Here is a 202,891-nt window from a genome sequence, read left to right as displayed (position 1 = left end):
TCCAGACATACTTACATTAAAGCCATTTGTATTAAGGGTGCCTGTGCTGGCCATGGTGACCGCATTTGCCAGGGTTAAAGCAGCTGTAGTTTGTAAAGTGCCACCATTAAAGATGAGATTGCCGGTTCCCAGATTATTAGCTGCACCAATACTTAAGGTGCCTCCAGCGGCTTCAGTGGCTCCCGTATGAGCAGCGGCATTGTTGCCGGATAAGGTGAGGGTTCCTGAGCCGGCTTTAGTTAAATTGCCCGCGCCGCTGAGTGCTCCTGAAATGGTCATATTAAAGCCATTGGTATTAAGCGTGCCGGAGCTGGCCATGGTAACGGCATTTGCCAGGGTTAAAGCAGCTGTGGCTTGTAAGCTTCCCCCATTAAAAATGAAATTACCTGTTCCTAAGTTATTTGCAGCTCCGATATTTAATGTACCTGCATTAACTTGGGTAGCGCCGGTATGAGCAGCGGCATTATTTCCAGATAAAGTAAGGGTGCCTAAGCCAGCTTTAATTAGGTTGCCCGACCCCGTAAATGCCCCGGACATAGCCACATTGAAGCCATTGGTGTCAACGGTACCAGCGCTAGTCAGGGTGATTCCTCTTGTCAAGGTTAAGTTAGCTGTGGTTTGTAAGGTGCCGCCATTAAAGATGAAATTGCCTGTGCCTAAATTATTGGCCGACCCAATGCTTAAAGCTCCAGCGTCGATCTGGGTGTCGCCGGTATGAGCAGCAGCATTATTACTGGATAAGGTCAGAATACCAAGGCCAGTTTTAGTAAGGTTCCCAGCACCGGTAAAAGCGCCAGACGCCGTCATATCAAAGCCATTGGTATTAATTGTGCCTCCTCCCGCCATCGTGACCGCATTCGCCAGGGTTAAAGCAGCCGAGATTTGTAAAGTGCCACCATTAAAGATAAGGTTGCCGGTGCCCAGATTATTGGCAGTGCTGAGACTTAGAGATCCGGCATCAATCTGGGTAGTTCCCGTATGAGCAGCGGCATTGTTGCCAGATAAGGTGAGGGTTCCTAAGCCAGCTTTAGTTAAATTGCCCGCGCCGCTGAGTGCCCCTGAAATGGTTACATTAAAGCCATTGGTATTAAGCGTGCCGGAACTGGTCATGGTGACCGTATTCGCTAGGGTTAAAGCAGCCGAAGTTTGTAAGCTGCCGCCATTGAAAATGAGATTGCCTGTTCCTAAGCTGTTCGCAGCTCCAATATTTAATGTACCTCCATTAACTTGGGTAGCCCCGGTATGGGCAGCAGCATTATTACCCGATAAGGTAAGGGTGCCTAAGCCAGCTTTAATTAGATTGCCCGTCCCTGTAAAGGCCCCCGACGCAGTCACATCAAAGCCATTGGTGTCAATGGTGCCAATCCCAGTCATAGTAACTGCCTTCGCCAGGGTTAAAGCAGCTGTGGTTTGTAAGGTGCCGCCATTAAAGATAAGATTGCCGGTGCCCAGATTATTGGCTGCTCCAATGCTTAGCGTTCCAGCGTTGATCTGGGTGGTGCCTGTATGGGCAGCGGCATTGTTGGCCGATAAGGTGAGGGTTCCTAAGCCGGCCTTAGTTAGGTTTCCAGCGCCGGTAAATGCCCCCGAAGCGATCACGTCAAAGCCATTAGTATTAATTGTGCCAGAGCTGGTCATCGTGACCGCATTCGCCAGAGTTAAAGCAGCTGTGGTTTGTAAAGCACCACCATTAAATATTAGATTGCCTGTGCCCAGGTTATTCGCCGCACCAAGACTTAGAGCACCAGCGTCGATCTGGGTGGCTCCCGTATGAGCTGCGGCATTATTACCGGATAAGGTTAGAATGCCCAGGCCGGCTTTAGTTAAATTGCCCGTGCCGCTGAGTGCGCCTGAAATGGTTACATTAAAGCCATTGGTATTAATTGTGCCAGAGCTGGTCATCGTGACCGCATTTGCCAGAGTTATAGCAGTTGCGGTTTGTAAGGTGCCGCCATTAAAGATGAAATTACCTGTTCCTAAGCTATTTGTAGCTCCTATATTTAATGTACCTGCATTAACTTGGGTAGCCCCGGTATGAGCAGCAGCATTATTTCCAGATAAGGTGAGGGTGCCTAAGCCCGCCTTAATTAGATTGCCTGCGCCAGTAAGTGCCCCCGACACAGTGACATCAAAGCCGTTAGTATTAATTGTGCCCGTGCTAGTCATGGTGACCGCATTCGTCATGGTTAAAGCAGCTGTCGTCTGTAAGGTGCCGCCATTAAAGATGAGATTGCCGGAACCTAGATTATTGGCTGCTCCAATGCTTAGAGCTCCGGCGTCGATCTGGGCAGCGCCTGTATGAGTGCCCGCATTGTTAGCCGATAGAGTGAGGGTGCCTAAGCCAGCTTTAATTAGATTGCCTGCGCCAGTAAATGTACCCGACGCAGTCACATCAAAGCCATTAGTATTAATTGTGCCCGTGCTAGTCATGGTGACTGCCTTCGCCAAGGTTAAGGCAGCTGTCGTCTGTAAGGTGCCGCCATTAAAGATGAGATTGCCGGAACCTAGATTATTGGCCGCCCCAATGCTTAGAGCTCCGGCGCCGATCTGAGTGGTCCCTGTATGAGTGGCTGTATTATTGGCCGATAAGGTGAGGATTCCTAAGCCGGCTTTAGTAAGGTTCCCAGCGCCAGTAAAAGCGCCTGAAGCCGTCACATCAAAGCCATTAGTATTAATGGTGCCAGCTCCCGTCATGGTGATCGCTCTTGCCATTGTTAAAGCGGCTGAGGTTTGTAGAGTGCCACCATTAAAGATTAGTGCTGCAGTGGTGACTCCCAGATTATTATTATTTGCGATCGATAAAATTCCCTGATTTATAGTGGTGCTTCCCGCATACATATTGGTTCCTTGAAGGATAAGTGTACCGCTACCATTCTTAATTAATGCAGTACCGCTGCCGCTACCGGCACCATAATTATTGCCCGATGGTAAAGAGTTCAAACTATCGTCTGCAATCGAATTTGCTATGGTCACAGTGTTGCCTGACGCAGGAGAAAATGTAACAGTACTACCTGCCATGAAGAATGCAGCGTCGCCTGTACGTGCTCCAGCTGCGCCGGCAGTTCCGCCAGTATTCGTGCCGCCCGTGCCAGCGGTGGTGGTGCTGCCACTTTCTGAAGAGGAGCCTTGTATTGTTAAACTGCCACCCTGACGAACAAATATTGCTCCCCCCAAAGCCGCACCGCCACCGCCGCCGGCACCATAGCTACTGCCCCCGTTACCACCACCTTGGCCGCCCGAAGCTTTACCGCCACCGCCACCGCCAAAGCCGCCACCACCGCCGCCTCTATTAGGGTTGGCACCGCCGCCGCCACCGCCAAATAGGCTGCCTGCGCCTGCCCCCCAGGTGCACCCAGCACCACCACCACCGCCAAAAGCTCCGCCCGTGCCTCCATCACCGCCACCATATGCTACCGGGTCTGACCCTATATCTCCGCCACCGCCGCCACCGCCACCGTAGCCACCGCCACCGCCGCCGCCATAATACCCATCAAAATTGAACGCATATCCTCCGCCAGCTCCCCCATAGCCATTGGCACCACTGGCGTCGGCGCCACCACCACCACCCCCGTAGCCGCCACCACCACCACCGCCGCCGTTATTGCCGCCACCACCACCGCCACCCGAACTACCTCCGGCACGGCCACCGTTACCTCCTGTGCCACCACCGCCTACGCCTCCTGCGCCGCTTGCTGATGACCCTGCGGCAGCTGCTGCGGTAGTGCCGAAGTTACCGGATCCATTTGTACCAACAGTGCTACTTGCCCCACCACCATTGCCACCTGCGCCGCCGTCGCCGCCACCACCGCCGCCACCTGCCACATTGCCAGCCCCACCATTACCACCATTGCCGGTTAAGCCACCACCGCCACCACCACCCCCTTTAGGTACGGTATTACCTACACTACCATTACCACCATTGCCTCCTAAACCGCCACCACCGCCGCCGCCATTAGCGCCACCATTGCCTCCCATCCCAGCCCCTCCGGTACCACCAACAGCAGCATTATTAGTGAATGTTACCCCATCCAAGACGACAGAGCCTGTATTGTTAACAAATAGGGCTCCTCCAGCTCCCAGTCCGCCCCCACCACCAACACCTCCGCTGCCACCATTACCCCCTTTAGCTCTGCCGTTCTGTAGGACAAGATTTTTCAAAGTGACAGTGTTTGCTGCCAGGCCTCCTACAAAGAAAATACGATATAAGTTGGCTCCATTAATAGTTGCTGTACCGGTATTGGCTCCGCTTCCATCAATGGTAATATTGCCAATAAGAGGAGGAAGAAAAGAACCTAAAGTGATTGCTGTGCTTACAGCACTTGTGAAATTAATTGTGCTCGATCCAGCTGCAGCATTGGCGCTTATGATTGCTTGCCTAAGGGAGCCCGCTCCAGAATCATTACTGTTACTTACAGTGAAAGTAGAGGAGGCATTGATTGCTGATACACTTAAGATTGTTATAGTACTAAGTCGACATATAAATCGAATAAAAGGAAGAATAGCGAAAGGTTTTAATTTCTTAAGTCTGAAATCTCTATGAAACATAAAGGAGAGGATATTCAAAGTTTAATTTAAATAATTGATTATATTAGTTTAATTTTTTATTCTTTTTTCCTAAAATCAAGTTAAATTTTTATATTATTAACAACATGGCTATGCTGAAACGGAGAGCAAACAGTAAAGAAGTATCAGCCGGAGCTAGAGTAAGGTTAGCTATTTTCTGAGGCCAGTTCAGGCTATTCTATAGAGGCGCTATAAGAGTTAACCTTTTATTATTTAGGTGGAGGGAAGGTGGTTCAATAGCCTTAAGAAAAGTCTTCTCCGCTCGAGACGATACTTTTCTTTAAGGTATAGGGATAGGCGAGATTATTCAACCAATCCAAAAACTTGGCGAGCAAAGGCTAAATAATCAGATTCTTCCTTTAATCCTTCATCGCGGCGCGAGCCTCCACCATGACCAGCTGACATGTTCATGCGCATAAGCGCTGGAAGCTGTCCAGTATTAAGCTCTCGCAGCTTGGCCATAAATTTAGCAGGTTCCCAATAGGTTACTCTTGGATCAGTAAGGCCTCCCGCAATATACATGGCAGGGTAAGCTTGGCACTGCATGTTATCATAGGGAGAATAGCTCAGCATATAGTCAAAGTATTCCTTGCTCTCAATCGGATTGCCCCATTCTTTAAACTCGCCGGGGGTGAGGGGAAGAGAGTCATCCAACATAGTATTCACGACATCGACAAAGGGGACAATGGCGAGGATGACTTTAAAAAGATCAGGGCGATGATTGGCAACATAGCCCATCAGCATTCCCCCCGCACTGCCGCCCATGGCGGCGATACTGCCCGGAGCTGTGTATCCTAGTTTGATTAACGTTTCTGCACAGTCAATATAGTCATGGAAGGTATTTTTCTTCTTAAGGTATTTACCGTCTAAATACCAATTATAGCCTAAATCGTCGCCCCCTCGAATGTGAGCAATGGCGTAGACAAAGCCATTATCCATCCAATGTAAAGCGCGGGAATTGAAATAAGGTGTAATGGCAATCCCATAAGAGCCATAGCCATATAGCAGTAGTGGGTTATCCTTTCCTGGTGTAAACTTATCTTTACGATAGACTAAAGAAATAGGCACTTTTACGCCATCACGCGCCTCCGCCCAGAGGCGATCGACATGGTAAAGCTCTGGATCAAACCCACTGCCAATCTCTTGGGTTTTTAATAACTTCTGGCTTAAGTCTTTAAAGTTAACTTCAAAGACAGAGGCCGGGCGCGCCAGAGAGGAGTAAGAATAACGGAACGTAGTATCCTCGTAAAATGTTGCTGCAATATCGGCATCATAGGCTGCATCTGGGAACTCAATGAATTTCAGTTCTTGTGACGTCGGCTCCATCACGGCAATTCTTTCCAAGCCATTTTTACGGAAGGAGAGCACGAAATGGCTCTCGTAAGGGACAAAGCCTGTAATATAGGCCGCAGGGTCATGGGGAATAATTTCCTCAAATGTAGGCTGCTCTTGGCTAACCAGTACCCGGACTAAGCGTTTATTTTCGCCTTTATCATTGGTCAGGATATAAAAGTATCCCTTATGGTGATCAATATCTAAATGGCGCTTTTCAACAGCGTCTAATAACTGGATGAGTTTGCGCTCCGGGTCTTTTAAGTCGATATAAGCGACAGAATCATCTTCTTTCGAGCTGGATTGGATAAAAAGGTAACGCTTGTCAAAGGATTTATGCAGACCTAGACTACGGATATCCTCGGATTCTTCCCTAATTAACTGATCTGAGGCTGCATCGGTGCCGAGGCGATGAAAGAGTATCTTTTTAACGCGCCATTCAGGGGTGTATTGACTGTAATAAAAGCCGCTGTTATCGTCCAACCAAGCCGTGGACGCGACACTGTCAATAGTATCTGTTAGCTGTTCACCAGTAAAGAGGTTGCGAATCTTAAGGGCGTAAAATTCATTGCCGGTGGTATCTTCTAAGTAAATTAAAAACTGACCATCCAGGGTAACATTTAAGCCTGTGGCTTTATAAAAATTGTAATCGGTAGCTTCCTTGTTGGCATCGAAGTAAACTTCTTCTGTGCCGTCTAGTCCCTTTTTGCGTAAGCGAACTGGATAATTCTGGTCTTTTGTTTGTCGGTTATAGTAATAATAGTCGCCATATTTAGAGGGCACACTTTCATCCACATCAGGAATATAACCTTTCCGCTGTTGGAAGAGGCGTTCACGTTCCGCTTGCAAAGGTGTCATAAACGCATCATGATAAGCATTTTCCGCCTTAAGGTAGGCCATGATTTCAGGGTCTTTAACACCATCTTGAGGATCGTGCCATTCAGGATCCCTTAGCCAAGCATAATCATCGGCCAAGGTAGCACCATGGATGGTACGAGAAGTTGGCCTTTTCTCAGCCTGAGGAATCGGCATAGAGCTCATAGTAGTGAAAGGAGTGGATGCAGATAATTTATTTTCTTTAGTCATGTCTAAACTTAAGCCTTGCTGAAAAGTTGCTGTTATTAATAAGCTACACAATATAACGTTTTTTTGCATCCTGATCCTCCCTAAATTTTTCTCATTTCTCTCTTCCATCATCAGTGGGCGACAATAAATATGGCAATAGGGCGATTAACTCCTTAAAAATGCGTTAATTTTTTAAGGGGAGGGGGAAGGGGGGCTGTGATGTCAGTATTATCTTTTTTGAATTTTTATAAAAAAACTTGTTGCAAACGGATTGCAGGTTTGGCTATAAATACATTTATCAAGTTTGCTTAAACGCGCCCATAGCTCAATTGGATAGAGCGTCAGACTACGGATCTGAAGGTTAGGAGTTCGACTCTTCTTGGGCGCGCCATTTTATTCTGGTCGATTTAATGGCCATAAATATTTCTCCCTTACTCTCCATTAAAAAAATTTATGATGATGCTGGATTTCCTTTGCGTTTTGTTGGCGGGTGCGTCCGTGATACTTTATTAGGTTTGACGCCTAATGATATCGATCTGGCCTCGCCACTGCCGCCCGAACAAGGATTAGCCCTTTTAGCAGCGCAAGGCTATACCGTGATCCCGACGGGTATGGAGCACGGTACATTTACCTTAGTTATAGATAAGGTCCCTTATGAAATCACCACCTTACGTCGTGACGTGGCCACTGATGGCCGACGCGCGACGATTGCTTATACCGATAAGTGGGAAGAGGATGCAGCACGACGGGATTTTACTATTAATGCCCTGTATATGGATTTCGATGGCACTATTTATGATTATGCCAACGGGCAACAAGATCTTAAAAAAGGAACGGTGCGCTTTATTGGTCAGGCGGCCGATCGAATCCAAGAAGATTACTTAAGAATTCTGCGATTTTTCCGGTTCCATCAGCGATTTTCAAAGCAGCCGGTTTCCTGTGAGTTGAAAGCTATCTTCCAGAAGTTTTCGCCTCAGATTAAAACCTTATCTGCCGAACGGATAACAAAGGAATTTCTGCTGTTGCTAGAAAGTTCAAACCCACTTCTTGAACTGAGTATTATGGATGAGTGTCAAATTCTGCCACAGTTTTTAGAATCTTATGAGCTAGATAATCTTAAATTGCTGCTGGACATGGAGATGAGTGTCAGTGCTGCTCCGAGTGCTTTGCGGCGGTTTCACGCCTTGAAATGCTCTAGCCACCAGCTGCGTCTTTCTAATAAGCAAAGTAAATACTTGGCTGCCCTAAATTTGCTTGAGGCAGAGATGTCCTCGCACTCCCTCTTTTATCTGGCTTATAAATATGGCTTACCAGAAATCTTGGACATATTTTTAGTGCGGCAAGAGAGTAAGCGCTGGCTTGAGTTTAAATCGTTAGTCATTCCCCCTTTTCCCTTAAATGGCCAAGACTTGATAACTATCGGTATAAAACCAGGGGCGCGTTTAGGAAAAGCTTTAAATGACGCTGAATACCAGTGGGCAGCGAGTGAGTATAAATTGACTAAAGAAAACCTGCTACAGTACCTTACTGCTACCTTAAGGGACGGCTGAGTCTTTCCTTGCCCTCGACGGCTAAAACGCTGTATAACTATAGCTAAACTATTAAAAATCAAAGGATCAGAATATGGGATTTAATTGTGGAATCGTGGGCCTGCCCAATGTTGGAAAGTCAACTCTATTTAATGCTTTAACAGCAACAGCGGCAGCTGAAGCGGCAAATTATCCCTTTTGCACAATTGAACCCAATACAGGGCGAGTCGGCGTCCCAGATCCGCGTCTTTATGAATTAGCCAAGATTGCGCAATCGCAAAAAATTATCCCTACTCAATTAGAATTTGTTGATATTGCTGGCTTAGTCCGCGGCGCTTCTAAAGGGGAAGGACTTGGGAACCAATTTTTGGGGCATATTCGCAGTGTCGATGCTATTATTCATGTCCTACGCTGCTTTGAAGATGATGATATTACCCATGTGGATGGCAGTGTTGATCCGCTGCGCGATCTGACAACTATCGAAACTGAATTAATGCTTGCCGATATGGAAAGCCTTGAACGCCGTACGGCTGGCTTAGAAAAGAAGGCCAAGGGTGGCGATGCTGAATCTAAAGCTTTGTTAGCAATGGGGCAAAAGGTGCTCAAGCATTTAGAGGCCGGCCACATGGCAAACACAGTCGAAGTGACCAAAGATGAGAAGCCTATCTTTGATCAATTGCAGCTATTAACGTCAAAACCTATCCTTTACGTTTGTAACGTCAGTGAAGAGGAAGCGGTGAGTGGTAATAGCCATACCGCAAAGGTTGCAGAATATGCTCAACAGAATGGCCGGGGCGCTGTCATTATTAGTGCAGCTATTGAATCTGAAGTGGCCTCCCTTGAGTCTGAGGCCGAACAATTAGAGTTTTTACAGAGCTTAGGATTACAAGAAACAGGACTGAAACAGGTCATTCGTGAAGGCTACAAGTTGCTTAATCTTTTGACATTTTTTACCATTGGTCCTAAAGAAGCACGGGCCTGGACGACTCATCAGGGGGCTAAAGCCCCGCAAGCAGCCGGCGAAATCCATACTGACTTTGAGCGTGGCTTTATCTGTGCCGAGACCATCTCTTATGATGATTATTTGGCTTGTAACGGTGAAGCCGGGGCTAAGGCAGCTGGAAAAATGCGCCTTGAAGGACGCGATTATATTGTGAAAGATGGCGATATTTTCCATTTCCGCTTCAACGTATAACGATGAATAATTAAGACACCTACTCACTTAGATAAATACGATAACAGTATTCAAGGTGATCGTATAAGAGAGAAAGAGAGCTTTGCTGATAAGCTTGGGGTTATTCATACGTGCAAGGTAAGGAGGTTAATCATGGCCTGGAATTGGCGAATTTATGGTCAATTGGGGATAGCTACTTTTTCCCTTACTTCCTGCACGAACGATCTTCATGCTACCAAGCTTGAAAAGGAAGATAATCTTAAAACCTTAGAGTCTTCCTTTCAATGCGGCACTCAGCTCGTAAAATTTTTGATCCATAAGAATAAAGAAGTAGAGCTCCATGTTAACGGCACAGTTTATGCCCTCCAAAGAGTGCTAGCAGCCTCAGGCGAGCGTTATGTGGCTAAGACTGATTTGAGTACCGAGTTCTGGGCCAAAGGAAAACGAGCAACATTTATGTTAGCGGGCGAGAAAATGCCTGAATGCCACCTAGTTACAAGCAATAAATAGTTAGCTTTAAAGCAATGATCCTAAACATGATTTGGAAGGGGGAAGCTGCTGAGTGTTCCTTTTTACATCATTAAGGCTAGTTTTTTATCAGCTTTATCAAAAAGTTTTCTGTCTGAAAGGTAAGGGATCGTTTCTATTATATAAAGAGAGAATGCTTGATCTCAGTTTGGCTGCTTTCCCCTGGAAGGGGGCCCAATCATTAAGATATTTATCAAAGATTTCTATCCTAGCTAAGAGCGACCTATGGGGAATAAACCTAAATAATGCTGGAACATCTTAAATGTCCCAGCTTTTTTAATATCTTTGCTTCTTTAAACTCAACCAGTTAAGGTAGATCATACCTTTGTCCAGCTTAATAAAGTTAATTTGACGATGTCCCAAACACTAAGTCAAGGGGGGTATGAAGGACTTTATTTTCTGAAGGAAAATCAGGAAGGCCAAGTCTCCGATAATCAAAGTTATCCGTTTTTAACTCTTTTAACGGCCACTTATTTTTATTGCTATCTTGCCAATACGGCTCCTCTACTTGCCAATAGGGCTCCCCTGCTAGAAGTCTTATTCTGCTAACAGATGGCACATATAACTGACTGCCGTCACTTAAATAGATGTAAGTTGTGCCTCCATCTCTGCTGCGTAGTACGCGGGGAAAGCTATCAGGTTCCTCGGCAGGAAGATCAAGCTGTACCATCGCGCCTAACGAGCCTTTAAAAAGGCGAAAACTATTATAATAGTCTTCTTCGTTGTCTAACGAATCTACAAAGATATATTCGTCCCTATCTGTAAATTTTAGGAGATATTCTTTCTGACGAACCTTGGGGAGAGAGATAAATTGGGCTCCATACATAAGCACCTCTACCTCTGCCGGATTACTTATCAAGGTATAATCTCGTGCGTAATCTGCTACTTTAATTGTATTGCCCTGGCGGAGGAGCATGGCTTTTTCCGGGGCCCGTGGATCTTCAAAATGTATCTTCTGCTTAATCCCTTTACCTTTTGTCCAAGAACTATTCTCCCCAAGAGATTTTAGCGGATAAAACTTTAAACCGTCGCCCCAGAAAATTTTTCTATCACGGGTCTGAAGAATGTAGTGATCCTGACCATCTGTAAATAATTCTATATCCGATAGATTTTTTTCGACTGATTGCTTGTAAAGCGCATTTGATACATCTGGACAAAGCGGGTAAGAATCTTGGGCGCAAATAGGACTCGATATAAAGCTCACATTAAGTAAAGCAATGCCAGTAAATATTCTAAGAGCTTTAAGAGGATTTATATTCATCACATTTATTCCTTCTATTGTTTCTTGTTAAATTTGAGAAATCGCTATTCTAATAAAATTTTTATCTACAAACTTATACATGGATCTAATATTTAATTAAACATGAATGTTATTTCTGATTTCTCATTAATATTTCTTTATTGTCTATAAACTGGTCGTGTCATAGAGGGAGGGGCTCTTAACTGCTGCTACTAATAATGTCGAGGGGAAAAGAGAGACCGGGATCAAAGCTCACAGAGCAAACCAGGCCCCCGTGCTGTTATTTATGCTACTGTGTCTGGTGGTATATAAGGGGCCCCTGCAGGCCCCTTGAAGTTAACTTTTGCGGCTGGAGTACAAATATCCCTCAATCCGTTTAATCATGCGAGTTGCTTCCTTTTTTCTTGTCTCAAGGGTGTGTAAAGGAAGAACTTCTCGATAATGCTTAAGCGCTTTTCTATCGTCACGTTCTGAGTAGAAATAGTCTGCCAGTCTTAGGTGAGCCTGAGCTTTAATATTATCGCTATTCCGATTCCCTTTCAGACAGTTCAAAGCTTTATAGTACCAATGGGCTGGTGTCGGGCATTCATGGTTGGTCAGGCTAGAAGTTCCAAGGCCTATATAAGCTTGGGCTTCCAGCTGCGGATACCGACGATTTGTGATCAGATTTAAGGTGTCAAGATACCAGTAAGCACTTTTAGAGTGACTCTTATCACAATACTTCACATTTCCTAAACCGATGTAAGTTTGGGCTTTAAAATAAACCTGATGTCTATTCTGAACAAGGTTTAGAATATCTAAAGCTTTTAGATACCAATAAGTACCTTGCGGATACCCGGGTCTACTTTTATAGCCTGCTATCCCAAGGCCTAAATAAGCTTGAGCTGCCAGTGGTGACCGATCACCTTTGTCCAAGGTATCGAGAGCCTTAAGAAACCAGTCTTCGTACCTTGTATGAGAGTCATCGGTATAACGACTATTGCCGAGCTCGACATAAGCTTTGGCTTCTAAGTCTCTGTCCTTCAAAATCTTCGCAATATTAAGGGCTTTGAAAAACCACACGGAAGAAAGTGGATATTCCGCGGTTGTGTACTGATTGCGTCCCACTTCAATAAAAGCTTGAGCTTCTATCTCTAGGATACCAGGTTCTTTCTCTAGGATATTAACCTGTTGGGATAACTCAATGATCCGAAGATAATAGGAAGCGGCTTCGGGAAAGCGATGAGTTTTAGCTTCCAGCATGAGAGTTCTTAACTCATCATGTAGATTATTCTCCTCAGCCAAATGTATGGTGCTGATAAGGTAGTTTGCATGCTCTGGTAAGATTATACTCGTCCATGAGGATGTGCTTGCGGGCTTATCTGTAATAGATGTTTCAGCAGTAGAAGCGGGGACCGAGACAATTATCTCGGACTTATCTTGAGTTTCACTCTCTGATCTTGTGCTCTTTTCCTCTTTGACTTCCTGGAGAAAGGGAGATCGATGCGGAGAGTTATCAGGAGAGGAGTTAAGATAAATCTCTTCCCAAATATCCTGATGGCTCTGAGTAAAGTCAGAAGCGTGAGGCGGGCGATGAGGTGAGGACCTACGAGTTTCCTTCCGTTGCCTTTTTTAGAGGCATCGGATAGCTCTTCTTCCCTCTCGCGCTTAACAGAAGGGACAGATATTGCTTCTTGCTCAAGATCGATTTGTTGTTCCCTGTCCTGCTCTGAGAGCTTTTCCAGGTGTGAGTTTTCTAACAAATCAAGCGCTGCAGCATTATGGCTACTGGTAGTAGACGAAGCTAGTCTTGCTTGTAGAGAGTCTTGGCCTTCCATCACTCTCGCAGGAGAGGACGCTGGATCTATAATCCTTCTCCTTTTTGGGGAAGAGGAAACAGAGGTCTGAATAATTGAGGTGGAAGCCGTGCTTTGATCGCCAGCACTCTCTTGAAGAGTTAAGGAAAGGTATAAAGGTTCTCCACTTGTGGCTGGCAAATTGTTATCAAAGCTGAGCCGCTGTATCAAATCTTGTTTGCGTTTCCGTAGGTCCGATACATGACTATAGGAAGGATGTGCCAGTTGACGGATCTCTTTATAATCTTCTTTATCAATATTAAGATTTTGTTTCTTGCGAGTAGGCTGGTTTCTTAATTTGGTAGTTGACTGCAGCAGCGTTTGAAGATAGCCAGGAAGGGCAGTAGCTCTTACTGTCTCAGGGCGGAAACCATCGTCTATAATCATTTCTGCTAGATCAAGGCGCCAAGCCGTGCTATAGCCATCCTCAATAGCCATAAATGCCTGATAAGCTTCGCTGTAAAGACCGAGAGCTCTTAAGATCTTTCCTTTATACATGTATGAATAATTGAGCAAAAGGCGATGGGTGCGATCAGCCGTGTTCTGATGAGTCTGAATATATTGGTTAAGCCTTGTAAGCAGGTTAGTTAGAAAGGCAGTCCGATCTGTTGTTTCAGGGGTAAAATGATGGTTGAAAGCTAAGCGTATCTTTGCTTGCAATAACGCTACTTTATCCGGGGTATGCTCAGCGAATATTTCTTCCTCTTGTTCAAGATAAGCATAGGCTTGCTCGAGGGAGTCTTGATAATCCTTTGTTCCTGGTAAACGTGTGCGGCCTCTCTTTTTATCGATAAAGTGTACTACCTGGTCTTTATTAAAGGCGAACTGTCGGGAGGGAGTAACCGTTTGAGGGGCTGGCCTTGACGTCAAAGTTGAAGTCGATGGGGCCAAAGAGTGATCCACGGACTGAGATCGTCTCATGGTGCCCCGTCTGATTTCCCGAGCCAGAGAGGAATGAAAGGGTCTATCTTCTGACTGACTACGGCTTATAAAGTTAAGGGCAGACGGAGAGAAATGATGAGGAAGAATGGGGCAGAGAGCAGGGGGCGAGGTCTCGGCTGGTGTAGCTTCCATTTCCTCTTCACCGGGATAAACTCTCATTTTAAAAGAGTCAGCGAGCAGACGCAAACTTTGGTTACCTGTTGCGGGAAACGCTGATTGCGGCTCAGGGCGAACAGGTGAACTGATCGGGCTAACATCATTAAGATCAAGGCCACTTATGTCATCGTCCGCTATTTGAAATCCATGGCTCAATCTCTCAGCCACCAGGGGGTGCCCCTGTGCTGCTGGAGTAGAAGATTCGTCAAAGTCTTCAGAATCGTCTTCAAAGTCAGATCTTCTGATAGGCCGAATAATAAGATCTGGTGGCAGGTCGATTGACAGTTCAGAATTAAACGGTGAAGAAGCAATTTCAGGGAATAGGGCCTCCTCGATATCATTAGTCGGCGTAGAAGCAGGAGCTGTTGAAGCAATTGCAGGCAGTTGGTTACCTCTGTTATCGTTTAGGACAGCGACTATATCTCGCTTATAAAGTTCTTCACGCCAAGAAGCTTCCCTTATTTTTTGAGATGTTGTGTTAAAACAAGGTGGTTGAGATGGCCATTTTCAAGGCAGAGATAAAGGGTGGGAAGTTTTAAAATGGATTTATCCTTTCCCTTGAGAGAGAAAGTATGGAAAAGCTCAAGCTGACCGTGTGCACTTTTGGTGTAAATGATTAAATGGTGCTCCTTAAGGTAAGCGAGAGCATCTAGAAGCGTATAAACAGAAGCGACACGATTCTTTTCGAAGTTATTCCGCACACACTTAAGAGGTTGTAAAGAGTCTTTGTAGTAATTCAAGTACTGAAGTTGAATCGTTGGGGCTTTAAAATCTTCATCTTTTGGAATGGCCTCTTTAAAGATGGTGTCAAGGGTCTCTCGCGATTCATTGATGATCGAGGCTGTAATTAAATTTCTAAGGGTTGATGAGTGAGGCGTTACGGAGATCTTTTCGATCAGCTGATTAATGGCTGTTACTCTGTCTGTCTTAAAAGCACAAAATCCTTCTTCATTGGGGCGGCGTGATAGATAAAACTCTAGGAACTTTCTACCTTCATTGTCGATCCATTCAATGGTTCGGTCAGGGAAGCAGGAAGTGGCGTGGGTTATTTCGGCACATATGGCCGGCGAAGTAGCGGATAAAGCGCTGCATAGTAAAGAAGATATAATTATTCTTTTCATGAAGAAACTCTGTAAAACTATTATTTCTTATTGTAATACTTTTTATATGGTGATTCTGGCGTCAAACTTCGAGATTGACTTTGAAAGCTTAAAAGATGGTTCGTTATCCTGACTGATAGAGCCTTATAAGGTCGTCCCTAATTATTGATAGCCTATCATTTATTGCACCGCACTACCTAAAATAATGCTTATCTTAACGCAGATTGTATTTAAAGAAGAATCTCACTTAGCCTGGTTCTTATTTATAGCTATAAGGCTCTTTTAAAACTGGAGCCATAAAAAAAATAATACTGACTTATAAAAAAGATTTATTTTGAAAACTAAATAGAAGCCAATACTTAATTTTTTACAATTTTATCTTGTCAAGTCTTTAAAAAATAAAAAATCTTCCCATATACAAACTATAATCGTTTTATTCTTAAGCTTAATTTAGTGATAAAATTAAGCGCTTATGTATTTAAAAGGGAAGATTTATGAGGCTAAAGAACTGGTTTGGGACCGCTTTTGGATGCGCATTTCTCCTGAGCTGTGGGGAAGCTGCTGAAATTAATAAGCAAGAGTGCCAGAGTCATCTTTCTGCACTGCCGTTGCAGGAGGCGGATTACATCCGAACTATTAATGAGTTTTACCGCAGCTCTGTCTTGGCCAATTCCCCTATTGCCAGTCGAGAGAGAAGTGTTGCTGCGGCGACAGATCCAGGGGTCTATCTGCAATTGAAGGCTGTTATTAATCATGAGGATAATCAGCGCGAGACAACCTTAAGAATTATTGATCCAAGGCTTGCCTTACAAAACGCTATCGTAAAGCCGCACCTTGGTCAAGGGCATAAAACTCTTAAGGTAGGTAAAATTACCCTTCTTGAAAATCCTTTAGAACTCGATCATAAAGGAAAATTCTTTTTAGAGCTCCTTTACATTCGGGACGCCTATCAAGGGCAAGGGATGGGAACGAAAGCCCTTACCGCAGTCAAAGAGCTGGCTTCTCAGCTCGCTAAAAAGTCCTCATTTTATCAAACCATAACTTTGGTATCGCAAGACGTGACCCATAAAGGTAGGAACCTAGCAGCTGTTCCACGCCGCGTCAAGTTTTATATGGATAACCAATTTAGCTTACATGATCGTACCATTGAGCTCATTAAATTTCTCGACATAAAGTATTTTATTGATCATTTTGATGTTCACCAATTTAGCGATTACATTAGAACTTATCTCATTCCGAAAGCAGTAGCTAAAGGAGCTTCCACTAAGAAAATATGTGATCTTGTTGCTATAAATATTCTGCCGCTCTTACAGGCTTCTGATAAATTTGAGTCAGTTCCGTTTGAAACCTTGCTATATTATGTGCAAACTGAGGGGAATATCTGTGCCCACCATATTTTAGAACGGTCTTACTTTTGGGGCGGAGAAGTCAGTGACGAAGAACAGGCCACTTTCAAAAATTATGTCTATTTTATGAGCTATAATGTGGATTTGCCAGCTCACTCATCAAGGAGATCAATTGGGCCTGAATCTTCGCTTTCTGCCACGGAATTCCTTCAGGAAACGAGGCACTGGAACCGTTACTCCTTATTGCCTGATCAACATCGCCTTAATGTTGAAATTGTCAAATTGATGCTGGATGCACAAAATTACTCTAAGATAGATGGCAATAAAATCACTCGCTCTTTAAAACAGCTCATCATTAATGGTCAATCTGAGCATAAGGCGCTAAAACTCTGATGAACGATCTTTTGCACTTTTATCAGCTTAATGTTTAGAATTTATCCGATTGCTGCTAATTTGTTATTTCTGCTTTAAGGGTGTCAATAATAGTGGGATCTAACAGCGTACTCAGATCCCCGAGATTTTCCGTCTCGCCAGCTGCAAGCTTGCGCAAGATACGCCGCATGACTTTGCCCGAGCGGGTTTTGGGTAAATGGGTGGTTATATGCACTTTATCCAAGGTAGCAATAGCACCAATCCGCTGGCGAACCCATTGGTTGATCTCTGCTGCCGTGGGTTGAGTGGGGCAGTGCGGATCAAAGATAACATAAGCATAAATACCTTGCCCTTTAATCTCATGCGGGAAACCGACTACGGCCGATTCCACGATAGCTGGATGTTCATTGAGAACGGATTCCACCTCGGCTGTGCCTATCCGATGACCCGAGACATTAATGACATCATCCACTCGGCCGGTAATCCAATAATAACCTTCCTCATCGCGATGACAGCCATCCCCAGTAAAATAGCAGTCTTTATAAGTTGAAAAGTAAGTCTCAATGAAGCGCTGATGATCTTTAAAAAGAGAGCGAGCTTGCCCAGGCCAGGAAGTTTTTAGGACCAGATTGCCCGACCCTTCCCCCTTGATTTCTTGGCCGTTAACATCAACAATAGCGGGTTCAATGCCATAAAAGGGCAGAGTAGCACAGCCAGGCTTTAAAGGCGTTATGCCGGCCAACGGGCTTATAAGAATCCCGCCGGTCTCAGTTTGCCACCAAGTGTCAACAATGGGGCAGCGCCCCTTGCCGACATGGTCATAGAACCATGCCCAGGAAGTAGGATCAATGGGTTCACCGACACTGCCCAGCACCTTTAAAGAATTACGAGGAGTGGTTTGGAGATACTCATCCCCGGCGCGGATAAGAGAGCGAATAGCCGTGGGGGCCGTATAAAAATGTGTGACATTATAGGTATCAATAATCTGCCAAAACCGATCTGCTGCAGGGTAATTGGGGATACCTTCATACATCAAGGTGGTACAGCCATTGCTTAAGGCTCCATAAACCACGTAAGAATGGCCGGTAATCCAGCCCACATCGGCGGTGCACCAGAAGATGGTGTTGGAGTCAGGAGCAAAAATATGGTCAAAGGTCATGGCCGCATATAAAAGGTAGCCGCCGCTGGTATGAACGACCCCTTTCGGTTTTCCCGTCGATCCAGAGGTATAAAGAATAAATAGCGGAGCTTCGGCGGGCATCGGTTCAGCGGCACACATTTCATCGGCTTGCTGTATCAACTCATGATACCAAACTTCGCGAGCTGTTAAGTGTGTTCCTTCGCTTCCTCTTTTAACGATAACCACTGTTTGCACACAGGCGGTGGTGCTTGATGTTAAAGCTTGATCCACATTGTCTTTCAGCGGAATAATCTTGCCGCCGCGATAGCCAACTGTGCTGGTTATAACCAATTTTGCCTGACAGTCTTCAATTCGACTGGCTAAAGATTCTGGCGAAAAGCCCCCAAAGACAATGGAATGGATCGCGCCAATGCGCGCACAAGCAAGCATCGCTACCGCTGCTTCAATAATCATCGGAAGATAGATAACAACGCGATCACCTTTACCAATGCCTAAGGTCTTAAGAGCATTGGCAAAGCGGCACACTTCTTGATGGAGCTCGGAATAAGAAATCTTCTTAGACTCCTCTGGGGTGTCCCCTTGCCAGATGATTGCTGTTTGGTCGCCGCGTTGAGCGAGATGGCGATCTAAGCAGTTCTCGCTGACATTCAGTTCGCCATCGTCAAACCATTTAATATAATGCTGATCAGATGAAAAACAATAGTTCTGAGCGCGCGTATAAGGCTTCGACCAATATAGGCGCTGTCCTTCTTCAAACCAAAACTCTTCAGGGTGTTGCACCGAGAAGTTATAAAATTTATGATAATCGGCTAATGATTGGGCTCTAGGAATAGGCATTGTTTTCTCCACCACCAGTGATATGCCTATTGCGCCATAATCCGCATTAACAATCAAGAAACTTATGGATAAAAGAGAGGAGCGAGAATCAGTTGTCGCTTGGTCTATCCTTGGCAGCAGCAGTTAGAGAAGATTAAAAGGGGCTCTGTGAAGAGGACCCCTAAAAATAGCTTTAAATTGTAAAACTTTATAAGTCTAAGGCATTAAGTTTCGTGCCGTAATAGCAGAACGGTACTTTTCATGCTGTAGCCTAAAAATTAAAGCTAATCCATGATGCCTCCTCTGTTGGGCAAGCTGGTAGGGCGTAGAGTTAGCTTTGATAGTGAACTCTTGTCCGGGTTCATAGCTCACGATTAAATCTTTGGTCGATTTAATTGTTAAGGCTTCTGGATAAAGTCGACAAAAATTATTAATTGTCTTAGGTAGCTCTGGTTCAAAATGGATATTTTGTGAATAGTAGCCACATAAACAATGCAAAACTGTGTGTCCAAACTTATTACGTTCTAGTCCAATCAGAGAAGAAAAGTTTTGTAGAACGAGGTTAATGATTGCCAACTGTCCATCGTAGGCAGCTGCTAATAAAGGTGTATAGCCGTAATCATCTTTTTTAAGGAGAAGTTCTGGAAAACGGGTGCTTAAATAATTAAAGATTTCCACAATGCCGTTACTGGCGGCAGTATGCAGCGCTGTATTGCCTTCATAATCGACTTCTGTGACTAATGGTGAAAATTTCTTACATAAAAATTTCACTGTGGCTAGCTGTTTATGGAGGGTCGCTTGGTGTAAAATTGTTTCATTGTCTTGAGTGCGTTGATAGGTAAGCTCAGGCTTTAGAGTAAGAATATATTTTAATGTTGAAAGATTGCCGTTGGCTGCCGCAACATGCGCAAAAGATAGGCCCTCATCGTCGCCATCTAGAATATAGCCAAAGTCTAAGATTTTTGGATAGCTGCTTAAAAGGGTTGTAGCTCTACTATCATCGGCTAACCGAAGACAATCGATAAAATGCTGCACAATGGCTAATTCAGAGTTATCAATTTCTATTGGTTTAGCAACAGGACTTGCTAAGCAAATGTGAGGCTGAGCTTGAAAGGGATAAGCAGAGGCCGCCCCTTCATCAGGCGTTTCTGTAGCCTTATCTAAGTCGTCAGTTATAATTGCGCGCGCGGAGTATGGATGAGGAGAGGGAATACTTTTCTCATAAGCTTCTCCCACGTTGGGAGTTGCTAGGATTAATACTAAGGTGGCGCAGGGGATAACCCGTAAAAGGAAATTATATGAGTACATCTTCTTTAATTTGATTTATTGTTGCTTTTATAAAAATTGGTTTCCTATTTCATTTTCAGTAAAAGGGTAGAAATAGTTCTCAGTTATGTAAGAACTATTTGATCTTTTTACAAGAGGAGATAGAGCTGTAAAGCGCAGATTTCTTAAACTCTTATATTATTATCTCTGGGGAGGTGGACTTTTATTCTCAAAGATTTGAATGAGTATCTTTAAATCCTTAAAGGTTGTTGTTCGTTTTCGCAAAGCTGAGTATCATATATGAAAAAGAGCTATCTTAAGACTAAGAAGAGGAGTTACTGTGAAGAATGATTTGGCTACACGCTTCCAATATGTTATTGGTCCGATTATAGCTGTAAGCCTTTTGCTTTATTTCGTTTACCATTTAATCCAAGGCGAGAGAGGTTTATTGGCATGGGGTCATTTAAAGCAACAGATTGTTGTCGCAGAACAAAAATTAAATGTAGTCAAAGTGGAACAGCATGCCTTAGAACAGCGCGTCCATTTACTGCGTCCCGATAGTTTAGATACGGATATGCTTGAAGAGCAAGCTAAGGAAAAGCTTAACTTTGCCTATAAGGATGAGATTATTATTAAAGATGATGAGCTCGGGTAGTTAGTGGTTAATAGTCTTTTAGCGCCTGCTCGAGCGCGCGTCGTTTTGTCCTTACCCCAGCTTAATCGTCAGCTTCTTGTCCATATACAGGATTGATGACTACTGTTTCAATATCCTCTTCAGTGAGTTCTTGACTTTTTTTCAGGTATTCCTTTCTCAAGGTGTGATAGTTATGTATCGGATCTTTAATGTCTGGTAAGCGCGGGCTGCCGATCTGAGGAATAAACCGACCGAGAGGACTTGCAGGCGGAGGCAGCTCCATTAATATGGAAGAGTTATTCTCATCAAAAGTATCGTCTATAGGAGAAGTTGACAGAGAAGAAGATTCCTGGAAAGGCTTATTTTTTCTGGCGTATACTGTAATCTGCCCTTCTTCCAAGGATAATGTCTGCTGTTGCTCTTGAGACTTCTTAGGGAGGGTACGGTAGCCAATGCCTGGATCCTCCATTTCCGCTACCTGGGCCTTATCTTTACTATGGGGCCCATGTAGAGCCTTCCAGCGCCGGCTTCTGTTCTTTTTTACTCTAGGTGGGGCTTGTGTATTTGGTTGCTCTTGCTCAAGTCTTAACAAGACAATTTTCTCTTCTAAGGACTCGATCGAGTTTCTTGATAAATCGATAGCGTTGATCGTTGACAGCGGGGACGATAAAGGGGTAGGGGCATTGGTTTCTTCATCAGAGGCATATATAGCACTCAGATTTAGCATCCCCATACCTAGGTTAATAAATAAATGAAGATGTTTCATAGTAGTCTCCTTATTCTTTGTAAACTGTTTCTGCGCGCGAGGAGATGTCTAGGCTTGCTTAACTTAGATGACGTCGGGTAATGATGGGGGCGAAAGCTGACCATTTTATAGAATAACCGCGGTTCCTAATAAACATGCCAAGCTTTTTTTAATTAGCACTTTCTTCCCAGCTATTAAAGACCCTTTATAGGACAGGCTTGCTATCAAGCCGCATGAAGTTCAAAATTGACAGGTAAATACTCTTTCCTTTTAACCTATTCCTTTTTGAGGCAGTCCTGAGAATCTCTAAGCGATACTTATTTTTCTTATCGCGGAAGGAGTTAATCATGTATAAGTCTGCCTTAAATAAGATATTAGCAGCTATTTCAATCATTCAAACAAGCTGGAGTGGGCAAACCGCTCTGGAATTGCTGACTGCTGACGATATTCATCATAGTTCAACTTTAGTGCATAAAGTCTTCTGTCACAACTATGCATCAGGTGCAAAGATCATCGAGGATCCTATTACCCATGAGAACATTGGTCAAGTTAGCTTTGATGGTCAACAAATTGACATAGCTTTTCGCGCTACCCTGTCTAATCCAACCGAGTTTTTAAGCAATTTAAACTTTAGCTTTGATCCCTTAGACTCGTTTGGCTTTAAAGAGGAACAATCACTGGGCCATAAAGGCTTCAGTGAGGCCGCGCAACGGGTTCAAGAATTAGTCCTCAATCAAATAGCGATGTATCAAGCTCAAGCCCATGTCCAGCAAGCGGATGCACGCGTGATCTTTCATGGGCAAAGCCGTGGAGCGGCATTAAGTTCTCTGATCGCCTTTAATATGAAAATGCAGCAGCCAGACACAAGAGTGTATGTTCTTAACTACGCGCCACTACCCTTTTTAAATGAGTGGGCTAAGGAGGAATATAACCGCCGTCTTCAGCTTGCTAATCATCTCAACTTTATTTGTGAAGAAGATGGTGTGGTCGACCTTGTTGAAAAAAGATTCGGGCATCAGTTTTATAGAGGCGGGACGGATATCCGCTTTTCCGCAGCCCAGCAAGAGGATTTTAAGGAACGTATTGGAAAGTATACGCATTTTCAAGGGGGAGTTTTAGGTGCTATGGGCTTAGCGCTATTCGGGATAACCGCTGAAAAATGGGAAGGGCATATGCCTGAAACCTATTTTCATAGTGCTGAGGCATTGCAACAGTATAAGGCGCACCTGGCCTCATAAAGGACCAATTTTTTTAAGCTCGCTTCTAGACTACCTATCTTTCTTATGGGTCACTTTCATGCTTCTCATAGAATTCTTGGGAAGCTTTTTTATTGTCTAGGTTCGTTGTCAATATTTTGCACTGAATTTAATAATTAACGAAAAAGAAGGATTTTCAAGCAGCACAGATCACCGTAGAAAAATCATTAGGATAAGGATATAATTCTATTAAAGTTCTTATGACGAGTAATCGTAACCATGCTAGCATTTATTGAAGCCTATCAAGCGGGATTATTTCAAAGATGGCATTGGTTAAGAAATACCATTGCTGGGATAATTGTTGGAATTGTCGCATTACCTCTAGCGATGGCTTTTGCTATTGCTTCGGGAGCTAAGCCTGAACAGGGCCTTTATACAGCTATTGTGGCAGGATTTTGTGTGTCAATATTTGGGGGGAGCCGACTACAAATAGCCGGTCCGACCGGTGCTTTTATTGTTGTCCTTTCAGGAATTACCTCAAAGTATGGGATAGAGGGCTTGCAGATTGCCACTCTCATGGCAGGAGTTATTTTGGTGCTCTTTGGCTTAAGTCGGATGGGGTCGATTGTCAAATTTATTCCTGATCCGGTAATCGTCGGTTTTACTGCTGGGATCGCTGTTATTATCTGGGTCAGCCAATGGCAAACATTTTTTGGTTTACCCAGGATAGAAGGGGAACACTTTCATAGCAAACTGTTTTATCTTTTACAGGCTCTTCCTCACGTGCACGTTCCGACCATGAGTCTGGCGTTATTATCTCTACTGCTGATCATTTATACGCCGCGCTTGCCAGTAATTAAGCGAATTCCTGGGCCGTTAGTAGCCCTGGTTGTAGCTACCTTATGTCAAGGATTGTACAATTGGCAAGACATACAAACAATTGGTAGTGCTTTCGGAGGGATTCCCCACGCTCTTCCATCTTTTCAAGTGCCACCCCTCACTTGGGCAAAGATTATTGAATTAATAGGGCCAGCCTTTACCATTGCTTTGTTAGGGGCCATTGAATCACTGCTTTCAGCCGTGGTGGCGGATAATATGGCAGGAACCCATCATGATTCTAACCAAGAATTAATTGGTCAGGGGCTAGCGAATATAGCGGCTCCTTTATTTGGCGGTTTTGCAGCTACGGGCGCCATTGCTCGCACCGCCACCAATATCCGTAATGGGGCTACCAGTCCTTTAGCCGGTATAATCCATTCAATAACTGTTTTGCTTATATTACTGGTATTTGCCCCCTTGGCGGTCCATATTCCCTTAGCCGTGTTGGCTGCAATTTTATTTGTTGTGGCATGGCATATGAGCGAAGCTAAACGCTTTATCCGGATCGTACGGCAAGCCCCGCAGGCTGATGTAATGGTCTTGCTGACGACTTTCTTTCTTACGGTATTTGCAGATCTGATTATTGCCGTTAATATCGGGATTATTGTTGCTACCTTACATTTCTTGCGGCGTATGGCCAATAGCGTTGAAGTCAGGCTGGCAACAGAGCAAGATCTCAGTCAGGAACTCGCCTGTTTAGGAATCGATAACTTGCCTGACGGTGTCCAGGTGATCAGTATTAAAGGGCCCTTCTTTTTTGGAGCAGTAGAAAGTTTTGAGCAGACACTGCGGTGCGCGCAGGTGCAGCCGCGTATTCTTATTATCTGGCTTAGCTGGGTGCCATTTATTGATATGACAGGCCTTCAAACATTAGAAGTAGCCATCCGAAAATTCCACAAAAAGGGGGTTCGAGTAATCCTGTGTGGCGCTAATGAACGGGTAGTTACCAAGATGCAAAAGGTAGGAATTATTGATACCATTGCTAAAGAGAACAATGTCCCCGGCCTTAAAGAGGCTCTTGCCGCCTGCGATTAATCAATCTGACATTTAATTTTGTTCAGAACCATAACTTAATCTAAAAATCTCTTCTATTTTAACCTGATTTTAACTGATATGCGCCATGTTTATAGAAAACATTGGGTTGTGGAGAGTTTCAGATGCGGTTTATCAATATTTATACTATCCTCATTGGTCTTAGTATGGCCTCTTCAAATTTAGCTGCAGCACAAATGGGCTCTTCGGCAAGAATAAATCCTCGCCCTGCGTCAACTCAGCTTGATGCTCAGGGGTCTGTTAATGACTTTAAACAAGCAAAAACTTATATACCACTACGGCGTCCCGTCGGAATGGATGCCTATCTGTCGCAAAAGGGGGCTGAGGGTGTCGAGCTGGAGGCCAACACCAGGGCGCCAAGAGGAAGCCTGTCGGCGACTAATGATTCAGCCTTTGCCAATCCTAGACCATTGCCTTTAAGAGTTTTTCATCCCTTAGTTGCCGTGAAAGACGATGGGGAATTTGAGGTCAATCCACGCATGCACGCTGTGCTCCCTGACATCAAGAAAATGACCAAAGCTGTCTATTTAATGCGTAAAAATGATCCTGTGTGGGCTGAGATGCGTGCCGAGTTTGAAGGAAGAGGTTGGAAGATTTTCCCCTTTATTGGGCGGTCCGGCAAACGCTTTGATGTTGGCGATATGCCAGGTATGGTGGCTTACAATAACCAACAAAATGTCATGATTATCAGCTTCAGGGGATCAGATAATACCGGTAAAACAGGTCAGCGTCCCACGGATAAAAAAGTCCGCTTCTTTGGCTTTAAGTCCGCAGATTGGCAAGTTAATATGGATGCCAGAATAATTGATACACCGTTGGGGAAAATGCATCGTGGTTACTATCAAAAGGTTGTGTATTCAATGCCACATATTGTTAAGATTATTCACGGTATCTTTAGCCAATTAAGTCCCCAACAGAAAGCATCTATGCAAATATTTTTTACCGGTCATAGCCAAGGGGCGGCTTTAGCGACTATTGCTTCTGAGATGATCGCTGAAGATCTAAAAGCTCCGGGTTTATTAGGCACAACCTTTGATAACCTTAAAACTAATACCATTCAGCTTTTTATCTTCTCAGCTCCGCGCGTTTTAGGCGATGAGCAGGCACTGCATAACTTTAATAATATTATTGGTAAGCAGAATGCAATCCGCCAAAATGTTGTCGGCCGATTGGCGAACGATCCTGTTCCTGTAGGGTCTCCTGGAAAAACCATGACCTCGGTATTGAAAGCAATTCCTGTTGCTGGGCAAGGATTAGCTAAGAAGTATGCAGGAGGTAGTGGTGTGGGCGCCGGCGTAAGGTCAGTGGGATATTTGGCTGGCGATAAAGCAAGTGATGTGTATGCTCGTATGGCGCGGCTAGAAGCTAAAGCTTATGTCAGTACTAATCTGAGAGATCTGCAAGACGTTCGCTCTCCTCAAGATTTGAAGGATACGGCAAAAGTTGTTGGCTATCGTGGTGCCGCTGCTTTGGTCGCTCCCTTACATTATGGTGGCATCCACCATCAAAGCGCTATTGAAAAAGGAAGTGCCTTAACCAGCCTTGATCTTTTAGAATCCGCACCACCGCTTGAGCAATTATTACGCCAAGGCTACGAGCATCAATTGCAGGCAAACAGTGGTTGGCGGGGGAAGGCACGCCGTGGAATAGAGGCGGTAGCCAATAAGAAAGTGGCCTTTGAAAATAAAGTGACCGGCTTCTTCCGGCGTTCCAAAGATGCTCCCCAACCCCAGTCTGCTAATATAGAGGATTCTTTAAGACAAAACGAGCTAGAATAATGCAATTCTAGAAAATCTAAAAGGGCGATATCGGAAAAAGATAGTCGCCCTTTTTTATAAGATTTTTTCTGCTTTGCCATTCTCATTACGTACGTGTGCTTCTACCGCTCATCTTTATTCCTATTAATAAAGATTACTGCCTTTGATGCGTAAAACTGATGACTTGCCTATTATTTTCTCCTATTGAGTTATTCAAAATTCTCCCACCATAGACTTTTCCGCATTATGAAAACTAATCTTATGGTAAAAGGGATGTATGCTAATGAATACTCTAAAACGTATATGGGGTACTATGTTACTATGGGGGGGAATAAATTCGATGACTTTAAATTGTGATGGAATTGAGGAGCTGTCTGCTGCTACCATTGCCGAGATGAAGACAACCAACGTATGGAATGAAAGTTGTCCTGTGGGCCTAGAGCGTTTGCGCACGGTCACTTTCAAATATGTTGACTTTGAAGGACAAACTCATTTCAATGGTCGTATCGTTGTCCTGGATGTGGTGGCAGAAGATACGGCCCATATCTTTCGGACGTTGTATGATAGGCAGTTTCCCATTGCTCAAGCGCAGCCGATTGAGACGTATCAAGGAAACGATGAACTTTCAATGGCCGCTAATAATACCGTTTGCTTCAATTGTCGCCAAATTACGGGCGGCGGTGCTCCTTCTATCCATTCTTATGGCTTAGCCATAGACATTAATCCCTTGCAGAACCCTTTTATGGCTCCGAAAAAGAGCCAAGAGACAACGCAGGCCCAGGTAGTGGTTATGCCTGCAGCAGGTATAAACTATCTGAATCGCACACATGTTCGTCCGGGTATGGTGGAGAATGAAGGAATAAGGGAGATCTTTTATCAATATGGTTTTAAAGTTTGGGGCGGGGGCTGGAATGACCCTATAGACTGGCATCACTTTCAACCTTCCAGAGCGATGGCGCAACTTTTAGCAGCCATGACTCCCGAAGATGGAAGGATCCTTTTTAAGCTTTACTGTCGAGAAAGCACACTTCTAGACGCTGTTGACGCCAAACAAAACCAGCTGGTGTCCTGGTATCAACACAGCCCCCAGAAATTTATGGTGGTCCTACAAGAGACTCCAACCATTCTCACGCTCAGCCCCGCCGAGGCTTATAAAAGATTTGAACAAGCAATCCTGTAACCTTTACGAAAGGCTTTAGCTGAGCCTAAGAATAGAGGTAAGAGCTTTTCCCCTAAGACTTTAGTAGGACTAGGCGGGCGGCGGGAGAATTAGAAAGGAGCATAATGGTCTGTGATTTCCACATCAAAAGCCCCGTGACCGGTAACCCATCTGAAACACAGTCGCAACCTATCATTAATTCTTAAGCTTAGCTGGCCTTTACGGTCGCCCTTGAGTATTTCCAAGTTGGCACGCACGGGCACCATCTGTCGTAAATGATACATGCTTGTGGCGCGATTGAGGGCTTGAAGCAGATGCAAGGTACCCTCAGGAAGCTCTCCTGCATCTTGGGTTAGCCAGATCTGGCTAACCATATCACCTTTAAAGGAACGAATTTGAGGAGGGTAAACTTCTGTTTTTATGCTAGAATTAATTGCTTCATGCTCTGCTTGCTGAGCAGAAGTAATAGCTTTTTCTTGGCTTTTGGGCAGAACTTCTAATTTTCTGGCAGCCTTTCGATAAGAAGCCACTGTCGAGCTTTTACTTTTTTCACGAGAGGTAGTGTCAGCAAAAATGACATCTGACTTTGAGGCTAGCTTGACCCAGAATCTCTGTTGCATCAAAAGGGAACGACGCGCCTTGAAAAGCTTGACCTCAATGGCAATATTTTGTTTTAGCCCTTTTAGATTATGGAAATATGAGCGCGCTTGGGTAACTGAGCTAGCCGTTGGCTGCTGACTGAGGTCAATAGATAATAAAGTCAGATAAAATTCATGGGCAGTTTTAAAATATTTATCAATTCTCTCGAAAGCGTCGCTCTCACCGGCGGTATTCTGGCACGAATGCTTATGCCAGTAATCCTGATAGCCCCTATCAATTTCTGCATATTCTTGCTTGGCTTGTTCAATAAGCCCTTGAATATATTTCGTTAAGTATTTTTGCCGAAAGCTCTGAATTCTTTCTTCACTTATCTTTTTTTTAACACGCTCAATATCATATTTTAATTCCTCTCTATAACTCACTTTTAGGTCAAAGATCGCATCTATAAATTTACTTCTTCCTCTTTTATTACGTAGAAGAACCTCGATTATTAGTAAACAATCTTCGGGGTAATATCCCTCAGCAAAACAGAAAGGGGTTATTGCATAAGCTTTTTCAAACTGCTCAAAGGAGGCTTGCCATTTGTCTTGTTTAGCATAGAGTAAAGATAGCCATACGTGATTGTAAACAGTATTGGACTCGATATTTCCGATAAAAAAACTGGTCAGGCTTTCTAAAATAGGTTGAGCCTTCTTATAATCGCCTAAGTGATAATAAGCTTCAGCGAGGCTGCTTAAGCCATTATAATATTTTATCTGATACAAGAATTTCCTAAAGGGTAGAGATAAATCCTTTCGGTCTACATATACTTTCTCAATCATCAGGAGGTCGGTGCTCCGGGTAGCAGATCTAAGATCGTTAATCCCATAATCTTCTTTAACACGTGAAACTGGAGGTAACATGATCTGCTCTTGCTGAAGAGCGATCTCCATAAGATCCAAGAAAAGAGAGGTGTACTTTATTCTTTGATGGTATCTTGTGGTCTTAATATATAGATCTGATAATAAACTGATGCCGGCTTCATTAGTTTTATAACTTATCCCGGTTGCTTTCATCGTCATTTTATAGAAAGAAATTAATTGTAAGCGTTCTTCCTCTTTTAAACTTTGCGAAGTATCTAACTTCGTCAAAATCAAATGGAACCGTTCATTAAATAAGCTGGGATTAATGGGAGCGAGGGGGATCGCCTGTTCACAGGCCTGTAAGAAACAGCTAGTGGCGTTACTATAAGCTTGACCTTTGAGATAATGCTTTCCGCCGTTCATGTAAAAGCTGAACAGTATACTGTGATAGAGTGTAGGATCTTTATAGGCCTTTTTTATAAGCTGACTATAACAATTGCTATCTTCAAACAGCGCTTGCCTTGTTAAGGAATGATAAGAGCCTTTTAACCGAGGGAAAAGACTAAATACCTCTTTGGTAATGGAGGCAGTAAACCTGTTAATGTTGTCAGCATTTATGGATGCCGGGACTTTATCAGCTAAGCTTGTTACAATTAGAGCAGCATCTTGGTTTTCGGTTATCTGCTTTTGTAGCTCTTGGATGAGTGCTGTATTTCTGGTGGCAAATTCATGGTAGACGGCACTCTCAGCTGGCTCAGTTTCTTTCAAATTCTTCGCAAGAATTTCTCGAACCGTTGAGGAGGAAAGGGCGGTTGAAGCGTAAGCCGGTTGGCTATTCAATAGCTTGCACGCAATTATAGCACATAATAATAGTTGAATTAGATACACGTTAATATTCCTTCGCTTTATTTTTATAAATAGGAATTCCTTAGCGTGTTGTCGAGAGTAATAAATCCTAAACCTTATTCTCTGTTATAAAGAACTCTATAGAGCTATGTATTTTTACAGGCCTGCTGATACTCAGGGATGCCGAATTCCGTTCAATTTTCCAGAGAGAAAAGGGGCAAAATAAAAACTTATAAAAGTGAAAAGGTTAAAGAGACTTAATTATTTCGACAGATTTTATGTATGTTAAAATAGCTCAAATTTTAAGGCTGTTAGCTGTAACTCCGCTAGGAATTCCTAAAAAAACTTGCTTATATAAAAAGACTTCTTATTTAAAAATAAAATCTATCTCTGGGCCACAATAATGATGCTAAAAAAAGTAACTCTAACTATAGTATTAAGCTTACACTCAAGTCTGGGGTCAGCAAGAGATAGTTGTGAAACTCCCATACCTGCTCCTGTTGCTTTAACTTCTGAACAGTTTCTTTCTCCTTTGGCACCATTCTATGATAGCCCCACCCCTCTTGAAGTTCCTCATGCTGCTGAGTATTCTTCCTTATCGGTGTCGTCTATAATCCCCCCGCAAAGTCAGCCACTCGTTTATGCTGCCGTCGAGGAAGGACAGCTTAGAGCTCCTTCTATACCCATCTCGTTAACAAGAATAACCCCAGGAGTTAGTCATAGAGTTACTCTCCATACCTCCCTTAGGCCTGATCCAAGAATTGATCTTCTATTCGTTAATGGTCGAGTGTTAACTCTTACAGAAGAGCTTGGAGAAGCGGATATCCTGGAAGGCTTTCGAAGAGCAACCAGAAGCTTTATGAGTCTATATAATTTGCCGAATGTAGAATCAACAATAATGTTAACCTTACAGGAATCTATGATGCGGTTTGTGATTACTACAGAAGAACTTTTTATGAGCATCTCAAATAAAGAGTTTGGCTCGATATCTAGGGGAATTCTGAAATGGAGAGAGATATTGCAGCGTATGGACCATCAACAGATAAATAATCTTATTAAATCTCACGGTATGACTAATATGCTTTTAAATATGGTCAATAAGCTTAAAAGGCTGATTAGGGAAAATGGGGGTTATGACCACTTTCTCGAGAATATTGTTACCATTAAAGAGAAGTTTTATTTTGGTGAAAGTGAAGCAGAGACACGTAAGCAATGGAGACCTGAAGCTCCTCAAGTCTTTACAGAAGAGACACTGCCGTCTCCGTCAGTAGAGGAGGAAGTGCCATCTACTCAGTCTAAGCAAAGAAAGAAACGTCCTTCTCTAAAACCTCCCTCCTTAGAGACAGCTCCTAGGACCACTAATGCTAATGCAGCTCTAGAATACGAAATGAGGGCAGCTAAACGCTCGCGTCAGGAAGCTGAATCAGGTAAGCAAGCAATAGAGATAAAATCTTTAGAAGAATTGAGGCTTCAAGCAGAGGCCGGACACCTTGACATTTTTGCAACCGTAGCGCAAGAGCCCGTTGTTGCTTCCGGTTTACCAATTATGGCAAACGCGGCTACCGCTGCTAACGTTCCTAAGGCGCCATTTCCTATTACTTCTCACCTTATTCGGGCGGAGTCAACTCTTAGCCAATCTTCTGTGCAGAAGCAGTTATTTCTTAATTCTGAAGAATTAGGAATGCTCCCATTATCAACCCCACCTCTGCCTTATGACACAGAATTGCTGGAAGAAATTTGGGGTGAGCAATTTTTAGCAGCGGCAGGGTCACAACTAGAAGTTGAGACCTGGGATGGCTCTGAACTATTGGGCCTCCCACCAATTATCGACCAACATTTACCCTTGACGGAGAGCGGGAAGAACTCTTCCCCTATCTCTGGATCACCATTAATTTTCTCATCTGTTTCTCTTCCTCCTCTTGACTTTGAACCAGGAGAGGTATGCTCCGAAATACTTCCATTGCTAGGCTAAGTTAAACATTTGAGAAGGGGGCCTAGCCTCTTGCATTAAAAAACTCTATGGTAAAGCCTAAAATGAGAATTGAATTGTTAAGCTTATTCATAATAGCTCTGTTATGAACTGAATATAGGGTTTAGCTTTACCTTTGGCAGATAAAGCTATAAAAAATTTCGGCTGACTTATTACTTATTGAAACTCCAGAAAGATAACTAGAATCTTCAAGTATGATTTACCTTCATCATTAGCAAGTTATCCTGCATTTAGCCTTTTCTCAATATGCTAGTCACAATAAATAATTCAGCTTGGCCTTTTATTTAAAAGGGTTGCTATAGCCCCTAGCACTAATTGTACATCTCGCTCATAGGCCAAGCGTTGCCGCTCAGCTTCCTGGCGTTGTTGCTCTTCCCGGGCCAGACGTTGACCAGCTTCCTGGCGCTGCTGTTCTTCCTGGGCTAGGCGTTGCCGTTCAGCTTCCTGACGCTGCTGTTCTTCCTGGGCCAGGCGTTGCCGCTCAGCTTCATGTTGCTCCACCTCTGGCTGTAATTTTACATCAGGACTTTTACTGTCTTGAGGTTCCTCTTGAAGGGGTGAGTCTGACAACACGATGGAGTGACTTGCTTCTAAGTCAGTTTCTTTCGGAATAACAATTATCTCGAAGTCTGCTTCATCAATTTCTGACTCTGAACTATTATGTGCAACTTTCTCGGTGAGTTCAAGGGGAGGGAGATCAATATGCTCCCATCTAGAATCCTTTTTATTCTTTCCCCCGTCCCTGTGCTCAGAATCTTTACTTTCAGCTTGATTCCTATCGGTTATTAAGGGGGTCAAAGTAAATCTTACTTCCACTGCTGGGAATCCAGCCTCTAAGGCTTCGCCTACTAATCGAGCTTTTTCTGCTCTACCTTCTACGGTCTCTTGGGACCTAGCAACGATATCATTATCAATTTTAGATCTATATCTCTGCTCATTTATGCCCGGAAAAGGGTACAATAAGTGAAACTTATTATCTTCCCATCGAGTGGCTAATCTGATTGGTTCTTTCTTAGCAAAGCCGCAGTCACGAATACCAAGGACATAATTATGGAGGGCGGAACTTAAAAATAAATGCTCTGAAAACTTTAATTCCTTGAAATGGGCATGAACATGGATGATAGACTTTTCTTCCATGGTAGACTTGTCATAGAAATGGCTTAATTGGTCAGTAAATTCTTCATTAGTTTTTCCAACTTCCTCTAATAGCCATTCTTGTTTAGTTTCAGAGACGGTGAAAGCAATCGGTCCACGAAAGTAATCATTATCTGAGTTTTTATATAAAACCTCGATCAATTTATTTTCATCGGTTATGGGGCAAGCATGCTCGGGGGCATCCATGGCAAAGGTAATAGCTGTCAAGGATGTAAAAAACAAGGAGATTTCCTTACATTTTGGTGTTGTCTTAGGCATAAGCACCCTCTTTTATTTATCTGGAAAATATAGTTGCTAATAATCTCCCTTGAGTTTAATAGTTTCATACTAAAAAAAGGGACCTGGAAACTTCTGAATTTAAATTAAGGAGTTTTTACATATAAGAATCTCTTTTCTTAAATCAGTCCAGTAACATACTGACTTATTTACAAAGAAGGTAAGAAGAGAACAATTGATAAAAATTGATGAAATTTCTCGGAAACTGCTAATTTTAGGGCGGAGTTTAAAAAATTTCTTAGATCCGCTATAGATTAAACAATCCTAGCTGCTAGCTTTGTGTTTTTAGAAAAAACTAGGAGTAGGGGAGCTTCTCAAAATGGCTCACATGATAAAGAAATCAAATAAGTCATTAGCTTAAATCTGACAAGCCTAAGAGATATCAGGCGAATCAATAATCTAGATGCAAATGATGCCAATATTTACTATTATGCTGTCGATGCAGTTCGATTAAGAAACTCTCAAGCTATCAAGATTAATGTTTATTGAAACTGCTAATAATTTTGATGACTAAGCATACAAATTAATAATTAACGATAAGAATTTTGGATAAAGCCATCTTTAATATGATTAAAAAATCAATCCTATATTTATTAGTCGGTTGTCAGATTCTGTGTGTTTACGCGGCTGATGATTTTGCATTATCTGTGCGGAAAAACTCTCATTTAAGGAGAAAAATTGAAGTAAGGAATCAGGGCCAGGTTCGGAGTAATAATGCAGCACCGCAAGATTCAAGTATAATATTGCCTTCCTACATTTCTTCATATACTGGCCCACTTGTGAGAAGCTCCTCAAGAATTCCTTTGTCTTCTCAAGCGTGTTCGACTTACCATTGCCCCACAGGTATGGATGCTGCAGGAAACTGCTATCGTCAATCTCTGTCCCGAGCGCCAGAAGAAAGTTATCCTCATCTTCCTGTACAGCCAAGCACGGAAATATTGCTTTCCCATCCGTGGCGTCAGGGCAGGGTCTCGCATTGGGCTCCATCAGCTCCCCACAGTATCCAAGATCATTTATATCGTCCTGGGTTCTTTTCTGGCAGTTTTTATGGTGATTCCGCATCTTGCTTATCCTGCTGCTCTCCTGGGGATAATCCGGAAGCAATACAAGAATTTACAACTGTCGGTAGCAGGGCTTATCTCAGTAGCTCCTTATCCTTACTCTCTCAGGGAGGACAATCAAATACATTAAAGCTAGCAGCAAGTAACAGCACAGGTGGGCAGGCAACTTTGAGGAGTTCGACTGCTAAGCATCCGGGTTTGGTACCTTTATGTATGCCGCCATTTCCTAGCAGCTCTAGGGAAAACTCTCAAGCAATTTATGCTGGCTGGGGGGGCGAGGAGGAAGAGGGGAGTGAGTATCGAGCGCTTGCACAGGAATTGTTTGCCCCATTAGAGAATAGCAGCGCCTTCCAGGCAGCTTTGTTGCCGGCTGCCTCGCAATATCCAGATAATCCCCCGGCTAAAAAGCAATGCTTTAGGGATAATGGCAGTGTTTGGGAAGATTCTCGTGGGGAAAAAGAACAGCAACTTCAAACTGAGAATCCTTATCAATCGTCGCTCTTGTGGGTGCCAGATGAATTAAAAATTACCCCTGAGATGAGGGCCGCCAGCTCCCTTCATACTAGCCCACCTTTATCTCACTCTGTGGGGGCAGATGCACCGCAATTTCCACCTCGCCTACCGCACAGGCTTCAAGGAAATACTTTAATCTCTTCTCAGGTGTTCATGGAAACTGCCTTAGTTCCTGCGGAAGAGTATAGTCAAGCAGCTGAGCGAGGTGAACCAGTTAAACAGAGGAGCAATTCTTCGGTAAGGTCAGCTTATGAAGCCATGCCAAGCGCAAGCACGCTCACAAAGAGCAATACAGTTGCCAATTTATTGGCAAGCTTAAACAATCAGTTCCAAGAAGATGAAGAAATGCTACATCCGTTAAAAGAATTAGAAGCGTATATTAGAGTTAATGATGACTCTACGACAATAAGGATGCTTATAGACGCTTATGAGATCGCTGAGAGTCTGGGTCGTATCCGCCTTTATGTCAAGTATATCTTAGAACCTCTGCCGTCCTGGGCGGATCCTTTAGGAAATGTGGACAGGAAGCGGTTAAGCAGTGAATTTTTAGGTTATATTGATCTCCTTAAACGCCGTCATGATTTATTGCCGCGCCGGCAGAAAATTGGAAAAATATTGAGAGATATCGAAAAACTCAAGTCTGATTGCCAAAATTTAGATTATGACTTAGGTGGTGCTTTGGATCCTTTAATGCATCAGGTCAATGCGGAGAAACAGGAGCTAGACCACATTAACGGAATTATTATTCAGTTTAAAAGGCAGAAGAAGTTTCCTGATTAATTGTTAAATTTTTTAGGGAATACCATCTCAGCTTAATGGTTTTTAAGAGCACATTCTTCTGCGGAAAGCCAATTCAACTCCCCTATCCTATAAGGCCAAGAATTGGTTACAAAGAAAGGGTGTTCAGTCTCGCTTAAAAATATAATTATATAATCCCTCATAGTGTCCGCCTTTGTGGTGACGCACGGGAAAACGTTGCTGCAAGCAAAGGCCAGAATTTTCAAGAGTCTGGCGAATAACGGGATAGTCTGGGCGAAGGTCCGAGAGCTCAATAAATAATCGTTCTGCGTTAGATAAGAGAGTGGCGGCACCTTGTAGCACCTTCATCTCTGAGCCATCGACGTCAATTTTAATAAAGCGAGGCGATGGTACCTTAAAGATCTGCACGAAATCGTCGAGGGTAAAGGTAATCACCTTTTGGATATGTTCTATCGAAGCTTCAGGGATGCCATCGCGGTTTGCTTTCTCATCCAGGACCTTATTATGCATGCCAAAGCCAAAGGTATTAATATATAGCTCCCCTATATGGGTGTGATCGGTTAGGGCAATGTTAAAGCTGCCAAAGTCAGCCTTATTCAAGAATCTATTGATCTCCAAGGCACAATAATTTAGGGCGTCTGGTTCGAAGGCGGTAACTTCTAAGCCTGCTAAATGAGCATAGAGGGCGAAGAAACCATTAGAAGCACCAATGTCGAAAAAAGTGCTGCCAGACGGTAGGCTGTCTATCCAGTCAAGGAGTTCAGGCTCAATGTTCTCTCCCCAGGTGGCAAAAAAATCTAGCATGGAATTAGGGGTATATAAGTTTAGAACTTTACTGCGAATATTTATCTGGCGCGATTCTTCAAGAAAATAGTTGCGGCGATATTCTGCTGTGTTCAGTATTTCCTTCTTTAAAAGCATCATTTCTTTCCTTAATAATACATGTAACTATTTGCCATCACCTAGCTGTAAAGATGCTCTCAAATTAAGGCTGAGGATACACGTATACGGTATATTCATATAAGCCATAATCGTGCCGAATCTGCCAATGGCGGCTGCAGTTCTTGGTTAAAAAATCAGCGAGCCTGTCAAGGGGGAGATGAAAAAGGTCATCCCTTTGCCAGTCCACATGACTGCTCATCACATTAAAGGCAATGCCATGTCTACAGGCTTGAAAAAGTGTCTTGATTATTCGGTGAGCAAAGGTTTCCATGTGCTCAAAGCTCAAGTTAAGCTTCTCCGTCAGGACGCCATTCATTACGCCATATTCAAATTGGTTATCATTAAGGGGTGTCTTAAGAATATCTTGACAAGTGAAAGGATGGGATGGGTAAGCTTTACGGGCCCACTCAATCATAGGCTCTGATAAGTCGATGCCGCTGTAACCTCTTGCAGCCTGCTTGCTGTTTGTTAATAAATAGTCTAAAAAGGCTCCATAGCCGCAGCCCACATCGACAATGCTCCTCGGGTTAACGCCCTTACTTTCCCATAATTCCGCCATAATCTTATGACGCAGCAAGGTATCTGCTGCATTGGGCCAATCGACACCCTGTGCTGTCGAACCGTGGCGTTGGAAACACTTTTCATAATGTTGAACCAGAACCGCAGGCGAACCATTTTCCTGGATAAGGGTCATTAACTAAGTCCTTTTATTACTGCTAATAAATAGTATGGCCGGCTTCAAAAGGTAATACAAGAGGGGCTCCTTTCTTCCTGCAGCAAGTTGGCTTCTTGGCTAATAATTCTCACGGTAATTACAGTTATTTAACATTTTACATAATTTTAATCTATCGTCTGTTAGGCTAGAATTATAAGAAATGCCCACAGTTAAGTGAATGCTATGGTTATCATTTTTGGAACTGGTCAATTGGCCGAAGTTGCTTTTCAATATTTGACACGTGACACAGCCCATAAAATTGTGGCATTTACGGTAGATCAAGAATATATGACGTCAACCACTTTTATGGGATTACCGGTGGTTCCCTTTGAATCAATTGAATCAATTTATCCCCCCGGCCAGGTTAAGATGTTTATTCCGATAAGCTATTATAAGCTTAACCAATTACGCGAAAAAAATATCTTCAAGCAAAAGCCAAAGGGTACTCATTTATTAGCTATATTCATTCTTCTTGTTTGCAATATCAAGAAGCAGTGGGAGAAAATTGTTTTATTCTTGATAAAAACACTTTGCAGCCCGGGGTGACCATTGGCAATAATGTTATCCTTTGGAGTGGCAACCATATTGGTCATCACAGTCATATTGATGATCATACATTTATAGCTTCCCATGTGGTTATTTCCGGCAGTGTTCAGGTGGGTAAAAACTGCTTCTTTGGCGTTAATACCACCATTGGTGATAACCTTAAAATTGGTGACTTTACAGTTGTGGGAGCAGGAGCCATGGTGCTTAAAGGAGTAGGGGGCCATTCCTTGATTGTCCGTAAAAGTGAGGCCCTGTCAGAGCGCAGTAGCCATCGGCTTAGAGGTCTATAAATGGGGTGGGTTAAAAAAGGCCTGATTTTCAAAGCTCAAGGGCAATACCCCTTTATGCAGACACATACGCAGGTTCCCCTGGTCGAAGTGGTTAATGCTGATAGATGGCGTATTTACTTTTCCACCCGGGATAATTTAGGGAGAAGTCGACCGACTTATATTGAGGTCAATGCCCATAATCCTTTAGAAGTCCTCTATTGCCATCCTGAGCCGTTACTAGAGCTGGGGGAAATCGGCACCTTTGACGATTGTGGTGTTATGGCAACCGCGATCATCAATCAAGGGTCACGTAAGTTAATGTATTATACCGGTTGGAATGTGAGAAATACTGTCCCCTATCACAATTCTATTGGCCTTGCCATCAGTGAGGATGGAGGTAAAACTTTTCAAAGATTTTCCCAAGGACCGCTTTTGGCTTCCACTTATAAGGAACCATACTTTGTTGGTCTTGCCACCGTCCTGAAAGAAGATAAGTGGCGGATGTGGTATTCTTGCTGTACCGGCTGGCATAATCACAGGCAGAAACCAGAAGCAATTTATCGGATCCATTATGCTGAATCTGATAATGGTATTGATTGGCACCGCTCTGGCCAAGTGGCGTTAGATTACTTTAACAAAGAAGGTAATGGGCTTTCTGTTAGCAGTGTGTTCAAAGAAGATGACCTTTATCATATGGTCTTCTGCTATCGTAAACCCTTTGATTATCATACCAATCCTTTAAATAGTTATAAGATCGGTTATGCAATCTCTGAAGATGGCCTTCGTTGGCAACGGCAAGAAGATATTCTTAGCCTGTCGGAGCAAGGTTGGGATAGCTTTATGCTTGCTTATCCTTTTATGCTGCCTCAGAAAGACGCCTTTTACTTATTTTATAATGGCAATGATTTTGGCAAAAGCGGTTTAGGATTAGCTGTTAAACATAGGTGACTTTAAATGGATCGAGACTTCTATAACAAGCAAGGCTACTATGTTGCGAAGCAGTTGCTTCCTTTAGCTTCTATTGAAAGCATCTTGTTCGACATTGAGAGGCTTCTTAAAAACTATTTCCAGCACCGCCTTAAAGCCTTACCGGAACAGCAATGCCTTTATAGTTTTTTGAAGACCTTGTTTGAAAATGATCCTGTGGCTTACGGCGAATTTGTTAAAATGACAGGGGTAATTTCGCGCCTACCAAGTGTTCAGCTTTTACAATTTCATCCAACTCTCACTCTAAGCCTCCAAGCTCTCAATATTCAGAACTTTCTCATTCCCACCGGTCCTATCGTTAATATTTTTGCGGCTGATATGAGCACAAAGAATAATTTCTTGGGCCTAGAAGCACATCAGGATTGGCCGTCCATGCAAGGGAGTTTGGACGCAGTTATTGCTTGGATTCCCTTAAGCAATATCCATTTAGATACTAATCCTTTAGAAATTGTGCCCCAAAGCCACCAAGCTGGTTTGTTAGCACAGGCAGTCACCTCCCATCATTATCATACCGTTGATCATTATGACGACTCGGAGTTTTATCCTTTAGAAGTTGAGATGGGTGATGTCGTCTTTATGTCGGCTTTTACGGTGCATCGCACCGGCAAGCAAGGACGGCCTGATTCTTTGCGCGCGGCTTTGAGCTTTCGCTATGATAACGCCGAGGATCCCTTTTTTGTCTCACGATTATATCCTACCGCTTACCGACGAAGTGTTGATAGAGAGCTAAAAGCTGAACATATACCTACTCCTGAACAAGTGAGATCTGTGTTCATCTAGCTTTAAGGGGGAGGCAAGAACTTTTTATAGATTTATATTAGGGTGAATTGAGTTAAAAGCATGTGCTTAATCGCTGCAGGGGAGTTAAACATTAAAGCGTCCAACATGGATAACTTTTCCACGAAAGGATGATTAAACTGTTGATAAGGGCGAAGCTCTGGTCTAAGAAAGGAAAGCTTGATCCCATGGTGCAGGAAAGCATCAGGCTGATAAAGACTTTGCCCTCCGATCGAGTTTATATAATGAGTTCCTTGTAAGTTGCCTGTCAGATCAATAAGCTTATCAGCCCGCTTCTTCGATTTGTCGTGGTCAATTTCATGGGAAAGTTTGATCTCTTTCTCAAGGGACAGATAATTGAGAACTTGCTCAAGACTATTCTTAATAAAGAGAGGAATATTCCTATTCTCGTAGAGCAAGACTTGCTGATATAGATTAAAGATTTCTTTGAAGTAAGGGGCTCTTTTATAAGCCGTCTCAATGGTCATTAGGTTCTTTTCTAAGAATCTTTGGTCTAACAAAAAATAAGACTCGTTAATCAGCTTATTCTGGCTTGCTTTTTCAACAGGAAGGCTGATTAGGAAGGGCTGCTGATTTAATAATATGGTGTTGCGATTAATCCATCCCCGTTTAATAAAGGTAACATCATCTAATAAAACAAAAATATCAGCCTGACAGATAAGTTGAAAATAGCCTAAATAAGGTAGGAAGTAGGGCTGGTGAATTGCTATGGTTTTAGTCTGTTGTTCCATATTTGCGGGCTGTTTCTTCTAAGAGGTAAGTTTCATTTAATTTCTGCTGCAGCATAGCAAAGGCATCCTGATAGGCTTGGAGAATGGACTCATTTTGATCAAAAACAAGATATTTATTGTCACGTATTTTCTGTGCTATCTGATCTCTGATGGCCGTATCGCCTGCTATGGTAATAGATTTGTGAATATAATCCTGAAGATCACAGGCCAGACATTCCTCAATTCCCATTAGACGATACAAGGCCGTGCCCACTGAACCACGCAATTCTTGAGAGACCAGGGTGACAGTGGGGACAAGCATAGAAATGGATTGCATTAAGGTATTACCGCCACTAAAGGGGAATGTATCGAGAAGGACATCCACCTGCTTTAAGAGGAAGAAGAATTGGTGCTGAGGCACACTCGGGATAAATTGGCAACGCTCACTCAAGTCTCCCAGAGATTGCTTAAGTCTTTGTTTTAACCGTTCTGCTATCGGAGTATTGGCATAGGAGAATAGGATAACAGCCCTTGGGTCTGCTTCAAGAATCCCCTTAAAAATAGTATCCATCTTCGGGTGAACCTTGAACAACATTTGTGCACAAAAATATAAATTCTTATCTTCTGGCAAATTAAAGGCAGCACGATTATGGGGAACATCTTTATGAATAAAGTCTTCATAAATGGCGGGGAAGGTTGGTAAAGGAATCACCTTTTCTGTGTAGCGCTCTTGGCAATCTTTATCCTCGAGAAGGGTGCTGGAGAAAAAGTAATCGATTGTATCAAGACCGGTGGTGCAGGGATGGCCGCCAGAGACGCACTGAATAGGGGCTAAGCGTGCATGAGCAAGCAGGTACGTTTGCGGCGTCATACAGATATCCGTATACCACAGAATATCTACCTCATGTTTGGCGATAATATGACGAGCTTCTTCAATAGAGCTAGGAATATCAACACATTTTATATTTCCTAGTGTTTCTTTATAATTAACCTCATGCATGCTGCTCCCCCCAGAGGCAAGGCGAAAGTAAATTATTTCCTGGTCATCGTTATTGAGGGCTTTAACAAGCGGGGCCAGCGAGAAACTAACCGCATGAAATTTATCAAGATAACAGGAGAGAACACCGATCTTGGGTTTCCGATGAGGGGCCATGGTTGTATTGATACAATGGGGGCTAGTCCATGTCAGTTGGGGGAATACTTTCCTATAAATAGTTCCGATATCCTGCAGTAACTCTTTTGCTGGCGTGTCGTAATAGGCTAAGTAAAATAAACAATTGGGGACAGTCGAAGGAAAGCCTTGAGTGCTTTGCTGTTTCTTCATCCAATTTTGCACGTTATGGTGAAGGTGACAAAGAGCTGATTTCTCACTTTCTAAGTTATCGAGAAACTCTTCAAGTTCTAAATCCAGTAAAAGTTGCCAGTTTAAGCGGTCACGCTCAATATTATCCGTATCTTCAGAACTTAGATATTTTATATAGTTTGCTAAAGCCAGATCGGTTTCTCTTTTATTGAGATCCTTTTTTGCAAGAGTGTAATGAAGATAGTGAAGCTTGGCAACTTGTGGATGAAGCTTGAGAAAGTGTATAATTAGCTCTTTAGCCTGGACGACATGGTTGTCCTGTAGCATTAATTCGGCAAGATTAACAGCTGCAGGAAAAAACTCAGGACACCATTTTAGGGCCTCTTTAAAGCACTCATAGGCTTTAGCTTTTTGCTTCATTTTAAGGTAAGAGTAACCAAGTAAATTCCAGGCAGCAAAGTGATTCGGGACAGCTTTGATGACTTTTTCGAAGTAAGTGATAGCGGGGTGATACTTCTTGTCACTTTGAAGGCTCACTGCTTGCTTATACCACTTGTTAAGTGTCTGGGCGTTGACTTGCAATTTACTTTTCCCTCTTAGACAGAACTTAAATACTTATATTTATTTTAGAGAATTATCTTAAGGAGATAAAGTTCGTGGCAATGGTTACTTTTGTATTAACGCCGTAAAACTGTAAGAGAGGCCACAAACAAAATTTATATATTTTAGTTCTGCCACTTGTTATCTTGTCGCTCCCTTGGTTCTCTTTCTCACAATTAAAGGAGAATCTGAAAGATACAAGGTATTGCTTAAGACTTGAACGCTTAATATAGCAAGGCTAAAGAAAGAGGATTAAGGTTCTTGCTTTAGAATTTTAACTGTGCGGATGGTGCCATAGATTTCTGCCATCTCGAGGTGTACCCGCTGGCCAATAATATTTTCACAGGACAGCCAGAAACTCTGGTCCGAAGACGATAAGGAGATTTCTTCTAATCCATCGAAAAAATAATTAGGTGTTACTGCCAGAATCTTACATAGCTGATATAAGCGATGCGCGGGTATATTATCAGCCTTACGTTCATATTTTGAGAATTGCTGGGGCGTAATTCCTAATAAGCGGGCCAGCTCCCTTTGTTTAAGATTTAATTCTTCGCGCCTTCTTTTCAATTTCCGGCTAATATGAGTTTGAATATGAAGCGATGGCTTATTTGTCATTGAACTAGTTTCTCATTACTCTTACTTGAGTTTAACCTTTAGCGGGGCATTGATGGCTTCCCCCAGATATACATATCTAAAAGTTAGTGCCGACTATAGGGTTAAGACCCGCGGAAAAAATATGACATTTTCTTCGAGATGTACTTTTGGGCGAGGATAAAGTGGCCGCGGCTTGGATAAAAGTGACTCTTCCCTGCGATTGGGATGCTGTAAATAGTTTCTCAAAACTCGGTCCGTTCTTTGGCATGACCACAGATGCTGCCCCAGCATTACCTTAATACTATTAACATGGTCAATTAAATCGTCTAGATAGAAACTATTAGTATATAAAGTAAAGATGTGACGTTTGCCAAAGGCCGTTAGATAGCTTGACTGGGAATCAAACAGATCCTCAATTGGCATCAAATCAGCCGCATCCTCAGGGGTAACCATGAAAATGACCTCTTCTTTATGCTGCAGCTGGGCACAATAAATGCTTAGGAGTACACTATGCAGGACTATTTCAATAAGGGCAGCTTCATACAGGGACGCAGAGTTCCTGCTTAAGCGGGGGTCTTCCTCAAGCTTGAATTCGCAAATACGCAAGCATCCGGCGGCGGTTTGTAATATTAACTTTAGAGAAAACCCCGTTTGCTTCTGATGAAGTGTTAATTGTATTCCGGTGGAGCTGGCTGAGCATGTCACGCTATAACAGAAAACTAATTCTTGATGTGCCCAGGAATTTACATAAAATTTCAAATTCTGCATCAAAGCTTCCTTATTAACGAGTAACATCTCAAACCTCTCTATTAAATATTCCCTGCCTGTCTCAATATACAAATTTGTTATATTTACCCAATCGAAAGAAAGATAATATGTTATGAATTTTTTTCATAGGTGGAGAGTTAAGATGCAGTAAATACACACTTTTAAGAAAAAATGTTGCATAAAGAGTAAAAAACTTGTGAAAAATAACCTAATATAAAATGGTATAGATAATTTTTATTATTGATATTTATTATGTAGAAGGAGGCTTAGCCTATTATAATAATAAAATTATAGAGTAGAATTACCTGTTGCATGTTTGTTGCTTTGTAAGAATTTAGACAGCAAGAGTTTAGGTAATTGAGACCAAACTATGGAAAGGCAAGAACCTTAGCGTCTAGCTAAAAATAGCGTATCTAATGAAATAAAAAGGTCCAGAGGAAAACCTCTGGACTGCTGATCGTCGAAGACTTTGAAAGTAAAGAGCTATAGCTTTGCTCTCAATTTTCCTAAAATCTCCACTTCTTTTTTAGCTTCTGAATCCCCTTCTTTCCTTCTTTTTCAAATTTCTTGCCAGCTTTCTTTACTTCACGTTCAACTTTACCTTCCTCAATTGCTTCTTGAGTGTCATCTGCAGCTCGGTTTAGTACTTTTTCAGTTTTCTCAAGGCCTTTTTCTACTTCACGTTCAACCTTACCCTGCTCAATTGCTTCTTGAATGTCATCTGCAGCTCGGTTTAGTACTTTTTCGGTTTTCTCAAGGCCTTTTTTTACTTCACGTTCAACTTTACCTTCCTCAATTGCTTCATTCACATCATTGGCAACTCGCTTGGCTTCTTTTTCAGTTTTTTTACCAGCTTGCTTTACTCGTTGCTCAACACTCTTGCCCTCAATAACATTTTGTACTTGACGAACAACATGATCTTTCATGCTGCGAACTACCAGTTCAAGTTTTTTGTCAAGAGAGACTTTCTTAGCTTCGCGTTGGTCAGCGGGAACTTCCTGTTCAACCTTTTGCTTCAATCGGCTGGTCAAATCCTCTTCGATCTTTTTCTGAATCACTGGGGAATTATACATACTCATTAGTATTTGAGTGCGCATGCCTATTAATCCGCTTTGAGATGGCTTTGCTTGTATTTCTTTATCGTAATTTTCCACTATCTCATCCGCACATTCATCTCCTAAATGCGCAATAAGTGCCTCTAGAGCTTCATCTAACTGTGCGTATAATTGCTGATGCTGGGCAATCGCATCATCGGCTATAATTGCTGGAGGTACATCTGTTTGGGTGGTTGCGGGTAAAGGTGCACCCTGAGGATTTTGTTCGCCACCTTCGCCTCCATAAGGGGTATAAGCCTGGGCCACTGTTAAAACTGAACCTAAAAGTAATAGAGATAGTCTCATGGTATAATTCCTTTATATTATTAAAATTCTCATCATTGAATTATCATAGTTAATATAACTTGTGTACAAAAAACAGCAACGATAATAAGTGAACCATTTTCATCTTGGGGAATTTAGGGGGGCTATTTGCTGGAAATTTATTGCCTTTAGCGTAAGTTTTTCTCTCTTGCTTCTTATCAGAGCACTACGCTACAGCTTTATTGGATAAAGGCGGGAGAAGGAATTATCTGAGATACTGGAGTAGAAACTATACCAGGGGGAAATTGATGAACTATGTTATTCTTAAAGAACTAATCTTATCAGAGAATCATAAATCTATCTCCAAGACCATCCATAAGTTATATGGTGAAGTAATAGGGAGGCCTCATAAGCTCTAAATTGTAAGATATCCTGAAGATGAGGGCGTTTATCTCATATATTTAAATGATAAGGGAGAGGAACTTACGGATACTTTCCACTCAAATATTAAAGAAGCTATGGATCAGGCAAAATGGGAATTTGAGGCGCAAGAAAAAGATTGGCAAAGCCTCTAAAATTTCTTTAAGAGTAATGTTTAAGCAAACCAACGAAGTAGGAGTACTTTAATAGTCAAGGGGACAAAGCCGCTAAAGCGGCTTTGCTTTACTCATTTATATCTATCCGTGGCGCTGAGAGTAGCCGATCAGCGCTTAGAAGATTTGTAAGAAAAGTTTAAATTAAAGAAGCACCTCATCCCTTTTAGTCATATTTATCTGGTTGTGTGGTCGGAAAGTGAATGCCAAACAGCCCACGGGTAATGACATAATAGTTTAAAAGGGCCCAAATCAGAAATTTGACAAATCCCGGTAAGCTAAGAGGAACGAAATTTAAAACGGTGAAAGCCCAGTGAAATCTCTCTTTAAGATCCCAGCCGGGCTCAGCGATTCCGTTTCCATACTGTAACGTCTGGAGGATCGGGGCCAATTTATGCCACAGAATGTGACAGATCATAGGGATAAGAAAAAACACCAGCCAAAGAAGCAAGATATATTTTACATTAGTGATTTTAGAGATGCCCGGCATAAACTTAAATGTTTTATAAGAGGCGGTATTTAAGGTATCCCGCGTCATGCTCGCCAGGACAATTAATATGGAAGCCTGGATAAAAACCCATGTGCCTCCAGAATCGATAACTGGATGATTGCTCAACTGCTGGAAAACGGCATCTACAAAATTATGGCCGGTCAACAATTCAACTATTTTGGCTATCAAGAACGTTGGCAAACTTATCCAGTTTAAGACAATAATGTACCCGAAGGCAATAATGGCTGCTCGCCATGCCATAGACAGGGTAACCTTAATTGAATCGAGCGCAGTTATTTTGGGGCCAGTCAAATCAGTCCTCCATTAGCTAGCTTGTCTATTAAACCTTAGAAAGGGGAAAGCTACCCTTAGGAATAACATCAAATAAGTTAAGAAAGTTTCAAAAAAACGCGTAATTTCTTAGGATCCCCCCATTAAACCAATTAGGGAGACTATCTATCAACCAGTCTCCCTACCTTATAGCAAAAAGAGTGGCAGAAAAGATAGGACGATTATTTGTCAAAAAAGATGTAATGATAGTAATTTTCTCCCTCGGGTTGCGGCTGCCGATGCTAGCGGGGAGGGTGCAACCATTGGCGGCGGAGCCGTCGGGGGATGTGTCGCGGAACGCGAACAGCAGTCGCTGACAGTGCAGGCATCTTAACAGCTGCTCGCTTAAATGCCTTGGTTATCAAAGACCGGGAGGGGGAGGCTCAGTCAACTAATATCGCTCAAGGTGTTCTTATAGGAAATCTCGATCTTACTTTGCCATTCTCCTATAAGATAGAAGTAAGGTTAAGGATATTCTATCCTTAGCTCAAATTTTTTGGCTTTATATATAGAGTAGAATTATCTTCTCTTCCATGCTTTATGAATGTTTACGGTCTCTTTCTGAACTGCTTTAAATTAAACAATAAAATAGCTTTTTAGCTTCTTAAGCTTAACTCAAAAATATAATCTTTTTTCCTCTCTTTTTATCAACCCTAAGTAGATATTTTCAAACATAGGTATTGAAGAGATGGTAATCGATAATTATATCCTGATAGGATAAGGATATCTCAACCATATCTTTTAAATTTAAAAGTAAATATTGAGAAAAATAATAAACAAGCAACGAAAATGAAGAGTCAATAAGATGAAAATAGCTTTAGAAGCCTCTGTGGGCAAAGAAGAATTATTACATTTTTTATGTGAATGGGACCACAACTATTCTTCTTCTCTAAAAAAAATAGATTTGTTTAATCCCCTTCTTACTTCTCAGTGGACACAAGCGCAGAAGACATATTTTGCTAGATTATTTTATCATGTCAGGGGTCACTTTCATGACTTCCTTTGGTTTCTTGGAAATCATGCCTCCAGCAAATTGATCAAAGATATCATTTTAACTAATATAGCAGAAGAATTTAACAGTTCTGCTAAATCTCATGAGCAGATGTATATTGATTTTGCGTCTAGTCATGGAGCGGATCTAACTGAGGAAATTATAGAAAACAAGACTCACCTTCCGTTTATCCAAGAGTATAATAAAGGCCATCTTAGATGGTTAGCACACCATAGTGAGGAAGAAAGATTTGCTGCGTTTTCAGCGTATGAAAGGCTAGATAATGTGGATTATAAATATTTGGCAGAGCTAGCCAGTTCATTAAATACACCTCGAAAGGGATTGTTGTTTTTTAAAGTTCATCTAAATGCGCAACATTTTAGTACAACAGAGAGAAATCTCTCTACTATCTGGAAAGAAAATTCTTCCTATGTTAAGGATTCTTTTACTTTTATAGGCGAACATCAGTTAAAGATGTGGCAGACTTTATCAGACACCATATTCCAATATATAGAAAAATAATATTTTGCTGCTGTTTCTTGATAAAGGCTTTGAGGAGATCCTATGAAAGTTGAACCTTCCCAAGGTAGCATAAAACTATTTGGAACAGTAATGGCAACTAATTACCCCTTATACTGGATAATATGGAATAAGGGGATAGCTATAGATGGTAATTATACTGACTTTATTTTAAGGTTTTGTGCAACTCTATTATGCTTAGGCCTTGTATGTGAAGATTTATGGAGGCTAAAGTATAAACGCATTTTTACCTTATACTGGTATTTCACAGTTACTTTTTGCTTGCCATTCTTCTTTACTTTTATGACGCTTAAATACCATGCGTCAGTTGTATGGCTGATGAACTTCATGTCATCTTTCTTCTTTCTATTTTTGCTGTTGAATCTCTTAACTGCTCTCACAATATTTATTATTGGCGCTAGTATAGGTTATATAGCATTCTACTTTTATTTAGCTCCTTTTTATCTCGAGGTAGGCTCTATTAGTTTGTATGAATTTATTTTCACGATTTTTGGAGCAATAATAATCGGAGGCTTATTTTCTTATGATAAAGAGCACATTCAAAAAGAAAAACAGCAGTCACTCAGAATGCAAGCAGCTGCGATAGCGCACGAGATGCGTACCCCTTTAGCGGCTGTGGCTAATATGGCGACAGGGTTAAAAAAGTATTTGCCTACTCTTATAGAGACCCAGCAAATTATGCAAGAAAAGGAAGAGAGTCTACCTTACGTCAGTGATAAGATTTTAGAGCCTCTTAAATTGGTCCCTACTGAATTAGAAAGAGTGTCGAGAGGTGCTTTTACGGTCATTGATACACTTCTCTTGAACCTCCAAGATGCCCCCTCAAAAATTGTTCTTGAGCGATGTAAGATTTTAGATTGTGTAGAAACTGCTCTCAAAGCCTATTCTTTAACTGATGCAGAAGAAGAATTAATCTCGTTTGAAAGTGTTGAGAATTTTGAAATTGAGACAAATACTCACTTACTCAAGCATGTCTTTTTTAATCTGCTCAAGAACTCACTTCATTATGTTAAAGCTGCTGGAAAAGGTAAGATCTGCATTTGGAGTGAAAAAGGTGAAGAGTTCAATACCCTCCACTTTAAAGATACCGGTAAAGGTATTTCGCCAGATATCCTCCCGCATATTTTCGACCAATTTTATAGTCATACCGATCATGGTACGGGGGTCGGGCTTGCTTTTTGTAAAATGGTCATGCAGAAATCCGGCGGAGACATTACCTGTGACTCAGTTGAAGGGGAATTTACTCACTTTACTTTGAGCTTTCCTGTGGTTAAAGAGTAAGCCTTTGACGGGATTTAAGAGGGATAAGCATCTACTTTCTCTAACAGTCTGGCAGATTAATTGGAAAGGTGCTCGTATCCTTACTTCCTATCTTTTCCGCTGATATCTATTAAAAGAGAAAACTTCTGAAGCGCTGATATAATCCACGTCTGGCACATAGGCGACAAAATATCTATTTTTCCCTTGCACCACCTGAATTGGATAAGCATATTTGTCCCAATTATTAACATCTGGATGTTTATTATTGCCATGAAAGGGAAAACACAGGGTTTTCAGATTTTCATCTAAGGCGCTTCTTAAAGAGGAAAGCTCCTTGTCTTGAGAAACTTCTTGCTCAAGTGTCATAATATATCCTGATTGTACATCATCGAAAAATTCGTTACTTAACACATACAGGGCACTGACTTTACCTTTGGCAGTCAAGAACACAAATCCACCTGTGTCTTGGTTAAAGTAATATTCAGTGATATGATTTTTCTCTACCAACTCCTTAAAGTATTGTATGAAGCTCTGATCGTAAAGGGGGGACTCTCTGTGATCTTCATATACAATATCTTTCTTAATTAAGGCTTCGAGGGAAATGTCGGTAATCGCCTTAAAATATTTCAGCTGGCTTTGCGCAATAAATTTGTTAAGAATAGAGGCTTGCTTTTCATTTTCGTCCTGTTTACGAATATAGCCATCAATAAGACCTGTATTGAATGCTTCGATTGCAATTTTTTCATCTGCAACGCCCGTATATAATATTTTGCGAATATAGGGATTCTGAAGTTTTTCACAGAATTCTAACCCTTTCATACTGGGCATTTCGTAGTCAACAATAACCGTTGAGACTTCCTCATAGCGCTGAAAAGAGAAAATTGCTTTATAAATTTCATCAGTTTTATGCTCTCGCATCGGAAAGGCGGACGGCAAAAAATCAATAGCCTGGCAATTGTTGGCAAATTCTAATGCTTGATAAGGATTATCAAAGAAATCGTAGGTAGCTAAATTATGATCGATAATTAGTGCTAAGCTTTTTAAAATACTTGAGTTATCGTCTACAAAAATAACTTTTGTTGGAAAATAACAGCATAGTAATGAATTCATTTGATTGTCCCTTGGCCTCTAGCTATTCGCAGTTAGTTTGCCATAAAATCGTTAACAATAGATATACTTTAGATCTTTAATCCTAGATGGGCTCAAAAATCAAGTACAGGGGTAAAACAGATTATTTTCTGCCCTTGATAGGCAAATAAATTATTAATAAGTAAGTGGGTTATCTAGGGGGTAGGGCCGCCGTTAGACGAGATTAAAGATAAAAAGACAGAGAAACTTAGTAAAAATCCTATCATTCTTATGACATGACTTATCGTCGACAATCACTATAATTTTGCTCCTTTGCCAATTTAGCTCAGCCCCATAGGGCTTACCTTCCCCCACCGTGCGGACAAACGCTCGATCATAAAACCAGCATGCAACTTTCTTTGTTCTCATAAAAAATCTCTAACAGCGTCTTTCGCCCTCCTATAAATGAGCCCTGATCGCTCCAATGACGAAAGCGACGAGGGCAGCCGAGAGTGGGGCGGCATGAAGATCCCATCCCCTCCCCAAGCCTCTTCAAGACAATAGATTCACCAACTATTGTGCACTGCCAGAAGAAGAGAATTTACGAAGCAGGCTAATGACCTCTGTGACTCTCATTTCGGGAACCATTAGCTGTTCTAGCTAACTTATCACCCTTTCTTGATCTAGAAGAGGTATCTCATTGGCTTCATCAATTATGAGTATGCGATCAACCCAATCCATCTGAGGTTGTATCAAACGCAAGCTTAGTCTAATTGTAGGTTCACGGCGTGGGGAAGGAATTTTGAAAACTTTCTTCAAAAGTTCTTTGCGACCAACCCAATCCATCTCGGATTGTATTAGGCGCAAGCTTAGGTGAATAACACTTTCGTGCTGCTCGAAGGGAATCTTTTTTACAGCCTTCAACATCTGTTCGCGCTCATAATTTCCCATATCTGGAGCAAATAAATGCTGAGCATTTTCCACTGTCACTTCTCGCTGATCAGGAGCTATTTCTGAAATGATCTCTGCCAACGTTACAAAGTAATAAAGCCCTCCTGCTTCAGTACAAACGCTCTCAGTCAAGGCTAAGATAAGAGGAAGCTCATTCGCGGGTACTTTTACAGCAAAATCGATGAGAGAGGAAATATCTGCTCCGTCCATAGAAGGGGTAAGTACCGGCTTTAATAGAGGAATAATCTCTTCAAGGGCGGGAGAATAATTCTGGTTAATGCAGTTTAGCAGGTTAACTATATCATAGCCGTTCATCTCGGATTGTATTAAAGATAAGCTTAACTTAATGGTACGTAGACGACAATTGGAGGGAATTTCGGAAACTTTCCTCAATATTTCTTTGCGATCAAGCCAATTCATCTGGGGCTGTATTAAATACAAGCTTAATTGAATGATGTTCGCTTGGTGTGCGAAAGGAATTTTTTTGACAGCAGTCAATATCTCTGCACGTCCATAATTGTCTATATGCGGAGTAAATAAATGCTGAGCATTTGCAACTGTCCCCTCGCGCTGCTCAGGCGCTATCCCTAAAATGGATTCACTTAACTTTTTGATGTATGAAGTTCCTTCTGTTTCAATACAAACGCTCTTGATTAAAGAAAAAATAAGAGGAAGCTCATTCGAAGGCACTTTCAAGGCAAAATCAATGAGAGAAGAGATGTCCGCTTTGCTCATAGAAGGGGTAAGTAAAGGCTTTAGCAGAGGAACAATCTCATCCAAGGAAGAAGAATAATTCTTGGCTATACAGCTTAGCAGATCACAAATATCAGTGTCTGGCTGCTCGCTATGCCTATCTGAAGAGGTTGCAGAAGAGAGGTGGTAAAGTTCGGGTTCTCTTTCTTCTTCTAGGAGATTCTTTTCATTTGCTTGAAGCAAGTTAATGAAAGGACTAATGATCCCTAAAAAGGCAAAAGAGATGTAGCGAGAGGTTTTAATCTTCTTATTACCCATTTTTACTTCCTTATTTTGTTTGCTGAATAAAATTAGCATAAAGGATAAAAAAGGGTAGAAGAATAAAAAGAAAAATAGAGAGAATTTAATGATTAGATAGGTCTTACTATTTAAACCTACTTGTTTCTTACCTTTTTAGATTACCTTCCATTGTATCCACTTATCACCTCTCTTATTATGCAGGTCTCTTATTTAACTGTTAGGTTTAAAAAAGAATGCATGAATGATCGATGCCCTCATGAGCTTCCTTGACGGCCCGTTTTTTAAAATAATAGTTAAGAACCTCTGGAACACAAGTCATATAGCCTGTAGCATCGCCATAGGTTGCTAAGATTTTTCCAAAAACACTGGAGATTTGAATGTGATCATCTTTTTGTCCGTAGCTAGCAAACCGTATAATCTTCAGCGTCCAAGCAGCACGCTTAGTTGATGTAGCTTCATACTGATAATCCAGTTGATATCTTTGATGAATCTCCTCTTCCTTCCACTCTAGATCTTGACGTTTAATCATTTCAGGAGCAAGTGCCACATAATAATCATAAGTGTGGCAAAGGCCAGATTTATTGCGAGCTTCAATATGAAAGAGAGGATAAATATGCTCTAAAGAAAGGTTGAATTCTTCCTGACCATACTCACGAACAGTTTGTTCTAAAGGTTTTGTGGACGAAGCATATATTTCAGGTAAAACATAGGCATTGCCTTTTTTAAGTTTAGCAAGATATGTGCTATCCGTTGTTGAAACAAGGCAAACAACAATCTTGTGGCTCCGGTCTTCAATTTCTCTAGTTTCCATAGCGTGGGTAAGTGTTGTGCTTTGTGCTAAAATGAAGAACAAAGCTAGTTTCCAAAAGTTCATAATTAATCTCCTATGAGTGTAAAATTAGTGCGAGAAAATTGCACTGGGGATGAGAATTATTGCTGCTAAAGCAAACATCACTCCTTTTGCAGTTTGTGCTCTGCTTTCTTCTTTCTTATGTTCCTCTTTGATAAATTGTTGAAGAACAAGACAATTTTTGAAATATTCATCAATATATTGAGGGGGAAAGAAAATCTCAAGAGTTGAAAGTAGACTCTTCGGTGCAAAGTTCTGGGTTAATTCTTGCGCATGCGCATGAGTGGTGATCTCTTCATGAGCATATAATCGGTTCATAACTTTTAATGCAGACTGCACATCAGCCGGTGCATTGGTGGCTGAATACCAGATTACATTTTGAACTTCTCCAATAGCCTCTTTTGTTAAAGCAGCGCTGTAATAAAAGTGAGTCGTTTTCTGTGCAGGAAGGGGTAACCGTTCCTCCTCTTTAATGTCGCCAGGCATTCCTAGAATAACAGCTATTGTCGTCAGAAAAGACCAAGATTTTTGTTTCTTATAGTGAGGTAGAACCTCAAGGCGTCCGATTAAAGAAATAGCTTCCTTAGGAATTGTGATGCCAAGATGGTGTTCTGCATGCTCCAGAATTGCCTCATCAGTAAATTTGTTTAGCTTAACCCCACAGGTCAGAAGTTCGGGGGAGGAGGCTGCAGAGGGAGTAAAAAGGCCAACTCTAACTTCTGCTGGATCTTCTTTATTTAATAAAAACAGATGGGAAACACGGGTGGACTGGGACTCTTCTTCAGGAGCCTCCATGGCACTTACACCCTGCATAAAGGCCAGACAGATCGATAAACTTGAGATATATTTTCGCATGAGAGGTATTCTCCAATTTCTCAAAAAATGGTTAAGATCCTTTTCACAATAATTAACTTATATTTCTAATGCTACAATTAAATTATACTTATAATTTTATAAGAATTAATTGGCTAGACTGCACTAGCGGCTGCCCTGCTACGATTATTATGTCTTGATCAGCATCGTAAATGCCAAGCGGACAGAAACATGATTGAGAGGCGTTACTGCAGCTCAGTCTATCGGCGTAGGGAAGGGGGGCACAGCAGGAAGCAGCTAAGGTGTCTACAGGGTGACTTACTACCGCCTATCTAGGATGTTACTTCGGTGGAGTTGGTAATGACCTGCACCATAAAGGATAATTTTTCACGAGAGATGGCCATTTTAGGGAGCTGTTAAGCTTCTAAAATTGTTACTTAGGGCGAATCATTGCAGCCAGAACGTTGAAGCGGAAAAACCTCTCGAGAACTCACCTGGTTTTTAAGCGCTGATGCAATTAATGTTAACCTATTAATGCTGAAATATAAGTCAGTAATTTTAAACGAAAGTAGCATTTGTACAGGGGAGATAACAGAAGGTCTTTTTCTGAGGAGGTATGGCGTGGATATCGGATTTCATTGCAGCATAAGTGGTTCTAAAGGTTATGTAAATGCCATTATAGAAGCCAACCGCTTTCACCTGACAGCAATGCAAATCTTTGCCAAGAGCCCCCGCTGTTGGAGAACTCGAGAATTAAAGCCCTTAGAAGCGGAAAACTTTCGGGCCGCCCGTGCTCTAAGTCAGCTGCGCACCTGTGCGATCCATTCATCCTATTTGATTAATTTAGGGGTAGAGGGAGAGCTGTGGCAAAAAAGTATCCAAAGTCTAAAGGATGACCTTGATAAAGCGCATATGCTGGGCATTGAATATATTGTCCTCCATCCCGGCTCTCTAAATATTGATCACGTGAGAAACGGCATTTTTGAGGCCCTGCACCAATCCCCCAGCACAGCCACACTATTGATAGAGAATGCAGCCGGCGGTGATCAAAGATTGGGAAGAAAATTTGAAGATATCGCCAGACTAATCGAAAATACGACGTTGGGCGTGTGTCTGGATACCTGCCATGCTTTTGCGGCAGGGTATCCGATCCATGAAGACCCTCAAGCTTTTCTAGATCATCTTGATGCTCTCATTGGCTTAGAGCGGATCCCGGTTATTCATTTCAATGATTCGCGGGCGGATTTTGCCAGCGGTATTGACCGTCACGCCAGCCTGTTGGAGGGAAAAATTAATGATAGCTTGAAATATTTTCTGCAAGAGCCGCGGCTGCAAGATAAAGCCTTTATTATTGAAATAGCCCCTGAAAAATTCCTCCATAATCTAGGGGTTATTTACCAATGGCAACAAGAGATCACAGTTTTAAAACCGTAAACTCTTAAACCTTAAATGCTGGAGAGCGAGGAGGGTAAACGCAATAGCAACCTTCTTCATATGCTTAAAGCCGCTTTAAGAAAGGGGGCTTTGCAGTCTGTTTCACCTTTAACCTTTCTTCGCTTGGCTTTGTTTTAAAGAGCCTTCGCAGACATCATCGCATCATAAAGACGTCCACCCTTTTCTAATTCTTGACGCATCCAGGTAATCATTTCTAATAAAACAGTGTGTATTGGCTCCATTTGATAGGTAGTACCTAAAACTTTTGCTCCAGGCGCTAAGACTTGCTCTTTGGTTAAGAATTGATCATTGATTAAATCCCAGGCCACATCTCTATAGAAGGTCTTTAGCTTTTTATACTGCTCTAAATCATTTTTCTGCTGCTTTTGAAGGTGATATAAGGAAAATGTGCTGTTATAATCTTCAATGTGCCGTTGACAGTCATTGAGGAAGTTCCTCATGGCCCTTATACTCCTATTCCCTGTGCCACCGTAGACATAATGTTTGGCGCGATCTTCAATGGGTTCCAGCACTTCATGTAGAGCGTAAAATAATAGGGTAATGACTTTCTTTGTCTCACTCTCATTAAAACTTGCGGCTTTAGCAGCACCAAGGATATCCTGCACCACTTCCCCATAAAATTTAAGGGTCTCTCCTCTTCTGAGGCGGACCAGGATGGGACTCTCATCACCGCCACCCACCAGGTTTCTAAAATGGGCCCAATCATGGAGGAGAATTTCAATCGGCGTCTGGTAAATGCCGCCATGAACAGCTCCTTTAGCTGCACTCAGACTATAGAGATATATTTGATGCGAAATTGGGTATCTGTCCTTCTTAATGCCAGCAAATCCTTTAAGGAAGTCTTGTTTTGAGAAAGCACTTTCGCCTGTTTGAAAATCAATATAAGGCATTAAATACATATACTCGTTTAAATTGAGAAGATTATCTATCTCGCCGCATTCCTCTGTCACTTTATTCATGTCATGTTTCCAAAGCTCTTTACCATCCACAATTTTATTTAACTGACGAATGACTTTCGGTATGCCGCCTGTTAGATCAGAAGTCGGGTTCTCACGTTTATGGGGGGGAGTCAAAGCCATGGCTGCTTGAACTGACATCCAATTAATGTCATATAAGTAGACCTCTTCAAGAAGATCAAACTGTTGCTTAATGAGCGCTACTTCTTCCTTGTCTACTTGCGGGCTCTGGTCAAGAAGCTTAAGAATTTTATCCCCAAATACTCTATACTTTTCACAAGGAAAACTTTCCCACTCTTCTCTTATATCACGTAGAGACTGCATCTCTTGATCAAGAGAATCTGATGCAAGAGTGGTATCTTTTTCCATGGCACCTAAAGAAAAAACTGAGCTAGATAGAATGCAGCCCAATACCAACGATTTTTTAAAATAATTCTTCAAAGTATGGTTCCTAAAATGTATTAACTTTTAGCTATATATAAGAACTAATCAAAAGAAAGCAAGATCTTAAGTAAAATAAGTATTTATTTAAAATTATCTGTTAAAGTTTAAATATAGTGAAATACCATGAGCCTTTGAGATACGGCGCAGGCAAGGGCACTCTTATTGTTTATTCTGCACAATCTTAAGGAAGAGTTAGGGCGAAAGCTGCCGATAGGGCGGCACCGTGGTGTACCCCTTATCAGGCAGTTTCAATGATTCATCAAAGATTACCTCAATTCTTTTTTCTGAATCCGCAGGTGCTTTTATATTGTCTGGGGCTTGCTGGGCATATTCTTGACTTTGAAAGCCTCTGGCAAAATTGGAGGATCTAAGCTCAATAATATATCCTTGTGGGTCCCACACAAAGGTAAAGAGCTGCTGCTGAGGCGTGCCGGGATTTAATGCTGTCGGTTCTAAAACAAATTCTACTTCTTGCGCTTTTAAGCGATCTACAAGCGTGCTAAACGTCGTTGAGCTCAATCCGAACAGGCCAAAGTGTTGGCAGGGAATAAAGTGCTCGCTTTTAGCGCGTGCAAGTGCCTTTGTGTCATTTTTCAGAATCGTATTGGCGGCCGACATCGGCACATGATCTACCTCATTCAGCGCTAAAACCATCGGGCCAATCTGAAAGGCATAGACGGGCTTACCGTTAGGAGCTTTATTGGCTATCGCTTCTACGCCGAAAACTTGGCTGTAAAAGTTCTTAGCGACCTCTATATCTTCGACCGGCAAGGCCATATGGCTCTTCGTATTGCTATAATCAAGATCCTGTATCTGCGAGGCTGCAGCACAGTTTAAACTTACGGTTATTAACGTTAATAATTTAATTAAGGGTTTATTCATGTCAATTCTCCTTGGTTATTACGCTTTTAACTTGCCTTTTATCGTGCTCTGTGAGAAGTAGGGTAGAGGTTGATAGGTTTAAACTTCTGGTTCAAAGCTAGATCAGAGGTATAGTAAGGAGAGGCAGGATGAATCTGAACCAGCTAAAGATATTTGTCAAAGCTGTGGAGAGTCGAGGCTTTAGCGCGGCGGCTCGTCAGCTGCATCTATCAGCAACAGCTATTAGTAAGCAGATTAAAGAATTGGAAAGAACCCTGGGGGTTGAACTAATACAGCGGACAACAACACGCTTTGAGGTGACTCAGATTGGTAGGTTGTTTTATCAGCAGTGTCTTCCTCTTTTACAAGGGGCGGAAAATCTTAAGAATTTTATGACAATATGGAATAAGGAACCGGGCGGCGAGCTGAAAATACTATCCAGTATTGCTTTTGGTGAAATATTTATCATTCCGCATCTTAAGCAATTCCGTGAGCTATATCCAAATATCCTGTTAACATTGGAATTAGCTGATAGGATTCCTGATCTAACCGCCGAACGATTAGATCTCTGTTTAGGCTTGGCGGGGCATTGGGATGCAAACCTTATTCAGAAGAAGCTCTTAACAGCAGCGCCTGTTTTATTGGCGGCCCCAAGTTACTTAGAAAGATACGGGGAACCTTTAAGCCGGGACAATCTAGACCAACATTACTTCATCTGCCATAGCAATCGACCAGAACCGTTGAAGCTTCAATTTAAGGAAGGTCCAAGCTGCACTGTCCGCCCCAGTTTATCTGTTAATAGTCATACAGGATTTCTTAGCTGTGCTGTCGATGGCTTAGGTATTGCTTACCATTATGATTTCATAGCTCAGCCTTTGATTGAAAATGGACAATTAACACGTATTTTGAGGCATGAACCGATGCCAGAGGTAAGTTATTACGCCTTTTATCCACCCACTGATCATCTCAAGCCTGCCGCCCGGGTCATGCTTGACTTTGTTGTGGAATGCGTGCATGCCAGCCAGGTGGCCTAAAAGGCTTAGAATGTTTAAAAAAGAGAAACTGCCTTGTTAGGTTTATCTGTAAAGAGGTGTGATCTAAGTCTGAAAATAGGCTTTACAGAGTACATTAAAAAAGGAAGCTGAGAAGGTAGAGGGAGCTTTAACTGCAGCTGACCAGAGTTAAAGCTCATGCAGAAAACTTAGCTGCCTTTAAGCTGCTTGATCTTGCTGGCCGGGAACCCCTTTGGTGGTTGAGTATTCAAAATGCAGCACTTCTTCAGGGTATAAAAACTGGCGGATGGAATGGGCCGCTTGGGCGCCCTCTGCAAAACCGGTCAGGATCAGCTTAAGTTTATGAGGATAAGTGGCAACGTCCCCAATTGCATAGATCCCAGGGCGGCTGGTTGCGGCTGTAAAATGGTCCACCTGAATATGGCTTCTGTCCATACCTAGGCCCCATTCCGTAATCGGTCCTAGGTTCATGGATAAGCCAAAAAATGGTAGGAGATAGTCTGCCTCAAGCTGCCTTACTTCACCGTCAAGAGATTTAACAGTGATGGTTTTGAGGACACCATTGCTACCTTCTAAGCCTTCAAGCTGGAACGGGGTTACTAGATCAATGATACCTTGAACAGCGAGCTCTTTTAATTTTGCTTCACTTTCAGGAGCCGCACGGAACTTGGGGCGACGATGAACAACGCTAACAAGGTTGGCAACTTCACTCAGAGAAATAGCCCAGTCCACGGCCGAATCGCCGCCACCGGCAATAACTACATTCTTGCCTCGATAAGTATCACGGCTTTTAACATAGTATTGGACGGCGGTTCCTTCATAGTCTTCAATGCCTGCTAACGGAGGGCGATTCGGACCAAAGGCACCGACGCCTGCGGCAATAATAATGCATTTACAATTAATTTCGATTCCTTTTGAAGTCTTGATGTTCCAGGACTTTCCTTCTTGATCTAATTGCTCAATGTTCGTGACTTGTTGGCCCATATGAAAGATGGGGCTGAAAGGCATAATCTGACGCTCTAAATGATAAATAAGATCGGCGCCCGTAATTTGGGGGTGGGCCGGAATATCATAGATGGGCTTTTCAGGGTAAAGGGCAGCGCATTGACCTCCGATAGCGTCAAGCGCATCAATCACGTGACATTTAAGACGTAACATTCCACATTCAAAGATTGAAAAAAGGCCGACCGGGCCTGAGCCAATAATAACGACATCTGTGGAATGTATCATGCTGCACCTCATATGCTTTTTTAGACCAATTTAATTTTCTATCTACTTAAGAAGAATTTACGGGAAAAAGTAGGCTCTAATTTATGAGGCAGGAGGATAGATGGTCTGCTATTTCCTCTCCACTCTTCCCACATTAATAGTGTACCTTATTCCCTAATAATTACTTATGTAGCGTGACTAGCTTAAATAATGATTAGATTAAAAGCTATAAAAAAACCTCGCCTGTGGAAGGCAAGGTTTTCTTGTAACTTGATTCAGTTATAAACCTTATGCAATCGCTTTAATGCGCTTTGTTAAACGCGCAACTTTACGGGAAGCTGTGTTCTTATGAAGAGTTCCCTTAGAAACGCCACGCATGATTTCACTTTCAGCCACACGTGCTGCCGCAACAGCTGCTTCTTTGGAGCCGCTGGTAATAGCTTCTTCAACTTTACGAATGAAAGTACGGATACGACTAATACGATCACGGTTTGTTAGGGTGCGACGAGCAGCTTGGCGAGCAGCTTTTTCTGCGTTACGATGGTTTGCCATTATTTGTCCTCAAAAAAATACATAAAAATTCTGTCTTGATTTGTTTATACCTGATTTCTTTATCGCCGTCAAAGAAAAAGAATCGTGTTTATTGCGAAAAGGGAATCGTCATTATGAGGAAAGTCATAATGACGAGGTGGCTTTTTCCTATTTATGGGTAAGGCGCTCAAGCTGCTGCTCAAAGCTTTCTTTGACATGCTCCGGGTCCAGCAGCCTGCCTTGAGAATAAACGTCGACTAAGCGGCCATTTTCATAAAATTTCGATAATTGACTGGTTGTCAAGCGCGGATGGAAATATTCTCCATGACCTTTCACTCCCTCCTCGTAGGAGAGGACTTCCTTATTATGAGAGTCTCGCAGTAAGATTGTTTCTTCCGCATCGGTAAGAGGGAGGGCAACCAGAGCCCCGTTGATAGCCCCATTAATTTCTCGAGCTGCTAATTCGGATAAATTTGAGCGAGTTGCATATAATTTAGCACTTTGCTTTCTTGTCGCTTCACTATGTGTTTGAACTAACTCTTCGATAAGCGCAAACGTGCTCTTAAGAGGACGGCTATTTATGTGGAATTCATTAATTTTATTGAAATCCAATACTTGTTTCTTAATAAAACGGTGGACTTGAGACTTTGTACTCTTTAAGGCGCTAGTGTCGATATTGATTGCATGGTTGGTAACAAACTCTTCTGCCTCGGTGATAACCTTCAAATAATCAGGTAAGTAACCATACTTAAAATAATGAGCATTTGCCCAATAAACATAGGTACATGCCGTGTTAAAACCAAAAACCCCGGCTTTAAAGTGTTGGCTTCCATCATTGATAAAACCAGCGAGGAGAGTGCGGGCAAAGCTTTTATTGTTGCCTGTAGCAATGTCGGCTTCAATTGAATTGGTATACCGCCACCATAAAGTACATCCTTTCTGTTGAGCGCTTTTTTCTAAGCTTATTGCCATCTCTAACAGCTCTTTGCCGCTTTCTAAACAAGCGATCACATTCTCGTAAACATTTGCCGTTTTCATAGTATCGATAATGCTTGTAACCGTTGGATCTGACTCCTGAATAGGGGCACCATAATAGTGTGCAATGCGCCTTAAATCTTGCAGTGTATGCGGCTGAGGGGCGGAAGTTGAAGTTTCCATAGAAAATGCTGTAGAGCAGATAATGGATAAAATTAATCCTGCTTTCTTGATCATATTATATTCCTTAAAAGTAAATGGTGAATCTTCACTTGGCTAAGATTCTATTATTTATACTAAAAATCTGGATGGTCCTGTTTTAGAGCATGAGACTTTTTCTAAATGATAAATTTATTTAAAGCTCATTCAGGGATCTAAAAAATAAAGATAAACCTAATAACACTTCTCCTACTTAGGAGTCATCTCAGAGATACATGCCTTATTTAAGTATAAAACTTTGATATTGCAAGTAAAATTTATTACAGCATACTCTGAGAAGATATTTAAATTAGACAGATTAGGACAAAGGCGACAAACTTGCCACATGTAAAAAATATTCAATGTTCCAACGCTTGTACCAAGCTAATAATATTTTTATAAGGTCTTAGAGCAGCAATAGATGACTCGCGTATAAAAGGAAATCCATTTAAACTAAGCTGCTACGAGCTTTAAAGCTACCTAATTCAGAAAATAAGGCTTTAGCAGGCGATGCGCTGTGGCAAAACTTTTAATATCTTTGCCGCCCCAGTCTTCAATAAAGTGAGCTATTGTGCTTAACCACGCCGTTTTACGCATAAGTCGTGTGAACAGAGGTCTGAGTTCTAAAGGAATAGAATCATTAAATAGGTCAGCGTATTGATTTTGTAGTTTTTCATCACCCTCAAGAACCTTCACGGATGTCATGAAATAGGCGATAAGATCCCGCGTTCGTGCTTCCTCAAAACCCATGGATGCTTCGGGGTCCTCCGCTAGATCAATAAATGAAATAGCTTTATTCTCATTAATGGTTAAGTCTTTGATGCTGGCTCGACCTTGCACAAGGTAGTGCTTATGAAGGTCAAGAATAGCTTGAAGCCCTTTTTCCAAATAGGCAAGGCGTTGCTCTAAAGGAAGGTTTTGGATAAAGGTCTCGAAGCTGATACCGGCGTCACTGACGACAATATAGTGTTTAGTTGCTAAAATAAGGCGTGCACATGCCCCTTGTCTCTGTTCACATTCCCTTAATCGACGTGCTTCTGTTTCCAGGATCTCATTCTGACAAACATCCGTAGGGGCAATAATCTTGTCCGGAACAATAACTGAGCTAAGCTTTCGCCCCCAACATGAAGTCCAGCCTTTACGCGGATCCGCAACTTTAATCCAGTAATGTTGTCCCTGCCAGTGAATGCGACGAACATTGCTGCCGACCAGAGGTAGGTGGCTGTTAACATAGCTTTCAAGATCAGCGTGGGACCAACTACAGGTTACAGTTAAGAGAGAAATGAGGAGCTTGTACATTTTACTTCAATTTCGTTTTAAAAACTTGACCATAAGCGCCGTCTTATTCTTTCGGGTTAGGAGCTCTTTTCTCATGAATAAGATGCTGATGAATTTTTTTGCGATTTCTTGTGGGGTAGCGGTATGAGGGAAAAAGTCAACCAATTTACCTTCCCGGTTCATAAGATAAATTAAAGAACTATGATCCATCAGATAATCAGCCATGGTGCCATCGGGTCTTGCCTTAGCTGCATAGACATTATAAGCCCTAAAAACTGTTTCTAGTTCCCGGGGAGTTCCTGTTAAGAGAACAAACGAAGAATGAATAGTGGAGGCATAACTTTTTAAGGCTTCAGTGTCATCACGCTCCGGATCGATGGTTATAAAAATAGGGACGACTTGGTCAAGATCTCGGCCAAGATGCTGTAAAGCATTGCTAATATTCCGTAAACCAAGGGGGCAAACATCGGGACAAAAGGTATAACCAAAGTAGATGAGCATATATTTACCACGAAACTCGTCGTCCGTGCGAATTGCGCCAAACTGATCGGTCAAGGTGAAAGGGCCTCCGAGTTCAGGAAGTTGACGCTGGATGTCCTGATTAAAATTGATCGCTTGGTGCTTTATATAATAAGCAATGCTGCCAAAGGCACCCAAACCGACTGCTAACCCCAGAATACTAAGACGCAGTAAACGAAAATTCATGTGATTTCTCTTTAAGTTTGTTACCATAAGTTAACTTAAACCATACCATAGGGAAATCAGTGTGCAAAGTTATTCAGTGTCGCATTTAAGGGCAGGTATCTCTTTTGCATTATTGGTTAGTCTGCGATGGATTGCTCTGGCGGGACAATCGGCGACGCTTTTGTTAATTGATCACGGATTCCATATACGTTATCCCAAAGTGCTGACCTGGTCGCTTATTGGGTTGTCTGTTATGGTGAACTTTGTTTTAACTCTAACTCATCGGGTTAAGCCTAAAATCCCGGCCAGCCAGCTTTGTTATTATCTTATCTACGATATTGGTCAGCTTGCAGCCTTGCTCTATGTAACGGGAGGATTGAATAATCCCTTTGCTGTATTTTTATTGGCGCCCGTCATCATTGCTGCCGGGTTTGCCCGACGTCGTGATGCCACGGTTGTAACCTTGTTTGGTTTATTGGCGACCGTAACCTTGTATACTTCTGCCTTCCCGTTGCCCTGGTTTGAAGCGGGGTTGGTTCTTCCTGAATTGCTACGTTTTGCGGTTTTGGTGGCCATAAGTTGTGCGATGATTTTTATTGCTATTTATGTGAGTAAAGTTGCCTCGGATCACCTGAAAACCATGCAGGCTTTGCAAGTAACGGAGTTAGCATTAGCGCGCGAGCAGAAATTAGCCTCTCTGGGGGCGCTGGCCGCTGCTGCTGCTCATGAACTTGGATCTCCATTAACGACCGTGATATTGGTAATCCGTGAAATGAAAAAAGAGACGTTGTTGCCCGATCACCTTAAAGAGGATATCCAGACGCTTGATGACCAGACGACCCGCTGTCGTGAAATTCTTCAAGGATTGTCGCGCAACTTCAGGGAAGATCATGTGTTGCCGTTTAAGATGTTGCCCCTTGAAGCTGCTTTGAACGTCATTATCAACAATCATGGCGTGCCGCCTGGTAAACATATTCGCATTATTTGCGCAGCGGAAGCACCGCTTATTAATTTGAGTCCAGAGCTGCAGCATGCCCTGGGAAATGTGATTGCTAATGCTTTGCAATTTGCTGATGCTCAAGTCCTTGTCACCTGTGGGTGGTCACAGGAAAAACTGACCCTTAAGATTGCCGACGATGGTCCGGGATTCCCTGAATTTGTGCTAGCACGTATAGGGCAGCCGTATGTATCGTCTCGCAAAGACGCAACCGATGGCATTCATTTGGGGTTGGGACTTTTTATCGCACAGACTCTAATAGAAAAAAAGGGCGGTATGATGTATTTTTACAATAAAAACGGAGCAGTGTGCGAAATTAATCTGCCCCGTAAAGCAGTAGAGGTAACCCATGAAAACCCTGGCCAATAATGCGTCGCTTATCATTATTGATGATGATCAACCCCTTCGTGAGCAACTCGGGCGGGTTATGGGGCGTCGAGGTTACACTGTTAGCTTGGCAGGAAGTTTAGAAGAAGCCAAACTTATCTTATCAGATCATAGCTTTGAGTTCGCGATTGTGGATATGAAATTAGGTGATGGCTATGGTCTTGACTTAGTGAATCTATTAAAGGCTGCTAATGATAATATGCGGATTGTTATGTTGACAGGCTATGGTAATATTGCCACCGCAGTCGCAGCGATTAAGCATGGAGCGGTCGATTACCTAACTAAGCCTGCCGATGCGGATATGATTGATAATGCATTGCGTCAGCGTGAAGGATCAGAACTAGCTTTACCAGAAGATCCTATGTCCCCGGATCGCGTTAAGTGGGAACATATTCAACGGGTCTTTAGTGAATGTGGCAATAATGTGTCAGAAACAGCCAGACGATTAAGAATGCATCGGCGCACGCTGCAACGCATTCTTGCAAAACATGCGCCGAGAGGCTGAAATCAATTTATTTATCACAGGAACTGTGGCAACAACAGCTACATTTCCTATGATAGATCATTATAGCCGCACCAATAAAGGCGGTGACTCCAAAGAATATTGCCTCGGCGTGAGCGTGACTGCCAGCGAAATGCATCACAACTTTGTGGATGACATACAGAAAGCCAAAATTTAGGACCATTAATCCCATAAAGGCGAGCCAAGTTGAATGAATGTGGCAGAAACACATCTTCCAAGGACATTTACAATCCATTGGATGCTTATCATTTCCAGAAAAATTTGTCATTTTAACCTCCCTCTTACATTATAAGAAATAGGAAAAATTAATAAAAAATCAACTTACTGTTAAGATTTTATATAAATTATAATTTAATTTTACTAAATTATTTATTGTCGATTCTTCTCAGGCTAGATATCATTTATTAACTAATTCTCCAGGAATATATGTAAATGATATCCGTAAAACATCTTTGTCATATGGTTATAACCTGCGGTTTGCTTTCTTTCCAGATAGCAGAGGCAATGGAGCCGCGCTTTGAATCTCAAACTGGACTTGCGGCGGGATTGTATGATTTGGACGCAAGTGCGCCTGGCTGTCTTTCAAATTACAAATTTGGCCATGCTTACACCCTAACGCCCCAAGACTTGCAAGTCCTAACGGCAAAGGGGCGACAAAAGCTGAGTGAAATACTCGCGGGGCGGCCTGAGGCTGATCAGCATGAATTAGCTGTATTTAAGGACTATAATAAGCATAACATTTACTATTTTAAAAACGGCTTAACACTGACCAATCTGTGTAGTTGGATCTCAGGAGCCTTTACCGCAAATGCGGAGGATTCACTATACTTGCCCCTGCAAGCGCGGGTGGAGACGTTTGTTAGTATTGTTTGGGCCCTGGTAGAATTATCCTGGCAACAAGGTGACAAGTTTAATCGGGGGGCCATTATTATTGAGGACAAAGATCGCAGGCTGCATGACTATTTGGAGAATTTAACCGTTTATTGTGCAGGGGTTACTAAATCTGAAGAACTGAGTGATGGGGTCTATAACCTTTGGGGGAGTAATATTGGCTACAGCAGAATGGCGAAATCAAGTCACTTTGTCGGTCGGCAGCTTACCCATTATGGCTTTGATGCTCGTTTTGAACCTGAAAGTTTCGCTTTGCCGGTATTGCCCTTTGGAATGACTCATGTTTTATTTGGTAGAGTTTTAAATCACGCCGGTCAGGAAGTAACCTTTTTAAAGCCAGAGGAGGCTGGTATGGCCGATCTGCGGTCTCTTTTTTACCATACCTACTGCCTGTTTGCTCCAATTCCTGAGAGTAAAATCTTAAGGCGCGAGAAAGATGTTCCACGGTTATTGGCTCGAGAAGCGATGGAATTAATCCGCTTAATAGAGATTAATCGGGATAATTTAGATGGTTTAAAGAATGATGAGAGCCTGTGGGCTGCTGTTGATAAAATGAAATCGGAACAGTTTAATCGACTACTTTTAGAAACTACACATCACTATGATATAGCTTGGATTGTAGCTTTATTAGCCCGACTAGATGCTGTTAGTAATTTAAGTGAAGAATTAGTGGGACAAAGCACATATCTCAAAGAGAAACTTTGCAAGTGGTTCCAACTGGACAGTCTTTTCTTACGGTCGGGGTGTGAAGTGCTGTTTCTAGACGAGGAACTCAAAACGAAGCTGACACCTCAAGAAGTAAGCATTGTAAATGCCTAGTTTATAAAAGATGATTTGACAAGGCGTGCATTTAAATTGTTGGTTGCTATGCGGCCAACAATTTAAGTTTTAGATGCGGCCAGCCAGGTCGTTAGCTCTTGTTAGCAGGGCTAATGTTATCTGTAAGTCTGAGGCAGATCTAAGGAAGAGAGAAGGGGGCTATAAATTCCTCTGAATATCTCTCTAAAAAGTCCTTTCTTAAGAAAGGGTAATGCCTAATTCTTTAAAATTTAGCCCGCCTCCCCGCAATTCCCGAAGCACGTGATAATGAACATTGATAGCCTGTAAGCAATCAAAGCTAAAGGTGGTATCTGTCGTCAGAGACTTTATTTTGAAGGATTATAAATAGGTGAGGAGGAAATTGATTTCTAAAATGTGGCTCCCCGAGACGGACTCGAACCGCCGACCCAGTGGTTAACAGCCACTTGCTCTACCGACTGAGCTATCGGGGATCACATATTTATTGTATAGCATAAGCATTTTTAAATGACAAAGGTTTTTTTGCAACAGGTCGATAAAAAAATACGATTTCAGTAAAAACCGACTTTAAATTAACAAAAATTTTACATAAAGTTATAATGTATGATTAAACCAACTAGGAAATTGAGAATGATTTCAAAGAGTTCAAAAGTTATCTTTGCTCTTAGCACTGTTTTTGCAGCATCTTCCGCCATGGCAAGCGGCTATGGTGTCAAGTTGCAAAATGCCTGGACCCAAGGTATGGCCAATGCCGGTAGCGGTGTTATGGATGATCCTTTAGCCATTTATGCTAACCCAGCCGCCATGATTCAAAATAACACCCATCAAGTTTCCGGTAGCTTAACTGGCGTATTTGGCGTGACTAAGTTTAGTGGTAAGAATCAGTTGAATGAGAGTGGGACCTCGCGTAATGCTGCTAAAAAGGTAGCCGTTCCATCTTTTGGTGTTGTTGCCAACGCCCATGAGCGTCTTAAGCTGGGGATGATGGTCCATGCGCCTTTTGGTCTAAAATTCAATTATGGTAACAATTCAATCACCAAAGCTCATTCTACACGCGCTGAGATGAGAGCAATGAACCTGACTCCTTCTTTAGCTCTTAAATTGGTTGATTGGCTAAGTGTTGGAACAGGCTTGCAATTACAATATACAACCGTTGAGCTGGCACGAAAGGTTACTATTTCTCCTCTCGGCTTACCGGGGACGCTTTACAGCCGTGTTAATGGCAATAACTGGTCCATGGGCTGGATGGCTGGCATCTTTGCTCAGATTACTAAAGCTTGGAAAGTCGGTTTATCTTATAAATCTAAAATGGATTGCAACATTACCGGCCAAGGTGAAATTGGAACCTTAACCGGAATTCTTGTTGATAACTTTGCGGCCAAAGCAAAAGTTTATTTCCCAGCAATTACCACTTTAAGTACCTCTTATGATCTGACCAGCAAGTTGACAGCCTATGTGGATGTGATCTATACCCACTGGAATATTGTCAAAAACATTACAGTCACCAGCTTTACCAATACGAATGGAACAGCTCAGGATGTTATTCCTTTAAGATGGAAAAACTCCTGGTTCTACAGCGTTGGTGGTAACTATAAAATCAATGACAGTTGGTCTGTTCGGGCTGGTTATGCATTTGATAATGCGCCATCTCGCGATGCCACCCGTGTTGCCAGCATTCCAGATTGCGATAAGCACTGGGTTGCCGTCGGTGCCACCTACAGCGTTGGGCCAAAAATGTCTATGACCTTGAGCTATGGTCATGAGTTCTTTAAAAAGGGCAAGATTAATCTAACAGATCCTGTAAAAGGGACTCTGAATGGTCGCGTTAAGAACCATGTTGATCTGATCGCTGCTCAGTTCAATTATAAATTCTAAGCATTATTGCTTGCTAGGAAAAACCCGGGTTGACCCCGGGTTTTTTATTGTTTTATCAATTTACGGTCGCCTTTTTAAATAGATAAACTATTTTAATTAATGACTGTGCTTTAAAAATTATGGAGGGAAAGATGAAAAAGTTTGCCCTATTATCACTTCTTATGCCGGGCTTAGCATGTGCTGCGTTTAATCCTGAGGGTTATTGGTTAACAAAGGATAATGATGCCAAAGTTCAGATTTATAAGTGTGGTGAGGAGCTTTGTGGTAAAATTGTCGATTTGAAGGAAAAATGCCGCGACGGTAAACCAAAAGTTGATGCTGAAACCAACGTGCCAACAATTGGTTTGGAAATTGTCAAAGGTTTTAAATCCGCTGATGTCAATACATGGGAAGATGGAACCGTTCGCGATCCCAAAGAAGGTAAAACCTACAACGGTAGTATTGAAATGGTTAATGAGAATCAATTAAATCTGCGCGGTTACGTCGGTGTTAAGCTATTTGGACGGACCTCAGAATGGCGCCGTACCACCCAATATGCTAAAATTCCGGGATCAGAAACGGATCAGAGCTGCAAAAAGTAATAACCCATTCCTGCTTTCCTCCTGTGAAGTGGGCATAAGAGAGGCTTAGGCCTCTCTTTCCATTAAAGTTCATAAGATAACTCTGCGATTTCTGAAAAGAACAGAAGAAATTAAAAACTTATAGAAACCCCTATATTGCACCTACCCCTGATACTGTTTTCTTGCCTTTATCTTGGGAGGTTGGAACGGCAATTTATACTCACTGGGGTAAGCTGGTAACTATTAAAAATGATATCCCTAATATTGACGCCAAGATGCGGTGCAATTCTTGTCGTTTGCAAGAAGACCAGAAATTCAGCCTCCAGCCAGTGAGGAGCATGAACTGTTTGATTTAGGTGCTAGTGGTCTCTCTGTGAACAGGAATCCCCATTATAGGGGCTCTTCCCAAAGTAATCAGGGACACTCCCAGCCCTATAGTAGCGCTGATCGACTTGCGGAGCTTTCAAAAAGATATGGGGGATCTGACTCATTTGCCGACATTGATGACCTGCTACAGGATTCAGACGACGATGATTATTGATAAGAAAGCTTGAAAGCTAAGGGTCTTATTATTTCGAATCCTAGCAACGAAGGAAAAAGGAAGATAAGGTGCTTAATTCTAGTTAAGAAGAGAGGCTGTTTAAAGCCTCTCTTTTACAATCAGCCGCTTTAGCGGTTAACGGTCATTCTGGCTTAAGCAATTTTTAAAAGCGATAGGAATAAAGGTGAAAACCATTAAAACGGCCAGCAGAAACTGAGCTATCTCACTTTCTTTCCTCAGAAAGGTGCATACCCCTAAATAAAGGGCAAGATAACAAAGAAAATTGATAGGCCCTAAGATTATCCAGGGTTGCTTTAAAGATTTATACTTAATTGAGAAATTTTTAAAAGGGATTGCGGGAAGACGTTTTAATGCCAGGTAAAGCAATGGAAAGTTAAAGACAGCGTTAAGGGTTTCGGAGATTATAAGGCGCCCATAGGAAAACTTAGCAATCGGAGCCGAGGAAGACAAGCCAAAGACGGCGAATACTAAGCCCCGCAGATCATCAATCAGGCCGTGATTAAGACAATATAATAAGATTAAGCTTGCAATTGATACGAAATAAAAGGAAACAGTCCAAGAGTACAGAATAATACGCCAGAAAATGGCGAACCATATCTTTATTAACGATTTAAGATTCATCAGTGGCAAACCAATGCAGAAGATAAGGTTATTTATTGTTATCTAAGTCCACTATAATGCTTCAAATTGGTTCTGACTATCAAATAAATGGATAATCAGATCGCTATAAAATCTTTTTTAAATATAAGCGTTAGATCCTTTAATATTGCAAGGTACATCTCAGCAACAGTCATCACTGTTAAATGATGAATAAAGTCATTGCCGCAATATTACCATAATCAAACTCCCTAACTTAAATAATATTGTCAGCTATATAAACCTGCTGTTAAGGGAATGTTAACTTCTTATTCTATATTAAGAACTGTAACATCCAACATCTATGGAGGATAAAATGAAAACATTATTTATCTCTGGCCTTCTTTTTGGAATTTCGATGGCCGTGCCCGCCCACGCCGCCTTAGCAGAGGTTGCCGAGAATCCTGCTTTGCAAGCCCTGAAATCTTCCCGTTATAGTTGGATGACCGATGGCCTGGATATGCAGGGTGGTGGCACAACATTAATCGAAATGTTAGCAGATGAGGTGATCAATAAGATCCAAAATCGATGGGAGATGCAGGGGGATGTTTTAAAATCATTTAAGCAGGCAATGAAAAACCCAGCTTATCGTTCAGCTGCTGAAGAATTCATTCGCCAATCCCCAGAGCATTCCCTTACAGTAGCAAATATTGCTAATAATCTGACTCAAAATCCGATCGTGCAAACAAATTTCTATAATTATGGTATTCTAAGCGAAACTGAAGAATCAGTCTTAGGACAAGAGTTGCAACGCTATGGATATATGCAGCGCATTTATAATGCTTCCACGGATAGCAAGATGGCAACGCTAAAGCTTTATCGCCAAGCCTCTAGTCCAGCGGAAGAAATGATAAAGTATTCAGCTACGCGCTACGGTATTGAATAACCGGACAAAGGTCTTCAGAGCCATTATTAAAGAATCTATGGTTACACAAACAAATCAGTCATCGGTAAACATCGATGGCTGATTAGGTATGTGTCCACAGTTGGTCGGCAGCGAGATGATAAATAGACCTTTGACAAATTGTCTACTGCCCTAGTGGCTGATGAATAGAAAGTTTTATCTGTCTACTTTTAAATCGGAATGCCTCTTTTATCATTTACGGAATTGGAATTTCGACAAATTTAACTGTTGCTGAAAACCCCTTCTCATTAAGCAAGACTTGTGTGTCTTGAGCTTCCGACATCCCTTGTGCGGCAGCTTTTGCTACCCAACACTTAATTATTTCTCTACGCTCCTCGGTCTGATCTTCGGGACGGCTGCGCAGATAATCATAATAAAGGGCATATGCTAATGCATACTGGGCATGAGCAAAGCCGGCTCGAGCTGGATAAAAGAGATACTCTTCTTCTGCTCTAAAGTTTGGAGACACCTCACTTAGGTATAGGTAAGTAAAATACATCGATTTGATGGCATTCCTGCTCAATAATCTTTGGCCAATTCTCTTAATAAAGTGGCCTAAAAGTTCACGAGTGCGATGGCGAGCTTGAAAGGGAAGCATAAGATGGTGATAGTACTTATCGAAAGCAGTGTCTTTATAGATTTTATCCAGACTGCCATAGTCAATCTGCTTAAATTTTTCTGTCCTTACCAAATCTTGTATCGAGTCTTGCGACCGTTGGGAGTGAAAAAGCTTGTCAAAGTACCCATTAAAGAGGGGTAAAAGCTCAGCGATAAGATAGTTATCTTTTGCATGCTGATAAACAAAATTCTCTAAGACAAGGCTAGCAGGTGTATTCAAAATTTTTAAAGGATAAAAACCATATAAATAGTATCTTTCTAATACCTTCGATAGAATTACCTTATCCGTTTCAGAATTCTGTGAGCTGGCAACAACTTCTAAGGCAGTGTCAAGATCTTGGCGGCTCATAAGATTTTCTTTATAAAGAATATCCTGAGCGGCAGAGGAACCCACCTCTTGGGCGCCACTTGAGTTTATACTAATAATAAGCCCCAACATCGCCAAAAAAATATTTTTAATCATCTTTTTATTTCCCCTACTTAATAAAAATTGCTTTAATTTTACAGTAATAATAGTCTTATTTTCAATAAAAATATTATCAATCTATGAAAAAATTTAGCTGTCTCTACTGATGAGTTAAAAGAGTGGAAGGTAGAGCCTGAATAGTTATTTGCTGGAACAGCGGAGTAGTAAAAGGAAGAAGGTTCCCATAAAAGTATAAAATTTACAAGACAAACAAATAGATGCAATTATCCCGAAAAAAGCGAGTCTCAGCTAGCCTTCTTATAAATGTGAAAACGATTTTAAAGGAGGGTTGTAGGTGAGAAATTTATGGGGCTTTTCACTTTGTGATTAAGACAGCCACTTCCTAATGTGGCCTTGGAAAATAGGTCTCAACACTCTCAGAAAACAACATAATCGAGGAGGAAAATCAATGAGAAAGACCACCAGGTATAAGCACTTTATGCCGATGTTATTAGTATCGGTAGCATCACTTACAGCTAGCAATGGCATAGGCGCGGAATCTTTAACGGAAGAGACCCCAAAGGGGGTAACAAACTTAACCACACAATTGGTGACTGTCGCACCCTCTAACCCAACTGCTGCTGCTCCGTCTCAGGAAGGAATTAAAAGCGCGGTAATCAGTTATGTAAGTGGAGTTGCTCTGAAATACGGCACAGTGTCGGGTATTGGTAGCTTACTAGGTAATATTTATGGTCCCCATGTGGCTAATGTATTGTTCCAAAAGTTTGCGGCTCCCTGTATCCCTTTTCCCAGCGTTTTTAATCCGCTGTATGTGATGGCGCAGAAGCAAGCTTTAGTATATGGAATGACGTATGGTTCAGCAGTGGGAGCTTTAGCTCTGCCGGTTATGGTAACGGCCAGTCAGGTTGTTGCTTACGGAGTAGCAAAAACAACTAAAGTTGCCGTAAATTATGGCCAACATTTATATGGCAATTATAAATGGAAGCAAGATGTTCTTACGGATAAGTCTGATTCTGCCTATAAATTTGAAGAGCTTGAAAACGAGTTAGACGGTTTTACAAAACTGTCACCCGAAACCGTGGCTGCTGCTGCATAATACAACGCTGGCTCATGGAGTGTTTCTAATAATAACTTAGCCAGCCTTCATGAGCTTGACCAAGACAAGAGGGAAAATTTACAAAATGAATCGACAAACTTTACTTGGAATGAAAACAATAAAAGTTTTTCTCTGTTCCCTATTGATTGCTAATTTAACGTATGCTACTGACGCTGGACCCACCAACACAGAAAATGTAAGGCTTGAAAGCTTTAGTAGAACAGATACCTCTGAGGAGATAAATTTATCAATCAATCTTAATTGTGAGCAACTTGAAAAGCTTAAGGGATTGGGGGAAAGCTTAAAACTTATGGACGGGTCGATTCAGATCAGTCCTGAAGATTTGCAAGATTTTATGGATGAATTTGTCTTACTGCCAGGTGACAGTAATAGTGATGACGCTTGTATCAATAATAGTGATAACACTTGTATTGATCCGTGCAAACAGTCAGAAGTGCCATATGCTGTACCTCAAGAGTTAGGGCAACCTTCCAATAATACCTTTTTTAAATCTTTATTTAGCTCCGCCCATCAGACGTTTACGCAAATATTAGTAAATTATATCCAGATTACAGCGCAATCCTCAGCAGCTATATTAGGTGCCGGTTCTTATAAATTGACTGTCTTTGCACTCAATAGCGGTTGTCAAGCATATGGGATCCCAGCAAATATAGCCATACGGCTTGTAAGCGATATTACAGCAAAAATCGTCTGCGTTATGGTTTACAATAAAACAAATGATGTTATTTTAGGCCCCTTAAAGGATATTGATCTTTCCGTTCTTAATGCTCCTGCCACATCCCCTAAAGTTGCAGCTATACAGGGACCAAATTGATAATATTCTTACTTCCATGATGATCCCTTACGTTTTTATCTAAGTATATAGAGTGAGCCAAAAGCCACCCTAGGACTAGAAAGGCGTAAGGGAATCTTTATATTCCATGCAGTGGTAACGCACAGCTGCCCTTCGAGACCTGATATTTTCTTTTGCAGAATGTTGGATAAGCTTTGACCCGCTCATAAGACTGAAAACTCAAAATGCTGAAAGATTAGCGCGTGCCGTTGAACGGAGTGTGTGGAACACAAATGTTAGTAATTTTAAAATAATAGACTTCATGTTCTCAATTGGCATCATAGACACGCCTGGAGAATGAATCGAGGGACCTCTTATTCAGGCTGAACTTCTTGACTGAGACGATCTATACCCATAAAAAGGAGCCTTAGCGCTCCTTTAAAAGGGGATAAACTTAGCTAGGGTCAATCCAGCCAATGTTGCCATCTTGACGGCGAAATACCACATTCATGCGGCCAGAATTAACATTCTTAAACATCATGGCTGGCTGATCCATTAAGTCCATATGCATAACCGCATCACTAACAGAGACAGTTGGTACTACGGAATTCATCTCTGCAATAATAATGGGGGTGTTATCTTGATTGGTGTCTTCAGCCTCAGCATTTAAAACATAGGTCAAGGCAGGAAGGTGTTCCTTTTCAACTGCACTTTCATGACGCTTAGTATCACGCAGGCGTTCACGATATTTATGAGTACGCTTATACATCTTTTCCAAAGCGTGGTCAAAACAGCGATAGGGGTCAGAATCCTCTGCTTTCGTTCTGACAGCGAAATGGCGACTAATGTGAAAAGATAGATCGGTTTCAAAATTGTGGGCTGGGGTTTTAGATAAATTGACATGCGCTTCTAAAACATCACCGAAATGCTTTTTAACCATGTCGGTAACTGCTTTTTCAATGTGTGCTTTGAGGCTATCACCCATTTCAAGGTGCTTTCCAGTAATTATTATCTCCATTTAGGCCTCCATTCCTTGTATATCACTTAATAATATAATCTGATTTCATTAAAAATTAATGGCCCTCGCCATTTTTTTTCTCTCATAAGATGAGGGAATTTGCAAGGCTTCGCGATATTTGGTCACAGTGCGGCGAGCAATATTTATGCCCATACTCTTTAAAGTAGTTACCAATTGATCATCAGATAGGGGCGCTGATTTGGGCTCCATATCAATCAATTTCTTGATCTGAGTTTGAATGGTTTTATTAGAAACAGTCGGTTGGCTGTCATTCAAGGCTGTGGAGAAGAAAGACTTAAGCTCAATAACGCCAAAGGGAGTCGCCGCATATTTACCGGTAACAGCGCGGCTAACCGTGCTCTCATGCGCATCAATCTCACGGGCAATATCTTTTAATTTCAAGGGAACTAAGTGGTGATGGCCCCGTGTTAAAAACTTTTCTTGATGGCGAATAATCGCATGGGCAACTTTCAGCATTGTTATTGCTCGCTGCTCTAAGCTTTTAACCAGCCACTGCGCCGAGGAGATCTGCTTGTTAATATAGATCTTCTCATCCATTGCTTTACATTTTTCCGCAATATTAAAGAATGATTTTTCATCTATCGTCAAGCGTGGATAAGCTTCCTTGTTAAGTTCTGCCATCCATCTACCCTCATATTTAATAAATAAAAGATCAGGGGTAACGTAATTGATGGGGTCTTGGGCGGTGAACTCTGACCCGGGCTTTGGATTTAATGACTTTATAACATTCAGCCTTTCCCGCAGCGTATCAAGGCTAATGCCGCACCGCATTGCCAAGGCAGCAGGACTTTTTTCTGTCAAGAGATAGATATTATTCAGAATGGCTTCATAAATGGGATCATATAAATCCTGGTCCTTAAGCTGGAGCATCAAACATTCAGCTAGGCTACGCGCACCAATGCCCACGGGGGCAAGAGTATGAATAATGTTAATTGCTTGTTCCATTGTCTGGCGGTCAAATTTTTGCGACAAATGATCATCTTCTGATAAAACTAGATAGCCATCCTCATTAATTAAATCAATTAAATGGGTGCCAACCTCCCTTAAATGGGGTAGGGGTGTGGCAATAAAGAATTGTTCACATAACTCTTTTTTTAAGTCCCTTGGTTGCGCATTCGTATCATACACCATATCAGAGTCGTCTGACCGCGATTGCTGCTCTTTCCAGTAGCTGGTATAGGGATTGTCATTACCATCGTGATTTTCCTCATAGGATAAGGAAACGTGACCCGATTCTTGCTCTAGAAAGGGATTGTCTAGCAAGCTTTGATCAATCAGCTCTCGGATCTCAATCGTGCTCAACTGCAGAATCTTTAAGGATTGCTGCATCTGCGGCGATAAGTTAAGCTGCTGCGCTTGTTTTAGATGTGTATGTAACTGAGTCTTCATATACTCAGTTTACATAGAAAACCTTTCTCCAAGGTAAACGCGACGTACATCTTTTGAAGAAATAATTTCTTCTGGTGTTCCCCCAAGCAAAACCTGCCCATTATGCAAGATGTAAGCCCGATCCACAATTTCTAAAGTCTCTCTTACATTGTGATCTGTAATTAAAACACCAATATTTCTTTCTTTTAAATGAAATATTAACTCTCTGATTTCGTTAACGGCTATAGGGTCGATTCCAGCGAGGGGTTCATCTAGCAGTAGAAATTGAGGCGCAGCTGCCAAAGCTCGTGCAATTTCAACGCGCCTACGTTCACCGCCCGATAAGGCTACCGCCGGCGATTGTCGTAAATGCGTCACCGAAAATTCTTCCATTAAGCGTTCGACCAGCATAAGTTGTTCATTTGAATCCTCCACAAAGAGCTCTGCCACGGCGCGGATATTCTGCTCAACAGTAAGGCCTTTGAATATTGAGGTCTCTTGAGGAAGATATCCGATCCCCAGGCGGGAACGGCGATACATGGGCATATGAGTTATATCCACGCCATCTAATAAGATAGAGCCGGTGTCAGGGTGAATAAGACCGCACATAATCGAGAAACAGGTGGTTTTCCCAGCCCCATTCGGACCTAAAAGTCCAACAGCTTCACCGCGGCGGACATAGATACTTACACCCCTAAGAATGGGGCGTTTTTGATAAGATTTTCCCAGCATCTCTGCCCACAGGCCAGGAAATTGTTCGAGTTCTTTCTGGGTGCTCATTATTTATCTTTCTTAGGCGAGTTGATAAAAAGCCCTTCAACTTGGCTGTTTTTATTGGTAACACGATATTTTTTAGTTTTCAAATCTGCATGACCATAGGATCCGTTTAATTGATTTTGGTCGTTAGTTATTTTAACATTATCAAACAATTCGACCGTTTCAGTGGCGTGATCATAAATTGCTTTATCACAACGGATAACACTATCTTTATTAGTAAGTACGACATGACCATAAGCTTCCAGGGTCTTGAGATCATTTTTTCCTGCCTGACCTTGGCTTAATTTTGCGTCGTTACGATCTTTAGAAAAATGAGCTACAAATTTTTCTGCCCTTATCGTCCGTTTGTCTGGATCTTCAGGTTGTTCAGCAAAAGCATTGCCATTAGCGGTGCAAACACTGCTTTGTTGGTCGCATTCCATTTCATCTGCGATAATCCGAATGGCTGGCTTGCTTTCAATAGCGGCATAGGTGGGAGAGATAAACAATAAAAGGGTGGTTAGATTTAACATTTAATTGCTCTCCTTTTCTATCAGTAATTCAGGACGTCCCATAAAGGAAATCTTTTCACCTTTATCGGTTAGCTTAAATCCTTTTTTGGCAAAGATTTTACCTTGTGGTCCTTTGCCACTAATCGGTTCATGACCAAAGGCGGTCGAACTTGTCATATCAAGCCAAGCTTTTTCAGTGATAAACTCATAACCTGTTGTATGAGTCAGCTTGACATGATTAATTAGCTCAATCTTTTGCTGCTCTTTATAGAAAACGGCTTTATCAGCTATCAAGGCTACGGATTGACCTGAATTAAGCCTTAACTGAAGCTTAGGATTAATTAGCTCTATGGTGCCTTCCTTAAACTCGGTACCTTGCTCGGCTGTCAATGTGTAAGGTTGATTGCTTTTGTCGACACCATCGAAATGGATCTCGCGGGCCTCATTAACAACAGATTCTTTGGGTTTTTCTAAAGAGACGGGGGGTAAATTAGGAACAATTTTTGGAGGTGGGGGCGGGCTGATCCACCGATGAATGTGGGGCCAATAAGCAATGATGACAATCAACAGTAGCGTAAGGGTGGGCAAGATATACTTCAGCTTGCTGCGCCGTTTATTCTGTTTCGAGTTTATCATTACCAATCTTCACATTAAAAGTTATTGAATGCCAACACGTAGGAAATCATGCACATGGATTATGCCGATAGGTTTATTATCTACTACGATGAATAAAGATGTAATCCTTTTATGATTCATTAACGCTAACGCATCAGTCATTAAGGTATCAGCTGTAATTGTCAACGGCGAAGACGTCATTATTTCGTCTGCTGTTTTATCCAGTAAGTTTGCTTGCATATGCCGGCGTAGGTCACCATCAGTGATCACGCCTATAAGTTCCTCTTGAGAATTTATGACCCCTGCGCAGCCAAAGCCTTTTTCAGACATTGTGATTAAGACTTGGCTCATACTGTCAGTGGCTTTGACCAGAGGTAAACGCTTATCTGTATGCATGCATTCTTTGACTTTTCTCAGTTTTCCGCCCAGTGAGCCCCCGGGATGAAAAGTCTTAAAATCGGCTGCAGTAAAGCCCCGCGCATTTAATAGGGCAACTGCGAGCGCATCTCCTAGAGCTAGCATCATCGTGGTCGAGGTGGTGGGTGCCAACCCCATAGGACACGCTTCAGGATAGCGCGGTAAACAGATAGGATGGGTTGATAATTTATGAAGTGTACTTTCGGAGTTGCGGGTAATACCAACTAAAGGAATATTAAACCTATGGGTAAATTCAATTATGTTGGCTAATTCACCGGTCTCCCCCGAGTTTGACAAGGCAATAACCGCATCCTGAGTGGTAATCATGCCCATATCCCCATGATTCGCTTCAGCAGGATGAACAAAGAAAGAAGGTTGCCCGGTTGAGGCAAAGGTGGCGGCAATCTTGCGGGCGATATGACCACTTTTACCCATACCAGTGGTGATAATGCGACCTTTAATAGAGAGCAAGAGGTCGACCACGTCTGCAAAGGGATAGTCAAGATGACTCGCCATTTCTCTCAGGGCTTCGGCTTCATTGGTTAAAACGTCGCGCGCGGTAGAAATATGTGGATTCAGAGTGGTGTTCGGAAGCACAGTTACTTTTGTCATTGTTGCCATAATTACGAGTAGAGTTCAAAGAGTTTTATCATTGCTCTCAATATGGGATGTTTTGCAGGTGAAATCAACACCTGGATCAATAAAATTGCGGGGAAATAGCATAAATTACCTCCAATTTTTTTTAGTCGCAGGATTATTGGGTGGTGGGTCTGAGTATAAGCTTTAGCTTGCTTGTTTTTAAAGTAGGAATATTGTGACTTTAGGACACGACTTTATTAAAGGGGATGGCTATGAAATAGCCGGGGCTCCACAGTTTCCAAGCGGGACGTTTGGTGGGGAAGAAATTGAAAAGTGGGGGAGTGAACGAAGTGCCTATTTCTAGACCTATGTGGCGCAATGGTTTGCTTCTCACTAAAGTAGAGAACTACTATAATGGCAAAAGCCGACTCATTGTCGGCTTTTTTTATGGGTAAGGCACAGCGATTATGATGCTCGCCTCAACTTTTAGCTACAGAGTAACGAGCATTATTGCTATGCGTGCTCGTAAGGTAGAGCTGGGTCATGCTCGCTTTTAATGGTGGGCAAGTGAATGCTGCCGACCCCTTTGTTAATGATAAACATATAATAACAACTTGCCAGGCTGTAATTGAGTAAGCTTATACCTACTATAGAATACCATTGCTGCATTAACGACGGTGAATAGAAGAATGAGTAGACTATTATACCTGCGTCGATAAGAGAGATAAGGATAGTATGAATAACCGTTACCTTAAAGATTGTAGCAGGCTTTATCATCTCGCTAAACTTAAACCCTTTGAAATGGACATGCTGAACAACACTTTTTAAGCAATTAAATGTTACAAATAGACCTAGGGCAAAGTTTAATATGCCTTCAATTATTGGATAGTCCGCAAAAAAAGATTTTCTAAGGGCAAGAAGAGCCTCTAAATTAGAGAGGGTTCCTGTTCCCCAAGCGATTAGGCCGGAGATGAGCATACTTACAAAAAACACTCCCATTAAGATTATTCCCAAGCCTATAGCAAAGAATAAACTTCTCCAGGTGATGGACCAGGTAACCTTAAATGCCTCTAACATATTTATTTTGTAATAATCTGCCAACATTGTGACTTTCTCCATTAATTTATATTCTTCCTAAACTATCATATAGTTCTAAATAGGTAGATTTCTATAAGTGACTCTTAAGGAGACCAGACAATGAATAAAGGTTGCTTTCTGGCCATTTCCATACTTTATACTAGCTTGTACTTAACAGCGCTTATTGCTGCGGTACGGGAGGCAAATTACGGCCAAATGATCCTTTATTAATGATCAGCATATAATATGCAGCAGCAATAATAAGGAAAACTGCAGGAATCAGCAGGTCGCTTATCCAAAATCCTTCCCATTGTAAAGTCCACAAATTATAGCCAGTTATTTTCTGTGCACCCCAATTGATGATGCTCCATATGATAGCGACGCCCAGAGAAATCTTTAGAAGATTTCTAGGATGTAAAGCCTGCGCCAACAGAAATCGCTTGTAATTCTTTCTCTTTATCACCTCTCGGGAGGCATAAAATGTGCCATAGGTAATAAGGGCAATGGTCGCAATAAACATTGTTAAGGGATGATCTTTAAAAAGATTAAAGTCATTTGCCAAGATATTATGGTGACTAAGAAAAGCAAAAAAAGAGGAAGGTGTACCATTCACGGCACACAGTACCCCAAAGAGGAAAACTGCAGCTATACCGAGACTAAGTAAGATTGCACTCACATCCAGAGCCATTGATAAGCTTCTCCATAAAATTGACCATGAGAAGCTTAGGGACTCTTTGAAGCTTATCTTATAAGTTGCCTTATTCATGCTTTTCTCCTGCTAGAGACTACGATTGTAACACCTTATATATGGGGACTATTTTAAAAATTACTAGGAAACTCTTTGTTGCTGGTTTGTCCGCTAGCTATAAGCGCGTGCGATGATTTTATTTATTGTTTTATATTCATTCCCTAGATATGCATTTCAGGTGCTCAATCATTTATTTCTGTCTAAGTTTTTTATTAGGCCAATAATATATGACTTATCTTGCTCTTCTGTATAATAATGCCCAGTTAAAAATTAACCAATTTAAAATATTAAAATTTTATTAAAAAATTATATAAAATAAAAGAAGACGCAATATTTATTTCTATGATTAAGGCATTTTTATGGCTTCTAATAAGACTTCTAGCGCTTATTCAATCAGTTGCTCAATAACTATAGGATTGCTGATGCATTCCTGTGTTTGGGCCAATACATCACTCACGCCTTGGAATATCGTCACTACCTTTGCTGGTAGTGGGACTGCTGGGTTAGTGGATGGAACAGGTGCTGCTGCCCAGCTGGCCAATCCATGGGGGCTCGCCTATGATGGAGGGGGATATATTTATATTACTCAAGGCCAGGGTTTTATGAATGGTTTTATCAATTCTGCTGTTAGGCGATTGGACTTAAATACGCGCTACGTAGCGACGGTGGCAGGAACAGGTACGCCAGGACATACCAATGGTCCAGGAGGCAGTGCCCAATTCAATATGCCTCAAGGAATAACTGTGATGAATGACGGTCGACTTTTGGTAGCCGATACTAACAATGATCGTATTCGTCTTGTTGATCCCGGTAATGGCTTTCAAACAAGTGATTATGCTGGCACCGGGAGTTCAGGTTACACGGATGGTGCCGCCGCAGGAGCAACCTTTACTTGGCCTATGGGGATGGCTACTGGCCCCGATGGTACTATTTATGTTGCCGATATGGCGAGAATAAGAAGCATTAACCCCTCAACAAACCAAGTGACGACCTTTGCGGGTACTGTTTCAACCACCATGAGTGATGCCACAGATGGACCTCAAAATGGACCAAGATTTCAATACAACATGTCTGTTGCTTTGAATGCGGCTGGGGATAAGGTCTATGTCGGGGATCGCGGCCATTGCTATTTTCGCATAGTTACTGGAGGAAATGTAACCTCCTTGGTTGGTGCTAATGTTCCTATCCAGATCCCTTTATCTCAGCCGGCGGGGATAGTCATCGATCCTTACGGTACGGCTTATTTTACAGATGCAAATGTTAACTTTCTTATTAAAGTTCAAAATGACTCAACTGGCGATATTATTGCTGGTGGATTGGATGCCGATAGATCGGCTCGCGTCCCTAATTCGGGACTGGTTAACGGTAGTGGCGCCACCGCTTTATTTGATGGTCCTAGTGGTATGGTGCAGGATGCTGACGGTTCCCTATATATTGCCGATTCCTACAACCATGTTATTCGCAAAATAGATGCAAATAAAATTAATATCAATCCCAGCAATCCAGCAGCAGTAGGGTATACCAATAGTGTCATCAGTCTTGAACGGAACACCGTTTATACGCGTATGGATGGTGAAGCAGGTAGCCAGATCGAATTAAATGGCCATAATTTAACCTTCGGTAAGAATGATGGTACTACGGATGATTCAACTTTTAATGGCGTTCTTACAGGCAACGGAGACTTGATAATAAATGCCGGTGCAGGAAAAACTTTGGCACTAACTGGAGTAAATACCTATCAGGGTACGACCACAGTTACAACAGGCACTTTAACGGGAAATACCACCAGTATTCGTGGCAATCTGACAAATAATGGGACAGTTAATTTTAATCAAACGGTAAAGGGGACTTTTAGCTATAATATCTCGGGAAATGGGGTTCTGAGCAAGCTTGGGTCAGCAGAATTGACCTTAAGCGGTAATAATACTGCTTTCAACGGTACAACAGTAATTGGGAATGGCAGTCTGAGTGTAGAGGTAAGAAGTTTACCCGGAACTAATGTTATGGTTAACAATTTGGCCTCTTTAAAGGTCACTGCGACCTCTAATTTTACTACGTTTAAGACCTTCTCAGGCGTAGGCGATATAAGTAAAGATGGTCCAGGAACGCTTACGTTAACTGGTAATCATACCCATACAGGTAACTTATATATTAACCAGGGGCGGCTAAATGTTAATGGTATCTATGCAGGTATCATAAATGTTAGCACTGGGGGGATTGTTGGTGGACTGGGCACAACTAACCAGCAAGTTGTGGTGAGAAATGGTGGTATCATTCATGCCGGCAATTCAATTGGAACATTTAACGTTTCGAGTTTCACTTTAAACGACGGTGGCTATATAAATGCAGAATTTACGACTAAGGGTACATTGCCGCAAGATGCTAACCTGATTAATGTTACAAATGGTGCGACTATTAACAGAGGATATGTTCGCTTAATTCCAGACCTAGCAGGCACCTATAAAGCTGGCGACACATACACAATTGTTCGAGCCGGTACCGGCCTTACCATCAATAATGGTGGTATTATAGATGTCATACCCTCTGTAGGCTATCAAATGAAAGCCATCGTGCAATATGATATGCTGCTGCATGAGGTTCAACTGCATCTTCTGGCGCCAATATTAGGATATAGTGAATTAATTGACCCTGATACCAATGAAGGACGAGTGGGCTATGACCTTCAGCATACGCCAGCTTCTCCATTAAGCGATTTGGAAACCATTTTTACCAATCTAAATCCTCTTTCTAACGCTGATCTGATTGATGCTCTCAGCCAGATGCATGTTTTCCGCAATCATTCGCTAGCGATTGCTAATCATAATCTATACCGCCAAGCAGCGGACTTGATTTCCATGCACAGCAAGCCTTTGCCCTTGTGCCCGCGTCAGCCTAAATTTCAAACGCTGCAGGATGTAGTGCACGTTCCGACCTCGACTCATAAATCGCTGTTACTGTCGTCTGAGAAGAGGGATATCTCCCCTAATTTTATCAACTTTGATAGCCCTGTATTAACTGCTTCGGGGCAGGCGTTACCCTTATGGGTGGCCGGCTTTGCTAACCTGCAACGTCAGCGTATGCAGAAAGAATACTTAGGCTATAACTCTGATGCCGGCGCTGTATTAACAGGGATCCATCTGCCGCTGCAGGATAATTGGGGATTAGGAGTAACATTCGGATATGGCCAAACCGCTTTAGAATGGGCCAAAGACCAAGGAAAAGTTAGAACTGATCACTATATTATGGGGCTTTCAGGCTATTGGACAAAGCAGCAATATTTCTTAGAAGGCATTGTGCTGGGAGGCTTTGACCGCATGAACTCAAAGCGCTATTTGCGGTTTTCGAATATCCGCCGTAAGGCCAAAGGCAATATCAATGGTATCGAAGGGGGGATGCAACTGACCACAGGGATGGAGATAAAAACAGACGGTCTGGACATTCAGCCCTTTATAAGTGTGAGCACCTTTAAGAGTCACTACAAACGCTATACCGAGCGTGGTGCCAGCAGCATGAACTTAACGGTGAAAGGTCAGAATTCAACCTATGTGTTTACGCGGATCGGGACCGTATTCTCTCAAAAAATTGTCTGGGAGAAGGGAACGTGGTCACCTTTATTTCAAGTCCAATATGATTTCAGTACCAGCATGGGGCGCAATAAGCAATGGTCAAAGTTTGCTGATTCTGCTACAGCTTTCTTTACCCGCGGCGATACCTTAAACCGTCATACCTTTGTGGTGGGAGGTGGCGTACAGGTAGAGATGCCGGCGGGACTAACAGTTAAGATGCTGTACAATTTTAAGGTTAACAGTAAAGCCATCAACCACGAGGCTGCTCTTAAGCTTAATTACTGTTACTAATTGGTACAGGATATCTGTTTTGTAGATATCACCTCTGAAGCATGAGAAAGATAGCCCCTTCAACGCTCTCAGATCTCAAGATGATTCCTAACAATCCTATGATCATAGAAAGTTGTTTGTATTATTCAAGCTAAAACTTCAAATATTAACTAATATTAAAATTTAAGTTTTTATTAAGGAAATGTTTAAAATATAAGAAGATTTGATGTTCAGGTTAGGTGTTAGGTATCAGCATGGCTTCGAGTAAGATTTTCAGTGCTAAGTCAATCAACTATGCAACAACGATAGGATTGCTGATGCACTCCGCTGCATGTGCCAATACTTCCTTAACGCCCTGGAATATTGTGTCGACATTTGCTAGCGGTGGATTTAATTTTGCCAGCGGCGTAGCGGTTGATGGCTCGGGAACGGTGTATGTTGCAGATAGCAATAATAATGTCATTAAGAAGATTACTCCAGCCGGTACTGTTTCAGTGTTGGCAGGTAGTGGGGTATCAGATTATGCTGAAGGAACAGGTACTGCTGCAAGATTTTCGTACCCTGAAGGGGTGGGGGTAGATGTAGCGGGGACGACAGTCTATGTGGCTGACAGCCAGAATGGCGTTATTCGTAAAATAGATACCTCAACTCGGGTAACCTCATTAGTCGCAGGTAGTCCAGGCGCATTAAATGCTCATGTTGATGGGACATATACGACTGCAAGATTTGCTTATCCTACGAGCGTAGCGGTGGATAGTTCTAGTAATCTTTATATTGGAGATACTCTAAACCATTGTATACGTAAAATAGCCCCTGGTAACGTGGTTACTACCCTTGCTGGTGGTGGAGGCAGTCTTCCAAACACGACTAGTTCCAATCTTTCTGCTGACTTTAATGGACCTAATGGCGTTGCTGTGGATGCTGGGGGGACGACAGTGTACGTGGCTGATACTTCCAATAGCATGCTTCGCAAGATTTATGGTGGCAATACAAGTATGCTCACAAACAAGAACACTACTACTAACTATAATCTTTATAATCCTTACGGTGTTGCAGTTGATAGCTTGGGAGTTGCCTATATAGGGGATACGGGTCATAATTGTATTCATAAAACCTATCCAGATGGCACAACAGTGCTTCTTGCGAGCATTGATGTACCTAATAGTCCTGGCTTTGTGAATGGTGTTGGGGCAGCGGCAAGATTTAATGCACCCTGGCAAATTGCTACTGATCCTACCACCGGTTCATTATATATAGCTGATCGCGATAATGGTGCTATCCGTAAAATTGATACATATCAAATTTATATTAATTCAACGGCGCATCCGACTGTAAACAGTACCATTACCCTGGAAGCCAATACTGTCTATACCCGCATGGACAGTGATGCAGGAGGGCAAATTGCCACAGCAGGCCATACCCTAACCTTTGGAAAGAATGATGGCACTACTCAAGATTCCACCTTTAATGGCATTATAACAGGCACTGGCAATTTAGTTGTCAACGCAGGAGTAGGTAAGAGCCTTAGATTAACAGGGGCCAATACTTATTCAGGCACAACTACGGTCAGTACAGGAACTCTGATTGGAACTTTGCCTTCTAGCACAGATTTATCAGTTGCCTCAGGGGCCATTTACGAATTAGGGTCTGCTCAAACAATTGGTACTTTATCAGGCCAAGGTAATATTGATACCGGCGGGGGGGCCGGTTACCTTTTGACAATTATGCAAGGAGGTACTAGTAATTTCCAAGGGGTGATCACCGGTAACGGTGGTGTCGTTAAAAATGGTGGGGGCACACTTGAGTTTTCTGGGGCTAATAATTACACAGGATTAACTGTAGTTCAAAATGGTGCCTTCATTGCCGACGCTACGACAATTCCAGGTCCCCTTCAAAACGATGCAACAGTTACCTTTAATCAAACGGCAGATGGTTCTTACACTCATAATATAACGGGAAATGGTAACTTTAATAAGCAAGGAAATGGTAAATTAACCCTAACAGGCGATAATACAGGCTTTAGCGGAACAACCACCGTCACCACCGGCGAGATCATAGGATCGGCCAACAGTATGCCGGGAACAATTGTCAATAATGCCACGATTAATTTTGCCCAAACTTCAAATGGAGCTTTTACTCGTAATATTTCCGGTAATATCAGTGGCGTTACCCAGAAGACGGGAAATGCGGTGTTGACCTTAACAGGCAACAATACTGGCTTTCTGGGAACAACAACGGTGAGTAACGGTACCTTAAGAGGAAATGTCAGCAGCTTGCTGGGAGCGAATATTGCGGTTTCCGGCGGTGCTAATGTTATCATCGATCAGCCGACTAATACTTCTTATACCACTACTTTTTCTGGCGCCGGCAATATAACCAAAGAGGGGGCAGGTACCCTGACCTTGACGGGGAATCATACGCACACAGGGGATGTAATTGTTAACAATGGTCGCCTAAATATTAATGGTACGACCACGGCAACCACAGCGACCGTTAATAATGGTGGCATCTTAGGCGGTACCGGCACAATTAATGGAACGGCTACCGTTATGAGCGGTGGTTCGGTGTATGCCGGCAACTCGATTGGCCAGTTAAATGTGGCTACTTTTAATTTAAATGCGGGCGGTTATATCAATGCTGAGTTTACTACTCACGGAACTTTACCCTTAGATGCAAACTTAATTAACGTTGCAGGTACAGCAACTATTGATCAAGGGTATGTGCGCTTAATTCCAGATTTATTAGGAACTTATGCTGCAGGCGATCGGTACACAATTGTCAGAGCTGCAAACCCGCTTGTCATCAATAATGGCGGTATTGTGGGTGTTATTCCTGCTGCGGGTTTCCGATTCAATGTGGCTGTTCAATATGATTTGATGGCTAATGAAGTGCAGCTCTTGCTACTTAGCTCAGTGGCAGGATATACCAGTCTCGTTGACCCCGATACTAATGAAGGGCGGGTTGCTTACGACTTAGAACACACACAAGCGGCTCCCGGCTCAGATTTGGAAACCATTTTTACCAATCTAAATCCTCTTTCAAATCCTGATCTCATTGATGCTCTCAGCCAGATGCATGTTTTTCGTAATCATTCGCTAGCGATTGCTAACCATAATCTATACCGTCAAGCAGCGGACTTGATTTCCATGCATAGCAAGCCTTTACCCTTATGCCCGCGTCAGCCTAAATTCCAGACAGTGCAGGATTTAGTACACGTTCCGACGTCGAATCGTAAATCGCTGTTACTGTCGTCTGAGAAGAGGGACATATCCACTAATTTTATCAACTTTGATAGTCCTGTATTAACTGCTTCGGGGCAAGCATTACCCTTATGGGTGGCCGGCTTTGCTAATCTGCAACGGCAACGTATGCAGAAAGAATACTTAGGCTATAATTCAGATGCCGGTGCTGTATTAACGGGTATCCATTTGCCGCTGCAGGATAATTGGGGAGTAGGCGTAACAATCGGATATGGGCAGACCGCTTTGGAATGGGCCAAAGATCAAGGGAAAGTTAGAACTGATCACTATATTATGGGGCTATCAGGCTACTGGACAAAGCAGCAATATTTCTTAGAAGGTATTGTGCTGGGGGGCTTTGATCGGATGGACTCAAAGCGCTACTTGCGGTTTTCGGATATCCGTCGCAAGGCCAAAGGCAATATTAATGGTATTGAAGGGGGCATGCAACTGACCGCAGGCATGGACATGAAGGTGAACGGTCTGGATATTCAGCCCTTTATGAGCATGAGCACCTTCAAAAGCCATTATAAACGCTATACCGAGCGCGGTGCCAGCAGCATGAACTTAACGGTGAAAGGCCAGAATTCAACCTATGTCTTCACGCGGATTGGGACGGTGTTCTCCCAGGGGAGAAGGGGACATGGTCACCTTTATTCCAAGTCCAATATGATTTCAGTACCAGTATGGGGCGCAACAAGCAATGGTCAAAGTTTGCTGATTCTGCCACAGCTTTCTTTACCCGCGGCGATACCTTAAACCGTCATACCTTTGTAGTGGGAGGCGGTGTGCAGGTAGAGATGCCAGCAGGGCTAACAGTTAAGATGCTGTACAATTTTAAGGTTAACAGTAAAGCCATCAACCATGAGGCTGCTCTTAAACTTAATTACTGTTACTAATTGTTTTTATGGTTCCTTACAAAAAAGGCAAACTCATATGGCAGCTTAATACATACCCTCAGCTAGACAGATTTATCTGTTAGCTGCTTGTTCCTTTTGTGATTGGACTTCAACACAATAACGGGCGTAAGGAATGGCTTGCAACCTTTTGACCCCTATTTCTTGCCCTGTTTCCTCACAATATCCATAGTTTCCTTCTTCAATCCTTTTTAAAGCCGCTTGGACTTCTTTGAGTAGGGAATCTTCATGGTCTTGGAAGGAAAATTGCTCAAAGTTATATTCCTCCCGGGTGCCGCGGTCAACATGGTCAGCTTCTAATTGAGGTAACTCTAAGGTGCTTGTAGAAATTTCTTGCTCTTTGGCAAGGTAGCGATGCTCTAGGCTTTTAAGTTGATCCGTAAAATAACTTAACATCTGCAACGACATATAGTTAGGGTCGGTCAAGGGATTATAATTTTTAGTTTCAAAATCTAATCTTTCTTGCATATTCATGGTTGCCTCCTTGTTTATAAGAGATCTCCTTTTCGATAGCTGGAGAATTAGTTTTAATTGTGAAGACAGAGCGCCAAAATAAATAGGTTAAAAATAGTGTTCTATTTTAACCTCAACAACTCTAGGATCCCTCGATAATCTCTGATCATTTCGTCCCCGACAGGGATCTTCGCCTTATATTTCTTATGAAATAGGCGAGAAAATCATTCTAAAAATACTAAGGGTGCTTAAAGAATATTTACATTCCTCTAAACATCCGCCTATTAAAAATCTTTGAGGCAGCCCATTATAAGACTGCCTCATCCTTTAAAATACGGGCTGTTTATATTAAGTCTGGTTTTATATTAAGGTTGTCTAAGACCTTTCTAACTTTAGCAACAAAATTCCCATCTAAGCCATCTTTTTTGCTGCCATGCAACCAGTGGGTGCCCGCTGATCTTTCTTCTTGCTCAGCAATAAGTCCATTAATAGCGGTTAAGGCGAAGCCGCTGGTGGTCTTGAAAAGCCTAAATTTGTTATGGAAGCATGCAGCATTTGCAAACTGGAGGAATTCTTTCTCCATAATCGTTGGCTTTGTTAGATCAAAAATCTTTGCAAGAGTTAATTTTTGATTATTATTAAGGTTAAGCTTGAATTCTTCACTTGTCTTATTAGCGTTTTCTTGGAGATAGCTTAACATAGCCATTCTACGGAGTATTTCGCGCATAGTTTTTGGATTATTTGTTTTAGACTTATTATAAAGCTGCCACGTAGGAACAGATTCATCCGGAGAAGCTGTCTCCTCGAGTTCAGCTTTACTAGACGCTTTATCTTCTGAAGAATCATTTTCAAGTTTTTCTTCTTCCGTAACGGCCTCTTTAGCAGGATCATGAAGAGGAAGTTGGAATTGTTGTATCAATTCCTCTGAAGGTTCTTCAATCGTTAACATTTCAGGAAATGAGTTATGATTGGTATTTTCTGGATTTTTAGTTTTTTGAGTGGAAGGCTTGGATGCTCTATGTTTACCTTTATCTCTAGCTTTAGGTTTTTGCTTTAAATGCTGAGGTATCCATTCACTTTGATCCTCTTTTTCCTTCTGTGGAGATAAGGATGATCTAATAAGTGACTTGAGGTCATTTAGAAGCTTAATCGCCACGGGATCTCCCGAATCTGCGGCACGTAGATACCATTTTAAAGCTTCCAATTCAGAAGCATCTGTAACTTTATATCCGAAATAAAAATAAGCCTCAGCTAATGCGATAAACGGCCCAACCGAAGGCTCTTCTTTGACTAATCGCTGTAGAAGATCGAAGCCTTTTACATTATTTAATAAGAAACAGTAAATTCTACCTGCATTGCCCAATATAGTTTTTTCATTGGGAAATTCTAATAATGCTGCTTCAATTATTTTCTCGGCTTGCTGAATGGCTGAGACATCATCTCGATATTGTATCCATATTAAATACCTATTAAACCCGCGTAGACGAAGCTCAGAAACATTAGAGCGAGCAAACTGCAAGTAAATGGGCAGAATTGAGATCAATGCCTGTTGGAACAATTGCTTACCTACCATTGTTGTCGCTTTTTTTTGGAGATGGAATAAGTAATTATTGAGTGCTAAATCTCTTGGGCTAAATTTAGCAAGAGTAAGATAGGAAGCCAGAGCTTGGTGGAGGTTCTCACTTTCTTCTTGGGAGGCCTTTTCAGCTAAAGCAGGTATATAATAAGAATTTAACATCATTTGATAGCAAGCCCGTTCGATTGCCTTACCGCTTCTATCTTTATCAGCGGAAGATTGAGAGGGATCCCATTCTGGACTCCCCATTTTTGAGGCAAATGATTTGAGCAGTGCTAGGTCTTCAGGCTTAGAGAAGCATTTTAGATAAGCTTCCCGGAGGCGGTGGTCCATCCAGAGTGTTCTTACTTGGTTGAGCATAAAGAAAGGATAAAACTCGGCATTACAAACCGTTTCTAAGGCAATCCTAATCCAATATAAATATCTTAAGCGTACTCTTTTTGCCGTTAGAATTCCGCCGGTCTCTTCGAGTACACCATACACTTCTGTAACATATTTCTCTACACAATCAAAAATTTCTGAAGTATATCCTTGAGTGTTGTCAAGGTGTGTTAAAATATGACCGTTTGTATAAGAGAGAGTCGGTTTTTTTTGTTTTTATGTGCCAAAATGGACCCTCTGAAATCAATCGGTCGCATAGCAGGGCCAGAGGTTGCAAAATTATTAATTATTTCTTCCGGTTTAAAGAGGCCATGAAAAAAAGTAATTGGAGATAAGTTAAGGGCAATAAACAGATAATCTGCTGCAGAGCCATCATTTCGCGATTTTAAAATTTCGTGCATTTTAAAGGCAAAAAGTGGCAACTCTATTAAGATCTCAGGAATAGGATCAGGACGATTTCGAGCCTTCAAGCCAAAATTAATTGCCGTTTTGGGGTTTGCAGATCTTCCACACTCACCCTGGGAGAATATCCTGAAAAGTTCATATTGAGCCTCACCGTTATTGTTTAAATTTAAGGTGATCAAATGTCTGACAAAGTCATCATCTGTCATCTGTTGTCGTTCACTAGCAAAAGGATCTGCTCGTCTAAATTCTTGCGCGTGTCCAGGAAATGGAGCAGAGATAGAACTTTGTTCCATGGCCATAAGGGAGAAAGAAAGATGGCTTATATAGGGTAAAAATTTAAAATATTTTAGCATTTAATCATAACCTTTTTAATAAGTATGAATTGGTGAACCTGTAGCCAGGGGAATAAATAAAATTACTAGACTCTACGCTGCTAAGGGATTACCGATTATGCCTAACTTAGGTGGCCTTTAAAGTTATCCTCGAAGATAATAAGACCTCCATAAATCCCTTAACAGGGGCGGAAAATAACCTTAAATAAATAGGGGGCAAAGAAATAAATTCTGGCTAACTTGCAAAGGTTAAGTGTAAGGAATAAGAATTAGGATACGCTTGGCAAATCTTTTAAAGAGGTAATAACGCGATGTGCCAGACCATATTGAATACCTTCTTCTGCGGATAGCCAAAAATCTCTTTCGGTTTCGGCTCGAACCTTTTCAATGGGATTGCCGGTCTCTTTAGCAATGATAGAATTAATTCTTTCTCGCATTTTGATAATTTCTTCTGCTTGAATTTTAATATCTAAAGCTTTGCCTTGCATACCACCGAGGGGTTGATGAAGAAGAAATCGGGTATTGGGCAGCACGAAACGCCGATTCTTTTTACCGCCGAGAAAGATTAATGCGCCAGCGCTTGCCACCCAACCGGTACCAATGACATTCACGGGAACATCGATAAAGCGTAAGAAATCATAAAGAGTATCGCCTGATTCGACATGGCCCCCCGGCGAGTTAATGATCACATTAATGGGTTGAGGCGAGCTATGAGCGAGAATGAGTAATTCACTGCTCACGCGCTGCGCCAGCTCCATATTAATCTCACCAAAAATGAGTACTGTGCGTGTCTCAAGTAGCTTTTTATTAAGAAAAGGGTTTAAAGAGGGAAGCGAATCAGGGTTCTTAGGGTCTTCCTCATATTTGTTATCAAGCATCATTATAAAACCGTTTATATTATAAATAATATCTTAACTCTGAGTGCCATTACTCAAAAATTTCTAATAAGTCTCAGTTAATTGACAAGCTTATAGAAGCATAGACACAGCGGCTAGGCAAGCATAACTACAGTATAAAGTAATCAACAAATTTACCTATGTTTTTAAGGCTGAGATCCATAAAATATTATTCTTTTCTTGTTACGATTAAGGGTATAAAAAGGCCGACAATATTTTATTATTAAGAACCTTGTTCCTTTAAACTTTCTAATATTATTGCCTTGGTGAAGGTTGTTAACAGAAGGTTGTTTATGGAAGAGTTTTTTAGGAGCTGTTCGACTATTTACGCCATTTCATATAAAGAAGAGATCGACAAGGTAGGTGTGTCCGTGCTCTTAGGGATGGTTACTGATTATCTTGGAAAGCGCTTGGCCAATAAAGAATCTACAAGAAAAGTACGAAAGGAATGAAGAAGAGGAATGCAAAGGAAAAACCCGCCTCCTAGCCTGCCTTTAACAGAGGATAAATAGACTGCTTGTCCCTTATAAAGGCGTCCTCTCTATCAATTATCATAACGGCTCCATAGAGGATAGCGCGGGCGGCCCATTCAGCTGCCATGTCGGTCAGCAGGTTCTCCAACCAAAGTTTTACTCGATTAAGCAGGCCAGAGTGGTGATTTTTAGAATCTTGATTCATTATTCTTCTCGTCTATTCAACTTTCGCACGCTTGTCTGCTGCAATCATAACATAAAAGCTGGGGACCACGAATACGGTAAAGAAGGTGCCAATCAACATGCCGGCGACAATCGTAATGCCAATACTGAAACGGCTTGCTGATCCAGCCCCAGAGGCCGTCAACAGCGGCAGTAATCCCACCACCATGGCGGCTGTGGTCATCATAATCGGGCGTAATCTTATCATGGCTGCTTGGATGACGGCCTCTTGTTTAGATAGATTGTGTTCGTCACGCAGTTGGTTGGCAAATTCGACAATCAAAATACCATGTTTGGTAATAAGACCAATGAGAGTCACTAAGCCAATTTGGGAGTAAATGTTCATGGTACTAAAGCCGATGAACAGCATTAAGATGGCGCCAAAGATCGACATCGGCACACTCAACATGACAATAAAAGGATCGCGTAAGCTTTCAAATTGAGCTGCGAGTACTAAGAAAATAATAATCAAGGCAAATAAGAAAGTTTGGATTAGGGCATTACCTTCCTTGATATATTGGCGGGATTCACTCAAGAAATCATAAGTGACACCTTGAGGAAAGTTTTCCTTGGCATACTTTTCAAGGAAGCTAATCGCATCGCCCAATTTTATCCATGGCATTGGCACTGCTTGAAAGGTCGCGGAATTGATTTGATTGAATTGCGGTAAGAGATTAGGTTCCACTATAATTTTTGATTTTGCTATTGTCGCCAAGGATATCTGTTTGCCGGACGCTGTTGCGACATAAAAATCTTTTAGGGACTGCTCTGATAAACGTTCAACGCGGGCAGCTTGGGGAATAACCTGGTAGCTTCGTCCCAACAGATTAAATCGATTAATGTAGTTACCCCCCATAAAGGTAGACAAGGTTCTGCCAATACTTTGCATGCTAATCCCCAACTCATTGGCTTTATCATGATCAATGTCAAGTTGGATGGCGGGCTGGTTGTAAGCTAGGTCACTGTCGACAACAATAAAGAGCCCACTTTTCATGGCAGCGATTTTCAAATCCTCAACGAGTTTATAGATAATCTGATAATCGCTTAAGCTATTAACGACAAACTGAACCGGCATGCCGCCGGCATTACCAGGTAATGGCGAGGGTTGAAACACAAAGCCGCGAACGCCGGTTATGTGATTAAGGTCCTCCTGAACGGACTCCTGGATCTTGTGAGTCGTGCGTTTGCGCTCGCTCCACGGCTTAACAATAAGCCCCCCAAAACCACTGTTTACCGTATCCATACCGGCAATTGTAAATAGCAGATCTCTTTCTTCATAATTCATGAGCTGTTTGATGATCTGATCCGAATAGTACTCCATAAAATCGATATTGGCATCTTGGGGACCCTTCGTGGCCATCATAACAATACCTTGATCTTCTTGAGGTGCCAGTTCCTTGGAAATGTGCGGCATAAATAAAGATGTTAATAGCAGAATCGTGCCGAAGCAGAAAACAATAAATCGACGATTGTGGATGACCTTTGTCAGTCTGGCTTCGTAAGCTTTAGCGATATTATCAAAGTAGGCCTCAACCTTGTGAGCAAATTTTGATTCCATCGATTCTTTTGTCAAGATCTTACTACACATCATTGGCGACAGGGTCAAAGCAATAATTCCCGAGATAACCACTGATCCTGCCAATGTTAAAGCAAACTCACGGAATAAAGTGCCGGTCAATCCGCCCATAAAAGCAATAGGCGCATAAACAGCGACCAAAGTGATGGTCATGGAAATCACCGGGACAGCAATTTCCCGGGTGCCGATCAGGGCCGCTTCTTGGGGCGATTTTCCGTCACGTAAATGGCGATAAACATTTTCTACCACCACAATCGCATCATCGACCACTAAGCCAATGGCCAAGACCATGGCAAGTAAGGTTAAAATATTAATACTGAACCCCAGAACTAATAAAACTGTTGCCACTCCAATAATCGAGAGGGGGATAGTTATTACCGGAATAAAGACGGCGCGTAGGCTGCCTAAGAATAAGAAAATGACAACAATAACAATCAAACTTGCTTCAAACAGGGTCTTAACCACCTCATCAATTGAGGCTTGGATAAACTTAGTCGCATCATAAGCGATTTCCATTTTAAGGGATGGGGGGAAGTTAGGGGAAAATAGGTCTAAGGTTTTGCGCACTTCTTTGACCACCGTCAAAGGATTGGCCGTAGGTGAGGTTTTAATGCCGATAAATACTGATTTTTGGCCATTCATTTTAACAACCGAATCATAACTTTGAGCGGCCAGTTCAATATCCGCCACATCCTGCAAACGGGTAATGGCATCGCCTTTGCTTTTTACAATGATCTTGGCAAACTGTTCGGGGGTGCTCAAGCCGGTGTTGGCATTGACACTTTTAATAACCAGATAGCCCTTAGTTTCACCCGGGGCAGATTGGTAATTGTTTTGTTCTAGTGCTGCAGCAATGTCGGCCGCCGAGATCTCTCGCGCCGCCATCTTTTGTGGATCAAGCCAAATCCTCATGGCAAAGGTTTGGCCACCGATGACTTCCACTTGCGAAACCCCTAATACGGTGGCAAGGCGTGGCTGAATCTGACGATTGATATAATCAGTAATCTGCTCTTTTGATAATTGATCACTGGAAAAACTGGCATATAGGATTGCGTATGCTTCCCCTGTGGTTTTCTTAATGATAGGCGATTCCACTTCCCGAGGAAGTTCACTGATGATCTCTTGAACCTTTGCTGACACCTCTGTTAAAGCAGTGTCGGGCGGAAAATTTAAGCGGATATAGGCACTTACAACACTTATGCCCTGGCGGCTGGTTGAAGTCACATAATCGACCCCTTCTGCAGCCGCAATGGATCTCTGGATCGGATTGGTGACAAACCCCTGCATCAAATCCGCGGTTGCGCCAGGATAGGCGGTGGTTACGGTGATAACCGTGTTGGTTAACTCTGGATATTGACGAACCTGTAAGGAAGCGATCGCCTTTAAGCCAAGCAATAAAATCAGAGTGCTAATTACCCCGGAAAGCACCGGCCTCTTAATAAATAAATCCGTAAACTTCATAAGGGTCCCCTAGGGCTTAGGCAGTGATGAAGGCTGCGGTGGTCCTTTATCATCGCTAATTGTTATCATGGCACCATTATTCAGCTTAAGCTGGCCGGCAGTGACCACTCTCTCTCCTGCTTTAACGCCGCTTAAAATTGCTACGCGCCCTTTGCGATAAATGCCTGTCTTGACAAATTCTTTGCGGACAATAAAATCTTTCTTTTCATTTTGGTCAACCACATAAACTGCGCTGCCATAGAGGCCATAGTCGATGGCTGATTCAGAAACCGTGATCGATTTATCTTCCTTAGGTAAAATAATGCGAATATTAGCAAACATGCCGCTTTTAAGTTTATTGTCGCGGTTTACAGCTGAGGCTTGGATCGATAAATTGCGGATATCCTTTGAAATTTGCGGATCGACCGTAGTAATAGTGCCCTCAAATTCCTCTTGGCCATAAGCGTCCACGGTGAAAATGATCTTTTGGCCAGTTTTAACAATATGACTGTAGCGCTCGGGAAGATTGAAATTGATAAACAGCTTGTCAGAGTTCGTTAACGTGACAATAGGCGTTCCGGGCTGTAAATAGTCGCCAATATTAACTTGTCGGATCCCGAGAACCCCGCTGAAGGACGCCTCAATATTCTTCTTACTAATAACTGCTGTGGCTTGGGCAACTAAAGCTTCGGCTTCATCGACTTTAGCTTTCTTTTGATCATACTCTGCAGCTGATTCAACTTTACGGCTTGTTAATTGCTTGGAGCGATCTAACGTCAGTTTTGCAATTTCAAGTTGGGCTTTATACCGTGCTAAGTCGGCTTGTTCCGCCGCATCATTTAAGGTAATCAGCTTTGCCCCCTGGTGGACTTTGTCGCCGGACTCAAAATGAATGCCCACCACAGTGCCACCCACTTCCGGAGAAATCATCACAGCCTGAACCGCAGCAATCGTGCCAATAGAATTGATTTCTTCCGCCCAGTCTTCTTCTCGGACTTCTTCAACGGCAACAGCCATGGCGGGCGGCTTCATATTAGACAGGATGACCACGGGAATAAGCTTGTAGCCAATGGCAAGGGTAATAATAAAAGTGAACCATTTAATGGGGGTTTTAAATAGCTTGTAATATCGGAGGGCTCTACGTTTGAAGCCGCCGATTTTTTTGCGGATAGGATAATGGGTCACACTATTCTACTTTCTTAGTGTCCTATTTATAGGGATACTATACGGGATCTTTATTAAATTCTAGTTTACAATTTTATAGAATAGCACTCTGTTTGCATATGTTGCTTTTTTCTGACACTCCTTAAAGGGGAGGATGAACCAGAAACTATATTTTACTTTAGAAAATGAATTATAATTGAAATTAAAGGAGATTTTCCTGATTGATGGTTCTAAAGTTTATACTTTGTAAGGTAATAGAATAAATAAGAATAAAAATAAATGAAATTTACACAACTTATGCATTCTGTGTTCGCCTGTCTATTAATGAGTACGGCCACCTATAGTCAAGACGCAGCTCCTAGTCACCCAGCTACTGACGGTTCCCAATCTGGCACTCATCAGGGTGCCACTGCTACAGCATCTATTGAGATGCTTCCGGTGGAAGTTCTTTCTCTTATTCTAGAGAGGACGGATCCAGCTACCCAGGTCGCTCAAACTCTAGTCTGTCGAGATTGGTATGCGCTGACACGTGCCCATCAATTACGTCGGTGGTGGTTTGAGAAACTCTATGTTGAAATCTTTCCTAGACAGGCCGCTTATTCTGTGCCCTCTTTGACTCAGATGCAGCAGAAAGTTCTTCCTTTCTTAGATCCCACTTATGCTCAGCTTTATCTCCTTCCCAACGACCAGACTGGCTTATATTATCTCTTTAGGATGGTGGAAGATGAATATCAAATGCCGCTGAGCTATGACGAAGAGTTTGTGGAGGAAAACTGGCCTGAGGATGAAGACTTTGACAATAATGTTTATATGGTTAAGATTAACGGACATACCGTTTTTAATGATGAAAATCTAGAGCAAAAGATTAATTTTGGATCCCATTCACTGCCGCGATCTCTGGTTTATAAAATAAGAAATGAAAACTATGCATTCTGTCAGAATGAGTGCGAGACATATCTGCTAGATGGCGACGAAAATGAATTAGAAGTCTATTCCTTTAATGGTGTGAGTGATGATGGAAGGACAGTTTATGGTCAAGTGGCAGCGCCGGCTCCTCGCGGAGATATGCCCGCTACTGTATTTACTCGGGATGAAGGTATAATGCAGGCGCCCGTCTTTAGCCACGGGAGTGAATGGTCCCAACCTGCAGCTGCGAATTGGAATGCCAGCATTATTGTTGGAAGAGCGGGTGCTGGTTCCGGAGATCTACGAGATACTAATCGTGCCTTCGTATGGTTTAGGTCTGAAAATGTCAATCAGATTTATTCTCTTCATATCGGCGACCCTCAGGGACGAGAGCAAAGTGGGGCGTATGGCATTAATGCTTCAGGTACGAAAGTGGTTGGCTATGTTGAGATTTCTGACCAAAACTTTAAGGAAAAGGCTTGCTTATGGAATCTCCGCGAAGGAGGGAATCCTCAGCTTTTGGATCTCCCGGATTTAGCGCGGGCCGCGGCAGATCAGACTTTAATTAGGCCTATAGGTTCTGATTTTAATCTTCAAAGGCAGCCTAACCTTATTGACACTCCTGGCCAGGCAGATAATCTTTCAGATGACCATATGATTCTTGAGGAATTAACAGCTGGAGCAATAGCGAGTACCGATGCTGAAGCACAGCTACCACAATTAGTAGAGGATGATGGCGCTCTAGGAGAGCAGGATGCCCCTGTGGCAACGGTTGCTTCTGTGGCAGCTGCACAACCAGATAGTAGCAAATTAAGGGAGCTTCGTCTGAGTGCTCATGCCATTAATAGTAGTGGGAAAGTTATCCTAGGCAGTTTAAATATTTGGCCATCACCCGAAAATGAGTGTAACAGGAGTGTAGCTCATAATATTATTTGGTATAATGGTCGCCCTCATTACGTCTATGGCGTTCTTAACCAGTATGGGCTTATTCCCCAAAGCGGCAGTTACTCCTTGCCCTTTAGTTATCAATTAGGACTAGAGAGTATACAATGGGTAAGCGAAAATGGTCTAGAGTTTACGGGAATGCTTAGCACTCAAATCGGAGCTTGTTTTACGCCCAGCAATACCGGGAGCGAGCCTTTCTATAAATTCTATGCTCGCGTGCCGCGCTTAGATCTGGTTGAACTCCGCGACAAGCTTTTGGCATTGGAGAATAATCCTGTTATAGGCTCGGCTTCAATGTCGCAAGGATAATAACTTCAGCGATAAGGTTACTTCAATAATTTTATGCCTAAGGCGTTAATAAGAGAGGCTCTCTAACTGAGAGCCTTATTTTTTGCCATCATTTATTAGAATTAATGGTTCTTGTATCAAGATAAGTTGGGTTCATTAAATATAGGGTAGATTATAAGAGACGAGATCGTGTTGCCCTCGTCTTGAGTCTCTAGCTGTGGTTGATAAAGGGGGGCGGGTTAACTACCGGCTTCCTCAGATACCTTAAGCTGTAATACACCTAATTCCATAAAATATTGCAGAATAAAAACCCTTAAACTGCCGGATAAATTATGAGGTGAGCGATTCTCAAGGCGACGTTGATCAATCTCAAGCACCAATTGACGAATTGATTTATCTTGCTTGGTTGCAATCAGTTTCAAAGCATCCCAAAATTCTTGCTCCAGGGTAATAGAAGTGGCATGGCCAAACAGATCAACCGATTTCTTGACAATACCTGACATGCAAACTACCTATTGGAGTCATAGAAATCAATTTTTTCAAGAGTGGCCTTGACCTGAAAGGCACCATAATCCAGCGTCATTTCCTGAATCACACCACAATCAAGAACTTTTTGGACCATCTCATAATCCGGTTCAGGCCCTTTGCTCCCGGGGGCATAAACTGCAAGCCGCATAGGCCACTGGTTCTTTGTTAAAACCTCTTTGTCAGTTTTGATTTTCAGGCCAGAGGGTTTCGGGGCTCCCAGTAAAGTGTCAACGTTGACTGCTTCATGGGTTTCGCTGCTGCCATCAAAGACGACATCTGAGACCACAGACTTACCAGCCTTAGCCATCTCAAGAGTGCGAATCAGATGATGAAGCGGGAAGACAGTTTCATAAGGGGTGGTAATTTCAGACTCGGAAGGGCGAGAATAGGTAACCCGGGTAACCATTTCTTTAGGATCTTTTAAGGCTTCACCTTTAATAATCTCTTCTTGTTCACCATTACGGACAGTTCTCGAATTGAATCGATACCGTGTTCCTTCATAATTTTGCCAGGTGGCTAGATTGGTAAGAATGCGCTCGCCTTCACCGTCGCCATTATAAATAATGAGGCTAGAGTTTTGCTCAAACACTAAACCGTCGCCAGTGTCATAAACATTGATCGTCATTTCCCCTGTGGCATCCGAAATGTCATCCCCATAATTCTTTTCAAGAGTAATTACATATCGGGCACGATGAGGCGTGATGGTATGCTCAGGGGCATGCTCAGCTTCTTTAATCTTCTCAGGCGTATTATGCTCAAATACTTCGTTCGCCGGAATCGGGTCCACTTTAGCCATGATTTCTTGCTTTTCAGTTTTGGGAACTGTTGTCTTGAGTGGTTCTTCGGGCGTCGAGGTTTGGGCCTGAAAGAAGCGATTAATTGTGCCCCATACACCTAAACTTGGGGCATCGGTTTTTGCTTCTTGGTTGTCGACTTGAACGCTATTGTCCGGTGTGGCCGCACTGATGGTTTTGGGGGTACCATTTATAGAAGAGCTTCTCCCGGAAAGGTATCCTTTAAATGACTGCCATAAGGTGGGATTTGGAGAAGAGTCTGCCCACGCACCTGTCATTAATAAGAGTATAAGAGAAGTGCGTAGAACTCTACACATACATGGTCCTGAAAATTTAATATGTTAACTAAACTTAAATCTAATCATTTTAATTGATAAAAACAATACATTTAAAACCGTAGTTATGCGGATTTATTTGCCCTACTAATCCGAGGTCTCAATCAAACGGTCAAGTTCTCTTTGTTGCCTGTTATCATAGACACCCTCTGATTTCAACTGTGTGGCTTGAGGTTTTAAAGAGGACAACCCTTCCATTGTCTTTTCTGGATCAACATGTTCATCTTTAAAATGGGTTTGATTATGGTTGTTTGAAGGAGTGAGGCCAGGAAGATGTTTTTGCGGTTGCTTGAGGTGCTCAAAAGGCTTCTTCAATCCTTTGTCATGATGGGAAATTAAATCTTTAACATCGCCGGCCAGCGGAGCAATACCTTGGATCTTCTGCGTTTGGGTCCAGATCATATCACGCAGGCTCGCTGGCAACATTGTTACAATCTCATCAGCACCATTGCGAACCATTGTAATAAAGCGTGCCTGCTGTATTGTCGGCGATTGTTTATCCCGCGCAATAAATAAACTGAAAATAATTTCCAAGGCACAGACGACACAGATGCCGCGGAAGATCCCGAAGGCAAGGCCTAAGGAGCGATCTAATCCCCCCATCATACTGTCTTTGACCGCATTAGAGATGGCAACTGTAATAATCCCAAAGATAATAAGGAAGATGATAAATAAGGCGGCTGCTGTAACCCCATCCGCAATCATCGGATTGGCAATATGGGAACGCATCAATCCCGAAGCACTAGGGTACAGGATATAAGCTGCTAATGCTGAGCCTGCCCAGGTAAATAAACTCAGCACTTCTTTTGTTAGGCCACGAATTATACCCATAAGACAGGATAAGCCCATAATACCAAGGATCACAAAATCTACTGTATTCATTTCAAGCCTTTATTTAGACAAGTTTAACTTTACTATGAGCGCCACGGGGGAAAATGTCCATCATTTCGATTAGATAGTTAAGGGAGGTCATCTGTAGCTCTTTATTGGAGCCAGCTTTGGCCATTTTACCACAAAAAGCTTGCTCAAAGCCTAGTTTTGCGGCCTCTTTAAGTCGCAGTTCTGACTGGCTCACGGCCCTGACTTCACCCGAAAGCCCAATTTCTCCAAAAAACACTGATTTTACAGGAGCGGGAGTATTGCTTAAGGTGGAGGTAAGAGCAGCTGCCACTGCTAAATCGGAGGCTGGCTCTGTGATCTTTAAGCCACCGGCCACATTTAAAAACACATCCTTATTGGCAAAAGATAAACCGCACCGAGATTCCAGAACTGCAATAATCATAGCCAAGCGGTTACTATCCCAGCCGACAGAGGTCCGCCGCGGGGTAGCCAAGTGAGACGGCGCGACGAGAGCCTGAATCTCTATTAAGATAGGGCGGGTCCCTTCCATGCCCGCAAAGATCGCTGAGCCGCTGACCGGGTAATCATGCTGATTTAAAAACAACGCCGAAGGATTAGAGACTTCTTGCAGGCCTTGTTCTGTCATTTCAAAGACGCCAATTTCATCCGTCGCCCCAAAACGATTTTTTACTGATCGCAGAATCCGGTAATGGTAATTCCGTTCCCCTTCAAAATATAGAACCGTATCGACCATATGTTCGAGCACCCGCGGACCAGCAATAACCCCTTCCTTGGTTACATGGCCCACAAGGATAACAATGATACCCTTGGTTTTAGCGTAATTGATTAATTCTTGGGTGCATACTCTGACTTGGGAAACGGTGCCGGGCGCAGAATCCACTTCTGCACTGGTCATTGTTTGAATGGAGTCAATAATAAGCAGGTTAACCGGATGCTCGAGATTATCCAAAGCGGTTAAAATGTCAGACACATTGGTGGCGGAGGCTAAATGTAAATTATCCGAGTTAGCAACGCCCAAACGTTTAGCTCGCATCCGTACTTGGCCGACGGCTTCTTCACCGGAGACATAAGCACAGCGATAGCTTTGGGAGAACTTTGAGACTACTTGTAACAACAAAGTCGATTTGCCAATTCCTGGATCCCCGCCCACCAATAATACTGCTCCGGGAACTAAGCCGCCCCCGCAAACCCGATCAAATTCCTGCATGTTTGTCAGTAAGCGGTCGGCCCCTGGCGTTTCCGATTCAATAGACACAAATTCCAGATAGCTCCGTTTCTGTGCTGGGGTGTTTTTTGAAACTTGTAAGGCTTCTTCATGAAGGGTGTTCCAAGCGCCACAGCCTTCACACTTGCCTCCCCATTTGGAGTGGATGGTGCCACACTCTTGACAGACATATTTTATTGATATTTTAGCCATAGGCAGTATTCTTAAATTCTAGTTAGTAAAGCCACGACACTTACTATTTTAATCTGATAACATTATAAATGAACTCGTAACATATATCCAGGCTTTATGATGAATCCGATTAAAAGTGCCTTTTAAAGAATAGGGTGGTATTGATGCTTACAGAGAATATAACTCCGCCGACCTCTTTCTCTGGGCTTGATTAAGTAAGACTTAAAATGGTTGAACGTCATTATAGTATTATAATGGCAAGGTTTTGCTGGCTAAGATGGGAAGAGTTATATGAAGGAAAAAAGGGGCGCTGCTCAGGGTGCCCCTTTTCCTTTCACTACTTCTCCCAATATTTATTTGCAGCGCGCGCAAAAGCTTCATAAATGGCGGGCACATGTAAGTCAAATTTGCCGCGCATATAAATAATGAACTGCTTGGTTTGGGTGATGGGAATTTCTTTAGGATTCTTGTCATTTTGGAGAATGTCTAATACCATTTTGGCCGCGACCTCTCCTTGTTCAAAGGGGGAGGTGGCCACGGCAAACTTAGCGCCGTCTTCAACGGTAAAGCCGTTTAAGCCAATAACAGGAATCTTGGAATTTTCCACAGTCCACTTAACAATTTCAGCCGGTGGTACCATGCGGCCATCGTCATCATAGACTTTGCGGTAATTTGAGACAATAAGGAAATTGACTTCAGTCGGTGCCAACATTACGGCTTTCTTCCAATCCCGAAAAGTGTGCACTAAGATGGAAGGCAGAACCTTGACCTCCCCCCATTCAGAACCAAAAGTATGAATAAATTCATCATCCGCCTGCACCGTATTAGAATCATCCGATAAATGCAAGATCCGGATATCTTTTATTTGGGGATTAATATTTCGAATCTGCTCAAGTGTGTCTTTTAAGCCTTTGAGCGGGATCCGTTCCAGAATCCCGGTGACATTCTGAGCGCTTTCAAATCCATAAGCTTCAGGAGTCGCATTAACACCGGAAAATATAATTTTAATCTGGGGATTATCGACATAATATTTAGAAATGTATTCTTGAGCATCATCATCCACGGCGAGAATAATGTTAGGTTTAATTTCGTCGATAACCCGTCGGGCAATTAAGCCAGCTCTGCTTTTATGGGCGTCAGAGGGGTTGTTCTTCGTATCCATATAATGCCAACGCACATTATAGTACCCTGTTGATACCAGCACTTTTTTGATGCCCTCGTTAACATCGCGTGTCCACGAGTAATCAGCATTATAACTGTGTAAGACCAGGACGATTGGCTTATGCACGTTATAAATGACAGCCGTACTAATAAACCCCAGAATGAATATGTATAAAAGTATATTTTTAAGTCTTCTCTTCATTTTGGTGCCTCCTTATAGCAAGCCCAGGGATTTCCAATAGGGAATCGAGATATAGAATGACCCTATTTTGATAAGACCGATAAAAAAGTTGTAGACAATAAACTTGGCGCGGTTATAAAAGAGCTGATTGTTGATTAATCCCGCCTCTTCAAAGATGATATAAAAGGAGTTTTGATAAGGAATAAACCACATATCGGCTGCCACAAGAATGATAAACGCAACCAGCCAGGGATTCACCCCTTGTTTTACCGACAAAGGGATAAATATCGTGCTTAATAACACCACCGCCGGCGCAATGGGTAAGAAGAAGCGGGCGATTAAGGTGATACCACAGATCAGAGATAAGAACATGACGCCCGACGTGCTATAAGAGGTAATAACCGCGAGATAACCAGACAGCCAGGCATCCATTTCTAGATATTTAATTGTGGCGGTAATGCTGACAGCTGAGGCCATAAAAATTAGAAACGGCCAATCGACTTCCCGTTGGAATTGAATCTTTGAAATGAATCCAAAGCCAAAAATACAGAACATAACGAACAGAGTAATAAGAGAAGGATGAATTTTATTATAACTATTGGTCACCAGCCCAATGGTGACAAGAATAACCCCCAGAAGGCCGACAATTTCTTCGCGTCTGAATTCTCCCAAAGCCTGCGATTGCTCAACAAAGGTGTTGCGTGGGGGTAGTTTTTTTCAGTAAACATCATTGTAATAAGCATAAAAGTAAAATAACCGATAGCAATAACCACGCCATAAACGCTTGCTGCTTTTAACCAACCGAACCATTGAAACTGATCTTGTTCCTGAGTAGGTAGCAATCCTAAGACAACGAAATTCATTAGCGAGCTAGATAAGATTACATTTGCAAAAATTGAGCAGCCATAAAAAATCGAGGCCGCAAATTGAACGCTTAAGAGGCTTTTGTTGCTGACTCTAAAGTTATGAAGCATTTTAGAGACGAGGGGTGTAATCAAAAGACAACGGCTAATAATTGAAGGAACCATCGGTGTTAAAATCGTGCCAATGAAAAAGATAACAAGATTAAGACCCAACATAGAATTCGAGGCAAACTTCATTAAGTAAATGGTGGCTCGGTGGGTCAGGCCAGAGGTGGTAACCAAAAGGCTGATCACATAGACAGACATAATAAGAAGAAACGTTTCCGAAGATAAACCACTTAAGACCACACTGGGCGGTGCCAGACCGAACATTAAGGTCGACATAACTAAGAAAACACCAGGGACAAATTCAGGGAATAAACGGAACATCCACATGGAAACAGAGCACGTTAAAAAGGTTAAAAACCACCGGCTTTCAGGGGAAATTCCCGCCATTGCCAGAATTTTGAACATAACCAGAGGCGCAATAACGGTAAAAAACCAACCAAACGTTTCATTCAGGCTGGTGGATTGGGCGCTCTCAGTTTTTTTTGCTGTTTCTTTAATGATCTCTTCCTTGCTGATCAATTGACTAAAGGACGAAAAGAATCCTTCTGGCAAATTCTTAGTATTATTTTCAATTTCCTTAAAACTAACTTTGGGCACCATGTAAATTTCGCAATCTGTTTTAGCGATTGCCGTGGTTAAGTATTTTCCCGAGCCAAAGTAAACTTCCTCACCAAAGCTGTCTCCAGGCCCCTTGATTTTGTGATCGTTATCAGTAAAAACATCGACTTCACCGGAACTCAAGAAATAGACAAATTCTCCTTGCGCATCCTGCACATATATAGTTCGGCCAGCCGGAATCTCCACCTTTTCACTTGCACTTATAATGTCGGCTTTTTCAGTGGGATATAACCGTGACAAAAAAGAGGACTTATCTATTATTTGAGCTAAATTCATAATTTTACACTCTTTAATTGATTTAATCTATTTTTATTCTTAATCGATTAAAAAATAATTAAAGGAATTCATTTAAAAATTGAATAAAGAAATTTATTATTTGTTAAGGTATTGCTCTTATAATTAAAAGTATGAATAGGAATACACCCATATTAAGTGCCCCGTTGATGGGCCAACATCTGGCAGGTCTATCTGATATTGTCAGTAATTATGATGTCTTCATTATCGATCTTTGGGGCGTTATTTATAACGGTAAAGAAGTCTTTCAGCCCGCTCTTGAAACCTTAAAGAATTTAAGGAATCAGGGAAAAATCGTTTATTTGACCACAAATAATCCCCGAGCACGCCCTGATGGAATAAAATTTCTTAGTAAGCAAGGAATCACGCCAGATCTTTATTCTGAATTAATAACAGCTGGTCAAAAGACATTAGAACTATTCAAAATGCGCATCATTGAGCCAGAGAAAAAGCGCCCGCTGAAGACCTTCTTTATTGACCACGGGGAGTTATGCGGTTGGGCTGAGGAGGCTCAATTAATTGGTGTCAATGAGATTGAGGAGGCAGATATAATACTGGCTACTCATATGGATGAGAGCCACTTGGATGTAACACCATATATGCCGCTTTTTTGCCATGCAATTGAGCGTAATCTCACCTTAGTTTGCGCTAATCCGGATAAATATATTATTCAGAACGAACATAAGAAGGCGAGGGTAGGTCTGCTTAGTGAGCTATATCATAAGATGGGCGGACGAATTATTGAGGTAGGTAAACCCCATCCGATTATGTTTGAAGAAGTGATGATGGCTCATGCTGGTAAGCCTGCCTTATTAATTGGTGACTCGCTGGTAACCGATATCCATGCTGCTGCAAACTTGAAAATAGATAGCCTATTTATTATGTCGGGTTATCATAGTCATGAAATCCACATAGGTGTTTCTTTGTCATCTCTTTATCAGCATTATGGAATTGCTCCTACCTATGTTTGTGAACAGTTGTATTGGGGATAGCGTTTAGTATAAAGTTTAAGAAATACATTCAAACATTATCTGGACCGTTTCTTAATGACCAACGTTAATATTCCCAGACGCGGCTTTATGTTGTGTCTCTCCTCGCCATCGGGCGCCGGAAAAACTTCGATTTGTGGTCGTGTTCTGCAATTGGATAGTAATACGACTTTGTCCATTTCTGTGACCACCCGCCCTATGCGTCCTGGCGAAGTCAATGGAAAAGATTACTTCTTTGTCTCAACTGATGACTATAAGGAGATGGTCGCTAATGGTGATCTTTTAGAGCATGCAACAGTTTTCGGTAATGGATATGGGACGCCTAAGAAATTTGTTTTCGATTCCTTAGAGGCGGGTAAAGATGTTCTCTTTGATATTGACTGGCAAGGGACTCAGCAATTGTCTCATATTGCCCGTGCTGACCTGGTGAGTGTTTTTATTCTGCCTCCTACTGTCGAGGCCTTAGAGCAACGTTTACGTAGCCGTGCTCAAGATCCTGATAATGTTATCCGCTCGCGTATGGCTGAGGCAGCACAAGAGTTGAGCCACTGGCCAGAATACAATTATGTTATTGTCAATGATTGCTTAGATAATAGTGTTGCTCAAGTACAAGCTATCATTACTGCTGAACGGTTGAGACGCAGCCGCCAGATTGGCTTGACCAACTTTGTTAATGGTTTACGCGGCGTCGAATAAGGTTATACCTCACAAATCTCGCCTGTCTGTAAAGAAAGAGAAGGATGTTTTAGCAGCCTTCCAAGAAATTAAAAAGATCCCCCGAATTTATCAAGGGATCTATTGGTAGTAAGTGCTGACAACGCCGACTCTGCGAGAATGGAGTGAGAGTTCCTCTAGCCACCGGCATTGGCCATTTTAGCTGCCATAAAAATAATTCACCCCGGCATTCCAGAAGTAACTTGTGCCTGAGTAAAGCTCGCCCATACCTTTGACGAAATTCTTCTTTACGGAATAGATTTGGTCAATATTGTCCTGAATTGTATAAACCAGAGCCTTGCCTGAATTATAGACTCCATAAACATCTAGTGCCATGATTCCTCCTGCTACTCCAAGGGCCGGGGGCAGAATTTGTGCGGCAACCTTTGCTGTCTGAAGCACCGCCTTGCCAGTATGATAGGCACCGCTCGCTAAATCCGTTACAGCTTCTTGGAATCCATCATTGGTATAAGGCGTTAAAACAGAAATCACCTGATCAGCCTGATTCTTGACTTGCTTAAGGTTCTGGACTTCAGTGGTGTTAACCATATCCATTAACGCTTCGATAGTTTGCGCAGTGGCAGGCTTTGCCAAGGTTGGAGTACTCTCGTGTAAGTCTCCAAATTGATGGGCTGGGGAAGTGGTAAAATAGTCATCACTGCTTATAGATAAAGGAGCAGCGGTGGCAGCAGTGTTGATTAATAGGGCACATAAGGCAATCTTAAAAGGGTTTCTCATCTCAGTTCCTCTCGGGGTGTTAACTCTTGATGACTTAGATATGGGAAGGTTTTTTATAAATTCAAGTATTTTTTGGTAATATTATTTTTTTATAAACTTATAATAAGGGGGGAGAATTTATTTTAAAAAGTGGAAAAAAATTCTGCTAGAATAAATAAGAGGGGTTGAACTTGAGATAAGTCTGAAAGGCAGAATGCGGCTAGGAGTCTGGGAGACTCCTGGCAATCTGATCTTCAGAGCAAACTTAGTAATCAGCGGGAGCGCGTTAAACCCTAAGCGGGCTACGCTTTACTCAGGGAAGATGGTTTGCCAACAGTCTTCTATTAATTTCGGATCAGGGATGTAATTGAGTTCTTCAAGCTGCTCAAATACTTTAGCCTTAAAAACTTCCTTCAAACTGGCAATCATTTTACTTTTAGCTTCCTCTAGTTGTAATGTTAGCTCTTGTGGTTTCGTATCGGAGTAATTTCTTCTCAATTCTTGTTCATATTGAGCAAAGGTCTTCCCTCCTAAACAATCAAGATTGTTCTGTACTTTTGCTGCCTCATAAACTTCCTGTATAGTTCTGTAAATCATCTCTTCAGTTGCTGGTTCAGGCTGCATGTTAATTTCAGTGCGGCGCTTAATCTTCTCCATGGTTGTCTCTAACCAATTAATGATAAACTTCTGAGCAGCATCTAAACAGCCGTATCCTTCAATTTTCTCAAGAAATGCATGGGTGAAAAAGTCTTCCAGCAAGTTATGCTCAAGGGCAAATTTATAAGCTAGGCTCAGCGTGTTATAGATAGCAGGGATACGATCCTGCGCTTGCATATCACTTAGTTCAAAATGAAGTATAATCCGCGGATCATTGGTATATTGTAAATAATTCTTACCAATTATGAATTTGTTATAAAGATCCTGGCAAATTTCCTTGTTTTCTTTAAGAGCTGTACCAATGACATCAATGACATTATAGGCAATGGCAAAGTTTTCTTGGGAGATCTTTTTAGCGAATGCCAAACTAAAGAGGTGCTCTATTATCTCCCTTAACTCTTGGCGCTGTTGCTCATTTGCAGAACGGGCTGGCAAATAATCACCATAAAATCTTGTATTATTGAACTTATTGATGAAGCATACTTCCCCTTTAGCGTTTCTAGTTACTTCAATACTTAAAGCTATTGTTGCAGCTGAGACTGCTTGCGGGGGGGCACCCAAAACTTGTATTTGCTGTGCAGCAGCGGGAGGGACGGCAGCGGCTTTGGGCGGTTGTGGGCGTGGGGCTGGCGGAACGGCGGCGGCTTGGGGTGGTTGTGTGCGCCGGGCTGGAGCAGGAACGGCGGCCCTTGGAAACAGTTGTGGGCGGGGTGCTGGCGCAGCGGCAGCAGCTTTGGGCGGTTGTGGGCGTAGTGCGGGCGCCACGGCAGCGGCCTGGGGTGGTTGTGGGCGTAGTGCGGGCGCCACGGCAGCGGCCTGGGGTGGTTGTTGACGGTCCGGGAAAGGAACAAGTTGCAGCAGAGGAGGCAGCCAAACAAAAGGTTCTGCCTGTGGAGCAGCGGGAGCGGGAGGTAACTGTTGGGCATTCCTGTGCTGAACTAAGGGCGGTAACGGTAGTCGCGGAACAGTCACTTGGGGAACCTGAGCCGGCAAGAGAGGACGTTGATCCTTCATTTGGGGAATCTGAGCTATTTGCTGTCCCCCAGCGCGAGGCATGGTGGAACTTCTTGACGGTTGTCGGGCAGCGGCTGGAGATATGGCCGCAGGTTTAGGCGGTTGCGGCGCAACGACTGCAGGAACCTGAGGGGGTGATGGTGCACGTTGGGGCTGAGGTGTGTTTCCTTTTTGAGCCCTACATAATTGTTGATATTGCGTTGTAAGCGTAGAATCCTGAGAAATCATCTCTTTAAGAGATTGTCGCTTAGAAATATTCTCGGTAAGCTTTTGCTGTAGCTCCTGTATCTTTCCCTCCATCGAGCTTATCTGTAGCATCGTCCATGTTATATCTCCCCGTTTAGCATTGGATCGCCTTAAAGCAAGAAGTCGCTCCTTGCGAATTGTAACTATACCGAGAGATTCCGCTAATTCAACCCGCTGCTTTTTTATCAGAGTCTTAATTTCATGATATTCAACGATGCGCGGGTCTATATTATCAGGAATGATAACTGGAGCTTGCTCATGAGCTGGAGCGTGTTGAGGGACGGGCGGTAGCGCAGCAGGTGTCGGCTGTGGAGGAACAGGAATCCCACCAGGTTGAGCCAATAGCTGGGGCGAAGGAACCTTTAATTTTTTATGGGCTGGTTGAGGGAGGTGATCTTGACCATTTGGCTGCTGCCTATCCTTTTCTATCTCTTCCTCTCTCTGTCTTTTATTGTTCAGCGCTCTTCCAGGCTCTTTAGAGCGATTACTCCTTACTTCATTATCCCAGTCAGCTTGAAGCATTTCTAGAACATCATTATATTTAGCAACATCCAATCCTGTTTTTGTTATACCTTCACTATAAAGATAATTGTAAACTACATTAATATTAGGGCTGCTTAATAAGAACCGCGCGAAAGATATCTGTTTTTTATTAGCATGCAATAGAAGAGCAGAGAATAAAGAGGTCGTTGATCTTTGATCATAACCTGGAGCGAGATAAGAAATAAAACTGATAAAATATAACTTTGAAAAGGACGAGGCTAAACGTGTTTGTTGCAGATCATCCTGCGCCATTTGATAAAGACGCAAAAACGTCTCTCTAAAAATTGCATCAACCCTCTCAATATAGTACTGCATCATAGGAGTTGAGAATAGGTGGTTTTCTATATATTTAGACACTTCGCCACTTCCAAGAGCACCTATAAAAAATTTCCTAAATTCAGGAATATCAATTAATCTTTTGTCCATTAAAGGCAGCAATTGGCTTTGAGCAGCAGAGTTTGGATTATCTGCATGATTTTGTTCTCTTGCCTCTGTAATGTCTTGAACATTAATAGGGTACTGCTCAAATAAGGATATAAACTCTGCATATTCTAATGCACCTCTTTCGGCGATTTCTGGTACGGGACCTCCTATTACAGCAGGTGCCTCCATTGCTGTTGAAGATGGCAGGGGGGCAAATAGGCTCAGAATTAGGGAAGATGAGAGATATAAATGGCTTTTCATAGTTTTCTTCATTTTAAATTTACTTGATTTACGGTTTGATTTAATCTATCTAGCTTCTATATGGGGGTTCTACGTAAAATTACAATCAGAAAAACCATAAAAAATAATGTGTTGCTTAAAGTTATTAGGATTAAACTCGCTAATGTATAAACCTTAAAATGATGAGCCAGCTAAGCTGCTCTCAATGGCTAACTTGAGTCAATAAATACATAACTTAAAATAATGACTTCTAAAAGAACTCTTTAGGGATAAATGATAGCTAGCGCCGCCCAGCTTAAATAACAGGTTTAAGCGTTGCCTTTATTTACGGTACTCTTCAAAGATAGCTCTGTGTAAAAGAGGTAGCACTTCCTGCGTTTGGAGAAAAGCTTGCTGTTACGCTCTGGTGCTTTGTTTTTAGATAGTTAAAGGAAGGGGAGGGGATTTTTCCCCTCTTTTGCCACCTAGAAAGGCTAATTAACTTTTTTCAGGGTGAACTTCGGAGTAGACAGAGGCCCCGCCACCGAGGATAGCTTTGGCAGCAGCATTTACTTGCTCAACAGTTACAGCGCGAATAAGTTCTGGATAGCGCTCAATCTCAGCTACAGTAAAGCCAAAAGCCAGGCGTTTAAAGGCATTAATCGCACCACTATTACCATCCCGGGCAAAGGCAAGGCCGGCCAGGAGGTCCCGTTGCGCTATTTTTAATTCTTCTTTCGTGATGCCTTTATCAAGCAGCAGCTTGACTTGTTTTTCAACCGCTGCTTTGAGCTCTTCTGGTTGATAATCCGGATGAAGGGTTGCTGTAATTTCAAAATGTTTGGGGTCAATGGATTCATCTTCATAATGGGCACTTGCTTCTAAGGCAATTCCACTCTTGTCAACAAGCTCTTTATAAAGTCGACTATTAGCATTACCGCCTAGGATCTGAGATAAAACTATTAAAGGGTAATAGTGCTCATTTTTACTGCTGTTATGGTTGGGCGCACGATAATACCAATCAAAGTTGACAAAGCTAATGCGCGGGCTTTGAATGCGGATCTCTTGGGTAACGCCTTTATCAACAGGATCTTTTACTCGTTTGCGCTGCGGTATCGGTCTTGCTTTAATCGCATTAAAATGCTTCTGCACAATGGGTAGAAGTTTATCCAACGTCACATCCCCAGAGATAATCAAGACTGCATTATTAGGGGTATACCATTTATGGTAATGGTTTTTAGCAGCCTCGTTGGTATAAGCTTCTATATGCTGCGGGTAACCAATGGTGGGGATACCATACGGATGGTACTTAAATAGAGACCGTAAGATGGTTTCATAAGCAGCCCCCAGAGGATTATTGTCTAAACGCATCCGACGTTCTTCCATGACAACTTTTTGTTCGGCCTTTGTTTCCTTCTCATCGAAGATCAAGTTTGCCATGCGATCGGCTTCAATCCCCAGAACCATGTCCAAATTGCCCAGATCATTCTCAACAGCGATATCGCACCTGTAAACAGTAACGTCTTGGGTCGTGTAAGCGTTGATCAACCCGCCTTTGCTAATAATTTTTTCTTTGAAGGCCCCAGCAGGAACCTTATGGGTGCCTTTGAACATCAGATGCTCAAGGAAATGGGACAAGCCAATCATATCGACAGGATCATCAGCCGTACCTACTTTGTAAACTAAGGCCACTGAGACGACAGGGGCTAAATGGTTCTCAATAAGAACGATTTCCATGCCATTATCAAGTTTTGCTGTTTTGGGCTTAAAAATCTCAGATACGGCCGGGGTCGAGAGTGCAAGCATTAAAGACATACCTATTGTAGAAAGTTTAACCATTATTTAGCGCCCTTTATTGATGCGCTTTTATGACTTTTTAGGCCTTCAGGTTTCCCCACGATAATGAACGAAAGTTTATCAGGTTGAATCAGAGTTTTAGCCATTCGATTGACATCGTCGACTGTTACTTTACGGATTTGATCATTACGGCGATTAATAAAGTCCGTATCTAAGCCATCTTGTTGATAATTGTTGAGTAATCCAACAATCTGAGGAGTAGAGCTAAAGCCGAGAGGAAAGGCACCCGTCAAGCGCTCAATGGCAAAGTCGACCTCTTTTTGGGTAACACCTTTGTCTTTAATCTTTTCCCATTCCTTGCGGATAATCTCAACAACTTGGCCGGCGTTAGCATTAGCGGTGGCGGTTGATCCTATCGTATAATAGCTATGTTGCGACCAGCGCAGATCGCTGTCGATTCCATAGGCCAGGCCGCGGTTTTCACGCACTTCGTCCCAAAGGCGAGACTTAAAGCCACCGTCTCCTAAAATCTTTAACAGTACATACGCTGCATAAAAATCTTTATCTTTTCGCGCCAGGCCCGGCTGATAAAATAGGATAACACTCTGAGGAATATCCATATCAACAACGTTAATTTGTCCCGTGTAAGTCGGTTCAATATCCTGCACTGTGCTCGGAGCCGCTGTCGCAGGCAAGTCTTTGAAAGCCGTATCAATACAAGCCTTTAAATCCTCGACAGAGATACTGCCTGCTGAGGTAATCCGGATTTGATCAAGCGCTAATCTTTCTCTCATATATCTTTGAAGATCCGCTTTGGCGATTTTCTGGATGCCGGCTATTTCGGTTTGGGTGCTACGTCCGTACGGATGCTGTGGAAACGCTTGCTGATTAAAGCTATCGGATGCTATCTGATTCTCTGAATGCAGGCTCTGCTGCAAGCTGGTTAAGATTTGCTTTTTTACTCGGGCCAAAGCATCATCATCAAAGCGTGGTTTTGTTAAGATCAGTTTTAGAATCTCAAACAAGTCTTTAATATTATCCCTGGTGCTACGTAAATTGACAAAAATGGAATCTGAATTTTGAGAAATAGATAAACGAATGTTTTTTTCCAACAATAATCCCTTAAAGTTGACGGAGTTATACTCGCCCGCCCCCTCATCAATCATATTGCATAAGAATTCTGCTAACCCTGCCAAACCTGCTGGATCGTTCTTATCCCCGGCATTGCGAAAACATACTGAGATGGTTAGAACTGGGATATCCATAGCTTCTACATGCCAGCCACTAATGCCAAGAGTGGTTTTATAGTCAAGCACTTTTACTGAAGGTGGACGAACGTTTTCAAGGTGTTCTTTTGCAGAAATGTTTTGGGTCATAAAAGGGGTTCCTATCAACAGGCTGAGAGATAAAGCTATTATCCCGAAAGCCGAACTGCGCCTGTGTTTATCAAGGCAATCAAATTTATTTGTCAAAAAATAATTTCTTGTTGCAGGCGCAGTCATAATCATAAGCATAATTACCTGGTTTGAGCTGGGTTTTTCTTGGCACTGGAAGCCGGGGAGGAAGCTTTGTTGTCGCCTCGAATGTTCTCAACAGCCTCTTTGCCCCAATTGCTGATCTTCTCAAGAGCACCTTGTTCAGTTTTAGCTTCTGCGTCCAAGGTCGCCCGGATATTAGGGTCAGTTTCCTGGCCCTTTGCGATATTCCTTATAAAGCTTTGCTCTGTTTCGCTGGAGGTACTCTTAGAAGTTGTCCCTAAGGTTGCTTGAGCTTGCTTTTTAGTCGGGATATAGCCTGTAGGATGGGCTTGAATCTCAGGTGCCCGTAAATTGTGATCCGGTGGCATAGATAAGGGGGGGGTTGTTGGGATGGAGTATTCGTCAGCTTGATAGTGATCTAAGCCAAGGTTATGTTTTATGGAGCTGCAGCCTTGGATGAAAATTGTTGTTATACTAAGGCTAAGCAATAAAATCTTTCTATTCATTAATTAGAATCCCTTTTTTTGGTTAAAAAGACCAAATCTATAAGTAATAATATCGCGCCAATCACGATTCCACAATCGGCGATGTTAAAAGTATACCAATGATACCCCAGGACATGAAAGTCAAGAAAATCAACAACAGCCCCATAGGCGACGCGATCGTAGATGTTCCCCAGAGCTCCGCCTAGGATCATTCCAAAGCAAATGCTCTGAATCTTGTTTTCAGCATGCCATAACCAGTTCCCCACCAGAAAGGATAAGATGACCGCCAGAGTAAGTAATGCATAAACCCCATACGGGCTATCCGCATGAAGCATTCCAAAACTGACGCCCCGATTAAATGCCAAGATTATATTAAAGAATGGGGTTACCGTAAGGGCCTGTCCCCCATTATAAAACCAGTGGAGAACAGCTTGTTTACTTGCTTGATCTGCGACCAACAGCACGAACGCACAAATCAGGCCAATAATTCTTAAGGACTTCATAGGCTAACCGCCTCATCACAGCGATGACATAAAGAGTTATCGTGGCTTGATACTTCCTCTAACACTCGCCAACAGCGGACACACTTGTCCCCCTCAGCCGAAGATACAATAACGCCGATATCCGGAACATCATCTAATGTAAAAGCTTGGGCTGGAGGCTGAGCAATAGTGATGCTTGCCCCTGACGTGATCCCGAGCTCTGCTAAATCAAATTCTTCCAAAAAGCTGGCCAGAGTTTTGTTAGCAAAAACTGTTACATGCGCTTGCAAACTTGATCCAATTGTTTTGGCTGCTCTTTCAATTTCTAAAGCACCCGTAATCACCCGACGCAGATGACGAAGTTTATCCCATCTTTTTCCTAAGTCAGGGTTAAGCCAGCTCTCGCCTATGCTAGGAAACACCTGCAAATGAATGCTCGAGCCTGTCTTGCCATGGCGGGTGAGGAAGGCTTCCTCGGCCGTAAAGCTGAGTACAGGGGCTAACCAATGAACTAAATGTTCAAAAATATAATGCATTGCCGTGCGGGTAGCCTTGCGGCGCCCGCTAGAGACAGGATCACAATATAAGCAATCTTTGCGAATGTCAAAGTAGAAAGCAGATAAATCTGAGGCACAGAAATTATGCAGAGCATAATAAAAGCTGGTCAGATCAAATTCTTCTAAGCTGCGGTCATGCAAGGCTTGCAACTCGGCCAGCTTATGGAAGATCCATTGTTCCAGCTCGGGCATAGCGGCAACTTCAATCCGTTCAGCATCACTATAACCTTCTAACGCCCCTAATAGATAGCGCAAGGTATTGCGTAGACGGCGATAAATATCTTCTTGTTGTCTGAGAATCTCTGGACCAATGCGCATATCATCCGAATAATCGGCCGAGACAATCCATAAGCGTAATAGGTCAGCACCTTGCTTGCTAATGACTTGTTCAGGCGCGACCACATTGCCGAGTGACTTTGACATCTTGTAGCCTTTTTCATCTAGAACAAAGCCATGGGTCAAAACTTTACGGTAAGGCGATTGGCCCTCTGTACCACAGGCCTCCAGTAAGGAAGACTGGAACCAGCCACGATGTTGGTCTGATCCTTCTAAATAAAGATCAGCGGGCCAAGACAATTCAGCGCGATCTTTCAAAACGAATTCATGACTACAGCCACTGTCGAACCATACGTCAAGAATATCTTTAACTTGTTCGTAATCGTTGGCATTGTATTTATCTCCTAGGAACCTTTCCGGGGAGCTGGAAAACCACGCATCACCACCTTCTTGATGAATAGCTTCAACAATACGAGCTAAGACTTCAGGATCTCGCAACACGTCACCTGACTGCTTGTGCACAAACAAGGTGATCGGCGTTCCCCAGGCGCGTTGTCGGGACACACACCAGTCAGGCCGTCCTTCAACCATCGACTTAATACGGTTTTTACCTTGTCCGGGATACCACTCGACGGTCTCAATGGCTTGAAGCGCTTTATCGCGTAAGCCAGTGCTATCCATGCTAATAAACCATTGTGAAGTGGCCCGGAAAATTAGAGGGGCCTTGGAGCGCCATGAATGGGGGTAGCTGTGCAGAATTTTACCAGCATGCAGAAGATGCCCGGCTTCAGTGAGTGCCGCCATTACACTAGGATTGGCTTTGTAAACATGTAGACCGGCAAATAACGGCACGTGGTCATAATAAATACCATCAGGACCTACTGGCTGCGCAATTTCAATACCATTGGCCTTGCCGACCTCAAAGTCTTCGACCCCATGGCCGGGAGCCGTATGCACTAATCCAGTTCCGGCTTCGGTAGTTACATGGTCACCGTGAATAAATGGTACAGCAAAATCATACCCTTTTCCATGTAAAGGATGGTGAGCCTGAGTACCTATCAGATCTCTTCCTTTTAAGGTGGTAAGCGTTTGAAGGTTTGACCATTCCAAGGCCGCACAAACAGTTTCTTTCAATGCTTGAGCGAGGAGATATTTCTTGCCTGAATCATTGTTCTGGATAATGACATAGTCAAAATCCTGGCCGAAAGCAATGGCACGGTTGCCTGGCAATGTCCACGGTGTTGTTGTCCAGATAATCGCACAGACATCTGTCAAGGCTGGATGGTTAGCTTGGACAATAGGGAAGGAAACATAGATCGAATCAGAGGTATGATCCTTATATTCGACCTCCGCTTCAGCCAGAGCAGTTTTCTCTACAACCGACCACATCACTGGCTTTAGGCCGCGATAGAGGCTGCCATTTAAGAGGAATTTTCCTAGCTGCTCAACGGTGCGGCCTTCGGCGGCATACGTCATTGTAATATAAGGATTATCCCAGTCGGCAATAATCCCTAAGCGTTGAAACTCTTGGCTTTGAATAGGGATCCATTTATCTGCAAAAGCGCGACATTCAGCGCGGAATTCGAGAATGGGAACTTCATCTTTATTGCGGCCACTTGCCCGGTAGCCTTCTTCAACTTTCCACTCAATGGGCAAGCCATGGCAATCCCAACCCGGAACCATGGGGGCATCAAAGCCTTTCATTTGGTAGGTCTTGTTAATGACGTCTTTTAAGGTTTCAGACAACGCATGACCAATATGAATGTGGCCATTGGCATAAGGGGGGCCAAAATGAAGAATAAACCTTTTCCGGCCTTGGGATTGTGAACGTAATTTCTGGTAAAGATTGATTTCTTTCCAATAGGCTAGTAATTCAGGTTCACGGGTCGCCAGGCTTGCTTTCATGGGAAAGTCAGTTTTAGGTAAAAAGACGGTGTTCTTAAGGTCCATTCTTCTGTCGTTTCAATAGAATTATTTGCGCCTAGTTTATGCGGTTTCACCTTAAAGGTCTAGGAGAACTTTTGTTAAGGATGATTTGAGGTCATTAATGATGGTATTAAGCGGCCCCAATCTTATCCACTTATTGTTGTAAGGGAGATTGCAGAGTGGTCTTAAAGCATATATACTATGATGAGAGAGTCAGAGAATGGAATAGTAGACCTACCTCCCAGAAGGGTATTAATATTATCAGGGCTTTCAATTCCCTTAAGCGGTAAAAGACAAACTATAACTGAGTCCTCTAAATGAATGGTAATTTGATGCAGCCCTTCCTCTTTAATAAAAGAAGGGATGCACCCTTGTTTATTAGATATCTTTTAATAAGTCTAGCTACGCCTTGAGGCGGGTGGTATCAAAGATGAAACCTATATCACATCCCACAATTAGAAAGCCTTCCTTTAGGCTAAGACTCTTAATAACACTGTTGGGAGTAGTGTAATCCCATTGACCATCCATAAGAGGATAAATAGTGCCATTTCTTTTGGTTAATTCGATTCCTTGAAAGGCCGCGGAAGAATTAATAGGTAAGATTTTAAGAGAATCCTTAAAATTAAGAGAGGTTTGCATAAACTCTGCTGTTTTCAGGTATAGGGTAACTACCGGAGTATTTGAGTTGCCTAACAAGCCGCCTTGATCTTGGAAAGAGGGACATTTAAGGATAGAGGTAGCTAAGACTCCGCTCTTGCTTTCAAGCTTTCGCTGGCCGAAATCATTATAATTACAGTTGACTTGATCCCACCTGATCTCAATAGAATTATTGTCCATGGTAATAATAGCTGCATCGTCGTCGCAGCCTGAACATGCATGAATTGTATGGATGCCTGGGGTGGTTCCTCTTAGTATATTTTTAACTGAGTTACCATTAATAAGATACTCCGCGCTCGCTACTGGAAAAATTCCCAATAATAAACTGAATTTTAGGAAAGATTTAAGCATTTATCACCTTTAAATTAAATTTCAAGTCACTTTAAGTAAAATTTTATAATAGTGTCAATATGAATTATAAAGGTTGGCAGTAAACATGCTGGCATGTACACCTAATCAATTGATTCTTCAAAGTTTAGGATGTCTTTTTCTCGCCTCTAGGTTCAAGAAGAAGTGAACTGCGGGAGCGCTTATCGCGTCGTTTGCCTCGAGTAGAGGGTTGAGAATTTTGAGGGGGAACAGGTGGCAAAATATTGTCAACCATAATCCCGTCACATTGCTGATGACTTGGGCTGATCTTATCCTTCAACTTTCGCGCCAGGCGGGCGAGAATATCCATAAGTTCTGGATAAATCTCGGTAAACTCTTTTGTTTCATCAAACAGCTTCCCTTCCACTTTTCTATGTTTTTCTTGCTGTCCATTTTTCATTAAATACCTTTGTGGGGATTAAGCTAGCGCCTTTTAAGGCGCTGAGTAAGAAGGGAGGGTTAGCCTAAGCTAACCATGGGCAAAGATCTTTTAAGCGATTGTTGCGCTCATTTACACCTTGTTTAAGAATTGCTAGTAACTGAGATTTAAGAAAGTTAATTGTATTACTCTGCGTTTTAAAAAACTTATAAGTCACTTGCTGCTCCTCTAAAGCACGGTTAATAGAAATCAGTCTATCAACGTAATATCTTAGGATAGAATTGCGACTTCCGCTGGGTGCCTCAAAAAGGAGGATATTTTCCAGTGTAGTAGCGATTATTTCATCCTCTCCTCGGTAAGACTTGATCAATTCACCTCGATCTCTCTTCTGTTCTTGCTGGAATTCTTCATCATTACGATCGGGCTTATAAGATTTTATGAGGGCATTTACTGTTTCTCTGACGACTCTAAGGGAGGTGATACTTTGAGAGATTATATTTAATCTGTCCGCTATCAGATCTTCCATTTGAGCAAAGCTAAGTGAATCCTTTTTATTTTCCTCAAATAGTTTTTGATGTAAAAGATCAGCGATTTTAACAGCATTCTGTCCCCAACACACTAAATCATCAAGACGGCTGTATCTTTGGATTTCTCGCTCACTGTTCATCTCGGTAAAATCAGCAATCTTCTTTGGGTTGCTAAATTTAACCATAAACCCTGGACTGTTAAAGGCTAAGATAATCTCAGAGAGCTCTGTCGCAAATGTTGCCATCTTTTCTTGCAGGATAATTGATTCTAGATTATTGACCTGCTCTAGAATATAGCACTCCTTATTAGAAATCAGGCCTGCATCCTTTTTATCTTTAAGAGTGAGCGCCAACTGATGCAGAATTTCAAGAATCGGTTGTGCTGTGCCAATAGGGGTAGCAGCAATATTTTGCAATTTCCCTAAGTGCAGAGTTATCTTCTTTTTAGCGCGTGAATCCTCTTGAATAGCAGCCTTGCACCAGTACTCAATGGCCTTGCTTTCATCCTTAGCTACCCCGCTGCCACGCATGTGACAAGTTCCCAAGCAACGCTGAGCACCGGCGAATCCCTGCGCAGCAGCTTTGAGCCAGTAGTCAACAGCTTTCTTTTCATCTCTAGGTAAATCTTTACATTCATAATAAGTCACGCCTAAATTATATTGAGCCTCTTTATGGCCCTGCGCAGCAGCCTGCGTTAAAAACTCAATGGCTTTCTTTTCATTCCTCTCTACACCTTTACCTAACCAATGAGCCATACCTAGTAAACATAGAGCATTTGCATATCCTTTTTGTGCTGCCTTGAAAAACCATTCGATGGCTTTTTCATAACTCTTAGCAATATATTTGCCCTCCCAGTAGAAGTAACCTATTTTATATTGAGCAGGTGCATATCCTTGTGCAGCAGCCTGGTGATACCACATAAAGGCGGTATTGAAATCTACAGGGATGCCTTTTCCTTTCTCATAGCATTTTGCCAAATTTAACTGAGCCTCAGGGTTGCCGGCCGCAGCTTCAGTCTGTAGGTCTTCCATAGATAAGTTGTTAATATCTCGGTGTCCTTTAGCATCTGATAAGGCTGTGGGAGCGTCTTGACTTTCTTGGGCTTTTATTGGCTCAACCCCGGCTTTAGCTAAGCTTGAGATTACCTTCGGGGTAGCAGCGGTCTCAGTTTGGTAATCAGTTTCTTTTTTTGTTTCTTGGTGCGGGCCCACATCCATAGCTGCGGCAAGACTAAAGGATAAGGCAAAAATTGATGCGGTATTATAATATATTTTGCAAAGTAATTTTGTCATTATTAACTTTCTTAGTTGGTATATTTTGATAATCAGTTGTTATATTAATTAGGCAAATAATTTAGTGTCATTAAAACTCCGCTTGAGGGCTTATGGGGTGAGGGCCAAATAGTAAGGGATATCTCTTCGAAGCATAAATAGCGTTTTCAATATCACTATCTATAAGCAATTAAGTTGTAAGGTTTCAAGTAAATGTAATGAAACTTTGCAATGACCAACTAGGTAAGCATATAAAGAGTTAATATCTACTGTCATGGCTAAGTTGTTCCTTTTGTCGATTTTAAAACTCTACTACCTTTCTTTTTTATAATTGTCGTAAAAAATCTTGCTTATTTTCCTTAGGTTGTCTTTTAAAGTCTCTATTGCCTCTATTGAGCAGTATGGTAATTAGAGGTAATCTTCTTTAAGTAGCCCCTTTCTTATAAAATATTACCCCTTATCTTCTTTAAGACGATATACCTTTTAATCTTAAGATATCTTTTCCTCGCCTTTAGGCTCTAGAAGAAGTAAGCTACGGGAACGCTTATCACGTCGTTTGCTTCGAGTAGAGGGTTGAGAATTTTGAGGAGGAACAGGCAGCAAAATATTGCCAACCATAATCCCGTCACATTTCTGATAACTTAGACTGATCTTATCCTCCAGCTTTCGCGCCAGGCGGTCGAGAGTTTCCATAAGTTCTGGGTAAATCTCGGTAAACTCTTTTGTGTCATCAAACAGCTTTCCTTCCTCCTTAAGGCGGGAAGCTTTATTAGATAGGCTACTTGTTACTCTTTCCAAATTAAGTGACGTGCGGCGATTCCATTCTGACGTAACATATTTATGGAAATAACAGGGCATGTCTTCTCGGCATTGTTTTGCTGTCTCGCGAATATGACTGAGTAACTTATAATTTTCAGACAATGGATGCTCGCCTGGCATCTGGCTATAGATATTAACTAGAAGAGATAACTTTTCAAATTGACGGTCAAGATGGATATACTTTTCTATTTCTTGCCGTTGTTGCTGCCAGAATTCGTCCTGCGGCATTAAACGGCAAATACGTTTAAGATTATAAAAAGTTTGCTGTATGATTTCAGCTGTGATAACCCTTTTATCGGCAAAGACTTTCTTATAAGCACTGTAAGTATAAAAAACAGGATAGAATTCTTCGCCTCGATTAACAGGGACCAGTAATTCTACCGGAATTGCATCTGGCGAATCTTTGGCAAAGGGTAATTCGCTTATCAGTAATTTGATCTGCGATAACTTTTCCTCATAGTGCTGTATAATCCCTCTTAATCGACGCACCACTTCTTCTTGCTGTTCGGTTTGGTCAAAGAATCTACCTTCTAAGATTTTACGGGTGGCTTTGTTGATAATTGAGTCTTTTACTCTTTCCCATACATCCTTGCTGCAGAGATTAACGGTTGTGCGAAGTTTTTTTAAATAGGCCATCCGATAATAAATTCGCAGTTCATCAATTTTGTTGCGTAAATCCCAAACACTGTAGATTAAATTATTGACTTTTATGTAAAGCGAATTTGAGTCCAGATTTTTATCGATATTAGCTTGAAATAGCTTGTCATTAATATGATGCAGATGCGTAATCAATTCATCCATTTGATTCTGGATATGGATAAGCCGATCAATAGCGCGCTTGTAGTTTTCAAAGTTAGCTGCTTCCTCAAGCCAATTAAAGCTAGTTTTCGGGGTAAGGGTGGTTAAGGATATCCATTTAGCTTGAATAAAATTATCTGCTGAGATGGCATTAATGAAATCGCTTAACGCGTCATTAAAATTACGTTCTTTTAAAGTCACAGGTAGCAGTTGATCATAAACTTCCCAGATGACGTTAAGTGCTTCTGCATAAACTTCTAAGAAAGGACGGGAAGAGATAATCGGCTCGGTACTCAATGCAGTTAAGCGATCTGCGAGCCAATTAACAGCGTCTTGGCATTTTTGGTCTGCCCAAGATTTGGGTTTAATTTTAACCATTTGGTTAAAATAGGAAGCCTTAATCTCTGCTAGAATATGATTTAATTTATGATGGTTCTTTAGGACCATATAACGCAACTCATTAGAACTATTGTCAGGAAGGGTGGCTAAGATATGCTGATAAAGTTCTAATTGAAAATTGAGCACGACATTAAGAATGTTTACTTTTTCTGCCGTCATCCAGCGGTAGCGCCACAATTTGTGCTTCTCTGATTGCTGTTTGACCATCTTTTCAATGTGGGGGAGGCGGTCGCGCACGAAATATAGGTGGCTTTGATGAAAAGTTAATTCTCTTAAGGCGTCAGTACGCGCCGCGTGATGCATCATGCGTTGAAAGCTAAAGCGGGTGGCGCGCTCAAAGTTTTCCTGATCGTTATAGCCTAAAAATGCCCCTTCCACTAAGTTATGGGCCACATAATCGCCCACTCTTCGCCAGCTCCACCGGAAAATTGACCATATTTGATTGAGGGCTATCCGGTCTACCTCGTCAGTCTGATTGAAATAGAAATCACAGACATTCTTAGTAACTTTATCTTCCATCTCACTTATTGGTTTCTTGGCATACTCAATAAGCTTACCGGCCAAAGAATCCTCAGGTATTAGGGTCTTAAAGGTATTGCGCGTGCGAAAAATATGGTCTTTCCAAGCCGCAATAATTTCTTCTGGAATGGAGGCAATTTCAGTCGGTGACAAATCAAGTTCATAAATATAAGATTCATACGGCTCAGCCTGAAAGTCGGGGGGTGGGGGTTTTAAGGTGGTCGTGGCAATGCTCAAGCTTTGAATAATACCAGTAATGACAGATACGACAGTAGAGGAGGGGGATGGTTCCATTTTTATCTTCCGAAAAAGTAAAGTTTATTTCATCGATTTTATCCGATTCGACTCATAATCTGTGAATTCCCGGCAACACTAGCAGCATTACGGGTAAGCTTTAAAAAGCAATAGCAAGAATACATTGTCGACATAAAAGTCCCCATTGCTAAAACTGTACTGCCACTAAAGGCATACATTTCATAAAAGGAGATTGCGGCAAAGATGAAAGAGGTAGCTAAGATTTTATCAGCCGGAATTATCTTCTTGTAAAATGGCGGATTGGCATTGCTACACGCTACCAATCCTTCTAGCGTTAGGATCTGCTTTTCGGCGTTTTCTAGACGGTCGTTAAGTTTTTTCACTTCTTCATTACTTTTAAAGAAGGCGGAATTTAGACGCTCATAAGTGTTGTGCTCGTATGAATGGCGGGGGATATCCGGACTTCCTGGCCGCTGTAAGGTGGGTGTGCCCGGCAACATTGTGAACTCAAGGTCTGCTTTAGAGTCAGCAGCTAGCGTGGAAGTTAACAGAACTGACCCCAGTAATAAAAATTTTAACATGGTTATGTCTCCATAATAGATCAGGATACTTTTATTATATTGATACATTTAAATTGAAATTTTAAATAAAATATGAAATTTCTGTGAGGGATGAACTGATATCTTTTGCAACCATAATCACTTAACCTTAGATTCCCTTGACGATAAACTTGAGTATCTGAAAGGGGTTTGTTAGACTATCACAATAAATCATTTTAGCTATGGATTAATATGCGCGTTCCTCCTCAAACTGTTCGGCAGCTTCACTTTGTTGGTATTGGTGGTATAGGTATGAGTGGTATAGCCGAGGTTCTCGTGAACCTGGGGTATGAGGTGACAGGGAGCGACGTCAGTGAAAATCCGAACGTACAACGCTTGCGGTCTTTAGGGGCGCGCATTCAAATTGGCCATGCGGCTGAAAATGTTGTGGGTGCTCAAGTTGTCGTGGTCTCAACAGCAGTTAAAGCTGATAACCCTGAAGTTATGGAAGCGCGGCGTTTGCGTATTCCGGTGATCCGACGCGCTGAGATGCTGGCGGAACTGATGCATTTAAAGCAATCTGTTGCCATCTGCGGCACCCATGGTAAGACGACGACCACGTCCATGACCGCTGCGCTGTTTGATGCGGCAGGGTTAGATCCCACCGTCATTAATGGCGGAATTATTAATTCTTATGGAACCAATGCTCGCCTAGGAGCAGGGGAGTGGATTGTTGTTGAGGCTGATGAATCAGATGGCAGTTTCTTACGGCTGCCCGCGACCATTGCTGTGGTAACAAATATCGATTCTGAGCATATGGATTTCTATGCGGATTTTGACAGTTTAAGAAATGCATTTGTAACCTTTATTGAACGTATCCCTTTTTATGGTTTAGGGGTGTTGTGTGTCGATCATCCGGTGGTCAGGTCGATGGTGCCCGAAATTAATGATCGACGTTTGATTACCTATGGGTATTCAGAAGATGCCAACGTCAGAGCCGTAAACTTGCGTGAAACGGCCGAAGGAATCCTTTTTGATGTAGATATTGTTGCCAATAATCTTCTCATCACCCAAACCTCAAATAGTAAGATTCACGCGCTGCCGCGCCGGATAAAGGATATCTTCTTACCTATGGTCGGTCGTCATAATGTCCAGAACAGTTTGGCCGTTGTTGCCATTGCCCAAGAGCTGGGCGTCGATGATGATGCTGTGCGTCAAGCTTTCGCTGGTTTTAAAGGCGTGAAACGTCGCTTTACGCGTGTTGGCGTTTCCCATGGCGTTACCGTGATTGATGACTATGCTCATCATCCTGTTGAAATTAATACCGTGCTGGAAGCCGGCCGCCAAGCTTGCCGAGGAAAAATTATTGCTGTTATGCAGCCGCATCGCTATTCTCGATTGAAGCATTTATTTGATGATTTTACGGCGTGCTTTAATCATGCTGATAAAATTATTATCTCTTCAGTTTACTCTGCAGGTGAAACCCCTATTGAGGGGGTTACAGGAGAAGCCTTAGCCGCAGCTGTACGTGCCGCCGGTAAGGAAGCAATTTATACCATTAATGAGGCGGAAGAGCTAGCGCCTCTCGTTGCCACAATTGCCGAGTCAGGCGATATGGTCATCTGCTTAGGGGCGGGGAGTATTACCCAGTGGGCTGCGGCGCTTCCAGGGCAACTTGATGAGATTTTACCCTTGGGAAAAGACCAGATTGCCATCGCTGAGGGGGTGGCATGAACGATTGGTGTCAAAGCTTACCAATTGTTCGCGGTCGTTATACTTTCAAAGCTTCGATGGCCGAACAAACTTGGTTTCGGGTAGGCGGCCCCGCCGATGTTCTGTTTAAACCGGTCGATTTAGAGGATTTGATCTCGTTCTTAAAACAGCGTCCCACCGATATTCCTATCAATATAGTTGGTGCCGGCTCTAATCTCCTTGTCAGAGATGGGGGGCTGCGCGGCGTTGTCATTCGTTTAGGACGCGGCTTTGCCACAATTGAACGCGATGGCTTAGAAATTGAGGTTGGAGGAGGGGCGCTTGATCGGACAGTTGCCTTAACCTGTGGCGACTGGGGCTTATCGGGATTAGAATTCTTAGTGGGGGTGCCGGGGACTATTGGCGGTGCTGTCAAAATGAACGCAGGCTGTTATGGCACAGAGACCAAAGATCGACTGATTTGGGCAGATGTGGTTGACCTGGGCGGACAGGTGCAACGCCTAACCGCCGCTGAGTTGGCTATGTCCTATCGCCATAGTAATATCAGAGCCGATCAAATTGTGACTCGTGCCCGCTTTAAATGTGAAATGGGTGATCCGCAAGCGATCAAGCGCCGACTTGAGACGCTGCTGGCGGAACGGGAAGCCTCTCAACCAGTTAAAGGGCGCACAGGCGGAAGTACTTTTAGAAACCCAGAAGGATTCAGTGCGTGGAATCTTATTGATGAAGCAGGCTGCCGTGGTTTAAAGGTCGGCCAAGCGCAAGTTTCAGAAAAACACTGTAACTTCTTGCTTAATACGGATAACTGTACTGCCACCGATCTCGAGACCTTAGGAGAAACCGTCCGCGCCCGCGTTAAGGCAAACAGTGGTCATGATCTGCACTGGGAAATTGTGCGTATTGGTGAAGCTTAAATCTTTTTAGAAGCTATCCGAAAAAAGGAATAGTTAGATTTAACATAAACAATTTTACAGAGAAATCTTCACTTTTTTTTAATATTTAAAAGTATAAGAATCAGCTCTTATCTTCAAAGTATAAATAACTAGGTCCACCATATGGCTTTACCATCGTTTCAGTTGCAGCTTTAGATCGAGGCCCGGGATACAGAAATTATTGTCCCAGATAAGCAATGTTCGTACTATTTTTTCGATAGAAATTGGTCAGTACAAGAATAAATCTTCAGCTCAACGATTTACTTTTTCAGCCGCCCAGCCCATTCAGCTTGAGGCGGCTTTACAACTTTTTGCGTCTAAAGTTGACAGTTCTAGCCTCCATCTAGCCGCTATTAGTTAAGTTGCCGATGCCCATTATAACAGCAGCACATTCAATAACTGCAGGCTGAACTCTGACTCCTTAAAGCATTTCTTGATTTTTATTCCACTTTTCTATCATTCCTGACCATTCTTCAAGTGTCATATTAGGAAAGAAATTATCCTTTATATGCTCAGCCATAAGCGGCAGCTGCTCTTTTTTAACAGAAGCCAAGGTCAAAATAATGTCAGCTGTTTCATAAGCCTTATTTAAAGAGGAAAAAAGCTTGTCGGAGTAAGAATCAATTATCTTTGCCAGCTGATGAATATGCTCAGCAGTAAGGGATGCCAATTGGTTGATGATGTTTTTATGATGACGCCATCCCATATTGTTGATAAAAATCTTATCCATATCTTCAATTATAATCTGCAATTGTTCCATTGTAAGAGATGCTAAACTAGTAAGGGGTAATTTTTTGCTATAAAACATATCGGCATGTTGAGCTATAAGCTTTATATGGTCGGCTGTAAGGGAACGAAAACTATCATGAGGATCATTAGCGCCTGACAGCCAAGAATCACTGGCCCCTTTTCGATATATGAGCTTGTCGCCATATTCACTCATAAGTTGCAATTGTTCAGCAGTAAAAGGAGCTAACTTTCTGAAGCTTGATCCTCTTCTCCACTCATCTTTAAGATAGCTAAAAAACTCGTCAGCGTATTCAATTAGAAGATGCAGCTTTTCAATTGTAAAAAAAGATAAATTTTCTATAATTTGTGCCTGACCCTTTCCATCCATGGTACTAGTGAAAAACTTATCAGTATGCTCAGCTATAAACTTAACTTGCTCTGGCTTACAACAAGCAAATGCCCTGATGAGAGATGTGCGTTCTGGCATTTTAAAGTTATTAAAAGAAAATGCATCCGCATGGTAAGCAATACTAAAAATTGCCTCAGGCTTAAGGCAAGCAAATGCGCTAACAACTAATTGGCGATCAAGAGGATCATTCAGATTATCAAAAAATTTATCAGCGTTTTTAAGAATACTGTAAATTTGCTCAGCCTCAAGCTCTGCCACTGCCTCGATAAGTAATTGTCGGTCTGCAGCATCTAAAGAATTATAAAATAACTTATCAATGTGTTTACTGATAACATACACTTGCTCAACTTTTAAGTGATTCAAAATTTTAGTTATTGTATTTTTGGCATCATCATTAATGCCGGTAAATAATTTTTCTGAATAGTGGGAAATTATTTGTTCTCGTTTATCACCAGGTCGCCAACCTTGACCATCAATCCCATTTTCTGGTAAACAAATCGCTTTTTTAATTGCCTCCTGGAAGCGAGCATTATAGCCTGCACTGCAGAAGGTTCTACTAACTTCCATTGAATTTAATAGATCGTTTAAAGGTAAATAATCGAATATTTTCTTCAAAATCTCTGGCGGCAGTTCTTGTATTGTACCAAGGGATAACTTAGCCTCCGTTTGATAATCTTTCTCTTGTACCATCTGAGGGTTTGAGTTCTGCTCTGAAGAAGGTTCCATAGCAAAAACAGTTGAGGCTAAGTTGGCCAATAAATATAAATATTTTTTCTGATTCATAGCGTTTTATTCCTTATTAATATTGAAATGAAATGAGGCTTAGCGTCTAATTTTGAAAAAGGTGGAACAACTATATTCTTGAGTAAAATTAACCCTCACCAAAGAGAATGATAAAGATAGAGGATGAAAATTGGAAGCCCCTTGAAAGTATTTTTTGGACTGGCAACAAAAGGAGCCGCCCCCTTAAGTGGTCAAACCGGTTAATACTGGAAACTATCGTGTATTAAGGCCCTAAAAGATAAAGGGATTACTATGATTTCGTGGCACAACCGAAGTAAAAAATAAAACTCAAGATGGAAGAACTTTAAGAAGATATAGCAAGCGTTGAGTAGTCGCACGCTTCTTTGCTTGGATGAAACCAGCGCGCCAATTGTTATCAGATTTGATAAAATATTAGTGTCTTTCAAGCTTTTCTAGATCTCTTTTCGGCTATCACCATTTATAGAAAAATCACTTCATGATTTTTCGGATAGGTTCTATGCCAACTTTCCGGACTCTATCAAAAATTGGGAAATTCTTAGGCAATATTTGAAGCAAGTATAAAAATATTAACCTTGAAAGTGGGTAGATGAGTTCTTATATGTTAAGTTCTAGGAATATATAACAGGAAATAATAAAATGAGGGATACTTTAGCAGCTCTAGCCTTACTTATTACCAGTGCAGTTGCCATGGATTTGGATAATATTCTGCCATCCGATCTACGCGACCCTGAGACACTGCAACGCCTCGAGACATTTAAGGGGCTGACACAGCTTCCTACTGTCCAGGCTCAGCAAGAATTCGTAGAGAGGCTGGATCCAGAGATTAAAGCAGACCTTGCAGTAATCGCTGACCTTGCTCTAGAGAAGCTTATCTCTCCGTCCCAATCAGGGCAGATAAATGAGGGTGAACGAGATGTACAACTTTGTTTACAGGAAGTAGGGCAAGTTCGCACAAAGCTTGCAGCTACAAAGCATGAAAGCGCGACTATAAAAAGTGCGGCTCAGGTTCTTGCTAATGATGTTATAACCTCTGTATTTCAAGAATATCAGCGGCGACAAGGAACCAGGTTAGCCGATACCAAAAGGGCTGAGTTATTACGCATTCTGATCGGTTATGCAGGTCAGGAGTCTCGCGCTCAAGTCGGTAGCTCCACCACTTCTAACCTCTTAAATCATCCCCATAATGCTGTATGTGGAAGGATTGAAGAATGCTTAAACTTGCCACAAGGCAGTTTCCAAACTTATGAGGCCGCCAAGAAATTGCAAGCGGTAGCGTTTGGTTATTACAGCTATGCAAATGCATTAAAATCTCAGCAGGCGCTGGAAAATAAGGTGCAAATAGCAACAAGCAATTTAGAAAGAAAGCAACAGCAGCTTGCTTCGCTTAAAGTTCCTACGCAGACACCAAAAGCTGCACAGCTCTTAGCTTTACATAAATTGCTCACAGAGTAACAATTAAAACTCTGGTAAATAGTGTTTAAAAAAGAGCCCTTTAAAGGGCTCTTATATTTTAAGAACAATTTAGATCTTGATAAAGAAGGCGTTATGCGTGCTCTTTTGCTAACGCATAAGCTGCCGCAATATCGAGGTGGTTATAATACTTGTTAATGTCAAAGTTTTCCCAGACGTGCTGACGGAGAAGGGGATCCTTTATAGTCAGGCTATAAAACTCTCGCGAACAATGCTGTTCACGGATTTCATTTAAGGCAGTATTATAAGCGGCATCGATGAGAGGTTCTGAAACACTCCCTATTTCAATATTGATCAGTTCTTGGAGGGAACTATTTTCTTCAGAGGTGTCACGGTCTAATTGGCTTTGAACTTCAAGGATCAGCTTCTGCTTCTGTTCTGGAGAGATAATAGGAGACGAGATAGGATGATCCGCAGGCTTGCGACCAGCCTGAATTAAAAACTCTCTTACACGGTCTAACGGCAAATCAGGAAGTGCAGCTTTTAATCTTGCAGCACCGGCCGCAATAAACGGAGCCGCAAGTGAGCAGCCAAAATAAATCTTATCCTCTAAGAAATCAACAAAGAAGCCAGGAGCTGTCATATAGGGATAACTGTAATCAATCTGGCCTTTAAAGAAGTAATCGCCACAGTTACCCAGCAAACTTTCACCATAGCTACATGAGGTTGAAGCTAAGATAGGAAAATAACCTTGAGCATTGCTTATGATCTTCATAAGGCCGGTATTATCCTCTCCTAACAGCTGATGATGATCATTAGAAGTTGCAATAACCACGATTTTGCCACTGCCATTAAAGGCATTGTAATCATAGTAGAAATTGCCGCTTGTTTCAGAAGCTTCTAGGCTCGCTTGATTGTCGGAGAGAGAGATCAGGTAACTTGAGCAGCTGACGATGTCAACGTCAGGATCAGCAGCAATGGTTGACAGCTCACTAGGATGGAATAATTTAATCTTTAACCCTTGACCCGGAAAGGTGCTTCTCAATACTTCTAAAATAGAGCCTGAATGCTCAATAAACTTCTTCTCTTCTTGAGTCTGTTCTGCTTCTATCCGATCAATAAGCGCTTTAGCTTTATCGATGAAAGCTGGCTTCTCTGCCAGCATATCACCTTGTGTAATTACCAATTGGTTCTCGGCGGTCGGGCTAAAAATAATACCATAATGAGTCACCTTCATTTCTTCGGAGGAGATATGCCAAGAATCTGAGGTAAGATCGCCTTCTACTAGGTCGGCATCTGCAGCAACACTTCTCAAATTGGCGATAAACTTGCTGCTCAGCCAACTTTCTGCTCTGTTTTCATTGTGGTCAATATACTCTTGAATATCCTGGACATTGTTTACAACTAATCTGACATCGTACATCTGCACCGGTCTTTGGATAAATGCTTTGGTGGTGGAGTTATAACGTTTAGGGTGGACCAGAGGTGAGATATAAGTGATATCAAAGCCTTCTTTAGCCATATCAATATCATAGCTTCCTTCTACAACCGCCATGGTCACCGGCTTTAGAATCGGCAGTGATGAATCTAAGCCAATAAAGGACTGCCATAAGTTATCTTTAGGTAAATCTTGGGGGTTTGGCTGCTCCATAGCGCCTAAATGAAAGCTAGAGAGTAGGCACTGAAGCATCATTATCTTTTTAAATTTCTTGATTAATCCAGTGATCATAATTGTTTTTCTCCTTTTTAAAGATGGACCTAAACTTAGTTATATTATTCATGGGGGCGTTCTGGATAAGGTTAGGACGCTTCCATATCCTAAAACATAAGGTTTCACATTGAAAGGATTTAGCTCGCCAAAGATTTCGTGGAAGTTGGCGTGAAACTTCTGCTTTCAGCTGAGGAAATGGTATCCTCTCTGCTTAAAGCATGGTAAGCGAATTGTATCAAATATTGACCCTCTCGAGAATAACAATATATGTTAAAATTTAATAAAATTGAACGTTAGACTGTGTTAGAAATAAGCTAGTTAATCGCAGTCGAGAAAAACTTAACATCGAATTACGTCTTAAGACTAAGCTTCAGAGTTTTTAAAAGGAGGAAAAATGAACAGAGCAGTATTGCATGCAGCTGCACTTATATTATTTTCATATCTAACTTTATCCATAGGTCAGACTAATGAAAGAGAAGACAACGAAAACTTAACTGTTAACCTAAGCGAAATTGCTGAAGCTTTGCCTTTATCTGAAGAACAGAACTCTTTAGAGCATAAATCATCCTTCCACTTTACCTTACCTACGTATACTTTCCAAAGAAACTCCTTGAGGAATAGATGTTTATATTTAATTGCTGAACGTATTAGCTTTAATAGTTTAGCATCTCAACTGTTGAATTTGCCTGAAGAACTTTGTGAAGGCATTCGCGATGTTATGCCGCAAAAGCGAATGTTAGATTTTTGGCGCTATATTAATCAGTTTGAAGATGACAAGAAGAAAAAGCAGTTGCTAGCTAAGATGCGACCCAGTTTAGATTTGGTCTTCGATTGTTGCCACTTTGAGGTTTTGCTAAGGCATGGATTTAGTGCGGAAGAAATATTTGAGGGACCATTTAGAGGTTTAGATATAAAGCCAGCTGATGCCTTTAATTACCTTCCGTTGCTGAAAAAAAGCACGCATCTCGAGGAACTTCATATATTTAATAAAAGGCCCCGAATAACCCCAGAAGAAACAGATGCGATGTTTCAGCCAATAATGATTGCTCTATGTGAAAATCCAACCTTACAGCGTATATATTGGGGTGGTGCTGACTTTGCTGATTCAAACACCATTGTGGCAGCTGCTTCTATATTAGCAATGTTTCCGCCAGGCAGACATATTTTCTTTTATTCACAAACATCAAAAATGATAAAAGCCATCCTTGACTCCTCTCTCGAGGACGGGGTGCGCTTAAGAGTATTAGAATTGCTGCGTGCAGGCGTCCATCCTGAAAATGAATATGTCCTTCCACTTTCGGAAATTATTGAGTATGGTCTAGATCTTCAGCGTTTATTAGATCTAAATTTTAGTTACTTTCTTATCGACTGTGTTTTAGATCATCATACTTTGGACATATTGGCTACTCATCCCAACCTGAGAGGGGTAAGCCTAAATTATCTTAGCAATAATAACCTTGCTAGCAATATTAACGGATTAATAGAGGTGTGCAGAGTTAACAAAAATATTGAATACTTTCACCTCAATTCTTTTAGTTATGAGACTCAACCTAGGGGCATAATCGAACTTGTTAAGAATTTGAACAGCATCCCTAATTTTAAGGAGCTACAATTTGATATAGGAATATTTCCTGGCATGTTTGCTCTTAGAGACTTATTCGATGAAGAACATCACAGCACTATTAGAAAGGGTATAATAGAGAAAATACAAGGGAGTACCGCGGATGTTTCCTTGTGGAAGTCTAATGGCTATGAATTTATAGAAATTATGGAGCTTCATTCCTGGGGATTAAATTTTAAGGACAGTTTAACCGACGTGGAAATCTCGCATCTGCAATATGCGTCCCATATTGGGTGGTTGGGAGTTTGGATGGGTTCAGCAGATAATAAGGCCCTGCAAGATATTGCTAAGGTTATCAGTTCATTGCCTAATCTTGAGTGTTTTTCAATGCAATGTAGCAAATTAGAATGTGATTTACAGACTTTTGAAGGCTTTATAGCAACAGCTTGCAGTAAGATCAATTTGAGGTATTTATCTGTCGGCTGCTGGGGGGCTCCTATAGAATATAAGCGCGTTCTTGACCGCGCAATAAAAGCAAGATTGTTGGCTGAAGGCGTAGTGAGGTAGAGAATAGATGCTTGGCACTAAATATACCGCCAAGCATTGTTATAAACACTGCTACTGAGGAAAGAGAAAATGAACAGAATATTATTGAACACAGCCGTATTTATACTCTTGTCATGTTTAACCTTATCCATAGGTCAGACTAATGAAAGAGAAGACGACGAAAACTCAACTGTTAGCTTAAGTGAAATTGCTGAAGCTTTACCTCTCTCTGAAGAAGAGCAAGATTTAGAAGCTAAAGAGTATTTTGATTTTGGTTTGCCTGAGAATTTTATTAAAAGGGACTCTTTAAAAAATATATGTTTAAAATTAATTACCAAGAAGGTTGAATTTGACAGGTTAGCAGAGTGGCTTCTGGAGAGACTACCTGAGGAGCTGTGTGAGAGCGTTTTTCAGGGGATGCCAGCCAGAAGAGTTTTAGAGTTTTGGCGCTATATTAATCAGCTTCAGGATGACGAAGACAAAAAGCGGCTAATTAATAAAATGCGACCTGGTTTAGATTCTAAGTATCTATATGGTGATGAGCTTCAGGGAGAAGAATTTACCGTGGAAGAGATATTTGATGGACCATTTAGACGTTTACGTATAAAGGTAGTTACTGCTTATAATTATCTCCATCTTTTACAAAATAACACTCATCTGACAGAGCTTCATCTACATAATACTGGTTATGATCTAAGTCCGGAACTAACAGATGAAATATTTCAGGAAATAATTATTGATTTAGCTAAAAATCTAACGTTACAGCGTATACACTGGGCTGGTTTTTTCAATCCAGCCACCTTTGTGGCAGTGGCTCCAATGTTAGCAAGCTTTCCGCCGGGCAGACAAGTTTTCTTTCATTCAGAGGTCCTAAGACTGATAGAGATCGTACTGAAATCCCCTCTTGAGGAAGAACTACGCTTAAGGGTATTAGAGCTGCTGCGAGTTACAAACAATTGGGGCCTTGGCCTTTCAAAGATTAAGTCTCTTGGTTTAGATCTTCAGCATTTATTAGACCTAAATTTTAATCACTTTATTATTGATGATGTATTGGATAACCATCATCTAAGTGTATTATCCAGCCACCATAATCTCAGAGGGCTAATTCTACGCACTCGGAGTTCCGATGCTCTCAATAGCAATTTACAGAATTTAATAGAGATCTGTGAAGTTAATAAGAATATTGAGGTTTTCGCCTTCAATCCTTTTATGGATGCCTCACAGCGTAATAGCATAATCGCGATTGTTAAGAATTTGAGCGCCAATCCTAATTTTAAAAAGCTGCAACTTTCCTCTAGTGCGCTTCCTTATATGCTTACTCTTCGAGACTTATTTAATGAAGAACATCACAGTAATATTAGGGCTGATTTAATGCAGCAGCTGCAAAGGCTCTATTTTGATACTTCTGAGTGGGAGCCAGATGGCTATACACTAGTAAAAGTTCTAGATCTTCACCCTCAAAAATTATTTCTCAGCAATCCCTTAAATGCTCAAGAAATTCTTGCTCTTCAAGATCGAATACATCTCCAAGAGCTGGAGTTTAATAACCCCTTAACAGATAATGATACCCTTCAGAGGGTAGCACAGGTCATCCGTTCTTTACCTTATCTTGCTTCTCTTCAACTTAAGTTAGCTGCTTGTGAGTACGATTCAAAAATTTTTGAACATTTTGTGGCGACAGTTTGCAGCCATATTAATTTGAAGAAATTAAAGGTAACTTGTTATGGCACTGCTAGAAGATATAAGCACATTCTTGATCAAGCTATAAAAGTAAAATTGTTGGCCGAAGGCATAGAGGCGTAGAAGGAGCTACTTGGCAATTGCTTTAGCAAAGCCAGCCCCTTAGTTGATAGCTATCAGCGCAGGGGAAGAGGGCTTGCTTTGCAAACTGTCTTCAGGGTTATTGAGCCCCATTTACTTAGCCCATGCGGTACTTCATGCTGCTTGGTATTAAAATGGCCAGGAAGAGTAGACGCACCCAGCCTGCCTTCCCTAAAGAGGGGAGGCTTCCTTGAAGAGGAATGCTTTACCTATTCAAGCGATGTACCTCGCCATATAACCTGGACATCAGTTAAAGGTAGACGTAGCTCCCAATAAGATTCATCCTCTGGAAAATAAGAGCCATCAGGTGATAACAGATTAGTTACTCTAGGCTTTCTGAAAAGCTCAAGCGTAGAATTGAGAAAAGTTGCATATGATGCATAAATATCCTCAAATCCTACCTCAGTATAATTTATTATCTTCGGATAAAGGTCTAAGACCTCTAAACGTGAAAATGGATTAAACTCCTTCTGTTTTATCCTTTTTAAGCTTTCATAAGGAATGCATGGAAAATGACGTGGAGCAACACTGATCAGGTCTAATAAGATTGGATCAGTTTTATCGGTTGATTGCCCTCCATTATACTTACTTAATCTTCTTAGTAGGCGATAGGTTTCTCTCTCCTCTGAGGTGAGAGTATGAATTATCCCTCGAGATTTCAAATAATATTTGGTCAATGGTGATTCTGATAAATTATCTTTTAAGCGTATCCATTCTTGGCTAGGTTTATAGCCTCCTAATCGTCGGTAGAGAGGAAGTAAATGTTTAATGTTTTCGTACAAAGTGCTTAGATAGGATTCCGACTCTTGTAAGAAAGCTTGAATTTCTCTGCGGTCATCCTTATTTATTGTTTTTTTACCGTGGTCTAGCAAGCTCAGGAAACGCTGAGATACCTCCTGAGCCGTAATGCCATAGGGATCTATCCGATTCAAGACAGTCAGGGTATGTAATTTAATGTCGGAACTATTAGTACTAATCTTGTAGAACTTTTGGCAGACTTCATTGATATGAAGGAAATCCTGGGAAGGTAAAAAGTAAAGTATTTGTGCTAATAATTCATTCGGCAAAGCTAAAAAAGGAAATACCATCACATTTTCTGGCAACTCCTCATCTTGAGGTGAATTCCTGAAGGTGGGAGTAGGGAGAGCTTGCTTTCTCCATACAGCCTTGTAGTTACCCTCCCATCCCAAGAGCGGGGCATGGAAAAGAGTCGCTTGGTCAGCCTCAGACAGTACAGTCCGAGGAATATAAATTGGAAACCGGGTCTGCTCAGAGAGATTATCATTTTCATCTGAGTCATCTGATGCTGAAGCGATAGACAGGACGCTACATATTATATATGGTAATATTTTTCTTATTAGGGGCATTAATACAATTCAAATTAAAATCTTAGTATACTGATGTCATGTCTAGCTGATCTGCTAGTAAATATCAACCCTTTTGACCTTCTATGATTGCATTATATTAGATTCGGAAAGGCTTGAGGGGATAACATTATTCAAGATGCAAAATTGTTTATGTTAATTTTAAGCGATTACCTTGAACGCCACCAGATTTTATATTAGCTCTGTTGATCTGCCTAGCAAGAAAAAGGGAGATGTAAGCAAGTATCCTACCTAATGACTAATGGTTTCTCTCGTTAAGGATTTTTATAAAACTTTAAAAAAGTAAAGTTAATGTTAGCATAAATTAGAGGCATGCCATAAATTCTGGCTGATTTATTACCGAGTGTCCTTAATAGAGGGAGCGTAATAGGGGGCGATCGGTCTTCATTTAGGTTTCCAATTGATTATTGATGACTAGGAGAAAGATAATGCTTTCTAAATTAAAAGTAGACAAGAACTTTTCAAAAGTAATTCTTTTAGGGGGTCTTATAAATGCAGCAGGTTTAAACCTTGCGGTAAAATCTATGGAAGCAACTGCTGGCATAGGTACTTACACTGGCATTGAAACTCATACTGCAATAAAGGGATCTGAATACTTTCTTGTCAGTGACACGCCTGAAGAAAATGGTAAAAAACTGGCTTGGTCCCCCGTAGGAACCTGGGAGGAAGATAATAAAGGTTTCTTCCGTAATCACTTAGGTCAGTATTTAAATGTTATCTATTTAAATGAAGAAAATCCTTCTCTGCTTAATAAGACTTCCTTAGGCAATCTGTTACAGGTAGCTTCCTCGACTAGGCTCTCCGATGGCGCTCAGCCCACTACTAATATATATGTTAAAGGAATTCTTCCCCAAGCTGCACCTATAGGAACAGAACATACTACTCAAGTTTCTGTTGTTGATTCTTTAGGTATAAGACATCCCTTGAAGATAACTTACACATGTACAGCTATTATGCCTAGGCAATGGACAGTTTCAATAGCTTCTTCTGGGGAAGCTTGTGTTGTTCCTCCTTATGATCTGGGTGTAAAATTAGAGTTCGATAGGAGCGGGTTGTTATCCTGTATTAATGAAATCAAAAATTTTCCTGCACCGACTCTTATAATTTGTTGGGATAACGACGCTAAAGCTTCAGAAATTTATATAAACTTTGGTCTTATTGGGGGAGATGACGGTTTGCGTTGTGTAACAAAAGAAGTTGAGCTACCTCTCCCCGAAGTTGATGGGCGTGAAGCCAAGATATATGAGGGAACAACCATTGATGAGAACGGATATATGTGGGCACGTTTTAAAAATAGTCCTCAGCAAAAATATGCACAGATTCCTTTAATAGCACGGACTAATAAAGGGAAGTTCATTATCAATCCCTGGCGAACCTTATTTGAAAACTAGGCTCATGAATGCTATAAAAAATACTATGCAAAGTGCACAGCTATTAGGATTTTACATAGATTAGCTTTTTCGTTGGGATAATAATTAAATCTTTAGATTCTTATTTAGCAGAATATAAATCTCCTTTTTGATATGAAAGAAGACATATACTAATTTTCGTCTAATTATAGAAGAGACGTGTTAGCCAAAAAGTTCAGCCGATTCAAGATCCTTAGCACCTAAGGAACTGTGGATGGTACGCGTGATTAGCTTGCTGTCTTAGCCTTATTTAGTTCCCTATAAAGCTATAGGATCTATCCATTAATGAGAGCAGTTAAAAGCTCTCACTTTTCTAAACACAAAGTCGAGATTTTAAGCTTCAAACTTGTTGCTGCGCGGAAAACCGATGGGCGCGAGACGCCCGAGAGTGGCACGGCGGCCTTTCCACATCAACAGATCTTTCTCAGTTACCTTTTTGCCATTTCTAATCCAGCTTAATCCTTCTTCAGCTTTAAAGATCTTAATATCACTGAGATTACCTTGGCGGTATTTCTGCAGAATCACGCCGCGACCCCGGGATAGGCTCGGTACATCCGCAATCGGAAATACTAAGAGTTTTCTGTTTTCGCCAATACAGGCAACCATATCACCGGTGACTTCCATGCAACTTAAGGCTTTAGCGCCTTCATCGCCGAGGGTCATCACCTGTTTGCCTTGGCGGGTTTGGGCGATAACATCATCGGAGTTAACAATAAAGCCACGGGAATCGCTGGAGGTAAGTAAGAACTGTTTATTCTGGTCAGGCTTAATAACACATAAATTTAACATTTCTTCTGTGTTATCTAGCTCAATCATCATGCGGATGGGCTCACCATGACCGCGGCCACCTGGCAGTTTGTCGACGCCAATGGTGTAAAATTTTCCATTTGTGGCAAAGATTAAGATTTTATCGGTGGTCTCAGCCTGGATAATGGTGCCCATGGAGTCGCCTTCTTTATATTTAATGTCATCCGGGTTAACCGCATGGCCTTTAATACAGCGAATCCAGCCCATTTGTGAGCAAACCACCGTCACATCTTCGCGCTCAATTACCGCTTCAATCGGGATAACAATCGCTGACGGCGCCTCTTCTAGAGTTGTTCGGCGTTTCCCACTCACGGTGTCTAAGCTATACTTCTTCTCAATAGACTTAATGTCTGCTTTAATGCGTTTCCATTGTAAAGACTCGGTGGCCAACAATTTATACAGATCCTCCCGCTCTTTGCACAAATCTTCATGCTCTTTGCGGATCTCAATTTCTTGTAATTTACGCAAAGCCCGCAAGCGCATATTCAAAATCGCTTCAACCTGGTTATCAGTAAGGCCAAACTTTTCCACCATATAGGTTTTGGGTTCATCTTCTTCGCGGATAATACGAATCACTTCATCAATATTGAGATAAGCGATGAGATAGCCTTCCAAGATTTCAAGGCGAGCATTAATATGTTCAATACGATGGTTGGAGCGACGGACTAGAACTTCTTGGCGATGGGTGAGGAAGGCTTTTAAGACTTCTTTAAGCGACATCACCCGCGGCGTACGTCCACCATCAAGGACATTCATATTTAAGGAAAATCGCGCTTCCAGATCCGTTGCTTTAAATAAAGATTCCATTAAGACTTCGGGATCAACATTGCGGCTTTTAGGGACCAATACCACGCGAATGTCATCAGCCGATTCATCGCGGATATCGTCAAGAAGAGGAAGTTTTTTAGCAGTTAACAGTTCAGCGATTTTTTCAATTAGCTTGGATTTACTAACCTGATAGGGAATCTGTGTGACAATAATTTGAAAACTACCAGCTTTAAGCTGCTCAGTTTCCCACCGCGCTCGCATGCGGAAACTCCCGCGTCCCGTTTCATAAGAGCGTAGGATGGATTCAGGTGTTTCAACGAGAATGCCACCCGTAGGGAAATCCGGTCCAGGAATAAAACGCATCAGTTCAGCAACGGTACACCCCGGATGATCGATCATGTGCATCATCGCATGGCATAATTCGGCCAAGTTATGGGGGGGAATTGAGGTCGCCATACCCACTGCAATACCACTGGCACCGTTGGCTAAGATGTTAGGGAAAGCGGCGGGGAATACCAGCGGCTCGTCAGCTTCACCATCATAGGTGGGACGAAAATCGATGGCATTTTCTTCTATGCCTTCCATTAGCATCACGGCTAATTCAGTCAACCGCGCTTCAGTATAACGCATGGCCGCAGCATTATCGCCGTCAATATTACCAAAGTTACCTTGGCCATCAATTAAGGGATAACGCACAGAGAAATCTTGAGCCAATCGCACCAAAGCATCATAAATAGCTTGGTCACCGTGAGGATGGAACTTACCCATCACATCACCAACGACACGGGCTGATTTCTTGAAAGGGGTGTTGGGATTAAGCTTTAACTGTTGCATCGCATAAATCAGACGGCGGTGCACCGGTTTCAGGCCATCACGCACATCCGGTAAAGAGCGAGAAATAATCGTTGATAGCGCGTACGATAAGTAACGGTCCCCTAAAGCTTTTTCAAAAGGAACGTCATTGATAATTTCGGCAGATTTGGTCACGATTATTGCTCTATAGTTATGTCAATGTCATCCTTAGTATATGATAACATACCCCCCTGGAATCAATAGCCAACTTGAGAAATTCAAACGTTAAAGGTTTTTCCTTTTCCCGAAGAAAGCAGGAGGCAAGCAAGTACACGCTCCCAATCACTTGCTTTCCAAATACAGCCCAAGTTCAGTTTTAATCTTGACCCTATTCGAATTGGGATCATATTAGTGAAGTTAGCTCTTGCTTATGGAGCACTATTGTATTTCTATATAATTGTAATTACATAAAATAAAAAAATATTTATAATAAAATGAGGATAATTAGATGTGTAAAAAATATTTCTTCAATAAAACGTTCTCTATTGCTTTATTAAGTTCTTGCCTTATATCTATGGCAATTGGTGCCGATAAAGATGTAACAAATTCACAATCTTCTTCTTCCAGATCGTCCCAAACGGAAAATACCTTAAGTACTGGTCTTCTAGAAGGGGCGTTCACTGAAGCAACGAAATCACAAGTACTAAAAAAATATCCTGAGCTCTTTAAGGGAGAAGAGACTAAGTTACTGACTAGAGAAGACCAAACTCAGCTTTTTGACTTTCTAGAACAAGAAGCAAAAAAACAGGAAAATGCTTCGCAAAAAGCATACACACAGTTTAAACCTTACCCATTTTTAACTCCCTACGCTGAGAAAATCATTGCTTATCTGTCAGAACTTGATTTCTCAGGCAAGACCATAATCATTAGCGATCTTAAACGTTATATAGAAACTCAACAAGTTTCTATTCACGCTCTTTTAATCACTTTACTTCGAGCCCAAGCCTCCATGAGTGAGAAAACTGAGGAAGAATCAGATCTCTATTGCCATTTACCTCGCCCAGCTGAAGAACTTATTGATGGTATATTAATCAATGAGGCTTGGAGATCAGATATCCAAGCCTATGCTCAAATTGATAAATTTCATTATCCTACCCCTAAGAAATCTTTTGATGATCTTTATATTGATGTTATTAATTCAAATTTTGACTATGAGGTTTATCAGGATCTCTATAACGCCCTTGAAGCGGCTTTACCTCAACAGATTTATTTCACTGTTCTCGGAATTAATTATTTCGGACTGCATTATATGATTGAAAGCTTATTGGCTGACCGCTTTCTCATTGCTATTCCAAAGCCCAATCAGAGCCGAAGCGCTCATGGCGTTAACATGTCCCCGCTCGGGTTTACCGTTCATGACTATTTACATTACAAAATAGATTATCGTCGTCGTGCCTTACACCAGTATGCGATTGAGTTGCTGAATAAAGCTGATGAGAACGGGATCGATTATGAGAAAGCAATCCCTATTATTGCGACTCGGGTTGCCCATCATTATCAAATCTTGAATAGTAGCTTGGCTGCCTTACTTAGCTCTATTGATTCCCAAGCAGTCTCAGATAAAATTTCCAAAGAAGACTACCGCACCCTTCTAAGTGGTTTCTTCTGGATTTTGCATGAAACACCGACAGCGTTTATGGATACCTTCAAACATGTAAGGTTCGAGGATATTTTAGATCATATTAAAAACCAGTCTCATTCTAACCTCGATAGCCACTCCGCGTGGGAGAATCCTTTTGATTTGCTAGAAACCTCTCCGATTGATGGAACGACTGTTTTAACAGATGCTATGATCATTGAGAAAATCTCAGGGAATCTTGAGGAGAGTGAAGAATATCTAACAAATTATGCATATGTTTACCCGGATAACATTGATAAAATAAAACATGGCAAAGTAATACGAAGTAAACGTTTTATCGATGTCATTTTAACACTGAAAACAGGGAAAAAAATCTATTATTCTATTCCAACGCTGTATCATAAATATACGAATGCTCTGAGCAATCTTAAAAGCTTAAAATGGGCCGGAGAAGAATGGTCAGCTCCTCCGCTTCCAGTAGAACCGATTCATGCTAGAGAAATTGCACTCGAAACTATTGCAATTATTAACACTAAATTAAAAGAAAATGTTGAGTCATTCTTTGGGACATCTTTAATAGCTCTACCTGAGTATGGGCATCCTACATTCGGCAAGATAGGGGATTGGTATCATACCCAGTATACCTCTATGTTGAATAACTATGAAAAAGCTTTAAAAGAATAAAGTTTAATAGAAAAAGATATCCTTAATATTTCTTACATATTAAAGCATGACAAAATAAGTTTTGGGCAGGTCTATGATTCCTGCCCGAAGCCGTTTCTTCTGGGATACCCATTATTTATTAACCCTAAAGGAGTTTATTATGTCCCACTTACTTCCCTCTATAATAGTTGATTGGGAGTTTGAAGTGTATATAACCTTAAAAATAACTTTCTTCTCCTCATATTTTTCCAGAGCTTAGGACCCATTGCACTTAAAGCCTAATAAGGATAACTGCAGCTAGTAAGACTTAGGAAGATAGAGTTTTGTAATGAAGAGTTATGCCTGAAAGTGTTGCTTTAGCAGGTTGATTATTTTGCACTGTACACACTGATATTGACGCTATCGATTTAGCTGCCGTAATCTTAAAGAAATGAGGCATGAGCGAAGGGTAGGGACTATAGAAAGCGGAAACGTTTGATCAAGCTGGCTTTGACCTTCCACTCACTGAAGAGCGCTAAGGCAACCTTTAAAGAGGCGTAGGGCATTGTTTGCCTTTATTTAAAGAGATCGAGCATCCTAGAGCACAGTGACATTCTTGAGCTATTAAATTCTCTGCCTCTGAGATTTTGAAAATGAGATCGGCTATAAGAGAATCTTATTTCTTGATCATGGAGCGGAGTTGGCAGCTTAAATACTTTGAAAACTTTTGGAGCCTACAGATTTAAAAAATGCCTTACCTCGTATCCTATATAGAAAAGAGATAGAGAAAAAGAAATAGGTCATGCCTATTTGCAATTCTAGTTAAGTTTTTCTAAATTTAGACAACAGGAACTAAATTAATTGGAGAGCTATGCATGAAGTTTAAAGTGGCGAGATATGGTCGCCTGGTTACCTTACTATTATTATTAGCCGGTATTAGGGCAATGGAGGCACCGGAACATAGCCGGCAAGAGTCAGCAACTTCTATACAGCAACAATTAATTGAGCTCAATGATCTGCTTATGGCGGGCATTTTTACTATTAATCAGGCTATGCAGAATGATGCTGTTATTAGGCAGCTCAATGAAAATCTTCACAATAAAGAAACGGTACTGCTTTTGAAATCTGACGCCTTCACGGCCAGCATTGAACAAATGTCGAGCGAAATTTGCCAGCTTATTAATAAGACTCACCTCAAATTTCTTATTGACCAGAACGAAATGCTTGTCAGTAATCTGCTAGCGATTGATAAGAAGGTTAAGCGTCTTCACCACGATCTAAGAGAAGAAGAGGACGCATTTACTGGCTCTGACTGGCGACTTTATGAGGAATTAACTCATAAAGCCTATATATTGCGTAAATTCTTAGATAAGCCTTATGTTGCTAAACGGCCGAAGGACAAAAAATCGATGAAGCTTGGACAGGAAAGAAAGCCTGAACTTCAGCAATCGCAGCAAGCAAAGTCTTCTTGGCGCTCCAAGTTAGTCAAGCCCTGGACAATTATGCGTCGAAAGAAAAGTGACAGAGAAGAGTGATAAGGGTAATGGCAGCTGCATAAAAAGACGAGCAGGATTAACTAGCCACTTTTAAAGCCTAACTGTTACTATGAGGGCAGAGATTAGAGGAGATTAGCATGCTTATAAAGAATGAATGGACTCGTAAAACTTTAGAAAAAATATTACGGCTTTCATTGCTAAGCACGTTATCAGTCGCTTTAGCTTCAGCACCAAGTTTCGACTGTAAAAAGGCAAAAACTGTGGTGGAGAAAGAAATATGTAACAATCCGCATCTGGCTTCTCTCGATAAGATACTGCACTCAATCTATGGTATAGCTTTGAAAGAGAGATTCAATAATGAAAAATAAAGCATGAGCAACAAGAGTGGCTGCAACAGCGCCCTGAAGACGCTTCTGTTTTAGAAGATTATTACGCTAAAAGAATTCATACACTTGTGGCTGATCCCAGCCTTCTTCAACCTTTTCTTAAGGATTTCTTTGCCAAGTATGATAAGGAAATTCGTCATTTTACCCATGATGCAAAGCATTTATTTGATGCAATTCCTAACGATTATATTCCTTTACAGCTGACTTTTCTAATTGATGGTTATACGACTTTTTTCTTGCCAACGTTTAAGACTCCGGATTTGCAAGACGGCTATATCTATGTTACCGCACGTTTATCCTCTGCTATTTATAACCTTTCAGACACCGATTATATTTTCGTTTATGGCCATGCAGCGGGCGCGCATAATAACGAATATAGTGTCTGGTTAATCAAGCACCAAAAAGACGGCTATAAAATAATAAATTTACCAATTCCTAAATATGATCCAGAGACTCAGACAATAAACCAGAAAGGTATGGTGCTAGGACAGTTTGCTTTTGATCCTGTTAAGAAGGTTTTATACCGTTACACGAAAGGGTATGGGCCAGGTAAATGTTCAAAAGAGTATTATTATCAGGTCAAAGGTGAAAAGTTAATCCTTTTAAATCAAAGAAGTACAAAAGATAATTATCAGGAAGATTATGAATTAACCTATACTGACGCAGATTGGGTAACGGATTATTCCAGTTATAAAGCAGAAGTCGATAAAGTTACAGAAACCTCGCCCCGATTGTTATACGTGAAATCCCAGCAGGAATAAGGATGCTGAATGATTGCCAGCATATTGTCAGCCTTTATTTTCCACATCCTTCAAGAGTAGGTCTATACGCTCAATAAAAGCTCGCTTATTATAGGTCACTCTCTATAAGATCAGCAACTAAAGGCAGGGATTTCTCCCTACCTTTGCTGTATTTGCAAGTTGAGAGAACTCACCAAAAAATGCTATTTTTGTAATATTTTTTCTATTTCAGCCTTAACTGTAGCATGAGCATCTTTTTCAAATATCTCCCTCTCTTCTTCGTTTTTTGATATGCCCCACGGATTATCGCGCATATGGACAATCTTTTGGAAGGTTGCAGCAATATAAGTTTTTCCTTCACTCTCAACTTTCTTATGTAAATCACAGAGAACGATAACTGATAGCTCGTGATTTTGATGCAGGGCAAAACTTCCATCAGCATAAGTTGCTGCTTCACGGGAATACGCATTGAGGACAAGGGTTCCTACTTTGCCCGACTGTGATTGACGGAGACGGTGAAAGCGAGTGTTAAAGGTATAGCCGGTTGCTTTAGTGCGATCAAAAAGCCCTTGAGCAATCGATTGAGGCAGACTTTGCAGATCAGTACCAGGGAACTGGACTTGTAAACCAAATCCTACCGGGGACAATTTAGGAGTAGATGCTTGGACCACCACATAAGGGGCTTCTGTTGCAGAGACTGGTACTGCAAGCAAGGATAAAAAGCAAAGAATTAAGTTAGTGATGCTCTTCATTAAGGGTTCTCCTCATTAATATTATTAAAGTTTTTAAAACTGACTCATCTGATTAGATACCGACGCCCATAATATAGAAAAATTATAATAAATTTATATTTAGACTGTATGTTCTTTTAAGATGATAAGTTCTTTTGAAGTAAATAATATATTTACACCTATTTGCAAGAGAGAAATAACTAAAATCTACCTGTCAGGAAAGAAACGATTAACTGCCACCACAGGCTTTTATAATTCGTTCTTGGTTTTATTGATCTTTAGTTTATTAAGCATCGAGCAGATGATAAATATTCCTAATCAATCTCTACTCTGTCAAAAATAGCACCAAGCATTAAGCCAGGCACCTTCTTTCTAACGAGAGCTCTTCTATGATCGGGATGTACTTTCACTAAAGTAACAATCGTTCAATCTTCATAAATATATGGAGCTACAGATTAAGTAATAACCTATCATAATATAGATGTTAGAGGCTTTTTTTACCCCGGGAAAATTATAAGTTATATCATTTAGCAATAAAAGCGATCACCATTATTATTGATAATAATAAGGGAGGGCAGGAGCTAAATATATCGAGGGGATGATAGAATCTCTCAATCCTTAATAAAATGTATGGCCATACCAGTGAATAAAATTCTTTAGCTGGGTTGGTTGTTTGTTAATAAGAGGAGGAGTTTTGTGATATGATGGAGGATATTTGCGAAGTATGTAACAAGCCGGCTACAGTAGGGACACAAGTGGTGATGAATGGGTGGCCACGGCAGATGGAATTATGTGATACCCATTATTTTCAACTTGTGGATCGTTATAGCAAGGCAAAATCACCTTTAAGCTCTCTTTCTAGCAAGGAGCTAAACATCTTTGACGGTCTCTTTGATGAGAATTTCTTTCCCAGTCCTTTTAGCAAGAGATGCACACGAGCAACCATAGAAGAGAAGGGGGCTGCTATTCTGTCTGGGAATCGAGCAGGCGCCTCAGTCGGTCAGTTAGAAGATAATTTAAATGAACAGCTGAGCACAGAGGCTGAAAAAGTATTACAGGCGGCTGCCTATATGGCCAGGGAAGCAGGGCGCCATAAAATTGATGCTGAGCATCTCCTTTACGCTCTAATAGGCAATGATATTGCCCATATTATTTTTGAACAATTCAAGCTCTCAGTTGACAGGTTAAAGCGTCAGCTTGAAGCGCAGGCCTGTCACAATCGCTCAACAAAAAATTGAGATCTGCAAAATAGCGGGAATCTTTGTCTTAAAGACGCCCTATTTAAAGCTGTTTAGGGCAGCCATCGCTTGGATATTGTAAAATTAATCCTGAGCGTTTGCTTGCTGGTCTTGCAGAAGTAGGTTAAGAGAGAACAGTAGTATTCTTGGGAGGGAACAAAATTGCTCGGGTGAAGGAGGTGAGCACCATTAACCGCTTCTTTAAAAGATTGGAAGACGCTTCGGGAGGGGATTAGCTTTAAGAGAGAAAAAAAGCGGAAGGGGGACAGTGGTAAAACCTTGTTCTCGGTTTAGGGTAAAATCTTGCAAATTTATAGAGAGGCATTATTTTTCCTTATAAACCCTAGCAGGGATGAATTGAGAAGCGTAATGAATACCTCTTAAGGAGTAACGGCTAATTAATCAGTTTTTAAGCTATTAGTACTAGATAAAACGAGCAGAAGTTTTACCTGGATAAGAAAATACTTTAGAAAGATTATCTAGATGAGGTTAGGAGAAAATATCTCTGTAAAGAAGTAGGTCATATTTGTAGTTTATTGTTTTATATTTAATAAATCTGAATAAAGCGTCAAACATATAATAATAACAAGTTAACCTCAGCTTCTCAGTCTTAATAATTAAATTTAATTGTTTTAAGAATGGGAAGAAAGAGAGTCACCGTGAAGATAGGATTCTCAACTTTACTGAAGACACCTGCAATAGGCAGATTATCCTAATGCATAAAATGCAGGAGAAGGAAATAAATTCCTTACAATTAGAATGAAGGAGGTATAGCATGCGAAAACACTTACAAAATACTTCTCATTATAACAATATTTCCTATATGAACAGCGCTTCCTCCTTAGAAGCAAATTGGTGGGCATTTGCTATACGTGGTCTTCTTTCTTTGATTTTTGGAAGTTTAGCTATTTGTATGCCCGTGACGACCGTAGTGGCAATGACGATTATCTTCGGGGCCTACTCGATCGTAGATGGTGCGGTTTCTCTTATCTCCGGCATTAACCGACTGACCAAAGATAAACGATGGGGCGCTTTAGTCTTAAACGGCGTAATTGGGATTTTATTTGGCTTGACGGTGCTGATTATGCCGCAGCTTGCCTCTCTAAGTATTGCGGTTTTCTTTGGAGCCATGACAGCAATCTGGTCTATTGCGACAGGCCTTGGCCAAATTAATGCTGGTCTCCGTTTGCGACGCGAAATTCCCCATGAGGGATTACTGGCCTTAAATGGCACCGTGTCCACAATCTTAGGAATCCTTATCCTAGTGCTAGTGTGGGTTAAGCCGCTTATTAGTTTAATAACACTAGGATGGCTTATTGGTGCTAATTTTATCGCATCAGGGATCATCTTATCCCTTCTAGCTTTTAAGCTACACAATCTAACCAACAATTTATTACATCCCCGAGAAAGTTTTGCCGATCATTCATAGATAAAGATCAGCAGCTTCAACTCCATAAGATAAATCTAATAATAGGGAACTTGCTATGGTACATATCAAATCCATCTTTAAAGGCATAATAGCCAACGGACAAGCGCTTAATATTGGACTAAATCTAGTTATTTATATCTCGGCAGCTTATGCTTCTCATCCCCCGTCACTTCCCGCGAGTGCTCAAGCCTCCATTTCACAGAGTACCGTTCAGGAACGTGAACGCCAGCGTCAGAAGGTAGAAGAGAAGGCTCAGAAAATGCTTGTGCCTAATGCTGCAACAGCTATCAAAGAAACTCGATCTGCGATAGAGGAACTGCACCAAGCGCACCATCAGGAAGCTTTAGAGGCGATTGAGCGGGCTATTGGGAAACTTGACGTCCTATTAGCTAACCATCCGGAAGAAGCTTGGCTGCCCGCCGATTTTAGTGTTGAAGTCATCGATTTAGCCCCCATCGATATTGAAACAATTAAGGAGATCAGCAAAACTGCAAAGAAGGCGGTAAGGCATAAGGATTATCCAGATGGCCGCTTATTCCTTAGTATCTTACGAAGCGAAATTCATATCCGTAACTATTCTTTGCCCTTAGCGATTTATTCTAGAGCCCTTAAAAAAGCAGCATCTCTATTGGAGGAGAAAAAAGCCAATGAATCGAAAGCAGTACTCTTAAGAGCCCTTAATACCTTAATTATTATTGACCAAATTATCCCACTTCCTTTAATTAACGCTGATGTTATGCTGCATCAGGCGGAAAGGGAACAGGAAAAGGATAAAAGTACAGCGCTGAACTTGATAGCTAATGCCCGTCACGAACTGGAGAGAGCAAAGGAACTGGGCTATATTAATAAGATTAAAGATTCTCAGTATGAGAGTTTAGACAGGGCTGTCCATGACTTAGAAAAGCGGCTTAAACGGAATAAAAGTATTACAGCTGTGATGAAAAAGTTAATAGGTAAGCTTAGAGTCTTTCTTAAGGATTACTATGAAGAAAAGAGACAATCTTTCCATAAACTCGAACCTTAACATCATTCACGATAAAGTCTTAAGGATTGAGATGCTTAAGTTAGTAAGAGAGAGGCTTATTTCCGTACAAATAAGTACTCAATCATAATATTCAAGGGGAAGGGCAATTATTTCTCTTGCAACTGCCTTTCAACTTCTTGATGGTAATCTATGGTAATTACAGGTCCATATTTCTTGATAAGCTCAGGAAGCTTATAAGCAAAACTCCCTGCCGAGACTCTTTCGTAATATGGATGTCATGCAGATTTTTGAAAAAATTATTATTGGTGCTCAAAACAGCATTGGTTGCTGCTGCATCTTAGCCAAAGGCACCGGCAGAGCCATCTCATCAATTTTATAGAAAAGTTCTTCGCTGAGCTCAGTATCCTTTCCGCAATTTTATAGGGAGCTTCTAAGGATCAAAGCAGTTCTGCGTTTGAGAAACAGCTCAGAAAGGGAGGTTAAAGGTGGCAATTTTGCAAAGTTCGCCGTATTTTAAGGCAAAACCTTGCAAGATTACCGGCAAATAGGGCTTACTTAATTTATTTCTTTCAGTATCAGAATAAATACTTTAGCATGACTAGCTAGCGTGAGCGTCTTATTTAAAGGCGTTTAAAGATAAGACTGGTATTAATTCCGCCAAAAGCAAAGTTATTACTCATCAAATAGTCGATTTCAAGCGGCCGGCCTTCACCCATAACGTAATCAAGCGGGGCGCAGCGGCTATCAACTTGTTTAAGGTTTGCCGTGGGGGCGAACCAACCCTGACGCATCATCTCTATTCCCAGCCAAGCTTCCATCGCGCCACAGGCTCCTAGCGTGTGCCCAAAATAGCTCTTCAAGGAATGGATCGGCGTTTTTTCACCGAATACAGCGTTCGTTGCCAGGGTCTCAATAATATCGCCATATTCAGTAGCAGTTCCATGGCCATTGATAAAACCAATATCACTCGAACTAATCTTGGCATCGTCAAGAGCCATCTGTAATGCTACCTCAATGGTTGGCGCTGATGGCTGAGTGACATGATTGCCATCCAGATTGGTGGCAAAGCCCGCGACTTCTGCCAGAATTGGTGCGCCTCGAGCTACCGCATGATTATACTCTTCCAGGATTAAGGTTGTAGCTCCCTCGCCAATGACCAGGCCGTCACGAGACACATCATAAGGGCTCGGTGTTGCGTCAGGGGTGGTGTTACGGATACTGGTGGCATAGAGGGTATCAAAAACAGCGGCCATCGAGGGACACAGTTCTTCAGCACCCCCCACAACCATTATATCTTGCATGCCATAACGGATAGCTTCCATGCCATAACCAATGGCTAAGCTGCCAGAAGTACACGCCGTCGAGGTCGGGATAATGCGTCCTTTAATCCCAAAAAACAGGCCAATATTGACGGCAGTAGTATGGCTCATCATGCGGATATAGCTCGTCGCCGTCACTTTTTTTAAACTGCGGTGAAAGAGAAGATCACAAAAACCTTCAATGGGGGCGGTGCTTCCAAAACTTGAGCCGTAAGCAATACCCAGACGTCCGGATTGAACCAACGGGTCGCCTAAAAGATTAGCTGCTTCTAGAGCCTTCTCTGTTGTGTAGGTTGCGTACAAAGCCACAGGTCCCATGCCGCGGGTTGCTTTACGCGACCAACGGTTCTCCAAGTCCAACCCGAGAATAGGGGCGCCCAGCTGAGTGTTCATATTCTCGATATCACTCCATTCAGCCATATGACGGACCCCAGTTTTCCCGGATCGCATGTTTTGCTCAATCTCTTTCCAGCTATGACCTAACGAGGTAATGCCGGCCATTCCTGTAACGACAACGCGACGCATTAGATCAGCCCTCCATTTACAGAGATAACTTGTCGGGTAATGTAGCCCGCTTCTTCACTTAAAAGGAACTTGATCACACTTGCTACTTCTTCGGGTTGCCCGAGCCGCTGCATCGGGATCATCGGTAAAATGTGGTCAAGCGGAATGTCTTCGGTCATTGTGGTCTCAATAACACCCGGCGCCACACAATTCACCGTTATATTGCGTTTGGCAAGCTCGAGAGCTAAGGCCTTGGTGGCGCCAATAATCCCCGCTTTAGCAGCACTGTAGTTAACTTGGCCTCTATTGCCGGCTAGTCCTGAGACCGAGGATAACGTGATAATGCGCCCCGGCTGACGTCGTCTTACCATGGGCATCACCACTGGTTTTAAGACATTATAAAACCCATCAAGATTGGTATGAATCACTTGATCCCAGTCACCTTCTTCTAAAGCTGGAAAAGCATTGTCTTTCGCAATACCTGCATTCAAAACAACGCCGTAATAAGTCCCGTGCTCTGCCATATCGGTTTCTAAGGCTAAGCGACAAGCTTCACGATCGGCAATGTCAAAGCAAATAAGGCGACCCGTAGCTCCGGCTTGGTTGACAAGATTTAAGGTTGCCTCAGCTCCGGCTTTGTCTTTGACATAGTGGACAATGACTTCATAACTCGCTTCGGCAGCCTTGATTGCGATGGCTTTGCCAATGCCTTTACTGGCGCCTGTTATCAATATCGATTTACTAGATGACATAAAAAAATTCCTCTCAGACTACTCTCATTGTTGAGCTAAAAAATCAGAACCATTTTGGGGCTGGAAAACATTTAAGATGGCATGGGCAACGCGTTGGTTGTCAATTTCAACCCAACATTCAAAGCAAGCGATTTCGCCATCACTATATTTGGGGCAGCCATAGATATCTAATGTCGCTCCCCTTAAAAAGGTGGGAATTTCTAGGGTAAGTTTACGGGTGCCCAAAAGGAAGCCAATAGCTACCTCTTTATCTTGTTGGCGCCTTATTAGTCCATTCCATACCCCCACTGTTTGTGCCATATATTCGATTGCAATATAAGCGGGAACGCCTTGCTGGGCGAAAAAGGGCACGTCTTTATGGATGCTAAGGCGGGTGTGAATAAAGTCCTCTCGATAACAGATAACCTTATCAACCAGAACCATCGGCGGTTTATGGGGTAACAGATCAGCAACTGGAATATCTATAAATTGTGTATCCATTTTTATCATCTTCTCTAGCTTTTTATTCATCAAAACCTTTGCTAAGGATCACACTGACATTGCTGCCGCCAAAGGCAAACGAATTACTCATTAAGGCAATCGGCTTATCTGTTATGGTGGCGCGTTCACCCACTTTTACCAAGTGAAGGGGCGCCAACTCTGGGTCTCTTTCTCCATCCCAGATATGGGGCGGCAAGGGAAGGGAGCCTTTCTCTTCACTGGCTAAGGCAAGCCATAGGATGGCGGCTTCTAAAGCCCCAGCTGCTCCCAGTGTATGACCCGTAAGTCCTTTAGTAGAACTACAAGGCAACTGATTTCCGAAAATCCTCGCAATGCATCTGCTTTCCATAGCATCATTTAAAGGGGTTCCCGTTCCATGGAGATTGATATAAGAGATATCTGTCGCATCTAAAGCTGCCATTTTCAAGGCGTCCCTTATGGCAACTTCGGCACCATTCCCGTCTGGGTCAGGCGAGCTGATGTGATAAGCATCTGAGCTTTCGCCATAACCAATAAGTTCAACTAGGGGCTCAGACGATAAGGGATCGCGGGTCATCAAGAATACTGCGGCGCCTTCGCCAATGGTTATGCCTTGGCGATTCTTACTGAAAGGGTGGCATATTTTCTCCGATAGAAGCTCTAAGGAATCGAAGCCATTTAGTGTTAAACTACACACCGTATCAGCGCCGCCGGTGATGACAGCATCACAAATACCAGCATTGATTAAGCGTTTAGCCGAACACAGGGCTTTACTACTTGAGGAGCAGGCTGTGGAAATTGTATAAGCAGGCCCCCCTAACTTTAAAAAGCGTGCGGCAAAGGTAGAGAGGCTTGCCACTTCTTGCTGAGTGTAAAGATAATTAGCTGGCCATTCGCCAGTATGCTGTTTGTGACAAAACCCTTGTTCTCCCTCCAACATCCCTGAGGTGCTGGTACCCAGAACCACCCCAATGCGGTGCGAACCATATAAAGCTTTAGCTTGGTCGACATAAGGGATAATTTCATCCAATGCCAGCTGCAAAAGGGCATTATTGCGTGAACGCAACTCTTGAAATTCTGCACCTATCTCCGGTACCTCAAAGGGGACGCGACCCACAGGAACTTCTTTACCTGAAAGCAGAGACACTTTCATATGAATTGGTGACTCTTTAATGCTAAATAAAGCTTTGTTGACCGCTTGTTTACCTAACCCCAAAGGGCAAGCAATCCCGAGGGCGGGTAGGAACGTCCGTGTAGCTGAAGAATTGATAGGTTTCATGAAAGGGGCACCGTTTGTATTTCAAGCTTATAACCGGCTTGAGGGTTATTAATGACAATCATTTGCCATAGAGCTCCGACAGGCTGGGTGCCTTCAATTTTTCTTAATAGGATTGCTTGGCTTTTAACTGTTCGCATCAAGCTTTGAGAAGACTTGTCTTCTTCAGTCGTGGCTCCTATCAGATGAGAGTTCAACTGGGCCAAAGCGGAATGAACTAACAGGAAATCAGCAATGATATTTTCTGGCTTTAAAGCCGGCGGGATCTTATCCGAGGTCGTCCAGTTAAGGCTGCCCGGTTCCCAGGTTAGCTGGTATAAACGACCATACAGATCATTAAAAGCAACGAGAGAGAGTCTTTTATTCTCAAAGCTTACATGGACGGAAAACTTATAGTCCTGGCCTTGGATCGTAGCTTTAACTTGCTGCAGATAGGTGCCGTGGTCAGGTAAAAGCCAAGTGGAGTCCAGTTTTAGATAAGCGTTCTCGCTGACAGGAACCTCAGAGAGCTGTTCTTGCAGCCCATTAGATTGCTGCAAATTTTCCGGCGTTGATACACAGCCAGGCAGCATTAAGAGCGCTTGTCCAAGAAGTGCCAACAGTGAGATAAACTGAATCTTAGGGCTTAATTTAAAAGTCTTCATTTTGAGTGAGATCCTTTAGCCAGCAAAATAGTGGTCATGATAAAACAAATAGTAATTCCCAGCGAAACTGCAACTCCAAAATCATGGGGGGCAGCTGTTTTACTGAAAGCAAGCAGTCCAAAAGAGAAAAGGGTGGTAAAAGCGGCTAAAGCATTGCCGAGTAATAACAGGTTGCCACTGGTAGCTGAGCTGTTTTCTTGAGGCTTAAAACGCAGGAATAGAGAGTAATCAATGCCAATGCAGAGTACTAATATAAGGCCTAGCGTATGAAACAGCGTCAAGGGAATTTGGCACAGGCCCAACAGTCCAACTGTGGTAAGAATAGCAAGGCCCACGGGGGTGACAGTTGAGAGCATGGCTTTTCCTCCTTCACGCAGTCCTACGACAGCAGCAATGCTCAGGAAAATCGCGAGGACTAATCCCATAAAAGTATAGCGATAAGTAGCTAATAATTGAGTATACTCTGCGATAGGGTCAATATAGGTGACACCTTTATGCCTTTGGGCGAGGGCTTGAAGGGGCTGAGCGCTGCGGACATCGTTGACCATAATTCTACCTTTGACTGTTCCCTGGGGCAAGACATGAATAAGATGCTGCCAGCCTTCGGGAAGCTTAGTTATGCGATTCTGATCAAGTAAGAGGAGGGGAGAGTCTAGCCCCCATTCTTTTAAGGTGATCATTGGCTCAATTGCTAAAGCTTGAGCGAGAGAAGGCCAATACACCCGGTAGAGATTTTGCTCGATGAGTCGACGATTATGACGCTGGCGGGCAGCCGAGGAAATAAGGTGACAAAGGCTGCGATAGCCAGCTATAACTTTATCTTGTTGTAGCTGAGTTAGCTCTTCTTCCATGGCTTCCAATTGTTGCAATATTTGCTCGGGTTCAGCTGCTTCCACGCTGAAAAAGGTGGCGGCTGTTTCGTGCTGCATTAAAGCTTTAATCTGGTCTTCTTCTGCTTTTAATTTAACGTTAAGGGATTGAAGATGTCTGATGTCGTCATCAAATTCGAGAAATAAGCTGCCGCTCCCAGAGATGGTTAAAGCTGCAATAGGTAATGCCCGCTTGAAGGAAGGGGAGCTGCCCATGCTGGCTAACTTTTCTAGAAAGTTCTGAAAATATAGAGCAGGAAGCGGGGTATCATGCAATAAGGGCTTAATAACATACGGCCCAAACAAGCAAACACTCATAAAAGCAAAAATTAAGCCACTGCAGGCTAAAACTGACATCTGTTGAATACCCGGAAAAGGCACTAGAAATAGTAAGCCATAGCCTAAAGCTGAGGATAATACACCCAAGGGCAGGGCAGGCATTAAACTTTTTAAGACGCCAAAGCGGTTTTGCGTTGCAGGGATCTGTTGTCGATAACTGGCGCAGCAATAATGTAAAGCATAGTCAACGGTAACCCCCACGAGGGTGCATCCGAAAACCAACGCAATAATATGGATGCTGCCGAATACGGCAAAACAAGCAAAGATACCCCCAATAACGCCGCTGGCAATGATAAGCAGAGCAAAGATAAGCGGGATAACCGAGCGAAAAAAGGTTAATAGCAGCAGGACAATGGCTGCAGTTGAAATAATACTTATCAAATAAATTTCAAAGTTAGCTTGTTTATAACCCTCAGCCGCATAGAAAACTACCCCTGTTTTTAAAACTTTCACCTGATACTGCTGGCGCAGATGGTCGAGAATAGGAATTAGTTGATCCGAAATGCTTTCTAAGGCCGGCAAGGAAAAGCTTGATTCACGGAAGTTGGCTTGATAGAGGGACCAAGTGTGCGTCGACGTTGCAATAGATAAGTCCCCATTTTCATCCGCTTGAAAGTTGAGATTGAACTGAATAGACCGAATAAAGCTGGAATAAAGAGAAAAGGGATCTTCTTTAATATTGACACCACCCAGCACAGAAAAAGGTTGCATGAGAGTGGCCATTGCTCGCTTGGCTAAGTTTTCCTCTTGGCCGTTTAACAGCGACAATCGGTCTTGATTTGACAAGAATCCCGCCCGATAAGGATAAAGTTCTTTAAAGAAATGGTGATATTGTTCTGCAACCAAGCTGGTATCCGCCTCTTTGAGAGCTAGATCAGCAGCGAACAGGCGTTGGCGGAGCTCATTAAGGGCGGCTTTAGCTATTGCTGGATCGGGGTGGCCTAATAAAATTATTACTCGCTTCGATAAGTTGATATCTTCCATGAAAAGCTTGATATCTGTCATAGCCTCTGTACGGCTTGCTGGCAGCAGAGCTAAAAGATCATGCTGTATTTTGCCCGGGGTAGAAAGTTTCTGGTAATCATAGATAGCTAAGGCTAACAGACTTATCAACCAAGCCATACTGAGGATAGCATGGAAGCGATATCGGATCTTATTCATTAAATAATCTCCGCATCGGCGCGTTAATCACCTTATTTACGTCTTGAGAATTAATGAGAGTATGCTGTGTTAAGGTGATTTCATCTTTATCAGCGTTAGGGCGATTTATAGTAATGCCGGTGATATAATTTCCGCCCTCTACAATAATAGAAGAGATAAAAGATTTTATATTTTGGGGTGGCAAGAGCCTTACTTTCCATTGGCTCGGTGTTGAGACGGCTAAAGGTTCTACTTTAAACTGTTCAATATCTTCAAAGGAGCCATTTAAGATATGAGAGATCAGGTCTAACAGGACCTTTTGATTATGATTGCTTTGATTGGCTGTTAATGACGTTTTTTGGCCATCTTCAACTTGAAAAATCCCCTGAGCAGTTAATAAGATGGTGTTCGCGAATGGCTCAACTGTGTTCCAAAGTAAGCCTTTGCCGTTCCAAAGAACAATGTTACCCGTCGATTTTATTGGTTGGGGTATGCCTGATAGATAGCGTTTTTGGGTAAACTTAGCTTTTAACATCCCACCCTTAGGGAGATGGGTTAAGACAGTCTTAAAGTCTGCCGTCGCAGGCGCAACAGTCACAAGGGTTAGAATAAGCAATATATAACGGTATAAAAGCTTTCTCATTGTATTGGTCCTTGTATTGTTCCTTCAACTCTTTCGATTAAGAGGGGAGGAGATCTGAACTCCAATTCCGAGGTGCTCTGATTGATCGCTACCTGTGTGGTAGATCCCTTAGTTAAAAGCTGATTAGTCTGGTCATCATAAATTTTATAGCCAATCTTTAAGCGATTTTCATATTCAAGCAGGGTTGCTTCAATTCTGATGCGTTGATGTAAGCGTAAAGGGCGAATATATTTAATGTGAACATCCACAATAGGCCACATATAGCCTGACTCTTGCATTTCACCATAATTATAATTCACCTTATTTAGCAGCTCAGAGCGAGCCGCCTCAAAATACCGCAAATAATTGCCATGCCAGACCACGTTCATCGGATCGAGATCATTAAATTGGATAACAATTACCTGCGAAGCTGTCAATAAGGGAATCATTTTGCTGCTCCATATAAAGCCCAGCGGCGGTTCTGAATTTTATCGAGCAGGGCGCGCAAATAGGACTCTAAAGGTTGATCCTCGGCGATAAACGGAATGTCATCATTAACCATATCCAGGAATAAACACATATCCGAGGAATAATTCTGCCGTCCAAGGGCGCCTTCCTGCTGACGGAGGCGTAGCGCTTGTACAGCGGCGATCAGCTGCGCCACGGCCACTTGCTCAGACAGCTGGAGTACCCGTAATGCATCGCGAGCGGCAATCGTTCCCATACTTACCTTATCTTGATTGTGGCTTTCGGTTGAGCGTGAGAAAACGCTCGCGGGCATTGTATTCTTTAAGGCTTCAGCCGTCCAGGCCGAGGCGCCTATTTGTAGAGCTTTAAGGCCATGATTGATGGGGGCTCTTGTCCCGTGAGCGCCAGAAAGATTTGCTGGCAAGCCATTATTAAATTTAGGATCGACCAAAGTTGCCATTTGCCGATCTAGCAGGTCAGCAATATTAGCGACCAAGTTCTTCAAACTATCCATAACAAAGGCAATATGGCCGCCGTAAAAATGGCCGCCATGTAAAATGCTGCTCTCTTGCTCATTCTCGGCTAAGTGTATTAAAGGATTATCATTCGCTGAATTGATTTCTGTTTCAATCAGCTTTTTAAAGACGGGCAGCATATCTTCTAAGACCCCAATGATATGCGGCGCACAGCGGGTAGAATAACGATCTTGTAAGCGCCCAATTGGAAAATCTTGGGGCGCATTTTCCAAATCTGAACGGATATAGGCGGCAATATGCGATTGGCCTACATGCGGTTTGGCGGCAAATAAGTAAGCATTAAAATGCTGAGGATTGCCTTTAAGCGCCAAAGAAGTCATCGCGGTGAGGCGAGCTGAGAGACGAGCCAGATATTTAGCGCGGCAAAAAGCTTCTGTTGCTAAGCCTGTCATAACAGCTGTCCCGTTCATGATGGCTAAGGCCTCTTTTGGCTGCAATTTATAAGCTTGAATTTCCAGCTCTTGATAAACCTCAGCGGTTGCGCGCCGTTTTCCTTGGTACCAGACATCTCGTTCGCCGACAATGACAGCCGCCACATAGGATAACGGCGTCAAGTCCCCACTCGCCCCCACCGATCCTTCACTAGGAATGACGGGGAGAATATCATGATGCAATAACATTTCTAGTCTTTCCAACAGGTCAACTGTTACGCCTGAAAACCCTTGGCAAAGCGAAATAAGTCTGACGGCGAGAACGGCTCTCGTTTGCGGCAAAGAGAGGAAATCTCCCAGCCCGCAGCCATGGAACCGCGTTAAATGTAAGGGTAATTCTTCAACCTGAGCTAACGGTACGGCTCTGACACAGTTATCACCGTAGCCGGTGGTAACACCATAAATACAGCCGTCGGCTTGAAACTTTTCCTTTAAAAATTGTGCGCCCTTAGTAATATGAGCTCGAAAATTTTCATCCTGAGAGAGAACCAATCTTGCTTCTCGACGTGCGATCAGATCAATCTCTTCGATGGTTATCATTCGGTCAAGGCCGACTTCAATAAGTGATTGTTTATTCATGGTTTCCCCCTTCGATGTTACATATCTGGGGATCCTGTTTCCAAAAGTCAAAGAAATTAAACCACTGATATGGATAATTTTTACACTGACCCTCTAAATAATGGGCATAGCGTTGTACATAACCTGTCAGATCGTCTGCCCGCGTATGGCGGTTAAGGGTGACTTTCTCAGCAAAAAGGTCAAGGTGAACACGGTAATGGTGGTCTTGGCGAACGGCAATAGCAGTGTAAACAGGGCATTCGAGTAAAGCAGCTAAAATATAAGGACCCTGGGAAAAGGGGGCCCGATGGCCCAGAAAAGAGGCATAACTCAACCGTTGAGAGTTGTTAACAGGAATACGATCGCCGGCGATAATGACCCAGTCCCCTTTAGCGATTTGCTCTTTTAAATAAATTATTGTCTCCGGCCCCATCTGCGTCACTTCAATAATATTGATTGTAGATAAGGGATTAAACGCTTTCAGGAGTTGATGAAACCGTTGGGAATTCTTTTGATGGAGTAGGACATGCAGGCGATTTCTATGCTCAGGCACAGAAGTTGCCCGGCAAAATTCCATATTGCCTAAATGGCTAACCAGCAACATGCCTCCCTGGCCACTGGCCATTATCTGGGAAAGGCGGTCTTGGCTATCAGGATCAATGGCATCGACACGGCTAGGGCTGGCCCAGGCCGCAAATTTATCCAGTGCCATATCAAAGAAAGCCATAAAATGCTTAAACCCATTCCAGAACGATGCCTTAGAAGGTTGCTTATTATAAGCTGCGAGACGCTCAAAGAAGAGCTTTGATGCATGCCTTTGGGTTTGGCTGGTAAGATAAAAATAAAAAACAACGGGAGCGCCGATAAGCCGAGACACTTTTTTCCCCAATAACCGGTAGCACCAGGCAAAGAAAAACAATCCTAGCAAGGAGCCTCTCTCAGCTAAGCTGGACCAATAGACCGCATTCGTGGGTAAATATAAATTTTTATAGTTGGGCCGCTTGAAGATAATATGGTGTAAGTTTCTGAGCATCGCAAAGAACAGACGCGTATGCATCTTGGTAATGCGCCAGTTATCCCGAAAAACATCAAAGTTAGAAAGATTGCCTTGGGGATAAGAGACGGCAACCGGACTCATGATCACCGGGGTGCCTTGCCAAAATAGTCGTACCATAATCTCAGTATCGAAATCCATGCGCATGCCAATGTGGTAGGCATTCATGACAGCCAAGCTGGCCGAAACAGGGTAAATCCGAAAGCCACACATACTATCAGAGATGCGTAAGGATAAGGTCTCAATCCAAACCCAAATATGAGTAAACCATCGGCCAATCTTACGAGCCAGCGGAATAGATTGATCATAGATAGGCTGACCACTGATAAGGGCGTGAGGATTGCGCTGCGATAATTCTAAAAATTGAGGCAGATCTTTTAATGAATGTTGACCATCCGCATCGATTTGAAAGGCATGGGTGTAGCCTGCTTGTGCGGCGGCCTTAAAACCGGCGTAAACTGCCTTGCCTTTTCCTTGATTGTCCTCCAAGTGAATCAGGTGGATGTTCGGCATTTGTTGCGCGAGGATTTGCAAAGCTTCTTGGATGTCTGGGCGACTGCCGTCATTAATAATAAAAGTTTCTAACCCAAGCCTTGAGAGTCTTTGGAGAATTCCTGGTAAAGCAGAGTAATGGTTAAAGGTTGGAATAATAGCACAGATCTTATAAGCCATTTTATTTATCACCTGTTTTTAAAGGTGATGAATAATGGATATTCCCCGAAGAATAAACTTTCTCCTGGCTTTTATAACGATAGGAACACATGTTTTTGTCCGAATTGTAAACTAGATTTAGCTCATAGATTACCTCAGAAGAAGTAATGACATTGCTAAATTTAATTTGGCTACCGTGGGATACTAGGCTGTTAATTCCGAAGATTTCTTGAGCGAGTTCGACTGCCCAGTGAAGCTGCACCACCCCGGGAAGGATAGGAAATTCTGGAAAATGCCCGTCAAGGTAGGACAGATCAGCTGGGAGCTTGAAGCTGATTTTTGCGTGATTTTGCGCAATACAACGTTCTACAAATTCTGGATAACGAGGCGAGCCTAACATTGTTTGTGCTCCTTGGAGTTAAAATATGCTTGTAAAAGGTGATAGGGGCGTTTTCCCTGGTTGTTACTGGGAATCACGTCCATAAAACGCCATCGCCGTGGAATTACAACCGCTTCAAAATAATCGCGCAAATAGGTCCTAAGCTCGCGCAGGAAATAAGTCTTACCCTGAGCAAGCAACTGTTGCTGGCCAGCGGGTGAGAGCACAACAATGGCCCCCAACTGCTGCCGTCTTGGTGTATCCACCGGAATGACAGCGGCCTGTTGGATAAGATCCGAGGCGACTAGTTTCTGCTCGATGTCTGATAAACAGACGCGTTTGCCCTCAATTTTCACAATCCGATCGGCTCGCCCGAGTAAGTGGAAGTGGTCTTCATCCAGCATCTCAATGCGATCTTGGGTTTCATAAATAGAGTTGTCTGGTAAATAGGAAGATTGAAGATAAAGCTGCTCATTCTCGCCTTTAATAAGCTTTATGCCTTCAAATCTTGTCCATGATTGGGCAGGATGATGTTGTTGGCGATAAGCGATCCCACCTGTTTCAGTGCTGCCTAGTATCTCCCAAGGTAAAACCCCTAAAGCTTTCTTAGTTGCTTGAGCGGCGTCAAAAGATAAGGCACCGCCGGAAGAAAAGGCATACTGTAATCTTAAGTTGTCCTTACTCTCAAAATCAGGCATCCGCCCCAGGTGCGATGGACTGGAAATAAGATAATCGCTTGCTTTGATATGGGGGACAATCTCTTCCCAGCACCTAAAAGTCTGCCGCTGTAAGCGGTACCCCTTACAAACTGGCCATAGTAAAGAAAACAGTAGGCCATAAATATGATGATGGGGAACTGTTGAGAAAAATTGGCATTCTAAAACAACGGTTCCCCATTTTTTTTCTAAAGCAGCTATCTCGGTTTCTAATTGCCGTAAAGTTTTACTAATGGCCTTCGGCGTATTGGTTGACCCTGAGGTATAAAAAGTTATTGACCGTTCTAACGGATCAAAATCAGTGAACAGGAGAGACGGCGACTCCGAGAAATTATTTAAATCTGCTAGGCTGTTTAGCACATAGGTGGTGGAACATAAGGGTAAGAGTTCCACTTGATCGGTCAATAACCCATCCTCTGGCTGTATTAAATCCTTTAACAGGCCAGGCGCATCACTTGGCGGCAGAATCACCGGGATGCCCACTTGGAGTGCTGCCAAAAAACCTGCCAAAAATAAAGCGCGATCCTTATGAATTAGGAAAATCCTCTTTATTTTGTCGTGGTGGAATCTTGCCATAACCGTGGCAACAGCCTGACAATACTGTGAAGTTACAGTGCAATCCTCATCGTTTAAAGGTTGCCAGTAATTGGACCACGTTGCCACGTCGCGTTCTGTTAAAAGCTTATGAACAGGGATTAAGGAATGTATCGCCATCACTGAAATCTTTTCGTTCAATTGTTGGATTTATGGTGCCGACGCACCAAGAGTTCACCGCCCATCAGGGTACCCATGAGCAGGTAGGAAATGCAGCCATTGTAAAGGGCCCACAGGTCACGGTAATCAAGGATCACCGTCATCAGCGAAATGCTGGCATTAATTATGCAGAAAAGCATCCACACAATTGTTACCTTTCGGGTATATTCTATTCCTTTTGGCTCAAGATCTGGCGTCATTAATCGTGCAAAACGTTCAATCATGCTAGGTGGATAGGCCAAGGTATAGCTAAACAGACTGGCAGCGGCCAGGCTCATAACAATGGGATACAGGAAAGGGGCGAGTTCTGGATTCCAGCGGTAAAGCAGCATCATGACTGCGGTGACGCAGCTGCATAAAATCACAGAGCTTTTTTCCAGAAAGCTTATACTTCCTCTCTTAGTCAGTAAAGGGAGACCGGCTCGCAAAATAAGCATCCCGAGCATGCCACTCATCAAGGTGGTTGCTGAAATCTTACCTTCGCCCCAATAGATAACCAGAGGATAGCCGATAGATAAGGCAGCAGCGAGCATGCCTATAAGTCTATTATTTATGAATGAGCGCATAAACTTTCTCTACGACATCGCCGACAGTTCGAACTTCTTTAAAATCAGCAGGAGCAATTTTTTGCTTGGTGATTTCTTGCAGTTTTACAATAAGGTCCACCGCATCAATACTATCGAGATTCAGCTCTTCATAAAGTTTAGAGTCTAAGGTGATCGCCTCTTTAGACACTTCAAAGTATTCTTCCAAATATGTTGATAGTTCTGCTAAAATATCTTCTCTGGTCATATTAATTTCCTCCTTTGATCTGACTAATAAATTCTACAAGTGTGTTGACGGAGTAGAAATGAGCTTTTAGATCCTCATTTTGGGTGCTGATCTTAAGCTGATATTTCTTTTGAAGAGCCATACCCAATTCTAAAGCGTCAATGGAATCCAATCCCAATCCTTCGCCAAACAAAGGATCATTACTGTCAATATCGTCAACTGTTAAATCTTCAAGATTTAAGCTGTCAATAATTAACTGTTTGACTTCAGTTTCTAAATTATTCATATCCTAAATACCTATTATAATAGTGTTGAATATCGCGCATGAGCGCTCTTACTCTCAAGGAACGAGGCGCGTCCCCTTGGTAATCACTGATGAGGAACAACTTTCCAATGTGAGCTTTAAAATTAATGCGTCGCGGCGGGATGTGATACCACTTTTCTGACTTTGTCAGTGAAACCGGCTCGCAACCTAAAAGAATCGTTTGAATGTTCACATCAGCAGCTAATGCTAGATTCCCTAAGCCGCGCCGCATATGGATAGGGTGGCCAGGAATTGACCGGGTTCCTTCTGGGAAAATAATAATATTCTCTCCCTGGTCAAGCTGCTCCTTGCAGTCCTTTAAAAATCTTTCAGGATCAATATCATTACGAATATAACCTGCAGACCGGACCACACCGCCGATAAGCGGATTCCGCCACAGCTCATTTTTAACCACACATTGGACATTTTTAAGCTTGGACATCAGGATCACCACATCCAATAAACTGGGGTGATTGCAGATCACTAGGGTGCCTTTGAGGCCACGCAACTCTTCCAAGCTGCGAGCCTCAACTTTTATAACTCCTAGAATTTCTAAAGTTTTTAAATAACCCCTAAAAATATAGCAGATTAATGAGCGTACGCGTGCCCGCCGCTGCGTACTGCCTCTGCTCAGGACTCTGATCATTTGAAATAGAGTCAGACAAAGTAGAAGTCCGCCTAGGCCGAAAAGAGAAAAACCAATCGCTGTGCCAATTAAGCGCTTTATGTAATCAATTCTAAGTTTAAATTTGTTCCACATGGATTGCCCCACCGGGCACATGCAATGAAAAACTATTTTCATTGCTCTGAATAAAATTCAGGAATGAAAAGGCTCCCCCAGCCTGCCCCTCGAAAAATGCTGCACTGTCTCGAATAAAATTTATCTTAAAGGCACGAGACTTCTCTTTAAAATCAGCTTGCCCTTTATCACTCTTAAGAATAATGATTGTGCAGATTTCTGATTCATTATTCTTATAAATACTATTATAGTGCGACGGAAGCGGCGCATCATAATATATATAGCCAACGGTGCTATTCTTATCTTTCTGTAACGCCAAGGCTTCAAGCAAGCCTGTCTCAAAGCTTAAGGCGCCGCCTGATAAAGATGTCTGCATCTGGGTGTTTCCAGTCGCAATTGAAAACATTCCCATAATTGCATTGTGTACTGACATACTAAAATCTGTTGGCGACAGTAACTCTTTTTGACTGAGCCCTGTTAAAAGGTTAGCCATACGGTCAGTATCTCCATGGCGCGACGACACCACCCAAGCAATATCTTTATTATCTAAAGACGCCAGGACCGCATAAAGCATAGTAATAGCGCGGCGTCCCAAAGAGGTTAAACGCCGACGCATAGAAGCAGGAATATCGCCAGAAGTTAGTTCCATTTCTGGCCATGTGCCCGAAACGTTGCCAACTTGCCAAAAACAACGGCATAGATAAGTATTGTTCACTTGCCCGTTAGGGGGAGAAACCTTATCTTGCTGATGCCTTGCGACTAATTGAGCTTTCAATCTCATTTTCTAAAAGTCTTACCCATTTATTATACTTAGGATGAATATTGCCATCTTTGTAATTTAAATTATAAGCATTCAAATTTACAATAGAGAAATAAGTATTAGTATAATTAATTTCAAGTACTGCGGTATGATTTCTTCTTTTAACATTACATACCATCTTATTATAGCTCTTCGGATGGCACTCCCATCCTCGGCGGGATGCTGTTTGGCTAATAATTGTCTCTATCTCATTTAACGATAACTTTTGAGCATAAGGCGGTAAGGGATGATGATCCACATTATAAAGAGGCTCATTATGTGAGCAAGCGGTTAAGCTAAGGACAAGCATTCCCGTTCCTAAAACTAGAGAAGGATAATTCATTTTATACTCCATAATATTTTCTTTAAAATTTTACTAATTTTTTATAATAATACTTACTGTTGACAGTAAACATTTTTAGAATATATTTTAAGGTAAATCAATGCATTAAATTTTTATGTTGTTAAAAGAAAATATACTCGCCATTGTAAATCTTCCCTCAACGGCGATCAAGGAGGTAGTAAAAAGCTATGCCAACATAGCTGATTTTTCTTACTGCCCATCGCTGCCTTATCGGTTTTCAGTTCAGGAGCGGCGTCTAGTCGCTTTATCGTTGGCACGTTGTCTTCTTTGTAATTTAAATATTCTCTCTTCTGCCCAGGTGAAAAAAGTTGAGGTCCGTAGACTGGCCTCTGGAAGTCCTTATCTGTTTTATGCAAAAGATAATAACTCTGTCGATTTACCTGCAATCAGTATCAGTCACTCGGGGCCATGGCTTGCCTGTTTACTTTCAAATCCCCAAGCGCCTGCCAGTATTGATTTGGAAGATTTAACAGTTTCCCGAGCTTATAATAATTTAGCTGATTATGCATTTTTTGAAAAAGAAAAGCGCTTTGTTTTCGAGCACGGCCAGATGGGCTTCTATAAATTGTGGACCGCTAAAGAAGCATTAGCAAAATGCCAGGGCAAAGGGTTAAGCAAGGCGCTGGCTATTGATCTAAGTCCTTATCTTGATGCCCTACACCCAAAGCTTGCCTTATTCATAGAATTTGAAGGTAACGGCTTCTTTCTCGAACAAAATCAGCTTAACGATGATCTGTTGTATACAGTGGCTCAGTCTAAGAATATGCCGATCAGGCTTTTAAGATTAGCTGACCTCGGTTAAGGCTAGCGGAAATGATAGCAATAAAAATGCTCCCCAAATAGCCTTAATGGTAAATCCTGACTCTAAATAAATATCTTTTTCAATAATCTAAAGAGTTGATCATTTGAAAATCGTTGTCCTGAAGACAGCATCAATATTTTTCAAATGTAATAATTTTCTTCTTGAATATTTTTGAATCGTTCCCATATCAGTTTTGTATTTTATTACGCATTTATATATGTGAGGCATGTTTAATGAACAAATTTACAAAAATATTAATGGTATCATCGGTCTTTTCGGGGATACAGACCCATGCCGCAATCAATGTCATGACAGATTCAATCAGGGTTGAGGAGGCTGATTTAACAGCATTACTTAGCTCTCCTGCAATCCAGAACGTTGAGGCATCAAGAAAAACGACCAATGACCTAACTGAAGATGGCTTCGTGGTCGTTGATGAACCAAATGATCTGAATAAAAGTGACTTTGAGGACTTCCAAGAAATTCATATGGTTTCTAAGGATCGTAGTAAGTTAATTGCTGATGCGGCTTTAATTGCTGATGCGGCTTATAACCATACTGACCTTGTGAGTCTTAAAGCGCAGCCTAATCGTGAACAATATCACCAGGATGCTCGTGAAAGATTAATTGCTGAAGGTAAAGAAGTCATCAGTTTCAATGCCACTATGCCCCGTAGAGAGGGGGCAGGTGAAGAACAGCTACCGGCAGGTTTAGTTACTTATTCTGTAGAAGATGGTCAACCCATAATCCGGCTTGCATATCATGGTACGGAAAATGATCGGGATTTAAGTACAGACCTCGATGCTTGGAAGAAATCCGATAAATCAATAATTGCTAATGGTTATATGCATGGCGGTTTCTATAAACGTTATATGCAAAGCCGGGAAGCTATGTTTGATGCCATCCAAATGATTCTTGATGCCCATAATCTAAGGGCGGACCAAGTAAACTTTGTGGTAACAGGTCACAGCTTAGGAGCAGCGTTAGGTACCATCGCCGCTGTTGATCTTAAGAAAACCATTACCGCCAAGGCTAGATTAGATCTGGTCACCTTCTCCTCACCACGAGTATTTGACGCCCACGGAGCCGCGGAAGCTGAGAGGGTACTGGCCGGAGGGCAAGTCTTACGTGTGTGGCGTGCTAATGATCCTATCGCAGCCGTCTCCCTGGGGACAGCGGTTGATGGAGGTTTTGCCACTGGGTTTAAGCATATTGGTACATCAATTAAATTGAATGGTGTGGTTGATTCTTTCTCGTTACAAAATCATTCCATGGGGACTATTCAGCAGGATGCACGCAGTCGTGAAGCTGTTGCCTTTGATACCAATCATAAAGGTTTCTGGGATCGAGCGAAAAGCGTTGGTAAAAAAATTAATCCCTTAAACTGGTGGTAAGCAATCTTCGAGCCCTTTCTTAGGGCTTGATGCTTTAGCAAGAAGATCGCTGGACTGTGTTACAGCAAAGGCGAGGGCGGCTTTAAAAGGTCGCCTTTATTTGTATGCTGGCGCTGGTTTCTGGTGGAGAGAAGGGATGCTGACACAGTATCCCATTTGTTTAATTTAAAAGTGGAATCGTTGAGCTTAAATGCGTTTGGGGCCATCGCAACTTCTTTTGTTAATTGAATCCCTTTTGGAGGAAGGGAACCCTTGGGATAAAATTAACAAATTGATTGACGAAAATTGGAATGATTTAAGTTAATTTTTACAATTCTTGGCTGGGAAGGGCAGCACGTTTCCTCCTTGTCTCTTAGGCTAGAAACATTTCATAAACGCTGGCTTACCGGAAATTTTCTTATACGGTAACTTGCTTCCCTTTCTTACCTTTACAGATGATTGCAAGTCCCTAAAAGCAATAATGTATTTTACAGCGACAGAAAATTCTTACTGGTGGATAGCATAAAACCATGATAAGTTTTAACAAAGTCTTAAATATTTAGGGCAGGATTATGAGTGTTATGCACCTAAGCGCAATAGCAGTTTTTGCGCCCTTATTAGGTTTTATTCTGTCGTCTCTAGGAATTCGTTATCTTGGAGATCGGTTTTCGCAATTTATCACATGCTTGTTGATGCTAATAGCTGCCGTTGCGGGGGCAACCTTATTTTACGAGGTTGTGTTTTTGCGCAAAGATACGGTGATTGAGCTATTGAGCTGGATTAATGTCGGAGAATTCCAAGCCAACTGGGGACTTAAGCTCGATACATTGAGTACCACCATGATTGGCGTTGTTAATACAGTATCATTATTAGTGCACATCTATTCTATCGGATATATGAGCCATGATAAATCAATCGCCCGGTTTATGAGCTATCTGAGCTTTTTTACCTTTACCATGTTGATGCTGGTCACCGCTCCTAACTTAGTCCAAATGTTTTTTGGATGGGAAGGCGTGGGTGTGGCTTCTTATCTGTTGATTGGGTTCTGGTATGAACGTCAAAGTGCCGGTGCCGCCGCAATGAAAGCCTTTATCGTTAACCGTGTTGGCGATGTGGGATTAGCTTTGGGAATTGCCACTGCCTTCTTGCTCACCGGCACAGTTGATTTTGATGGTGTTATCTCGACAGTAACTCAGATCGCTTCGGCTCAACGGCCTTCTCTTAACTTCTGGGGATACGAGTGTGATGCTATAAATTTGTTGGGCATCTTGTTATTCATTGGTGCCATGGGTAAATCAGCGCAATTAGGATTACATACCTGGCTTCCAGATGCTATGGAAGGTCCCACCCCTGTATCAGCATTAATTCACGCAGCCACCATGGTTACTGCCGGCGTATTTCTTGTCTGCCGTATGTCGCCAGTCTATGAAGTGGCTCCGGTTGCACGTGAAATGATTATTATTGTCGGCGCTTCTACGGCCTTCTTTGCTGCCAGCATTGCCTTAACTCAGACCGACATTAAACGGGTTATTGCTTATTCCACCTGTAGCCAGCTTGGGTACATGTTTTTTGCTGCAGGATGTTCGGCGTATGGGGCGGCTATGTTCCATCTGGTAACCCACGCTTTCTTCAAGGCTTTATTGTTCTTAGGTGCTGGCTCCGTCATTCATGCTATGTCTGATGAGCAAGATATTAATCGAATGGGCGGAATTTATAAGCTAATTCCCACCACTTACGTCCTCATGTGGATTGGGAGCTTGGCTTTAGCAGGGATTCCTTTGTTTGCCGGCTATTATTCCAAGGATGCCATTATTGAATCTGCCTACCTGACAGGAACTGGAGCCGGGGATTATGCTTTCTGGATAGGCCTCCTCGTTGCCTTCTTAACAGCGTTCTATTCTTGGCGTTTGTTACTCTTGGCTTTCCATGGCAGTCCTAAAGCCGATGATCGGGTTATGGCCCATGTTCATGAATCGCCATTTGTGATGCTATTGCCCTTATTTGTATTGTCTGTAGGCGCTATTTTTAGCGGCTATTTAGCTCATGATTGGTTTGTGGGGACTAAAATGGCAGAATTCTGGAATGGTGCGATTGCTTTACCTCACCATCACCATTCAAATTTACCGGCGTGGGTGGTGTATTCTCCTCTTGTAGCCGCTGTGTCTGGGATTGTTACAGCTTACCTTTTCTATAGTAAATCGCAGACTGTGCCCCAGCTTATAGCCTCAAAGCTTTCCGCTCTTTATACCTTTTCCTACCGTAAATGGTTCATCGATGAACTTTATAATGTTCTGTTTGTGAATCGTGCGTTTGGCATTGGTCAAATGCTCTGGCAAAAGGGTGATGTCGGATTTATCGACCGCTTAGGCCCCAATGGAATTAGCCGGGTCTCTTTGGGACTGTCACGGCTGGTAAGTTATTTGCAAACAGGCTACGTGTATCATTATGCATTTGCCATGATACTGGGGGTCTTATTATTATTGACATGGTACATAAAGGGCCAAATGGGGTAACGAATGTTAGAACAATTACCGATTTTATCACTGACAACCTTTTTCCCACTTTTTGGTGCACTGTTTATTCTGCTCATTAAGGGAGACGAGGCCACCATCGCTCGTAATTCTCGTCTGGTCGCTTTATGGTCGAGCATTTTGACCTTTGTGCTAAGTCTATTAATTTTTGTAGGCTTTGATCCCATGAAAACCGGCTACCAGTTTGTGGAGCACCGGACGTGGATAAAGGGAATGAATATCTCTTATCGGATTGGCGTTGATGGGTTTTCCATCCTCTTTATTTTGCTGTCAACCTTTTTAATGCCGCTGTGTATTCTCGCCAGCTGGGAAGCAATTCAAAGACGTGTCAGGGAGTATATGTTGGCATTTTTATTCCTTGAAACCCTGATGATCGGGATGTTTTGCGCTCTAGACTTAGTGCTGTTTTATGTCTTCTTTGAGGGTGTGTTAATCCCCATGTTCTTAATTATTGGAATCTGGGGCGGTGAGCGCCGCATCTATTCCAGCTTTAAATTCTTTCTCTATACTTTTCTAGGGTCAGTTTTTATGTTGTTGGCAATTATCGCAATTTATATGCAGGTAGGTACAACGGATCTGATGGGGGTCAGTAATCATACTTTTTCTGCATCCTTACAACATTGGTTATGGCTGGCATTTTTTGCCTCCTTTGCCGTAAAAATTCCCATGTGGCCTGTCCATACATGGTTACCTGATGCGCACGTTGAAGCGCCCACTGCCGGCTCAGTGATCTTGGCGGGTGTACTTTTGAAAATGGGTGGCTATGGCTTTTTACGGTTTTCTGTCCCCTTATTTCCTGAGGCAAGCTTAACCTTTGCCCCGTATGTTATGGCTTTAAGTGTGATCGCCGTAATTTATACGTCCTTGGTCGCCTTAGTGCAAAAGGATATGAAAAAACTGATTGCCTATTCGTCGGTAGCTCATATGGGCTTTGTCACCTTGGGGATCTTCGTGCTGACCTCCCAGGCGATCACAGGGGCGATGATACAAATGTTAAGCCACGGCTTGATTTCGGCTGCTCTCTTTTTATGTGTGGGTGTGGTCTACGATCGTCTCCATACGCGCGATATCAGCCGGTATGGCGGGGTCGCTGCTGTAATGCCGCTTTATGCTCTGTTTTTTATGCTGTTCACTTTAGCATCTGTGGGCTTGCCCGGGACCAGTGGCTTTGTTGGGGAGTTCCTCGTTATCTTAGGCACCTTTAAAATTAGTCCTGTATTTGCCACTCTCGCTGCAGTGGGCATGATTCTAGGGGCGGCCTATGGGTTGTGGCTCTATCGAAGAATTATTTTTGGTAAAATAGAGCATGCTGACGTTCAAGCTTTAAAAGACCTCAATTGGCGGGAAAGCACTTCATTTACCCTATTAGTTATTGCTGTAATCTGGATGGGGATTTACCCTAAAACATTTACCGATATCATTACTCCATCCGTAAATAATCTACTCTCTCAATATGAGCGTAAGCTTGCCATGCGAGAAAAAGTTATACAGTTAGCCTCCGCTAATTCAGTTAAATATGTGAGGGAATCATGATTGCATCCAGTTTAATGTACCTTCTGCCAGAGCTTTTCCTCACCCTGGGAAGCATGGGCTTACTCTTATACAGCGTATTGCGGCGCCAATTATCGGTCATCAATACAGTCAACATTGCTGCGATATTGCTGTTGTTTACTATTGGGATTTTGCTTCCTTCCTCGACCCACACGGTTTCTCTATTTTCTGGCCAATTGTCTAATGATATCTTTAGCCAGTATCTAAAAATTGCTATATTGGTCTGCTCAGTACTGGTGCTGATGAGTACCCGCTCTACTTTATACTCAGACCACATTTATCAGTCAGAATATCCTGTTCTCATCATACTGTCGCTGATAGGAATGATGATAATGGTATCCTCCACCGGGTATCTCAGCCTATTTATGGGGCTAGAGCTGCAAAGCTTATCTTTATATATTATTACTGCTTTAAAACGGGATGATGGCCGCTCGTCTGAGGCGGCAATAAAGTACTTTGCTTTAGGAGCGCTCTCAACTGGGATGTTATTGTATGGCATTTCCTTTGTCTATGGTTTAACAGGAAGTCTGATTTATGCAGATACTATGCAATTTCTTGCCTCCCAGCACAGCTCAAACTTGCCCATGTATGTGGCCTTTGCCTTTATCCTGGCGGGGGTAATCTTTAAGATATCAGCGGTACCATTCCATATGTGGACTCCGGACGTTTATGAAGGAACGCCTACCAGTATTACCACCTTCCTCGCCACTGTTCCTAAAATTGCTGCTTTTGGCATGATTATCCGGTTGTTAGTGGGGCCTTTTGCTGGGATAGCCATGAATTGGACAATGATTGTAATGGTTATCTCCATACTTTCTATGTCATTAGGAGCCTTTGCGGCTTTAAATCAGAAAAGTATTAAGCGACTTATTGCTTATAGTGCAGTTGGTAATGCAGGCTATGCCTTAATAGGATTAATAGCAGGGGGCCAGAGTGGGGCTCAAGCAACCCTAATTTATGTGCTGTTATATGTGGTGGCGACGCTTGGGTTCTTTACCTGCTTGGCCAACCTTTATCGGCGGGGCTTTCCGTGTGAAAATATTAATGATTTGGCGGGCATTAATCGCATTTATCCCGGCACTGCCTTCTTTATGACTTTTCTGTTGTTTTCTATGGCAGGAATTCCTCCTTTAGCGGGTTTCTTAGGAAAATTATATATATTTAATGAAGCGATTAAATCCGGCCACCATGTGTTAGCAATAATAGGTGTCTTAACCTCGGTGATTTCAGCCGCTTATTATTTGTGGCTCATTAAGGTTATTATGATGGATCCCATAGATACTCATAAATGGCAAGGGACAGAGGGATATAAACGGGATGCCGCGGCAACCCTGATCATCTTAGTTATTGCCGCCGCCTTAACCTTGTTCTTTATAAAGCCCAGCTTATTTATCCCATTAGCATCAGAGGCAGCAGCATCGCTGTTTGCAGGCCAATGACATACAAGTTTTTGAATTTTGAAAAGGTTGAAAGTACCAGCGATGAAGTCCGTAACGTTATCCTCAAAGATTCTTCACAGGATGTCGTTGTTATAGCTGATATGCAGACGCGGGGGCGGGGGCGTAGAGGCCGCCGTTGGTATTCGCCTCCCGGTAATTTATATTTCTCATTTTCTAAAACTCCAGCAATTAATCCTGCCGCATTAGGGCAAATCTCCTTAGTGACCGGGATCGCAGTTCACCATGTCATCTCTAAACTACTTCCCAGCTCAGCCCAGATTGCGCTAAAATGGCCCAATGATATATTGGTAAATAAAATGAAGTTAGGGGGCATCCTCATTGAAACTGAACAATTCCCTGGTCGCGAGTATGCGACATGCATCATCGGGATTGGCATCAATATTACCTCTTCTCCTGAAATGGTCGCTTTTCCTCCTTGTGCCTTGCGCGACTATATTAATGGATTGCCAGACAAAGATGAACTCGCCCGCAATATAATTGACGAGTTTAATCGTTGTTATAATGTATGGCTTTATGACGGATTTGAGAAACTACGCAGTGAATGGCTATCCCTATCTTACGGTTTAGGAAAGCCAGTTTCAGCGCGGGCAGAAAATGGCTTTGAAATTTATGGCCGCTTTTTGACCCTAAGTTCGGATGGTGCAGTTGTTATCTGTGACGATGATGGTAATGAGTATCTGGTGCGAAGTTCTGAGATTACCTATCTATAATGCCAGCCTGAGTGTGGGCAGCTTACAGAGTAATAGGGCTAAGTCTTTATTAAGAGGGCTCTGTGATCATCTTGGATATTTTAGTGCTACAACAGGTCTTCTTTAGGAAGGTGGTTCTTGATGCTTGGCTTTCAGGCATTGCCATTCACCTGCGCCTATTCTGACATATAAGGTAGTGGGTTGGTAGGCGTGCTCCTGGAAGTAGATAAGCACTTACTCATATAGTCACAGCAGAGCTTTTACTTGGCTACAAGCTACTTTTTGGAAATTCGCCTTTAGCTTATAAGACTATAATATAAGCTATATTAACTCGTTAAACAGCGATAGGCGCAGAGTAAAAACAAGCGATCGAATAAGGTCTTCTAGGTAAAATAGGCATTGATTTTCTTTTTTACAGACACCATATACCAGGTAGCTGTTGTAAGCCATGCCGAAATTAATAAGGTTTAACATGAAGAAGTCTATTTTAGCTTTGTTGCCTTTGCTGGCTAGTTTGCCTGGATGTATCCCTGGTGGTTTTTATCACCCTAATCAGTATTATATGGGAGACGATTTAACCTGGTATAATGCCTACCAGGACATTTTAGCCGACATACCTGATTATTCTTATGAAGCTGACTTTTACAGACCTCAGACAAAGAAAACTTGGAAGCGCAAGAAAATACATACAGATGTCGATGGATACAGTAACTTTCGAGAATTCTCAACCTCTGCGCCAGGTTATAATAGCTATAGCTCGCAATGGCATAGTTCCCAAGATGTAACGCAGACCATGAACTCTGAAAAGTTCTACATGTATTTTTAACCTTATATCCCGACTTGTTGCTGGTCTATACGTCTACTTTTCAAAGGACGAGGGCAACAGAAGCCGCAAGTAAAAGCAGAACGAAATTAATCTGAGTAGGTAAAAAGAGGACAAATAGCTACTCGCAGCTGCTACCACTTGGTACGAAAGAGCAAACTGCGAGAATGAAGGCTGGAATTGAGAGGGCTAAAAGTCCTTACAATAAGCGCTATCCCCTAAGAAGTTAGCCTATAGGTAACTCATCAGTATCAATATTTTGCACCATATCCTCAAAGAACTTAAAAATCTTAGAAGGCCAACTTTGAAAAGTTGCTGTGGGTTGCTTATCTTCAACAGCAACGCTTTCATCAGTGCACGCAGGAGGGGCAGACCTCCAGGAATTTTCGCTTGGATTTCCATAAATCCCATCCCATAGATCGCGGTAAGCTAGATCGCGGTAAGCTTTACGCTGGGGATTATACACTGTGCTTGAGCTGGTTAATGTGCTATCATTTATCTCTTTCCTAGGCGAGGACTCACTTTCTGATCTTGCAATATCCTCTTCAGTTGGGGCGTGCAGAAGTATGTCAGACGCGTGGGTCCTTCTAAAGTCTGCAGCGAGAGAGATATTTGTGAATGCACCAACCGTAATTGAGAGCAAGCAGAGATGTTTAATCATTTACGTTCTTCCTTTTTTAAAGTTGGATCAGCACACTTGCTGATTTCTTGTGACAGCTCAGATCAAGCTATAGCCTGTTAAATTGTAAAGGCTTTATATCACTGGAGCTAACCCCTAAGATCTGAGAGGGTGGTGAAAATTCTTACTTTTAAAAATTTCATAGGCTAAGGTTTAGTTTTTGTAATATTACCATTAATAACGTCTTTTTAATATATTATTTTATCAAAATTAGCAAAAATTTTATTGAGTTGCTTATCAATGCCATATCTAAGCCTTTGCCGTCAATGGGCCAGTTTTAGATTATTCAACCCGAGTAACACTTAAGACCACGGTTAAATTATTGAAAAACTGCTGTTAAGTAAAAAAAGCAGCTCATTCTAATTAAGAGTTTAAATTTGTGCTAGGGGCAAAAAATTAACCTTTAATTTCTTGAAAATTATTAAGGTGTACTTATAACTAAGGAGGCCTGCTTTGCAGGTTTTCTTATTATATAGGTTTCAAATGCTTAAATTTTATCTCTATAAATGCATTCTCGCTTTATCTCTTTCTGTCTTCTCAATAACTTCTACTCTGAGCAATGAGACGACTGCTACTAAACGACCTATTGAAGACACGCTAGTAAAGTCAGAGAACGAAGCTGAAAAACCAGCAGAAGCACTTCCTAAGAAAAAACAAAGAGCTGAAAAGAGGGAAGATGAAGAAGAAAGAGAGCCCACAGAGGAAGAGATAGAGTCTAAACCCTCTGATCCCATCCCTCTAGAAGGTTCCATTACAAAAGCTGCTGATATTGGGACGTGGGTGGGTGATAAAGAAAATGGCATAGCAAATTTTCAGTTAAGTTATCAAGGAACCCTAATCTCTGAAGAAATTAAGAAATGGCACCTAGAAATGGGAGCTCAGATTAAGAAAATCATGGCTAAACTTGATCCTCAAGTAGATACAACCAACTATCTTCGATCGAGAATTGATATCATATATAAGAAGGAGCAGTTATATGAAATAAGAGGAGCCTCAATTCCCATTTTATTTATAAGTGGGTACACTAATAAAAGCGCTCAGCTTGATGTTTTGGATCTACAAGAAAGGATAGCTTCTATAACAACTGACCCTTGTATCCCTATAGACAGCTATTTTGAGTGGCGGCATCTTTGGAAAGAAAATTATGAACCAATCCGAGATAAACTCAAGCCTCTCTTTACCAGAATCCCTGAACATGATTTAATAAGCTCTCAATTGATAAACGCAGAAAAAGATTCCCTAACCCAAAGCAGTTCACACGCTTTTCAGTTTTGGCTACATAGTGAAGAACCTTTAATATTGTATATGTTAGGAGAAGCTGCAACAAAGGCTGATGATAACCTTTTATCTCCTACATTTAGTGAAATAATACAGGGGATTAAACTTCCAGGCAATGTAGTACCAGAAGTATGTATATTAAGTGTAGTGTCTCGGAACGATTGTTGTGGCAATTGTAGAACTCTTCTTCTAGAAGCAATCGAGCACAAGAAATTCTTTCATGACCCTGTTTTAGAAGGATTAAAGTTTGAGAAAAGTACAGCTTTGACAAAAGTTATACTATATTCAGGTCTTGATGAATTTAAAATAAAAAGGCCGCATGAGAGTTACTTAGACGCAATTAGTTTACAGAAAGATGACAAGATTCATTTTTTAATGGCTGCAAATAAAGCAAATTTATAACAATAAAAGTTCTTATTAAGGGAGTTTTTAAAATGAAATATTTATCAACACCAATAGCAATTATGAGTATGTTCATGAATCTTAATACTGCATTCAGTTCAGACGATTTCATTTCATATTTAAATGAGCCTGATAAAAGCAACCGAATTGCAGAGGCTATATTTGAAAAAATAGGGCCTGACGCTAATATTAGAGATTTAACAGAAGAAGAAAAGGAGTGGCTTTATGAAACTAGACTTCTCAAAGAAGTAAAGGATATCCAAAAGCAAGGAGGGGGTGAGGAACAAGATTTATCCAGAAAATTAGGTGAATTAGCACTGTTGTATGCTTATAAAGGTCGAGAAGATCTAACTGACGCAATGCTTAGGCAGAAAGCTGATCTCGATTTAAGATCAGCTTTGATAGGTGATGGGGCTACGCTTGGAATATTTAAGAGCATGATTCAGAACAATAACTTAGAAGATAGATTCTTCCATACAATAATTGATTACTACCTAAAGGATCCTGATGCTTTTGAGGAGGGTAAATATAGCTATCTTGTTAAAGACGCAAGTTTTCAGGAGCATGTTTTATCCCTTTCTCAAGCTTACAAAAAGTCATTCCCGGAGACATTCAAAATCCGCAAGCAAGCTAATGAACCGGCTATCCTGGTAAGTGATCAATCTCTTCGCCTAGATTTGCTGCAAAGAATAAAAAAAGAAATAACCAATAGATATAACAATAGATCTATTAAGAAAAATTGAGATGAATAGAAGAGGGAGGATGGATCTGTGTCACTTCTCTTTCCCCTGGTAATCATCACCTTTTTTCTCTGATTTCCTTAAGTAATTCAGAGTGATTGCGCAGAATACGCAAAAGTGTGTTCATAGGTTAGCTATGCAGGACCTTACCTAATTTATAGCGCTGAAAAGGGCGCTCGCCGCTCCTTAAAAGTCTCTCTGCTGCCTCTTATTGAGAAATATGAAGATTTCTGCTATTTCCTGACTTTGCTGGGGCGTTAACGACTTATCAACATTACTTTTTCTTAGGCACTATTTGCGTTTATTTAAGAATTTGTTTTAAAAATTCCATGTAAAAAGAAAGATGACATAAGCAAGAATAAAAATATCATTTTATTAAGTTTCTTTACTATTAAACTTCTTCTTAAGGCCGATGAGTTGTGCCGGCACTTGGCCCAAGGACATAAATTGTTTTCAATTCAACTGAGAGCTTATTAGATCTAAAAAAATAGATCACTCAAGAAACGCTAACGAGCAGCCAGAAAATTACTAGAGAAAGTTCTTACAAATTCAAAGCCGAAGAAACAGATATAGGATGGCGTCTCCTACGGGATTCGAACCCGTGTTGCCGCCGTGAGAGGGCGGTGTCCTAGGCCTCTAGACGAAGGAGACATTATAGATATCATTTTATAGCGCTTTTTAAAGAATATAGCAAGCTAAATCTGTGGCCACCCCTGCAAAATAATCATAAGGTTCTAAAAAATAGGATTTCCCCATTAACTGACTATTAATTCCCATATAATCCCATTGCTTCCCATAAGAGCCCATGATATATAGATAAATTAGGGGGGCATGTGGCATTATTCATATCGACATTTACGAATAAGATAGACAAAAAAGGACGTGTGTCGATTCCTGCGCCTTTTCGTACCGTTTTAGCAGATCAAAGTTTTCAAGGAATAGTTTTATTTAGGTCCCTGACCCGCTGCATCATTGAAGGCTGTGGTTTTGATCGCTTAAAGCGTCTCAGTGAACAATTAGAAACGGGTGATTTTATGCCCAGTGCTCATCATGACTACACGGCAATGATGTTTGCTGAAGCCCGCATGTTATCTTTTGATGCTGAAGGGCGTGTCTCTATCCCTGAAGACTTACTCGCCCATGCCCAAATTAAAGAGCAAATCACTTTTGTGGGGCGGGGGCCTACCTTCGAGTTATGGTCACCTGACGCTTTTGCCCAAGATCATATTGACCGACGTCAGCGATTAATGGCGCAGCAAGGAGGGCAAGGCTAATGCATATTCCCGTGTTGTTAAAGGAAATGCAAGAGGCTCTGGCTATCCGAGACGGAGCTTTATATATCGATGCTACTTTCGGTGGGGGTGGTTACACTCGTGCCATTTTAGAGCAAGCCAATTGCCAAGTGATTGCTGTGGACCGTGATCCTGAGGCTATCCAGCGGGCGGAGCAATTAAAGGCTCAATATCCTGATCGTCTTTTTGTGTTTCAAGGTGTGTTTTCGGATCTGCCGAGCATAGTAGAAAAGGTACCCGTTGAAAAGGTAGATGGTGTTGTCTTTGATTTTGGCGTTTCCTCCTATCAAATTGATACGCCCGAAAGAGGGTTTTCCTTCCGCTTTGAGGGTCCCCTTGACATGCGCATGTCAGGCGAGGGGGAAAGTGCCGCAGATATCGTCAATACTTATTCTGAAGAAGATCTAGCTAATGTTATCTATACCTATGGTGAAGAGTACCGTTCTCGCCGGATCGCGCGCGCCATTGTCGAATTAAGAAAGGTTAAGCCTATTCAAACAACGTTAGAACTGGCAAACCTAATCAAATCAAGGGTTGGCGGGCGGCCTGATGCCCAACATCCCGCAACGTTAACTTTTCAAGCCTTGCGGATAAAAGTAAATAATGAGTTAATAGAAATTGAACGTGGTTTAAAGTTCGCTGAAGATTTTTTAAGTACTGATGGGCGATTAGTTGCAGTGACATTTCACTCTTTGGAAGACAGGGTTGTGAAGAGTTTCTTGCGACAGAAATCGGTGCGTAAACAAAAGCAGTCGAGGTTGTTGCCAGGGGAGAAAGTCCCATCTCCACCAAGTTTTCATGACCTCTACCCCAAAGGAATAGCGCCCTCAGAGACAGAAATCTCAGCGAACCCGCGATCCCGCTCTGCACGACTCCGTGCTGCTGTGCGCTTGCCTGCCCATAAGGATGGAGAGAGCCATGCGTAAGAGCACAGTTGGTGTCGGGTTGTTGACTGCTGTAATTGGTTTTGGATTATTTCAGCTGAAATATGAAGTGATGACATTAGAAAGTCAGTATCGCCAGTTAAACCGTGAGATTCGCTTAAGTGAAGAATCCATTTCTGTGTTAAGGGCAGAATGGGCCCACTTGACTAACCCTTCAGCCTTACAAAATATGGCCAGAAAGCATCTTGAGGTGGATACGGTAACCTCTAAACAACTTATCTCCTTTAAACGCTTAGCTAAGCCACGCGGGGGAGCTGCCCTTACGCCAGCCTCCATTATCCCAGCGCCCAGCTCGCCCGATTCAGAATTAGAAATGATTCTCGATGAAGCTATTAAAGAGATCTCTTATACGGCAGCTAAAAAAGGGAAGCGTTAAGAGTCATGAAGCGTTTTATCAGCCGACCTGCAGAGTTTCTTGCTTATCATTTGAACTCTTGGCAAAAATTAATGCATGACCATAAGATTTTGGAAGCCGCCCGCAATCGAACCTTAGCCATGGGCGGAATTTTCTTATTAGCATTTACCGTCATCGGTATACGCCTAGTTGACGTCATGATCTTACAAGGACATTCTCCTGAAACTGACTCAACAATTACCCGCGTGGAGCAGCTGTTATCAAAGCGGGCGGACATTATTGACCGTAATGGTGAAATACTGGCTACCCACTTGGTAACAGGTTCTGTCTATGCAAATCCAAAGGTTATTATTAACCCGGAAGAGGCTGCTCTTAAAATCCATAAGGTTATTCCCGAATTAAGCTATGAGACTTTATTGAAACGACTCAAATCTGAGCGTGGCTTTATTTGGATTGTTCGCCATATCTCCCCTAGGCTTCAAAATGAGATCAATAATTTAGGGATACCCGGTGTATACCTGCAAAGGGATGAACGGCGGGTGTATCCGCATGGTAATCTGGTCTCTCATGTCTTGGGGTACTGTGGTATTGATAACAATGGTTTAGGTGGCGTTGAGCAATACTTTGATGCGCGGCTTCGTAAAGATCCGGCGACGCCACTGCAGCTATCAATTGACATGCGCGTCCAGCACTTGGTGCGTGAAGAATTAGCCCAAGCCATTCAAACATTCTCGGCTGAGGGGGCGAATTGCATCGTAATGACCGGTGAAGGAGAAATCTTGGCGATGGTCTCCTTACCAGACTTTGATCCGAATTTACCGAATCAAAATTCTATTGAGGCTACCTTTAATCGGAATACCTTAGGCGTTTATGAGTGTGGTTCAACGTTTAAGATTTTTAACACCGCCATTGCTCTCGATAGTGGTCGCGCTAAAATTAATAGTATTTATGATGCTTCCACTCCTATAAAAGTTGGGTCTAAATCAATTACTGACTTTAAGGGGAAAAACCGTCCTTTAGAAGTCCGCGAAGTCTTTATCTATTCCTCCAATATAGGTTCTGCCAAGATGGCGCTCGATTTTGGAAGTCGTATCCAACGGGAATACTTCCAGAAATTGGGGTTATTGAAAACCCCGAAATTAGAGCTTCCTGAAATTGCCGCCCCGATGCTGCCTCAACAATGGTCTGAAGTTGCTACCATGACACTGTCATATGGCTATGGCATTGCCATCAGCCCAATAATGTTAGTGGAAGCTGTACGGGCGGTTATTAAGGGCTATCGCAAATATCCCGCGACTGTCCTTAAGCGTGTTGACGATGCGGCCTTAATTGCGCCTGAAGAGCACCGTATTGTATCTGATAAAACAGCAGCTGCTATTCGTGAATTAATGAGGCTCGTTGTCACCGAAGGAACAGCTAAAAAAGCTGACATTCCTGGCTATGAAGTGATTGGCAAAACGGGTACGGCCCACAAGAACCAAGGTAAGCGTGGCTATAACACCGACCGGATTACCTCATTTGTCGGCGCCTTTCCAAAAGATAATCCGCAATATATTGTGGCCGTATTTCTAGATAGTCCCAAGCCAACAAAGGAGACCTATGGTTATGCGACTGGAGGATGGAATGCCGCCCCGACAGCTGGAAAGATTATTGCACGTTTAGCATCACTAATGGGCGTGCAACCTACAGAAAATAGTGCTATAAGTGATGATTATGGCCTCATTCCCATTCGTCATACCCTTACGGACAGCTATGAAGATTAATGATATACTGCCTCATGTTTCTAATAATTCTACAGGTTTGCTAGATTTCAAGACGATTACCAATGATTCTCGCGTCATTACCGCAGGTGATGTATTCTTTGCCATTCCCTGTGATACAGTGGTGGAGCATATACGGTCATCCATCAAAAAGGGGGCAGTGGCCATTGTGCTAGACGCCTCCATTCATGATCAGATTGCCAAGGATTACCCCTCCCAAGTATTTTTACCGGTCAAGAATGTCCGGGAGGCGTTTTCTACCGCGGCTTCTCATTTATATCCACACCAGCCCACGTGTATATATGCGGTAACGGGGACAAATGGTAAAAGTTCAGTGATGACTTTTGTCCATCAGATTTTAGCGCAACTGGGCCGGCGCACGGCCAGTTTTGGGACCATTGGCCTAGAAGTCAGCGCTGATGCTCAAGTAGCCCCTTTTATTGCTATGCCAAAGCTAACAACACCTGATGCTTTATCTATGCACAAGTTACTGCATCAGTTAACCCAGCAGAGCATTACCGATTTCATTTTCGAGGCGTCAAGTCATGGGTTAGATCAATACCGTCTGCATCAAGTGCGGGTTAAAAGTGCTGGCTTTACCAATTTGACCCAAGATCACTTAGATTACCATAGCAACATGGAAGCCTATTTTAATGCCAAGGTTAGGCTCTTTACTGAGGTCTTAGAAGTAGAGGGAACAGCTACTGTCAATGTTGGCTGTCCTTATGGTAAATCATTAGCATTAATGTTGCGCCAGAAAGGTATCTCAGTTATTACCTATGCTGTGGGCACGACCGCAGATTTAGCGGCTTCGAAAATACATCTTGAATCAGGCCGGATTAAATTTAACATTGCCTATGGCGAGAAGGATTATGGCCAGCATGAAATAGCAATAGCGGGAATTTTTCAGGTTGAAAATATTCTCTGTGCCCTGGGAATGGTGATGGGCATGGGATATCCCCTGGAAGATGTTCTAAAAACTCTACCCTATATTAAAAGTGCGCGTGGCCGCATGGAATTAGTTGGGCTTAAATCGGGCGCAGCAGCTGTGTATGTGGATTATGCCCATACGCCTGACGCTTTAATGCGGGCACTTCAGGCTTTAAGATTGCATGTCAAAGACGGCCATAAGCTGCATATGGTATTTGGCTGTGGCGGCAATAGAGATGCTCTCAAGCGCCCGCTAATGGGCAAAATTGCCAATGATTTTGCTGATGTTATTATTGTGACCGATGATAATCCTCGGTTTGAAGATCCTTCTTTTATTCGAGCGCAAATCCTGGCCAATTGTTCACGCGGACAGGATGTTGGCGATCGAGTAAAAGCAATTGAACAGGCCATAGCACAACTGAGTCCTGGAGATATCCTGCTTATTGCTGGAAAGGGCCATGAAACTGGCCAGATCATTAAGGATGAGGTTATCCCCTTTGATGATGTCCAGGTCGCTGCTTCAGCTTTACAAAAATATGAAGCTGCTAACAAATTATCTACCTTGTCTGTCAAGAGATGAGAATGCTTGAAAAATCGACTGGAAATGAGTAGTTTTGTAGGGGAGATCCACATAGATCCCATCTACATATCTACGAAAAAATCTTACTTTTAAAGGCTACGACTATGCTTATTCATAATCCGTCTCACCATCATCATCATGATGGTTGCTGTGATCACGATCATGACGATGAAGAGGTTGATGCAACGACAATTATTCTTCACGGCCTTGAAGGCTTTGAAGGAATGCGTGCAGCAGGCAAGCTTGCGGCACAAACATTAGATTATATAGCTCCCTTCGTTAAAATTGGCGTCACCACCGAAGAATTAGACAAGCTTTGTCATGATTACATCCTTCAGCATGGCGCTATTCCGGCACCATTGGGCTATCGTGGCTATCCCAAGTCTATCTGTACTTCTATTAACCATGTAGTCTGTCATGGTATTCCAGGCTCCCGTAAATTAATGGATGGCGATATCCTTAATATTGACGTTACCGTCATCCTTAATGGTTGGTATGGGGATACCAGCCGTATGTTTTCTGTCGGTAAAGTCGGGCTGCGAGCTCGTAAGCTCATCGATGCTACCTATGAAGCAATGATGCGCGGCATTGAAGTGGTGCGTCCTGGGGCCACTCTAGGTGATATCGGCCATGTGATTCAAACTTATGCTGAAAAACAAGGATTTTCTGTGGTGCGGGATTTTTGTGGCCATGGGATTGGTCAGATTTTTCATTGTGCACCCAATGTGTTACATTACGGCAAGCCTGGTCAGGGATTAGAGTTAAAAGAGGGAATGTTTTTTACCATTGAACCAATGATTAACGCTGGGAATTGGCAAGTGAAGCTTTTGGAAGATGGGTGGACAGCGGTAACCCGAGACAAATCCCTATCTGCCCAATTTGAGCATTCAATTGCGGTGACCAAGGATGGTTATGAAATCTTTACCCTCTCCGGAAACTAAGGCTAAGCCTCATTATCAAGGGCATCGGCAACGGCTGAAAGATAGATTTGCCAGTGCCGGTGCAGCTGCCTTTGCTGATTACGAATTGTTAGAATTATTTCTCTTTCAAATTGTCCCACGCACTGATACTAAACCTCTTGCGAAAGCATTATTGGAAAAGTTTGGCTGCCTTTCGGCTATTTTTGGAGCGCCCGATCATTTGCTTAAAGATGTAAAAGGGGTGGGTGACTCTGTCATTCATGCTTTTAAACTTCATCATGCCCTCTATAGCCGAGCCTTACAAAAAGAGATTCATGGTAAATGTGTTTTACAAAGTTGGCAGCAAGTAATCGATTATTGTGGCTTCACTATGTCCGATGAAATGCGCGAGCAATTAAGAGTCCTTTACTTAGATCAGAAAAATCAGATTATATGTGATGAGATTCAGCAGACTGGAACTGTTAATCACACCCCTATTTATCCGCGCGAGGTCATGAAGCGTGGCTTTGAAGTTGGCGCTTCTGCTTTGATTTTAGTACATAATCACCCCTCAGGTGATCCGACGCCTTCTCGCGATGATATTGACCTAACCTTAAAAATTCAACGCATTGGCACCGATTTAGGCATTAAACTGCATGACCATATCATCATTGGCAAGGGAAAGCATTGTTCCTTCAAAGCCTTAGGGATTATTTAGAAGACCTTCTTTGTTTTGGCTTTTTTAGCTCTTTTCTTCCCGGCATCATTTGAAGGTATTTAAAGCAAGCTGGGTAATGGTTTTTTCGGGTCGGTTCCTTTATAAATCTGAGAACTTATAAACAAACCATTACTCTTACTTATATAAGGTGCTGTCCTTCTTGGAGGACAAATAATTTAATCTCGACACTACCAAAAAGAATTATATCTCTTTTATTTATAACCTTGAACTTTGTTAAATAAGGCCCATATAAGAATAAATTCCCTAAGTATAAAATTCTGCTATTATAATCATTTTAGGAGACGTCTATGCCTTTTCTAAGAACCTTGCTGGCCCTATCTTTTACTGTATTTTATTGCAAAGGTATGGAGCCTCCTAAGGAAGATAAAGCTAGTAACTGTCAAATTGGTGGAAACCAGCCAAATTTAACAGTTGCAGAAGCTAAAGATTTAATGCAGAAGATTATTAATCTGGATGAAAAGCGATCACCATTCCTTATAGCTGGTTTATGCAGAAAATTATACAAAAGCGATCTTCTTATTCCATATGAGGAGAATATTCTTTATAAATACATGATATCACTTAAATGGATTAACTTGCATTTTACAGAAACCTTAGACAAGCGAGAAAAGGTCTGTGAGCTTTATGAAGAACTTCTTGATTTCCTTCCCCGTTTCCTACCACAGCACAATAAATCCGTACAAGGATTAAAAGAAAGCACACAATTTCTGTTTGATAGCTGTGTGAAGGATTTTGGCAGTGCGCTTCATATTTATTTAGAACAATTATGGGATCAGAAGAATTACCAGGAAGCTGTAAGGTTCCTAGAGTCTCATCAATCTCGCTATGGCCAGCAATACTTGAAAAGAATTACCCAGACGGCCTACCTAATCTCCCCTATTTATACTCGATACACGCAAACTTTAATGGAAGAGGGGAAAAATCAAGAAGCCATAGCTTCTTGCCGTAAGGCTCTCAAGTTTTGTATTGATAGAAGTCAGCTTCCTTTAATATCTTTAAATTTTTTATATTCTTATGAGAAACTTATTGAAGAAGAACTCAATCAAAGTCAGCCAGATTTAGAAAAGATTACAGGCTATTACCGGAAAGCTTTAAAGGCCGGTAAGCACGGCTATAAAGTACGTCCTTCTGATAGAGATTTATCCCAATTCCTTTTAGAAACTTATGAATTCTTTATAGGATTTCTATTTAATACTTCTCAGAGTTTGCAACAGGTTGGAAAAATAATTGATGAATACGAGCACGAAGCTAAGACAGCAGTCACTATACATCCCTACTTAAAAGGACACATTGTTAATGCCTGTTTATTTAGAGCCGCTATGCTCGTCGTCAATAATGCTCCTAATCAAGCTATAAGACTTATCAAGAAGAGTAGGGCTATGCTGACTGAAAAAGAAGTTACTACAATAATTAATATTGTCTCGCTTTATGATCATGCTGCACAAGCATATTATCGCCTGGGTAATTATGCTAAGGCAAGGCAAGCTTGTCTAGATGCTTTTGCAATGATTACTCTATTAAAAGATGAAGTGGAGGCTGAGGCATTAAAGGTTAAGCTAGCTTTTACTTTACACGATTTAAAGGAATTTAAAGAGTTGTCAGCCATTTTAGAGGATATTATTAAAACAGCAACTTTTAAGGATAAACCGGAACTGATATCTTATTTTAAGCAATGGTTATTCTCAACATATGTAAATCTTGCGTTGCAAGGTGAAGGGGCTCAAAGATATGAGTGCCTGCTACAGATGTTAATTGCTACTGAAGAACAAGATGCTTCTACCTCCTTTTTAATCTCATATCTTAGAGCCCGAGTCGCTTTTGAGGAAGACGATGAAGTTAAAGCAGCGTCCCATATCGAAGCAATTAAGTCTTCTACCGTACAAACAGTGGAAGATGAGATTGATTTATCGCCATCTGAGGAAGAACCAACCAGCAGTATGGTTGGCAGAGCAGAGGAAGACTCGGAAAAATTAACGCCCCCTCTTAAGAACCATGACCAATTTAATATCAAAGCGTACTTTTCGAAAAAATGGACTAAACTTGGAGTAAATGTTTTCGCTCCAACTGCTAAAGATCAGGAGAAGGGTAAGGAAGAAGCTGACGACATAGAGGCGCCAGTGGAGATCAAACGTACTGCTCATTTCAAGACCTTTGAGGATTTGTGGAGTAAGAAGTGTCAGATCCCCTTAAGGAAAATTGAGGCCATGCTTGCAGCTTTGGGGGTTGAGATTAGTGGCTCCTTGGATGGCTCAAAGCGTGAGTATATTAAAGGTAAGTTTCGTATAACTATGGATGCAGTCCATCATGGCCCAACCCAGCAAGGTCGCCAGCAGCTTTTCCGTAATTTCCTTGAACAAGCCCATCTATCGCCAGGCAATGTAATATTGAGAGGCCAAGGTAAAGAGCGAACTGAGAAAGCAAGGGGGAAGGGCTGATAAGTGTCTTTATCAATAATATTATTGGAGAGGCAAAGCTTTTCAAGGTAACTATAAAACTTTAATTAAAACAAGGAATCCCTATTAAGTTAGGTCAGGGGGGATCTGACTAATTAATAGGGATTAAACTGAACTATATCATTCCTTTTCTTTTACGGTAGCGTAAAATTTTTGCAAAAACTTAACTATAAAAAAGATTCTATTTGAGGTTTATTTATGGAAAAGATTAAAAATAATTGATTACCATGAGCACATTAAATTCCACTAAAAAGAAATCTTTTGCTCTTATTCAGATTGGCGCTTTTCTCGAATATTTTGATCTTTATCTTTATATTCATATGGCTGTCCTTCTAAATGATCTATTTTTTCCCAAAACAGATCCCTATACCGCCTCGTTGTTGGCTGCTTTTACCTTTTCTTCAACCTATATCCTCCGTCCTATTGGGGCGCTGGTATTTGGCTATTTAGGGGATAATTATGGTCGTAAATCGACAATTATCATCACCACTTCATTGATGGCATTTTGTTCGTTTATGATTGCCTCATTGCCAACTTATGAAAAAATTGGCATCACTGCCTCAATTGTGATGATTTTATGTCGGATGCTGCAGGGATTCTCATCAATCGGTGAATTTATCGGCGCTCTAACGTATGTGGCCGAGTCTACTAAGCCGCCTCATTCCTATTTTTATACCAGCCTTGTCGCGTTTTTTACAGGATTAGGCAGTACCTTCGCCTTACTGGTTGGTTCTGTTTTTCTGATGATTGATCAAGCAGAGGGATGGCGGACCGCTTTCTTTTTTGGTGCAGCGATTGCTGTTGTCGGTTCCGTGGCCAGGACTCAGTTAAGAGAGACGCCGGAATTCTTACAGGAAAAGAAGCAAAAGTTAGATCAGCCCCCTAAACTGAGAGAGTTATTGCCCAATACCCAGACCAAAAAATATTTTCTATGTTACTTGGGGGTAGAATGCTTGCGCCCGCTTTACTTCTATTTCAGCTTTATCTACTTAGGCCAGTTTTTACGCAATAACTTTGGCTATAGTGCCGCCGAAGTCATCCAACATAATCTTTTTATCTCGGCAGTGGAAGCTTTGGCAATCTTGATGTATGGTCGTTTGGCATTGAAGGTTTACCCGTTAAACATTTTAAAAGTCCGGGGTTTATTATTTTTAGCTTTCGCTCTGTTCTTACCAACACTTATTGGCAATGCAGCTAATCCTTTCCAATTATTTTTGATACAGTGTGGCTTATTAGTCTTAGGTGAGGGGGTCACCCCTGCACATGCGCTTTTCTTAAAAGCATTTCCTACTATTGGGCGCTATACTCAAGCAGCTCTAGCCTATGCCACCTCCCGTATCGTCACCACAGTCCTTACCTCCTATGGTTGTGTATTTATCGGAGAATATCTTGGCATAGAGGGAATTACCGGTTTCTTGATTCTGGCGATCCTTATACATTTGACATCAATCTATCAATTCAGTAAGCATCATGCGGTTGAATCCCAGTCTTCCGCCCCTCTGAGAAGAGTAGCATAACAAACTGCTCCTTTCCCAGCTTGACTCAGGACGGATATCGCCGTAGCAGATTGTGCGCGGTATAGAAAGAGACAAAATAGCCAAAGGATATAAGCGAACGAATCGGTAACATGACCTCATTTTAAGAGGGGGGGATTTATTAGGTAAGCTATCATTCCCTTTGAATTCTAGGAAGTTCACTGTGAAGAAAAGCAAACTGCTCTTGCCGCTGGTGATGAATGCTTCTGGAATAGGTGGTGCGCCGTTACATGCCTTGTAGAAAGCGGCCTATGAAAATTAATTAGAGTTTTATAAGGGTGGCCCGTTGTCTAAGAGGACAAGCTTTCAAGGGCAGCTCTGTTTAAGGAGTTACTTTATTTATCATACTTGCTTTTAGATGATTGGGGTGGATGTGAGACATATTCATCTGAAGTATAAAGGTTTATTTTACCCGCACTGCCCGAAAATAGACCAGAGCCATCTTTCATAGCATTAGGTTCCGGAAGAGACTCTGGCTGGTAGGGACCAGAACATGCTGTTAAAATAAACGGAAGGATCAATAAGAATTTAGAATTTAACACGGGTACCTGCCACAATAACAATAGCGTCTTTATAAGAACTCAAAGGTTGCTGGAACGTGTATTGACGTGCCACGAAATAAACTTCAGTGCCTGCAGAATCAAAATTCTGAACAATTGTAAGAGCATAGCTTTTAGCTTTTTCATTGTTGCTGATGTAGTAATCTGTTTCACCCAAAGCATTGGCGCGTGAGTAACCAAAATCAATGGCAAAAGCTGTATTACCGCAATTAATAAATTTAGCCTGATATCCTGCTTTAACAAACCAGAAGGTAGCGTCCCTACGTTTTAGGTAGCGTTGAACGGTAGAAGATAGCGCTGTTTTGATTTTATAATGTTCAATACCACCGGCCGCGCCAAAGCTGAAACCCGCATTATAGATGCCAAAAGATCCATTATAAGTATGGCGGCGTCTTGATTGGGTGATCGTGCCGTTTGTAGCTGTTGTAAAGGGTTGATAAGCGTGGGCCACTGCAACACCGACTTTCGTTTTACCAAAGGTAGCAGCATACTTTATGCTCTGGTCAGATTGATCAGTGTTCGTATGGGTGAAGCCCAAAACTAAACCACCCATGGACGGAGAATCATACCGAATGCGGTTGGCCCGTTGAAGGCCATCCATGTTACGAAAGGCATCCGAAGCAACTCTTTGGCTGGCAGCAGTATGACGGGTTTTGTTATAAAATCTGAAGCCCCCTAAGTTATTACCCCCTTCTGAAGCATTACTGACAACGGAGGTTCCCGAAAAGTCCACTTCAGAGGTTCCATCGCTCGAGGTATGGCCTTTACCGACATATAGGGTTCCAAACTTTTCGTGTTTAAAGACTCCTTCGATCCGACGGTTACGTATTGTCGGGGCAGTATCGGCGAATGTTGATCCGACAGCGGCGTTGCCAATATCTACATCTGAGGCAAAAGATTGAACCGCATCAGAAAGTTCTGTTTCAACAACAGCCTGTACTTGAAACTGCGGATTAATATGTGCCGTTCCAGTCATATTAAAGCGGCTCGAGCTAGCTGTGGCATCTAAATGTTCTAAGCGCTTCCTTTTACCATTGGTACGATAAGCCGCTAGACGGTTAATCTGGCCACTTAAAGCAACTGAACTTTTTGGATTGCCTGAGGCGACGAAGGGTTTAGGAAGTTTCCCTGCAGCAAGATCTTTTTTATTGACGAGCACTGCAGCAGTTTCTAGTTTTCTAACTCTTTCTTCAAGATCAGAGACCTTATTGTGGCTTCCAAAGCCTGACGGGTGAGCCCTTGACGGGGAAGCGTGAGCTTTTGGACTAGAAGCTCTAGGTTTGGCTTTCTTTGCCTTTAACACTTTACTCTTGTGTTGAACTGGCCTGGCTTTCTTTTTGCATTTTTTTGCTTCTGCGGCAAAAGGTACGCAGATGGTAGCTGTAATTAGGAGATATTTAATAAATTTACTCATAAAAAACGCCAGGTAAAACGCATATATATATAAATTTATTAAAAATTACCCAATTTAGCAAATCTATTAAAAAATAGTTAACGTGAATTCTTTCGATAAAAATTCGAAAACAGCTAAAAGACCCATTGCTTCGCCTCCTTCCGGCTTGCCAGGAGCCGAGGCGAGATTCCAAGCCATATGATCGATATGCAGCCAATCAATAGAGGGAGTAATAAATTTTTCTAGAAACAAGGCCGCCGTTATCGCCCCACCATAGGAGGACTTTCCCGTGCTACTTAAATCCGCAACAGAGGACTTTAAATATTTCTCATAAGGTCTATGGAGAGGCATTAACCATAAGGGATCATTAATTTGATTAGCACAGCTCAGTAATTTATTGGCAATATCTAAGTTATTACTGAATAAAGCCGGTAATTCCGTTCCTAAAGCTATCCGTGCCGCACCGGTTAAAGTGGCAAAGTCAATAATAAGATGGGGGGTGTCCTGGCAAGCCTCATATAAAGCATCAGCTAGAATAAGTCGCCCTTCCGCATCAGTATTACCGACTTCAACGGTTAAACCCTTGCGCGTTCGGATAATGTCAAGAGGATGCATCGCATTGCTACTGATTGCATTTTCAACGGCAGGGATCAGTAAGCGTAGGTGTAAAGGAAGATTCAACCTTATAATCATACAGGCTAAGGCGAGAGCGTGAGCGGCGCCACCCATATCTTTTTTCATAGTCAACATAGCCGCAGAAGGCTTAATATCTAATCCTCCGGAATCAAAACATACGCCTTTACCGACAATTGTAACTGTTCTCAATGGATTAGGATGGGACCAACGAATGTCAATTAACCGCGGGGCGACCGCAGCTGCCTGTCCGACCGTGTGAATGGCTGGAAATTCTTTCTCTAAGGTTTCGCCAGTTACTATTGTGCACGTAGCACCGTTCTCAGCGGCAACATTGCTGGCTATCTCCGCTAACTTTGCGGGGGTCAAAGCGTTGGCAGGCATATTAATTAGATCTCTGACTAGGGCGATCGCTTCATACGCAACGGTTACCCATTGCTGATCTACAGATTCAGGCCATACCAATTGCGCCTTAACAGCAGCATCATTCTCTTTATAATGGGTAAATTGATAAGAAGACAATGCCCAAGCCAAACACGCTTGCTGTTTATCTAAGTCACCCCAATCCGCAACTGTATAGACGCCTTGTGGTAGTTGCTGGGCAATTCTAGCAAACTGGCCCGTTGACCCATCACTGCCGTAGAGGACCTCTTTTATCTGTCCGTTTTCGCTGGGTATTGAGAGCATTTGGCCTGGAACCGCTGTAAATTGATGCTGCTGAATCCAAGTCTGGACCCACTCAGGTTTGCTATTAAAGATATCCTCTAGAATTTTAGGGGTACATAGAACCAGATTAATTGCAGCGGCTGAGGCAGAAGTAAATAAATTTTCTAGCATTTCCATGGACTAATATAAGAAATTTTATATTATTGTGAAGCTCCTTTAAGAGTTTGTCATGTGTTTTATAGATGCTTAGAGAATTTCTAGTAAATTTTAATTCTAGGCGTGGCTGGCCTGGATCCCCTCATTTCCTGCCTCTTCACCATTTACGCCAGTGCTACCCAAAATGTTATTAAGAAACCAGATCGAGGGCCCTAAAGAGGCGAAACAAAATAAAAATAGCACAGGCCAGGAAATCTCGTCTGCTAACCAACCCGCTAAGGCGGAGGTTCCCACACGGCATAGAGATCCGAAAGAATAGAGTAAGGTAAAGTGAGAGGCGGTATGGGGCTGACAGCAGAAACCGGATAAAAGGGCAATAAATATGGTTGAAGTCATCCCTGAGCATAAGCTCTCAGATCCAACTGTGATCATTAAAATATAGGGATCATAGCCACTAAAACTTTGAATGGTAAACATTAAGGCACACGATGCCTGCAAAGAGGCACACATGACTGCAGCTTGATAGATGCCCAGACGTTGCACCATGATCCCACCTAGCAGTCCACCGACAACCATTAAGGTAATCCCGAAGACTTTGGAAACGTTAGCAAATTCAACCTTGCTGAAGCCAAGATCACACAGAAACGGGGCGCTCATCGAATTTAAAACCGTATCGGTCATTTTGAAAAAAAAGATGAAGCCAAGAATCAACCATAATTTATCTTTATGGCCGAATTGGTTAAGTGGCAAAATGAAGTAAGACCCTAAACGTTTGAAAAAATTCTGTTGTCGTTTAGAAAAGTCAGTTTTCACCAGGTTACTTGATGCGGGTTCAGGGATAATAAATGTTAGTCCAATTGAGAAAAAGCTTAAGATAGCCATAATATGATAGGCCGCTTGCCACGACAGAATATGGGCAAGATAAAGAGCGCCGGCGCCGGAAACCAACATGCCGAAGCGAAAGCCAATGGTCTCAAAGGCAGCAGCTGTCCCACAGTTCTGAGTGGAAATTGTCTCAATGCGATAAGCATCGATAATTATGTCTTGTGTCGCCGAGAAGAAGGCCACAAGAGTAGCGGTAAATCCCAGAATGATCAGGCTCTTAGTCGGACTACACAGGCCCATGGTAAAAAGGCTGAGGGTTAGCAATACTTGGGAGATCAGCAACCAAGAGCGGCGCTTGCCCATTCGTGGTGTTAAAAAGGGAATAGTGATATGATCCAGGAGTGGAGCCCAAGCAAATTTAAAACTGTAGGGCAAGCTGACAGCCATAAAAAGGCCAATAGCCGTGTTACTGGCCCCCTGTTCGGCTAGCCAATAGCTGAGGGTGGATAAAGTTAAGAGAAAGGGTAGCCCACTCACAAAACCGAGAGCAAGTATACGTATAATAGTCGTATCTACGGATTTTAGCATTGTTGCGATCATGTTATTTGGGAGAAGTTTATTTATTCTAATCAAGATAACCTAGCTGGACGCTTGTGAAAACAATTATACAACCTTTATCATAAGACTCCTAAGAAAAAGTAAACAGATGCTTATTTTACTAGGGGCAAATCTTCCCAGCGGGTCGTATAGGCCGGTGACACCCTTTGCTTGCGATCCTTCCAGTGAAGATTAAGGCCGCACGAGCCATGCACAATGGTACTCTTGCCAAAGCGATGGTTAATACTATCCATTGCTTTACTTAGATTAAGCGTTTTTTCTTCCTGTTGAGGGGTTAACGACGATGTAAAGAGGTCAAGTTGGATAGTGTCTAATGCACTGAAATCCATCAACATGACGCCGGCCTTATAATATTTATAGCCTGGCTCAAAAATTTGCTCCAGGATTTTACAGGCGGCGGTGGTCAAAGATAGGTTATCATAGACCGGAAAGGGAAGAGTGAGGGAGCCGGTGCGATATACCTGGGGATCTTGAGGACGAAATTTGTTGGTCCGCAAGTAGACCATTAAGGTGCGGGTCCGTTGCTGGGTTTTCCGTAATTTTTCGCCTGCTCGGGACGCGTAACCAGCGATGACTTGCTTTAATTCTTCTAAGGTGCTTATGGCGGTGGCAAAGCTTCGAGTTACTTGAATAGATTTCTTATTAGCAGCGACTTCCTCAATGTGGCGGCAAGGGATACCATGAAGCTCCATCCATAATCTTTCTCCGGTAACGGTATACTTTTGGCGCATCCAAGCTCGATCCACTTGGTATAGATCCCAAGCTGTGCGAATTCTGAGCCTTAATAAAGATTCAGTAATCTTGCGGCCGATTCCCCAGATTTCATTGACAGGAAGGTCCATTAAGGCGCTAATGACATCGGATTCGCTTTGCAGTAGACACACACCCTTATAAAGGGCATCCTTTTTCGCATAATAATTGGCTATTTTAGCCAAAGTTTTAGTCGACGCTATTCCCAGACTTGTCGGAATGCCAATATGTTGCTCGACTGTATGGCGTATTTTTTGGCCAAAGAGGATAATGTCCTCAATGCCAGCCAAGTCTAGAAATGCTTCATCAACTGAATAAATTTCAAGAGAAGGTACCAAGTTACCCAGGGTGTGCATCACCCGTACTGAAAGATCGCCGTATAATGAGAAGTTTGATGAAAAGAGAGTAATATTATGCTGCTCTACTAAGTGTTTAATCTTAAATAAAGGGACTCCCATTGGGATGCCCAGTGCTTTTACCTCATTAGAGCGAGCAATGACACAGCCGTCATTATTGGATAAAACAATGACGGGTTTATTCTTTAAATCGGGGCGAAAGACGCGCTCGCACGATACAAAAAAATTATTGCAGTCAATTAAGCCGATCATCTTAAACGCGGTGGATGACGGTGGTCACCACCCCCCAGATACTGAAATCCATGTCAGATGCAATAATCAGAGGCTGGTAATCCGGATTTTCGGGGACGAGAATATATTGATTATTGGCAATCTTTAAGCGCTTTACCGTAAGCTCGCCGGCCACAACAGCGATGACAATATTACCATTTTTGGGTGGCAGCGAACGGTCAACAATCAGAATATCATCCGCATATATGCCAGCATTAATCATAGAATTGCCGGTAGCGCGGACAAAAAAGGTAGCCGAGGGATGCTTGATGAGATGCTCATTTAAATCTAGGGACGTTTCCACATAATCATCGGCGGGCGAAGGAAAGCCGGCCTGAATGCGACTGGCATAAAGCGGTAAGCTTGAAAAGGCGGTTGGTTCTTGGTAAGACGCAATAATCTCAGCAGTCATTTTAACGCTTTTATCCATCCTTAAGCTTAAGTTTTTTCAGGAACCCATTCTTTTTCAACTGCATCTAGAGTTTTTGTCGCAATTCCTTGGCGTACAGCAGCTAATAATCGGTTCATAAAGTTAACATTATGTAGCGTAATTAGAGTATACGCCAACAGTTCTTGGGCTTTCAATAAATGATGTAAATAAGCCTTGCTATAATTCTGACAACTGTGACAAGTGCAATCAGGCTCAATGGGGCTATAATCTTGCTTATATTGACTATTGGTCAGAACAATATGTTCGCGGTTGGGCTTAGGGTTATGGCAGGGGCGCACTAAGGCTCCCCCATGACGCGCCAGGCGGGTGGGGTGGACACAATCAAAGGTGTCAATACCATGGCGAACGCCATTAAAGATGTCTTGGACACCACCGATGCCGAGCAGGTGAACCGGCCGATCTTCGCGTAGATTTTCCATCGTCATTGCGACCACATCATACATCTGTGATTTACTAGCGCCCAATGAGCCACCCACGGCATGACCGAAAAAATCTTGATTATTAACAAACTCGCATGCTTCTAGGCGTAAATCCTCGTAAACACCACCTTGCAGGATGCCGTATAATTTTTGTGTTCCATCATCATGACGGCGGAACTCTTCTAAACTACGAATTGCCCAACGGTGACTCATATGCATTGAGCGCGTTGTATAACGTTTATCCACATGGAAGGGCGTGCATTCATCTAATACCACTACAAAGTCAGGTCCTAATTCCCGCTGTACTTGAACAGAACGTTCCGGCGTTAACAGATAGGTTTGACCATTGATATAGGATTTAAATTTTGCGCCCTCTTCAGTAATTTTGAGCATGGTACGCGGACGGGAAGAGGTGCGGCGCCCTTTAATTTCTTCAGCCACAGAACCGTGACCTAGGCTGAAGATTTGAAAGCCGCCAGAATCGGTGAGCATGGGGCCACGCCAGCCCATAAATCGGTGCAACCCGCCTGCCTTTTGAATAATCTCAGACCCTGGCTGCAGCATAAGGTGATAGGTGTTGGATAAGATAAATTGTGTGCCTTCGGCTTTCATCTGCTCTGGAGTAACTCCCTTAATGGCCGCCTTAGTGGCACAAAAAATAAAGGCTGGCGTTTCGACAGTACCGTGCGGGGTCTCAAGACGACCAAGGCGGGCCCGTTGGTGGGGATCAGGGCGATGATATGTAAAGCTAAATTTGCTCATTCTTATTTTTAAACCAATAACTTAAGTATAGAACAGGGGTTGATACAAGGGCAATTAAAATGCGCGCAATATAAGTTCCTAGGATATAGGTAAAGATTAATGTTTGCAAGGAAACTGGTTGAGGTGCCAAAAGCACCCATGCCAACATGCTAAAGATTATATTATCGACAAAGGCTCCCACGAGGGTTGATAAGCTGGTTCTTAACCATAAATGGCGATGGTTTGTATAATTACTGATGGCATTGAAAATTTGGATATCAATGAATAAGCTGATGACAAAAGAAATCAGGCTGGCCAGCACCAGACGCGGTGAGGGTAAAAACAGGATTTCCAGGGCTGATTGCACCGAATCATGGGGAAGGGGGGCATGCCCTAAGGTCAAAACCATCAGAATCGTCACAATAATTTGGCTGGAAAAGCTCAGCCAGATGCTCCGCTGTGCCGCCTGTTTGCCATAATGTTCAGTGATGATATCGCTGACCAGAAATATGGTCGCAAAGGTAATTGTCCCTAAAGCTACCGGCTCCGGCGACAGGGAAAACTGTGATGCTTTCAGGACCTGAATATTGGCAAGAATGGTGGCAATAATATTATAGGCATACAAGCCCTGCAGTCCTAACGTTCTCAATAAAACAAGAATTATAAAGACACTGCTAAGAAACAAATACAGGGAGACGAGCTCAACACTCGATCCCTGCAACCATAAGATTAAATTAGCAACGTAGGTAGTATCCATGGGTCTTAATATAAATCAGAAGAATTAAATTCTAAAGCATGGAGTTAGCAGCTTTACAGGTTTTAAATCCAGCACTGGGTCAAGGGAGACCAGGCTATGATAAACGCTGGATAAAGCTGCGAGCCCGCTCGGACTTTGGTGCTGAGAAAAATTCTTGGGCGGTGGTATCTTCTAAGACCTTACCTTGCTCGAGGAAAAGGACTCGATCCGCAATCATACGGCATATTTTTAATTCATGGGTAGCCATAATAACGATACGCTCAGGCGACTTGAGGGTGCTAATTAATTTTGCCACATCCTCAACCATTTCAGGGTCAAGAGCAGACGTCGGCTCATCAAATAATAGGATCCGGGGCTCCATCATTAAAGCACGGGCGATGGCCACTCTTTGTCTTTGCCCCCCCGATAATAAGTGGGGCTGCATGTTTGCTTTGTCTTCGAGGCCAAATTGCTTCAACATCTCCATGGCTTTGGGATGACACGTTAAATCAGTCATCAACTCTAACTTTTCAGGGGAATAGCATAAGTTTTCAAGCACCGTCATATGCGGAAAGAGGTGAAATTGCTGAAAAACCATACCAATCTCTGTGGGCTTTAGGCTTTGGATTGCCCGACCCTGCATGGTA

General features: G+C 42.2%; 168 protein-coding genes and 3 tRNA genes (1 of these 171 only partly in view). 69 read left to right on the top strand and 102 right to left on the bottom strand.

The features are described from left to right. Both HMO_RS17290 and HMO_RS0103440 read right to left on the bottom strand, forming a co-directional pair. Positions 1-4,545: beta strand repeat-containing protein (locus tag HMO_RS17290; RefSeq protein ID WP_010298711.1), on the bottom strand; the 4,545-nt coding region annotated here is incomplete at its 3' end. Between the two features lie 321 nt (positions 4,546-4,866). Further along, complete coding sequence (locus HMO_RS0103440; RefSeq protein WP_010298709.1) at positions 4,867-7,050, bottom strand: S9 family peptidase; 2,184 nt, start codon at positions 7,048-7,050, stop codon at positions 4,867-4,869. 224 nt (positions 7,051-7,274) lie between these two features. Here HMO_RS0103440 and HMO_RS0103435 point away from each other — a divergent pair. From HMO_RS0103435 to HMO_RS0103420, 4 genes are all read left to right on the top strand, one after another. Beyond that, a tRNA-Arg gene (locus HMO_RS0103435) sits at positions 7,275-7,351 on the top strand. A gap of 19 nt (positions 7,352-7,370) precedes the next feature. Further along, complete coding sequence (locus tag HMO_RS16035; protein WP_010298707.1) at positions 7,371-8,510, top strand: CCA tRNA nucleotidyltransferase; 1,140 nt, start codon at positions 7,371-7,373, stop codon at positions 8,508-8,510. A gap of 73 nt (positions 8,511-8,583) precedes the next feature. Continuing rightward, positions 8,584-9,684, top strand: coding sequence for a redox-regulated ATPase YchF (gene ychF, locus HMO_RS0103425; protein WP_010298705.1), 1,101 nt, complete (start codon positions 8,584-8,586; stop codon positions 9,682-9,684). 132 nt (positions 9,685-9,816) lie between these two features. Then, positions 9,817-10,173, top strand: coding sequence for an MliC family protein (locus tag HMO_RS0103420; protein WP_010298703.1), 357 nt, complete (start codon positions 9,817-9,819; stop codon positions 10,171-10,173). A gap of 361 nt (positions 10,174-10,534) precedes the next feature. On the opposite strand, the gene HMO_RS0103410 is transcribed toward HMO_RS0103420, so the two are convergent. The 4 genes from HMO_RS0103410 to HMO_RS0103395 form a co-directional block, all read right to left on the bottom strand. Next, positions 10,535-11,452: a hypothetical protein gene (locus tag HMO_RS0103410; RefSeq protein ID WP_010298699.1), complete on the bottom strand. Its 918-nt coding sequence runs from the start codon at positions 11,450-11,452 to the stop codon at positions 10,535-10,537. Positions 11,453-11,767: 315 nt separating this feature from the next. Further along, a complete protein-coding gene (locus tag HMO_RS0103405; RefSeq protein WP_010298697.1) occupies positions 11,768-12,673 on the bottom strand; it encodes a hypothetical protein in 906 nt (301 codons plus the stop codon). Positions 12,674-12,834: 161 nt separating this feature from the next. Continuing rightward, complete coding sequence (locus tag HMO_RS0103400; protein WP_010298695.1) at positions 12,835-14,532, bottom strand: hypothetical protein; 1,698 nt, start codon at positions 14,530-14,532, stop codon at positions 12,835-12,837. A gap of 290 nt (positions 14,533-14,822) precedes the next feature. After that, positions 14,823-15,485, bottom strand: a complete 663-nt coding sequence (locus HMO_RS0103395; protein ID WP_010298693.1) for a hypothetical protein — start codon at positions 15,483-15,485, stop codon at positions 14,823-14,825. Positions 15,486-15,958: 473 nt separating this feature from the next. Here HMO_RS0103395 and HMO_RS0103385 point away from each other — a divergent pair, with 473 nt between their 5' ends. Continuing rightward, entirely contained in the window at positions 15,959-17,203 is a 1,245-nt protein-coding gene (locus tag HMO_RS0103385; RefSeq protein WP_010298689.1) for a hypothetical protein, read from the top strand. A gap of 55 nt (positions 17,204-17,258) precedes the next feature. Here HMO_RS0103385 and acs read toward each other — a convergent pair whose 3' ends face one another. Both acs and HMO_RS0103375 read right to left on the bottom strand, forming a co-directional pair. Next, complete coding sequence (gene acs / locus HMO_RS0103380; RefSeq protein ID WP_425358515.1) at positions 17,259-19,172, bottom strand: acetate--CoA ligase; 1,914 nt, start codon at positions 19,170-19,172, stop codon at positions 17,259-17,261. A 183-nt stretch (positions 19,173-19,355) separates the two neighbouring features. Continuing rightward, on the bottom strand, positions 19,356-20,447 hold the full coding sequence (locus HMO_RS0103375; RefSeq protein WP_010298685.1) for an ankyrin repeat domain-containing protein: 1,092 nt from the start codon (positions 20,445-20,447) through the stop codon (positions 19,356-19,358). 298 nt (positions 20,448-20,745) lie between these two features. On the opposite strand from HMO_RS0103375, the gene HMO_RS0103370 reads away from it, so the two are divergent. After that, the gene (locus HMO_RS0103370) at positions 20,746-21,060 is read left to right on the top strand and encodes an FtsB family cell division protein (protein WP_010298684.1); all 315 of its coding nucleotides are present in this window, start codon (positions 20,746-20,748) and stop codon (positions 21,058-21,060) included. A gap of 61 nt (positions 21,061-21,121) precedes the next feature. Here HMO_RS0103370 and HMO_RS0103365 read toward each other — a convergent pair whose 3' ends face one another. Beyond that, positions 21,122-21,805, bottom strand: a complete 684-nt coding sequence (locus tag HMO_RS0103365; RefSeq protein WP_010298683.1) for a hypothetical protein — start codon at positions 21,803-21,805, stop codon at positions 21,122-21,124. A 326-nt stretch (positions 21,806-22,131) separates the two neighbouring features. On the opposite strand from HMO_RS0103365, the gene HMO_RS0103355 reads away from it, so the two are divergent. From HMO_RS0103355 to HMO_RS13630, 4 genes are all read left to right on the top strand, one after another. Continuing rightward, entirely contained in the window at positions 22,132-23,022 is an 891-nt protein-coding gene (locus HMO_RS0103355; RefSeq protein WP_010298680.1) for a lipase family protein, read from the top strand. Positions 23,023-23,259: 237 nt separating this feature from the next. Then, positions 23,260-24,894 carry a SulP family inorganic anion transporter gene (locus HMO_RS0103350; protein WP_010298679.1) on the top strand — a complete coding sequence of 545 codons (1,635 nt, stop codon included), beginning with the start codon at positions 23,260-23,262 and terminating at the stop codon, positions 24,892-24,894. A gap of 122 nt (positions 24,895-25,016) precedes the next feature. After that, a complete protein-coding gene (locus tag HMO_RS0103345; protein ID WP_010298678.1) occupies positions 25,017-26,690 on the top strand; it encodes a lipase family protein in 1,674 nt (557 codons plus the stop codon). A gap of 319 nt (positions 26,691-27,009) precedes the next feature. Continuing rightward, positions 27,010-27,849 (top strand): M15 family metallopeptidase, encoded by an 840-nt coding sequence (locus tag HMO_RS13630; protein ID WP_010298677.1) that lies wholly within the window; start codon positions 27,010-27,012, stop codon positions 27,847-27,849. 89 nt (positions 27,850-27,938) lie between these two features. Here HMO_RS13630 and HMO_RS16375 read toward each other — a convergent pair whose 3' ends face one another. Continuing rightward, a complete protein-coding gene (locus HMO_RS16375) occupies positions 27,939-30,158 on the bottom strand; it encodes a type II toxin-antitoxin system RelE/ParE family toxin (protein ID WP_010298675.1) in 2,220 nt (739 codons plus the stop codon). Between the two features lie 361 nt (positions 30,159-30,519). On the opposite strand from HMO_RS16375, the gene HMO_RS0103325 reads away from it, so the two are divergent. Next, the gene (locus HMO_RS0103325; protein WP_010298669.1) at positions 30,520-32,088 is read left to right on the top strand and encodes a hypothetical protein; all 1,569 of its coding nucleotides are present in this window, start codon (positions 30,520-30,522) and stop codon (positions 32,086-32,088) included. A 285-nt stretch (positions 32,089-32,373) separates the two neighbouring features. Here the strand turns inward: HMO_RS0103325 and HMO_RS15410 are convergent, their stop codons facing one another. Next, a complete protein-coding gene (locus tag HMO_RS15410; protein WP_010298666.1) occupies positions 32,374-33,519 on the bottom strand; it encodes a hypothetical protein in 1,146 nt (381 codons plus the stop codon). A 584-nt stretch (positions 33,520-34,103) separates the two neighbouring features. Between HMO_RS15410 and HMO_RS16735 the strand changes: the two genes are divergently transcribed. Next, a complete protein-coding gene (locus tag HMO_RS16735; protein WP_139016815.1) occupies positions 34,104-35,891 on the top strand; it encodes a hypothetical protein in 1,788 nt (595 codons plus the stop codon). A gap of 123 nt (positions 35,892-36,014) precedes the next feature. Here HMO_RS16735 and HMO_RS0103305 read toward each other — a convergent pair whose 3' ends face one another. Together HMO_RS0103305 and HMO_RS0103300 are read right to left on the bottom strand one after the other, a co-directional pair. Beyond that, positions 36,015-36,794: an FkbM family methyltransferase gene (locus HMO_RS0103305; RefSeq protein WP_083821231.1), complete on the bottom strand. Its 780-nt coding sequence runs from the start codon at positions 36,792-36,794 to the stop codon at positions 36,015-36,017. Positions 36,795-36,855: 61 nt separating this feature from the next. Continuing rightward, a complete protein-coding gene (locus HMO_RS0103300; RefSeq protein WP_010298657.1) occupies positions 36,856-37,506 on the bottom strand; it encodes a class I SAM-dependent methyltransferase in 651 nt (216 codons plus the stop codon). A gap of 204 nt (positions 37,507-37,710) precedes the next feature. Here HMO_RS0103300 and HMO_RS16620 point away from each other — a divergent pair, with 204 nt between their 5' ends. From HMO_RS16620 to HMO_RS0103285, 4 genes are read left to right on the top strand one after another with little or no spacing between them, the layout of a single operon-like run. Then, a complete protein-coding gene (locus HMO_RS16620) occupies positions 37,711-38,073 on the top strand; it encodes an LbetaH domain-containing protein (RefSeq protein WP_100070046.1) in 363 nt (120 codons plus the stop codon). Next, entirely contained in the window at positions 38,022-38,363 is a 342-nt protein-coding gene (locus HMO_RS16615) for an LbetaH domain-containing protein (RefSeq protein WP_425358512.1), read from the top strand. The genes HMO_RS16620 and HMO_RS16615 overlap by 52 nt, the downstream gene beginning before the upstream one ends. Positions 38,364-38,417: 54 nt before the next feature. Then, entirely contained in the window at positions 38,418-39,290 is an 873-nt protein-coding gene (locus HMO_RS0103290) for a glycoside hydrolase family protein (RefSeq protein ID WP_139016814.1), read from the top strand. Between the two features lie 6 nt (positions 39,291-39,296). Beyond that, positions 39,297-40,109, top strand: coding sequence for a phytanoyl-CoA dioxygenase family protein (locus HMO_RS0103285; RefSeq protein WP_010298652.1), 813 nt, complete (start codon positions 39,297-39,299; stop codon positions 40,107-40,109). A gap of 32 nt (positions 40,110-40,141) precedes the next feature. Here HMO_RS0103285 and HMO_RS0103280 read toward each other — a convergent pair whose 3' ends face one another. The 6 genes from HMO_RS0103280 to HMO_RS0103250 form a co-directional block, all read right to left on the bottom strand. Next, a complete protein-coding gene (locus HMO_RS0103280) occupies positions 40,142-40,858 on the bottom strand; it encodes a WbqC family protein (protein WP_010298650.1) in 717 nt (238 codons plus the stop codon). Beyond that, positions 40,842-42,722, bottom strand: a complete 1,881-nt coding sequence (locus tag HMO_RS0103275) for an O-linked N-acetylglucosamine transferase family protein (protein WP_010298648.1) — start codon at positions 42,720-42,722, stop codon at positions 40,842-40,844. The genes HMO_RS0103280 and HMO_RS0103275 overlap by 17 nt, the downstream gene beginning before the upstream one ends. A 270-nt stretch (positions 42,723-42,992) precedes the next feature. Next, positions 42,993-43,355 (bottom strand): helix-turn-helix domain-containing protein, encoded by a 363-nt coding sequence (locus tag HMO_RS13615; protein ID WP_010298646.1) that lies wholly within the window; start codon positions 43,353-43,355, stop codon positions 42,993-42,995. A 93-nt stretch (positions 43,356-43,448) separates the two neighbouring features. Further along, entirely contained in the window at positions 43,449-44,102 is a 654-nt protein-coding gene (locus tag HMO_RS0103265; RefSeq protein ID WP_217490976.1) for a hypothetical protein, read from the bottom strand. Between the two features lie 506 nt (positions 44,103-44,608). Then, the gene (locus HMO_RS0103260; protein ID WP_010298642.1) at positions 44,609-45,502 is read right to left on the bottom strand and encodes a hypothetical protein; all 894 of its coding nucleotides are present in this window, start codon (positions 45,500-45,502) and stop codon (positions 44,609-44,611) included. A gap of 717 nt (positions 45,503-46,219) precedes the next feature. Further along, the gene (locus tag HMO_RS0103250) at positions 46,220-46,855 is read right to left on the bottom strand and encodes a hypothetical protein (RefSeq protein WP_139016813.1); all 636 of its coding nucleotides are present in this window, start codon (positions 46,853-46,855) and stop codon (positions 46,220-46,222) included. 303 nt (positions 46,856-47,158) lie between these two features. On the opposite strand from HMO_RS0103250, the gene HMO_RS0103245 reads away from it, so the two are divergent. The 3 genes from HMO_RS0103245 (at position 47,159) to HMO_RS0103235 (ending at position 49,685) form a co-directional block, all read left to right on the top strand. Continuing rightward, positions 47,159-47,359, top strand: a complete 201-nt coding sequence (locus HMO_RS0103245; RefSeq protein WP_010298638.1) for a hypothetical protein — start codon at positions 47,159-47,161, stop codon at positions 47,357-47,359. A 319-nt stretch (positions 47,360-47,678) separates the two neighbouring features. Continuing rightward, the gene (locus tag HMO_RS0103240; protein WP_010298636.1) at positions 47,679-48,386 is read left to right on the top strand and encodes an iron-containing redox enzyme family protein; all 708 of its coding nucleotides are present in this window, start codon (positions 47,679-47,681) and stop codon (positions 48,384-48,386) included. Between the two features lie 42 nt (positions 48,387-48,428). After that, positions 48,429-49,685, top strand: coding sequence for a sensor histidine kinase (locus HMO_RS0103235; RefSeq protein WP_010298634.1), 1,257 nt, complete (start codon positions 48,429-48,431; stop codon positions 49,683-49,685). An 87-nt stretch (positions 49,686-49,772) separates the two neighbouring features. Here HMO_RS0103235 and HMO_RS0103230 read toward each other — a convergent pair whose 3' ends face one another. The 5 genes from HMO_RS0103230 to HMO_RS0103210 all read right to left on the bottom strand — a co-directional run bounded on the left by HMO_RS0103230 (position 49,773) and on the right by HMO_RS0103210 (position 54,381). Then, positions 49,773-50,774 carry a response regulator transcription factor gene (locus HMO_RS0103230; RefSeq protein ID WP_010298631.1) on the bottom strand — a complete coding sequence of 334 codons (1,002 nt, stop codon included), beginning with the start codon at positions 50,772-50,774 and terminating at the stop codon, positions 49,773-49,775. A gap of 192 nt (positions 50,775-50,966) precedes the next feature. Continuing rightward, a complete protein-coding gene (locus tag HMO_RS0103225) occupies positions 50,967-51,161 on the bottom strand; it encodes a hypothetical protein (RefSeq protein ID WP_010298629.1) in 195 nt (64 codons plus the stop codon). Positions 51,162-51,392: 231 nt separating this feature from the next. Next, the gene (locus HMO_RS0103220) at positions 51,393-52,694 is read right to left on the bottom strand and encodes a hypothetical protein (RefSeq protein WP_010298626.1); all 1,302 of its coding nucleotides are present in this window, start codon (positions 52,692-52,694) and stop codon (positions 51,393-51,395) included. Positions 52,695-52,899: 205 nt separating this feature from the next. Continuing rightward, complete coding sequence (locus HMO_RS0103215) at positions 52,900-53,550, bottom strand: hypothetical protein (protein WP_010298624.1); 651 nt, start codon at positions 53,548-53,550, stop codon at positions 52,900-52,902. A gap of 24 nt (positions 53,551-53,574) precedes the next feature. Then, a complete protein-coding gene (locus HMO_RS0103210; RefSeq protein WP_010298622.1) occupies positions 53,575-54,381 on the bottom strand; it encodes a hypothetical protein in 807 nt (268 codons plus the stop codon). Positions 54,382-54,960: 579 nt separating this feature from the next. Between HMO_RS0103210 and HMO_RS0103205 the strand changes: the two genes are divergently transcribed. Next, a complete protein-coding gene (locus tag HMO_RS0103205) occupies positions 54,961-55,773 on the top strand; it encodes a deoxyribonuclease IV (protein ID WP_010298621.1) in 813 nt (270 codons plus the stop codon). A 134-nt stretch (positions 55,774-55,907) separates the two neighbouring features. Here HMO_RS0103205 and HMO_RS0103195 read toward each other — a convergent pair whose 3' ends face one another. Further along, on the bottom strand, positions 55,908-57,191 hold the full coding sequence (locus tag HMO_RS0103195) for a hypothetical protein (RefSeq protein WP_010298617.1): 1,284 nt from the start codon (positions 57,189-57,191) through the stop codon (positions 55,908-55,910). Between the two features lie 195 nt (positions 57,192-57,386). Further along, positions 57,387-58,076 (bottom strand): VOC family protein, encoded by a 690-nt coding sequence (locus HMO_RS0103190; protein ID WP_010298614.1) that lies wholly within the window; start codon positions 58,074-58,076, stop codon positions 57,387-57,389. Between the two features lie 128 nt (positions 58,077-58,204). Between HMO_RS0103190 and HMO_RS0103185 the strand changes: the two genes are divergently transcribed. Next, the gene (locus HMO_RS0103185; protein WP_010298611.1) at positions 58,205-59,089 is read left to right on the top strand and encodes a LysR family transcriptional regulator; all 885 of its coding nucleotides are present in this window, start codon (positions 58,205-58,207) and stop codon (positions 59,087-59,089) included. 177 nt (positions 59,090-59,266) lie between these two features. On the opposite strand, the gene HMO_RS0103180 is transcribed toward HMO_RS0103185, so the two are convergent. From HMO_RS0103180 to HMO_RS13610, 5 genes are all read right to left on the bottom strand, one after another. Further along, positions 59,267-60,298 (bottom strand): NAD(P)/FAD-dependent oxidoreductase, encoded by a 1,032-nt coding sequence (locus tag HMO_RS0103180; RefSeq protein ID WP_010298609.1) that lies wholly within the window; start codon positions 60,296-60,298, stop codon positions 59,267-59,269. Positions 60,299-60,565: 267 nt separating this feature from the next. Then, on the bottom strand, positions 60,566-60,829 hold the full coding sequence (rpsT, locus tag HMO_RS0103175) for a 30S ribosomal protein S20 (protein WP_010298608.1): 264 nt from the start codon (positions 60,827-60,829) through the stop codon (positions 60,566-60,568). Positions 60,830-60,976: 147 nt separating this feature from the next. Then, a complete protein-coding gene (locus tag HMO_RS0103170) occupies positions 60,977-62,020 on the bottom strand; it encodes a hypothetical protein (RefSeq protein ID WP_010298606.1) in 1,044 nt (347 codons plus the stop codon). A 441-nt stretch (positions 62,021-62,461) separates the two neighbouring features. Next, positions 62,462-63,280, bottom strand: coding sequence for a hypothetical protein (locus HMO_RS0103165; RefSeq protein ID WP_010298604.1), 819 nt, complete (start codon positions 63,278-63,280; stop codon positions 62,462-62,464). A gap of 6 nt (positions 63,281-63,286) precedes the next feature. Further along, complete coding sequence (locus HMO_RS13610; protein ID WP_010298602.1) at positions 63,287-63,964, bottom strand: SCO family protein; 678 nt, start codon at positions 63,962-63,964, stop codon at positions 63,287-63,289. Positions 63,965-64,025: 61 nt separating this feature from the next. Between HMO_RS13610 and HMO_RS13605 the strand changes: the two genes are divergently transcribed. After that, a complete protein-coding gene (locus HMO_RS13605) occupies positions 64,026-65,309 on the top strand; it encodes an ActS/PrrB/RegB family redox-sensitive histidine kinase (protein WP_010298600.1) in 1,284 nt (427 codons plus the stop codon). Then, positions 65,290-65,832: an ActR/PrrA/RegA family redox response regulator transcription factor gene (locus HMO_RS0103150; protein WP_010298599.1), complete on the top strand. Its 543-nt coding sequence runs from the start codon at positions 65,290-65,292 to the stop codon at positions 65,830-65,832. The genes HMO_RS13605 and HMO_RS0103150 overlap by 20 nt, the downstream gene beginning before the upstream one ends. A 7-nt stretch (positions 65,833-65,839) precedes the next feature. On the opposite strand, the gene HMO_RS16730 is transcribed toward HMO_RS0103150, so the two are convergent. Continuing rightward, positions 65,840-66,118, bottom strand: a complete 279-nt coding sequence (locus tag HMO_RS16730) for a hypothetical protein (protein ID WP_139016811.1) — start codon at positions 66,116-66,118, stop codon at positions 65,840-65,842. Positions 66,119-66,282: 164 nt separating this feature from the next. Here HMO_RS16730 and HMO_RS0103140 point away from each other — a divergent pair, with 164 nt between their 5' ends. Next, on the top strand, positions 66,283-67,560 hold the full coding sequence (locus tag HMO_RS0103140; RefSeq protein ID WP_010298597.1) for a hypothetical protein: 1,278 nt from the start codon (positions 66,283-66,285) through the stop codon (positions 67,558-67,560). A gap of 376 nt (positions 67,561-67,936) precedes the next feature. On the opposite strand, the gene HMO_RS0103135 is transcribed toward HMO_RS0103140, so the two are convergent. Beyond that, positions 67,937-68,012: transfer RNA gene (locus HMO_RS0103135), tRNA-Asn, on the bottom strand. A 157-nt stretch (positions 68,013-68,169) separates the two neighbouring features. Here HMO_RS0103135 and HMO_RS0103130 point away from each other — a divergent pair. The 3 genes from HMO_RS0103130 to HMO_RS0103120 all read left to right on the top strand — a co-directional run bounded on the left by HMO_RS0103130 (position 68,170) and on the right by HMO_RS0103120 (position 70,515). Continuing rightward, complete coding sequence (locus tag HMO_RS0103130; RefSeq protein ID WP_010298596.1) at positions 68,170-69,414, top strand: OmpP1/FadL family transporter; 1,245 nt, start codon at positions 68,170-68,172, stop codon at positions 69,412-69,414. A gap of 131 nt (positions 69,415-69,545) precedes the next feature. Then, entirely contained in the window at positions 69,546-69,995 is a 450-nt protein-coding gene (locus tag HMO_RS13600) for a DUF2147 domain-containing protein (protein WP_010298595.1), read from the top strand. Between the two features lie 268 nt (positions 69,996-70,263). After that, complete coding sequence (locus tag HMO_RS0103120; RefSeq protein WP_139016810.1) at positions 70,264-70,515, top strand: hypothetical protein; 252 nt, start codon at positions 70,264-70,266, stop codon at positions 70,513-70,515. Positions 70,516-70,650: 135 nt separating this feature from the next. On the opposite strand, the gene HMO_RS0103115 is transcribed toward HMO_RS0103120, so the two are convergent. Beyond that, entirely contained in the window at positions 70,651-71,157 is a 507-nt protein-coding gene (locus HMO_RS0103115) for a hypothetical protein (protein WP_010298594.1), read from the bottom strand. Positions 71,158-71,488: 331 nt separating this feature from the next. On the opposite strand from HMO_RS0103115, the gene HMO_RS0103110 reads away from it, so the two are divergent. Further along, entirely contained in the window at positions 71,489-72,058 is a 570-nt protein-coding gene (locus tag HMO_RS0103110) for a hypothetical protein (RefSeq protein WP_010298593.1), read from the top strand. A 214-nt stretch (positions 72,059-72,272) separates the two neighbouring features. On the opposite strand, the gene HMO_RS0103105 is transcribed toward HMO_RS0103110, so the two are convergent. After that, complete coding sequence (locus HMO_RS0103105; protein ID WP_010298592.1) at positions 72,273-73,157, bottom strand: SEL1-like repeat protein; 885 nt, start codon at positions 73,155-73,157, stop codon at positions 72,273-72,275. Between the two features lie 412 nt (positions 73,158-73,569). On the opposite strand from HMO_RS0103105, the gene HMO_RS0103100 reads away from it, so the two are divergent. Both HMO_RS0103100 and HMO_RS0103095 read left to right on the top strand, forming a co-directional pair. Then, positions 73,570-74,217, top strand: coding sequence for a hypothetical protein (locus tag HMO_RS0103100; protein WP_010298590.1), 648 nt, complete (start codon positions 73,570-73,572; stop codon positions 74,215-74,217). Between the two features lie 85 nt (positions 74,218-74,302). Beyond that, complete coding sequence (locus tag HMO_RS0103095) at positions 74,303-75,052, top strand: hypothetical protein (RefSeq protein ID WP_010298588.1); 750 nt, start codon at positions 74,303-74,305, stop codon at positions 75,050-75,052. 412 nt (positions 75,053-75,464) lie between these two features. Here HMO_RS0103095 and hpf read toward each other — a convergent pair whose 3' ends face one another. Genes hpf through HMO_RS0103065 form a run of 6 tightly spaced genes read right to left on the bottom strand, consistent with a single transcriptional unit; the run spans position 75,465 to position 80,329 of the window. Then, on the bottom strand, positions 75,465-76,028 hold the full coding sequence (gene hpf / locus HMO_RS0103090; RefSeq protein ID WP_010298586.1) for a ribosome hibernation-promoting factor, HPF/YfiA family: 564 nt from the start codon (positions 76,026-76,028) through the stop codon (positions 75,465-75,467). A gap of 48 nt (positions 76,029-76,076) precedes the next feature. Then, the gene (gene rpoN, locus HMO_RS0103085; protein WP_010298584.1) at positions 76,077-77,438 is read right to left on the bottom strand and encodes an RNA polymerase factor sigma-54; all 1,362 of its coding nucleotides are present in this window, start codon (positions 77,436-77,438) and stop codon (positions 76,077-76,079) included. A 9-nt stretch (positions 77,439-77,447) separates the two neighbouring features. After that, a complete protein-coding gene (gene lptB, locus HMO_RS15170) occupies positions 77,448-78,197 on the bottom strand; it encodes an LPS export ABC transporter ATP-binding protein (RefSeq protein ID WP_010298582.1) in 750 nt (249 codons plus the stop codon). Then, positions 78,197-78,706: an LptA/OstA family protein gene (locus HMO_RS0103075; RefSeq protein ID WP_010298580.1), complete on the bottom strand. Its 510-nt coding sequence runs from the start codon at positions 78,704-78,706 to the stop codon at positions 78,197-78,199. Before HMO_RS0103075 ends, lptB begins: the two co-directional genes overlap by 1 nt. Continuing rightward, complete coding sequence (gene lptC / locus HMO_RS0103070; protein WP_010298578.1) at positions 78,707-79,321, bottom strand: LPS export ABC transporter periplasmic protein LptC; 615 nt, start codon at positions 79,319-79,321, stop codon at positions 78,707-78,709. 21 nt (positions 79,322-79,342) lie between these two features. Continuing rightward, positions 79,343-80,329: a KpsF/GutQ family sugar-phosphate isomerase gene (locus HMO_RS0103065; protein ID WP_010298576.1), complete on the bottom strand. Its 987-nt coding sequence runs from the start codon at positions 80,327-80,329 to the stop codon at positions 79,343-79,345. 202 nt (positions 80,330-80,531) lie between these two features. Here HMO_RS0103065 and HMO_RS17495 point away from each other — a divergent pair, with 202 nt between their 5' ends. Beyond that, on the top strand, positions 80,532-80,660 hold the full coding sequence (locus HMO_RS17495) for a hypothetical protein (RefSeq protein ID WP_010298574.1): 129 nt from the start codon (positions 80,532-80,534) through the stop codon (positions 80,658-80,660). Positions 80,661-80,809: 149 nt separating this feature from the next. Here the strand turns inward: HMO_RS17495 and HMO_RS0103050 are convergent, their stop codons facing one another. Beyond that, a complete protein-coding gene (locus tag HMO_RS0103050) occupies positions 80,810-81,415 on the bottom strand; it encodes a hypothetical protein (RefSeq protein ID WP_010298573.1) in 606 nt (201 codons plus the stop codon). Between the two features lie 139 nt (positions 81,416-81,554). After that, entirely contained in the window at positions 81,555-82,139 is a 585-nt protein-coding gene (locus HMO_RS0103045; protein WP_010298571.1) for a hypothetical protein, read from the bottom strand. Between the two features lie 404 nt (positions 82,140-82,543). On the opposite strand from HMO_RS0103045, the gene HMO_RS0103040 reads away from it, so the two are divergent. From HMO_RS0103040 to HMO_RS16725, 3 genes are all read left to right on the top strand, one after another. Beyond that, positions 82,544-85,978 (top strand): autotransporter domain-containing protein, encoded by a 3,435-nt coding sequence (locus tag HMO_RS0103040; protein WP_029448282.1) that lies wholly within the window; start codon positions 82,544-82,546, stop codon positions 85,976-85,978. Between the two features lie 233 nt (positions 85,979-86,211). Beyond that, positions 86,212-89,955: an autotransporter domain-containing protein gene (locus tag HMO_RS15405; RefSeq protein WP_083821226.1), complete on the top strand. Its 3,744-nt coding sequence runs from the start codon at positions 86,212-86,214 to the stop codon at positions 89,953-89,955. After that, on the top strand, positions 89,883-90,095 hold the full coding sequence (locus tag HMO_RS16725; RefSeq protein WP_010298565.1) for a hypothetical protein: 213 nt from the start codon (positions 89,883-89,885) through the stop codon (positions 90,093-90,095). The genes HMO_RS15405 and HMO_RS16725 overlap by 73 nt, the downstream gene beginning before the upstream one ends. Before the next feature lie 72 nt (positions 90,096-90,167). Here HMO_RS16725 and HMO_RS0103030 read toward each other — a convergent pair whose 3' ends face one another. The 7 genes from HMO_RS0103030 to HMO_RS13580 all read right to left on the bottom strand — a co-directional run bounded on the left by HMO_RS0103030 (position 90,168) and on the right by HMO_RS13580 (position 99,052). Continuing rightward, positions 90,168-90,587 carry a TraR/DksA family transcriptional regulator gene (locus HMO_RS0103030; RefSeq protein WP_010298563.1) on the bottom strand — a complete coding sequence of 140 codons (420 nt, stop codon included), beginning with the start codon at positions 90,585-90,587 and terminating at the stop codon, positions 90,168-90,170. 322 nt (positions 90,588-90,909) lie between these two features. Continuing rightward, positions 90,910-92,625: a hypothetical protein gene (locus HMO_RS0103025; protein WP_010298561.1), complete on the bottom strand. Its 1,716-nt coding sequence runs from the start codon at positions 92,623-92,625 to the stop codon at positions 90,910-90,912. Between the two features lie 68 nt (positions 92,626-92,693). Beyond that, positions 92,694-93,281: a hypothetical protein gene (locus tag HMO_RS0103020; protein ID WP_010298560.1), complete on the bottom strand. Its 588-nt coding sequence runs from the start codon at positions 93,279-93,281 to the stop codon at positions 92,694-92,696. A gap of 248 nt (positions 93,282-93,529) precedes the next feature. Beyond that, positions 93,530-94,141, bottom strand: coding sequence for an ATP-dependent Clp protease proteolytic subunit (locus tag HMO_RS0103015; RefSeq protein WP_010298558.1), 612 nt, complete (start codon positions 94,139-94,141; stop codon positions 93,530-93,532). A 498-nt stretch (positions 94,142-94,639) separates the two neighbouring features. Beyond that, a complete protein-coding gene (locus HMO_RS0103005) occupies positions 94,640-94,834 on the bottom strand; it encodes a hypothetical protein (RefSeq protein ID WP_010298553.1) in 195 nt (64 codons plus the stop codon). A gap of 12 nt (positions 94,835-94,846) precedes the next feature. Next, the gene (locus tag HMO_RS13585) at positions 94,847-97,888 is read right to left on the bottom strand and encodes an efflux RND transporter permease subunit (protein WP_010298551.1); all 3,042 of its coding nucleotides are present in this window, start codon (positions 97,886-97,888) and stop codon (positions 94,847-94,849) included. A 9-nt stretch (positions 97,889-97,897) separates the two neighbouring features. Beyond that, positions 97,898-99,052, bottom strand: a complete 1,155-nt coding sequence (locus HMO_RS13580) for an efflux RND transporter periplasmic adaptor subunit (protein ID WP_010298550.1) — start codon at positions 99,050-99,052, stop codon at positions 97,898-97,900. 258 nt (positions 99,053-99,310) lie between these two features. Between HMO_RS13580 and HMO_RS0102990 the strand changes: the two genes are divergently transcribed. Further along, entirely contained in the window at positions 99,311-101,191 is a 1,881-nt protein-coding gene (locus HMO_RS0102990) for an F-box-like domain-containing protein (RefSeq protein ID WP_010298548.1), read from the top strand. 218 nt (positions 101,192-101,409) lie between these two features. On the opposite strand, the gene HMO_RS13575 is transcribed toward HMO_RS0102990, so the two are convergent. From HMO_RS13575 to HMO_RS0102955, 7 genes are all read right to left on the bottom strand, one after another. Further along, positions 101,410-101,673, bottom strand: coding sequence for a ribbon-helix-helix domain-containing protein (locus HMO_RS13575; protein WP_010298545.1), 264 nt, complete (start codon positions 101,671-101,673; stop codon positions 101,410-101,412). Between the two features lie 5 nt (positions 101,674-101,678). Further along, positions 101,679-102,809, bottom strand: coding sequence for an EipB family protein (locus HMO_RS0102980; protein WP_010298544.1), 1,131 nt, complete (start codon positions 102,807-102,809; stop codon positions 101,679-101,681). A 105-nt stretch (positions 102,810-102,914) separates the two neighbouring features. Continuing rightward, positions 102,915-103,709 carry a CvpA family protein gene (locus tag HMO_RS0102975; RefSeq protein ID WP_010298542.1) on the bottom strand — a complete coding sequence of 265 codons (795 nt, stop codon included), beginning with the start codon at positions 103,707-103,709 and terminating at the stop codon, positions 102,915-102,917. A 13-nt stretch (positions 103,710-103,722) separates the two neighbouring features. Continuing rightward, the gene (gene radA / locus HMO_RS0102970) at positions 103,723-105,105 is read right to left on the bottom strand and encodes a DNA repair protein RadA (RefSeq protein ID WP_010298540.1); all 1,383 of its coding nucleotides are present in this window, start codon (positions 105,103-105,105) and stop codon (positions 103,723-103,725) included. A 316-nt stretch (positions 105,106-105,421) separates the two neighbouring features. Beyond that, positions 105,422-106,447, bottom strand: a complete 1,026-nt coding sequence (locus tag HMO_RS0102965; protein ID WP_010298538.1) for an ABC transporter substrate-binding protein — start codon at positions 106,445-106,447, stop codon at positions 105,422-105,424. Positions 106,448-106,459: 12 nt separating this feature from the next. Beyond that, positions 106,460-107,098: a transporter permease gene (locus HMO_RS0102960; RefSeq protein WP_139016809.1), complete on the bottom strand. Its 639-nt coding sequence runs from the start codon at positions 107,096-107,098 to the stop codon at positions 106,460-106,462. Next, the gene (locus tag HMO_RS0102955) at positions 107,029-108,291 is read right to left on the bottom strand and encodes a cyclic nucleotide-binding domain-containing protein (protein WP_029448274.1); all 1,263 of its coding nucleotides are present in this window, start codon (positions 108,289-108,291) and stop codon (positions 107,029-107,031) included. The genes HMO_RS0102960 and HMO_RS0102955 overlap by 70 nt, the downstream gene beginning before the upstream one ends. 131 nt (positions 108,292-108,422) lie before the next feature. On the opposite strand from HMO_RS0102955, the gene HMO_RS0102950 reads away from it, so the two are divergent. Then, the gene (locus HMO_RS0102950) at positions 108,423-109,301 is read left to right on the top strand and encodes a TIGR01459 family HAD-type hydrolase (RefSeq protein WP_083821225.1); all 879 of its coding nucleotides are present in this window, start codon (positions 108,423-108,425) and stop codon (positions 109,299-109,301) included. A gap of 54 nt (positions 109,302-109,355) precedes the next feature. Further along, on the top strand, positions 109,356-109,994 hold the full coding sequence (gmk, locus tag HMO_RS0102945) for a guanylate kinase (protein WP_010298533.1): 639 nt from the start codon (positions 109,356-109,358) through the stop codon (positions 109,992-109,994). A gap of 177 nt (positions 109,995-110,171) precedes the next feature. Here gmk and HMO_RS0102940 read toward each other — a convergent pair whose 3' ends face one another. The 12 genes from HMO_RS0102940 to HMO_RS0102885 all read right to left on the bottom strand — a co-directional run bounded on the left by HMO_RS0102940 (position 110,172) and on the right by HMO_RS0102885 (position 127,406). Next, positions 110,172-110,750 (bottom strand): hypothetical protein, encoded by a 579-nt coding sequence (locus tag HMO_RS0102940; protein ID WP_010298531.1) that lies wholly within the window; start codon positions 110,748-110,750, stop codon positions 110,172-110,174. 288 nt (positions 110,751-111,038) lie between these two features. Continuing rightward, the gene (locus HMO_RS0102935) at positions 111,039-113,873 is read right to left on the bottom strand and encodes a hypothetical protein (protein WP_029448271.1); all 2,835 of its coding nucleotides are present in this window, start codon (positions 113,871-113,873) and stop codon (positions 111,039-111,041) included. A 456-nt stretch (positions 113,874-114,329) separates the two neighbouring features. Continuing rightward, positions 114,330-115,670, bottom strand: coding sequence for a M16 family metallopeptidase (locus HMO_RS13570; protein WP_010298526.1), 1,341 nt, complete (start codon positions 115,668-115,670; stop codon positions 114,330-114,332). Continuing rightward, the gene (locus tag HMO_RS13565) at positions 115,670-117,004 is read right to left on the bottom strand and encodes a M16 family metallopeptidase (RefSeq protein ID WP_175282080.1); all 1,335 of its coding nucleotides are present in this window, start codon (positions 117,002-117,004) and stop codon (positions 115,670-115,672) included. The genes HMO_RS13570 and HMO_RS13565 overlap by 1 nt, the downstream gene beginning before the upstream one ends. A gap of 140 nt (positions 117,005-117,144) precedes the next feature. Further along, positions 117,145-117,612: a DUF3035 domain-containing protein gene (locus tag HMO_RS0102920; protein ID WP_010298522.1), complete on the bottom strand. Its 468-nt coding sequence runs from the start codon at positions 117,610-117,612 to the stop codon at positions 117,145-117,147. Then, positions 117,612-118,094 carry a signal peptidase II gene (lspA, locus tag HMO_RS0102915; protein ID WP_010298520.1) on the bottom strand — a complete coding sequence of 161 codons (483 nt, stop codon included), beginning with the start codon at positions 118,092-118,094 and terminating at the stop codon, positions 117,612-117,614. Before lspA ends, HMO_RS0102920 begins: the two co-directional genes overlap by 1 nt. Beyond that, entirely contained in the window at positions 118,091-120,856 is a 2,766-nt protein-coding gene (gene ileS / locus HMO_RS0102910) for an isoleucine--tRNA ligase (protein WP_010298519.1), read from the bottom strand. The genes lspA and ileS overlap by 4 nt, the downstream gene beginning before the upstream one ends. A gap of 378 nt (positions 120,857-121,234) precedes the next feature. Beyond that, positions 121,235-121,840: a hypothetical protein gene (locus HMO_RS0102905; RefSeq protein WP_010298518.1), complete on the bottom strand. Its 606-nt coding sequence runs from the start codon at positions 121,838-121,840 to the stop codon at positions 121,235-121,237. A 124-nt stretch (positions 121,841-121,964) separates the two neighbouring features. Continuing rightward, positions 121,965-122,258 (bottom strand): hypothetical protein, encoded by a 294-nt coding sequence (locus tag HMO_RS0102900; protein WP_010298517.1) that lies wholly within the window; start codon positions 122,256-122,258, stop codon positions 121,965-121,967. A 64-nt stretch (positions 122,259-122,322) separates the two neighbouring features. Next, complete coding sequence (locus tag HMO_RS15400) at positions 122,323-124,056, bottom strand: tetratricopeptide repeat protein (RefSeq protein ID WP_010298516.1); 1,734 nt, start codon at positions 124,054-124,056, stop codon at positions 122,323-122,325. 468 nt (positions 124,057-124,524) lie between these two features. Then, on the bottom strand, positions 124,525-126,864 hold the full coding sequence (locus HMO_RS0102890; protein WP_010298515.1) for a hypothetical protein: 2,340 nt from the start codon (positions 126,862-126,864) through the stop codon (positions 124,525-124,527). Between the two features lie 38 nt (positions 126,865-126,902). After that, the gene (locus tag HMO_RS0102885; RefSeq protein ID WP_010298514.1) at positions 126,903-127,406 is read right to left on the bottom strand and encodes a hypothetical protein; all 504 of its coding nucleotides are present in this window, start codon (positions 127,404-127,406) and stop codon (positions 126,903-126,905) included. 210 nt (positions 127,407-127,616) lie between these two features. On the opposite strand from HMO_RS0102885, the gene murC reads away from it, so the two are divergent. From murC to HMO_RS16720, 3 genes are all read left to right on the top strand, one after another. Next, positions 127,617-129,098: a UDP-N-acetylmuramate--L-alanine ligase gene (gene murC, locus HMO_RS0102880; RefSeq protein ID WP_010298512.1), complete on the top strand. Its 1,482-nt coding sequence runs from the start codon at positions 127,617-127,619 to the stop codon at positions 129,096-129,098. Next, positions 129,095-129,991: a UDP-N-acetylmuramate dehydrogenase gene (gene murB / locus HMO_RS0102875; protein WP_010298510.1), complete on the top strand. Its 897-nt coding sequence runs from the start codon at positions 129,095-129,097 to the stop codon at positions 129,989-129,991. The genes murC and murB overlap by 4 nt, the downstream gene beginning before the upstream one ends. Positions 129,992-130,190: 199 nt before the next feature. Then, entirely contained in the window at positions 130,191-130,370 is a 180-nt protein-coding gene (locus HMO_RS16720) for a hypothetical protein (RefSeq protein WP_139016808.1), read from the top strand. Positions 130,371-130,430: 60 nt separating this feature from the next. Here the strand turns inward: HMO_RS16720 and HMO_RS0102870 are convergent, their stop codons facing one another. After that, positions 130,431-131,930 carry an F-box protein gene (locus tag HMO_RS0102870; RefSeq protein ID WP_010298508.1) on the bottom strand — a complete coding sequence of 500 codons (1,500 nt, stop codon included), beginning with the start codon at positions 131,928-131,930 and terminating at the stop codon, positions 130,431-130,433. A gap of 618 nt (positions 131,931-132,548) precedes the next feature. On the opposite strand from HMO_RS0102870, the gene HMO_RS0102865 reads away from it, so the two are divergent. Beyond that, a complete protein-coding gene (locus HMO_RS0102865) occupies positions 132,549-133,364 on the top strand; it encodes a hypothetical protein (protein ID WP_010298505.1) in 816 nt (271 codons plus the stop codon). Positions 133,365-133,455: 91 nt separating this feature from the next. On the opposite strand, the gene HMO_RS0102860 is transcribed toward HMO_RS0102865, so the two are convergent. Then, on the bottom strand, positions 133,456-135,051 hold the full coding sequence (locus HMO_RS0102860) for a hypothetical protein (protein WP_010298503.1): 1,596 nt from the start codon (positions 135,049-135,051) through the stop codon (positions 133,456-133,458). Positions 135,052-135,427: 376 nt separating this feature from the next. Between HMO_RS0102860 and HMO_RS0102855 the strand changes: the two genes are divergently transcribed. Together HMO_RS0102855 and HMO_RS0102850 are read left to right on the top strand one after the other, a co-directional pair. Continuing rightward, complete coding sequence (locus tag HMO_RS0102855) at positions 135,428-137,161, top strand: hypothetical protein (protein WP_010298501.1); 1,734 nt, start codon at positions 135,428-135,430, stop codon at positions 137,159-137,161. A gap of 69 nt (positions 137,162-137,230) precedes the next feature. Further along, entirely contained in the window at positions 137,231-138,943 is a 1,713-nt protein-coding gene (locus HMO_RS0102850) for a hypothetical protein (protein ID WP_010298498.1), read from the top strand. Between the two features lie 227 nt (positions 138,944-139,170). On the opposite strand, the gene HMO_RS0102845 is transcribed toward HMO_RS0102850, so the two are convergent. Further along, a complete protein-coding gene (locus tag HMO_RS0102845; protein ID WP_010298496.1) occupies positions 139,171-140,328 on the bottom strand; it encodes an F-box protein in 1,158 nt (385 codons plus the stop codon). 446 nt (positions 140,329-140,774) lie between these two features. On the opposite strand from HMO_RS0102845, the gene HMO_RS0102840 reads away from it, so the two are divergent. Then, positions 140,775-141,737 (top strand): flagellar basal body FlgE domain-containing protein, encoded by a 963-nt coding sequence (locus HMO_RS0102840; RefSeq protein WP_010298494.1) that lies wholly within the window; start codon positions 140,775-140,777, stop codon positions 141,735-141,737. 351 nt (positions 141,738-142,088) lie between these two features. Here the strand turns inward: HMO_RS0102840 and parC are convergent, their stop codons facing one another. Continuing rightward, positions 142,089-144,317: a DNA topoisomerase IV subunit A gene (gene parC / locus HMO_RS0102835; protein WP_010298493.1), complete on the bottom strand. Its 2,229-nt coding sequence runs from the start codon at positions 144,315-144,317 to the stop codon at positions 142,089-142,091. Between the two features lie 313 nt (positions 144,318-144,630). On the opposite strand from parC, the gene HMO_RS0102830 reads away from it, so the two are divergent. The 4 genes from HMO_RS0102830 (at position 144,631) to HMO_RS0102810 (ending at position 149,046) form a co-directional block, all read left to right on the top strand. After that, complete coding sequence (locus HMO_RS0102830; RefSeq protein WP_010298492.1) at positions 144,631-146,445, top strand: hypothetical protein; 1,815 nt, start codon at positions 144,631-144,633, stop codon at positions 146,443-146,445. A gap of 833 nt (positions 146,446-147,278) precedes the next feature. Beyond that, positions 147,279-147,938 (top strand): hypothetical protein, encoded by a 660-nt coding sequence (locus tag HMO_RS0102820; RefSeq protein ID WP_010298490.1) that lies wholly within the window; start codon positions 147,279-147,281, stop codon positions 147,936-147,938. Positions 147,939-148,036: 98 nt separating this feature from the next. After that, the gene (locus HMO_RS0102815; RefSeq protein WP_010298486.1) at positions 148,037-148,267 is read left to right on the top strand and encodes a lysozyme inhibitor LprI family protein; all 231 of its coding nucleotides are present in this window, start codon (positions 148,037-148,039) and stop codon (positions 148,265-148,267) included. A gap of 86 nt (positions 148,268-148,353) precedes the next feature. Then, a complete protein-coding gene (locus tag HMO_RS0102810) occupies positions 148,354-149,046 on the top strand; it encodes a hypothetical protein (protein ID WP_010298485.1) in 693 nt (230 codons plus the stop codon). A gap of 182 nt (positions 149,047-149,228) precedes the next feature. Here HMO_RS0102810 and HMO_RS0102805 read toward each other — a convergent pair whose 3' ends face one another. Next, entirely contained in the window at positions 149,229-149,777 is a 549-nt protein-coding gene (locus tag HMO_RS0102805) for a hypothetical protein (protein WP_010298483.1), read from the bottom strand. 680 nt (positions 149,778-150,457) lie between these two features. On the opposite strand from HMO_RS0102805, the gene HMO_RS0102800 reads away from it, so the two are divergent. The 3 genes from HMO_RS0102800 to HMO_RS13550 all read left to right on the top strand — a co-directional run bounded on the left by HMO_RS0102800 (position 150,458) and on the right by HMO_RS13550 (position 153,447). Beyond that, a complete protein-coding gene (locus tag HMO_RS0102800; RefSeq protein ID WP_010298481.1) occupies positions 150,458-150,994 on the top strand; it encodes a Clp protease N-terminal domain-containing protein in 537 nt (178 codons plus the stop codon). A gap of 775 nt (positions 150,995-151,769) precedes the next feature. Then, on the top strand, positions 151,770-152,423 hold the full coding sequence (locus HMO_RS13555) for an HdeD family acid-resistance protein (protein WP_010298479.1): 654 nt from the start codon (positions 151,770-151,772) through the stop codon (positions 152,421-152,423). Between the two features lie 55 nt (positions 152,424-152,478). Continuing rightward, positions 152,479-153,447 carry a YfdX family protein gene (locus HMO_RS13550; protein ID WP_010298477.1) on the top strand — a complete coding sequence of 323 codons (969 nt, stop codon included), beginning with the start codon at positions 152,479-152,481 and terminating at the stop codon, positions 153,445-153,447. Between the two features lie 581 nt (positions 153,448-154,028). Here HMO_RS13550 and HMO_RS0102780 read toward each other — a convergent pair. Genes HMO_RS0102780 through HMO_RS15390 form a run of 18 tightly spaced genes read right to left on the bottom strand, consistent with a single transcriptional unit; the run spans position 154,029 to position 169,834 of the window. Further along, positions 154,029-155,252, bottom strand: coding sequence for a beta-ketoacyl-ACP synthase (locus HMO_RS0102780; RefSeq protein WP_010298473.1), 1,224 nt, complete (start codon positions 155,250-155,252; stop codon positions 154,029-154,031). Next, positions 155,252-155,983 carry a 3-ketoacyl-ACP reductase FabG2 gene (locus HMO_RS0102775; protein ID WP_010298469.1) on the bottom strand — a complete coding sequence of 244 codons (732 nt, stop codon included), beginning with the start codon at positions 155,981-155,983 and terminating at the stop codon, positions 155,252-155,254. Before HMO_RS0102775 ends, HMO_RS0102780 begins: the two co-directional genes overlap by 1 nt. 24 nt (positions 155,984-156,007) lie before the next feature. Beyond that, entirely contained in the window at positions 156,008-156,463 is a 456-nt protein-coding gene (locus HMO_RS0102770) for a hotdog family protein (protein WP_139016806.1), read from the bottom strand. Between the two features lie 22 nt (positions 156,464-156,485). Further along, positions 156,486-157,721, bottom strand: a complete 1,236-nt coding sequence (locus HMO_RS0102765) for a beta-ketoacyl-ACP synthase (protein ID WP_010298466.1) — start codon at positions 157,719-157,721, stop codon at positions 156,486-156,488. Further along, a complete protein-coding gene (locus tag HMO_RS0102760; RefSeq protein WP_010298464.1) occupies positions 157,718-158,362 on the bottom strand; it encodes a DUF3261 domain-containing protein in 645 nt (214 codons plus the stop codon). Before HMO_RS0102760 ends, HMO_RS0102765 begins: the two co-directional genes overlap by 4 nt. Then, positions 158,359-160,731: an MMPL family transporter gene (locus HMO_RS0102755; RefSeq protein ID WP_010298462.1), complete on the bottom strand. Its 2,373-nt coding sequence runs from the start codon at positions 160,729-160,731 to the stop codon at positions 158,359-158,361. Before HMO_RS0102755 ends, HMO_RS0102760 begins: the two co-directional genes overlap by 4 nt. Next, positions 160,724-161,353: a LolA family protein gene (locus HMO_RS0102750; protein WP_010298459.1), complete on the bottom strand. Its 630-nt coding sequence runs from the start codon at positions 161,351-161,353 to the stop codon at positions 160,724-160,726. The genes HMO_RS0102755 and HMO_RS0102750 overlap by 8 nt, the downstream gene beginning before the upstream one ends. Beyond that, positions 161,350-161,781 carry an acyl-CoA thioesterase gene (locus HMO_RS0102745; protein ID WP_010298458.1) on the bottom strand — a complete coding sequence of 144 codons (432 nt, stop codon included), beginning with the start codon at positions 161,779-161,781 and terminating at the stop codon, positions 161,350-161,352. Before HMO_RS0102745 ends, HMO_RS0102750 begins: the two co-directional genes overlap by 4 nt. Then, the gene (locus HMO_RS0102740) at positions 161,778-163,346 is read right to left on the bottom strand and encodes an HAL/PAL/TAL family ammonia-lyase (RefSeq protein WP_010298457.1); all 1,569 of its coding nucleotides are present in this window, start codon (positions 163,344-163,346) and stop codon (positions 161,778-161,780) included. Before HMO_RS0102740 ends, HMO_RS0102745 begins: the two co-directional genes overlap by 4 nt. Further along, entirely contained in the window at positions 163,339-165,051 is a 1,713-nt protein-coding gene (locus tag HMO_RS0102735; RefSeq protein ID WP_010298456.1) for a glycosyltransferase family 2 protein, read from the bottom strand. The genes HMO_RS0102740 and HMO_RS0102735 overlap by 8 nt, the downstream gene beginning before the upstream one ends. Before the next feature lies 1 nt (position 165,052). Continuing rightward, complete coding sequence (locus tag HMO_RS0102730) at positions 165,053-165,430, bottom strand: ApeI family dehydratase (RefSeq protein ID WP_010298455.1); 378 nt, start codon at positions 165,428-165,430, stop codon at positions 165,053-165,055. Next, positions 165,424-166,839: an AMP-binding protein gene (locus HMO_RS13545; protein ID WP_010298454.1), complete on the bottom strand. Its 1,416-nt coding sequence runs from the start codon at positions 166,837-166,839 to the stop codon at positions 165,424-165,426. Before HMO_RS13545 ends, HMO_RS0102730 begins: the two co-directional genes overlap by 7 nt. Positions 166,840-166,856: 17 nt before the next feature. After that, entirely contained in the window at positions 166,857-167,444 is a 588-nt protein-coding gene (locus tag HMO_RS13540; protein WP_010298453.1) for a COG4648 family protein, read from the bottom strand. Then, positions 167,425-167,670, bottom strand: a complete 246-nt coding sequence (locus HMO_RS0102715; RefSeq protein ID WP_010298452.1) for an acyl carrier protein — start codon at positions 167,668-167,670, stop codon at positions 167,425-167,427. The genes HMO_RS13540 and HMO_RS0102715 overlap by 20 nt, the downstream gene beginning before the upstream one ends. A gap of 1 nt (position 167,671) precedes the next feature. Next, complete coding sequence (locus tag HMO_RS0102710) at positions 167,672-167,935, bottom strand: phosphopantetheine-binding protein (RefSeq protein WP_010298450.1); 264 nt, start codon at positions 167,933-167,935, stop codon at positions 167,672-167,674. After that, positions 167,928-168,713: a lysophospholipid acyltransferase family protein gene (locus tag HMO_RS0102705; RefSeq protein WP_010298449.1), complete on the bottom strand. Its 786-nt coding sequence runs from the start codon at positions 168,711-168,713 to the stop codon at positions 167,928-167,930. Before HMO_RS0102705 ends, HMO_RS0102710 begins: the two co-directional genes overlap by 8 nt. After that, entirely contained in the window at positions 168,697-169,473 is a 777-nt protein-coding gene (locus HMO_RS15395; RefSeq protein WP_010298448.1) for a beta-ketoacyl synthase chain length factor, read from the bottom strand. The genes HMO_RS0102705 and HMO_RS15395 overlap by 17 nt, the downstream gene beginning before the upstream one ends. Beyond that, entirely contained in the window at positions 169,430-169,834 is a 405-nt protein-coding gene (locus HMO_RS15390; protein WP_139016805.1) for a hypothetical protein, read from the bottom strand. The genes HMO_RS15395 and HMO_RS15390 overlap by 44 nt, the downstream gene beginning before the upstream one ends. 115 nt (positions 169,835-169,949) lie before the next feature. Here HMO_RS15390 and HMO_RS0102690 point away from each other — a divergent pair, with 115 nt between their 5' ends. From HMO_RS0102690 to HMO_RS0102655, 7 genes are all read left to right on the top strand, one after another. Further along, on the top strand, positions 169,950-170,657 hold the full coding sequence (locus HMO_RS0102690; RefSeq protein WP_010298445.1) for a 4'-phosphopantetheinyl transferase family protein: 708 nt from the start codon (positions 169,950-169,952) through the stop codon (positions 170,655-170,657). 233 nt (positions 170,658-170,890) lie between these two features. Then, positions 170,891-172,051, top strand: a complete 1,161-nt coding sequence (locus HMO_RS0102685; protein WP_010298438.1) for a lipase family protein — start codon at positions 170,891-170,893, stop codon at positions 172,049-172,051. A 551-nt stretch (positions 172,052-172,602) separates the two neighbouring features. Next, positions 172,603-174,543, top strand: coding sequence for an NADH-quinone oxidoreductase subunit L (gene nuoL / locus HMO_RS0102675; protein ID WP_010298433.1), 1,941 nt, complete (start codon positions 172,603-172,605; stop codon positions 174,541-174,543). A gap of 3 nt (positions 174,544-174,546) precedes the next feature. Next, positions 174,547-176,094, top strand: coding sequence for an NADH-quinone oxidoreductase subunit M (locus HMO_RS0102670; RefSeq protein WP_010298430.1), 1,548 nt, complete (start codon positions 174,547-174,549; stop codon positions 176,092-176,094). Beyond that, a complete protein-coding gene (locus HMO_RS0102665; protein WP_010298427.1) occupies positions 176,091-177,551 on the top strand; it encodes an NADH-quinone oxidoreductase subunit N in 1,461 nt (486 codons plus the stop codon). Before HMO_RS0102670 ends, HMO_RS0102665 begins: the two co-directional genes overlap by 4 nt. Then, a complete protein-coding gene (locus tag HMO_RS0102660) occupies positions 177,548-178,282 on the top strand; it encodes a biotin--[acetyl-CoA-carboxylase] ligase (protein WP_010298426.1) in 735 nt (244 codons plus the stop codon). Before HMO_RS0102665 ends, HMO_RS0102660 begins: the two co-directional genes overlap by 4 nt. Positions 178,283-178,733: 451 nt before the next feature. Next, positions 178,734-179,087: a hypothetical protein gene (locus HMO_RS0102655; RefSeq protein ID WP_010298422.1), complete on the top strand. Its 354-nt coding sequence runs from the start codon at positions 178,734-178,736 to the stop codon at positions 179,085-179,087. A 223-nt stretch (positions 179,088-179,310) separates the two neighbouring features. On the opposite strand, the gene HMO_RS0102650 is transcribed toward HMO_RS0102655, so the two are convergent. After that, positions 179,311-179,745: a hypothetical protein gene (locus HMO_RS0102650; protein WP_010298418.1), complete on the bottom strand. Its 435-nt coding sequence runs from the start codon at positions 179,743-179,745 to the stop codon at positions 179,311-179,313. Positions 179,746-180,246: 501 nt separating this feature from the next. Here HMO_RS0102650 and HMO_RS0102645 point away from each other — a divergent pair. Beyond that, positions 180,247-181,443: a hypothetical protein gene (locus HMO_RS0102645; RefSeq protein ID WP_100070052.1), complete on the top strand. Its 1,197-nt coding sequence runs from the start codon at positions 180,247-180,249 to the stop codon at positions 181,441-181,443. Between the two features lie 32 nt (positions 181,444-181,475). Further along, entirely contained in the window at positions 181,476-182,186 is a 711-nt protein-coding gene (locus HMO_RS0102640) for a hypothetical protein (RefSeq protein ID WP_010298411.1), read from the top strand. 572 nt (positions 182,187-182,758) lie between these two features. On the opposite strand, the gene HMO_RS0102635 is transcribed toward HMO_RS0102640, so the two are convergent. Next, positions 182,759-182,834: transfer RNA gene (locus HMO_RS0102635), tRNA-Glu, on the bottom strand. 182 nt (positions 182,835-183,016) lie between these two features. Between HMO_RS0102635 and HMO_RS0102625 the strand changes: the two genes are divergently transcribed. The 9 genes from HMO_RS0102625 (at position 183,017) to HMO_RS13515 (ending at position 193,652) form a co-directional block, all read left to right on the top strand. After that, a complete protein-coding gene (locus tag HMO_RS0102625; protein ID WP_029448253.1) occupies positions 183,017-183,457 on the top strand; it encodes a division/cell wall cluster transcriptional repressor MraZ in 441 nt (146 codons plus the stop codon). Next, on the top strand, positions 183,457-184,401 hold the full coding sequence (rsmH, locus tag HMO_RS0102620) for a 16S rRNA (cytosine(1402)-N(4))-methyltransferase RsmH (RefSeq protein WP_010298402.1): 945 nt from the start codon (positions 183,457-183,459) through the stop codon (positions 184,399-184,401). The genes HMO_RS0102625 and rsmH overlap by 1 nt, the downstream gene beginning before the upstream one ends. Further along, complete coding sequence (gene ftsL / locus HMO_RS15385) at positions 184,394-184,795, top strand: cell division protein FtsL (protein ID WP_010298399.1); 402 nt, start codon at positions 184,394-184,396, stop codon at positions 184,793-184,795. Before rsmH ends, ftsL begins: the two co-directional genes overlap by 8 nt. 5 nt (positions 184,796-184,800) lie before the next feature. Next, on the top strand, positions 184,801-186,537 hold the full coding sequence (locus HMO_RS0102610; RefSeq protein ID WP_010298396.1) for a peptidoglycan D,D-transpeptidase FtsI family protein: 1,737 nt from the start codon (positions 184,801-184,803) through the stop codon (positions 186,535-186,537). Beyond that, the gene (locus HMO_RS13520) at positions 186,527-188,044 is read left to right on the top strand and encodes a UDP-N-acetylmuramoyl-L-alanyl-D-glutamate--2,6-diaminopimelate ligase (protein WP_010298395.1); all 1,518 of its coding nucleotides are present in this window, start codon (positions 186,527-186,529) and stop codon (positions 188,042-188,044) included. Before HMO_RS0102610 ends, HMO_RS13520 begins: the two co-directional genes overlap by 11 nt. Positions 188,045-188,268: 224 nt before the next feature. Beyond that, positions 188,269-188,985, top strand: coding sequence for a type I methionyl aminopeptidase (gene map / locus HMO_RS0102600; protein WP_052571982.1), 717 nt, complete (start codon positions 188,269-188,271; stop codon positions 188,983-188,985). Then, positions 188,957-189,661 (top strand): RadC family protein, encoded by a 705-nt coding sequence (radC, locus tag HMO_RS0102595; protein WP_010298386.1) that lies wholly within the window; start codon positions 188,957-188,959, stop codon positions 189,659-189,661. The genes map and radC overlap by 29 nt, the downstream gene beginning before the upstream one ends. 308 nt (positions 189,662-189,969) lie before the next feature. Then, a complete protein-coding gene (locus HMO_RS0102590) occupies positions 189,970-192,117 on the top strand; it encodes a hypothetical protein (RefSeq protein ID WP_010298383.1) in 2,148 nt (715 codons plus the stop codon). A 245-nt stretch (positions 192,118-192,362) separates the two neighbouring features. Then, positions 192,363-193,652, top strand: a complete 1,290-nt coding sequence (locus tag HMO_RS13515; protein ID WP_010298381.1) for an MFS transporter — start codon at positions 192,363-192,365, stop codon at positions 193,650-193,652. A 546-nt stretch (positions 193,653-194,198) separates the two neighbouring features. Here HMO_RS13515 and HMO_RS0102575 read toward each other — a convergent pair. The 8 genes from HMO_RS0102575 to HMO_RS0102540 all read right to left on the bottom strand — a co-directional run. Beyond that, complete coding sequence (locus tag HMO_RS0102575; protein WP_010298377.1) at positions 194,199-195,644, bottom strand: porin; 1,446 nt, start codon at positions 195,642-195,644, stop codon at positions 194,199-194,201. Between the two features lie 66 nt (positions 195,645-195,710). Then, the gene (locus HMO_RS0102570) at positions 195,711-197,093 is read right to left on the bottom strand and encodes a M17 family metallopeptidase (RefSeq protein WP_029448244.1); all 1,383 of its coding nucleotides are present in this window, start codon (positions 197,091-197,093) and stop codon (positions 195,711-195,713) included. A 102-nt stretch (positions 197,094-197,195) separates the two neighbouring features. Continuing rightward, entirely contained in the window at positions 197,196-198,491 is a 1,296-nt protein-coding gene (locus HMO_RS13510) for an AmpG family muropeptide MFS transporter (protein WP_010298372.1), read from the bottom strand. 122 nt (positions 198,492-198,613) lie between these two features. Continuing rightward, positions 198,614-199,879 carry a Y-family DNA polymerase gene (locus HMO_RS0102560; RefSeq protein ID WP_010298370.1) on the bottom strand — a complete coding sequence of 422 codons (1,266 nt, stop codon included), beginning with the start codon at positions 199,877-199,879 and terminating at the stop codon, positions 198,614-198,616. 1 nt (position 199,880) lies between these two features. Further along, the gene (locus HMO_RS0102555; RefSeq protein WP_010298367.1) at positions 199,881-200,309 is read right to left on the bottom strand and encodes a LexA family protein; all 429 of its coding nucleotides are present in this window, start codon (positions 200,307-200,309) and stop codon (positions 199,881-199,883) included. Between the two features lie 26 nt (positions 200,310-200,335). Then, complete coding sequence (tgt, locus tag HMO_RS0102550; RefSeq protein ID WP_010298363.1) at positions 200,336-201,529, bottom strand: tRNA guanosine(34) transglycosylase Tgt; 1,194 nt, start codon at positions 201,527-201,529, stop codon at positions 200,336-200,338. Beyond that, positions 201,516-202,265, bottom strand: a complete 750-nt coding sequence (locus HMO_RS0102545; RefSeq protein ID WP_010298362.1) for a queuosine precursor transporter — start codon at positions 202,263-202,265, stop codon at positions 201,516-201,518. The genes tgt and HMO_RS0102545 overlap by 14 nt, the downstream gene beginning before the upstream one ends. Positions 202,266-202,359: 94 nt before the next feature. Beyond that, positions 202,360-202,891: the 3' portion of an amino acid ABC transporter ATP-binding protein gene (locus HMO_RS0102540; RefSeq protein ID WP_010298360.1), read on the bottom strand. 173 nt of this gene lie beyond the right edge of the window; only the last 532 of its 705 coding nucleotides appear in the window; the start codon falls outside the window, past its right edge; the stop codon is at positions 202,360-202,362.

Origin of the sequence: Candidatus Odyssella thessalonicensis L13, assembly GCF_000190415.1 — a bacterium.
Lineage (GTDB): Bacteria > Pseudomonadota > Alphaproteobacteria > Paracaedibacterales > Paracaedibacteraceae > Paracaedibacter > Paracaedibacter thessalonicensis.
This window is presented reverse-complemented; position numbering and strand designations above follow the sequence as displayed.

Bases quoted from the DNA above. Each gene is read 5' to 3' on its own strand.
- HMO_RS0102640 (WP_010298411.1), top strand. From the start codon at position 181,476: ATGAAATATTTATCAACACCAATAGCAATTATGAGTATGTTCATGAAT.
- HMO_RS0102935 (WP_029448271.1), bottom strand. From the start codon at position 113,873: ATGAAAAGCCATTTATATCTCTCATCTTCCCTAATTCTGAGCCTATTT.
- HMO_RS0102760 (WP_010298464.1), bottom strand. From the start codon at position 158,362: ATGAAGACTTTTAAATTAAGCCCTAAGATTCAGTTTATCTCACTGTTG.
- HMO_RS0102655 (WP_010298422.1), top strand. From the start codon at position 178,734: ATGAAGAAGTCTATTTTAGCTTTGTTGCCTTTGCTGGCTAGTTTGCCT.
- HMO_RS0102770 (WP_139016806.1), bottom strand. From the start codon at position 156,463: ATGGATACACAATTTATAGATATTCCAGTTGCTGATCTGTTACCCCAT.
- HMO_RS0102815 (WP_010298486.1), top strand. From the start codon at position 148,037: ATGCTTATAAAGAATGAATGGACTCGTAAAACTTTAGAAAAAATATTA.
- HMO_RS0103245 (WP_010298638.1), top strand. From the start codon at position 47,159: ATGTGTCGCGGAACGCGAACAGCAGTCGCTGACAGTGCAGGCATCTTA.
- HMO_RS16725 (WP_010298565.1), top strand. From the start codon at position 89,883: ATGGGGCGCAACAAGCAATGGTCAAAGTTTGCTGATTCTGCCACAGCT.
- radC (WP_010298386.1), top strand. From the start codon at position 188,957: ATGAAATCTTTACCCTCTCCGGAAACTAAGGCTAAGCCTCATTATCAA.
- HMO_RS0102855 (WP_010298501.1), top strand. From the start codon at position 135,428: ATGAACAGAGCAGTATTGCATGCAGCTGCACTTATATTATTTTCATAT.
- HMO_RS0102940 (WP_010298531.1), bottom strand. From the start codon at position 110,750: ATGAGAAACCCTTTTAAGATTGCCTTATGTGCCCTATTAATCAACACT.
- HMO_RS0102555 (WP_010298367.1), bottom strand. From the start codon at position 200,309: ATGACTGCTGAGATTATTGCGTCTTACCAAGAACCAACCGCCTTTTCA.
- HMO_RS0103285 (WP_010298652.1), top strand. From the start codon at position 39,297: ATGGATCGAGACTTCTATAACAAGCAAGGCTACTATGTTGCGAAGCAG.
- HMO_RS0102575 (WP_010298377.1), bottom strand. From the start codon at position 195,644: ATGAGTAAATTTATTAAATATCTCCTAATTACAGCTACCATCTGCGTA.
- HMO_RS0102870 (WP_010298508.1), bottom strand. From the start codon at position 131,930: ATGAATCAGAAAAAATATTTATATTTATTGGCCAACTTAGCCTCAACT.
- HMO_RS0103050 (WP_010298573.1), bottom strand. From the start codon at position 81,415: ATGGAGAAAGTCACAATGTTGGCAGATTATTACAAAATAAATATGTTA.
- HMO_RS0103020 (WP_010298560.1), bottom strand. From the start codon at position 93,281: ATGCTAAAATATTTTAAATTTTTACCCTATATAAGCCATCTTTCTTTC.
- HMO_RS0103065 (WP_010298576.1), bottom strand. From the start codon at position 80,329: ATGACAAAAGTAACTGTGCTTCCGAACACCACTCTGAATCCACATATT.
- HMO_RS0102920 (WP_010298522.1), bottom strand. From the start codon at position 117,612: ATGAATAGAAAGATTTTATTGCTTAGCCTTAGTATAACAACAATTTTC.
- HMO_RS0103045 (WP_010298571.1), bottom strand. From the start codon at position 82,139: ATGAATAAGGCAACTTATAAGATAAGCTTCAAAGAGTCCCTAAGCTTC.
- HMO_RS0102845 (WP_010298496.1), bottom strand. From the start codon at position 140,328: ATGCCCCTAATAAGAAAAATATTACCATATATAATATGTAGCGTCCTG.
- HMO_RS0102735 (WP_010298456.1), bottom strand. From the start codon at position 165,051: ATGGCTTATAAGATCTGTGCTATTATTCCAACCTTTAACCATTACTCT.
- HMO_RS0103365 (WP_010298683.1), bottom strand. From the start codon at position 21,805: ATGAAACATCTTCATTTATTTATTAACCTAGGTATGGGGATGCTAAAT.
- HMO_RS0103180 (WP_010298609.1), bottom strand. From the start codon at position 60,298: ATGATACATTCCACAGATGTCGTTATTATTGGCTCAGGCCCGGTCGGC.
- HMO_RS0102740 (WP_010298457.1), bottom strand. From the start codon at position 163,346: ATGAATAAACAATCACTTATTGAAGTCGGCCTTGACCGAATGATAACC.
- HMO_RS0102900 (WP_010298517.1), bottom strand. From the start codon at position 122,258: ATGAAAAATGGACAGCAAGAAAAACATAGAAAAGTGGAAGGGAAGCTG.
- HMO_RS0102805 (WP_010298483.1), bottom strand. From the start codon at position 149,777: ATGAAGAGCATCACTAACTTAATTCTTTGCTTTTTATCCTTGCTTGCA.
- HMO_RS0103190 (WP_010298614.1), bottom strand. From the start codon at position 58,076: ATGAATAAACCCTTAATTAAATTATTAACGTTAATAACCGTAAGTTTA.
- HMO_RS0102570 (WP_029448244.1), bottom strand. From the start codon at position 197,093: ATGCTAGAAAATTTATTTACTTCTGCCTCAGCCGCTGCAATTAATCTG.
- HMO_RS0102865 (WP_010298505.1), top strand. From the start codon at position 132,549: ATGAGGGATACTTTAGCAGCTCTAGCCTTACTTATTACCAGTGCAGTT.
- HMO_RS0102670 (WP_010298430.1), top strand. From the start codon at position 174,547: ATGTTAGAACAATTACCGATTTTATCACTGACAACCTTTTTCCCACTT.
- HMO_RS0103235 (WP_010298634.1), top strand. From the start codon at position 48,429: ATGAAAGTTGAACCTTCCCAAGGTAGCATAAAACTATTTGGAACAGTA.
- HMO_RS0103375 (WP_010298685.1), bottom strand. From the start codon at position 20,447: ATGTACTCATATAATTTCCTTTTACGGGTTATCCCCTGCGCCACCTTA.
- HMO_RS0102660 (WP_010298426.1), top strand. From the start codon at position 177,548: ATGACATACAAGTTTTTGAATTTTGAAAAGGTTGAAAGTACCAGCGAT.
- HMO_RS15405 (WP_083821226.1), top strand. From the start codon at position 86,212: ATGGCTTCGAGTAAGATTTTCAGTGCTAAGTCAATCAACTATGCAACA.
- HMO_RS0103105 (WP_010298592.1), bottom strand. From the start codon at position 73,157: ATGATTAAAAATATTTTTTTGGCGATGTTGGGGCTTATTATTAGTATA.
- ychF (WP_010298705.1), top strand. From the start codon at position 8,584: ATGGGATTTAATTGTGGAATCGTGGGCCTGCCCAATGTTGGAAAGTCA.
- HMO_RS0102830 (WP_010298492.1), top strand. From the start codon at position 144,631: ATGTGTAAAAAATATTTCTTCAATAAAACGTTCTCTATTGCTTTATTA.
- HMO_RS0102710 (WP_010298450.1), bottom strand. From the start codon at position 167,935: ATGAATAATTTAGAAACTGAAGTCAAACAGTTAATTATTGACAGCTTA.
- HMO_RS0103345 (WP_010298678.1), top strand. From the start codon at position 25,017: ATGCGGTTTATCAATATTTATACTATCCTCATTGGTCTTAGTATGGCC.
- HMO_RS0102820 (WP_010298490.1), top strand. From the start codon at position 147,279: ATGAAGTTTAAAGTGGCGAGATATGGTCGCCTGGTTACCTTACTATTA.
- HMO_RS0102590 (WP_010298383.1), top strand. From the start codon at position 189,970: ATGCCTTTTCTAAGAACCTTGCTGGCCCTATCTTTTACTGTATTTTAT.
- HMO_RS0103095 (WP_010298588.1), top strand. From the start codon at position 74,303: ATGAATCGACAAACTTTACTTGGAATGAAAACAATAAAAGTTTTTCTC.
- HMO_RS16035 (WP_010298707.1), top strand. From the start codon at position 7,371: ATGGCCATAAATATTTCTCCCTTACTCTCCATTAAAAAAATTTATGAT.
- HMO_RS0103355 (WP_010298680.1), top strand. From the start codon at position 22,132: ATGTATAAGTCTGCCTTAAATAAGATATTAGCAGCTATTTCAATCATT.
- rsmH (WP_010298402.1), top strand. From the start codon at position 183,457: ATGCATATTCCCGTGTTGTTAAAGGAAATGCAAGAGGCTCTGGCTATC.
- HMO_RS13510 (WP_010298372.1), bottom strand. From the start codon at position 198,491: ATGCTAAAATCCGTAGATACGACTATTATACGTATACTTGCTCTCGGT.
- HMO_RS15400 (WP_010298516.1), bottom strand. From the start codon at position 124,056: ATGACAAAATTACTTTGCAAAATATATTATAATACCGCATCAATTTTT.
- HMO_RS0102800 (WP_010298481.1), top strand. From the start codon at position 150,458: ATGATGGAGGATATTTGCGAAGTATGTAACAAGCCGGCTACAGTAGGG.
- lptB (WP_010298582.1), bottom strand. From the start codon at position 78,197: ATGAGCACCCAGAAAGAACTCGAACAATTTCCTGGCCTGTGGGCAGAG.
- HMO_RS0103030 (WP_010298563.1), bottom strand. From the start codon at position 90,587: ATGAATATGCAAGAAAGATTAGATTTTGAAACTAAAAATTATAATCCC.
- HMO_RS0103165 (WP_010298604.1), bottom strand. From the start codon at position 63,280: ATGTACAAGCTCCTCATTTCTCTCTTAACTGTAACCTGTAGTTGGTCC.
- HMO_RS0102975 (WP_010298542.1), bottom strand. From the start codon at position 103,709: ATGAATACAGTAGATTTTGTGATCCTTGGTATTATGGGCTTATCCTGT.
- HMO_RS0103225 (WP_010298629.1), bottom strand. From the start codon at position 51,161: ATGAGAACAAAGAAAGTTGCATGCTGGTTTTATGATCGAGCGTTTGTC.
- HMO_RS0102860 (WP_010298503.1), bottom strand. From the start codon at position 135,051: ATGATCACTGGATTAATCAAGAAATTTAAAAAGATAATGATGCTTCAG.
- HMO_RS0102905 (WP_010298518.1), bottom strand. From the start codon at position 121,840: ATGCTTAAATCTTTCCTAAAATTCAGTTTATTATTGGGAATTTTTCCA.
- HMO_RS0102730 (WP_010298455.1), bottom strand. From the start codon at position 165,430: ATGTTAGGCTCGCCTCGTTATCCAGAATTTGTAGAACGTTGTATTGCG.
- HMO_RS0103230 (WP_010298631.1), bottom strand. From the start codon at position 50,774: ATGAATTCATTACTATGCTGTTATTTTCCAACAAAAGTTATTTTTGTA.
- HMO_RS0102685 (WP_010298438.1), top strand. From the start codon at position 170,891: ATGAACAAATTTACAAAAATATTAATGGTATCATCGGTCTTTTCGGGG.
- HMO_RS13600 (WP_010298595.1), top strand. From the start codon at position 69,546: ATGAAAAAGTTTGCCCTATTATCACTTCTTATGCCGGGCTTAGCATGT.
- HMO_RS0103325 (WP_010298669.1), top strand. From the start codon at position 30,520: ATGATGCTAAAAAAAGTAACTCTAACTATAGTATTAAGCTTACACTCA.
- HMO_RS15390 (WP_139016805.1), bottom strand. From the start codon at position 169,834: ATGAATTATCCTTCTCTAGTTTTAGGAACGGGAATGCTTGTCCTTAGC.
- HMO_RS0103405 (WP_010298697.1), bottom strand. From the start codon at position 12,673: ATGCTGGAAGCTAAAACTCATCGCTTTCCCGAAGCCGCTTCCTATTAT.
- HMO_RS13615 (WP_010298646.1), bottom strand. From the start codon at position 43,355: ATGACAAATAAGCCATCGCTTCATATTCAAACTCATATTAGCCGGAAA.
- HMO_RS13610 (WP_010298602.1), bottom strand. From the start codon at position 63,964: ATGAATTTTCGTTTACTGCGTCTTAGTATTCTGGGGTTAGCAGTCGGT.
- HMO_RS0103015 (WP_010298558.1), bottom strand. From the start codon at position 94,141: ATGATGCTTGATAACAAATATGAGGAAGACCCTAAGAACCCTGATTCG.
- HMO_RS0103410 (WP_010298699.1), bottom strand. From the start codon at position 11,452: ATGAATATAAATCCTCTTAAAGCTCTTAGAATATTTACTGGCATTGCT.
- HMO_RS16735 (WP_139016815.1), top strand. From the start codon at position 34,104: ATGATTAAAAAATCAATCCTATATTTATTAGTCGGTTGTCAGATTCTG.
- HMO_RS0103100 (WP_010298590.1), top strand. From the start codon at position 73,570: ATGAGAAAGACCACCAGGTATAAGCACTTTATGCCGATGTTATTAGTA.
- HMO_RS0102990 (WP_010298548.1), top strand. From the start codon at position 99,311: ATGAAATTTACACAACTTATGCATTCTGTGTTCGCCTGTCTATTAATG.
- HMO_RS13545 (WP_010298454.1), bottom strand. From the start codon at position 166,839: ATGGCGATACATTCCTTAATCCCTGTTCATAAGCTTTTAACAGAACGC.
- murC (WP_010298512.1), top strand. From the start codon at position 127,617: ATGCGCGTTCCTCCTCAAACTGTTCGGCAGCTTCACTTTGTTGGTATT.
- HMO_RS0102780 (WP_010298473.1), bottom strand. From the start codon at position 155,252: ATGCGTCGCGTTGTCGTTACAGGAATGGCCGGCATTACCTCGTTAGGT.
- HMO_RS0103350 (WP_010298679.1), top strand. From the start codon at position 23,260: ATGCTAGCATTTATTGAAGCCTATCAAGCGGGATTATTTCAAAGATGG.
- HMO_RS0102715 (WP_010298452.1), bottom strand. From the start codon at position 167,670: ATGACCAGAGAAGATATTTTAGCAGAACTATCAACATATTTGGAAGAA.
- HMO_RS0103210 (WP_010298622.1), bottom strand. From the start codon at position 54,381: ATGCGAAAATATATCTCAAGTTTATCGATCTGTCTGGCCTTTATGCAG.
- HMO_RS13520 (WP_010298395.1), top strand. From the start codon at position 186,527: ATGAAGATTAATGATATACTGCCTCATGTTTCTAATAATTCTACAGGT.
- HMO_RS0103265 (WP_217490976.1), bottom strand. From the start codon at position 44,102: ATGCAGAATTTGAAATTTTATGTAAATTCCTGGGCACATCAAGAATTA.
- HMO_RS15395 (WP_010298448.1), bottom strand. From the start codon at position 169,473: ATGAGATTGAAAGCTCAATTAGTCGCAAGGCATCAGCAAGATAAGGTT.
- HMO_RS0102885 (WP_010298514.1), bottom strand. From the start codon at position 127,406: ATGTTAAAATTTTTATTACTGGGGTCAGTTCTGTTAACTTCCACGCTA.
- HMO_RS0103140 (WP_010298597.1), top strand. From the start codon at position 66,283: ATGATATCCGTAAAACATCTTTGTCATATGGTTATAACCTGCGGTTTG.
- HMO_RS0102965 (WP_010298538.1), bottom strand. From the start codon at position 106,447: ATGAAGAGAAGACTTAAAAATATACTTTTATACATATTCATTCTGGGG.
- HMO_RS0102765 (WP_010298466.1), bottom strand. From the start codon at position 157,721: ATGAAACCTATCAATTCTTCAGCTACACGGACGTTCCTACCCGCCCTC.
- HMO_RS0102890 (WP_010298515.1), bottom strand. From the start codon at position 126,864: ATGGAACCATCCCCCTCCTCTACTGTCGTATCTGTCATTACTGGTATT.
- HMO_RS0102705 (WP_010298449.1), bottom strand. From the start codon at position 168,713: ATGTGGAACAAATTTAAACTTAGAATTGATTACATAAAGCGCTTAATT.
- HMO_RS0102775 (WP_010298469.1), bottom strand. From the start codon at position 155,983: ATGTCATCTAGTAAATCGATATTGATAACAGGCGCCAGTAAAGGCATT.
- HMO_RS13630 (WP_010298677.1), top strand. From the start codon at position 27,010: ATGACTTTAAATTGTGATGGAATTGAGGAGCTGTCTGCTGCTACCATT.
- HMO_RS0102560 (WP_010298370.1), bottom strand. From the start codon at position 199,879: ATGATCGGCTTAATTGACTGCAATAATTTTTTTGTATCGTGCGAGCGC.
- HMO_RS0103305 (WP_083821231.1), bottom strand. From the start codon at position 36,794: ATGATGCTTTTAAAGAAGGAAATACTGAACACAGCAGAATATCGCCGC.
- HMO_RS0103040 (WP_029448282.1), top strand. From the start codon at position 82,544: ATGCATTCCTGTGTTTGGGCCAATACATCACTCACGCCTTGGAATATC.
- HMO_RS15410 (WP_010298666.1), bottom strand. From the start codon at position 33,519: ATGCCTAAGACAACACCAAAATGTAAGGAAATCTCCTTGTTTTTTACA.
- HMO_RS0103075 (WP_010298580.1), bottom strand. From the start codon at position 78,706: ATGTTAAATCTAACCACCCTTTTATTGTTTATCTCTCCCACCTATGCC.
- HMO_RS0103170 (WP_010298606.1), bottom strand. From the start codon at position 62,020: ATGATCAAGAAAGCAGGATTAATTTTATCCATTATCTGCTCTACAGCA.
- HMO_RS13585 (WP_010298551.1), bottom strand. From the start codon at position 97,888: ATGAAGTTTACGGATTTATTTATTAAGAGGCCGGTGCTTTCCGGGGTA.
- tgt (WP_010298363.1), bottom strand. From the start codon at position 201,529: ATGAGCAAATTTAGCTTTACATATCATCGCCCTGATCCCCACCAACGG.
- ftsL (WP_010298399.1), top strand. From the start codon at position 184,394: ATGCGTAAGAGCACAGTTGGTGTCGGGTTGTTGACTGCTGTAATTGGT.
- HMO_RS0103290 (WP_139016814.1), top strand. From the start codon at position 38,418: ATGCAGACACATACGCAGGTTCCCCTGGTCGAAGTGGTTAATGCTGAT.
- map (WP_052571982.1), top strand. From the start codon at position 188,269: ATGCGTGCAGCAGGCAAGCTTGCGGCACAAACATTAGATTATATAGCT.
- murB (WP_010298510.1), top strand. From the start codon at position 129,095: ATGAACGATTGGTGTCAAAGCTTACCAATTGTTCGCGGTCGTTATACT.
- HMO_RS13550 (WP_010298477.1), top strand. From the start codon at position 152,479: ATGGTACATATCAAATCCATCTTTAAAGGCATAATAGCCAACGGACAA.
- HMO_RS0103110 (WP_010298593.1), top strand. From the start codon at position 71,489: ATGAAAACATTATTTATCTCTGGCCTTCTTTTTGGAATTTCGATGGCC.
- rpsT (WP_010298608.1), bottom strand. From the start codon at position 60,829: ATGGCAAACCATCGTAACGCAGAAAAAGCTGCTCGCCAAGCTGCTCGT.
- HMO_RS0103005 (WP_010298553.1), bottom strand. From the start codon at position 94,834: ATGAATCAAGATTCTAAAAATCACCACTCTGGCCTGCTTAATCGAGTA.
- HMO_RS0102950 (WP_083821225.1), top strand. From the start codon at position 108,423: ATGAATAGGAATACACCCATATTAAGTGCCCCGTTGATGGGCCAACAT.
- HMO_RS0103395 (WP_010298693.1), bottom strand. From the start codon at position 15,485: ATGAAAAGAATAATTATATCTTCTTTACTATGCAGCGCTTTATCCGCT.
- HMO_RS0103280 (WP_010298650.1), bottom strand. From the start codon at position 40,858: ATGGAACAACAGACTAAAACCATAGCAATTCACCAGCCCTACTTCCTA.
- HMO_RS0102610 (WP_010298396.1), top strand. From the start codon at position 184,801: ATGAAGCGTTTTATCAGCCGACCTGCAGAGTTTCTTGCTTATCATTTG.
- lptC (WP_010298578.1), bottom strand. From the start codon at position 79,321: ATGATAAACTCGAAACAGAATAAACGGCGCAGCAAGCTGAAGTATATC.
- nuoL (WP_010298433.1), top strand. From the start codon at position 172,603: ATGAGTGTTATGCACCTAAGCGCAATAGCAGTTTTTGCGCCCTTATTA.
- HMO_RS13515 (WP_010298381.1), top strand. From the start codon at position 192,363: ATGAGCACATTAAATTCCACTAAAAAGAAATCTTTTGCTCTTATTCAG.
- HMO_RS0102980 (WP_010298544.1), bottom strand. From the start codon at position 102,809: ATGTGTAGAGTTCTACGCACTTCTCTTATACTCTTATTAATGACAGGT.
- rpoN (WP_010298584.1), bottom strand. From the start codon at position 77,438: ATGAAGACTCAGTTACATACACATCTAAAACAAGCGCAGCAGCTTAAC.
- HMO_RS0103440 (WP_010298709.1), bottom strand. From the start codon at position 7,050: ATGCAAAAAAACGTTATATTGTGTAGCTTATTAATAACAGCAACTTTT.
- gmk (WP_010298533.1), top strand. From the start codon at position 109,356: ATGACCAACGTTAATATTCCCAGACGCGGCTTTATGTTGTGTCTCTCC.
- HMO_RS0102545 (WP_010298362.1), bottom strand. From the start codon at position 202,265: ATGGATACTACCTACGTTGCTAATTTAATCTTATGGTTGCAGGGATCG.
- HMO_RS0103240 (WP_010298636.1), top strand. From the start codon at position 47,679: ATGAAAATAGCTTTAGAAGCCTCTGTGGGCAAAGAAGAATTATTACAT.
- ileS (WP_010298519.1), bottom strand. From the start codon at position 120,856: ATGGACCTTAAGAACACCGTCTTTTTACCTAAAACTGACTTTCCCATG.
- HMO_RS0102650 (WP_010298418.1), bottom strand. From the start codon at position 179,745: ATGATTAAACATCTCTGCTTGCTCTCAATTACGGTTGGTGCATTCACA.
- HMO_RS16620 (WP_100070046.1), top strand. From the start codon at position 37,711: ATGGTTATCATTTTTGGAACTGGTCAATTGGCCGAAGTTGCTTTTCAA.
- radA (WP_010298540.1), bottom strand. From the start codon at position 105,105: ATGGCTAAAATATCAATAAAATATGTCTGTCAAGAGTGTGGCACCATC.
- HMO_RS0102955 (WP_029448274.1), bottom strand. From the start codon at position 108,291: ATGAATTTAGCTCAAATAATAGATAAGTCCTCTTTTTTGTCACGGTTA.
- HMO_RS13555 (WP_010298479.1), top strand. From the start codon at position 151,770: ATGCGAAAACACTTACAAAATACTTCTCATTATAACAATATTTCCTAT.
- HMO_RS0103300 (WP_010298657.1), bottom strand. From the start codon at position 37,506: ATGACCCTTATCCAGGAAAATGGTTCGCCTGCGGTTCTGGTTCAACAT.
- HMO_RS13575 (WP_010298545.1), bottom strand. From the start codon at position 101,673: ATGTCAGGTATTGTCAAGAAATCGGTTGATCTGTTTGGCCATGCCACT.
- HMO_RS0103385 (WP_010298689.1), top strand. From the start codon at position 15,959: ATGAGGCTAAAGAACTGGTTTGGGACCGCTTTTGGATGCGCATTTCTC.
- HMO_RS0102690 (WP_010298445.1), top strand. From the start codon at position 169,950: ATGTTGTTAAAAGAAAATATACTCGCCATTGTAAATCTTCCCTCAACG.
- HMO_RS0103115 (WP_010298594.1), bottom strand. From the start codon at position 71,157: ATGAATCTTAAATCGTTAATAAAGATATGGTTCGCCATTTTCTGGCGT.
- HMO_RS0102750 (WP_010298459.1), bottom strand. From the start codon at position 161,353: ATGAGAAAGCTTTTATACCGTTATATATTGCTTATTCTAACCCTTGTG.
- hpf (WP_010298586.1), bottom strand. From the start codon at position 76,028: ATGGAGATAATAATTACTGGAAAGCACCTTGAAATGGGTGATAGCCTC.
- HMO_RS0102645 (WP_100070052.1), top strand. From the start codon at position 180,247: ATGCTTAAATTTTATCTCTATAAATGCATTCTCGCTTTATCTCTTTCT.
- HMO_RS0102755 (WP_010298462.1), bottom strand. From the start codon at position 160,731: ATGAATAAGATCCGATATCGCTTCCATGCTATCCTCAGTATGGCTTGG.
- HMO_RS0103420 (WP_010298703.1), top strand. From the start codon at position 9,817: ATGGCCTGGAATTGGCGAATTTATGGTCAATTGGGGATAGCTACTTTT.
- HMO_RS0103220 (WP_010298626.1), bottom strand. From the start codon at position 52,694: ATGGGTAATAAGAAGATTAAAACCTCTCGCTACATCTCTTTTGCCTTT.
- HMO_RS0102665 (WP_010298427.1), top strand. From the start codon at position 176,091: ATGATTGCATCCAGTTTAATGTACCTTCTGCCAGAGCTTTTCCTCACC.
- HMO_RS0103260 (WP_010298642.1), bottom strand. From the start codon at position 45,502: ATGAGACTATCTCTATTACTTTTAGGTTCAGTTTTAACAGTGGCCCAG.
- HMO_RS13565 (WP_175282080.1), bottom strand. From the start codon at position 117,004: ATGACCCAAAACATTTCTGCAAAAGAACACCTTGAAAACGTTCGTCCA.
- HMO_RS13540 (WP_010298453.1), bottom strand. From the start codon at position 167,444: ATGCGCTCATTCATAAATAATAGACTTATAGGCATGCTCGCTGCTGCC.
- HMO_RS0103185 (WP_010298611.1), top strand. From the start codon at position 58,205: ATGAATCTGAACCAGCTAAAGATATTTGTCAAAGCTGTGGAGAGTCGA.
- HMO_RS16730 (WP_139016811.1), bottom strand. From the start codon at position 66,118: ATGACAAATTTTTCTGGAAATGATAAGCATCCAATGGATTGTAAATGT.
- HMO_RS13570 (WP_010298526.1), bottom strand. From the start codon at position 115,670: ATGGTTAAACTTTCTACAATAGGTATGTCTTTAATGCTTGCACTCTCG.
- HMO_RS0102745 (WP_010298458.1), bottom strand. From the start codon at position 161,781: ATGATTCCCTTATTGACAGCTTCGCAGGTAATTGTTATCCAATTTAAT.
- HMO_RS0103150 (WP_010298599.1), top strand. From the start codon at position 65,290: ATGAAAACCCTGGCCAATAATGCGTCGCTTATCATTATTGATGATGAT.
- lspA (WP_010298520.1), bottom strand. From the start codon at position 118,094: ATGAAGTCCTTAAGAATTATTGGCCTGATTTGTGCGTTCGTGCTGTTG.
- HMO_RS0103130 (WP_010298596.1), top strand. From the start codon at position 68,170: ATGATTTCAAAGAGTTCAAAAGTTATCTTTGCTCTTAGCACTGTTTTT.
- HMO_RS0102840 (WP_010298494.1), top strand. From the start codon at position 140,775: ATGCTTTCTAAATTAAAAGTAGACAAGAACTTTTCAAAAGTAATTCTT.
- HMO_RS0103215 (WP_010298624.1), bottom strand. From the start codon at position 53,550: ATGAACTTTTGGAAACTAGCTTTGTTCTTCATTTTAGCACAAAGCACA.
- HMO_RS0102850 (WP_010298498.1), top strand. From the start codon at position 137,231: ATGAACAGAATATTATTGAACACAGCCGTATTTATACTCTTGTCATGT.